The following is a 230,686-nucleotide window of genomic DNA, read 5'->3' as shown; positions in this document are numbered from 1 at the left end:
GAGTTTGAGTATATTCGTCACGGTACACAGAGTTTAATTGCTAATTTTGATGTCGCTACTGGTAAGATTATCGAGCCTACTTGTGGAGATTCTCGAACAGAAGTTGATTTTGTTCTCAATATTCGTCGAATCATTGAAAGTGAACCCAATGCTAAAAAATGGCATCTAATCATGGATTGTCTGAATACGCATCAGTCTGAATCGCTGGTTCGTTTGGTTGCAGAAAAAGAAGGTTTGAATATCGATCTGGGTATTAAAGGAAAAAGGGGAATACTCAAATCCATGAAATCCCGTGCTGCTTTTTTAAGTGACAAAACACATCGAATTGTTTTCCATTACACCCCTAAACACTCTTCTTGGCTCAACCAGATTGAAATTTGGTTCAGTATTTTGGTTCGTAAGTTACTTCAGCGTGCTAGCTTCAAGAGTCAGGATGACCTAAAAACCCGAATTCTTGAATTTATCGACTACTTTAATAAAACAATGGCTAAACCTTTTCAGTGGACATATAAGGGTAAAGTGTTAGCTGTCTAATACTTGGTTTATTTACGCCGTGCTGTACTAGGGACTTCCGCCTGAGTAAAGCGCTCAAAAACATGTGGGAGAAAATCGGCACTTATCCCGATACCTGTGTCTTTTACCTGAATAGTAGCCCAAGAGTCAATGCTTCGACTTCGCTCAGCATTGACCCCGAGCGTTTGCGCAGCGCCCCCTCCGGGGCTAGCCGAGGGGTCAACAGCATCAAGCCTAACTTCTACTCTTCCTCCCTTAGAGGTAAATTTGATGGCATTGTCAAGCAACTTTGTGATAATTTGCTGCAAACGCTTGTCGTCGCCTAAAACGGAAATATCTCTTTGTGCAGATGTTGCATCCGAAAGTTCTACAATATGAATATTCTTAGCCTTAGCATCTGGCAAAATTGTATTAATAACTTCTTTAAGTAGAAAAGTCAGTTTAACTGGTTCGCGATTTAAACAAACTTTACCTGAGATAATAGTTGAGATATCCAGCAAATCTTCAATAAGCTTCGCCTGATTCTTGGCGCTGCGCTCAATTGTGTCTAAGGCTCGTATTGCAGTCGTCCGATCAAGCTGGCTTGAACGTAGCAAGCGAGTCCAGCCAAGGATAGAAACCAAGGGAGTATGCAGTTCGTGCGTAACCGTTGCGATCAATTCATCTTTGAAGCGATTAGAAGATAACTCAGAGCGCAGACGTGCCATTTGCAAGTGAGAATCAACGCGAGTTACCAGTTCACGAGCAGAGAAGGGCTTAATTAGGTAGTCATCAGCCCCCGCTTGCAGTCCTTCGATTGCCGCTTCTTCCCCTGCACGAGCCGACAGCAGAATAATAGGTATACCTTTTGTTTGTGGGTTAGCACGTAATGCACTCAGCAATTGAAAACCGTCCATTTCTGGCATCATGACATCAGTTAGCACCAAATCTGGCGGTTGCTCACCGACAGCAGCTAGTGCAGCAGCTCCATTGTTCGCAGCTTTAACCTGCCAGTGCTTCGAGAGCAGACGCGCTACATAGTCCCGCATATCGGCATTGTCATCGACTAACAAAACACGCGCAGAGCGAGTAGTTCGAGTATCTAAGACAGATGAACGAGTATCTACACTCTCCTGTGCTCCCCTGCTCCCCTGCTCCTCTTGCGGTATCCACCGCTGTGCTTCTTCCACGTAAGGGGCAGCACCTACTGAGGTTGATACCAGTGTGCCCATATCACTAATTTGCTCGGTTGGCAAGTGCGATGAACCTGTGGGCAAGCTTACTGTGAAAGTCGTTCCCACACCCACCTCACTCGCTACCTCCACAGTTCCCCCATGTAAGTGAACGAGTTCTTGCACCAAAGCCAGCCCAATGCCCGACCCTTCATGACTCCTTACCTGCACTCCTCGTACACGGTGAAAGCGCTCAAAAATTCGAGGTAACTCTTCAGGGGCAATGCCTGTGCCTGTATCTTGTATTTTTAGCTCTACTTTGTCACCTACTGGGTGTAATGAAACGGCAATTTCACCCTTAAAGGTAAACTTAAACGCATTGGAGATTAAGTTAAGAACAATTTTCTCCCACATTTCGCGGTCTACATACACCGGAAAGGTCAAGGGCGGACAATCCACAATCAATTGCAGAGAAGCTGTTTCAATAGCTGAACGGAAAACTGACGCAAGATCAGCTGTGAATGCAGCTAAATCGGTTGGCTCATAGACTGCCTGTATCCTGCCTGCTTCGATTCGGGAGAAGTCAAGTAAGGTATTGACTAGTTTGTGCAGCCTCATCGCGTTTCGCTGAACAATATTAAGTTGTTCGCGCTGTTCGGGCAGGAGTGAACTGTGTGTTTGGGCGATGACTTGCTCAAGTGGATTGAGTATCAACGTTAGGGGCGTGCGAAATTCATGGCTGACATTGCTGAAAAAGGCTGTCTTAGCGCGATCGAGTTCTGCCAATGCTTCTGCCCGCTGGCGTTCTTGCTCATAGCTTTGAGCCGTTGCAATGGAACTTTCAACCTGCTGGGCGACCAGTTCGAGGAATGAGCGGTATTCGGCATTGAACTCAAGCCGAGGGCTGATCCCTGCAACCAGCAGACATTCCACCTGTTCTTTGTTGCCCGACAGAATGGGGAGAATGAAGGCAGAATGGGGACTTTCTCCCCACGGTTCGACGCTGAGCGATCCGAAGCAATCGACCACATCAGTAACAAGCTGGGCTTCACGACTCTGTAGCACGTCAACCAGCGACCAGCCGCTCAAATGCTCGGTAAGATTGATCGTCGGGGGTGCAGCGGCACTCTCTGGCGGAAGTCCGGTTGAAGCAACCAGTTCTGCCGAGTTGCCTTGCAAGTTGACCTGATAAATCAAGGCAAAGGGAACATCGTAAGGGTTGAGCGTATCGGCGGCGGCGAGACAGGCTGATCTGAGCGTTTTTGCTCCGGTTCCGGCTGTGGCTAACTCTCGGAGCATCGTCAGGCGACGTTGACTAATCACCTGCTTTGTCGTTTCGGTCACGGTAGAGAGTACCGCAACGATAGTACCCGTCTCATCCCGAACCGGACTGTAGCAGAACGTGAAATAGCTCTCTTCCAGGTTGCCAAAGCGAAAGAGGGGCCAAAGGCGGTCTTCATCAAAGAAGACTTCACCCGTGGTCATGACCTGATCGAACATCGGTCCCATCACATCCCAAATTTCCGCCCAATTCTCACGAGCAGGTTGTCCCAGAGCCTTTGGGTGTTTTACCGCATGGATAAAAACTGTGGCATCGTTGTAAAGCTCGATGTAGTCACGCCCCCAGAACAGAACGCTGCCAAAGCGAGAAGCGAGAATTGTGCTGACGGAAATCCGAAGGCTTGGCGACCAGTTCTCGACCGGACCGAGTGGGGTTTGCGACCAGTCATGCGATCGCATCAACTCGCCCATCTCGCCACCGCCTGCAAACACATTCATTGCGAGAGCATCTTTCTTGCGTTCGGTTAAGCTGTCCATCTTTGACCTGGGAAAAATCTGCTAAAGTACTCGTAACAGTTATCAGTTATCACTTATTAGTTATCATTACATCTGACAACTGTTAACTGTAGTTCCTAAAAGGAACCGCTACGCTCCACTGTTCACTGATTTAACCTCGCCCAGCAAGCTGTGCCACCATTGCAATTAACTCCGTTGGCTCTGCCAATTTATGCAAGTGCGACTGAAAACCGGCTGATAGTGCCTTTGCTCGGTCTTCTCCAAGATAAGCTGTTATCGCACCGGCAGGAATCTGCCATCCCTTCTGTGCCTCTAGTGCCCGTACTTTCTTAATCAAAGCGTAGCCATCTTCATCCGGCATCCTGATGTCACTTAGTATCACATCGGGGCGCGATGATCGCTCCAGCACCTCCAGCGCCTCAGCTACTGAAACAACTGCTGTCACATAAATTCCATGTTGCTCCAGCACTGCCGTGATAAACTCGCGGGCATCCGCTTCATCATCCACAAAGAGCACCTGCAAGCCATCAAGCGAAAGAGGAGTCTCTACAGCTGCTGCCAGAGGCAGCAGCTGAGTTGCTGCCTCTGGCAGCAACTCAGCTACTGATTGGATGTGTTGTAAATTCGCAGCCTTGTACTTAGTAATATCACGCACGCCTATCCGTAGAGAAACCAGCGTTCTAAAAGGGTCACGCACAGGTGCCACCAAGAGTGAAGCGTCAAAAGGTTGACTCCTACGCGGACACATACGTATTTCCCACTCTTGCACGGAAGAATATAGAGAGGAAAACTCGTTTAATTTGTTACGAAAGACCCAACGTTCTGCCTCAGGCACAAAATTGATTAATGGTTTGCCAATTAGGAAGTTGGGCAAGACGTTGAATAATGCGCCAGCAGCGCGGTTAGCTAAGAGAATCACTCCTTGAGTATCTGTCAGCAAATAAGCATCGGGTGCAAACTCGAACAGGTCATAATAACGCTGACGTTCTTCTGCTAGATACTCATCCTGCTCTAGCAGTTGTTCCTGAATAACCTGCATTGTTTCTAAGCTACTGTGTATTTGTTCACTAAGTACATGCAGGGTGTCCAAGGAGGCATCTATTTGCTGCATCGCTTCAGCGACTTGTTGCGGCTGCCTTGGATTTAAGATAATATATTTTTGCAGCGCTTCTATCTGCTGACGGAGAATTTGGATACACCGAGAAAATTCTTCTTCACTCACAACTAGCCCGCTTGTTTACAAATATTTGTGACGCGAGTTTTCTAGGAGGAAAATCCGCTTTACTATACAGTATATATCTTTCTTGCAAAAACTACTTTGACACTTTTGTAGGCAAAAACAACTTTTTTTACTGTTTGGGTTACAACTGCTAATAAGTCTACTCTAATGTCTTAAACAAGTAAGGCGCGGTCAATATACCTTACTTGTTTAAGCACAATTGGCTTACAGACAGTTCATCGGGAGCATCCCAATTTTGCAATAAATACGTAGTGGGAGCAAGATGCTCCCTACTTTATTGCTGAAGCGGGCTGTCCGGCCCCCACTACAAAATAAAATAAATTTACACATTTGGGATGTTCCCCAGTTCACTCTTTATTTTCCAGACTGAATGCACTCAATTAACTCATAAAAAGGTTGCCAGTTATCTTCCTGAACAATGGATTGCCAAATTGATTCAATCACTGGTTTATGTATCACAGTTTTGGGATTTTGACGAGTTAGAGTTTGGGCAATACTATCTATTTGCTCAGGGTCAAAATTATTTAATATTTTATGGTATATAAGACACCAATTATCAAAAACTTCTGATACTCCTGATGCTGGTACAAGATTTGAATCTGCCATAATCAAACCTGGTTCATCTCGCCATTTCAATGAAAAGGTGCGAGCCATTTCGTAAAAGAACTGATGATAACCAACTTCGCTACCTTGCAAAAATTGAATAGTCAGATTTAAAAGTTCATCAGCTTCTGGGTGTGACAATTGCTCAAAACCCAACTTCTTCAACATTAAAGTGCGGTATTCGCTCTGATAATGCTCATCAAATTTAGCCAATCCAGCCTGCATATCACCGTAATCAATAACACCTTTTAAGGCGTCTTGGAGTGTTTCTAAATTCCACTTACAAATCCCAGGTTGATGAGTGTAACAGTAGCGTCGATAATGATCGAAATAGGCAGCAGTGAAGTAGGGCTGGTAACTGGTTATAAAGCCATAAGGACCGTAGTCAAAACTCTCCCCAGTTATTGACATATTATCTGTGTTGAGCACTGCATGACAAAAACCTGCTGCCATCCACTGCGCCACCAGTTCTGCTGTCCGTTTGACTAAATCGGCATAAAATAGAACATACTTATCTTCTTGAGTGATGAAATCTCGATAATACTGCTCAATGACATGGTCTAGTAGCTTTTTGGTCAAATCTGGACGTCGCAAATAATGCAGTCGTTCAAAAGTGCCAAACCGAATGTGCGATCGCCCCATCCTCACAATCACCGAAGAACGAGTAGGAGAAGGTTCATCACCTCGCCAAAGGGATAAGCCTGTTTCAATCATGCTCAAACAACGTGAAGTGCGTACACCCAAGTGATGTAACATTTCTGCAGCCAGAACTTCTCGTACTCCGCCCTTGAGTGTCAGCATACCATCACCACCACGGGAGTAAGGAGTTTTACCGGAACCTTTGGTGCCGAAGTCGTATAGTTCGCCATCAGTACCACGTACTTGTCCGTAGAGAAAGCCCCTACCATCTCCTAAAAAAGGGTTGTATTCGCCAAATTGATAGCCGTGATAACACAGTGCTAAAAGTGGTTTTCGTTCCTCAAATTTGCCAAAGGCTGAGATAAAGTCGTCGTCTTTTACCAATTGCGGGTTTAGTTCTAAGCGGTGTAAAAGTGCATCATTACGCCAGCGCAAGATATGTTGAGGAAATTCTGCTGCGGCGACTTCATCGTAGTAATCCTCACCCAGAGATTCAACAGCTCTTTCGTAGTGGAGATTGAGAAAAGGATTGGTAGAATGGGTGTTGTTTGCAGTTTCAGCCAAAGTCATTACTATTTATCCAAGTTATCCAAAATTGTTGTTGGGTGTAGCTCAGTTGGGATTAAAATGCTTGAATTTGATGTGTACAAGCTTATGGATTTGCCCGCCAGTTAGGATGAGTGAGACTTGTAAGGATGTGGTCTTGCCATTTTCCATTAATTAATAAATAATCCCTGGCATAGCCTTCTACAACAAATCCTAACTTTCTCAGTACGTTCCCACTACGCTGATTATGAGGCATATAATTTGCTATAATTCGGTGCATATTTAAGTCTTGAAATACATAGTCAATCGCTGCTTGCAATGCCTCTGTCATATAACCTTTTCCTTGTTCAGCTTCGGCAAGACCGTATCCTACATTACAGTACTGTGCAGAACTTCTGACAAAATTGGAAAAGTTGATAAATCCAATAATGTTTTTTTGATTAGCTTTAAAAAAAATAAAGAATCTTAATGATATATCGTTAATAAATTCTAAATAGTTATTTTCTAACTGATTTAGCCAATACTCTTCTGTAAAGAAGTTATCAAACCAAAGAGCAGAAAATGGAGTAAAATATGTTTTATTTTCAGTGTAAAACCTGAGGATTTTAGGTATATCATCATTTGTTGCTAGTCTTAATAACAAGCGTTGTGTCGTCAGATTCGGCAATTCCAATTCCATATACTACTGAAGATTTGCTTACCATTGCTATCGGTGCCCCTTCATAATTTAACAGTAGTGAGGCTTTCTGTATGAGGAACATCAGCTAGTTAATACTTGAGAAAGAGCTAAAATTATCTACAAATCTAACTAAAGTATAGAAATGTCAGTAGTAATACGGTACGATTGGCAAGAATCAGAAATACGTAAAATACATGATACACCACTGCTAGAGCTGATTTATCAAGCGGCTAGCGTACATCGCCAATTTCATGATCCAAGCAAAATACAAGTGTGTAAGCTGATATCTATCAAAACAGGGGGTTGTCCAGAAGATTGTAGCTACTGTGCCCAGTCCTCCCGCTACAAAACAGAGGTAAAGGCACAACAACTCTTAGAAAAAGAAACAGTCCTTAGCATTGCCCAACAAGCAAAAGAAAGTGGCGTGAGTCGTGTCTGCATGGGCGCTGCTTGGCGAGAGGTGCGCGATAACTCCCAATTTGAGCAAGTGTTGGACATGGTTAAAGAGGTGACAGCATTGGGTTTAGAGGTATGCTGCACCTTAGGGATGCTAACTCAAGCACAAGCCAAGCGCTTGGAAGAAGCGGGGCTTTATGCCTACAACCACAATTTGGATACCTCCCAGGACTACTACAGCACTATCATTACAACCAGAACTTACGGCGATCGCCTCAACACAATTAACAACGTCCGGCAAACAAATGTGACTGTATGCTCCGGCGGTATTCTCGGCTTAGGCGAAAGCGTAGATGACCGCGTATCTATGTTGCATACTCTGGGAACTTTGCATCCACATCCAGAGTCAGTACCAATAAATATTCTCTCACAAGTTCAGGGCACGCCCTTGGAAAATCAACCTGATGTTCCTATTTGGGAAGTGGTGCGAATGATTGCCACAGCACGCATTGTCATGCCTGCTTCGGATGTTCGTCTTAGTGCAGGTAGAGCCAGACTTTCGCAGGTAGAACAGGCTTTATGCTTCTTAGCAGGAGCCAATTCTATCTTTTCTAGTGACGATGGGCATATGTTAACTGTTACCACTCCTTGTCCCGGATACAACGCTGACCATGAAATGCTAAATTTGCTTGGTCTAGAGACGCGTTCTGCTTTCGTAGGTCAATCTAAAACACCTATAGAAGCCGTTGTTGGATAAAAATCTCACGCAAAGTTGCTAAGAAGCTAAAGAAAACTTTGCGAGGGACAGCTTGCAAGGGCGGGGAGACGCTTCCCCCGCACCCAACTGTCCTCGCCTTTAGGTGAAGCTCAAAAGAGCAATTAAATTAGCTTAATAGCACGAAGACCGAAAAGTAACCCAACAGCGATCCCAAAGAACAGACCTAAGAACAGTAAGTAAGCAATGATAGCAAACATCGAAGTTTCTCCATAATCGTTTATAAATATTATTGAATCATTTACAGATGAACGACTCAATAAAAATATTTATTGAACCTTTGCTAAGTTATCCTATAACAAGAGAGACTTGATAGTTATAATCAATCCAAATTTATTGTGGCTATAACAATAGAATAACGACTTATGATTACGAAATACGCTTTTCTAGCTACCGCTTTAGTGGTAATTGGTGGATTGGGGTTTGAACCAAGTATTGTTGCTGCGCAAACAGTCAAGAAACCCCTTACCAGAGTCATTACACCACAAACAACGGTCACGACCTTCCAAACACCAAACTACAGTATAAGAGTTTTTCGTCAAGGAAGCCAAACGCGGATGAATGTCTTTGACAAAAAAACTAATAAGCTGCAATTGAATGCTGCTCCTGTTCAAGTTCAAAATTCTGACCAACAGACAAGTTATACCTCGTCTGAGGGTGAACGCTTATTCCGTATTTCTGTTGACGGTTCTGGTAACAAGTCAGTTGAAATTAACGCTCCAGGTCAAGTTGTTCAGGAGACTACGAATTAAAGCAGTGAACAGTTATCAGTTATCAGTTATCAAGTACTTGATGATTGATAACTGTGCCCCATACCGCTACCTTTTTGGCGTTGCTGAAATCTTGATATGAATTTCACGCATTTCCATCTCTGTAGAGACGTTGCATGCAACGTCTCTACAGAGATTTACAGGAAATTGAACATCGTGCTACAACCATAATTCATTCCCAAATTCAGCTACGCCACCTTTTTGACCAGTTTTCAGAAAGTGGATAATATAAAAAGTTGAACCAGAAAGCGTCTCACATCCGGAATAAGGACTGTGAATGCTGTAGAATACAGCCGTCGGGCGCTTGTTTGGGATTTGGTTATGACTTCTATCATTGTAAATCTACCAGAACAGTCTTATGAGATTGCGATTGCACCAGGGGGCATAGATCAGCTGGGCGAGATGATGAGCAATCTGAAGCTGGGCAAAAAAGTCCTATTGGTTTCTAACCCGACTATTTTTAAACATTATGGGCAAAGGGTATTAGCATCTCTGGAAGCTGCGGGGTTTGAAGTTGTTAGCTGCAATTTAAGCCCCGGTGAACGCTACAAAACCCTCAGTTCTGTACAGAAAATTTACGACACCGCCCTAGAAAACCGCATAGAACGCTCCTCAACAATGGTAGCTTTAGGGGGAGGAGTTATTGGCGATATGACTGGCTTTGCTGCTGCCACTTGGCTGCGAGGAATTAATTTTGTACAAGTGCCAACTTCACTCTTGGCAATGGTAGATGCAGCGATAGGTGGCAAAACTGGTGTCAATCATCCCCAAGGCAAAAACTTGATAGGGGCGTTTCATCAACCGCGCTTGGTTTTGATTGATCCAGAAGTCCTGAAAAGTTTGCCAGTTCGTGAATTTCGTGCTGGGATGGCAGAAGTTATTAAGTACGGCGTCATTTGGGATGCGGAATTATTTGCCCAAATGGAAGAGAGTAAACGCTTAGATCAACTACGCTACATCAAAGCTGAATTGATTGAAGCCATTCTCAACCGTTCTTGTCAAGCCAAAGCAGATGTAGTCGGTAAGGATGAGAAAGAAGCAGGACTTCGGGCAATTCTCAACTACGGTCATACCATTGCGCATGCAGTAGAAAGTTTAACAGGTTATCGAGTCGTGAATCACGGTGAAGCAGTCGCCATTGGTATGGTTGCAGCAGGGCAGATTGCTGTCAAACTGGGGATGTGGAAAAAGGAAGAAGCTGAACGTCAAGACGCCCTAATTCAAAAAGCAAGTTTACCAACGAAGTTGCCAGATGGTGTAGATATTGAAGCAATTATTGAGTCTTTGCAACTAGACAAGAAAGTGAAAGCGGGTAAAGTCAGGTTTATTTTGCCAACGCAAATTGGTGTGGTGACGATTACTGACGAAGTGCCATCGGATACTATCCGAGAGGTATTGCAGGCAATGCAATGACCTTAGATGATTGTATCATTGTGAAGCGATCTGCTCAAAGCAGCAGCGCTAGCCCCGAAGGGGGCGCTACGCAAACGCTATCGCCCACCTTAGATTGAAATCTAAGGCTAATAGCTTAAGTCCACTCAAGTGGACTGAAATTCATGCCCTAGCTAAGATTTAATCTTCTTGATAGAACTTTCGCTACTCGCTGTGGGGTTTATAACCTCTAGGGGTGGTTGGCGATCGCTGCAAGATATGACCCAATTACAATGAAATTAGCCGCCAGTTCATTCGCGTCATGATACTCCAAGCCAACAATCAACTGACCTTACAACAGTTCCTGAATCTTCCCCCAGGCGACGGAGATATCACTTACGAACTGGTTGATGGTCAGGCAATTCCTAAAATGTCACCCAAGTTTTTTCACTCCAAACTAACCCGCGCCCTTCTCTATTTAATTGAACAATGGTGCGAGGGACAAGGAGAAGTTTGCCCAGAATGGGCAATTACATTAACTCGTGACGGGCGAGATTGGGTGCCAACACCGGATCTATTGTACATTTCTTATGAACGTTTACCCGCCAACTGGGATGAAGACGAAGCTTGTCCTGTTCCTCCCGATTTGGTCATTGAGATCATTTCGCCAGGACAAACTTTTGGACAAATGGCTGCTAAAGCAAAAGACTATTTAGACGCTAAGGTGCTGCGGGTTTGGGTGGTAGATAGTAAAGCTAGAAGCATTACGGTTTTTTACCCGGATGCAGCACCCCAGACTTATATGGGAGAGGAATTACTTACAGATTCTCTATTTGAAGGATTGGAATTTACTGCTGAGCAGGTGTTTCAAAAGGCGAGAATATCATTAGATACTTAGAGTTTGTATTTCCTACTCATTCTTGCTGATGCCAAGCTTGGTAGAAGTCTGGGTAGGGCATATTTTGGGCGCAGTGCCAGATGAGTTGAACGCAATGCTTGTAGCGCTCAAAGTTGTTTTCGTAAGTCTCTTTTGATAAAGAAGCTTTTAAAGCGATGACAACTTTTGCCATCTGATCCTCTATCAAAATCTTCTGTAAGCTCTCTGCTTCGCTATAAATAGATTCATTCTTGGAATTTCTTATTAACTCAAGCAGGGCATCAACTGCTTTTGGGTTGCCTGAGCCAAATTCTCCTAAATTTGTTAGTACTGAACTAAATAAAAAAATCTTCTGACGGTTATTGATTAACTCAACTAGGGTATCAATGACTATTGGATTATCTGAGTCAATTTTTCCTAAACTTTCTACTGCTGAGTGACGGATATTTTCATCCTGAGAATTGTTGATTAACTCAACTAGCACATCAATAGCTTTTTGATTACCTGAGCCTATTTCACCTAAAATTGTTATTGCTGGCTTTTGAATATTTCTATCCTGAGAGTTGTTGATTAATTCCACCAGCGCAACAGCTTCTATTTGGTTGTCAGACTCAAATTTTCTTAAAATACTTTTGGCAAATTTGTATTTTTCTTCATCCTGAGATTTCATTTTTAACTTAATCAGATAATCACTGATTGTTCTCATACCGTAAATGATTGGTAATGAAAACTTTTTTTTAATATTATTTTTTGAAAAACTAACTTGAACTAAACTACGGATATCCTCATCAGGAGAGTGATTGGATAAATCTACTAATGCAGCTACAGCCTTTGGATTTATAGTGCCAATCTCTCCTAAATGAAATAGTGCTGTTTCACGAATTTCTTTATCAGGAGAGTGATTGGATAAATCTATTAATGCAGCTACAGCTTTTGGATTTATAGTGCCAATCTCTTCTAAACTAAATAGTGCTCTTTGACAAATTTCTTTATCTTGAGAAGAGTTAATTAAATCAAAGAGAGTATTAAATGCTCTTTGATTCGTATTGCCAATTTCTCCTAAAAAGGATATCGCCAATTTACAAATTTCTTTATCTTTATAGTCGTTAATTAACTCTACTAGGACACCAACGGCTTGCAGGTTGCCAGGGTCGATTGTTCCTATACATAATGCTGATATAATGCGAGTATATTCATCTTGAGAGCTGTTCATTAACTCTACTAGCGCTGCAATAGCTTCTTGGTTGCGAAAGTAAATTTTTCTTAATATTTTTTCTTTTATAAGACTAAATTCCTTTGGATATTTTCTGATTGAATCCAATAAAGCAGAAAGAACTTCCGGGTAGTTTGCACCATTTTGAGCCAAGTGATTAGCAACTTCCCAGCAGAGATATTCGCTCTCTGACTGCTGAATTAGTTGCACCAGAGCAACAGTTTTCCTTTGAATATCTGTTTCTTTCAGGGCTATCTTAGCTGTATCTGCAATTTCTTTGAAGCAAGATCGCCACTGCTGTTTTTCACTATCGAAATAACCAAAGCTCCACTTAACAATTTGTGCCACTATTTCATCGGCTTTGGGATAATTCTTATACTCCGCAATCCCAGCCCCCACAAGGAAATACGCTCGATACGAATAAAATCCTCCACACCCATCCTCAAATTCCACCAACGCTTTCATAAACTCCTCCTTCTCCTCCCTCTCGACATCCTCACGCCCCAACCACAGCAAAATCACCTCCTTCCACTGCGGCTCAAAAATGCGGTAAGTGCCTTGCGCGGGGTTGTCGGGAACGTGGTTGAGGAAAAAATGCCAATCGGCGTTCGCCCCTTGGGCGGCTCCCTGCTGGAGCCTCGCCAGCGCTGCAAAATATTCCTCAAAAGTGGCATGAAAGAAAGCGTAGACGGGTTGATTGGGATTTTTTGCGTCTACGCCGACTTGATTGAGCCAGCCAACTTTGAGCGCCAATTGGAACACAGAACCATCCCTTTCTCCCAACACACCCTCAAGAAACTTTTCCCGGAGACAAAATCGGTTCTTTTCGTTGTCAATTGCTGCTAGCGCTAATTCTTTGAGCTTGGCGTTGAGTTGCTTTCTATCTTCGGGTGTTGTGGGAAATTCCTCTTGCTTCCACCTGTAGACTTCATCAACAAACTGCTGGTAAAGTTCTGCCTTAGTATCGGGTAACTTGCCATCTCGCAAATGCCAAGTTGCACACAACAGCGTCAACCGCAAGGGATTTCTCACCAAATCCTTGATTCGCTCTTTACCGGATTGGTTTAACGCTTGCTGCAACTGAATACCCAGTGCTGAATCGCTTTTTTGGAAACAATCGTTGATAAACTCCTCTACTTTATCTTGGCTAAACTCCAAGGTGCGATAGGTTTGAAAGCCGTTGAGAGAATATGGATTTGCTTCCCAGACATTCAACCGACACGTCAGCATTACATGCAAGCGCTCACTCCAGCCTACGATCCGGTTAGCAATAACGTTGAGAGCATTCGCGGATTTGGCAGCCATCTCATCTACGCCATCTAGAAGCAACCACACTCTACCAGCCGTCAACAGTTTTTCAAACTCAGCCTTGATTTCCGGCGTGACGGAAACGATAGCATCTTGCAGCCAATCATTCAAGAGATACTCCTTGAACTTTGGCGCTGGAGTTGGTAAATTTCCCAATGGTATCCAAATCGGTAAATAATCAGTCTTGTCCAATATCCAAAAAGCAATTCTTTGTAAAAGCGTCGTTTTACCTGCGCCTGGTTCGCCAATAATCGCGATTTTGTTGCTTTGCTGTGATTCTAAGACTTGGGCAAGAAAATCTTTGTACTCCAGCTTCTCGGTTTCTTCGTAGTCTGGCTTGTACAGCTGGGATTTTTCAGGATTATCCTCTCCACTACGCTTATCTTGCTGTTTGCGTTTGACTAATGCCAGATCCACACAAATGTCTTTGATATCAAATAGCATCTCATCTGCACGCATGAGCCGATTGGTAGTCATCTGCTTCTGCTTTTCCAACATTGTGCGGCAGATTTCTTGCCAGTCGAAGCTTTTCTCTGCTGTTTGTGCAGTCTGAGATATTTCTTTTGAATTTGCCTTTGGGTGTTCGTTCCACTTCTGCTTTAACACCTCCAGATTCTCTTCACCTGTCGCCGTCTGATGTTTCAGCGTTAGTGTAAATTTCCAGTAACCTTGATTCTTGGCAGATTTTTCGTCTTCGCGCACTCCCAACTCTTTTAAGCAGTCGAGTGCAGTTTGAATCTCTGCTAATTCCCTATTTTGTTCACTGCTGCTAGCTTCGCCTTTTAGCTTGGGAAGTTTTAAACTTTTGCCAGCTTTTTTCAGCAGCTTTAGTAAATGTTCCCTCCTAGTGCCTACTTCAACTGTTCGGGTTCTTTTCCCAGTTGTCTGTTTGACTTCTTTTCCCGTGACTCGCAGTTTATTATCCCTTACCCACTCAACATCAACTGCGTCTTTTAATTCCACATCCGCTAATTGTTCATCAGCATGAGACAGCAAAGCTTCTACCAGACTTAACGTATTCTCTAAAACTGATTCATCCCGACGAATATTCTTTGCCATCAGTCAAATATAAACATAATCTTAAGAAATTTTGTTTCCTCAAACAGACAAGCTTCCCCAAGCAGCAAACCCTGATGCTATAAGCATTATAGACACTGCGTGGGGAATCTGTCTGGGGAAATACCCAAAAAAATAATTAACCTTGTCAACCTAAACACAAGGTTAATTCAAATGTCAGCTAAAAAATATGGTAAAAACTTCAGTCAAAAAGCGATCCCTTTGTTGCTAATTCTGCAAACAATACTAATTTGCGTAAAAGCCGAAAACCGCATTCATCAAGGAGACTCCACAATAGAGGTTCTTATCTGGATGATTAACCAATATATTCCAGTGCTCAAACAAGCAAGCCGTCTGAAGGATAAGGACAAAAACGATAAACAGAACAAGTGTGCTGGCGACATCAAGAATTAAACCAAAAAAAACTGGAAACAACAACGGAATCTTTTTTATTCTTCCTGATCCAGAGAAACTCATGACGGATACAGAGATGGTAGATGCACCCTAATTGATGCCCTCAGTTAATGACTGAGGGTTTTTTCTTTCACAATCTTATTTATGACAACCTACAACCAGTCTTAATAAATTAATGGAAAAAATGTGGTAATAAACTTGGAGCCATCCACAAAGCATAAAAGATGAATCCAAATAGTAAAGTCGTCAAAACTGTGAAAACGTAGCCAACGGACATCAATAAACCATCAGATTCTACAGTGGCTACTGCTAAGAGCAATATTCCTACTGGAGGAATGGGATTAGTCAGAGGAATTGGCAAAATTAGTAATATTGCTAACCAAGAAATACAAAACCCATTGATTCGCCAAGTCAAAGGATGTTCTGCTACTTTTGCCAATCGAGGACGAGTGATTTTTTCTAAAATTCTGGTAACTTTTTGTAGGTTTTTTAAAATTACTTGGGTAAAAGAACGGGGAAATTTATATGTCGCAATTTTTTTAGGCAACCAAGGCGATCGCCTCCCCAAAGCCATCTGTGCCGATAATATCAAGCAAGCGCCACCAAAAGGTCCAGTTAATCCAGGTGGAACAGGAAACAAAAATGGCAAAACCAATAATGTAATGACCACGCTAAAACCACGTTCTGAGGTTTCTGCCAAAACATCACCAAGACTGAGTGGCTGTTCGGCTAACCTTAGCAGCAGGAATTTAATATCTTGAGAAAATTTTAGCTGCATCGTAATGATAAATTATCAGATATAAAATGTCTTATCTTCTAACTTACTCATTCTTCGCATGATTATTGGTCATAATTAAATATTGATTATTTATTTGATGGTACAAACACAGCTAAAGCACGAGGAATAACACGAAACTGAGCGGGAGTGTAGGTCGTTATTTCACCATCTGTATTGATGGGACGTGGTTTACGTGTACGAATCTCAATTTCTTGAGTGCTGATAGTACGTACATGATCCGAATAAATATGTCGTCCTTTTCGCATGGCAGGTAATAAGGGGATAATTTGCCACCAGTGTTTAATTTCCACACTGTATAAATCTAACTTTTGATCATCAATTGTGGCATCATGAACCACTGCCATACCACCACCATAATATCGACCATTCCCTACAGCTATTTGCACAGTTTTGACTATGATAGGTGTGTTATTGATACTAATCTCTGCTCTAAAAGGTCGAGATTTCAAAACCACTTGCAATGCAGTGATCGCGTAAGCGAGTATTCCCCAACGACGCTTCACTTGTTTGGTGAGTCGCTGAGTAATTTTCACACTTAGTCCACAGCTTGCTACATTGAAAAAGTGTTTACCATTTACCCACCCCAAATCAATACGTCGTACCTGATTATTGGCAATAATTTTGCAAGCTTCAGGGAGAGAATTTGGAATTTCTAAAGTCCTAGCTAAATCGTTGGCAGTTCCTAGGGGGATAATTCCTAGAGGTAACTGCGTTTCTACCAAAGCGTCTACCGCAGCATTGAGAGTGCCATCACCACCACCAATGATCACTAAATCAACTTCATGTTGGTGGCGGGTAATAACTTCGTGTAACTGTTGTGCTTCTTCTGGGAACTCATCAATCAGATCGAAGCCCAGTTCTTTAAGACATTCAACTGCTTCAGCTAGACGGTTTTCCCCTTGGCGGGCGTGAGTATTTATGAGCAGTAGTGCACGATGTTTCATTTGCCGTGTTTTTTGTAGTGTACTACCTATAATTTTCTACTTCTGATATAAACTTTGCTGAAAATTTCTTCTATCTTAATCCTCCAAAGATTTTTGAGAATCCGTGGAGACTTTCAAAAAACACAGGGGTGTAGGGGTGTAAGCCGAGCACTGGCTCCCCCTACTCCCTTATGCCTTTACACCCCTAATTGATGACTCACCTTTGCCACAAGATCCTCTGGATTCATCAACTCGTAAGGTTCAAAAGGTTGGTGTATCCAAGGGTTGTCAGGCAAATAATCAACGTAGTAATTAGGTGCTACCACTGAACAGGCTTTGTACCAAATAACAGCGGTACGAATATCCTCAATAGGAGAATCACTATGTTCTTTTAGCCAAGGAATTGTTTCCTTGAGTGTGATTCCAGAGTCTACCAAATCATCTACCAAAAGAATCCGCGAACCTAAATTTTCAGTGGTCATTGTCAAGTGATGAGAAAATGTTAAGCTACCCCTTTGTTGCTGACCAGAGCCACTGTAAGATGAGGTTGCCAAAATCGCCAAAGGCTGATTATAAATACGTGAGAGGATATCTCCTACACGCAGTCCTCCTCTGGCGAGGCAAACAATTTGGTTGAATTTCCAGCCGGATTCATAAATTTGAGCAGCCAGTTGTTCAATTTTTTGGTGATAATCTGACCAAGAAACGTAAAGGTCTGGCATAGGGAACTTAATTTATTGCTAAGAATGTATGACAAATTCCTTTGATTTTAATATGAGCGCAAGATATTATGAGCGATTCTGCTTCTGATGGCTCCTCTCAACAGACTCCTGAAAGTGAAAAACTCGATTTGAGTACCAAACTTGCTTTTGGTGCTGGGGATTTGGGTACGGCGATCACTGCGATGATTGGGATTTCTTATTTGTCTCCCTTCCTCACAGATGTCGCTGGTTTAAGTCCCACATTAGCAGGACAAACCCAGCTGATCGGCAAAGTGTGGGATGCGGTTAACGATCCAATGGTGGGGGTGTTGAGCGATCGCACCCAAAGTCAGCAGGGAAGACGCTATCCCTGGATGATTTGGGGAGCAATTCCCTTTGGAGTCTTCTTTTTTTTGCAGTGGATTGTACCTCAGTTTAGTAATAACGATCAGGCGAATCAGTGGAGCTTGTTTTGGTATTACACTGCCATTTCGATTTTTTTTAATAGTTTTTATACAATCGTCAATTTACCATACACTGCTCTGACTGCAGAACTAACCCAAGACTACGACGAACGCACCAGTCTTAACAGTTTTCGCTTCACCTTTTCTATTGGCGGTAGCATTCTTGCTCTTATTATCGGTTTAGTCATCTCCCTGGTGATTCCTGGTAACCGCACTCAACAGTTTTTATTACTAGGAGCGATCTGTGCGGTTATCTCTGTTTTACCTGTGTATTGGTGTGTTTGGGGAACCAAAAAACGTGCTCAAGCTGTCGCAAAGTTACACCCCGAAACAGAGCAAACTGTCTCTATCCCGTTATTGCAGCAACTCAAAATTGCTTTTACCAATCGCGCTTTCTTATTTGTGGTGGGGATTTATCTGTGTTCTTGGTTAGCTGTGCAACTAACTGCGGGTATCATTCCTTACTTTGTCACCAGTTGGATGCGCCTTCCACAATGGCATATTAGCTTAGTGCTTTTGGCGGTGCAAGGAACTGCTATGTCTATGCTATTTGTTTGGAGTGCCATCAGCCGGCGCTATGGCAAACAAGCCGTGTACTTTATGGGCATGAGTTTGTGGATTATCGCCCAGGGAGGACTCTTTTTCGTACAGCCTGGTCAAGTTGTGTTGATGTACTTTTTAGCAGTCATGGCAGGTTTTGGCGTATCCGTGGCTTACTTAGTTCCCTGGTCAATGTTACCTGATATTATTGAACTGGATGAATTAAAAACAGGACAGCGGCGGGAAGGCATTTTTTATAGTTTCATAGTATTTGTGCAAAAAATCTGTTTGGGGATTGCAGTTAACGTTGTTTTACAACAATTGGGTACCGCTGGTTATATTAAACCCACAAACGAAATCCCGATACCAATCCAACCAGATTCGGTGTTAGAAGTCATTCGCTTTTCTATTGGTCCGATACCAGCGATCGCATTAATTTGTGGCGTCATTTTAACGTATTTCTACCCAATTACTCGTGAAATGCACGCGCAAATTTTACTGCAGCTTAAGGAACGTCAGAATAAAGTAGAGAATAGAGATTTTTAGTTGATTATTATTAGGACTTACGCACGAGTTACGAATGAACTTGATTGTGAGATTGCTTCCTTACGTCGCAATGACACAACTACGTTATTTTTGCGTAAGTCCTGATTATGTGATAGTTATTCCAATATCTTCCCAAGTCGTGCCCAAGTGGGGTTAAATTCTTCTGATTCCACATCAGTTTCTGATGTAGATTTGGTTATAGGTCTTATAAACCGCGCAGCAATCGCGGGCATTCAAACAATGGAAAATACATTATTCGATAAAATCTTCCGCGACAGCCAAGGTCAGATTGTTGTGGCTGAGCCACCAAACCCACCAATTATTGTGTGGGCTGTAGCTAGTTTACTCAAACTCATTTTTACAAGCGGCGAAATCAATACAGTGTTAGACGCTGTGGCTTTTGGCTCCTTGTTTACTTGGGCATGGGAGGAATTATTTCAAGGCGTTAATTACTTTCGCAGAGCACTAGGTCTTGTCGTGCTGATTGGCGTTGTTGGATCAAAGGTTTATCCCATAAGGTTTTGAAAAACAACGAATTTTGTCCACTGATTAATGTAAATGCTATACACCCTTCGGGTTCGGCAGTCGCTCATGGGGGAGACCCCCAAGACCGCGCTGCCTCACCAATCATTGGACAAAACTGGATCACTAGTATGTAAGCTCAAGACATAGCCAGATCTGATCGCTTTAATTTTTGGCTTAGTGTCACCGTCTTTCTACCCAATTAGCCGCGAAATCCAAGCGCAAAGATTACTGCAACTCAAGGAACGTCAGAATCATTAAGGTAAATATGGCGTAGGTTACAAAGCACTCAGTACGCAAAGCAACATGTATCTACGTCCAGCCTATCTTTTTATGGAAACATAAGGAAAGGCTGAACTCTAAGCCAACATGTCTATGTCGTTAGGGGTTGTAGCGCAAACACTACAGCTTCACTCCTGGAGGAATAAGCACTGTATCAATCGCATGAATCACGCCATTACTAGCTTTGACATCTGCTTTGGTAACTTTTGCCTTATCCACCGTTACACCATTCCCAACCTTAACGTTAAGTGGGCTACCTTCAACGCTATTCACCGAACCTGACTTGAGGCTTTTGGAATCAAGTGCACCAGATACGACATGATAGGTCAAAATCTTGGTCAAAGTTGCCTTGTTTTCTGGCTTGAGTAGTTTTTGCAAAGTTGCCTTTGGTAGCTTATTAAATGCAGCATCCGTGGGTGCAAACACGGTAAATGGACCAGTTCCAGACAGGGTTTCTACAAGACCAGCTTCCTTCACAGCCTTTACTAGGGTTTTGAAAGAACTATTAGAACTGGCAACATCGACAATTGTACCTGCACCAGTTGTTCCAGTTGTTGGAGCACCTGAGGTGGCTGGTTTGGTCGGTGCAGCTGAGGGAGTCTGGGCGAAAGTTGGAGTGCTGATCAAAAGACTGGCTGTAGCGATCGCTATACCAAGTGTTTTACCAAAAAAGTGTTGATTTTGTTGGATATTCATGGCTTTTAACTTTAGATGCGAATATTTTGTTACGAAGTTGTTTTGATTTTTAAAAGAGTAACATTTTGTAATACTACAGTTATTATTCCTGTAGTTAGATTTCTAAATCAATTTGGTACGGATTTACTTACTGCTGGGTTTAGGTAATCTGTCTGAGAATTTGTAATGATACTTAATATGAAGAAAAATAGTAAAACTCATTTAAGTAAACAAGATGGCAGCTCCAAGCTTACAGGAGATTTCTACCCAGTTAGAAAGTTCTAATTTGCGCGATCGCATGGTAGCCCTCGCCTCATTGAGGCATATTGCAGCAGAGGACGCACTTCCTTTGATTAAAAAAGTTTTGGATGACGAGTCTCTGCAACTGAGATCAATGGCAATCTTTGCTTTGGGAGTCAAGCAAACAGAAGAAAGTTACCCACTTTTGGTGCGAATCCTAGAAACTGACCCGGATTATGGTATACGTGCGGATGCTGCGGGTGCTTTAGGATATTTGGGTGATATTAGAGCTGTTGAACCCCTAATGCGAATATTTTATGAAGACACTGATTGGTTAGTACGGTTTAGCGCAGCTGTTTCACTTGGTAATCTCAAAGACAGTCGTGCCCGTGAAATCCTCATAAAAGCATTGGACAGTGAAGAAGTGATTTTACAACAAGCGGCGATCGCTGCATTAGGAGAAATCAAAGATATCGAGTCTGTGGATCTGATTTTGCGCTTTGCCCAATCAGATGATTGGTTAGTGCGTCAGCGTCTTGCAGAAGCCTTAGGTCAGCTTCCCAGTCCAAAAAGTATTTCAGCTTTAAAATACCTGGAAAAAGATAGTCACAACCACGTTGCTGAAGCAGCCAAATATTCCCTGAAACGCTTGGAGGAAGCAGGTTAAGCAAATAAACTAGGGGTATAAGGGTGTAACGGAAATACATTAACCAGGGGATAGGGAAAATGCATTTATTTTCCTATTCTTTTATTCCCCTACACACGCCAGATACCTACGGAGGGAAACCCTCCTGCAGTACTGGCTCCCCCACACCCCTACACCCCTACACCTTTGAATTTTGAATGTTTGAGAAGCGAGTGACTCCCTCCTGCTACTTTGGAAAATGAAAAGGATTTTGAAGCAAGGTAATTTCATTGATGAATATTGAAGAGTTTTTTGAGTTAAGCCCTGGTAAATGGTTTTCCCATCGTACCAGTCACGATTTGGCTTGTAAGCAATCAGAAAATGGCAAATCAGACACAATCATAGAAAGACTCAGTAGTGATCATCCAGAAGTAGTAAAACTGTGCCAACAGTACAATGTTGAGCATAGCCCCAATTGTTACGGTGCCAAAGTGACTTGGAATGCCACTATGGCAGGGAATGAAAAAAAACAGACTGGTTCTACAGTATTCGTTGCTATTCCAGATGAAGATAATCCCAATGAAGGCAAATTCCTGCGGGCAATGGATTCTCCTGGGAAAACCCCAGTTGTTGGACGCTACAAGATAGGCACTGATGACGCATTGACCTTTACAACAGAGTACGAAACCGTGTGCTATGAAGAACGCCTGTGGTTTGCTAGTCCCAATTTGCGGATGCGGGTGAGTGTGGTGAAACGTATTGATGGTTTTAGCACAGCTTCATTCACTTCTGAAATTCGCATGGGTGGAGGTCAACCTACAGCAAAAGTTTCTCAGGCAACTAACTCAGCCTCAAGTTAGGTGTTATAAGTGACAAAAAACTTACGGTGCTCAGAGTTCTGATTTAACTAGCCCCTATGATCAGGGGCTATATTTTTACTTAAGTATTAATGGAATTATGAATTTTATTTTTAATGTAATAAATATATAAGTCTACAGTAAAAGTACTGAGAATGTAATGATATCCTTGAGAACTGGATATTATTTTTACAGTGCAATTTGCCTGAAATCACACTTAAGATAGTGAAGATATTGTAAAAGGTTTTTATTCCTGACAAAGTAGAAATAAAGTCTACGCCACAAGTGCCTACCAAAAATTAGTCAGGGTCGTTTAAATCTGCCACACACCAATTAACAGAGCAAGTAACACAGCAGGAAAGAAAACTACTGAGAACTTTCGGGCGTTGGGTATTGGTGCATATACCTTCAATTTCGTAAACCATGTCAACTTTGACGTTCGATTCACATGGGAGGTTGGTTTGTGCTTATACGACTGGGAAAATTTATCTTTGCACAATTGGATCAAAGAATGTGTGATCTAGTTCACATGAAATGACTAATGACTTCGATTGATTTGTGACGAATGATTAAGGACTAGTAACTCATCCAAAATTGCATGACTTATACTGCTTCCATACAAGAGTTCATCTCTGAATTATTTCCCTTCAATCAACTGCCAACACGAGAACTGGCAAAATTAGTTCCAAAGTTTGAGATGTTACGCTACCACATGGGTCAGAGCGTTTTGGTGCGGGAACAAATGCCTTCTCAAATATTTATCATTTATCAAGGGCAAGCCCGCTTGCTGGGTTATGACCCGAATGCTCAGATGCCTGAAACGCTGCAATTAGTTCAAAAAGGAGAAATCCTGGGTTGGACTAGTTTAATTAGAGGGATTCCATGCGAAACAGTCATAGCCTCTACAGAAACCATTTGTCTGACTCTAAGCGCCACAGAGTTTTTAGCGTTGCTGAGTTATTCTCCTGCTATTTCTATTTGCTTTGAAAATCGCTGTACTGCGGTTGAAGTTTTTGAACTACTGAGTACTGAGTTAGCAAAGCGAGCTGATAGTGAAACTGTTTTGGCTTCATATGGTGCAACAGATATCAAAGAACTGACCCTCAAAGTTTTAGACGAAGCAGTTGTCTGCACGTTCCTAGAAGAGACAATACCTTTGGATCACCTAGATCCTCAATTGGTGTGGTTTGTCAGTGGTGGGATACTTAAAGATTTTCCTGTGGGAACCCGCTTACAACTAAACGATGTCATGACATATCTAGAGGTACAAACTTTTGGTTATGTTCGCTTAGTCGGTTTGCCTCGGGCAACCCTTTCTGCCTCTGCATCTATATCTAGAACCAAAGATTCCTTAAGGATAGACTCTTTACTACAACAAGTACCATTAGCACCAGAGCATCCTTATAGGTTAGAAAAACCATCAGATACTCAATCACAGCCAAAATATCCTCATGTTCATGGTAGAGGTCCTCTAAAGGCGACTTTAGCTTGCTTCCAAATGCTGAGCCAGCATTTAAATATACCCTTTCGCCGAGATGTGATTGATCAAATCCTCAACAACCAGATTTCGCGCACTCAAACTCTTTCACTACAGCTTTGCGGTGCTGTTTGTGAACTGATTGGGTTAAATACTCAAATGATAAACGTGTCAGCAAAAGCAATCACAAAACTGGAAGCTCCAGCTATGATTCGCTGGCAAGATACTTTCGCTATCCTTTATGAAATTAGCGAGAAAAAGCTAGTCCTGGGTGTACCAGAAGTTGGGATTGTCCAGCAAGATCCTGACCATTTTGTTGAAAACTGGGGTCAAGAAGGTCAGGTATTGCTGCTGAAAGTTGCCAAGTATACTCCTAGAAAGCGATTTAGTTTAAGTTGGTTTGTCCCTTCTCTAATCAAATATCGCAAAGTTCTCTTGGAAGTTCTGATTGCTTCTTTTTTTGTCCAAGTGTTTGGTCTGGCTAATCCCTTAATCATCCAGATTATTATTGACAAAGTGATTATTCAGAACGGCTTTGAAACCCTGAATGTATTGGGGGTTTTGCTCTTAATCATGGCTGTTTTTGAAGGACTTTTAACGAGTGTCCGCACCTATCTTTTTGTTGATACGACTAACCGGATTGACTTGACTTTAGGCTCAGAAATTATTGACCGTTTGTTTCGTTTACCCTTGCGCTATTTTGAACGACGTCCTGTGGGGGAGTTAGCCACTCGCGCCAGTGAACTGGAAAATATTCGGTCTTTTATGACGGGTACTGCTTTAACAGTGGTGTTGGACGCAGTTTTTTCGACAATCTACATCCTGGTGATGGTGGTTTACAGTTGGATGTTGACTCTTGTGGCTTTGGCGACTGTACCCTTGTTTGCTTTTATGACGATACTTTTTTCCTCGATCATGCGCCGCCAACTGCGTTTTAAGGCTGAACGTTACTCTGAAACTCAATCTTATTTAGTCGAGGCGCTGTCAGGTATTCAAACAGTCAAAGCCCAAAATATTGAATTGCGATCGCGCTGGCGCTGGCAAGAATATTACAGTAATTATGTCACCGCTGGATTCCAAACTGTTGTTACTTCCACGGCTGCTAGTGTCACCAGCAATTTTCTTAACCAAGTCTCTTCCTTACTTGTGTTATGGGTAGGAGCGTATTTAGTCCTCAAAGGACAACTCACCTTAGGACAACTGATTGCCTTTCGGATTATTTCTGGCTACGTTACCGCTCCTTTATTACGATTAACCCAATTGTGGCAGAACTTTCAACAAACGGGGCTTTCTCTAGAACGCCTTGCAGATATCTTGGATACTCCCTCAGAAGTTGATGAAGACAGTCAAAACATTCCTCTACCTGCTATTGATGGTACTGTCAAGTTTGAAAACGTCTGCTTTCGCTTCACACCAACTTCTCCACTTCAGTTGAATAATATTAACCTGGATTTCCCAAGCGGAAAATTTGTCGGTATTGTCGGACAAAGTGGTTCTGGTAAAAGCACTTTGATGAAACTTTTACCACGACTGTATGACTTAGAGTCTGGCAGAATTTTCATCGATGGCTACGACATCTCCAAAATAGAACTTTATTCCCTGCGCCGTCAGATTGGTATGGTGCTTCAAGACTCACTTTTGTTTGACGGAACCATACAGGAAAATATTGCGCTGACAAATCCTGACGCCACAACTGATGAAATTATGACAGCAAGCAAAGTTGCTGCAGCTCATGACTTTATTATGTCTTTGCCCAATGGCTATAACACCAGAGTCGGAGAGAGAGGCTCATCCTTATCTGGAGGACAGCGACAGCGTATTGCTATTGCTCGTACAGTCTTACAAAACCCCCGCTTGTTGATTCTTGATGAAGCAACCAGTGCTCTAGATTATCAATCGGAACGGCAAGTTTGTGACAACTTGGCGGAAGCATTTAGACGACGAACAGTGTTTTTTATTACTCATCGTTTAAGTACAATCAAGAACGCTGACATCATTTTGCTACTCGAAAAAGGGTTAGTTGCAGAACAGGGAACCCACAATGAATTGATGGCACAAAAAGGACGTTACTACTGCCTTTATCAACAACAAGAAGCACAGCTTTAAATCAGTGAACAGTGAGTCCAGTGCTGCAGGAGGGTTTCCCTCCGTAGGCATCTGGTGAGACAGCGCTGCAGGAGGGTCTCCCTCCGTAGGCGACTGCGTTCGCGTAGCGTCTCCGCAGGAGATACCCGAAGGGCGAACCCGAAGGGTGAACAGTGAACAGTAAACAGTAAACAGTACCAGCCGCAGTGAACAGTGAACAAGGGGTGGACGAGTCCGTTTCCTACCTGATAACTGATAACTGATAACTGGTAACTGATAACTGATAACTGATAAAAACTACGGCTATGAGTGAATTGAAAGCAATGAAACTTGATCACAAGCGTGTTGTCTCTGGAAAAATACTAGAGACTGAGATTAAAGTACCTGTACAAATTGTCCAACAGAACGAATCTACACCATCTGTTGTGCTGAAACAGTCGCCTTTATTCTCACGGGTGATTCTTTGGGGACTGATGGGAATGACAACTTTGGTGGTGATTTGGGCAAATTTTGCCAAAATTGACGAAGCAGTTCCAGCTCAGGGTAAACTTGAACCTCAAGGTACTGTAAAGGAAATACAAACACCTGTGAACGGGGTTGTGAAAGCTGTTTATGTTAAGGATGGGCAAAAGGTACACCGTGGCGATGTACTGTTAAGGCTGGATCCAACAACAGCGCGATCGCAACTGCTTTCTCTACAGAAAAATCGCAACACATTAATGCAGGAAGTTCAATTTTACCGTACCCAACTTGTTGCCAAAAATGCTTTATCAAATCCGCAATTCATTGAGCGAACTAATCTCCCTCCAGAGATAGCTTCTTTGACAAAAAATCGAATAGCGCTGATAGCCGAAAATCGATTGTATCGTGCTCAGTTGAGTGAAAACTCTCAAAATGTTCAGTTAGCGCCAGAGGAAGAAGCTCGTCTAGAATTTAGCAAAGCAGAATTAAACTCTCGACTCGCCGATGCTAAATTGGAAACAGAAAAATTAGAAAGACAGCTTACTCAAGCGCAAATTCAGTTCTCCTCTGCTAAACAAGTTAAGGATGTTAGTCAGACCATTCTTAATGGTATTGAACCACTTGCTAAACAAGGAGGAATTTCTCGCGTACAATACCTCAAGCAAAAACAGGAAGTGAGTCAGCAGCAAGCTGAAATGGAACAGTTAAGGCAGGAGCAAGCGCGTTTACAATATGCGATCGCCCAATCAAAAGAAAAGCTCCTAAATACAATGTCTGGAGCAAAAAAGGATTTACTCACAAAAATTGCTGACAATGAAAAACAAATTGCGACTGTTGATAGAGACTTGAACAAAGCAATCATAGAAAATCAGAAGCAGATTACTGAAATTGACAGTCAGATTAGCCAAGCTCAAGTCACTTTACAATATCAAGAACTGCGTGCTCCATCTGATGGAATTGTTTTCGACCTCAAAGCCAAGTCTCCCGGATTTGTTGCTAGTTCTAGTCAAGCAGTGCTCAAAATTGTCCCTGATGAAGCTCTCACGGCTAAAGTTTTTCTCACCAATAAAGACATTGGTTTTGTGAGAAAAGGAATGAAAGTCAACATTAGAATTGACTCTTTCCCCTTTAGTGAGTTTGGCGATATTAAAGGTGAGTTAGTTTGGATTGGTTCTGATGCCTTGCCACCTGAACAAGTTCGTCCTTATGAGAGTTTCCCTGCTAAAATACGCTTAGATAAACAATTTTTGCGTGTTAACAATCAGGAATTACCTCTGCAATCAGGGATGTCAATCAGTGCAAATATTAAGGTGCGTAATCGTACTGTCATGAGCATTTTCAGCGATTTGTTTACCAAGCAAGTTGATAGCCTCAAGTCTGTAAGGTAACAAAGAATTACAATGCATGCAAAAGTACTGCGGCTGCGAGTACGGGAATTCCCCTATTTGGCAAGCTAGTAAGTAAGTCAACCAAATTAAACATAAGATTTACGTAGGGTGCGTTAACGGAGTGTAACGCACCCTTTTACCGTCAAATGTATACCCTGCAAGAATTAGAGGTATTGGAAGGATAATATTGCCAAATTGAATTAGAAGCATAAGCACGTAAAAACGGCAATATTATGGTTCCGCCGACAGTAAGGATTATAGCCGTCATCGATTATTGAAATAAAATAATGCTCGAGAATCGAAAATTCGGGAATTTAGACTGGCGCTGTTGAAGATAAACTACAGCGATTCTCATTGTTTGGCAATAGGGACGCAGCATATTATTCCCCGTTAATTTATATTGAGAAGGTTTCATGCGCTTATCTACAATCTTTACTCGATTGATATGGGGATATATTTCGCTCTTTAGTTTGTGGATTCTGGTGCGTCTGGTTTTCTTTGACCGCTTCTGGTGGTTAGCGTTGATTAATACTGTAGCGTTATATATTTTTGTCCCACTATTACTCTTTTTACCCGTTGCGTTTTTCTATCGTCGATGGAGATGTTTATTGGGACTTTGTTTTCCCCTTGGTGTTTTTTTGGCGTTTTACGGCCCGCTTTTTTTTCCATCGTTACCAGTTGCGCTAGCGCAGGACTCGCGCCAAATTACGGTAATGTCGTTTAACATGCTTTTTGCCAATACCGATTTTGATGAAATCGCGAGAATGGTCAACGCGAATTCTCCCGATATCATCGGTTTACAGGAAGTACCGGAGAATGGTGATAAATCTCTTTTAGAAAAATTTGCTTCTACTTATCCTTATCATGCGTTTCTTCCTATTGAGAACACTCACAATGTCGGAATTTTGAGCCGTTTTCCGATTCAGGAAGTTACAGCTTTGCCAAAACCTCTTGAACGCGCATTTCAAGCGACAGTGCTTGTGGATGGTAAGCGACATTTACAGGTAATTGTCTCTCATCTAATACCCAACTATCCTATGAGCGATGCTGTGAGATTAGCTCAAGGTTGGTATGATATTCGCGCAGCACAAGCTTCTTATATTGCCAATCTTGTTAAGCAGCGCAAAGTACCAAATCTTATGATATGCGACTGTAATTTTACTGAGTCATCTGAAACTTATATGCTGACGCGCAAAGCAATGCACGATAGCTTTTATGATGTGGGATGGGGTTTTGGACACACGATGACAGGTCCGTTTTTCCCTGTAGGACGCATTGATTATATTTGGTATACAAAAGAGTTACAGCCTATTGAGGCTTATGTCCCTTCTGGAGGTGGTTCTGACCATCTTGCGGTAATCGCAAAATTGGCGATTAGGTAATGGGGAGAGGGGAGGTTTCAAGGGTAAGTATTTAACGCATTTCCGCTGCGTCTCATCGAGACTATGTTGAGTCAGAATTTAGCCTTGCCTTTCCCAAGGTATCTGCACAAGTGCTCAATCAATTTTTGCAACAGCGCCAAACTCAAAACGAAAATACTGTGATTCGTGCGCTTCGAGAGTGGATTCAAACTAACTAGTACAGCACGGCGTAAATAAACCAAGTATTAGACAGCTAACACTTTACCCTTATATGTCCACTGAAAAGGTTTAGCCATTGTTTTATTAAAGTAGTCGATAAATTCAAGAATTCGGGTTTTTAGGTCATCCTGACTCTTGAAGCTAGCACGCTGAAGTAACTTACGAACCAAAATACTGAACCAAATTTCAATCTGGTTGAGCCAAGAAGAGTGTTTAGGGGTGTAATGGAAAACAATTCGATGTGTTTTGTCACTTAAAAAAGCAGCACGGGATTTCATGGATTTGAGTATTCCCCTTTTTCCTTTAATACCCAGATCGATATTCAAACCTTCTTTTTCTGCAACCAAACGAACCAGCGATTCAGACTGATGCGTATTCAGACAATCCATGATTAGATGCCATTTTTTAGCATTGGGTTCACTTTCAATGATTCGACGAATATTGAGAACAAAATCAACTTCTGTTCGAGAATCTCCACAAGTAGGCTCGATAATCTTACCAGTAGCGACATCAAAATTAGCAATTAAACTCTGTGTACCGTGACGAATATACTCAAACTCCCTTCTTTCAACTTTACCAGGTCGCATCGGTAAATCTTTTTCTAGACGCTCTGTAGCTTGAATACCCGTCATTTCATCAATTGATATTGTACGCTCTGCGTTTTGATAACGTTCAATCGCACTTATGTATAAACCAGTAATATCTTCAACTTTTACGTCAAATTCTTCGTCCTTAGGGGGGGGTTAACCAGTAACTACTCTGGTGGGGTTTAAGTTCTGCCTCTTCTAGTAATCTTCCAACATGGCGGACAGATATGCTTTCAATAATCCCTTGCTTTATAATTTCGTCTGCTAGTTCTCTTGGTGTCCAATGACTTATTGGTCGTCCGTAGTCTTCGGGTTTTGAACATGCAAGGGCAAACAGTTTGATTACTTGCTCCATACTAAATTTTACTGGTGCCCCAATACGCTCCGAATCTCGTAGTCTCTCAAAAGTAGGCAACTTTTTATCGCTAGTTTTAAACCATCGGTTTCGCCATAAACGAGCCATATCCAGACTTATATTTAATGTTCGAGCAATTTCGCCATTATTTTTCCCCTCTGACGCTAGAAGAATTATTTTTGCACGTAGTACTATTTGTTGCCCTGTATTGTGTCGGTTTACCAACTCTTGCAGTTCTGAGCGATCGCCATCGCTTAAGTTTAATTGTTTTGGAGCTAATCCTGCCACATCCTAATTCTCCGCTTCTCAGCAAAAACTACTTTTAATCTAATTACTCATTCTCCCACAGTAATACCTGGTTAACTTACGCCGTGCTGTACTAGTAGTCCACGACACCAACTTTGCTTATTCTTCTTTCTCTTCCTTTGCGTTCTTGGCGCCTTGGCGGTTCGTTCTTAACCAATGTTAAATATGTAATAAGTTAGCAAGTACTTGCGGCAGCGGCAACACAATTACGATTAACAAAGCCATTGCTAGCAATCCCGCTATATCACGCTTATTATCAAGTTCTGTTACATCATTTAAAGCAGGTTCATCAATCAATGGTAAGAACAATAAAATAAGTGCCCACGGAAAAAATTCTGGCTGTATCAAAGAAAGTAGCAGCAGTAACAAGCGAGAAATTTGACCAATAACAACTGCTGTTCTTTGTCCAAACATCGCATGGACTATGTGACCTCCATCTAGTTGTCCTACTGGCATTAAATTTAGTGCTGTTACAATTAGTCCTAAAAAACCAGCGACTGCGACTGGATGCATATGAATAGCTGAGTTTGATGTTAGCTGACTTCCCAGAGCTAGCTTTGAAAGTAGCGCCAGTAAAATTGAATATTGGGGATTGAGCGCATTCGTATTGAGCAATCCTGTTTTTTCTGGCTGGGCAACTATGTCGGAATGAGCCAAACCCCATACCAGAAGTGGTAAGGTCATGATAAACCCAGCAAGAGGTCCTGCGATACTGACGTCGAATAAAGCTTTGCGGTTGGGAATTGGACTACGCATTTGAATAAATGCACCGAAAGTTCCCAAAAACAAAGGCATTGGGATAAAGTAAGGCAGGGTTGAACGAATTTTGTAGAATCGTGCCGTTAAGTAGTGACAAAGTTCGTGCGTACCCAGAATTGTTATCAAGGCTAAGGCATAAGGCAATCCCTTGAGAAGTTCGGCTGGATTGGATGTAAGCATTGTAGGATTGACACCAGCAAATCGCACACCCACCAAGGTAGTCGTTACCAATGTCAGTGCTAGGAGTATGAGCGCTAATCCTGGTCGTGTTATCTTTTGTTGAGCGCGACTATTAGGTTTTGCCAATTGAGGATTAGGAACAAGCACGAAGAAAGGTTTACTACTGAAACCTTCTTGAAAGATGATGAGAAAGCGATCGCCAAATTCTTTCTCAACATTTGCCTTAATCCGCTCGTAGGCGTTGCCTGGTGTCGTCCTCAATTGACCTCGACAAATGATTGCCTGGGGTCGATACTCAATGTTTTGAATGTAGTATACAGACCAGGGAAAACAATTTCTTAGCTGGGTTTCTTCCGTTGGGTCAATGGGACGCACTGGTGCTGGTTCTGCGATATTATGTATATCCGGTTGTGATTGTGGTACTTTTTGTGGTTCAGTATGAGTCCCCTTTAGCGAGTGACGCCCCCACTGAAACAATACCCAGTATAACAGAGGACAGACAATTAAAGGCCAAATCATCAACGCTTTTGGCGGAGGTTGTTTTGCCCCGTATGCTATTGTCCAAGTTGTCCATAGCAGTGCTGGTATCATGAGTACTAGCCACAACAGCCACACAGGCGTTTTGGTGATTTGAGCAACACTGCGCTGCAGCATCCAATAAGTGATTAGTCCCAGTAGAAGAAGAAACCAAAAATTCATGTGACTTTCAGTTGTTTTAAGATGTTAAATCTTGCTTGTCGTCAAGCGCTTTGCAGCCCCAACCACAAGCATATGCCCCCAAAATTCAATTTTTCTGACAACAGTCAACAGTCCTGGTAAATTTTGCGTTTCTACTTCAATTGTCCAACACTGTCACCTGATTTTCGACAACTCCTCATCTAACAGTTTTTCTCATGTGTTCCTTGCCTCAAGAGTCCAATAATTATACGGCAAAGCTACCACGAGCGGTCTTCTCTAACGAAGTCCTGATTTGTGAAAACCCCCGCTCGGATTTGGTCCTAAGTACAATTTTTGCATTTCCACCAAACAGAGACACATTAGGGGGGACTGCTTATTTTATTGTAAGAAACGAAGGCAATATTCTCATAGATTGTCCAGCTTGGGATCAAATTCATCAAGATTTTTTGCAATCGCATGGAGGAGTCCGCCACCTATTTCTGACTCATCGAGACGCTATTGGCAAAACAGCAGAAATTCAGAAAACTTTCAGTTGTGAAGTTTTGATTCAGGAGCAAGAAGCTTACTTATTACCCGGAGTAGATGTAACTACCTTTAATATAGATTTTACCTTAAATTCAACAGCGCAATTAATTTGGACACCTGGTCATTCTCCTGGCTCATCAAGTCTATACTACCAAGAGCGAGGAGGCGTACTATTTACCGGACGTCATATCCTCCCCAACCAGCAAGGTGAACCTGTACCCCTACGAAGGGCTAAAACTTTTCACTGGTTCCGACAAATCAAAAGTGTCAAGTTACTATTAGAGCGGTTCACGCCAGAAACACTACAATACATTTGCCCTGGCGCTAACACAGGCTTTCTCCGGGGAAAGCGCGTTATCGATAATGCTTATACGCGTTTGGCTTGTGTTGATTTAACTGTGTTAAGACAAGCACAAGCGATGTTTTGAGAAAGTACATTCGCAGCAAGTCATCATAAAGTGAGCAAAAGTGAGTAATTGTTAGGGTTGTAGCTGCTGTTGATGTTCCCCTGCTTTCTCACTCCCTCACTCCCAGCCTACGGCTCGCTGCGCTAACACTCCCTATCCTCTTCTCATGCTGCGCCTGCTACTACAGAGTTTTTCGCCAAAAGTTCTATAGCTGCTTGATATTGAACATCTGCTTCTGTGCCAATCTGTTCGCGAGTGATTGGTTCAGAGGAAATCAATTTGTCTGGCTTTATACCCAGTTTATTGATATCGCGGTGGTTGGGGGTTTCATACTTAGCAATAGTCACAGCTAAGCCAGAACCATCGGATAATTCAAATAAGGACTGGATTAAACCCTTGCCAAAGGTGGTTTCTCCTACTAAAGTCGCACGACCATTATCTTGCAACGCACCAGCAAGAATCTCGCTAGCACTGGCGCTTCCTTGATTGACCAAAACCACTAGTGGATCACGAGTCATGGCTGGGCCAAATGCTTCAAAGCTCCCCTGAGTGCCTTGACGATTCACTGTGTAAACAATGGTACCAGATTCTAACCACAAGCGGGCAATCTCAACTCCAGCTTGTAATAGTCCGCCTGGGTTATTTCGCAAATCGAGAATGTAGGCATCAGCGCCTTTTTTTTCTAAACTGGAAATAGCATGTGCTAACTCCATAGGAGCATTGGCGTTAAACTGTGTGAGGCGAAGATAGCCGATAGACTTTCCTTGAGGGAAAGAGCGTAGTTCTGCTACGACTGGGTTGAGTGCAATGCGATCGCGCACCAGTTGAACTTGCCATTCTTCCTTGTCTCGTTGCATGAACAAAGTAACAGAACTACCAATCGCCCCCCGCATTTTGGCTGCAGCTTCGTCAAGGGTAAGTTTTTGTGTGGAGATACCCTCAATTTTTAAGATGCGATCGCGCGGTCTAATTCCAGCTTTTTCTGCTGGTGAACCTGCTATGGGGGCCAAAACCTCTAATAAACCCGTCTCGGCATTGAGAGCGATTTGCAATCCAACTCCTGTGAGTTCCCCAGAAGTATTGACCTGTAGACTGCGGTACTGTTCTGGATTTAAAAAACGGGTAAAAGGGTCGTCAAGACTCTGGAGCATGTTTTGAATTGCTGAATAAGCAGATTGGTCATCTTTGAGCGGCTTTGCCAGAGCCTTTTGCCGTACCGACGCCCAGTTTTGATGATTAAATGTTTCATCCAAATATGTCCGATTAACAATTCTCCACACTTGTGCTACTAGCTTTTGTTCGTCGCTCAAAGCCAAGGCAGGTTGACAAAAACCGCAAAAACCTACCCAAAACGCCAATAACAGGGATAATCCCGCCCGAAAAACTTTCTTCTGCATGAATCCCATTTTTACTTCCACTTTCAACCCAAATTGCCAGAGTTTGCCTAAGCGTCTTTACTTTTTGATGAAATCTGTCTCTCGACTATGTTACTTTTTTTATAGAAGTGGTGCATTGCTCTCATCTAATTGTTCAGTCAAGATCAAATTAAAGAGCGCACATTCTACTTCCAAAAAGATAAAATCGAGATTGTGTCCACCACCACTGTGTGTTTGACGCCAAAGAGAACGCAATACATACCCTCTTTTCAGAGTGTAAAGTTTTTTTTAAACTTTTAACATTCTGACTGCTCAAAAATAAATGAGCAAATGCCTGTTTAACTAAAATCCCAAAGCTGAAACAATTTGGGAAGTTTATCAACCGCGAATCGATTTTTAGGAACCTGAGCTTGTATGGCTAATGTTTACGACTGGTTTGAGGAGCGCTTAGAGATTCAAGCGCTTGCTGAGGACGTCACCAGCAAGTATGTCCCTCCTCACGTCAATATCTTCTACTGCTTGGGTGGAATCACTCTGACGTGCTTTCTTATCCAGTTCGCGACTGGATTTGCCATGACATTCTACTACAGACCAACTGTTGCTGAAGCGTATACCTCAGTACAGCACATCATGAATGATGTGAACTTTGGCTGGCTCATTCGTTCCATCCACCGCTGGTCTGCCAGTATGATGGTGCTGATGATGATTTTGCACGTCTTCCGGATCTACCTGACAGGTGGCTTTAAAAAGCCCCGCGAATTGACTTGGGTGAGTGGTGTCATTCTAGCTGTGATCACAGTTTCTTTTGGTGTGACTGGCTATTCATTGCCTTGGGACCAAGTTGGCTACTGGGCGGTGAAAATTGTAAGTGGTGTACCAGAAGCAATTCCCGTCGTCGGTACCCTGATGGCTGACTTACTACGTGGGGGCTCCAGCGTAGGTCAAGCGACACTGACTCGTTACTACAGCGCACACACCTTTGTGCTGCCTTGGCTAATTGCCGTCTTCATGCTGTTCCACTTCTTGATGATTCGTAAACAAGGGATTTCCGGCCCATTGTAATCGCAAGTTGTGAACGGTTGGGCATAAACTGTTAGTTTCAAGATCGAGTCTTTCTGTTCTAAACTTATGGAAAGTTAAACACTAAACATAACAAATCAAAGAGCACCCCACTCGCATCTTAAGCTAAAAGTTAATGCCCACACTTGTGATGGTTTTGACAAAAGCTTGAAATTAATTTCAGCAGGAGAGCACATTAAAAAATGGCGACACAGAAAAAACCTGACCTGAGCGATCCAAACTTAAGAGCCAAACTAGCAAAAGGCATGGGTCACAATTACTACGGCGAACCAGCTTGGCCTAATGACCTGCTGTACGTCTTCCCAATTGTGATTATGGGATCTTTTGCTTGTATCGTGGCTTTATCTGTATTAGATCCAGTCATGAGTGGAGAACCAGCGAATCCCTTCGCTACACCGCTGGAAATTCTACCAGAATGGTATCTCTATCCCGTATTTCAGATTTTGCGTTCAGTTCCTAACAAGCTGTTAGGGGTGGTACTCATGGGTTCCGTACCCTTAGGACTGATCCTCGTTCCCTTTATTGAGAACGTGAATAAGTTCCAAAACCCCTTCCGCCGTCCAGTAGCAACTACGGTATTCTTATTCGGTACCTTGGTGACCTTATGGTTGGGAATTGGTGCAACTTTCCCAATTGATAAGTCCTTTACTTTTGGACTGTTCTAAATTAGTTACCTAAAGAAATACGGGCATTGCATTAGCTACCAAGTTTGAGGTTCTACATAGAACCTCAAACTTTCTTTAACTGAGCCTGCACTGGCTAGATAAACCAGTGGCTCGGCTTCAGCTTTGTGCTAAAATAGATTGCATCATTCAAAAGGTGGAAACCTACTTTGTTGATTGCAGCATAGGAACCCAACACTCGAATTAACAAGCAAATAACACTCAGCCTACTTGGGCACCATGTGGTGTGCTGGGAACCAAAGCAGTTGGGATATATGAAGCGAAATCTTCTTAAAATCCCCGGTCATGACAACGAAGAAACGTCCACACAAAGTTCTTTGAAAGCTCTTTGTTTCTGGAAAAGTACAAGATGTGCTTTTCTTGAGAAATAAACAGGCGTTAACTTTCATTAACCAGGTTGCATTTCGGATTTAAATTTTGTATGGACACTATATTGCAGAAAATAAAATCTGTAATATACAAAAGGTACAAACATTTTTCACTCACTTATCATAAGTCAAGGTCAATGCTAAGCATCGTGCAGCAAGACCATCTGACGGTGAAGAGCGAACTGAAGCTTCTAAATCAGGTGCAACAATGGTTTGAACGATTTTGTCTACAACACTTGTTTCAACTTGGTTGGTCAGAAAGTCAACTCTATCGCCTCAACCTAGCGTTAGCAGAAGGCTTTACCAACGCCGTACGTCACGCTCATCATGCTTTACCTCCGGAAACAGCCATAGAAATTGATGTTTCTTTATGGATGGATCGCTTAGAGATGAGAATCTGGGATTATGGAAAACCTTTCAATCCTGATGCGCTTGAAGAACCAGAGCCAGGTACACTTCAAGTAGGAGGATATGGATGGTTTCTTCTGCGGCGTTTGGCTGACCACGTTGTCTATGAACGTGGTGTAGATGGGAGAAATTGCTTGCTCATCGTCAAGTATGGTTTACAGGGGCAGCCGTAAGAGTTTTCAATAAAATTGACTACAAAATAGTAGTTTGAGAATGCTAATCTCGAAGCAAAGTAGTCAATTATGGATAAAATTCTCACAGAAAAACCTATAGATTTCAGTCAAAATTCCCACACTAAAGTAAATCACGTCTTCGTGTTCCTAGAAGTTTTTGAGGGAGAAGGCGGAATTCAATCATATGTAAAGGATATTTTTCGAGCCTACCTAGCACTTGACGAACCTTTCTATGCAGAGGTATTTTTACTCAGAGACAGTCATAACTGCTCAAATCCTTTTGAGTCAGACCGTTTAAAATTTCATTACTTCAAATCACAGTCTCCTCAACTGGGACGAGTCAGAATCACTCTAGCATTACTTTCCCATCTGTTGCGTCAGCGACCAAGTCACGTTTTCTGCGGTCATGTAAACCTTGCCCCCTTAGTTGCTTTGTTGTGTCAACCTTTGGGAATACCTTACACGGTTATGACTCATGGTAAAGAAGTTTGGCAGGCGTTACCAACCCCCATGAAGTCTAGTTTGCAAAAAGCAGCACAAATTTGGACAGTCAGTCGTTACACTCGTCAAATCGCCTGTGCTGTCAATAAGCTTGACTCTAACAAAGTCAAACTATTACCTTGTGCTGTGAATGGTAATAACTTTACCCCAGGAACAAAATCGACTGTGTTGTTAGAACGCTATAATTTAACAACAGCAAAAGTACTGATGACCGTGGCGCGACTGTGGTCTGGTGATATTTATAAAGGTGTAGATGTCACAATTCAAGCGTTACCGCAAATAGCTGAGGTTTTCCCTGAGGTAAAATATTTAGTTATTGGTCGTGGCGATGATCGACCTCGATTAGCCAAACTTGCTCAAGATTTAGGCGTTGGCAATCGCGTTGTCTTTGCTGGGTTCGTTCCCACAGAAGAATTAGTAGAACACTACCGTCTTGCTGATGCTTACGTAATGCCTTCTGCTGAAGGTTTTGGCATTGTCTACCTAGAAGCGATGGCTTGTGGTATCCCCGTGTTGTCTGGTGATGCAGATGGATCAGCCGAGCCGTTGCAGGATGGTAAACTGGGGTGGCGCGTTCCACACCGCGATCCAAATGCAGTGGCGCAAGCTTGTATAGAAATACTCAAAGGAGATGATCAACGTTGTGATGGGCGATGGTTGCGAGAACAGGCGATCGCTCTATTTGGTATCGATACTTTTGGGCTGCGCTTGCAACAGCAGCTTAAGTCTTGCGTTAAGAGTTCATAGTCATGCATTGCATCTTTGTTGAGTTTTGTGACTCATTTATATTAAGAATTAATGAGTTACTATTGACTTTTTCGCTTTAATGGAGTTAAAGGCCGACGTTGTACTTGTCAGTGTATGCACAGCATGACTAGGACTGTGTTAATAAAATCGCTATCCTAGAGGGAGAGCAAGAGACATTTAAAAAATGAGCCTTAAAACGTTTCAGCTTAATCTATCTAATTTACGCCCTTGGCTCACCTTGCTAGCAATTACATGGTTGCTGGCGTCATTAGGCTTGGGCTGGTTGGTTAACTCCTTGGTGATTATTATTGGGCTATTGTTGTTGGCACCCATTCTCATTTTTTTTGGGTTTCGCTTCTGGCTGCAATACAACTTGGTAACCGATCAATGTCCCGTTTGTAGATACCAATTTACGGGTTTAAAGCAGTCTCAGTTGCAGTGTCCTAATTGTGGGGAACAGTTGATGGTGCAACAGGGACATTTTCAGCGCTTAACTCCAGAAGGCACAATTGATGTGACAGCAATTGAAGTACCGAGTAAATCACTTGATGATTAGCAGTTTTCAATTGGGTAAAACACAGATCCTTCCTGTGACGGCACAGAGCATTGCTCTGTGCCTTTTGCACGTGTTAGAATCCTTGCCTTCGCTACGCGAACAGCCCAATCACAGGTGAATGCCGTTGAGTTGCATATAACTTAACAACCAATTTGCCGCTGTTGCCCTCCGTGTTTGCCGAGGTCCAAATTCACCAATTTTATAACCTTTGAAACCTAGTTTTTCTTTCAATGACTGTTTGTTCTCTTGAGGAATAGAACGAGTCAGCTTGACAGTTGCAGGGCGACTATCGATAAAATCTGGTGGTTGTGGGTACTCATCCCGCCATTCTGGTGCGACTTGGTGAGTGTCCCACCCTCCTGTTGACGAGTCATAGCGATACCCCAAGCAATGCCATACCAATTGGTTGACTGTCGCATCATCAATCTCCTCATTCAAGATTGCCCAAATAGTTTCTGTTGTTAATGGTGGCAAGTTAGACATACACAAGTTAGTTGGAATTTAAAATTCTTTGGTGGATCATAAACAAGGTAAACTGAAAATAGTAAAGACTTGACCAGTTAATGCAGAATACCACACCGCACCCAAAGCTAGTCCGCGCTCATGTATTCATTTCTGGAAGAGTTCAAGGAGTAGGGTATCGCTACTCCACCGTGGATACAGCTATCCAACTTGGATTGACAGGTTGGGTACGAAATCTCCCAGATGGTAGCGTGGAAGCAGTGTTTGAAGGTAGTCAAACGGTTGTAGGACAAATGATTCGTTGGTGTTACCAAGGACCACCCGCTGCGATGGTTCAAAAAGTTTTGATAGCATACGAGGAACCAGAAAATTTACGGGGATTTGAAGTTAGGCGTTTTGAAAAGTCTGAACTGGGTCAAGAAGAAGGAGTATAAGGGCTTCGCCGTGAGCGCTTAGCCGAACGGTATAATTGCAGATCAAGGATGTAACTTATTGTTGTAGATGTCTATTTATACCTCAAGAAAACAGAAGTTCAGCCCAACAGTTCAGTCAAACTCTCAAGCTAGTGCAGGCGCTAGTAATACTCCTTAGATGAATTGGCGTAAATCAACACAGAGTGTTTGTGTTGGCGGTTTATTAATTGCGCTTTTGATATGGGCAGCAAATCTCAATTTTTCTGACTCACAGAGTAAAGTGAGTAGCAAGGATACGACACTCAAACAACTGCCTACACAACTTTCAGAAGAAGAAATTCAGAAGCAGGCACAGGCGATCGCAGTCAAAGTGATGTCAAAGAATTTCTTAGGCTCCGGTATTATACTAAAAAAACAAAAATCAGTTTATACAGTTGTCACAAATGCTCATGTGCTGCGAGCAGACAAGCCCCCTTATCGTATTCAAACTTTTGATGGTCGTATTTGGCAAGCAAAGACATTAAGTGCAAAATCTCTACAAGGCAATGATTTGGCGATATTGCAGTTTCGCCCCACTAACGCTGTGTATGCTGTCGCGTCTGTTGGTTCTTTTCCCAAAGAGGGGGATGAGGTGTTTGCAGCGGGGTTTCCGTTTGAAGAAGAGAAACAAGAGGCAAAAAACTTTACCTTCACCACTGGAAAGGTATCCTTGGTTTTACCCAAAGCCTTAGAGGGAGGTTACCAGATTGGTTACACCAATGATATCCAAAAAGGTATGAGTGGCGGACCATTGCTCAATCGTCGGGGTGAGGTTGTGGGTGTGAACGGGATGCACGCCTATCCGTTGTGGGATGCACCTTCAGTGTTTGTTGATGGTAAGGAAGCTGATGAAAAGTTGCACAAGATGATTGTGCGCTTAAGTTGGGCTGTGCCAATTAAGACAGTAGTACAAGTTCGCTGACTTATCTTAATCATTTTTTACTTTAAAAATATCAGTAAAACTGATATATCTAGGCATGAACCGAAATGTTGCCATTTGGGTTTGTTGTTTAATTTGTTCTTCCAAACCAAAGCTTTACCTTTTTAGTCAACTGCACTTATGAAATTGGGAATGTCTAGTCAAGTTTTGACGTGGAGTGTGAGAGTTTTCAGTCTAGCTACGCTGACTACTATTGCCACAACTATAACTCTAAATCAACCCAGCTACGCAGAAAGTCCAACCTTCTCCTGCGGTAAAAGCAACGGTGTACCCACAACATTTGTCCGTACACAAGACGGAAAAGACCTGCCGGTGATTCGCTGGTTTTCCAAGTATTTTAGCGGTACAGGATTGACACCTGAGCAACGCTGTCTGGAAGTCTCTCGCAGATTTCAGAGGAGCTATGACAACGGTACGCTCAGATATATTAAGCCAGGTACGCTCAAGGGACAACCTGTTGTGTGCGCTGTTGCTGAAAAAAGCGCTGCTTGTACAGATACGACTTTGTTATTTACTCTCAAACGTGACAGCGATGCCGACGCTACTGCACGTCAGTTATTTGATCGCCGTGCCTTGGCGGCTGGAAAGACAGTGAATCAAAATGGCGGCGACAGAAGCAACGATCCCGTCAATATTGATGTCGAAGCATATCTATACTTTACTAAAAATTGAATATTGAATAATGAACTTTTATTATCGGCTCGCGCCAGCAGTAATTGGGGTATCAATCGCCGTTGTGCAGACGCAAGTGGCTGTGGCACTATCTCCAGCTGAGGTGAATAAAACTGCCAAGGAAATCACAGTACTGATCCAAAGTAAAAAGCCCAGGTACGGTTCCGGGGTGATTATCAAGAAAGAGGGCAATACTTACACTGTTCTGACATCATATCATGTGGTAGAAGTGGCAGATAAATATGAAATTGTTACTCCTGATGGTCAGCGCCATTCACTAAACTACAGCAGTGTGAAACCATTACAAACAGAAGTAGACTTAGCTGTGGTGCAGTTTACTAGCAGTCAAAATTACACTGTTGCCAAGATAGGTAACTCTGACAGCAGTACAGAAGGCACAACAGCTTATATAGCTGGGTTTCCTGCACCAACATTCGCGATTAATCAGTCAACTTACACTTTCAGTGATGGGCGGATTACTGCTAATGCCTCAAAACCGTTGCGTGATGGCTATGCCTTGGTCTACAGCAATAATACGTCAGACGGCATGAGTGGTGGTGCAGTCTTGAATGAAAAAGGTGAATTGGTAGGAGTTCACGGTCGGGCAGACAAAGATGAGAAAAAAAGTAAAACAGGCTTTAACTTGGGCATTCCCATCAACACCTTTTTGAGACTGTCAGCAAAAGTTGGGGTAGATGTGGGAGTTTCTGCACCTAATACTCAAGTAGCGACAAAACCTATAGCTGCCGACTTTTATATTCAGGGTCTGAATAAGTATAGCAAAGGAGATTTGAAAGCAGCCATTAATGATTATACAGAAGCGATTCGCCTAAATCCCAACTATGCTTATGCCTACGGTGACCGGGGTCTTGCCCGCTTTGACTCAGGAGACAAGCAGGGGGCAATTGACGATTTGAACCAAGCCTTGCGGATTGATCGCAACTTGGCCCCAGCCTATAACGCCCGGGGTTTTGTCCGCTACAAGTTGGGAGACAAGCAGGGGTCAATTAGCGATTTCAACTCTGCTCTACGGATTAATCCCAACTTTGCCCTAGCCTATGTCAACCGGGGTAATGCTCGCGATGACTTAGGAGACCCGCAGGGGGCAATCGCCGACTACAATATTGCGCTACGGATTAATCCCAACTTTGCAGTTACCTACTACGAGCGAGGTGTTACCCGCTACAGATTAGGAGACAAGCAGGGGGCAATTGCTGATTATACGGAAGCCATTCACTTCAATTCCAACTATGTCAGTGCCTACAACAATCGGGGTCACATCCGCTACAACTTAGGAGATAAGCAGGGGGCAATTGCTGATTACAACTCTGCCCTGCGGATTAATCCCAACTATGCCCACGCCTACTACAACCGGGGTATTGCCCGTTCCGACTTGGGAGACAAGCAGGGGGCGATCGCTGATTTGCAAAAAGCAGTTGACCTGTATCGACAACAAGGAAATACAGCTTATTACCAAAAAGCGCTGGAGTTGATTAAGAAGCTTCAGCAGTAGGCAGGTGGGGAGATGGGTAGATGATTCTTGCTGTCTGTGTCGTAGATAGCATCTTCTTCGCTGTAGCCTTTCAATAATTGCTCAACAGCAAGACGATGCCATGCTTTGTCATCTTCATTGAATTTCAAACGATTTCATCATTGTCTCTGCCGTTTCGATAAACTCATCATAATTATTTTTTTCTGCTGTGTAAGTAATGACATATGCCTTATCACCTTTTAAAGTAAAAACTTGCAAATTTTGTAAAGTTTTTTCTCCATGTTTTACAGTAAACAATAATACTTTTCCTCGTCTCTTGGCAAGAAAAGAGTCACTTGACTTGATTTGATTTACTTTTAATAGATTGTTATTTTCCTTCATTAACTCATTGCTAAATTCCTCTAATGTTCCTGAAAAATCTTCAACGCTTATAATCACCTTTTCTTGAAAATTATCTGTATCACTTTGTTTGGGAGATACAAATGTAGCCACTTCTCCTGCAATAGGATTGGTGAAATCAGGGATTTTCCAGCTTTGAGGATATTTTATTTTTATCCCAAAGTTAGGATCTTCATATGGTAGAAAACTTTCTGGAGTAGGAGGTTTAAAAATATAAATTGTAGCAACGCTTGTAGCAAGTACTGCTGCAATTCCCGATACAATGAAAATTTTTTTGGGTACTCCTGGTGGCGGGGTTGGTGGTTTAGTTGTAGAAACTTTATTGTCAGGCTGCTTCTGCGTTTGATTACTAACTGAAGTATCAGGTAATAGTGTTTTTAAAGCTTGCAAAACTTCATCTGCTGACTGGTAACGCTGACGATAGTCATAACGGATCATTTTGTCTATAATATTAGCTAGCTTAGGACTAACTTGTGCTTGATTTTGCCAAATAATTTCTCCTGTTTTGGAGTCTGTTGGGAATCCTCGGCGTCTTGGATCGGGATTCATCCCTGTCAAAGCTTGAATACAAATAACTCCAACTGCATAGATGTCACTGCTTAATGTTGGTTGACCATTGGCTTGTTCGCTTGGCACATAACCAGGAGTACCAATAGCAACAGTAAACTGAGTTTGTCCTTGAGCATTAGCTATTTGAGTGGTGACTTGCTTGACTGCACCAAAGTCAATCAGCACAATCTTGCCATCTGACTCACGTCGCATAATATTCGAGGGTTTTAAATCTCGATGAATGACCCGTTTTTGATGAACAAAGGCTAAGACTTCTAAAATCTCTCTTAAAAGCTTAATCACCTCAGCTTCACTGAGTTGTCTTTTGGAAAAAACTTCTTGGTTGAGATCTTGACCTTTAATGTATTCCTGAACGATATAAAATTCTTGATTTTGTTCACAATGTGCTAAAAGTCTTGGGATTTGGTCATGATTTCCTAATATTTCCAGTATTTCTGCTTCCTGGTCAAAAAAACGTTTCGCGTAGTGTAGAGTGTAGGAGTCATCAGACTGAGGTTTCAATTGCTTGACCACGCACTGAGGATTTCCCGGTCGTTGCGTATCTTCAGCTAAGAAAGTGACACCAAACCCCCCTTTTCCTATCTGTCGGATAATGCGGTAGCGTCCACATATTGTTTGACCGAGCATTGAAGTCACCGTGTGTTCAAGAATTTGTCACTGTATCGGGACCATCCCAAATGTTCGCTCTTGATGCCAAATGCAGTTCACACGCATTGGGATGGTTCCACTGTATATAGCTTATTCTGTCAGTAGACTCAAGCCCTATCTATCAGGCTGCAAGTGGGAGGATGAGAACCGTGCCAAGCACTCCTTGTGGTTGACTTTTTAGTCACATCTCTATATGATCCAAGCCGTGCTCCAAAAGCTGATGCTTGAAAGGAGATTGATATAAGACTAAATACTCAACTTAGGCAATCCAAAACTCAAAATTCACCATCACCAAATCCATGCCAGACAGTCATTAGAGCTACGCAATACATCCTCATTTAAATGCACAATAGCTTAACTGCAATTTGAAGGTGCTTATTACATTCTTTAAAGTTATGTAGCCTTTTAATTACGGACGATCAGCCACTGCGGTAAACTAAGCCATGATTATGATTCTTTCAAACCAGAAAAACTCTCTCAAAGGAGCTTTATTTCAATGTCTCATACCGTAAAAATCTACGATACCTGCATCGGCTGTACACAATGCGTTCGTGCTTGCCCGACTGACGTACTAGAGATGGTTCCCTGGGATGGCTGCAAAGCTGCTCAAGTCGCTTCTTCTCCCCGCACAGAAGATTGTGTGGGCTGTAAGCGCTGTGAAACGGCTTGTCCTACTGACTTTTTAAGCATCCGCGTTTATTTAGGAGCTGAAACGACTCGCAGTATGGGTCTGGCTTACTAAATTTTCCCTTTGGAACGCAATTCATTATCTCGATAGCAAGCACTTATTAGTAGTGAAGGCTGGGCATTACGTACCATTTACAACAATGGTGAGTCATGTCCAGCCTGCAATTTTCAGTTATCAGTTATCAGTTACCAGTTACCAGTGATCAATTGTTCACTGGTAACTGGTAACTGTTCACTGTTCCCTGTATACAACAAAGTCATTTTTTTGCCAAAATGCTACCTTTGTGCTATTGACTATACTGTGTGTATTACTCCTATACAAGAGTGGTGTGATCAAATGTGCGGAATCGTTGGGTATATTGGCACTCAAGCGGCAACAGAAATTTTGCTATCTGGGCTGGAAAAACTAGAGTATCGGGGATACGATTCTGCGGGAATCGCCACGATATGGGAAGGTGAGGTGAATTGTGTGCGGGCAAAAGGTAAACTTTATAATCTGCGTTCTAAGCTAGAACAAGTAGAAACACCCTCTCAAATTGGTATTGGTCACACTCGCTGGGCAACTCATGGTAAGCCAGAAGTGTATAATGCCCATCCCCATATGGATGGGGCTATGCGAATCGCGGTGGTGGTGAATGGGATTATTGAAAATTACAGTGAGTTGCGCGAGGAACTGAAACACAAAGGATACCAGTTTCTCTCAGAGACTGATGTTGAGGTTATCCCACACCTGATTGCTGAGTTTTTCAAACATCCCCCTTCTGTTTCTCCCTTCTGTCCTTCTCTCTTGCTTGAGGCTGTTCGGGATACTGTTCATAAACTTAGGGGGGCGTTTGCGATCGCACTCATCAGTGCTGACTACCCCGACGAACTCATTGTCGTCCGACAACAAGCACCTATGGTGATTGGTTTTGGGCAAGGGGAATTCTTCTGCGCTTCCGACACACCAGCCATTATTTCTCATACCCGTGCGGTTTTACCTCTAGACAATAAGGAATTGGCACGTCTGACACCTCTGGGCGTTGAGGTTTACAACTTTGCAGGTGAAAGGTTGAGAAAACAGCCCCGTCTGCTTAACTTGAATCCCATGATGGTGGAAAAGCAGGGATTCAAGCACTTCATGCTTAAGGAAATTTACGAACAACCAGGGGTTGTACGGGCTTGTTTGGATGCTTACTTCAACGCTGATTGGAATGTTGGTGATTCTACAAATTCTCCAGTTAAGCTTGGTTTACCAGAAGAAATTTACGCTAACTTAGAACAAATCCAAATTGTTGCTTGTGGTACAAGTTGGCACGCAGCATTAGTTGGTAAATATTTAATAGAACAACTAGCGGGAATTCCTACGCAAGTGCATTATGCTTCCGAATATCGTTATGCACCTTCACCCCTGACACCAAATACTCTGACGATTGGTGTTACACAGTCTGGTGAAACTGCTGATACGTTAGCAGCTTTGGCGATGGAAAAAGAACGTCGTCAGGATAAAGAACCAAAATATCAAGCACGATTATTAGGAATTACCAATCGCCCAGAAAGTACTCTGGGTCATATGGTATCTCAAATTATTAATACTCTCGCGGGAATTGAAATTGGAGTCGCGGCAACGAAAACTTTTATTGCTCAATTGATGGCGTTTTATGCATTAGCATTAGATTTGGCATATCTTCGCAACAGCATTTCTTCTATAAAATTGCAAGAGATTATTGACGGGTTGCGGCAAATCCCAGGTGAAATTGAAGCAACTTTGGAAAAACAAGAGGATTCTATTGGACAATTAGCTCATGAGTTTGCAGAAACTCAAGATTTTATCTTTTTGGGAAGAGGAATTAACTTCCCAATTGCTTTAGAAGGAGCTTTGAAATTAAAGGAAATTAGTTATATTCATGCAGAGGGATATCCGGCTGGAGAAATGAAGCACGGACCAATTGCTTTGTTGGATGCGAAAGTGCCAGTTGTGGCGATCGCTATGCCTGGAAGTGTTTACGAAAAAGTCATTTCTAACGCCCAAGAAGCCAAAGCGCGTGATTCTCGCCTAATTGGTGTCACTCCTTTAAGTCAGGGAGAAGCAGCGGAAATATTTAACGACTTTATCCCAGTTTCCAAAGTTGATGAATTGCTTTCTCCAATTCTTACAGTTATTCCCCTGCAATTGTTGGCTTATCACATTGCAGCACTTCGCGGTTTGGATGTTGATCAGCCTAGGAATTTAGCGAAGTCTGTGACGGTTGAATAATATTATTTCAGCTAAAAAAATTATTGTGGAGGAATAATTCGGTTAAACAATAGACCTCTTGCAAAAGTCCAAAAGTTGGGGATGTCATTCTGAACGAAACGTAGTGCAGTGTTCGCCTTGGCGTGGCGAAGCCTCAGAATCTCGCGAGATGTTTCGCTCCGCTCAACATGACATTTTAAGTATTTATGCAAGAGGTCTAATAAATAATTCGATTCAACAATATATAAAGCGGTTGAACAATAACCTCTGAACTCGACTTTATCCATTTAGGCAGCATAGCCCAAGGTATCGGTTAAACGTTCCTACAAAGCACGAGGGATTTTTACCATATCGGTATCGGGGTGCGACATTGAAAAAGTACAATCATGTCACTCAAAAAGTGTCGCGCCTGCATCATACCTAAATTGCCTATTTTGTAAAGTTGTATTACAAAATTCCTTCAAAACTGTATAAGTTAGTTTTGCTTGCACCTATATAAATTATTGGCTGTATTTTTTTAAAATTTTTCTTCTATCTAAAGATTGATTTTTACTATATTTACTCTCTTTAAGTAGATTTTCGGAACCAATTATGTAAAAATGACTTACGTTACTACCTAAAAAACCTACACCTAAAAATAATTAACGGTGTTATTAGAACACCTGTTCAGTAACACAACAGAAGGTTATGGATTTTTTTGAGTAAATCTGCAAAATGAGAACTTATGCATCTGACTGCATATCAATAAAGAAAATACACTTATTACTATAAGTAGAGCAACCAAACAGAAATCATCAATGAGGAGTGTAGGCGAATGGCTAAAGAACTGATGAAGGATATAGTAGTGCTGGTACCTGGAATTACGGGCAGCGTGCTGCAAAAAGATGGTAAAGATATCTGGAATCCACCATATCAAGTATTGTTGAGCGCTATTGGTGAGACACTTAGGGTACATTCGGGGTTAAAAGATTTGACTCTACAAGAAGATGACATTGAAAGAGATTATTTAGACGATGGTATTAAAGCAACAGGTTTAGTTCAGCGTGCAAGTTTGGTTCCTGGATTTTTTAAACTTATTGACGGTTACTCCTATATTCGCGATCAACTAACCGAAAACTTTGCTGTCACTCCTGGCAAGGTAGACGAGGATAAACCCGCGAACTATTTCGAGTTTGCTTATGACTGGCGACGGGATAATCGGGTAGCAGCTAGGTTATTAAAGAAGCTGATTGACAAAAAATTACGTATATGGCGAGAAAGGATGAATCCTCACGCAAAAGTAATTCTCATTGCTCATAGTATGGGAGGGTTAGTTTCCCGTTATTATGTGGAACATGAAGGAGGTTGTAAAGATTGCAAGCTTTTGGTGACTTTAGGCACTCCGTATCGTGGTTCTGTAAAAATACTGGATTATCTGGCAAATGGCTACCTAAAAAATAGCTGGCTAATAGATCGACTAGCTGCTTTGACGCATTGGAGGGAAGTCTTGCGATCCTTTACCTCAGTGTATCAATTGCTGCCAACGTATCCAGTAGTGAACATTGATGGCAATTGGCAACGGATAGCGGAAATTGATGGTATACCTGGTGTGGTAAAAGAGCGAGCAATAGAGGGGCGAAAGTTTCTGAAATGTATTGAGTTACCCAAGAATGCAGGTGCCTATACCTTTACGCCAATAATCGGTATAGGGCAAAAAGACACATTCCAATCTGCAACCTTCTCCAATGGCCTTTTAAAAGCCAGCAATAAACTACCAAATCAAGAAAATGAAGAATCCCTTCTTCATCCTAGTTACGCAACTGGTGATGACACCGTACCGCTATTATCTGCAATACCAAAGGAACTTTCTCAGACATCACAGGTATCTTTTATTGAGCTTCATGGTTCGTTGCAAAGTAGTGATCACTTGTGGGAGAATTCGCTGAAGCCTTGCTTAATCGCATCGCAAAATCCTCTACATCTAGAAGAATACTTTAACAATCCTCAAACCATTGAGTCTGCGCCACAAAAGTCCGGTATTAGTCTCAGTGTTGATGACTTGTACCTCCGTGATGAAGAAGTCACATTGGGTGCGGAAATTATTAATGTTAAGTCTGATATTTTGGAAGAAACTGGAAACTTTGGTGGGTTACGCGCAATTATTACACCAGTAAACGTAAACGGAGAACAAAAAACCGTAGTAGAATATTTTGACCAAAAACACGATACTCAATATAAGAAGATTCTAGAACCTAATAAACTACTGCCTGGATTGTACCGTTTGGAAGTGGATGCAAAAGATGTACACGAGTCTGCACCAAATGCTTTACATAGTTTATTTCAAGTGATGGAATAAGGCAAATTGCACTTTTATAGTATCCGTTCAATAAATCGGGACGGACTACCAGATCGGGAACGATTTTACGCTATCTGAGGCTTGTCACTGAGCGATTTACCCCAGATTATTGAGCGCTTACCTTTTATAGTAGTTGGAGAATGTAATGGGACAATTGTTGTGGAAGAAAAGTAAAGAGGAAGAACGTATAGATTTAGCTAAGTACGTCATTTTTTATAAATACTCAAAAGCGGTTAAGGAGTTTATTAACAAAGCTAATGCATCTAACCATGTACTTGCTAATAGTAATGATTATCAAACTATTGAAAAACGCCCCAAGTTAGTAGAAAACATTTATAACGCTTTATGTGACAGCAAGTTGAGCTATAACTTACATAAAGGTTCTTTATTATCTAATAACGACGAACAAGAAATCAGAACACCAGAAGAAATTCTTCATGGAAAGGAAGGAACTTGCCTGGATTTGGCAATTCTGTTTTGTGCCATTTGTTGGAAGTATGATTTATTACCAATTTTAATTTTACTGGATGGTCATGCTTTAGCAGCCGTATCTCTCACTCATCGACTACGTGATTGGAAAAAGAGCGATCGCAGAAGGAAAAATGATTTTTGGAAGAACTCTGGAAAACTGCCAGATCCTGTTTCAGATTTAGATGCCGCTCGAAATTTTTGGGGCACAATGAATCCATACTACTTAGCTGTTGAATGTACAGGGTTTGCCTTTAGTACAACTCTTAAAGACAGTAATTTTACCAGAAAAAATGGTTTTTTGTCATTTGATCACGCGATTGAATATGGTAGTAATCAACTAGAAGATAAGCAGGAGAATAAAAAGTTTATATGTGCTCTTGATATTCCGATAGCTTACTACTTTTGGCGGTTTAAATTATGCCGTGAGCGGTTAGAACCTGCTAACCTTAAAACTTTAACAAATAATAGCAAAAACCTGCTTAAGGATATTTACGTTTCTTTAGGGTTGGTAGAACGTAAATCTGATGCAAAACGCCGGGCTAATCAAGATTTAGTCAATCCCGAAAAGTCGAATTTCAATCAACCTGATAAAGAAGAAATCGTAAAAAAGTTTGTTAATGATGAATTTTTTACCCAAGTTTTGCAGCAAAAAAACAGTAGCAAAAGTAAAGGAAAGCGACTAGTAATTGTTGGCGATCCAGGAGGTGGAAAAACTACTTTTTTACAAAAGATTGCTGATTGGGTTATAGAACAGGAGGAAGGCTTACCGATTTGGATTTCTCTGGCAGATGTTAAAAATAATTCAGTGGAAGAACAAGGTTTCAATGATCCAGGTTGGCTGTATCGGTATTTATCACAAAAATGGCTGACAGATGCATTTCAGGCTCCACAAAAAACGTCTGAAACATTGCAGGATCTTTTTTATGAAGAAGTTATTGAAAGTGGTCAGTTATGGTTAATGTTAGATGGGGCTGACGAAATGGCAGTCAGTTATTCCTTGAAAAAAATCGGAGAACAGCTAGATAAAACATGGACTGATAAAATAACAGTAGTGCTGAGTTGTCGTTTAAATCTGTGGGAATTACAAAAAGACTTTCTCATTAAAGAAAATAAAAAGGATGGTAAAAATTTTGATGTTTACCGCACTCTAGATTTTCATTACCCTGAACAAGTACATCAATTTATTAAAAATTGGTTTGGGGAAGACAATCCAGACGGAAAGAAGTTACAAGATAAATTAAAAGAAGATAGTCGGGAACGTTTGCGAGACTTGGTCACAAATCCTTTACGGTTAACACTATTGTGTCATATTTGGAGTGAAAATTCACAGAGATTGCCCAATACAAAGGCTGATTTCTATCAATTCCTTGTAGACAATTACAATCAACTGAAAAAGGACGTTTATTCAAAATTTCAGATTCCAGAAGGAATAAGAAAGGAACTGAATCCGAAGTTGGGAGAACTGGCAAGACACGCTATTGATGATGTGAATTGTCGATTTCGACTGAGAGAAAGTTTTATTAAAAAATATCTCCACCATGATCCAAATGACGAAAAATCCTCCTTATTCTTGTGGGCGTTAAAGTTAGGATGGCTGTTGGATATAGGCTATCCTACAGAAGGAGAAAACAATTCATACGAAAAAGTATACGCATTTTTCCATCCGTCGTTTCAGGAATATTTCGCGGCGACAGTAGATAAGACTTACGACTTTTTTCTACCCAGTGAACACAAAAATAGACCTGTAAAAGATGAGAGCTATCGAATTTTTGAACCGCAGTGGAGAGAGGTGATTTTGCTGTGGTTGGGGCGCATTGATGTAGATAATAAGCAAAAGGAAGATTTTATTCAAAGATTAGTAAACTTTGAAGACGGGTGCGGGAAATTTTATCAGTATCGAGCTTATTTTCTTGCTGCGGCTGGAATTGCAGAGATTATACAATGTGATGAGCAGCTAGTGGATAAGATTGTAAACCAGATTGTAACGTGGGAATTTGGTGATTTCGATTCTAAAAAAAGAGATTGGGTCAAATTTCCTAATGACTTTGCAAATGAAGCTAGTAGAACACTGCAACAAACTCAGAGAACCAAAGCAATTGATGCCTTAGTGCAACTGCTGTCCAACAATGATCTCGATGACTCCACCCGTAGGCAAGCGGTAGAAAGCTTGGGGAAAATTGGCACTGGCAATCAAAAAGCAATTGATGCCTTAGTGCAACTGCTGTCCAACAATGATCTCTATGACTACATCCGTTGGCAAGCGGCAGAAAGCTTGGGGAAAATTGGCACTGGCAATCAAAAAGCAATTAATGATCTCTATGACTACATCCGTTGGCAAGCGGCAGAAAGCTTGGGGAAAATTGGCACTGGCAATCAAAAAGCAATTAATGATCTCTATGACTACATCCGTTGGCAAGCGGCAGAAAGCTTGGGGAAAATTGGCACTGGCAATCAAAAAGCAATTAATGATCTCTATGACTACATCCGTTGGCAAGCGGCAGAAAGCTTGGGGAAAATTGGCACTGGCAATCAAAAAGCAATTAATGATCTCTATGACTACATCCGTTGGCAAGCGGCAGAAAGCTTGGGGAAAATTGGCACTGGCAATCAAAAAGCAATTAATGATCTCTATGACTACATCCGTTGGCAAGCGGCAGAAAGCTTGGGGAAAATTGGCACTGGCAATCAAAAAGCAATTAATGATCTCTATGACTACATCCGTTGGCAAGCGGCAGAAAGCTTGGGGAAAATTGGCACTGGCAATCAAAAAGCAATTAATGATCTCTATGACTACATCCGTTGGCAAGCGGCAGAAAGCTTGGGGAAAATTGGCACTGGCAATCAAAAAGCAATTAATGATCTCTATGACTACATCCGTTGGCAAGCGGCAGAAAGCTTGGGGAAAATTGGCACTGGCAATCAAAAAGCAATTAATGATCTCTATGACTACATCCGTTGGCAAGCGGCAGAAAGCTTGGGGAAAATTGGCACTGGCAATCAAAAAGCAATTGATGCCTTAGTGCAACTGCTGTCCAAGAATGATCTCTATGACTCCACCCGTAGGCAAGCGGCAGAAAGCTTGGGGAAAATTGACCCAGGCAATCAAAAAGCAATTGATGCCTTAGTGCAACTGCTGTCCAAGAATGATCTCCATGACTTCACCCGTTGGCAAGCGGCAGAAAGCTTGGAGAAAATTAACCCAGGCAATCAAAAAGCAATTGATACCTTAGTGCAACTGCTGTCCAAGAATGATCTCCATGACTCCACCCTTCGGCAAGCGGCAGAAAGCTTGGGGAAAATTGGCACTGACAATCAAAAAGCAATTGATGCCTTAGTGCAACTGCTGTCCAAGAATGATCTCGATTACTACATCCGTTGGCAAGCGGCAGAAAGCTTGGAGAAAATTGACCCAGGCAATCAAAAAGCAATTGATGCCTTAGTGCAACTGCTGTACAACAATCATTTCCATTACTCCGCCCTTCAGCAAGCGGCAGAAAGCTTGGGGAAAATTGATACTGGCAATCAAAAAGCAATCGATGCCTTAGTGCAACTGCTGTCCAACAATGATCTGGATAACGACACCCGTAGGCAAGCGGCATATAGCTTGGGGGAAATTGGCACTGGCAATCAAAAAGCAATCGATGCCTTAGTGCAACTGCTGTCCAACAATGATCTGGATTACGACACCCTTCGGCGAGCGGCAGAAAGCTTGGGGAAAATTGATACTGGCAATCAAAAAGCAATCGATGCCTTAGTGCAACTGCTGTCCAACAATGATCTGAATTACGACGCCCGTTGGCAAGCGGCACAAAGCTTGGAGAAAATTGACCCAGGCAATAAATCTGCGCTAGACGTGGTTGCAGCTTCAAAAGGCTACTTCAATAACTCTCAGGAATTTAGTAATGAGTATTTCTTTGATGTAATTTGGCACTGTTCTGAAAAGATACTCTACCCTGAATTCTACCAAGCTTGGCATAGAGACTCCCGTACTAACCCCATAACACAAATCCTTAAATCTTTGAAAAGAGGATTGACAAAATTACGGATGTATGTTGCAAAGTCAATCTGATTTGCATTGATGGCAGCAAATTCATTGCTTCTTTTTTAGAACAGGAGTGAGATGTTCTCCGTACCCTATCAGCCGGATAGCGCTACACCCAAATTGATAAGCAAACTCAATTGATTCCCCAGCCCCCAAAGCACTGTAAAAGCCTACAGCAAATTCAATACTAGCTTTGTCCCCAATCGCCCTATTCATACCAATAACATAGGGAATATGTTTGACAATTGCCAAAGCTTGAATTTCCGAATAACAAGCATTGAGCAACACGCACTCAACATGATCCGCAAATAACTTAAATAGTTCAGCCAGTGCTTCCCCTTCTACGAGTTGCACATTTCCAGTTTGATCTTCCAACACCAAACCATCATCCCCTGAACCATGACCAGAAAAATGTACAATTCGCGGTTTAAAGTCTAATAAAGCTTGGGAAACATCGCGAATGCGTACAGCCCAGCGTTGCTTCAAATCAAATTGTTCCCGTTTTTTCGCTCGTTGCAATCCTGCATCAATTTCTCTTACCTCTTCATCCAATCTCAAAGAAGAAGTCGTTTTGGGATTAGCTGCTAAAATCAAAATAGTTTTGACAATATAATAATTAGAACTTTGTAATGCCGTTTGTACCATATTTTCTAAATTGACAATTCTGCTATCCTGTTCTGCTAGCAGTAATTTCATTTCTTGTGGTGGTAAGCTTTTTAACTGATTGTAAGTCTCAAAATACTTTGCGCTGAGTTCGGACTTATCAGTATTTGGTGCAGTTTTGGCTCGTAGTAAAAAGTTATTTTCACCTTTAACTTCCATCCCCACAATTCGCAGTCCTGCTTGCGGATTATCCTCCGCTAACTGCTTAAGAGAAATCGCAATAGCGCGGGGATCAACACCGTGATTGTGATAAAGATCAAGGGTGTCGAAAATTGGTTTGATAAAGTCGCCAAACTCTCCATCCGCAAACACTTCCTGCCTATTATCCGGTTTACGCACGGGATCGGGGTTGTCTTTTGTAGGCAGTCTCATGTACACATACTCACATTTAACACCAGTAAATTTAGTTTTATTAGTAATACCCCAATCTTCAATATATGCCCCAGTAAGAGTAGAGCCAGTCAAATCGGTTCCGTCTAACTGTGTTTTTACCAGCTTTGCTCTCGATAAATCAGCATCCTGCAAATTGGCTTCGCCCAGATCAGCACTTATAAAACTGGCGTCTGCTAAATTTGCCCCCTTGAGGTTCACCTCTCGTAAATCAAAATTGTTAAATTTCTTTTCTTGTCCCTGTCCTGTAATTAAGACTTGCTGTAGTTTAGCGTTTTTTAAATACGTTGTTCCAGCGCGAACGCGGTCAAGCATTTTGACTTTTTGGAAGCAAGTACGGGTGAGTTTGGCTTTGCAGAAGTTTGTACTTTTAAGAGTGGCTTGGCTGAAGTTGGCATCTGTTAAATCAGCATTGTGAAAGCTTGTACCTTTAAAAGCTGCGATGGCGATCGCAAAGTTGCGTATCGAAGCATATTTTTCTTCTCCCTGTTGCGATCGCCAAGCAATGTAAGTACCAACTAAGAAAAAGACAACAGCAAAGACAACAGCAAAGGCGACAACATACCATCCTGTGGGAAAAGCGACAGTAGACGCACCAACAATAGGGAAAGCAATGGCAAAGACAAAGACTCCAGCGACAGCGAAGCCTCTTGCAATGGCAAAAGCAACAGCGACAGCGACAGCAAACCCTGCTGCGATTGTAAACGTTCCGGCAATGGCAAATACTCCTGCGAAAGCAATGGCATATTTTGCAGCCACAACAACAGCAACAGCGATCGCTACAGTTCCAGCAACAGCAATAGCAAACGCTCCGGCAATAGTTCCTATATTTGCTTCTATTCCAAAACGAATAATAACTCTAACAAATACAATCAGTACAATTAAGCTTGTCCACCCAACGACTTGGTTTCCTAAGGTGGAACTGTCGAGTATCAACGACACTAGAGTACCAGCACTAGCTGAGAAAAATCCTACTACTCCCCCCAATAACCACGAAACAACTACAAGTAAAATAGCCCAACGTCTTTGCAGCCCCGCTTGTGCGTGACAAAAGTTTGTCCCTGTGAGGATTGCATCTGTAAAATCTGTACTGCGAATATCTGCGTAGCTAAAGTCAGCACCTGTAAGGTCTAGATTTTTAAAAGAGGGTCCTCTGAGATTTTGACCGGAAAAGTTCTGCTGCATAACTGCGTTAGTAGGGAGCTTACACTGTTATTTTCTACCGCTTTTGGCATTTCTTACGCATATTGGGCACCCTAAACTCTCACAGAGCTTCGCAACAGTACTTATTCGGGCGGCGTCCAATACGGTTCGCAATAAGCTTCTCTCTCCCTGCCTGCCCTGCTTGCCTGGCTCAGATAACTTTCCTTAACCGAACCGTATTGAGCGGCGATCGCTCAACTAATTCACCTGATTTGTTAGCAATCAGTCAAAACCCTTGTGGATTAATGGCTTTTCGCAAATTGTCAAACTTTTTTATTGCTTTTTGAAATCACAATCCTAAAAACTTCTCACTTATTGTCTATAGCGGTTCGCAGTTTCGTCCAATACACACCTAACCCCCAACCCCTTCCCTACCAAGGAAGGGGAGTAAGACTCAAAGCCTCTCTCCTTGCAGGAGAGAGGTTTGGAGAGAGGTCAAAAATGTACTGCACCCAACCGAGAACCGCTATAACTTTATTTTTACAGCAATTGCTAAACTTCTACGATATATATATAGTTTCAGAGTCTGAAATTGTCCAACTTTTTTATTTGTCTACATTTGAAAAGTGAGGGTTTAAGTCCCCTGAAAAAATCACCAGGGAACGCATTCCTCCCAACTGAATTTTGTGTTCTGTGTTCTTGTCTTCACTCTGGAGTTTCCAAAGTTTTATTAATCTCGTTTAGTAAGTTCTCCATTGATATGGAGCGAGGTAAGATTTGGGAGGCAAGAGTATTTATTAAAGTTTCTATTGACTCCAATTGGGGAATGTGAGTTTGCTCATCTTCAACCTGATCAGAATTTAACCGCTGATCAAGGAGCAAAACTGGCGGTAAGTCGAAAGGCAACTGTTGCAACGCTTTGAGGGCTGAGTGCACCTCTTTGTTGATGCTACACTCTCCCAGGCAAATGAGCAGTAGATCAACACTTTGATGGCGAATTTGCTGTAGCAGTTCTGCCCAAGATCGACTCATGGAGGCTTTGAAGCCACCTGTTTGCAGGTACTGAACCAAAGCTTGAAACCACTCAGAACCACGAGAGATAATCCAAGGACACGGAGTATTTTCCCCAGCAATCGGGCTATTCAATGAGAAGTTTTTTGGTGTACGACAACCCTTAATCTGCTTGTGAGTTGTATCTGGTAAATCTGGCAGTATCCCTAAATCCACCACTAAGATGTTGGGTGGGCAGTAGCATGTATCAGATGCAATTTGCAGAGCTGATAATAAAGCATCTGTTTTGCCGCCGTTATGATTTTTATCTGTGCCCAATGGCGTTAAGCAAGGAAACACAGAAAGCCCAGGCATCACAGAAGCAGCCTGCGTGGTTGACACATTACAGGTGACAAGCGGTAGATTCGCTAAACGGGGGTGTGATGAGAGTTGTTGCAACAAAGCTTCGGCTGCTGGCATTTCTGTATCCAGCAAAATTACATCAAACTGCCAAACCCGAGTTAGCAATTCTGCCTGATCCAAATCATCCACTTCTATAACCCGATGCTGTTGAAGTAACGATTGCGAAGTCGAAGATTCACTATCAGGATGAACCAACTTCAAAATTTTTAATGGTGTTTTGTTAGCGAAGATTTCTTCATCATCTGATTTTTGCTGCTTTTGTTCTGGTGGAGTACACAGACTTTCTATCAGCGGTGTTAAGACTTGATGCTGCACTGGCAAACTCAAGAAACCATCTGCTTGGTTGGCAAATGCTTGCTCTTTTTCAGCTCCTGTTGCTGTCACAATGGTAGGAATATGAGATGTTGCGACATCGGACTTGAGTAAAGTCAGTACATCCCAACCTGACAGCAAGGGGAGCAACGGATTGAGGAAGATAGCTTTGGGTTGCAAGCGTCGAGCTTTTTCTACAGCCTCACATCCTGATCGGGCAATCACAACTCGATAACCCAAACCTGTTAGTTGTTCGGTCAAATCCTCAATATAGCGAGCAACTGCTTCCACAACTAAGACGAGGGATTTAGAAGAAGTCAACTGATGGGTTGTAGACGCCTGAACGGCGGCTTCCCGTAAAGCCCAAGGTGAGTTTCCGTAGACGCCTGTGGAGCGGTTAGACAAATCGAATGACGGCTTTGCTTGTGTAGGCGACTGCGTTTGCGATAAGCCCGCTTGCTGACGCTTTGCGTATCGCGTTGACGTACCTTGTCTGTTGGAGTTACCCGGAACCTGCCCTGGCGCAAAAGCCGTGCCTTTGGCATAAGTCATACCCGTTTGCGCGATTCGTGCCGCAGGCATAAGGCTTGTCGTCGAGTGGGGTTGGGTTGGGTTAATGGGTTGTAGACGTTCTGTAGGCGTCTTCCCGTAAGATCCAAGGTGGTTTGCCGTAGACGCCCCTACAGCATCTTCTTTGGTTAATCGGGCAGATTGATGATGCGGCGCAAAAGAAATTGTTCCCATCTCCTCATCTGCCAATCTCCCTGACTCTTTGGGAGGACTGGGTGGAAGAAGTAGTGTAAACTGGCTACCTTTACCCTCACGCGACAAGAAGCTAACATCACCACCGTGAAGACGAGCTAAGGCTCTGGTTAAGACAAGCCCCAAACCTGTTCCTTCATGCTGACGGATCAGAGGATTTTCGAGTTGTTGGAATTTTTGAAAGATTAAATGCTGCTGATGTTCTGGAATACCAATACCTGTATCCCAGACTGTAAAGGCAATCCAACCTTCCCAACGGCTAACCCCAAGTCCAATTTCACCAGCTGTTTCAGTAAACTTAAAGGCATTGGAAAGCAGGTGCACCAGCATCTGGCGCAAGCGCAACTCATCCGCCACAATTTGCTCTAAGCCTGGTTCCATTGAGAGAGTGAATTGGTGTTCTTGTGGAGGCGTACTTTGAGCGAGTGAGTTTGAGGAAGCTTTGTTAGTTTGGCTATGAATAGCTTTTGCCTCAGATACAGCACGCTCACAAATTTTTTGAATATTGGCGTTGGTGAGCGTAAGCTCCATTTGTCCCGTTTCCATACGGGTTAAATCCAAAATATCATTAACCACACTCATCAGGTGGCGTCCACTTTGGTGAATCAGTCCTGCATAACGGGCTTGACGCTCGTTTAATTCTCCCAACTGCTGATCCACTAGCAACCGCGATAATCCTAAAACGGCAGTCAGAGGAGTTTTGAGTTCATGACTAATACAAGCTAAAAACTCATCTTTCAATCGGTTGAGTTGAATTAAATCGGCATTTTTCGCCGCCAGTTCTTTGGAAAGCTGCTGCTGCTCTGTGACGTCAGTGGCTAGCATCAGCCACAACTCATTATTGAGTGCTGAGTTTTTGGTAGCCAAAGGTGTTTTTGAATCCGTACTCAGGACTTTCAATTCAGGACTATCTAGAGGGATTTTGGCAAACTGCCAAACCCGCTCCTGACCATTTTGCACTTCTACTATGCAGGTACAAGTCCCTTGTTGGCTATCTAGAAAGCAGCGATTTGATGCCGGATTTTCAACTATTGGCTGCGGCTGTTGGTTATGAGTATGAGTGTCAGGAGCCGCCCCCAGTGTTGAGCGAGGTAACACATCTTTTTCTGGGATGACTTCGCTTAATCGCGACGAAGAATTTTCTTGACAAAAATGCTGATTATTGCTCAAAAAAGAAGAAATTTTGGCTGCTGTTTGAGTCGCGTACTGTAATTTCTTGGAGGAGACTTTTGCCAAAATCGTTTCTACTTGTCGTCTGACTCCTTCTGGATCTTTTAATGCTCCCAATTGCTGCCACCAAGCTGGATTTTGCGTCACGACTTCGCCGTTGCTTGTTTGTAGCGCTAAAGGCCAAGGCAGGCGTTCTAATAACTGCACAAGTGGCTTACATTCTCGTTTTTGCTCGCTTGTATGAGTTTTATCAGTGGTTGCCCTAACTCCAGCGACTTTGGTGATGTCATCACCAACAGTATCCACAGATGACTTTTGAGGTGCTTTCTTTGAATTTGTCCGCTTAGTCCCCTTATGAGTATCAATTTGGAGTTTTTGTGTTGTCAACAGTTTCAACAAGCGTAAGCTATCCACAAGCCCCAAAAATTTGCCATTTGAGTCAACCAGTGCCCAATCTACATTCGTGTTTTCTTGAATCTGCTGGGAACCAAGAAACGAACTCAATTGCTCTATACGCAAAGATGCTGGTATTGTTTGTATAGGTTTAATTAACCCTTGACCGAGTGTGGAAAGGGGTTGCTGTAAATCTAAATAGTTAGAATCACCTTTGCCTTGACCTGCTGTCAACAATTGTGGTAGCAAACGGGCAGAGTAAACCAAGCCTAACAAGCATTTTTGCTTATCTAAAACTGCTAGGCGATGGCACTGCTGTTGTTGAAAAATTTCCAGCACAGTTGCCAGAGTAGCTGTTTCTACGCAGCTAGGCACGGTTGCTATAAAGTCAGAAAGCGGGTATCGTAGCATTGACATATGGCAATGAGGTCGCTCTTGTTAGGGGTTGGGCTTCCGGCACCACCAGCTAATTGCCAAAGAAGCTTTGGGTGTTTAAGTTTCAAGCTATATCTTCTAAGAAAACTGAGTAAAGCAATAGTGAGCAAAAATTGAACGGCTTAGAGATGAGCTACTTTGAAGTGACAATTTTTTGCCAGCAAGAGTGCTCAACACAGTGATGGCATTTTTATTTGCCGCTTGACAGTTTGGAGGTGAGTTTACCCTGCACTCAACAGCCAATTTTTGGAAAAAGCTCTCCTAATAAATGGGGAAGTCGTATGCGTTGGCCAGAGCAAGGCTTTGGCAATTGCTCCTGTAGTAAGTGCGATCCTGCGGAAGGGAGCCGCGCTGCGATACGCGTAACGTCAAGCAAGGGGGCTGATCGCACCTCTTGGGGGACACGTAGCGTGTTTTAAGGAGACTACTCAGGAGCCAGCGTTAACAACGAGTGCAAATTTTAGTCGATCAGCGGCTCTCCTCCTGTAGCACCGCACTTCTTTTGAAAGGTAAATTCTCATCCGAACTGCTTGCTGTCTTGTTGCCCTAGGGTATTGTAGGCGTCCACACTGGTATCTTCAAGCGTGTTGAAACTCATCATCGATAGCTACAGCTACACTAATTATCACCCCAAAAATTCGCTATTGAACCTTTAGGAATTATAATGATTTGGAATGCGACAATCGTTTATCTTTGTTTAAGTATCTTATTAATGAGCAAAGTCAATAAATCTATAATTAGGTAGATATCAATAGTGCATAAATACTACACATAAACAACACGGGAGCGTGCCACCCCCAAAATTAAGACCGGGGTAAAGACGTAGTGAGGGTAGTAGATATGCACATCCTCATTTGACTCAGCGCTTCCTGTACCATGTGCCAAGTTCTATAACTTAGTAGTAGCAACTAACCGTTCATGAGCAAGCACGTGACTTAACACAGTCAGTCCTTTTCGTCAACTGGCAGATTTGCTTTGTACCTTGATATTTACTAAGAAAGTATTTTATTCGGTTATGAGCTAAAGGAGTTTTGAAGTGTAAAAGTTAGAATGACGATTTTCACGCTTGAGCGTGGCTTCACTTTAATAAGAAGCTTCAAAGTTTTTAACAATAGAATCAGTAACTATGATTGATCAACACAAATGTTATTTTCATAATGATTTTCCAGGTAGATATCAAACCATTTTGGAGGACTCAAGTTGATTCAACTAATGAACAACGGTTTTTTGGGCGGATCAGCGACATCACTAATGTGATTTTTACCCAACTTTTTTAATTTTTTGTGAGAGCTACCACGCAAAGGAACGTTCAGTATATACTCAAATTGCTGCCCACAAATATAAATAAAAGATTAAGCTTTAATTGTTCCGATGCTGTTAAATGACACAAGAAGTGAATTCCACCAGTTTTTTAACCAATGACGAGAGCCGAAGAGCAGGTATTATTGCAAGAACTCAAATCAGACTACCGCCATATCCTTATAAATTACTTTACCACTACAGACAAAACACTGAAACACTACATTGATAAATTTATAAATGCAGTCTTTTATGCTAATATTCCTGTGCCTCAAGTCATAGAAATTCATATGGAACTGATTGACGAATTTTCAAAACAGCTAAAATTAGAAGGAAGGAGTGATGAAGCATTACTTGATTACCGTATAACATTGATTGATATACTGGCTCATTTGTGTGAACTATACCGTTGTTCAATTTCTCAATAGCATAACTTAATCAAAGGTTCAACAGTTTTTCTTGGTAGAAATCGCTCTTTAAATTCCATCACAATTAATAAAAGGATATTGTGGTTTTATCTGTACTTCTAGCCTGTACCTAATATGAATCAACCACGAAGAACCTATGTTCTCAAGCTTTATGTGGCAGGGAATACTGCGAACTCAGTACGGGCATTAAATACACTCAAAAATATTTTGGAACAAGAGTTTCAAGGTGTTTATGCTTTAAAAGTTATTGATGTGCTGAAAAGCCCGCAGCTGGCGGAAGAAGATAAAATATTAGCCACGCCAACATTATCCAAGATTTTGCCTCCACCAGTTCGGAGAATTATTGGAGACCTTTCAGACAGAGAAAGAGTGTTGATTGGATTAGATTTACTTTATGAAGAATTGAGCGAGGACGAGCAAGAACCGTTGGAATAGTAAGTTCTACTACAAAAATAATCAGCAATAGTTACTAATCATTAATATAAAAACTGGGTTTCCTTCCTATTTGTAAACGTCAACATGAGTCATAAAGAAAATTTAGAGCAAACCAAAACACCGACACGAGGTGTAGAAAAAATCCGGACAATGATAGAGGGCTTTGACGATATTAGTCATGGTGGCTTACCTGTAGGAAGAACGACTTTAGTTAGCGGAACCTCTGGAACTGGCAAAACTTTATTTTCTCTGCAATTTCTTTATAACGGTATCACCTACTTTGATGAATCAGGAGTCTTTGTTACATTTGAAGAATCTCCTGGTGATATTATTAAAAATGCTGGTATTTTTGGTTGGGACTTGCAACATCATATCAATGAAGGAAAATTATTTATACTGGATGCTTCTCCAGATCCTGAGGGACAAGATGTTGTTGGCAATTTCGATCTTTCTGCGCTGATTGAGCGCTTACAATACGCGATTCGTAAGTATAGAGCGAAACGCGTTTCTATTGACTCAATTACAGCAGTTTTTCAGCAATATGAAGCTGTAGGAGTTGTGCGGCGAGAAATATTTCGTCTCGTTGCTCGTCTGAAACAATTAAGTGTAACTACAATTATAACCACAGAACGCATAGATGAATACGGGCCTGTTGCCTGTTTTGGCGTAGAAGAATTTGTTTCCGATAATGTGGCGATTGTACGTAATGTTTTAGAAGGAGAACGTCGCCGTCGCACAATGGAAATACTAAAACTGCGTGGTACAACACACATGAAGGGTGAATATCCTTTTACAATTACCAATGCAGGAATTAATATTTTCCCATTGGGAGCTATGCGCTTAACTCAACGGTCTTCAAACGTCAGAGTATCCTCTGGTGTTAAAGCCTTAGACCAAATGTGCGGCGGTGGTTTCTTTAGGGATTCGATTATTTTAGCAACAGGAGCAACGGGTACTGGAAAAACTCTTTTGGTGAGCAAGTTTCTGCAAAATGGCTGTGTTCACAGTGAACGGGTGATATTATTTGCCTATGAAGAATCACGCGCACAACTGTCTCGCAATGCTTACTCATGGGGAATAGATTTTGAGGAATTAGAACGTCAAGGTTTGTTAAAAATAATTTGTACGTATCCGGAATCAACCGGTTTAGAAGACCACCTGCAAATTATTAAATCAGAAATTGCTGAATTTAAACCTTCTCGTATTGCCATTGACTCTCTTTCTGCACTAGCACGAGGGGTAAGTAATAATGCGTTCCGGCAATTTGTGATTGGTGTGACGGGTTATGCCAAGCAAGAAGAAATTACAGGCTTTTTTACCAACACAACCGAGCAATTTATGGGTTCGCACTCTATTACAGACTCTCATATTTCTACGATTACAGACACAATTTTGATGTTACAGTATGTGGAAATTCGGGGAGAAATGGCGCGGGCAATCAATGTCTTTAAAATGCGTGGTTCGTGGCATGACAAGGGTATTCGCGAGTACAATATTACGGCTGACGGTCCGGAAATTAAAAATTCGTTCCGCAACTATGAACGAATTGTCAGCGGTGCTCCTACGCGCGTTACTATCGATGAGAAGGCGGAACTGTCTCGCATTGTCAAAGGATTTCAAGACACACAGAGTTCCGATCCCTAAACTTGGCATCGTGATATATTCTGTGGCGACAAAACAGTTTCAGCCGCTTAATTTTCGTGTGAGGGGATGCGGTGAACAAACAGCAAATTTTTAGTAGTTTCTTACCTGGTGTAACAGCAGCAGTATTAGCGACTCAGTCTGCTTGGGCTAATCCTGTACCAGCCCGGGGAGTGAAAGTTATGACTTCTTCGGATGGCTTGACTTCTACTTTCGAGAGAACTCCAACTGCTCTCGATATTAAAAAGGCGCAACTGCCTCATACTGCTAGTAGCAGTTTTCTAGCCGCAGCAGTACCAACTGTTGATGTTATGGGAGGTGGTTTAATATCTTCTATAACTCGTAGCGGTGTCGAGGTAATATTGACAGGAAAAACTGGTGTACCAGTAGCAAAGGTAGCACATAAGCTTCAAAGTATGCTTATGAGTTTTAAATCTACCCCAAATCAAAGCCAGTTGATAAATAAAATTCCTCAGTCTGGGACAAGCATACAAAAACAAAACAACGACAAAATTGTTGCCGAGGAATCAAAAAATACATTTTCTGCTTATAACGAGATCTCAACACCTACTTCCACTGTTGAACAAAAAACGCCTTCTTCGGGGCAAGTCCCTACAGAAAAGAAAAGTTCTGCTCAGTTACCAAACAAGTCACAAACCCCAGTTCGTGGGACAGTAGAAGTCGCAAAGCTGTTGGAGCAGATGAACTCATGCCCACAACAAGCCAGCAATGGTAAAAGTCAGGTCGGTCGTTCTGCTTCCGTGCTTCTAAAATCGTCTACCTGCTCCCAACAAAATACCAAAAAAAATCTGGTAGCTCAGGCAAGTTCTTCTAAGTCACAAGGAACAACTCCTGGGCGAATAACTCAGGCGGGTTCCTCCAGGCGATCGCAAACCACTCCTGCGCAAACAACTCCTGCGCAAACCACTCCTGCGCAAACAACTCCTGCGCCAGCAGATTCGGTCCAGCTCCTTAATAATCTCAAAGCCAACCCGAATCCTTTACAGTTTCCTACAAAATCAGAAGAAGTTAGGATTCAGGGAACTCAACCAATTACTTTGACACAGGCTCTGGAGATAGCACGGCAAAACAATCAAGATCTACAGATATCGTTACTAACTGTAGAGCGCAATCGAGCTAGCGTAAGGCAGGCGCAAGCCGCGTTGTTGCCTACTGCCGGTCTGACTGCAGGTCTGAGTCGTACTGGACCTGCTTTCTTGAATCAACAACAAGCTAATTCCACAGGCACAGCACTCGAAAATGTACCCTCTACTACAAATTTCCAAGGCAGTGCTTCTGTACAGTACGATCTCTACACCTCTGGACAAACAACAGCCCGCATTCGACAAGCTGAGGAACAGCTACGTTTTTATGAATTGGATGTTGAGCGTCAATCTGAGGAAATCCGCCTGAATGTCACTTCTCAATACTACGATCTGCAGGCAGCAGATGAACAGGTGCGCATTGCCCAGTCTGCCGTGAGAAATGGTCAGGCTAGTTTGCGAGATGCACAAGCTTTGGAAGCCGCTGGTGTGAGTACTCGATTCGATGTTCTACGTGCTCAGGTCAATTTAGCAAATTTTCAACAACAGCTGACAACTGGTATCTCACAGCAGCAAATTGCTCGCCGTAAATTAGCCCAAACATTAAGTTTGCCGCAGTCAGTTGATATTAGTTCGGCTGAGCGAGTCAAAATAGCCGGTTTGTGGAATCGTCCGCTGGCTGAAACTCTTGTCTTAGCTTTTAAAAACCGTCCAGAACTGCAACAGTATTTGGCGCAACGGAACATTAACGAACAACAGCGACGCCTAGCGCTCGGTCAGTTAGGTCCTCAAGTGAGCTTGGTCGGTAGGTACAATCTGGGAGATACGTTTGACGATCAAAGAAACGGTACCGATAATTATTCCCTAGGAGTTAACGCTACTTTGACTTTGTACGATGGTGGAGCAGCAAAAGCAACCGCATCTCAATACAAGACCGGCATTCGGATTGCTGAAAATCAATTTGCCCTCCAGCGTAACCAAATTCGCTATGACGTAGAAAGTTATTTTTCTCAACTGCAATCTAACTTGCAGAATGTTCAAACGGCTAATACTGCTCTTGAACAAGCTAGAGAGTCTCTACGTCTAGCACGTTTGCGATTCCAAGCAGGTGTCGGCACTCAAACTGAAGTTATTGACTCAGAAAATGCCTTGACACAAGCTGAAGGTCAACGAGTCACAGCAATTTTGAATTACAATCGTGCTCTAGCTGGTTTACAACGAGCAGTCACCTCTAGAGCAGCACGCTAGGTTACTCAATAGTCATTAGGAGCCAGTGAGCCTTTGGAAGGTAAAGGGGAAAGGTTAAAGAGAAAAACTTTTCCCCTTTTCTCTGCCCTTTTACATTTTTTGGTGAATTGTTGATTTGAGCGATCAAAATTGTCATATCCTAGCATAAAGGAAAACTTCAAACACTGAAAACACAATCTGATGACGAAAGTTACGGCAAAAGAAATTGCACTGTTTCGCTCTCAAGTTGCAGATGACTTTATCGCTATGGAAGCACTGGATATTATAGAAGAATGTGATGGAGATTTGGAAGATGCTGCTATAACTTTAGCGATTCGAGCCGGACAACAACCAGAAATAGCAAATTCAGAATGGTTAGATGCTTTAGCTCGAAAATGGCGTGCCGTTATTTGTCAAGAAGAATTTCGGGATGATTTGGTTAACGGCTCAGTTAAAGGGATGATGGAACATCTCAAAACAATGCCGACGTTTCCTAAGATGTTAGCAACGCCTGTTTTAATATATGTATTGAAGAAAAGTGTAAACAATTTTTGCGAGCCTCTTGACTTAGTACAGTAATATTTTCATCCTTATTAGATTTGAGTTTTAACATCAATGAATTATCTTATTGCCGTTTTAGCTGACCGCATCCAAGCAGAAGCTGCTTATCTGGCTTTAGAAAAAGAAGCGATAAAATCTACAATTTTGGGTAAAGGTTATAAAACTGCTGATGAATTTGGCTTGATTGACCCCAACGAGCAAGCAAAGAAGCAAACTCAGTTCATGGCTATTTGGCTAGTACCGTTTGGATTTTTCGCAGGTATTACTTTTAGCCTCCTCACTGGCTTGGACACTTTTGCTTGGGCGGGTGAAATTGGCAATCACATTATTGGTGGACTGCTGGGCGCTGTTGCAGGTGCTATGGGTAGTGCGTTTGCTGGTGGTGGAGTTGGTTTATTGGTTGGAAGCGGTGACGCTTTACCTTACCGCAATCGCTTAAATGCTGGCAAATACTTGGTTGTCGTTCAAGGTTCTGAAATTCTTACCCGTCAAGCAACTCGTGTTTTACGTCAGTTTGAACCAGAAAATATTCAAGGTTACGCCGCACCCAGGGAATAGTAATCAGTTAACAGTGAACAGTAATCAGTTAACAGTGAACAGTGAAAACTGGTAACTGTAATTAATAACTGCTAAGTTGTAACTAGATAACTGATAACTGATAACTGATAACTGATAACTGTTTAAAATGTTGCCACGGGAAGAACTTTTAAAAGGTGTTGAAAATCGAGATAGTATAGCTCGTGTGATTGACCAGGCGGAACTTGCCATCAAAACTTGGGAAGTGGTTTTCACTGATTTTCTGTCTCCTCCAGAGTTAGCAGAAATTCAACAGGTATTTAGCCGTCTCGTGGAAGTGCAGTTGGTAGTTTGGGGTGGATATCCCCAAGCTGAACGCAAAAGAGTGGCGATCGCCCGTTCCGAAATCCCTTTGGATCAATCTCAAGTCGCACTCACCGCTTTAGACGTAGCTGGAAATTTCTTGTTTGATACCGCTACTCACCGCGACTTTTTGGGCGCAATGTTGGGAACTGGGATTGTCCGCGAAAAGACGGGGGACATTATTGTACTAGGCGAACGTGGCGCACAGGTAATTGTCGTACCGGAGTTAGCAGAGTTTTTGGAAATGAATCTTAAGCAGGTGCGATCGGTTCCCGTGAAAACTCAGCCTATAGATTTGAGTGAGTTGAAGGTGCGCGAACCAAAGAAAAAAGAACTAACTACTGTGGAAGCTTCTTTAAGGTTGGATGCGATCGCCTCTGCTGGTTTTGGAATGTCCCGTAGCAAAATGGTTGAGTTAATTGACAGCGGAGATGTTCGCGTCAACTGGAAGGAAATAACTCAAGCCAGTTCTCAACTAAAAACAGGCGATTTAATCGCCATTCGTAGTAAAGGACGTTTAGAAGTTGGGGAAATTGCTGTTACTAAAAAAGACCGCTACCGCGTACAGTTAACAAGATATATGTAGGCAGAGGCGCTATAGCGCCTCTACTGTTAAACAGTTTTTGCCTTAAACTGTTTTGCCAAAAGACTCAACAAAATTTTACGTGGAACAAGGCTGGATAATTTACTAATAAAGTGAGTACTAAAGCCACCAATAACAACAGTTGGATCTCCTCTTTCCAAAGCTTTCAAAGATTCGCGTACGACTTCTTGTGCAGTCGATATTTTATTTGTTCTAGCTGCAAGTGCAGGAGGAAACTTAGCTTTGGCCAAGAAGTCTGTCTCAACTGGTCCTGGGCAAGTCACTAATACACGGACACCGTAGTCACGATTTTCTGCCCAAAGTGCCTGACTAAAACTGACAATAAACGCTTTACTGCCAGCATAAACAGAAAGATAAGGCATTGGTTGAAACGCGGTCAGGGAAGATACATTAATAATGCTTCCAGAACGACGTTGCCGCATCTCTTGCAAGAATTTATGAGTTAAATCTACTAATGCCAAGATATTCAATTGTACAATCTTAACTTGTCGTTCTTCGTCCTTCTCGGCAAAGTCGCCATACTCAGCAAAACCAGCATTGTTGATTAACAAGTCAATCGTTAATCCCTTTGATTTTACAGCATCAAACACATCATTAGTAGCGCCTGTTTCTGTAAGATCTTTAACAACAATATCTACTTTAACTTTGTATTTTTCTTGCAGTTGTTTGGCTAGTTGGTTTAATTTTCCTTCCGAACGAGCAACTAAAACAAGATTTGTATTATATGCAGCTAATTCCTCAGCAAAGACTTTACCAATACCATCAGAGGCACCAGTAATTAAAGCAGTTGACATTCTCGGTACTATGAAAAGTTTTTAACTATTGTACAAATTGTAACAATTTTATTGATAGACCCTTTTTGATTTCAACTAACTTAAAATTAATAGATCAAGCTGTTTCATTTCATCTACGTTGGGGCATAGATGATTTTTTTCATAATTTGCTCTTGCATCTGGTGGCAAGGAAACCTCAGAATAATTCTCGAATGAACCCGTGGATAACAAGTCAACAGTCCTATTGTGTTCACGTTTCCAGTAGAATAAAAATTTATTTTATACACAAAAAGTGAACGAAATACAGAACTTGCCTGCGAGTTAGCAACTTTAGGAAATTAATATTGACCATTCTGCTAAATCTATGCTATCTTATGAAAGCTTCGGACGTATAGCTCAGTTGGTTAGAGCGCTACGTTGACATCGTAGAGGTCACTGGTTCGAATCCAGTTACGTCCATTAGATCTTGTACAGTGACTAATTATCTGTCATTGGTAACAGGTTAGCGTCATCGCAACTATTTAATTGTAGTCGAGACACATTGATGTCGTTGCAACATTGGAAACATTGCGCGAACAGGAACCTTGGTTATTTGAAGAGTCTGTCCGTGAAGAAAAAACGAAGCAGCTAATGTTATTACCTGTGTGCGAGCATGAACAGCTTTTAGAACTGGCAGAGTTTGACATACAGATGGCGCTAAAAGCACTTTGTTAAGGACAAACTGTGATTCCCTTTTGGAGCGATGCCTGCGGCGGGCTACGCTAACGCATTCACGAGCTTTTGCACCAAAACCTCAAACGCTTTTGTGAGTAAAACTTAAAGTGAATTCTTTGTGAGTGCCCAAGGGGCGCGATTAGACGCGCGCAACGAATGAAACAAACACGATTTCCCTGTTAAGCGTTCGGGTGTTAAGCGTTCCCTGTGTTTTTTGAGAGTAGGAAATGGATTCAAATGAAACCGCTCCCACGGTGCTATAACTGCACCAATCCCTGGTAAATGAGCTAATCCACCGGTAGTTGTGCAAAAATCTTTGAACAAATACTCAATGCAAGTCCTTTGATCAACCAAAAAGCCTACGGCAGTGACTCACTACCAAGGCATAAAGTTCCTGTTGCTAAGAGATTGTTATCTAGGCAACAAATTGATCTTTGATAACTGTTGACTGTTGACTGTTTCAACTGGAGAATTTGGTTTTAATAAAACGGGTGCGATCGCTGAACACAATCTCTTTATAAAGTTAAGCTTAATTCAATTTGTTTATGAAGTTAAGTTCAATTTGTTTATGAAGTTAAAGTTAATTCAATTTGTTTATGAAGTTAAGCTTAATTCAACTGAACTGTAGTTCTACGGATAGATGCGGGACTATCTGCGGAGCGATTTTTTCGCACTGGCTCACGCCATATGCCTCAACGCGCTTAACCCCTTCGGGGAGAACCTATGCCTCTGTCGGGAAACCCTCATCAAGCACTGGTCTCACCGCGCACGGCAGTGGCTCCCCTAAGTAATATTTTTTTACGAAAGTAGTGATATGAATCGCTTACCCCCTCGTCAAAATCGAGTCTAATTGTAGAGACCTAAAAGTCAAAGGATATAACCAGGGAATAATGTTTACGGAACTTTTTTTGGTAATCATAAAGTTTCTTGGCTCAATTCCGGAATCATTCCAACTCAACTTGTAGTTGTGTATCAGTTGGATTTGATTGAACACCAAACCTCAGCTAAATTTATATTTCTCATAAAATTCCGAAAAACTACTATGAACGACTTTCTGGCAATTCAATTTAAATTCAACACTCGTAGCTTGCTAAAGTTTGGTTTGCTTTCGTTAGCGCTATTGCTCCCAGTTGGAACTTATACTCAGGCAAATGCAAACTCAGTTCCAAAGGAAAAAGTTGAGGTGATATCGATTCCACGTGAGGAAGCATACTTTATAGAGAAGAAACAACCAACTTCTTCTGGTAGTCAGACTGATTCACAAGATGGAAACAATTCAGGCAATGGCACTACGCCACATGTTCCCAAGCGCCAGGAAAATTTACAGGGTTTAGCAGGAACAACGAATCCTGTTTACAAGAAGAAACAATCTCAACTAGCGTATCCCAAACAATAACTAGGGTAGTTGTTAAAAGCATATCTTCAAAAAGTACATCGCATTAAGGTTAGATATAGTTCCGGTAATCTCGAATCAGCAATCATCAATAAATGAATGCTATATCCACTCTGTCTTTCAAAGGTACGAGATTTTATAGTGGATCGCATTCAGTTTGGCAAGACATAATCCGCAGCCAAGTTAATCCAGTGATTTGTCGGTTAACGTATGGCATTTGTTTCTTGCAACATTTTGATGAGTTGAAACTAATAGCAGCTTGCGGGAAGTGCAATAAATACGCAAGAATATCAGACTTAGTAAAGTCACCAAAGCGATCATTAAAACTGTTCCATACGCCTTAGTATGCCACCATAGTCGCGTCACCATAGCTGTACTGAGTCGTATCGGCTCCCACAAGGGAGGAGTTAACTTGTTTGAATCATGAATGGTAACAACTAAGGACGTTGCTCTATTAACCATTGCCATTTTCATTACTCCTTCAACAGCCAAAGCGAGTTACTCAACTTTATGAAAAATTGTACGGCAAGCCTATACATTTAGTGTACATTATAGGCAATATCTCATAGCTGGCTGAAAAAAGCAAGATAAACATGCTCGTTGCAACATGTTGATGCTCCCCACCCTCAGTTATCACCTGAGGGTGGGGAGCATCAATTTCTTATACACCTTATATCCCAATACGGTTCGGATAAGCAATTTGAGTTTACAAACGCTCGTTGGGAAAACGTTAAAGGGCAAGGGTTAAACTTTGTGGGAAGCACCCTTCGGGAACGCCCGTCGCCTCTGTCGGGAAAGCCGTCATTCGCGCGCTTATTCACCTTTCCCCCTTACCCTTTACCCCTTAACCGAAGCGTATTGGCAGGGATGCGAATATAAACCTATTTTCTAAATTAGAACCTCAAACCCACTCCACCTTGTAACGAGAAAGCTGTACCACCATCACGGACAGCATCAAAAGCTATGACAGCGTTACCAAAAATCACAGTATTGCTATTTGGGACAACGTAATCAATTCCTGGTTGCAGGGCAAACCCGATTTTATTACCAACAGGGGAAGGTGTATCACCGCCAGCCAGAACAACTCCAGCTCCTATGTAAGCATCGGTTTGCCAGTTGAGGGGGTAGTCGTAGGAAACTGTTGGGACAAGAGCGACATTTGAACCAATGAAAGCCTGAGCGCGAAAAGAAACAGGAACTTTAAGAAGCTTGTAGCGAGCAGCAATCACTCCTCCAACTCGGGCACCATCTGCAAAACCAACCGCAGGACCTACACCGACATAGCTACCATATGCCACTTGAGCTTGTGCTGGTTGGGTGAATTGAGCAAAACTTAAAAGTGAACTAGCTAAAACAACTGATACGAAGTACTTGATCAGACGCTTCATTTCCTCGCTCCTAACAAAATTCCTAAGCTAAATTATTGTAAGTTTTATGGCTTTAGTATGATTAATTTACGGACAACGAGGATGAATACCTCCTTGAGTGCAAATGTAAGCTATTTGCTTGGGATCTAAATTTTTGACTTTACTGAAATCGACTCCCTCCACAACTGCAGATTGCACCCCTAACGCTGGGGTTTGCACAAATTGCTCTGTTTGATTTTGTTTGCTAGAGGTAAGAATTGCTCCTTGAAAATCAGCTCCTGCCAGATTCGCCCCTTGTAAATCTGCAAAGCTCAAGTCAGCATTTCGCAAGTTGGCATTTTCCATATTTGCTGAGCGCAAAATTGCCTTAGTCAGGCGAGTGGCATTCAGGTTAGCATCTTTGAGATTGGCATGATCAAAATAAGCTCCTGTAAGGTCTGCTCCTTGCCAATCGGTTTTGGTTAAGTTGCCGAATGAGAATTGTGTTCCTACTGCAATAACGCGACCTAGACGAGCAGCATACAGATCCGCGTCTTTGAGTTGTGCATCGCTCAAGTCGGCTCCAGTCAGACTCACATTTTCCAAAACGGCACCCTCCAAATCGGCTCCCTCTAGCTGAGCGCTACTGAGGTTAGCAGCAGTTAAGCGTGCGTTGGATAAGTTAGCTTTATTGAGAATAGCGCGGCTCAAATCAGTCCGGACCATCAGGACACGACTGAGGTTAGCTTCAGTAAGATTTGCTTGCCTCATCCGTGCTTGGCTTAAATCAGCAATCCAATCATCGTAGGTATCCCATCGACCATCCTCGCCCACTCCCCGGAAGCGACTCCCCTTAAAACTGCCAAAGGATAGGTTCGCGGATTTGAACTTAATTCCCCATAAATCTTTTTTATCTAATACCAAGTTGAAGTAGCTCTGCTCAGAACCGTTTTGACTTAGGGAGACATTGCTGAGATCCAAGCCATTGGTTTGACCGTTGTAAACAGCTAAAATCTTACTAATTGCATATTGGTTTGCTTGTAACTGCTTTTCTAGCACTTCTGGTGGTAAAGCTTTGCTACCTTTTACAGGCTCTAACTCCCCAGTCAGAAACTGATTCATGCGTTTTAAATTGGGGATGGCATTAGATCCAACGTTTACCAAAGCTTGCTGAATCGTTTGAAGTAAAATCGGGTCAGTTTCCTTAGACAGCAAATCAACTAGGTATTGGGTTGATTGTGCGTCATTAAGAGTACCCATAGCTAAAATTGCTTTCTGGCGTTGGTTGTTTGTAGCAGTAGAATTAGGATTTAAGTCTTTGATTAGTGCCAGAAACTGCTGATTATTGCTCTGTTCGGTAACTCGCTGATTTCGCAGTATTTGAACGTAAATTTGAGTACCAACTAAAATCGCTAAGGCCGCACTCATGCAAAGGAATGCGACTCCTACCACTGTATAATTTGGATTTTGCGGTATTCCCTGCTGTTGGTTGGATTGCTGGCGAGGCAATTCTTGTGTGATCACAATTGATGCGATCGCATCTTCTTCGTCTTTTTCGCTCTCAAATGACTGACTTCCCTGACCATCGCCTTGGGACTGCACTGTCAAAGGTGTACTGTCATCTACAGTATAAGTGCCTGCAAGTGTGTTGTGCAGTGCGCGACGGTCTTGCTGCCAAGGCAAACCTTTGGCTTCTAACACAAGCATGATAACCGCCAAGCTAGCAAAACCGCCTAAGCTGGGAAATAAAAAGCTGTTGCGCCAGAGAAAATAAGCGACGGACATAGGCAAACCCCAACGACCAAGTCCTTCTCGCACCAAAACGGCTTTGAAACCGGGTGGCTTACCTTCAGCGTTGACAACTTTTATTCCAAATCGATGTTTCGCCGGTGTGGCACCAGTTTTCGCTAGTAAATACAACTGAGCGCCTGAAACTGTCAGGGGTGCGAGCAAGGCTATTGTCCATAACAAGTTTGTGGGTGATGCTACGTTCCTAGTACCATAGCTGATAGGCAAAGCTAATGGAGAGGCGATCGCACGTTCTGTTTGTACTAACAAAGGGTTGAGTGGCACTCGATCCAAATCGCTTCTAGAATTGGCATACGCACCTATCCCAAAGGGCACCAATCCACTGGCAACAACCAGTGTAATTTCTACAGCCCAAGCAGCAATGCGCCTAGTCGCTAAGGGCAATGAATTGGTTTTTGTCGGTTCTTTGCTTCGACTAGATTGATCACTTGTCTTCACACTTGGGGTTGCCATTGGATAATTCCCTTTAATTTTATTGATACGCCACTAGGCGTGCACGTTTAAAAATAAACTACTGCTGATTAACAGAGTTATTGGATACTAAGAATTTGTATCCTACGTACACCAAGATTGCCAACAGTGCCAGACTGATCACAGCAGCGACGAGTTTAAGTACTGCTTGTAGTATGGCTAAGCCCAATAACAAACCTACACCAGAAAATACAAGCTTTTGCACTCCTGAGAGATTGTTGAAAAAGGTTACAAATCGCACAAAATTATAGTACAAACTTGGAAAACCAGACTGAGAGGACTTTACTAATTTTTGTGACTGTGGAACTATCACTCTGGAGGTATTCATTTCTGCCTCTACCTTTTGGAGGCGACTTTTTAAGTCTTCTTCTGGAGGATTCATTTGTTTCTACTTTAGCTTAAACACTTAATGAACAACGAACCAGCCAAATCTCTTTGTTGGCGGTTGTCTTAGTGATTTTAGTGAATATTTTTGTTCTAAAGACTGCTCTTGGTAGTCAAAAATCAAGTTTTTAACGTCAGCTTTACTTATAAATTCTCATTTTTCTTAATATTTAACCATATAATTATTTTTCCCAAAAGAAAACTTTATACAGTTCACTTAGAAACAAAGACAGATTGTTATCGTCACTTAATTTTAAAATATTATGTATCAAATTTTTCTTGATCAAAAGTCGGGAGCATAACAAGAAATATGAAGATGCCTGAGCGATTTCAAATTGTTCCCGCAGCACTAACGATGAGCTTAGTTTTCACCAATGCTCATTTGGCTGAGGCGCAAGTTGTGCAAATTACTTCTAGTTTGCAGCCAGATCCGCTGATTGTGAATGGTACGTCCGGCGGAGCAGTTTCAAGTAAGTGTGGTAACATTGCGACTAAACCCAATCAAGTGATACAGGTCAAAGAATCACTACCCTATCTGCGGTTAACAGTTGAAACTGGGGGACAACCAACTCTATTAATTCATGGTCCAGGAGGACACTTTTGTGTGTTGGCAGATAAGTACTCTGGGGGCAAGCCCGAAATCTCTGGTTATTGGCAGGCGGGAAATTACTCTTTATATGTAGGAGAATTATCTAGAGGACAGTATAACTATACTCTATCAATTTCGCAACAAAAGATACCTAAAAAATAACCAAGAGTTCAGAATCGTAAGTAGCCTTACTCTGGCTAATATATCTTGACCTAAATCGTTGGTACCAAACGGATGTTCCCAACTAGGAGGACGGGAGGATAGGGCAAAGTCAATAAAGAAACTTTTTGACACGAAGCCTCTTTGACTTCGAGCATTGGTGCAAGAGCAGTACGTTGTACTTCTTGGCTAATGCCATTTCCACGGAGAATAATTGAAGCACGTGACTGAAGAAAATCTCGTACTGCTGGACAACCAAGGGATGGCATCAGTTCTGCCAATACAGGAAGAAATGCTACATTCAATTTGTCTAGAGATGGTCTCAAAGTTTGATTCAAGTCTGGAACGTTAGTAAAATTTTTCACTCCAAGCTTTTGCCAAGTTTGAAAATCAGCTTGCTGGATTTGCTTTCCGGCTTCTATCTGTCCTCGAAAAAAAACTGCAACTGTATCGGGTTGGAGATTATAAGTTATTGCCTGCTGCTGTATTTTTGTTATTAGTTCTTGTTCTCGTTGACGATCTTCAATAGGGCGTTTCTGATTCCATTTCCAGCGAGCAACATCATGAGCAATCATCAACCTCTGCTGCATGAGTTGAAGCAATTTGTTAATTTGTACCTGTTGGCGTGCAGCTACATTATTTACGAAACTGAGTTGTGGTTGTGGATTTTGAGAGAGCAAATGATATTTTAAGTACCCAGTAACTAGTGCACTGCTGAAGAACAGTCCAAGGAAAATCAGAGTTGTTTGCAACAGGACACCCTTTCGGGAATGATTTGCTGTCATCGCTGGTACCAGAAATTGATGATGAACTACCCTGTTGTCCTATCCTCGGTTGAGAGCGGAGTTTCCGCAATCTCTTTCGAGGTGGACTGAAATTTTTGACTCGGTAGTTGGAATGTGAAGTACCCCATCTTGCCTATGCCTGACGACACGCTGCGCGTTCGCCGCAAGGTGCGCCATTTCCATTATTTTAGCTGCAAGCCATCATAGAAATTCATAGCAAAATCAAATCTTGTCATTTGGGAGACAAGTATCGAAAACTTCTGTCTGTTGAGGAATTGACGAGCAAGAATTTTGAGTTAAATTTTGTTAAGATTGGATTCAATATAATTACTTCTGCCTTATCTATCTATTCCCTACCTTGGAGACACCTCATGCTGCGACTGGAACATATCAGTAAAATTTACCCCACAGGCGAAGTTCTCAAGGATGTCAACTGGGAAGTCAAAGCTGGCGATCGCATTGGTTTAGTCGGTGTCAATGGTGCCGGAAAATCCACCCAACTCAAAATTATCACAGGGGAAACTGAACCCACGTCTGGCGAAATCATTCGTCCTGCCAGCTTACACATAGCTTATCTCAATCAAGAGTTTGAAGTCGAACCAACTCGCACTGTTAGAGAAGAATTTTGGACGGTATTTAAAGAAGCTAATGCTGTGCAGCTGTCTTTAGCCCAGGTGATGCGAGAGATGGAAAGCGCGACTCCAGAGGAACTGGATAAACTGATTAATAAGTTAGATCGCTTACAACGGCAGTTTGAAGCATTAGATGGCTACATCTTGGACACACGGATTGGGAAGATTTTACCAGAGATGGGGTTTGGGCTAGAAGATGGCGATCGCCTTGTGAGTGCTTTTAGTGGCGGTTGGCAAATGCGAATGGGTTTGGGCAAAATTCTGTTGCAAGAACCTGACTTATTACTATTAGACGAGCCAACAAACCATTTAGATTTAGAAACCATTGAGTGGTTAGAAAATTATCTCAAGGGGCTGAATACCCCAATGGTGATAGTTTCCCATGACCGTGAGTTCCTTGACCGATTGTGTACCCAAATTGTGGAAACAGAACGCGGTGTTTCCTCCAGCTATCTTGGCAATTACTCAGCATATCTACAACAAAAAGCTGAAAATCAAACAGCGCAACTTTCGGCTTACGAACGCCAGCAAAAAGAATTAGATAAGCAACAAGCTTTTGTTGATAGGTTCCGCGCAAGTGCGACTCGCAGTACCCAGGCAAAAAGCCGAGAAAAACAACTGGAAAAAATTGAACGCATCGAAGCACCGACAGATGATTTAAGAACGCTGCACTTCCGTTTTCCTCCTGCACCCCGTAGTGGACGTGAGGTGGTGAATATCAAGAATTTAACTCACATCTATGATGATAAGATTTTGTTTTTGGGTGGAAATCTTTTCATAGAAAAGGGCGATCGCATTGCCTTTATTGCTCCTAATGGTGCAGGCAAATCCACTTTGTTACGCCTGATCATGGGTGTTGAACAACCCACAGAAGGAGCAGTGACATTGGGTGAACACAATGTTCTCCCTGGATACTTTGAACAAAACCAAGCTGAAGCTTTGGATTTGAAAAAAACTGTTATGGAAACTATCCATGACGAAGTTCCTGATTGGAAAAATGAAGAAGTTCGCACCGTCTTAGGAAGATTTCTGTTCAGCGGTGATACTGTGTTCAAAGCAGTGGCGGCATTAAGTGGAGGAGAAAAAGCACGTCTTGCCTTAGCAAAAATGTTGTTACAACCAGCCAATTTATTAATACTGGATGAGCCTACCAACCATTTAGACATTCCAGCAAAAGAAATGTTGGAAGAAGCTATTCAAAACTATGATGGCACAGTACTTGTTGTTTCTCATGACCGTTATTTCATTTCCAAGGTAGCAAACAAAATTGTGGAAATCAGGGAAGGAGATTTCCGCGTCTACTTAGGAGATTACCACTATTACTTAGATAAAATAGCAGAGGAAAAAGAAGAAGCAAAATTAGCAGCAATTGCTGCTGAAAAAGCTGCCAAAAAAGCTGCTAAAGCAGCAAAAAGTGGCACAAAAAAGAAATGATATGTATGTTTAGCACTCCAAAGTCATTCATGAGAATTTCTATTTGTGTCTGAGATTTGTGTAGTTTGTGATCGCCTGCAATTAGCTGGGCGTTTGCCCGAATCGTGCGGCGAACAGCGTAGCAATCGTCCTAGTTGCACAAAAAGTTTTCATTCGCTTTGCGACCAGGGCGATCAGACGCAAAGCGACACCCTGCTTTAAGCGCCTCTCTTAAAAATTCCGCAATTCAAATAGGATTACTGTAGATAGTCCAGCAATCCAAATATCACAATAAATTACCAAAGATAAACAAAGTTTAAGAATTGTCTAAAAGCCCACAGTTATGCAAAAAAAGTAGGTCATAAGCAGAAATTCACTTGCGGCTGCTAATAGCAATGGTATCATTCGAGTATTACAAAAAGTAAAGGGCAGTTTTACTATGACCAAGGCACCTATTGCTCCCGTGGTGCTAGTCATTTTAGACGGATGGGGCTACTGCGAGGAGAGTCATGGAAACGCTATTGCTGTTGCAAACACTCCGGTGATGGATAGCTTATGGGCGGCTTATCCCCACACCCTCATCCGAACATCAGGGAAAGCGGTGGGGTTACCAGAAGGTCAAATGGGCAACTCGGAAGTTGGTCATTTGAACATAGGCGCTGGTAGAATTGTCCCCCAAGAATTAGTACGGATCTCAGACGCAGTAGAGGACGGTTCCATTCTCAGAAATCCAGCACTTGTGAACATTTGCCAGGAAGTGTATCGTCGAAATGGCAAGTTGCATCTGGTTGGGCTAACTTCTGAGGGTGGAGTGCATTCGCACATCACTCATCTATTCGGACTACTTGACTTAGCAAAGATTCAGGGAATATCCCAAGTTTGCATACACGCCATTACTGATGGGCGTGACACCACTCCCACTGAAGGGGTGAAAGCATTGGGGCTTCTTCAAGACTATATCGACCGTATAGGCGTCGGGCGCATAGTCACAGTTAGCGGTCGCTATTATGCGATGGATCGCGATCGCCGTTGGGATCGAGTTAAACGCGCTTACGACGTGATGACGCAGGATGGACCAGGAAATGGTCTAAAGGCTGTGGAAGTCCTACAAGCATCGTATGCAGAACGTTTGACGGACGAATTCGTGCTCCCAGTCAGAATAGCACCTGGAGCTATCGAACCAGGAGACGGAGTCATCTTTTTTAACTTCCGCCCCGACAGATCAAGACAACTAAGCCAAGCTTTAGTCAATCCAGAATTTAACGGTTTTGAAAGACAGCAAATCACCCCACTGTCTTTTGTTACCTTTACACAGTATGACCCAGAATTACGAGTTGGGGTTGCTTTTGAACCGCAAAATTTGAGTAATATTCTTGGGGAAGTCATTTCCAAGCATGATTTAAAGCAGCTTCGGACAGCAGAAACAGAAAAATACGCTCACGTCACTTACTTCTTCAATGGGGGTCTAGAAGAACCTTTTGAAGGAGAAGACCGACTATTGATAAGCTCTCCGATGGTGCCAACTTATGATAGTGCTCCTGCAATGTCAGCAGAAGCAGTGACAGACGTGGCGATCGCAGCAATTGAAAAGCGCGTATACTCGCTTGTTGTCATCAACTATGCCAACCCAGACATGGTAGGACACACAGGTAACATCCAAGCGACTGTTAAAGCCGTTGAGACAGTTGACCAGTGTTTGGGTCGCCTACTCTCCGGTATTGGTAAAGTCGGCGGGACAACAATTATAACTGCTGACCACGGCAACGCCGAGCATATGCTAGATAGTAACGGGAATCCCTGGACAGCGCACACGACTAACTTAGTTCCCCTGATTTTAGTGGAAGGTGAAAAAGCCAAAATTCCAGGACATGGTACAGATGTCGCCTTGCGGAGTGATGGTAAGCTATCCGACATTGCACCGACAATTTTGGATATTCTACAACTACCTCAACCAATAGAAATGACAGGGCGATCGCTACTGCAAAACGCCGAGTATGACGTGCAACTTTCTCGCACTCCTGTACAACTGGCGATGTAAACTACCTACACTGACCCTGACAGTGTAGGCTTTCAGTAGCCCGTTAGAGTCTGTACTGAGATTAAGTTGAGTCGATGGGGAGTAGTCGGGTAAGGTTCGAGCGTCACCGCTCTCCCCTCCCCTAAGAACGCAGCATGAGACTTTCGCACTCACTGCGCTCAAGCCTTACTTCAAGCGAGTTGACTTGGATTTTGTGTGTACCTGCTTATGACACGCTTTGTGTAGATGCTGAAGGTTTTTTACGTCATCAAGTCCACCTTGAGCAACAGGTACGATGTGATGGGTTTCTATTTCCTCTCCATTGAATAATGGTTCACCACAGGTACATTTCCAGTCTTGGTTTTGAGCGATTTTATAATTCCGAGAGTTTTTCTCCCAGTAGCTCTTACCATATTTTTGGTGGCGTTTTTCCCAATATTCTTTGAGTGAGGGGTCATCCGGTGATGCTTCCCCCTTGACCTTTACATGGCGTTCGATGGGCGTGTACGCTATCGGGTATAGGATTAAATCCTTTTGTTTGCCTCGGCGGTCGCTAGTAGATGTAGCGAACGTCCATTTCTTGCGATTTCTGGTCTGAAAGTAACGTTTCCGTACCCATTTTGTGTTCTTGTTGGGATGGCGACGTTTAGCCCAACGCCAGAGGTATTGCCATATTCTACTTTTGACATATTCAAAGGTTTCTTTACTAACCACACCTCTGTAATAATTAGCAAAACCTCGGAGAATTGGGTTCAGTCTTTTGATGACTACCTCTTGTTCACATCCGTTCATTGCTTTTATTTCTTGACCGATTCGTTTACAAAAGTCTAAGACTTTCTTTTTCGAGGGTTTGATAAGCAGTTTGCCATTATAATGGCGGTGATTGAAGCCGAGGAAGTCAAAACCATCTGCCATTGACGTTATGAACGTTTTCTCCGTACTGAGATTCAAACCTCTTTCTGACAGCCATTGCTGAATCTGGATTTGGGCATTTTCGAGGCTTCCTTTGTCTCTAGCTGTGACTATAAAATCATCAGCGTACCTAACCACTCCAAGTTTTGGATTGGTGGATTTTATAAAGGTTTCTAATCCATGCAATCCGATATTGGCTAGGAGCGGGGAGCAAACCCCTCCTTGTGGTGTACCCGTTTCTGTCGGGCTGTATATCCCTTCAAAGATAAATCCAGCTTTTAACCATCCTTTGATTAGGTTTTTGTTTGGGAAATTACCTAGTTGTCTAAGGATAGATTCATGGGCAATATTGTCGAAGAATCCTTGAATATCAGCTTCTAAAACCCAGTTATTTCTAGCATTTGGACTTGCATTTAATCTTATCCAATTTTGTGCTATGGCATCATGACAGCTTCTACCGCACCTGAATCCATAGGAGTTTGGTTCAAATACGGCTTCCCATTCGGGTTCTAGTGAATTGACTATTATTGCCTGTTCGATTCTGTCGCGCACGGTTGGGATTCCGAGCGGTCGTTTCTTACCGTTGGCTTTGGGGATCATTACCCGTTTTGTAGGATCTTGATTTCCTCCACTCCAGTTGTTTACCAGCTTCACTCGCTGCTTTGGGGTATTGATTATTTCTTTGTCAATTCCTGCCGTTGCTTTACCCTTATTGGTCTGAGTGATTTTCCGAACAGAGAGTAATAGGTTGGCGTAGCTTCTTTGCATTAACTTTTGGAGGTTTCTCAACTTCCGCCAGTTACCAAGTTTTCTCGCGAGAAAGATTCTTTGACGCAGATTCCTAACCGCTTTGTTGATTTTTCGCCAGTTGATTTGGCTCCAATCTTCTAGTGGTTTTCTTAGTCCGTTTGTTGTACCGAGGTACGACATCTAACTTGTCCTTGAATTAAGTTTCTTTGTGAGTTTCTCTTTCTCATAAGACCCAGAGTAAGTCTGCTATTCCTTTCGGTCAGGGGCAAAGTTTGAACCCCTATCTCGTTCATTACAAACGGGCTTTTGCTTTTTACTCCATCCTTTACCCTCCAGAGGATTCTGCTTTCCTTGCGGTTAGCTTACTATTGGTATCGACATCCTATAGACTCTATGGGGTTTACCTTGTTGTTTCGCTTAGTGTATATTCTCCTTTAGATGTTGACTTTCCTGCGGTGGGAGTTATATTCACACGATTTATAGAGCATAAAACCATAAATCTACCCACTTACCTTTTGGTTGGAACCTGTCAGCCTGATTTGGCTCCCTGTGCGATGACGCAGTTTAAACATCAATTTACTTTTGTTCATCTTGGGAGAACTCCCTCTTGCTCCTTACCACTTTGGGCTAGTAGTTAAGGTTACGTTTGTGGTCTGCATTCCGCCTGTTTCGTTACCTACTTGGGCGTGACCGGACTCCGGAAAGTCTTTTACATTAGGGTAGAGAGTGTGAATTCTCTAGGAGAGTCGGCTCTCCGTTCTAAACGACCTTTCAAGTCGCGCTTGTCCACCGCACCTCTAAGTTAGATCCGAGCGTGCGCATTTGTGTGCACTCGGCTCCCGATGTTCTAGGGTTTTTCCCTTGGCTCATGTGGATATAATCGTGACAGCTTTCATGTACCGCTAGAAGGTTTTTAGTTTTCCAATTGTTATGATTGCCGTCGATGTGGTGTAAGTGTGCTCGTTCTTCACGCTCGCATCTTTAACCCACAATGACCCTTCGGGTATCTCTATAGCCCTGCCTTGCCCGCACTCGCGTTCGGAGACGCTACTTTGTAAGTCCCAAAGGGACACGCTTACGCGTATCTCCTGCACAGACGCTCTTGCAACGCTCGATTCGTGCGCTTTGCGCTTACGCAGTCGCCTAGGTCGGGAGAACGCCAGGTGCTACAACGGGGCGGCAGCTTTTCGGGGGAAGCTTCCCCCGAAAACGTGCCTTGGGAACCCCCCTTCGGGTATGCGCAAAGCGCACGCCTTACGGCGTTCGCGCAGCGTGCGCTTTGCGCTTACGCCAGATGCCTACGGAGGGAAACCCTCCTGCAGCACTGGTCTCACCGCAACGCACTGGCTCCCCTCCTGTAGCGCTGGTCTCACCACATGTATGGTTTTGCCGTTTTAAGGCAATAGAACGGTTTCCCCGTCGTAGAGTTTACTGTTGCGTTTGGTCCAGTAAGTGGGCGTTGCATAATTGAAAGCTATGCGTTTAGTTAGGTATGGGCGAGAAGGTCGCAACGTCTATTACAGATTGGCTGACACTCATATTGTTAACCTGTATCAGTCTGTAGAAGAACATTTACAAGCTTGACAGCAAGTTTAGTCCTAATACTCACATCTTGCACCAAGAAAAGTTGATTGAATATTCACACTCACCTGCGTTGCCTCAAGCCTTTATTATTACGAAAAAAGACAATAAAAATCGTGTCACTTTCTTGCGCTGCTTTTAACTAAGTCCGGGCTTATACGGAAAGGTGCAAGATCTGAGAATATTTCTTTAAGAGAAGGCGAAACACCTATCAGAAGACGACTTAGGGTAGGATTTGTTACCATGTTTTTTGTGATATCCTCCTTTTTTCTATCCTCTGGGTGTATACATGATAATCAGTACACTCAGTAATGCTAAACAAACTCCCAGTATATCGTAGCGGTCTGGAGTCACTCCATCAACCTTCCAACCCCAAAGCATTGCCATTACAATAAACACGCCGCCGTAAGCAGCATATACTCTACCAAAGTTCGCAGGCTGGAGAGTCGCGAGCATACCGTATAAAGCTAACCCAATAGCTCCTGCAATGCCCCACCAGACAGGTTTTCCTTCTTTTAACCATTGCCATACGAGATAGCCGCCACCAATCTCAAACAAGCCAGCCCAGATGAAGTAAAGTAAGGACTTGAGTACTTCTTTCAATTGAGAACACCCTAGCGAACCAGTGAAGATTGTTTACAGATTATACATTGTCTCAAATTTGTGTTTTGGCAAGAGTATAGGAACACACAACAATTGTGACTTATTCTATCTTTTGGAAATGACATCCTGGTCAGATTTTCTGACATTATGAATTGGGAGATTTCCGCAAAGCTATCGCCGACTTTAACCAGATAATCAAAATTGATCCAACCTCACCAGATGGCTACTACCATCTCGGACTTGCCAATTTTAAACACGGAAATGATAAGCAAGCTGTTGCAAACTTTAACTCCGCCTTGAATAGAAATCCCAATTTAGCTGATGCCTATGGTAACCGGGGACTTGCCCAATATGCTTTGGGAGATAACAAGAACGCTGTAGCTGATTTGAAACAGGCTGCAAATTTGTTTCAACAGCAAGGAAATATCCAAGGATATCAGCAAACACAAAACCTTCTTCAGCAGATTCAGCCTAAGCAATCCAAAATCTATTTTTCATCAGCTAATTGACAGGGTGAGCAAAGTTTGCTCACCCTAATTTTTAACGAAATGAAGTGCAAAGGGAAACAAAGTTGTGGTGCCCATTGTCAAACTAGATTATTTCAGGAAAAAAGTCACTTGCTCTTTTGACAGTGAATCAAATAACCTGAGCGCTCATACACGTTTTTCAAGGAAACCCATGAACAGAAAACTTATACTGAATTTGCTTTCTAGTTCCTCCATTTTTGTATCTCTGATGTCTACACTGGGAGTTATCAATCCCGCCCACGCTGCTGGTATGACTCAGAAATTAACGCATACCAACGATGGTCGTACCTGCATAACACATCCCCACGCTAGTTACAAAACTCCTGTATGCATTAAAGATTCTGAAAGAAATCCAAATGCCCCGCCTGTGCGTTCAACAACTATTACTACAAACAAATCAGATCACAACGTCGCCATGCTGAACTTTACTGAAGAGGAAAGTAATGCTGCGATGCGGTTATTTACCTGTGACTGCCCGTATTGTATAAATTCTTTACGTCAGCTGCGCGGTACTGGAAATTTGGTGTATTAGAGCGTTTGCTGCTATTAGCTTAAACCGCAAAAAGCACTACACTCTATCCACTGGGTGAGTGTTGGGATGAATCAAGGTTAAGCTAAACGGTATTGGGGAGAGAACTTCTTCATCTCCCTCATTTTGTCTACTTTTACTTTCCTGTTGCTTTCTCAATCGCTTTTTCAGCTTTTTGAATCAAATTCGGCTGCGGATTTTGCTGCTCGTAAGCCTTCTCATTCCTTTCGTAAGCTTTCTCAACAGTTTCTAGGTTTTCAGAGTCTTTTACTGCTTGCTCATATTCCTGTTCTCTATCTTCTTCCTGAACACCAACACCAGGGTCATATTCGTAAGCACGGCCAATCTTTTCTTCAGGTGTGAGTTTCTGTCCTGGAAATGCTGGTTTTTCTGATGTAAATCCTATTGCATAGCTAGGTTCAACAAAAAAAAATACACTTGATAAGCTAATTAAAGCCATCAACCCTACAACTACAATACTCTGGCGCAAGGCTTTATTAAAAATAGCTAAAATGAATTGCATGGCAATACTCTCCTTCTCTCGTTTTATTTGTTTAGGTTTGGCAGGAATGGAAATCACAGGAATATTACGTGGTTTAGTATAACTTTGCCTCCTGCTTTGAGGGTACATTAACAATTCTATGTTCAAAGTGTCGCATGTTCGCACTAAGCTATGCCTTGTGAGCATGCGACTTTGTACTCCTAGCGGGAGCGCTTTGGGCTTATGCTATCAAAAAACATCAAATTTAAAAGATTCCCCGTCCTATCAACTAAGTTTTTCTACGTGGGTACTCGTTTTCTATCTGTCTGTTATCGAACTTTTGCTTGTACAACCATTCGTGACTAATGTCAATACTCCGACTTTGCATTGTTTGCTCAAATAAATCTGTTGGCAGTGCTTCTTCAACAGGTGAAACACCGGGTTTTTTCAACTTACCATCTAGTAATAATTGAGCAATACTACCCGTGCCACAGCCCGAAGCTACTGCGGTATTTTCATGCACTAAAGTAGAGCAAAAAGTTGCTATCTTATCATCTTTTTGACCTGTAATTTCTGAGCGAACTGTAACTCCAATACCACTGAAAGGATTGGTCACATCGGTCATAAAATGACTAACATGAGCCAAAAATTCAATAGCGCTTTTCTGTTGCATCAGTTGCTTAGGAAAAATGTGGGCAGCTATCCAAGTTAGGTGATTATAAAAATCGGGAACTGAACCAAATTTTGTAATGACTGTTTTCACTGAGGGAAAAGCATGAGGTAGTGTAAAAGTTTCTGGCATATCAAACCAGTACACTCCGCTACGACCATATGGAGGTGGAAAGTCAAGATTTTCACGCTGGCTGTAGGGTTTGACTGTCTGCCATTTTCCATCTATCCAAGCTTCAATTGGTTGTTGTAAACCTAAAAAGGTTGTTCGCATGACGGTGACACCAGCCCCGCCAGAACCAGATACTAAATAACTCAAATGAATCTTTTCTGGTGTATCGAATTGCTCAACACCCTGACGTACCATGCTGTTAGAAATGCCAGGGAAGATACCAGTGTTAACTATCGCTGTGACACCTGCAGATACGGCTGCATCGTTGTAGATGAGAGCCTTACTGGTATAAGAACGGTGGTCACTGACATCTACGTAATTGACACCATGTTCAATACAGATTTTGAGAACATTGGCATCTCGGTAGTGAAAAGGACCAGCACAGTGAACTACCAAATCGGTAGAGGCGATCGCCTTCTTCAGTTTCTCAACATCGGCCAAGTCTAACACCAAATGTTGCACTCTTGAGTCGCCCGTTCTATTACCTGGTGTGCGTCCTGTGATTGTCACTTCTGCTTGTGTATGGGTGAGAAGGTCTTTGGCAACGCTACCACCGATCCGCCCTCTCCCTCCAAGAATTAAAACTCGCTTAGTCATCGCTCCAGCATTGACAACAGCATTCTTATTACATCAGTTTTCAGTTGTACTTGTCATCGCTAATGAGTATGACGTTTACCTGTTTACAAAGGAAGATGCCTTTTGACACTCTCCGGGCTAAAAGCCACAGCGCTTAAATGCTTACGACAATCTGATCATTCGTGACCAAGAACAGTTCTAACGGTAGATTTTATCGAAGATTTTGCATCTTTTAACGTTTGTGTCAATGGTTCTTTAGTATGCAAAAACATTTTCGCACAATTGCGTCCTGGTTACCCAGAGATAGAGCAACAACAATAACTGGTTATTCATTCACAACAGCACTTTTGCAAGCTATCTCCTATGGTTGAAACAGATGTGAACAAGCGATCTGCGCGGAGCGCAGCAGCGTCTCGTAGAGAAGCTATCGCTCAAGCCTTGCTATAATCTCAACAACCTGTTCAAATAATTGGAAGTCTACTATGGCTCAAGTTTTAGTAGAAGATATAGACCCGATGATTCTTGGAAAGATTGAAATCCTTGCGAAACAGCATGGTCGCTCTTTGCAAGAAGAATTAAAACATATACTACAGCAAGCTGCGGAAAATGAGGCATATCATACGGGCGGTGATATGGCGAAGGCAAGAGAAGCAGTAGCACGAGCTCAGGCTAGGTACACAGGCAGAACTTTCAGCGATAGTGCAGAACTGATCCGTGAGGATCGCCAACGATGAGCCGCTATGTTCTGGATGCTAGCGTTGCTATCAAATGGTTTGTGCCTGAAATTTATTCCAATGCAGCTAGGCAGTTGCTGGCAAGTGCTCACAACTTTTTAGTCCCAGATTTCTTCTTTGCAGAAGTAGGAAATGTTTTGTGGAAACGGGTACGTCGTGATGATGATAGCCCTGATAACGCACGACAGACTCTAGCAGACTTGAACACGGTTCCTATAGAGGTGTATTTATCTCAGCCATTGATGCCTTTTGCTTTAAATATTGCGATACAGACGGATGCGGCAGTTTATGACAGCCTTTATCTAGCTCTAGCTATCACGCAAGGATGCCAAATGGTAACAGCCGACCAAAAATTTTACAACGCACTCAAGAATAGTACTTTTGCAAGCTCTCTCCTGTGGGTGGAAGATATTTAAACAAGCTAAAATGACTACAAAATATTAACAGAATAAAACTAGTGTAATATAACCCTGGATATACAAAATTCTCTTTTGGTTATAAAACGTAAAAATCGTAACCTTTTTGAGAGTGTAAAACAAAATCCAATCCCCAAAAACAGGGGATTTTTGTTTAAAATGAGGTCATTATTCTAATGAATAAAACTGATTTAGCTTTTACCCCAGCACTAGAACAAGCACAGTTAATCCGACGCCGAGAGGTATCGCCGTTGGAGTTGGTGGAAGTCTATTTAGAACGCATCTCTAGGTTGAATCCTCAGTTGGGAAGTTATTTTACGGTGATGGCAGAACAAGCGATCGCAGATGCCAAAGCCAAAACAGAAATCCTTTCTAATACCTCAGAACTACCACCGTTTTTTGGAGTGCCGATTTCTATTAAAGACCTCAACCCTGTTGCAGGTGTCCCTTGTACTTACGGAAATCCCGCGTTACTAGATAATATCGCTGACCATGATAGTGGGGTAGTAGTCAAGATTAAGCAAGCTGGGTTTATTCTTCTGGGCAAAACAGCAACATCAGAAATTGGTTCAACTCCTTACACAGAACCTACGGGTTTTCCCCCAGCCAGAAATCCGTGGAATTTAGACTACACCCCAGGCGGTTCCAGTGGTGGTGCAGCCGCAGCGGTAGCAGCAGGATTATGTGCGATCGCTCAAGGTTCTGATGGTGGTGGTTCAATTCGTGGTCCTGCAGCTTGTTGTGGTTTAGTGGGAATCAAGCCATCAAGAGGAAGGGTGACTCATGCACCGGTGGGCGATAGCCTTAGTGGTATTGCGACAAATGGTCCAATAGCACGTACTGTTGCTGATGCGGCTGCTCTTTTAGATGTCATGTCTGGATATGTCACAGGCGATCCATATTGGTTACCCAACCCAGAACCCTCGTTTCTTGCTTATACAAAAGAAAAACCTGGTCGTTTGCGAATTGCTTATGCAACAAGTACCCCTCCTATAGGGAAAGCTGATGCTAACTGTGAGCAAGGCGTTCTGCAAACAGTGCAATTATTACAAGAACTTGGTCACACAGTTGAGCAGACGAGCATAGATCTTAGTCGATTAGTTGAACCATTTCAATTTGTTTGGCAAACAAGCGTCGCTGGGTCGGGAATACCTGCTGAGGCTTTACAGCCATTGAATCGTTGGTTGTTGGCTAGAACAGGTTCTGCGGGTGAGTACTTGCGAGCAGTTTCCCAAATGCAGGCGGTAGCACGACAAATTGTCGCACTTTTCGACACGATTGATGTGCTTGTGTTGCCAGTTTACTTACATTCACCTATCCGCGTGGGAGAGTGGGCAAACTTGAGTCCAGAAGAGACATTCCAAAAGATTGTTGATTGGGTTGCACCTTGTCCACCAGCGAATGCAACTGGACAACCGGCGATCGCTCTTCCTGTAGGTTTTGATGAACTCGGTTTACCGATAAGCGTACAATTAGTGGGACGCCCCGCAGCCGAAGCCACTCTCATTAGCTTAGCAGCGCAACTGGAAGCTGCTAAACCTTGGATTCAGCATCGTCCAGCTTTAGGATGAATAATTTTCCTAAATCATTATGCAGGCAAGCATTGAACAAATTTCACAAATTGCCGTATTTGTAGGTTTAGAGCCTTCAGATAAATTGAGTTTGCAGCCTCACACCCAAGTGCGACGTTATCTTAAGGGAGAAATTATCCTGCATGAAGGCGATGCTCTACCAGATGTATTGTTTGCTTTAGTGAGTGGGTCAATTCAAATGACAAAAACAGCAGGAACGGGGAAAGAAACGATTCTTCGCACCCTTTGTGCTGGGGAAATTTTTGCTGCTCCTGCACTGTTGGGAAATGGTATTGCGCCTGCAACTGTCACAGCTTTGAGTGATTGTGAGATTCTGACTGTACAACGAGATGCTCTACTCAAAGCTATTCAAGAAAACCCTGATATTGCTCTACGGATGCTGATGGTTTTTAATTCGAGAATTCAGCAATTGCATGAAACAGTTCATGGATTAGTTTCTGAAAGAGCCATTGTCAGGTTGGCAAGAATAATTCAATATTTTGCTGAGCATGATGGTACAGAATCAACTCCGCAAGGAGAAGTTTTGAAAATCCAATTGCCTTACTATCGAATTGCACGTAGTATTGGCATTACTTATGAAGAGTGCGTACGCTTTATGAAAAGTCTTAAGTCAGTGATTGCTTACAGTCGGGGTGGAAAGATAACGATACTGGATGCAAAAAAACTAGAAGAAGTTGCGGCGTTGCATAATAGTAGTAATTCATACCTTGATTCAGCAACGCCGAAAATCCTTTGAGGCTTTTGGTGTCGCAAAGTATTCTAGTTTTTCTCAAGAGAAATCGTTACTGAATCGGATGTTGTCTTTCTCAATGCCATCGAGTACAACTTGGAGTCCACCCATACGAATCATCCACTCAAGACGATGGTCACGGTACTCACGTTTGAACAAACCTTGCTCAACGAAATGCGAAAATTGCTCCAATCCGGCAACAGAGTCGTTTGCTTCCTGCAACGTTTGAGCGACGCTTGGACGCACACTAACGCGCTTGAACCAATCAGCAAGTGGGGAGTTTGCTTCTGGTCCAATCCCGAATATGAATGACGACGAGTTAATGTAGGGAACGACACACAGATCGCTCCAACCAAAACGGTCGCCGTTGAACCATTCGCAATCGCCTAGCTGCTTCGTCAGCCATTCACGGCACTTCGCAGCCTGTTGTTTGGCATTCCCAACGATCGTTTCGGCAAGCGAACCCTTCGCCCGACCAAAGAAGTTGATTTCCATCACCCCCCAGTTGATCGGCTCGTAGTAGGTGTCCATGACCTCTTCAATCATGCGGACACGAGCTCGGTCTGCTGGATTGGGAGGCAGCAGCGGTGGCTCGGACCATTTGTCTTCGATGTACTCAAGGATGATTGTAGAGTCGAAGATCTTGGCATCGCCGTCAATGAGGACCGGCATCTGGGCGCGAGGATTGGCTTCCAGAAACTCACTGCCCCCAAACGCGCCCCCACTCACGTCAGGCGTCTTGATCTCAAACTCAACTCCCTTTTCGCGCAAGGCGATTTTGTTCTTCTGTGCATACGGAGATAGGGGGTGTTCGTAGAGGATGATCATTGGTCAAATTCTCAGAGCTACAGTGAGCGGAAGCCACCCTCATTAGTTTAGCAGCTTCCAGTTGTGCTGCTAAACCTTGCATTCAGCATCGTCCAGCTTTAGGATGAGCGAATAAAATTCATCAACACCGCTCTTACACCATTGGTTCAGCAAGGTAAATATCGATACGGTAGACCACACAAACTTTACCACTAGTATCAGCCGCCTGCTCGTGTAGCTTTTGCAATTGAGCGACAAGCGGTTGTCGTTCCTCTGGTGAAAGTGGGACAAAGCCTTGGCTTTGGGCAAGACCAATCAATCCTTGTAAATCTAACCATTGCTGATACGGAACATTTGTTTGGCGGACTTTTTGGAAATAGGGACTCTCCAGAAGTGCGCTGATCATCGACTCACGACTTGGTAATCCAGGAATATTGTTTGAGCTTTGGAAAACTAAGCGGTCAAATTCTTTAGTGAAGGAGTCGTCTTCATCCCAGATACCCCAAACCAGACCAAGACGTCCAGATGACTTTAAGATGCGGTGAAACTCGTAAAGCGTTGGCGAAGGGTTAAACCAGTGGAAAGATTGAAAACAAGTCACTAAGTCAACCGATGCATCAGGGAAACCTGTCACTTCTGCTGTCCCAGAGCGAAATTCTACCATTGGATGTCCAGTTGCCGCCAGTCTCATTTCTGGATTTGGCTCAATGGCAATGACTTTTATCTCGCGTTCGCCTAACAACCGCGAAGCGATACCTGTCCCGGCTCCAATATCGGCTGCAACGAGCTGTGACGGCTGGTCAAATCCTTCTAAGATGATATTAATTGCCTCTGCTGGATAGCTTGGTCGATACAAAGCATAGTCTGTTGCTCTACCGGAGAACAAACTCGTGGGGTTCATTTGGTACATAGGCTTGCATCGGTTTTTGTTTAGTCTTCTGTGATTGAATGCGACTAGAGCGATGCTCCAAAGGAGACGTCTCAAGGGGGCGAGCGCCTACTTGTACCTATTATGTCACTCATCATCTAAATATTAATCCTGTGGAACTGTAGGACAATCAAATGGAATTATCTTTCTCCCGCTTCTGTTGAGCTTTCAACATTCGCTCTTTCAACTGAATATTTCTTTGTGCAATGTTTTGTCTGTCCTGATACCATTGACTGACATTCTTGACTGAAGTGTGAGCTTCCACAGATGCTGATTGGCTCTGTTCAATACGTGTTTTTTCTGCAATTTTGTCTGCTAGGCGACATTGCAGCACTACAGATGATAACTCAAAGAATGCTCCAGGACGATTGTCATTTCCCATATCTGACAACGCCCGTCCTACACCTTCTAGACAAATATTCATAATCACAATGTCTGAATTTTTTTTGTTGAGTCTCTGGCGGAGGCTTTGAAGTTCTTGTTTATTATCATTTAGCTGGCTCTGTACTTGTTCAAGATTTTGTTGGGTTTTTTTCAACTCAATTTTGGCATTACCTAAATTTTGCTGTAACGTCCATCCGTGTATTGTCAAGAAGCTCACGATACCAATCGTACAAAAATTTAGCCGAAAAGAGTTATGCATAATAGAAAGACTCTCGTTCAGACAGAAATTATTTTCTGACTCTTTTTGCATATATTACAAGGTATTTTCCTACAAATCTTAAAAAATCAATATCGCCTCGATGGAAATTGAGTAAATCAAACTAGTAATTAACCGTATTTTTTATAGTTTCGATTAGCTTAAAAAAAAACTACTGACAACTACTTAAGTGTTGAGATTGTTACATTTGATTTGATAAAATTTTTTTATATAAATTAAAATTTACTTACGTATCTGATAAAAGTTGCTATGAAATTGACGATACAAGTTAGTTATTAAACTAACCATACAATAATGAACTTTTATAAAGTCTGCCAAACTGGCAACATTAGTATCTTAGATTTGTTATTCATTAATGTACCAGGCTCATCTTATTTATCTCTACCTAATGAACATCACAAAGCTTTTCATTCAAGTTACTGTGATAAAGAGAATAGGATTAACCACCCATGATATACCTCATTTTCACAAAAATTGTTAGGAAAAGCAGCAACTCTGAAAAGTTTGATAAAATGTCTTGATGTCCTTTCTCAAACTTTTCTGTAGTTATAAATCTTACCAAAGAGGTAGAAGAGTATAAAGTCTAAACGAGAAGTAAAAGAGAGAGTAGATAAATAAAAAAATATATTTTTTATTTATTTTTTGACTTCATTTTTTCTTTTAGTCTCTAAATGTAGAAGCGTTACAGTTATTTTTTAAAATCACCATTACAACATGATTGGTCAGTTACTAGCAGGACGTTACAAAGTCCTTGAAGTATTGGGCGAGGGGGGATTTGGGCAAACTTACATTGCTGAGGACGTTCACCTCCCTGGGAACCCTAAATGCGTCCTAAAACATCTCAAAACTTCTAGTACCGACCCTGATATTTTAGAAACTGTCAGAAGGCTTTTTCAAAAAGAAGCTGAAACTTTGCAACAGTTGGGCAACCACGACCAAATACCCAGACTTTTAGCTTATTTTGAAGAGAAGCAAGAATTTTACTTGGCACAAGAATTTATCAGTGGACATCCTGTGAGTATGGAGTTTCCTCCAGGAAGAATATGGACGGAACCCCATATTCTTGAAATGCTAAATTCGGTACTGGGTATTTTAGAATTTGTTCATAGCCACGGAGTCATTCATCGTGATATCAAACCAGATAATATTATTAGACGTGCTTCAGACAACAAATTAGTTCTGATAGACTTTGGAGCAATTAAACAACTGCAAAGTCAAACAGCAGTTGGGACAAGACAAAACCACATCACTCTGATCACCGGAACTCGGGGATATATGCCCTCTGAGCAAATCAGACGTTTACCACGTCCTAGTAGTGATATTTATGCACTGGGGATGATGGGAATTCAAGGATTGACAGGGGTGCATCCACACCAACTCCAAGATGATCCCAATACTGGAGAAATACTGTGGCAACATCTGGCAACTGTCAGTCCGGGGTTAGCTGCTATTCTTACTAAGATGACGCGCTATCACTTTAAAGATCGTTACCAGACTGCGACTGAGGTGCTGCTAGCGCTACGGGAATCAGCGACAAACTCTGACAAATTGCCGACAGAAGAAGCTTGTTTTACCACAAACATCCTTCATGAACTCTCTTTAGAGTGGGAGGAAAACGGACAAGTCAAAAATCGCAAAATCCTTGAAAAACAACAAAGTAAAAACCCCAGTCGAGGAGTCCGCATCGGTCGAGATCCCCAAGTATGCGACATTGTTATATCAGATCCAACAGTATCTGCTTTACATATTGAAATCTTCTTTCATCAGCAAAAGCAGAAATTTTACTTGCGGAATTTGCGCCAGATGAATCCTCCTATTGTTGATGGACAGTTACTTTTAGCAGGCGAAATGCCTCTTTGTGTTGGTAGTAATATACGGTTGGGGCAACAAAATTTTCAGGTAAGTGACATTGTTTGCAACGAGTATCCGGGTGGGTACGTACCTATAGAATACTCAATTGTTCCGATCGCACTGCAACAACCTATTAACCAGACGATGCGAATTCCAAAAGTCAAGAAGGCTGAAGAAAATTCACAAGAAGTTTTGTTGACTCCAGAGTCAGTATTATCATCTTCAGCGATCAAAGTACCAAAATTACTTGGGATGAGTGTAGCAGCTTGTATCAGCGCTGTTGGTGGCTTTAGCTTTTTGAACTCTAACAACATGATCGGAACTCATGCACAACAGAATTTCATCTCACAGCAACCACAACTGTGTCGTGTTGTTTCTCCCCCCGGTGGCAGATTTGTAGCTAAATTACGCCCTGAACCTCAAACAGAGGTTGGCGCTGTCAAACAACTGAATCTAGGCGTAATGGTCTTATTTGTTCAGGTGCGCGGTGATTTTGTAGAAGTTAAACTGCCTGATGGAACTCAAGGCTGGCTTTTTAGGGATGAAGTACAACCTTGTACTGCATCACAAATAACCCATTAAGAATGAAAAATGAAGGATAGGACACATAGATGTCCAAAGTAATAAAATATTTTATACTTCATTTTTCCTGTTTTCGCCTTCAGTTCAAACTTTAAATTACCATTTGTATAGATGTCAGTAGTAAGATGTCAAGAAACAATAGATTGTAATCAACGTCTTCAAAATTCGTCCGTATGACCACTCACAACTGTTGAAAAAATTATTAAAACCGGAATTGTTTTGTTAATCAATGTAACTTTTATTACTGGACAGAAAAAATTATGTCACTGGATCAGGTAAATGCTTTTTACGAGGTTTTGATGTCGGATCAAGCCATTTATGAGCAGTATCACCAGAAGTGCTGCGTTAAAGGCTTATTTGGTATTTGGGATTGGGATAAAACCAAAATTGTTCATTTTGCTTCTACTCTGGGCTATACATTTACTGAACACGACTTAGATGAAGCATGGTTTGGTGGCGATCCTGGTATTTCTGAGAGTTCCTTAAATTTATCAGAATACCAGCGTTATATGGTATAACTCCCGGGTTACCAAATTCAAAATATGTAGTTTGATATGGTTTATCTGAAAGCTTTTAGCAATTCGTGATTTTACTAGCTATTGTGTCTGAAACCTTTGTTCGCGCTAGCGGCGGTTATTGAGAAATAACCGCCATTAGCATGTTGACAAGCAAGTACCGCGCTAAGTCAATGTTTGCCATAACCCGAACCGTGAGAGGAGCGCTCTTATACCCTTTCACAAAAATCCTGATACATTTGACTCTCCTACTTCCCCTACTTCTCCTACTTCGCCATATGTATCAACTTTAAAGTGAAACGGTATTAGTAGGGTTTCTAACGCCCTCCGGTCTTCCCGGGAGGATTGGAGGTATTAGGGTAATCGTACAGGACAATGCCTCAATCCACAACTTATGACGGGAGAACCTCTGTCTATGGAACGATTTGACTTCGCAGGCAGATGAAGTAAAAATAGGATGCTAAATAAAAATGGAGCTTGTATTCAATGAAATTGAATAATGTGATAAAACGGCTTTCCACTGTAGGACGCTTTCTGGCTACAACTGTGTTTTGTGTGTCGGCGATCGCCTTCGTTTGGCAAGGTGCGTTTTTCTCGAACACCGCAGCAATGGCTAATCCTGCTACAAACTTAATCGCAACAGCAGACCAGGTTAAAGACAAAACCAGTGAAGATGCTGGACGAGCCAAAGGTTTCATTGAAGATACGAAAGATAAGGTTAAGGAAACTGCAAACAAAAATGCTGAGCGAGTTGATCAAGCAACCGATAATGGTAGTATTCTTGAGCGCAAAGCAAAGACAGATGCGAAGACAATTGAGAAAAGAGCAGATGAAGATGCAGCTCGGACTAAAGAAGCTGTAGACAACACAAAGAATGTAATTGAACGCACTGTTGATAGCATTAAGGATGCTTTTAACTAGAGAATAGATAAACGTTGCGATAGTAAGCAGACATAACACAACGCACCTAAGCATAAGATAGGTTATACGTTCAGATTTCGGGAAAACTGAACGTATAAACCAGAAAAAGCCGATCCAGAGCGCTAAAAAATCAGGCACGTGTAACCATCATCTTAACCAGAGAACTTAAAACCTCTCTCCTCACATCTTGCACCTGGAAATATGAATGTCAAAACCACAACTACGTGCGAGGGGAGCTAAGCGTTCAATATCAAGTAAAAGAAGAGACACGACTATTTGGGTAAAAATTGATTCTAAGGCAGTTTGTGCAGCCTGACCCCAATCAGGTGGTGATCCAGACTGAATATGAAGATAAGTCCAATGAGCAATGAGGTAGGCAGTCAGAGAAAGAATCAGCCAGCGATACATGCCAAGGAGAGAACCCTGTCCAAAACGGTGCAAACCAAAACGTTCGCGAAGCGTGACCCTTTGGGTCATTGCTTTGCGGTTTTAAACCATCCCTCAATTTGCCAACGACGCTTACCCCACCACTTGAGAGTAGAAGCTTTAATGGGACGAGTAGACAAGACAAAACGTTTTTCAAGCTTGCCCTTATCGCGCTTTAAGTAATACCAAGATACGGTAACGGGAAACTTTAAACCAACCAAACGGACTTGTTGTCCCTGTTTGTGTAAATGTCTTAAAACTCTTCCATCAACTAATTTACGGTTAATAGCCACACCTGTAACCGCATGATATTTCAACTTGCGTACACCATGAAGAAATTCCACGCTCCCAAAAGCCGTATCAACCAAAATATTCACCCGAAAGCGTTCAGTTAAAGATTTAGGTAAACGCTTAACTAACCTGAGTCCTAGTTGAGCGGGTGAAGGTGTACCCTTACCTCTCCAAACACGGAAGTTCCAAGGTATGCGCCACTTTCCGACAACTAAATAAACTACTACTATATGCAGACCACGTTTACCGTTATAAACTCTTATTAAATCCTCAAAGTTTTTAAATTTACCCCGTTTTTCAAGAGTCGTTAGGTCAATGATAACCTGTAAAAATGGTTTACGTCCTTTCCCTTCTGCTGAAAAAACCTTTAAGCTCGTCTCTAATACATGGTTACGAACAATACGAATCATATCCCTTGTTGACCAAGGATTGATATTTAAAAACCGACTCAATGCACTCGGAGATTTGGTTTGAGAGTGTTCAGGTAAGGGATGCCCTTGCGCTTCCAAAAATCATCCCAGCATTGCATCAAGATTATCTTTTTGGTATTGCGTCGGCATTAACTCTTTGAGATTGTATACTAGCTTTTGGGCGTAGGTAAGCATTGTTCTTGCTATAAAAAATTCGATATTTCACGCCCTTTCTCTCATATTTTCTGCTATCAAAGCAAATTCCGTTTTTGAAATTAAAGTTAGCGCTGGCGCTCCGCGCTCGCCGTAGGCGATCGCACTACAGGATGACGCAAATAGTCATCCCTACATCTTGTATTTTTGGAAGCTTTTTATGTAAAATTACGGCTACTTTAAGTTTCTTTATCACTCTTATGTACTTAAATTATTGATTCATCTTCTGTTATATTTTTGTACTCCTTATTTGCCTTTTACGGGTTTGTTCGGTTAGGTGCAAGATGTGAGTCTCGGTTATGCCTCATTGAAATTCATCAATGGTAGCTGGAGAAGAGGAATTTTCGTGCTTGGCAAGATTACGCTCATACCAATTCATTAATGGAGTTGAAGTGATTCCGTGCACAATCACGGAAACAACAATAGTGGTGTAAGTTATCCAACTTATTTGCTCACCTATTTCACCTTTTAGACCTTTGCCAAAGGCATATGAAAGATAATATAAAGAGCCAACACCACGAATACCAAACCAACCGAATAACAAACGAGTTCCTGAATACCAAGTTCGACGACGGTACGCTTTTCGGGAATTTCCAGCAATTGTGCTAATCCAGGCTCCTACAGGTCGGATGACTAGGAATAATAAGACTATCACTAATAAAGATTGGCTAGCATAATTTAGCATTGGCTTGACTAATAAAATCGTCCCCAATATTAAAATTGTCCCAACTTCTAAAAGTTTTTCCAATCTCTCTATAAATTCTAACTGTGCCAGTGGTTTTTCGGAATTTCCATAACTCCGTTGGAATACTAGCCCTGCAATAAATACAGCAAGGAATCCATACCCGTTAACAATTTCTGTTAGAGAGTAAGTTAGCAAAATTGTACCAAGGGCTATAAAATCTTCCATAATTTCATCAACACGATGCTTATTTTGGATTTTTTTCTCAATCCAAACAACTGCTTTGGCAACGATAAAGCCCATTACAACACCAGCAGCAATAGCCCAAATTATATCAACTGCAACCCACTGTTTCAGCCAGTTATTCCAGTTGTTATCTTTTAAAGCATGAATTCCAAAATAAACAAAAGGAAAAGCTAAGGCATCATTTAGACCGCCTTCGGACGTTAAACCAAAGCGCAATTCATCTTTATCATTCGTATCACTCAGTTGAACTTCTGAAGCTAAGACTGGATCAGTTGGTGCAAGAATCGCTCCCAATAAGATAGCCTCTCCCCAATCCATCCCTAAAAAGAGTTTACCTACAACTGCCAACCCAAAAATTGAAATTGGCATCAAAAAAACAATAAGTCGCGTCGTAATATTCCAAGCTCTAAATTTGAGCGGACGTACAATTTTTAAACCACAGCTAAAGACAGATATAATCACGACAAATTCTGCCAGCCGTTCTAACACCTCAGCGTTAAATACTCCAGCACGGCGTAATTGAATCAGTCCAAAACCATAAGGACCTAATAAAATACCTACTATTAGGTAGATGATGGCGAAGGAAAGAGGTAAACGCGAAATCCATCCGGATAATAAGGTGACAAATAATAGCAATGACCCAATGACAAGTAAATCAATAATATAGCTATCAACCATAAAAAATATTTTTTTAAGAAAAGAACGCACCAAGAGTTTACTTGTGATTTCTTTGGGTCTACATCACCATTAGATAGATTTATTTAAGACAACTTACATAACTTTTCTCTAATGATTCGCGTAGTCGCCTACACCGATTCTGCTGGTATAGGGGCACGGCAATGCCGTACCCCTTCCGAGCTGCATATATTCTATGCAGGTGAGAATCGCGCTTATTTACAACCACAGATGCACAATGATGTTGGAGCGCTAATTACTGAAAATCTTGATTTGTGGGATGAGCAGTGTCTAGCTTTCTATGTGATTCGCGTGCCGTGAGTGGAGAGTGCCCAACACGCTTATATTACCGTACCCTAGGGAAAACCCTCCGGGGGTCTAAGCCTGTGAAACCGTTCGGCTGAGCTGACGGTCGAAGCCCGCTTTCGAGCACTGACTCCCCTACGTAGAATTCGCCAATAGTATCAGATAAATTAACGAACCCAGTACTCGGTGTCCGTCTTGGTCAACTTGGTTGGGAAGTTAGATGGCGTAACTTTACGTCTAAAAATCATTCTCTGGCTACGTCGCTGTCCATAACCAACCAACAACAATATAATTATCAGCGCAACAAGCGGTGTTATTGTTGTTGTTGGCTCGGGTACCTTCTTAACTTCCTGTCCCGGTGGAAAATTCACCGGGGGAGTGGGTGGTACTTCTATGATTTGATTGTTACCACCAGAACCACCGCCTGAAGGAGGAATAGATCCACCACCAGAACTACCGCCTGAAGGAGGAATAGATCCACCACCAGAACTACCGCCTGAAGGAGGAATAGATCCACCACCAGAACTACCGCCTGAAGGAGGAACAGATCCACCACCAGAGGAAGGTGGAGTGCTAAGTAGGGGTGTACCTGTTGGTGTACCTGATCCCCGACCGGAAGAACTACCTCCACCACCAAAAGCGAGAAGAAGTAAGAGCAAGCCAAGACCACCTAGAGGCCAGGTGGGAAATGAGCTCCCTGATGATCCTTGTTGCAACACGACATCTTCTGCAAGGTTGGAGGGAACATCAATCCCTATTCCTTCTGGCTGCAATGATACTGGAGTTGTCCCAAAAAAGGTATCTCCAGGAAGAGTTTCCCCAATCAGCGAATCACCGCCTGGAATGCCAAGATTTGGACGTCCGAATTCTGCAGCTTCTGGTGAATATGGCATCGAAAGGTCTTTGAGAATTGTCTCTTTGAGAGACTCTTGATCACCAGAGTTCAACACACGCATCGAATTGGAAAGTTTTTGGGAGTAAAACTTGGTCAGTTCTGGTCCTAAACCCAAAGATTGAATCTGCTGCTGTGCATTGGGAATTTTTGCCACCTCTTCAAGCAACAGACGCCCATAAGCGTATTTAAAATCTAGCAACCCATTACGTGGATCGAGTGAGTTTCCACCACCACTAGGTGCCCAATAGAAGTTTTTGGTCACTTGTCCCAAACCTTCTTGGGGAGTTTGACTGACTGTTTGTCCAAACAGATAGCGATACCCGTCCACGATATTAGGGTTGTCGTTCTGCCAGAATGAGGCGTAGGGTATCTGAGAAATACCCGGATCGTTTCCGTAAAGGGAAGCAAAATTACGGTAGTTTTGTTCCCCACCAGCAGCTCGCATTAGCAACTGCTCGTAGCTTGGCCCACCATTTGACTGAACTAATTTCTGGAAGACTGCTCCTGCTTTGTTACAAGAGGCACCAAATCCTACACTACATCCAGCAATACCTCGCATTTGGGTCAAATCTCTGCCCGATAGCTGGTATTGAAGGTAGTTTTGCTCCAGCCCTGGTTGAATACCATAGCGTCCAAGCACGAGCTGGGCTGAAGCGGATTGACATGTGGTTAGTATTGCTGTAATTGATGATACTGCAATTGCAATTTTTTTGGCTGTTGACTTCAAGGGATTTACCTCCAGTAAAAAAATGTGAGGTCATGGGAGTATAAACTGTAAAGGACAGTTAAATTCAAAAATTTTTGATTTTTTTCTTTTTTGATTTTTGAATTTTTTATGAACCCACCCTGTCCGTAACAAATGTAACTTAACTAATATCTTGCACCTATCAGTAGAAAAGCGTAGAAGTAAAAAAAATGTAAGGGTAAGTTACATGATTTTTCTTGGCAATTCTTAGCTCAATATAGGAAAGATTTTTGGTTTAATACTCACTGACTAAACATTATCAATTTTTCTTGGTGCAAGATGTGAGCGCCCCATGAGGGGGAAATCAAAACTGAAGGTAACAAGTCAAAAGGTAAGAATTCAGAAGTCGTGACCTCAGTCGTCATAATCCTTGTCAAATCAAGAATTTCAACGATAGATATTTTGTGGAAAGCCTTTAACTAGCGATATAAAACCGTCCGGGTATGCGCAAAGCGCACGCGGCTTGGGCGAACGCCAGTCGCCTGTGGAGGAGCCAGTGCGGACGCCACATGCCTAGGTCGGGAGAACGCCAGGTCCTACAACGGGGGGAACCCCCGGAACGGACTGGCTCCCCTCCTGCAGCAGTGGCTCGTCTTGGGGTCTCACGCCACATGCTACAAGTCGGCACAGCCGACGTTGGAAACCCTTCCGCAGCGCTGGTCTCACCGCTAGCAATATATGAAAGAAACACCATCCCCTTCTTCGGTGTTAAGCGTTAAGCGTGTTTATTGAAAATTAAGAGGCTGGGGGGGAACCTAAATTCTGAGGCGAGTTGATGTTAATCGTGATTGCTGTACCCTTAAGGTCTCCTCCTGTGACGGTGTTGTATATGATAAAACCTCGATTTGGTTGGTCAAAAAGATATCCACGTGCTGAGGGTGGAATTTTCCCTTGTTTCACTAAAGAAATGAAAGATTCAAAATACCTTTGTATACTCTGACGGTTCCCCTGATTTGTCTTCGTATGATTGTTAACCAGGAGCAAAAACAAGTCCACAGTGCGAGTGTCTTGCCCCTCAATTAAATTGCTGTTATTCAAGAAAGAACTGGCTATTAGCTTTCCGTTAACTTGCTGAACTTTAAAAAGGGTGTAATAAAGATCCTGTTTCTGGTTATCTCTGACGTAGCACACCCAAGAACCGTCTAACTTCGGTGTAAAACCTTGTTGTGCCAGGTAGGAAAGCGGAGAACGATTTTGCTCACCTGTTGGTGGAGGTAGCAAATTATCTACTGCATCGAAAGAGCAAACCTTCTGGGTTGTTCCCGACTGGGGAGTAGTCGGAGTCTTCTGGATTGTTCCCGGCAGGGGATTAGTCGGAGTTTTCGGGGTTGTTCCCGGCAGGGGAGTAGTCGGAGTTTTTTGGATTGTTCCCGGCAGGGGAGTAGTCGGAGTTTTCGGAGTTGTTCCCGGCAGGGGAGTAGTCGGAGTTTTCGGAGTTGTTCCCGGCAGGGGAGTAGTCGGAGTTTTCGGGGTTGTTCCCGGCAGGGGAGAAGTTGGAGGCTTCTGCATTGTTCCCGGTTGGAGAATAGTAGGACTCTCCTGCGCTACTGCAAAAGAAGATACAGCAGCATATGTAGGAAGCAAAATAGCAAATGCGCCAAGCAAACGAACAATGATATTCATAAAGTGTTGGCGAGTGATTAGCAATGGATACCGTTAGCGAAGTTAATAAAAACCATATTCAATGGGTCAATAGTGAAGGAGTTTCAGTGGTGGAATTTTAATGTACGCTACGCTCAAAACTTTCATCAAGGGGGTATTTCAGGAACTAACAATGTCTGCCAAATCTTCATCTATGTGTAAGTAAAATTACACTATTTGAATGAAAGTTCTAGCTTATTTGAAAGGAAATCAGTTAATTTTGTTTCAAGGAAAGTACTTACTAGACAAAAATTTACTTAGTACGTACTTTCTTCTTGTTGTGTAGCTAGTTAAATCTCGAAGAGACATAGTAATATACACTACTGGATTCATGGAGATACTATCCTTCATGAAGATATGTGGAAGGTACTGGCTTGGGTATACTCATAGCTCTAGTTAAGTAATTTCAACCACCAATGTTGTTAAATGTTGATTAGTTAACTGTTGCACACGAATGCTAGCTATTGAAGGCTTCCACGATCAGCGGCGAGGAGACATATCCCCTTGTGGGTATGGGGCAAAATGGTTCGCAACTAGAATTCATAATTCAAATTTAAAAATCAATTTTAAATTATCAATAATGAATTTTGAATTTAAGCCGTATCCTTGTGTGAATGCGGCACTTCAGCCCCCAATTTCCTGTGATGTGATTAACTAGGAACACAAACAAAATAATTTATACCGACAATGATGCACCGTTGATTTTTATTTTAAAAAAGCCAGAATTGTTATATTGTGCGATCGCTAGTTATAAAAGTCAATCATCAAACTACTGTTGTTTGTTTATTGTTCTAAGAGTTTTCTGTAGCTATACAAATTTAAAATCAGACAATATAAGTTGGGTAAGTTTTATGATATTATTGTGCGCTCATATGATTAACAAAGTATGAACAATAGGTAAATTATAAGGTTAAAATTAAGTATTCAAAGGCACAATCTGACATGGCGCTATGGAGTAGCACTAAAGCATCCCAAAAATTTAAGCTTTCTTTACAAACAGCTTATAGAATTCATGAAAACTTGGTCAGACCAAAACTCATCTGGATGGCTCTATTTCTTTGTTCTATCAGCCTTCAAGTGGGAAGATGAGAACCCCTACGATGAGCGCGAGGGGATGAAAGACGACTGACGCCTCTATTATGCTGTATACCAAGACGTATTTCCACCAGAGCCTCACTTAAGTAAGGTCGGTACAATTAAACCACAGAGGTCTGCTTATCTAGCAACTTACTGCATATGCTTGCTGAACTGAAACCTATAACTAGATGACAGGGTGCCTTTCGCGGCTAAAGCCGCGCAGGTATAGCTCTTTACAAAAAGCCACAGGCTTCAAGCCTGTAGCTTTTTTTTAAACTTTCAACTTCACACCCCTGATTGAATAGTCCAACAACTCCATTGGGTGCATGATAGAAATCTGTTTCCCCTCCAACTGTAAATGCTTGCGAATTTGCAAAGTACAACCCGGATTGGCAGAAGTAATTAAATCAGCACCAGTATTCAATAGATTTTGCACTTTTTGTCTACCCAACTCCTCGGCCACCTCTGGTTGAAGTAGATTGTAAATTCCCGCACTACCACAACATATAGCTGCATCAACTGGTTCGCGCAACTTCACGCCTGGAATTTCTCGCAACAACTGACGCGGTTGCAAGCTAATCTTTTGTCCGTGCAACAAATGACATGCATCTTGATAAACCAAACTCAAGGGTTGATTTGTAAGTGGTGATAATTTTGCTGTTAAACCAACACTAACCAAAAACTCTTGCGCATCTCTAACCTTCGCCGCGAATGCTTTCGCTTTTTCGCGATACTCTGGATCATCTCCTAAAATATGACCGTACTCTTTTAATGTATGACCGCAACCAGCAGCATTGATAATTACAAAATCTACACCAGTATTTGCAAAACTATCAATCATCTGCCTTGCTAAAGCTTTGGCTTGTTCTGTTTGTCCTTGATGTTCGGGAAGCGCCGCACAACATCCTTGAGTTTTGGGAATCACAACTTCACAGCCATTCGCCGTTAAAACCCTTACAGTCGCTTCATTGACTGGCGAGAAAAATAACCTTTGCACACATCCCAAAATCACCCCAACTCGATAACGTTTCTTACCCTGTGCTGGAATAATATCTGGCAAATTATCTTGAAAAGATTTCAAAGTAACTTCTGGCAGAATTGATTCCATCGCGGCTAAGCGAGGAGACACAAGCTTCAACAACTGAGTTCCACGCACCAATTTGTGCAAACCCAACTTTTGATAAAAAAACAATGGAACCAGCAGAACCCTTAAAACATCAGGATTAGGAAACAGAGAAAATATCAGTTGACGAAACAACTTATCTGGCAAACTACGCGGGTAATTCCGTTCAACTTGGTGACGAGTTGCAGAAATCAATTTGTCATATTGCACACCAGAAGGACAAGTCGTCACACAAGCAAGACACCCCAAACAACTATCAAAATGTTCTACTGTTGCCTTATTCAGAGGAATCTCACCCTCATTGATCCCATCCATAAGATAGATGCGTCCCCGTGGAGAATCCATCTCCTTCCCAATCACCCGATAACTAGGACAAGTCGAGAGACAAAACCCACAATGAACACAAGTATCAATCAACTTTGGATTTGGCGGATGATTTCCATCAAAACCAGTCAAATTCTCCAAACTAGCCTTCTTACTCTCAGAACCTTGAGAAACCTGCATATTATCTCTTCTTCTCCCCTCTTTCTTTGCGTCCTTTGCGTCTTTGCGGTTTATTTATCCTAAATCCCACCCACAAAACGACCCGGACTTAAAATACATTCCTTATCAAACTGCTGTTTTATCCGACGCATCAACTCCTCAGCATTACCAGTGTAGCCCCATACATCCAACTGTTGCTTAACCTCCACAGGTGCTTCCAAAATAGTCAGGAAACCGCGATTGGTTTGACAAAGACTTCGTATCCCCAACAGCTGATCAATCTGGTTGTCACTCTCAAACCGCAACACCCCCAAACCACTAGCGATGTGAATCCAACCCACATCTGCTTGAGTCAAAACTTCAACAGCAGAAGTCGGTAACACTCCTATTTTGCAAGTTATTGCCGACTCATTAACAGAAGAATCTATTTGTTCTCGCAATATGCGCCATAAATCAGCTTCATCCGCCGCTGAATATATCGTTCCTTTTAACCCAAGTTGTTCCCCGACTTCCAAAAGTCGGTTTGACTGTTCCTTGACACTCTCAGCTATACTTTGAAAGCGAGCAACTAATCCCAATCCTTCACCTAATCCCAAGCCAGACACCAGTTTTGTTGATAGCAAATCAGCTTGGGTTGGTGTCAACGCAGAACCTCTGAGGACGCCAGCACTTTGAGATATAGCCTTTGGATCACCAGTCAGCACCACCGTCTGGGATATCTCGTGCATAGGATAAACACGAAACGTCACTTGACTAATGACCCCTAATGTGCCAAAGGACCCAGTAAACAACTTCATCAAGTCGTATCCAGCAACATTTTTCACCACTCTCCCGCCAGCTTTGGCGATTTGTCCATCAGCACGTACAAAGGTAATTCCCAAGAGTTGGTCTCGTACAGTACCATAGCGTTGCCGTAAGGAACCTGTATCAGCGGTAGCAACAATACCGCCAATGGTTGCTGTATCTTGTGTTATGGGGTCAACAGCGAGAAATTGCCCAGAGTTTGCCAACATTTCTTGGAGATGAGAAAACTTCATTCCCGCTTCGACTGTCACCGTTAAATCACCAACGGCGTGTTCAATGAGTTGATTCAGGCGTTCTGTGCTGACTACAACGTCAACATCTTTGACTAACCCACCCCAGTTCAGTTTACTACCACTACCGCATGGCAAAACGCGCCACTTGTTACGGTGTGCTTCTGTGATGACTTGCGCTAGCTGTTCTGTGGTGTGAGGGTAGACGATACAACCGGGAGGAGTTGGGGAAGCGTTGACGCGTTTGCGCAGCGCCCCCTTAGGGGCTAGCGGCTTCTCGTCAGAGATCGCCTGTAATATAGATTTTTGCTGAGTGACTGGTACATCTTCCCAACAGACAGCATTTTCTGTGCCGACAATAGATGTAAAACAAGAGGCTAGCGCTTTCATTTGTTTGTTTTAGACTCTTAATATATCAATACGGTTCATGAAAAAAGCACATTTTTATCAGCTTTGGTCAAAGCCTTGCTGTATAGCGCATTGGTGATTTAATTGAGTCAGTGGTACTTATTGAGATTGTTCTGGCTGTTACAGCATATTGCGCTACAGTGGTAAACAATCATAAATCTTCAGTCTACAGCTTAGGGATGTCCCAAAACAACTCCTGTCAAACTCAGATAGTCGTTCTTTTAAAGGTCAAAACCTTGCAGGGGCAAACTTTAGTTATGTAGATATTCGAGAGACGGATTTTAGGGGCGCGAATCTGAACTAAGACGCTAGATGTTAATATGATCAAACGAGTTGTAATTGTAGGTGCAGGCCCGAGTGGAGTTCTTCTAGCTCACTATTTGCTACGTCGGGATGAACAGTATAATGTTGAGATCTATGAGCGTCGCAGTGATCCACAAACAGTTCCATTTTCCTCCGCTAGAACCTTTCCTCTTGTCCTCAATCAACGCGGAATGACGGCACTGAGCAAAGTTGAAGGGATTCTCGCAGCCATTAAGGCAGTAAGCTTAGAAAGTACTGGCTCACTCGTTCACCAAAAAAAAGGCAAAACGCAGTTCCTTCCAAGGAAAAAACCGATTCTGATTCTGGATCGCAGGCGATTGGTGGTCACACTGTTAAAAATGTTGACTCAACAGTATAGTAGCGATCTGCGCAAAGCGCAGCAGCGAAGCTATCGCCTCAAAATTCATTTTGACCATCAATGTAAGCAAGTTGATTTTGAAGCAAAAACAGTCACCTTTGAAAATACAGCAGTCAATTCTATAGGAGAAGTTACTGTTGGTTATGACTTATTAATTGGTGCAGATGGAGCGCGATCGCGAGTTAGAGAGCAGTTTCTCTCAACTAACCAATTCGAGTTAGAAAAAAAATACGTTCCCTCTGCTTACAAATCCATTTTTCTACCTGCTGAGAGTGCAGCATCATTGAAAGCAGGTTATATCCATACTTGGAGAAGTAGCGATGGAATTTTTGCTACCTTGGTGCATGATATAGATGGCTTGATAAATGGAACTGTTAACTTTCCTCGCGAGAACAACCCCATCGTCAATTTTTCTACAAAAGAACAAGTATGGCAATTCTTTCGTGAATACTTACCAGAAATTGCTGAGCTTTTACCAGAGTCGGAAGTCGAAGCATTTCTCAATCGTCCCATTTCAACTATTTTGACGATTCGTTGTAATCGCTACCATCATGGTGATAGCGTTTTACTAATTGGTGATGCTGCTCATGCTACCTCTCCTTCTTTGGGTCAAGGCTGTAATGCTTCCCTTGAAGATGTTGCTTTCTTTGATCAGTTATTAGATGAATATCCTAATGATATTGGGGAGGTACTCAAGCAATTTACCCTACGTCGAAAACCAGATGCTCATGCACTAGTTGAGCTAAGTGATTACACCTTTCCATTATCCAGTAAATTGCTGTTTTTAGAGTTATTTATAAGACTGCGAACTGCTCAATTTATGCATCAACTCTTTCCCAGATACTTTTCCCCCTCATTGTTACAACTTCTCTCTGAAACAACCATTCCCTACTCAGAAATTTTGAATTCCCACAAAGGTTGGATTTCTAAAGTAAAACAAGCGAACGAAAAGTTTTTAGAAAGACAACGATCACCGCAACACGTACGTTTAAATTGAGTTTTCCCAATCTGCTCGTGCATGATGATATTCTTTATCGCATAGATTTCTACAATTGAATGAATTACCATGACGAATGACAAACATTCTGTATCTTTAGATGATGCACGACGAATACTAGCGGCTGGAGAAGCGAAGGCGAATGCAATCGGACAACCAATGAATCTTGCAGTCGTTGATGCTGGCGGGAATCTTGTTGCTCACATTCGTATGGATGGTGCGTGGATCGGAAGTATCGATATCTCGATCAACAAAGCATTTACTGCTCGTGCGTTTAATCTCTCTACCAAATCCCTTGCCCAAAGTGCTCAACCAGGAGAACAGTATTATGGTATTCACGTCTCAAACGGAGGACGAATCATGATCTTTGCCGGGGGTATACCACTTCAACGCGATGGGCAGATAGTTGGTGCAGTCGGAGTAAGTGGTGGTAGCGGTGAACAGGATCAAGCTGTAGCTGAGGCAGCTGTGGCAGCTTTTTAATACCATTAACACTAAACGTCTCCAAAATAAAAGCAGCGCCCATTTGGCAATGGGACTAACAAGATAAATAGTTTTCTGCTCTCACTCAAAAAAGTGGGGGTTTTTCTATGGTTTTGGATCAAACAACAATCCCGAAATAAACATTAACGGCAATTTAACACGATTATGTACCCTGCTATAGTTAAAATATAGCTACTCCCAAGGTCAGCAATGACCATCAAACCCCAAAAGATTTTGATTTTGGCAGCAAACCTTAACAGACGTAAGCGCCAAGCAGATGAGCGAACCTATCGAAGTTTTTATCTCCTACTCTCATAAAGAGCGACGATTGCGAGGCATACTCGACGACCATCTCTCTAACCTAAAGCAACAGGGCATAATTAACGCATGGTATGATGGAGATATTGAGGCAGGAGCAGAGTGGGATGCTCAGATTAAGACTCATTTGGAATCGGCTCACGTCATCTTGCTGTTGATCAGTAGCTCCTTTATGGCGTCAAAGTTTTGCTACGAAAAAGAAATGCTAGAAGCGATGCGGCGGCATGAGGCTGAAGAAGCACGAGTGATTCCTATCATTCTTAGACCTGTGGACTGGAAAGGTGCCCCCTTTAGTAAGCTGCAAGCGCTCCCGAAAGACGGTAAGCCGATTACCCGTTGGAGCAACAAGGATGACGCGTTTTTGGATGTGGTTCAGGGTATTCGTCGAGCCGTTGAGAGTCTAAAAAAGTAAACGGTCAACTGCCGCCTGATGCCACCGAGACAGTTGACCAGAACAAACAAGTGCCACTCGCTAAGCTAAGCGGCGTGCCGCTACTACCAACAAACTATTTGCTGCGCCTTAACGAACTCGAAGCACTGAAAGGAAAAGTGCTAGCCCAGACAAATCAACAAGTGGTTGTCACTGGCAGATCGAGACAGGTTGGTGTGCAAGGAATGGGCGGAATTGGCAAAACAGTCTTAGCTACAGCCCTGGCACGGGATGAAGAAGTCAGAAAAGCTTTTTCTGATGGGGTGTTTTGGATAACAGTTGGACAAACGCCCCAGATTTTAACTTGGCAATCCTATCTTGCCCAGGCGTTGGGCGATAAGCAAACGGCTTTTACCGAGATTGGATTGGCGAAAGCACGGTTGCAGGAGTTGTTTGCAGATAAAGCTTGCTTACTGATTTTGGATGATATTTGGCGTTTGGATGATGCTAAGGCGTTTGATGTGTTAGAAGAACGCTGTCAAATGTTAGTTACCACCCGTGATGCAGCGATAGTTACGGGGTTGGAAGGAAAAGAACATCCGCTTGGGGTTTTAGATGAACCACAGGCGTTAGCACTTTTGGCAAATTGGGTAAATCAACGAGAGGAGTTTCCGACGACAGCAAAAGAGGTAGCACGAGAATGTGGGTATTTGCCATTGGCACTGTCCCTAACTGGTGCAATGGTAAGGGACGGTACATCTTGGGAAGATTTGTTAGACGCACTAAAAGAAGCTGAGTTAGAGTCTATTGAGCATGATTATGGCAGCATCTTGAAATCAATTAAAATTAGCATTGATGCACTGCCACCACAAGAAGCACAAAACTATTTGGAACTAGCAGTTTTCCCAGATGATACACCTGTACCGGAAGCCGTTATTGTCAAAATTTGGACGCATAGCAACAGATTAAAGGAACGTAATGCTCGTCAAATCCTGACTAATCTAGAGCGCAAAGCCTTACTCCGTACTACAGGAAAATCTCCTGAACGTCAAGTAGAACTGCATGACTTGCAATACCTTTACTTGCGGGGTGCAGTGTCAAATTTGTCAGAATTACACAGTCGCCTATTGAATGCTTACAGCGAAAAATACCCCTCAGGGTGGCATAGTTTACCAAATGACGGCTATATCTGGCAAAATTTAGCCTATCACTTGCAGGCTGGGGGAAGGGAAACGGAATTACAACAACTGCTGTGTGATTTTCGCTGGTTGCAGGCGAAGTTGGAGAATATCAATATTAATGCTTTGCTAGCAGATTATGATTTTTTGCCTAAAGATGAGAATTTACAGTTAATTCAAGGTGCATTGCAACTGTCGGGACATATTTTAAATCAAGATAAACAGCAATTGCCGGGGCAATTATTAGGGCGGTTGCTGGGTTTTAAAAACACAGAAATTCAAAGATTGTTAACCCAAGCGCAGCAATGCAAAACTCGTTGTTTACTTCCGCAAATAGCAAGCTTGACTCCTCCTGGCGGGCCTTTAGTACGTACTTTGGCAGGTCATAGTAACTCGGTAATTGCACTCACCCTGACTGCTGATGGCAAGTACGTGATTTCTGCTTCCGCTGACAACACCCTCAAAGTCTGGGATTGGCAAACAGGACAAGAATTGCGTACCCTAGCAGGTCATAGTGACAGGGTAAATGCAGTTGCCCTCACCCCAGATGGCAAGTACGTGATTTCTGCTTGCTATGACAACACCCTCAAAGTCTGGAATTGGCAAACAGGACAAGAATTGCGTACCCTAGCAGGTCATAGTGACAGGGTAAGTGCAGTTGCCCTCACCCCAGATTGCAAGTACGTGATTTCTGCTTCCTTTGACAACACCCTCAAAGTCTGGAATTGGCAAACCGGAGAACAATTGCGTACCCTAGCAGGTCATAGTTACTGGGTAAATGCACTCACCCTGACTGCTGATGGCAAGTACGTGATTTCTGCTTCCCGTGACAACACCCTCAAAGTCTGGGATTGGCAAACAGGACAACAACTGCGTACCCTAGAAGGTCATAGTGATTGGGTAAATGCACTCACCCTGACTGCTGATGGCAAGTATGTGATTTCTGCTTCCTCTGACTACACCCTCAAAGTCTGGAATTGGCAAACCGGAGAACAATTGCGTACCCTAGCAGGTCATAGTAACTCGGTAAATGCAGTTGCCCTAACCCCAGATGGCAAGTACGTGATTTCTGCTTCCTCTGACTACACCCTCAAAGTCTGGGATTTGCAAACAGGAGAACAATTGCTTACCCTAGAAGGTCATAGTGACTGGGTAAGTGCAGTTGCCCTCACCCCAGATGGCAAGTACGTGATTTTTGTTTCCTTTGACTACACCCTCAAAGTCTGGGATTTGCAAACAGGAGAACAACTGTGTACTCTAGCAGGTCATAGTAACTCGGTAAGTGCACTCACCCTGACTGCTGATGGCAAGTACGTGATTTATGCTTTCCATGACAAGACCCTCAAAGTCTCGAATTGGCAAACTGGGGAAGTAATTGCAAGTTTCGCAGGGGAAAGTCCAATCTATCGCTGTGCTGTTGCGCCCGATGGAGTGAGAGTTGTTGCTTGGGATGAATCAGGAGGGATGCATTTTTTGCGATTGCAAGGCACAAAAGAGTAATATCAGGTTCGGTTAATTGCTTATAAATCCTTGGTGAACCCCACCCCGGTTTTGTCTAACGCCAAAACCTCCCCTCCCCTTACTAAGGGGAGGGGATTGAGGGGTGGGGTTCAGACATTGCCCAAATCATAACTAATTAACCGAACCTGGTATAATTCATAATTCAGGGTTTGGGAATGTGCATCTTAAGAGTATAAAAACTTTTGATTGCAACTTGGTATCAGGAGGCGGAGCCTCCCAACCCTCGTTCCCAGGCTGAGCCTGGGAACGAGATGTCGAGGCAGAGCCTCGTTGTTGATACTGCTGCAAGATCTGAGTATAAAAACTTTTATAGATTAACCGTTTGTCTACCATTCTCAGGTGTGTAATAACCGTTACTATCTCCAGCTTTCGCGTTTTCCAAAACTTCCTTACCTGTAATCAATCTTGCGCCACGCTTGCGGGTGAAATAGTTCCAGCCCCACTGAATCATGACTACCAGCTTGTTGTCAAACTCAATTAAGAAGTAGATGTGAATAAACAGCCAAAATAGCCACGCCAAGAAGCCTGTAAATTTGAAAAACCCTAAGTCTACAACGGCAGAGTTTTGTCCAATAACCGCTAAACTACCCCAATCAAAATAACGAAATTGTGGTAAGGTTTTACCTTTGAGCCGTTGTTTGATCAGTGAGGCAACGTACTGTCCTTCTTGCATCGCTACGGGTGCAACACCAGGTAGGGGTTTGCCGTTTTGATGAGCAAAATTTGCTAAGTCTCCAATGACAAATATATTGGAGTGTTCTTTAAGACTCAAATCAGGTTCAACAATAACTCGTCCAGCGCGATCGCACTCAACACCTGTACTTTCTGCGAGCATTTTTCCCAGAGGCGAAGCTTTCACACCTGCTGCCCATAATACTGTCTTGGCATGAATCTGCGTCACCTCTTCACCTTGTTTGAGGCTGACAACATCGCCTTCTATGTTCGTAACCATTGTTTTTGGTTGTACGGTGACACCCAAGCGGGTTAGTGATGTTTCTGCTTGTTTTGATAACTGTGGTGCAAACGGTGGGAGAACCCGATCCAAACCTTCTAGGAGTAAAACTTGCGCTTCGGAAGTGTCGATATTGCGGAAGTCCTCTTTCATCGTGTGATAAGCTAGTTCTGCGATCGCACCTGCTAATTCCACACCAGTAGGACCACCACCAACAATCACAAAAGTTAACCAAGCACGACGTTTTTCAGGATCAGTTTCCTTTTCTGCAGCTTCAAACGCCATGAAGATGCGGTGACGCATTTCTATCGCATCTTCCACAGTTTTTAAACCGGGAGCAAATTCTTCCCACTGATCCTTGCCAAAATAGGAATGCTTTGCACCCGTCGCCAGGATTAAAGAATCATAATGTATTGCTTCCCCACCCATAAAGACTTTTTGTGCTTGAGGATCGATATTATTCACCTCTGCCAACAGCACTTTCGTATTTTTGCTCTTATTCAGTACAGAACGCAGGGGAGAGGAAATATCAGCGGGAGATATCGCACCAGTAGCGACTTGGTATAAAAGCGGTTGAAATAAGTGAAAATTACGTTTATCAATGAGAGTCACATGAACATCAGCACGCGAGAGTGCTTTGGCTGCATATAATCCTCCGAATCCACCACCGACAATGACTACGTGATGGGGTGGCTGATTTTCTACTGTGTTCACCATAAGATTTATTTCCTTTTATTTCTTTACTGTTATTTTTATTAACCAATCTTAAGCATTTGCGTCAGAGTAGCTCTGCTCATTTTTAACATATGAAGAAATGTAAATCGAGCATAACATACATTTACAATGTAAGATTTATTATTTTTAGGACTTACCCATTGACTAAAGTCTGATTATGTGCGTTGAGTTATACCTGTTTACTGAACGGAAGTTTGCGATTAAGAGCTTACCTTCGTATCTTCTTTTTTATAGCGGTCAGATTCATCAAATTATGCAGTTAGAGTATATATGGGAAAAAATGCCAGCAGATGGCTTACAGATTTGATGTCTGGGGCTTTCACACACAAAGCGCCTATTTGTAAAGTGCGTAAGTCCTAACTTTTTCTTTTTTATATGGTTGTGGTAAATGCAAACCCTGGCTGTATGGGCTAGCGTCTAGCAGCATGGCTAAAGTTCAATTCTTCAGCAACGGCGATAAAGTACCGTAGATGTCGGAGTTCTATCATGACTGGAACTACTATATCTTTGACATATATAGCAATCCTATATGAGTTGTGAGAATTTATCGATTAGCAACAAGACGCCAAGGACGCCAAGAAACAGAGGAGAAAATCTTACGTAAGCGCAAAGCGCACGCCAAAGGCGAACGCGCAGCGTGCCCGCAGGGCTTATGATTTAGGACTGCTATAGTTTAGTCTGAAAAAAGATATCTCTGATCTAGAAGGGGCAATATTATGAATCGAATAAATAAGGTAGTGCTGGTTGGTGGTACCCACGGAAATGAATTCACAGGTGCATACTTAATTAAAAAGTTTGAGCAATATCCCCATCTCATTCAGCGAGATAGCTTTGAAACTTTAACCTTTTTTGGCAACCCCAAAGCTTTTGAGGTAGCAAGGCGTTACATTGATAAGGACTTGAATCGTTGCTTCAAAATTCAAGATCTGGAAAATCCGACGCTTTCCACTTATGAAGAAATCAGGGCAAAAGACATCAACGAAATGCTGGGAGGCAAAGGCAAATCTCCGGTAGATATCATTTTGGATTTGCACTCAACAACTTCAAATATGGGACTAAGCATCTTGTTAGACAACTTTCTCCATCCGTTCAATCTACAATTAGCTGCCCATCTCAGTTTAACTCATCCAGAAGTGAAGGTTTGTTGGGCACCACTAATTGAAAGTCGCTGCCTCCAATCAATCAGTGAATTCGGTTTTGCTATTGAAGTTGGTGCTGTAGCTCAGGCAGTCTTGAATGCAGAGTTATTTCAGAAAACAGAAAAACTTGTTGAGACAATTTTGGACTATTTAGAAGCATATAATCAAGGTTCAATTTCACAGACCAATAGCACGCTCACACTTTATGAATATGTGAAGGATATCGACTATCCCAGAAATGATTTGGGAGAAATTCAAGCAATGATTCACCCACAACTTCAGTTTCGGGATTATGAACCTCTTAATCCTGGCGATCCAATGTTTTTAACCTTTGATGGTAAAGAGATTGTTTATGAAGGAGAATCAACTGTGTATCCAATATTCATCAATGAAGCTGCTTACTACGAGAAAGGAATTGCTATGGGTTTAACCGAAAAGCGACACGTTACTGTTTAGAGCAATGGCACGAATTTCTGGTTAAATTCTTATATTACAAAGGTTTTAAGGCGGAGGATTCTATTATGTGTAATCTAAAAAAAAGGAACGAGGTGTAGATCCGAACCCGTTTACCCTGACACGTAAGTATTCTCCGTCTTTCAATATCTCTACTGGTTAGCGATGGCTTCGCCTGCCCTATGCCCCAAGATGCCTTCAGCATCTTGCCCTGAGCTGAGTCCTGCGGACACGCTACGCGAACGCTCAGGGAGAGGGTTTTCTGGAGAAAAACCCTCTGGACATATACGGGCGATCGCCAATGGTTAGGCTCCTAGAGCTAAGTATCGCCTGACTAGAGAATGAATGGGCGTTTTATCTAATGTGTCAATGTATAAGTCCTAACAAGATGTATTGAAGATCATAGATTTCGTTAATTTAAAACTCTGTCTGTAGAGCAAGTGAATTTGTTCCTATGGTAGACGTTTAGTAAAACGGCAGGATTTATGCTATTTACAATTGCGATTGCCTACGGCAGAGCTACGCTTAACGCCCAGAAGAATTACCACAATATTTGATTGATGCATGAATTTCTTCATCTGTAACTGAATGAAGATAAATGACTTAAAACCAAGTGCTGCTACTCACTACCTGGCTTTAGAGTTGGATTTTGAACTATGAGAAAAGCTATTTTCCTGATACTGCCTATTGCCTTGATCCTCTTCCCCAACCAAAGAACGCAAGCCCAACAAGTAGAGTCTACCTTTGATCGTCCCTATTTGGTGTTAGTAAAAGGAGACACTCCTAACAGTTGTAGCTTTACCTCCAGGGATGTTCTGGAACAGACGGCGGACATTGTTCAGGATTTGCAGTTTGTCCGCCCTGGTGACTCGCCAGAGCAAGTCAGATATGAAGTGCGCTTCGCTCCTGATCAGCCTTATGCGCGTAATGGATTGCAATGGACTGCACTTGCAGGAGGAAACTATACTCAGGCTGTTGTAAATTTCCGCGAGAACCGCGCCCAAGAGCGCACTTTCACAATGGCAATTAATTACAACCAACCTAATCAAAAACTGTGTCAGTGGGTGGTACGAGATCCACAACAGGGAACTCAATCCGTCTCCCCAGGTTCACCCGTCTCCCCAGGTTCATCCGTCTCCCCAGCTTCACCTGTCTCCCCAGGTTCACCCGTCTCCCCAGGTTCATCTCCAAGGCAGTAAGAAATTGCCTTGTTGTCGAGTAAGAGATTATCTAAATGCGAGTATTGAAACCATAATCCGGAACAGTGCAACTTTATTTTCTAGCTCTTTGTGTTTTTTTAGATACAACTGAGATGCACTGACGTTCTGGAACACTCGCAATGCTCAGATATCTCACAAAGCGCAAAATACTAGCTGCCTTATTTATACTAGTTATCTGCCTTAGCGTAGTATACGGTTGCTTTTCTGGGCAAAAAGCCTTTTCATCAGCACCCCAATTGCTCACAGATCCATTTCTACAACTCCCCACGCAATCTTCAGTGCGAGTTGTGTGGTTTACTGAGTTTGCTGGTTCCAAACATAATGTTGCATATGGCGACAATCTCCAGCAAACAGCCGTAGCGAATACGACTAAACTCAGCCGTACACGAGAAGATCAAGAATCAAAAGTAGGAAACCAAAAGGAAAATGGACAAGTTTACAAGCAACCAGTCTCACGTGATATTTGGCGACATGAGGCCCAAGTCGTTGGCTTAACTGGGCTTAAACGAGTGTCTTATCGTGTCACGAGTGTACGAGAAGATGGTAAGAGTATTAGCAGCAATACTTTCACGCTTGCACCTACCCCAACTCCCGGAACACCATTAAAAATTCTCCTAACTTCTGATCATCAATTGAAACCAATGATAGCAGCAAATCTGCAAAAGGTCGTGGAAACTGTTGGTAAAGTGGATGCAGTTTGGTTAGCAGGAGATACAGTGAATATTGCAGATCGTGCCTCAGAATGGTTTGATGATAATGGAGGTGGTGCTTTCTTCCCTTGTTTACAAGGTCGTGCCAAGTTTGAAACAGATGTGAATGGAATAAAGACATCTTTTATTGGTGGAGAAATTATTCAACATGCCCCAATGTTTACCAGTATTGGTAATCATGAAGTGATGGGACGCTTTGGCAAGGGTGGAAGTTTAGGCGATGAATTTAATGATGCGTTTCCGCGTCCAGTTGCGATGAAGTTGTATGGGGAAAAATCGCTGAAAAATAATTCTTATAATACTGATACCTACGAAGAAATTTTCACTTTACCTGAGAGTAAAGAAGGTGGAGAAAGTTATTATGCAGTCAGTTTTGGTGATGTGCGTCTAGTCGTTCTATATGCGACGAATATGTGGCGGACTCCCAATATGGATGCAGAAGCGAGGGGGAAGTATCGGGAAAGAGATAAAGATTTGCAAAATCCAGAAAATTGGGGTTACGGACAAGTTATTTTTGAACCAATTGCCAAAGGAAGTCAGCAGTACAACTGGTTAGAAAAAGAACTCAACAGTCCTGAGTTTAAACAAGCAAAATATAAAGTCGTGATGTTTCATCATCCACCTCATTCTTTAGGCGACAATATTGTTCCTGCTTATACTAATCCCGTGCAGATTATTGAACGTGATGCGAATCGCAATGTTAAAACGGTACGTTACAAATACCCCAAAAAATCAGATTATTTGATTCGCGATGTGATTCCCTTACTTGAAGCAGCTAAAGTACAGATGGTATTCTATGGGCACTCGCATATCTGGAACCGTTTTCTTAGTCAGTCGGGAATGCACTTTTTAGAAACATCAAATGTTGGCAATACTTACGGTGCTTTCTTGAGTGGCGATAAGCGATCAGTTCCATCAGGTGACAAAAAGGATTATGCTGCACTTGGGGATCCCAATGGGTTAGAACCAGTTTTACCAACGATCGCTCCATTACCCGACAAAGATGGCAAACCCATACCGTATATTGCCAGTAATGATCTTACAGCTTTCAGCATTTTTGATACGGGTAAGGGTACAGTCAGCAGTTATCGTTTCAATACAAGTCAGCCAGATTCAAAAGTTGTGAAGTTTGATGAGTTTCAGTTGCGATAGGATTCGTTCGTTGCACTGCGGTGTGAGACTACCTCAACGCGTGTAGGGCTGTGCTGTCATTAAACCAGGCACAATCCGATAATGTTTCACATTGAAGGTGCAGAGTGTTGCACCTCGTCCAACTGCACAGGCAGCAATCAAAGCATCAAGCAATCCCAAACTATTTGACAAGTGATAGGTTGTAAAATCTGACAGAGCAGGAGCGCAATCAGCTTCAGTAGCCCAAACCACAGGCAATGGAGCAACGAGCTTGAGGGCATTACGAACTTGTTGCATATTGCGAGCATCTTGAATGAGCTCCATAACCACAAAGCCGGGAACACTGGGCACCTCTGGTAGGTTCGCAAACCAAGCTATTGCAGGAGCATGACCACGCTGAATATCGATCAGAACATCAGTGTCTAACAGGTACATCAACTCTACCTATAATTTTGATCGCATTTGAGCCTCATGACGCAGCTGGCGGGCGTATGCTTGACTATCAGTGATGTCAGGTCGTGAATTGATGATGCCTTCACTCTGCCAATAAGCAACAAGCTCTGCTCCGGTCTTAGGCGGATTAGCTAGAACTTGTCTAGTAGACAGAATCCGGAGAATGTATTCCGACAAGGGTAAGTTTAGCTCAGAAGCTTCAATGCAAAGTTCATTCTCCAGCTCTTCTGGTAGGTCAAGGTTAATACTCACTCCATTCCTCCTGTTTAGTTTTAGTTCTAAACTCCTTTAATTATTATCCACCAACTGAACAACTCCCCATTGTCCATTCGTTAACCAAGCAGAGTCTGACTTTTCCACTTCCTCCAAAACTTCCGGTTTAATTCCTGCTGCAACTTCCGATTTCAAAGTGCGTAGGGCTACCATTGGGACGGGTAAGTAACACACGATATCTGAGATTTTAGTCGTAAAATCCCAATGTCTATCTCCTAACAATCTTCGATAATTTGCATCTCCTTTAATAACTATCAAATTGGAATGAGATAAATCATTTTTTAGAGACTCAGGTATTTCCCAAAAAGCTAAAGGTGATGTCCAAAAATAATCGTCAGACAAAACTAACTGCTCTGATGCAATATATTCTTGTAGTCTTTTAGCAAAGGATGTCACTTCTGGATTGCTTGAGGCTAATAAAAATTCTGTTGTTTGATGCACATCTTTTATCATGGCATCAGAGACGAATGTTGGGTGAGACTTTAAATGCAATCTCACAAGGCTCGCGACACCACTACCTAAAAGATAATCTACCAAACACAAATCACAGACAAGTTCAAAGCCAGCATTATCTACAACAAAGTCAACACGTCCGGAATTGCTATTCACTAACAATTCTGTGACTTTGAGTGCATCATCTACTAATATGTGAGATTGTTGATTTTGAATATCAAAACGACTGCGGTCAGTCTCAAATGCTGACCACAAACTAAGGTCAACTCGATTTCCCCACAAACCAAAATATAATAATGTTATCAAAGCTGTTTGCCTTGATTGATTTTCTTGCTCTGATACATTCAACCATCCATTCACTTGAGTGCATAAAGCAACGATTGAGTCAAGGGATGTTTCTAAACCTTGACGTTTTTGCAACTCAAATGGATCTACACCTTGCCACTCACCAGCACGAAAGTAGTTGGTAATTTGTAGAAGATATCTATAAAAATAAGTTTCCGCGAAAAACCAGGGAATATCTATCCAACGCTGTTCTTTATATGGTTCTAAATATCTAGACCAATCTGCAAAATCTGAACTAGTATCATCTACAAGAGTTGGCAAATATCCCGATGGCAGTTCACTGGCTAGTTTCTCTAAGCTGGCATTAATATTGGCTGGAAACTTATTTTCAGCGATAACTCTACGGGCAATACTAGGCATCCGTTGAGTAACTGTAAATTCGGTAAACGTACCAGCTTCTACAGCCACAAGTGGTTGTGGTAGGGGTAATCTAGGAGTATTGGATTTTTGTTTCACTCGCTTTTGTTTGTGATAGCACCACTTTCAAATATTGCGGTATTTTGTTAACAAACCTTACAGATTTAAGATTCAGTTTAGAAATGTATCATTAATGCAGTCGTTAACTTGACTGCAACTTTCTTAAATAGAACTTACGCACCATCTGCCAGAAACCCGGTTTCTTCGTTCGTATTTGGTTACGAAACAGAGGATTTTTGGTAGAAACCGGGTTTGTTTGCGTAAGTCCTGTTAAAGAAGCAAAACTTTTGGATATGGTGTCCGCGTGGAAGCTATCGCTTTTTGAATCAGTATTACTTGTTAGCTGACCCCGGCTCAGTAAGCGTGCGGTGCAGTTCGGCACTGACGGTATCAGGCAAGATTTTGCTCACGGTGCCCAGAATCTTGGTTTGGAGTGAGCCTGCGATGACCTCATCCTTGCCCGCCATCAAAGCTTCAAAACCCTGCTTGGCGACTTCGGCTGCGTCGTCCTTTTGACTCACGCCCGCCTTGGTATCGTTCATATCCGCGCGCTGGAAGAAGTTGGTATTGGTCGGTCCGGGCATGAGGACGGTGACGGTGACGCCCGTGTCCTTCAGTTCGCTGCGCAGTCCCTGGGAAAAGGAGTGGACAAACGCCTTGGAGGCTGCGTAGACTGCCTCGAACGGTCCAGGCATCAAAGCGGCGATCGAGGAAGTAAAGAGGATGCGACCCTTACCGCGAGTAACCATGTCTTTCACCACCCGCTTAGCGAGATGGACAGTCGATACGACGTTCAGATTGATCAGATTGAGTTCGTCCTGTAGATCGGTTTCGCGGGCAAAGTCACCGCCAACACCAACACCTGCGTTGATCGCGATCGCATCCACTGGTCGGTTCGCTGCCTTAATCTTGTTGTAGAGCGTCTCAACCCCGTCATAGGTGGCAAGATCGGACTGCACCGTCTCGACTTTGACACCTAGTCCAACGAAAGCTTGAGCGGCTTCGTCAATGCTTGAGCCAGTAGCTGTGATGATCAAATCAAAGCCATTTTGGGCAAACTGTTTGGCAAGTTCGTAGCCGATACCGTTAGAGGCACCCGTTACGACAGCCAGAGGTCGAATTAAGGAACTGTTCTTCATAACCGTCGAAACTCCTATATGATGACTCCACGCTTGTTTGCTATGACTTGCAAGTCTTTCGATACCAGATGGTTTGCGTGGACTGTGAGCTTTTAACCCTTAAAATCCTAAGAACGTAGTAGTGTGATTACGTCTTTCCAAGGAAGTATCGCCCTTTGTGTCTTTAGGATTACTTTTCTAGAGTTCCGTTTATACTTCTAACCCTCATTTACCTAAATCGGGCACTCATCCCACGCTTCGTATCAATTTTAAAGTGAAACGGTCTTAATGCCATTCGGCTATAGCGTCTACCTAGTGTTTGACCTATCATTAAAGTCACCATGTGTTGAAGAAGTTCTTATCACATTTGATAAAGCTTTCGGCACACAATTAAAGTTACTCATATTTACACAATATTTAAAAAAGTAGACGAGTTACCTATGAAACTAAGCCTGTGCATGATTGTCAAAAACGAAGAAGCAACGCTGTCTAAATGTCTTGGCAGTGTGAAAAATGTCGTCGATGAAATGGTAGTATTAGATACAGGTTCTACAGACAGCACTCCACAAATTGCTCAAAAATTTGGTGCGAAAGTGCATCATTTTGAATGGTGTAATGACTTTAGTGCTGCTCGCAATGAAGCTTTAAAATACGTCACAGGTGATTGGATTCTTGTCTTAGATGCAGATGAAACTCTCACCCAGAAAATTGTACCGCAGTTGAAGCAGGCGATACGAAGGGAAGAATACCTCCTGATCAACCTTCTGCGCCATGAGGTAGAAGCAGAACAATCTCCTTACTCGCTGGTTTCGCGCCTGTTCCGCAATCATCCAGATATCCGCTTTTCTCGCCCTTACCATGCGTTAGTGGATGATAGCGTGTCTGAAATTTTAACTCAGGAACCAGGTTTGCAAGTTGGCTATTTGGAAGGGGTTGCTATTTCACACACAGGATACCAAAAAAATGCCATAGCTCAACAAGATAAATTTACCAAAGCACAAGCAGCGATGGAAGGTTTTCTTGCTTCTCATCCTAATGATCCTTATGTTTGTAGTAAGTTGGGGGGGCTTTATGTAAAAATCGGGAAAATAGTAGAAGGTATCAAGTTGTTGGCGCAGGGAGTTGCGAATTGTGAGGAGGAGTACGAGACTTTATACGAACTCTACTATCATCTTGGTATTGCTTACTCTCGTTTGCAAAATTATAAAAATGCGATCGCCCACTATGATGCTGCAGTGAAATTGCCTATTTACCCTATTCTGAAATTAGGAGCATACAACAATCTTGGCAATTTACTCAAAGCAACTGGAGATTTAAATGGTGCTAAAACTGCTTACGAAGCAACAATCAAGATTGACTCCAGTTTCGTCCCAGGATATTACAATCTGGGGATGACGCTAAAGGAAATGAGTTTATTCAAAGATGCTATCTTAGCTTATCAAAAAGCAATTGAGTTAAGTCCTAAATATGCTGATGCGTACCAAAACTTGGGGGTATTGCTGCTGAAACTTGGCTATGTAAAAGATAGTCTTGTGAGTTTTCAAAAAGCGATCGCCCTTCACGAAGAACAGCAAAATCCGCAAGAGGCGAAACGACTGCGCCAAGGTTTGAAAGAAATGGGCTTGTTGCGTTAGTCAACAGTTGACTAATGACCAAGAAAGGGGTGTAGGGGAGCCAGTACTTGATGAGGGTCTCCCTCCGTAGGTATCTGGCGTGTATGGGGGTGTAAGGGTCTAAGGGGAAGAGAAAATTTTCTTTGTTGCCACGCCGCCGGAACCAACAAGGACGCAAGCCCCTTATTTTAATATTGGAAAGAAAAGAAAGGGAAGTTTCAAGCCCAAACCGCCACTAAAGCGAACGGCGCTGCGCGTTTTATTCATGGGGTTCCCCTACACCCCTACACCCTTACCCCCTTACACCCTGCCCGTTCGCGCAGCGTGTCCGTAAGGACTTAGGGCGTTGACTAATGACTAAATAAGTGATTTGACAAATTTTTCAAATCTATCCATTCCCTTTTCAATTGTTGCCATATCGGTGGCGTAGGAAAGGCGAATATTGTCATCACCAGCAAAGGCGATTCCAGGAATAACTGCTACTTGCTCTTTTTCTAGCAACCTGTTAGAAAAATCCAGAGATTTTAGCCCTGTTTTGCTAATGTCGGGAAATAAGTAGAAAGCGCCGTCTGGTTTTGGACAACTCAGCCCAGGAATAGCGTTAAGTCTTTCATACATGACTTCTCGTCGTTTGGCGAAGGCTTGCAGCATTTCTTCGACACAATCTTGCGAACCTTCCAAAGCTGCGATCGCCCCATATTGAGCAAAGGTACAAACATTCGACACACTATGGCTTTGGATGGTAATTGTTGCTTTAATCAAATCAATAGGTCCTGCCAAATATCCGATGCGCCATCCTGTCATGGAGTAAGCTTTGGCAAACCCATTGCTGATAATAGTTCGCTCAAAAATCTCTGGTCCTAGCGAACCAATGCTGACCTGTTTAACACCATCGTAGAGAATCTTCTCATAAATTTCGTCGGAAACGACAAGAATGTCAGTCTCAACGATAATTTGGGCGATCGCCTGAATTTCCTCTGGTGTGTAAACCATACCAGTAGGATTAGATGGCGAGTTGAGGATAAAAAGCTTTGTCTTGGGCGTAATCGACTTACGCAACTGTTCTGGTGTAATTTTGTAACCTGTCGAAACATCTGTGGGGACAATCACAGAGACTCCACCAGCAAGCGTCACCATTTCCGGATAACTTAACCAGTAGGGCGCGGGGATGATAACTTCATCTCCAGGTTCAATCAGCGCCAGTATTAAGTTAAACAGAGAATGTTTCCCACCGTTGGTGACAATAACATTTTCTGCTTTGTAATCAAGACCATTGTCAGTTTTTAACTTGCGAGCAATGGCTTCTCTTAACTTTGGTTCCCCAGATGCAGGTCCATACTTGGTTTTACCTTCGTCCAAAGCTTTCTGTGCAGCAGCTTTGACGTGCGCTGGACTATCAAAGTCCGGTTCTCCAGCGCTAAAACTACAAACATCAATTCCTTCTGCCTTCATTGCCTTAGCCTTGGCTGCAATAGCTAAAGTTATAGAAGGTGCTACTTGACTTACTCGTTGCGCCAGCTTCATGTCACTCGTTTGGCAAACTTCTGACTTACTTTACAATATCTCAGAAGTTCTATTAATATTTGTCTCTTAACAATTCCTTTGTTGAAAGAATAAAATTTATGGGGCGATCGCGAGGCCCTGCTGCCTAAGCGCAAAGCGCACGCTACGCTAACGGCAGATCGGCTGTTTGTTATCTCTGGGATGAACTGTGGATAGTGGATACAGAGAGTAAATGTGTTTTTTTACTTTATTATCTACGTAAGTTTCTACTCAACCACCAACCCCCACAAATAGAAAAATCCCAGCATCCCTGCCAACTTAAGCGGCATTATCAAGTGTGGGGGATGACTTGGGAATTCTTGAGCAACTAACTGTAGGAACTAGAAATCGCAAGGTGTTTAAGCCTCAGATTTAGTTTTCCCATCGAAAATTTTCTCGCTCATTCAATAATTCGGAATTTGGTACAAAGATTTAGTATTTCATCCCCGTTAGGGGAAGAGGTTATGCAAAGGAAATCGCAAAAGCTTACCAAAGAGCATTTGCTGGTTTGTTTCCATCCCCGTTAGGGGAAGAGGTAATGGAAAGAGTTCGCTCAGGGAGCCTTAGTGGGAGCGGATTTCAGACGCCAAATCGACACCACTTTTTTAATTGTCAATAAGGGCAAGATGATTTGCAATAAAATCCTCATCTTGTAGGCTGAAACCCTTACTACAAGAGCAATCGACACCACTCAACGGAATTATGAGGTTTTCAAGGATCGGGGGAGTGGTGTCGATGAGTTTCAACACACTCCCTCAAACATAGAATGTATCATCTATGCTTGTCAAGTTTTTTACATTTCACATTCTCAATTGCTTAGTCATCGATCTCCACGCTGCGCTTTGTTACGAGCAAATTTTTGAGAAACTACACGCTACCCGCATATTTTACACCTAAAGCATTTAGTCCTCTTGAGAGGACTTTGGCTATTAGCCTGCGATTTGAATCGCAGGCGGACACGTTCGTCTGAGAGTCGTTTAAGCGTTAAGCGTAATTCTGCCCTAGGCGTTAAGCGTAGCTCTGCCCTAGGCAATCGCCACCGCATCAGACAAATAAACATCCTGAATCGCGTTAAACAATTTCACTCCTTCGTCAAACGGACGTTGAAATGTTTTGCGCCCAGAAATTAATCCTGTTCCACCAGCGCGTTTATTTATTACCGCAGTCCGAACAGCTTCTGCAAAGTCATTTTTTCCAGACGCGCCACCAGAGTTAATCAGTCCTGCACGTCCACAATAACAGTTGAGTACCTGATAACGAGTTAAATCGATTGGGTGGTCGGTTGTCAAATCTGTGTAAACCCGCTCATTGGTTTTACCGTAACTCTTACCAGTCGCCTTGGCTACTGCTCCGTACCCGTTGTTATTTTCAGGCAACTTTTGTTTAATAATGTCAGCTTCAATTGTCACACCCAGATGATTCGCTTGTCCTGTCAGATCAGCTGCAAGGTGATAATCTTTGTCTTCTTTAAAAGCGTTGTTCCGCAAATAGCACCAAAGAATCGTCACCATCCCCAAATCATGGGCGCGTTTGAAGGCTTGGCTAATTTCCTGAATTTGGCGAGTGGAGTTTTCCGATCCAAAATAAATAGTCGCACCCACAGCAACTGCACCCAAATTCCAAGCTTGTTCAACTGAAGCAAACAAAACTTGGTCAGATTGATTGGGGAAAGTTAGCAGTTCGTTGTGGTTGATTTTGACTATAAAGGGAATTTTGTGAGCATATTTGCGTGAAACTGAACCTAAAACTCCCAAAGTTGTCGCAACAGCGTTGCAACCTGCTGCTATTGCCAGCTTAAGAATATTTTCTGGATCAAAGTAGATGGGATTGGGTGCAAATGACGCACCGGCTGAGTGTTCAATCCCCTGATCTACTGGCAGAATAGAGAGGTAGCCAGTATTTGCCAGCCGTCCGGTTGAGTATAGTGTTTGAAGATTACGCAGGACTTGGGGGTTGCGATCGCTGTTCAACCAAACTCGATCCACAAAATCTGGTCCTGGCAAATGTAGTAAATCCTTAGAAACTTTTGCCTTATAGGTGAGCAAGTCTTCTGCTTCTTTGCCTAGCAAGGACTCAATAGAATGAGGCGCAGATAGTGTTGTCGTCATTGCCTTTTCCTCAAAACGTCAGCACATAGCTTTGCCTTTAATATAGCATTCGCACTATTTTTCACCCGCTTCTAAAAGCATGAAAACTCTTTTCCTAAAATTTGGATATGGGGCTTCTAGAACAAATGTCTCATGTTGCTCGGGAACATTAATCATTTATCCTGATGCGACCAGAATTACAAATTTATTTGATTTTTTCAGATTCGCTTAATATTCTTTTATCAATCATGTCTAATATATTTGCATCTATAGTCAGATCAAACTTCCTAGCAAATAATTTTTCTGATTCCCTAATTTTCTCAAAATCCTTTTTTTCTAAAATTTTGGGGTGAAGGGAATCATCCTTCGGCCACTCTAGATAGGTCAAGCTAGTGTTAATAATTTTTTCCTTAAAAGGGGAATTTGCAATTAAAATCTGGTAAAACAATTCATCTGGACAATAAGTGTAATTAAAACTATTAACAAACTTGGGGTTTTGCTTAACAAAATTATTTATCCATTTTGTAGATTCTCCTGTTAAGCACCAAAATGCTGAACCTCCATAAAGAGCAAATCCTTCAGGCAATTTAGGTCTTTTCGGTAAAAGCAAAATCAACAATGAATATAACAAAGAGTTAATAGGAGATTTAAACTCACGCTTTTGCGGAATAAAAAACTCCTTATCTTTCCAACGAATATACCAAGATTCTAATCTTGTTAAGCCTCCCTTGTACCATATACTACAAGGTAATGGAAAATACTCTATAAATTCTTTACCATTATTTTCTTGGAAAAACTTTTTAATCTGTTCATTTGACTTGATCAAATAGTCTTGACCTGAGAAATATATAACATAATCGAAGTACTTACCCGTTTCAACTATTGATTTTATTCCTTCAAGACTAGCTCTGATAATATCAAAACCTCCCCATCCTAAATGGTATCTCTTTATGAAAGAGACATTTGGAAAATCCTTGAGTTGAGTCACTATCTGATGATAAATTTTCTGCTCTGTTTTTTGATCTATATGTATAAAAAATGAAACGTCATCTGTGTTTAGTTTAGAAATAAGACGTACTAATTGTTCTGGATATTTATGTGCCAAAACTATATATGCTATTCTCATAAAAAACGGGAGTATCCCAAATGTGTAAATGTATTTTGTTTGTAGTGCGCTCGGACAGCCCGCTTCAGTAATAAAGTAGGAAGTAAGATGCTCTCACTACCATCTTTCATAAAGATCAAAGCCTTCAGGAAAGAGTGCAAGGGCGCAGTCCATTCTGGGGACTGAATTCTTAGTTTTTTTGATTGTGCCCAGCCCCAATCAAAAACTACCTTCTGACTAAAATTCTGCCAGAGATGATTTCAAGCGTTCTGCTAAGACTTGTAAATGAGGTTCCAAAATACATGTGTAGTGATTACCAGAAACATCAATGATTTTTATATCTTCTGCATCCATGATAGAGAATAATTCCACCCACACCAGAGTTGGATCGGAAGCCATGATATGCTTTTCTTTGGCTCTCAAAACAGTGACTTTTCCTGGATATGGCTGTGGCAGATAAGAATAAGTTGCTTTTAGCGTTCCTACTAATACATCAAGAATGCGTCGGTTTTGTTGGCTTTGATTTGATGGCGGTAATATCTTAACTTCTATTGCCTTGTCAAGGATATAGTTGATTTGTTCGTTAATACTCAAGTGCTTAATTTCATCAGGTGTTACCAGATTATCTTGCCCTGCTATTCCGCCAAAATATCTGGAAAGAACACCAACCAAATAGGGGGCGTCAATTTTCTTGTTTTTATCCAAGAGAATTGGAACATAAGAATCAAGTATTACTAAAGAGACTTCCTGTCCCTGTTTGTGTAATTGTTGTGCCATTTCATACGCTACAACTCCCCCAAATGACCAACCACCAATAGAATAAGGATCATTGGGCTGAAACTTCCTAATTGCTTGGATATACAAGCTTGCCATATCCTCGACTCGTGTGAGTGGTTCTTCTTCCCCATGAAACCCTTGCGCTTGCAAGCCATAAAACGGTTGCTCGTCACTGAGAGAATGCGCCAATTTGAAGTAACACATAACATGACCACCTGCAGGATGTACGCAGAAAAAGGCTGGCTTGTTACCTTTTGGCTGGATGGGAACTAGGAGGGAGTTTTCAAAAGTATTGGAACTGGTATCAAGAAGATTTGCAAACTTTTCAATGGTGGGATTGGTGAGGACTGCTGATAAGGGTAATTCCTTACCAAAGTGCTGCCCAATTGAAGCTATTAAGTAGATTGCTGAAAGAGAATTTCCACCGATTTCAAAGAAGTTATCTTTAACACCTATTGGCTGAATGTTTAAAATTTCTGACCAGATTTTTGCCAGTTTCCCTTCGGTATCATTGCGCGGTGCGACAAATTCATTGTGTTGGCTGAAGCTAGAAAGTGTTGGCTTTGGCAAAGCGCGACGGTTGACTTTTCCACTAGGAGTTAAGGGTAATGCTTCTAAGATTACAAAAGCTATTGGCACCATGTAATCTGGTAACTTCTGTTTGAGGAAATCGCGCAGGGTGTCTGGAGTTGGTTCTTCCTGTTTAGTAGTAATATAAGCTACTATTTGTTTTTCTCCTGGTTGATCACTACGGGTAATGACAACTGTTTCTCGCACTTGTGGATGAGCAGATAAAGCGTTTTCTATATCCCCAAGTTCGATCCGAAAACCTCGAATTTTTACTTGATTGTCTATTCGACTAACGTATTCAATATTGCCATCATCCAGGTAACGAGCTAAATCTCCTGTCCTGTAAAAACAGGAACCTTGCGAGAAAGGATTAGCAATAAAGCGTTCAGCAGTTAGTTCAGGACGATTGAAGTAACCGCGTGCAACCCCAGCACCACCTATATACAATTCGCCCAAAACTCCGATGGGAACTGGTTGAAGATGGGAATCCAATATGTAAGTTTGTGTGTTGGCGATCGGACGACCGATGGAGACTAAAGCATGAGATAGTTTCGTAGCTTCTACTTGACAGACAGTTGACCAAATAGTCGTTTCAGTCGGTCCATACAAATTCCATACAGTATCACCTTTTTCTAATAAATGCTTTGCCAAGTCACTAGTTAAGCCTTCGCCACCGCAGAGAATTTTCAATTGAGGAGAACTAGTCCATCCAGCCGCAAGCAACATCCGCCAACTCGCTGGCGTGGCTTGCATAATCGTAGCACCAGAAGTATGAATTAGTTCTGTGAGTCGCCTGCCATCGCTAGCGACTTCTCGACTTGCTAATACCAACTTAGCACCCGTAATTAAAGGCAGATACAGCTCCAGGGCGGCAATATCAAATGATATTGTAGTCACTGCCAAAAGGACATCTGACTCTGCAATTCCAGGTTCATGCTGCATAGATTTTAAGAAATTGACCACAGCACCGTGAGGAATTTCTACTCCCTTAGGCTTACCAGTTGAACCTGAGGTATAGATAACATAAGCCAGATTTTTAGCAGTTGCACATGGTGTAGGATTATCTTTGCTATGACTCGCAATCTTTTCCTTCTCTGTACGTAAACAGATGACTTTCCTATGTTCATCATCAGCAAATAATTTTTTATTATCAGTCAGCAACACTGGCACCTGAGAATCAGATAAGATTAATTCCAAGCGTTCTTGTGGAAAACCTGGGTCTAAAGGTAAGTAAGCTGCACCAGCTTTCAAGATACCCAAAAGTCCCACCAGCATCTCTAAAGAACGCTCAACGCAGATACCTACTAAAACCTCTGGTTTAACTCCCAGTGTTTGTAAGTAGTGTGCGAGTTGATTTGCTTTTCTGTTGAGTTCACCATAAGTAAGCTGTTCTTCTAGAAAAGAGACTGCAATCGCATCACTGTTTCGCTCTACCTGTGCTTCTATTAATTGGTGGAGACATACACTCAAGTCATAATCAGTCTCAGTCGCATTCCACTCAACCAGTATTTTCTGTTGTTCCTTCTGACTCAGCAATGGTAACTGAGCTACTGGCTGTTCTGGATTTGATACAATACTTTCTAATAAATTCTGGAAATGTTCGCTTAGATGAGCGATTGTCGCTTCATCTAACAGATTGCTGTTGTACTTAAAGTAGCCTAAACTAGATTCCGAAAGCTGAATCACTTCCAAGCTTAAATCAAATTCTACTTTTTGCTGGGGTAGTTCCCAGTATTCTAGTTCTAGATCGCCACAATTTGTCGGCTGTTTCTTAGCTACGGCCTCGAATAACTTTGATATATTTTCTAGAGTTTCTACATTCCGGTAAGTAAATGAAGCTTGACAAATAGGTGAATGACTTGAATTAGACTTTGACTGTAGTTGTCTTACCAATAAAGCAAACGGATAATCTTGATATTCCTTTATTTCTGAAACAGTATGACTGAGTTGATGGAGAAACTTCTTAAATGAAAGACTTTCCCAAATCAAATCCCGTGAAATAACTACGTTAGTAAAGTTGCCAACAACTCTTTCAAATTCTGGTCTATCTTGCTGATTTACTACCAAACCAACAAGAACATCTTTTTCACTTGTATAACGGTAAAGCAGAATTTTAAATGCTGTCAAAAGAAGGTTTTCTTGGCTGACATTTTCATCATTTGCCAGTTTTTTTAGTAATCCAGTTAGTCTGTTGTTTATGACAAAACTATAGAATGATCCATTGTTATTTTTTAGAGGCTCTTGAGGTAATCTAGTCGGTAACTCTAGTAAAGGTAATTCTCCAGAAAACTGTTTTTCCCAATAATCTTTAAGTCTTTTTCCTTCGGAACTTTCTAGTAGATTAACTTGTTTTTTTACATATTCTTTATAGAAATATTGTGAAGACTCTAAAGTCTTAATATTCTTGTTTGAATCTAAAAAATTATTTTTTGATAAATAGAGTTGCAGAAAATCATCTACCAGTAGTAATAAAGAAGCCCAATCACTTGCCAAACTATGAACGATTAGCAAAAGAATATGCTCCGTAGCAGAACGACTAAACAAGCTTAGCCGAATCATCGGAGCTTTCTCTAAATTAAATGGATGTTTAGCGGACTGTAGTAAAGAGTTAGTTAACTCATGAAAATCCCAACTTGAAGCGTCTATCTCCTCTAAATTAGCTTCAACGTTATCATGTATTTCTTGAAAAATTTTCTTTTCCGACTCATGATAAGTCGTGCGCAAGATATCGTGACGGTCAATTATTGCTTGAAATGTTTTTTTGAGATCAGAAATACTGACAGGTGAATTAATTTTGAAAGCAAAACAAACTTTATCGTTTAGCTCTTCTGGCATGAAATGATGGCTAAACCAAATTTTATGCTGAACTTCCGAAAGAGGAAATGAGGCTTTCATATTCAATGATTGATTCATGGGTAGCTGCAAATCCAACGATTCTTTATTATGTTTATATATTTGAAAAAGTCGTTAATAAAGCTGGTTTCATATCGCGAATGTTGCACATATTCCCAAAAGCAGTCAGTATTTTTCGCTTCAGTTTAGTATTGAGTCTACTATGAGCAACTTGTAGGTTATCGATTACGAGAATATCGCCTTGCTTCCACTGAAATATGACTGCATTTTTCCATTCAGCTTGCCCCAACTCTTTCGCTTCTGCTTCCGTCATATTGGTGCTTTGACCATCTTTGTTCAAAAAATATGCGTTCAAGGTACTGGTTCGTTTTTGGGAACCATCAACAACAGTTGCTGTTGTTGTTGCTCTTTGTTGAATATTTTTGTACAATTTGGCTGGCAGCAAGTTGTAATAGAGCCTTTGTTTAAATGAATACCGTTGCCCAATATTTCGATACCATTCTCTACTAACTAAACAATCAACAATACTAAGGCCAAAGCAGAGTCTACTCGTTCTTGGGTGACTGAATAAGGGAATATAAGAACATTCAAAAGAAATAGAGCCATCCTCTTCCCAGTTAAAATCAAATCCTTGTTCCTGGAGAAGTTTGGTAATCTCCTCTGGCGAGAGATCCTCGAAGACCATTTCTAATAGATGGTTGGGAACATATCGCACAAACTGCTGAGGAAAGTTTCCAATTTTGTGCTGTAAGCTGGGAGATAAGTCATAAAATAGCTTTTCTGTATTGATGATGGGAGTCTCCCCATACAAGTCGGGCTGAACTTGACAAAAGAAAGCAAGTACGCCTGGTCGCACCGGCACCATATTGAGTTCATTGTGAGGAGCTATAATCACATCTGGTGGAGCTTCAGAAGAGGTGAAGACTTTCTCAGTTATTCGTACACGATGAGCGCTGCCAAAATGATAAACTGACTCCACTTCGATATTCAATAGCTCTAGGGCTTTTTGAAATTGCTCTGCACCCTCAACCTCAAATCCCCGAAACAAAATCGCTCCGTATGTATCTAGTTGTTTATTGAACCACTGCGCACTTTCCTTGAGCAATGCTTTGAGAACTGCAAAGGATTTTTCTTTGACTGGCTCAATAACTAGAGGTAGTTCTTTTTCAGTACTGGCAACAGTTTTCTCATCATCCTGCAAAAACCGTAATCTCATATCTGAAGAAATTGAAATTGGGAGATTATAGATAGTATTCATAGAGTGAAAAAATGATATACTTAACTATCGACCAATAACCTTTCTCTTCCCCCATTCTGCAATCTCTCTACATAGCTGATTCTACCTCTTCTTTGATAGCAAATTCGCTAGATGAAGTTAGATATACCCCTGAAACAATCACAACAAAACTTATCAATGTAGACCAGTTGAGGCCTTCCGAAAAGATAACCCAAGCTTCTAGGGAGCTAAAGACGGGAACAAACAGATCGCATAAGGAGACAAATCCTGAAGATAACTTGTTGAGGCTATAGGCATAAAGTCCCAAGCCTAGTATTTGGCATATGAGGGCTAGCAAAATCGCGTAAAGCCACCCACCCAACGAATAGGGGAAAAGCCTATCTTCAGTGAGTAGAGCGATAGGCAAAAGTAACACCGAGCCGATCGCAGAACACCACGTCATGATTATTGTCGTACTCAATTGACTTCGTAGTTGTTCGACGATGAGTGGATAAAAACCAAGAAACACAGCTGATAGTAATGCCATTAGATCTCCTTGGAGTTTGTCACTCGTCAACGAGATATCATTGTATACTATAATACCAGCACCGAAAATAGCTACAAACATACCGATAAGAAATTTACCATCAAAGCGCTTCCCAAAAATCAGCCATCCTCCTAAGACGGTGAACAGTGGAGCCAAATAGTGCATGAGCGTAGCGTTAGCGACGTTGGTCTGAGTTAGTGACAAAGCCCACAGAGCAAGAGTAGCAAAAATTACAATCCCACCAGCAAGTAAGAGCAAAACTAGCCGGATTGGGTAAAGTTGTAGTTTTTCTGGTTGGCCATTAGATAGTCGCCGCCGCGCGGCTGCGAATCCATTCCACAGCACAAAGGCGACAGTAGAGATCCAAAAGCGATTAAAGATTGTAGCATTTGGACCGAGTTCGCTTTCACTCAAGCGGATCAGAATTGGTGAGAAAGATAAGGCTACTAAGCTGACTACCAATGAAGCAACTGCTGCGGTAGTTGGTGTTGCTAATAACTGTTCGTATGGGAATTTCAGTTTAGCTTTGAGCATCAATATTTTCCAATAACATGACTAGGTGTACTTATCTTTCTGACTACTTTGTTGCCTTCCTTAGTCAACTCAAGTAATACATGTATACTAATTATCCTCACATGTAGCTGTTATGTCAAAAAACTACGTTCACAAAAAATATATAAATATAAATACTTAACTAGGTATAAAGTGATTTGAGAGAATTGTTATCATAAAGCATCGCACAAAATTCAAATCATGCCAGGATATGTCTTGTAGCAAGCCAAAAGACATATCCATAATTTTTGCGGTGGATGTAAAACTTTGTTTGTATTTGCCCGAGGCTCAAGACAGCGTACTAAATTCCATCACCGTCAGGCTAGTTCCCGTGTAAATGACTTTTTCGAGTTGAAAGCCACTTGTTTCAAACAACTCCTTATATTCTTGTTCCGTGCGCCAGTAACCTCCAGGATTTGTCACCATCATCTGAACTGCGGCAAGGGCTGGGATAGTGCCGTCTGGATATTCTACTGGCGCACCACGAGGTGGAACAAGTGTCTGTAGAAGTATAACTTTACCTTCTTTTGGGAGAGCTTTTTTACACCCAGTTAGTACTTTGATTGTGTCTTGCGAACTGAATACGGAAAGAAAATACTTCATCACGATCGCATCTGCACCCTTTGGTATCTCCTCCAAGGCATTACCACCAATGACTTTCACTTGATTTTCGTCGAGTCCCTGCTTTGATAGGTAATCTGGTGCTGTCTCAACCTCATGCGGTAAATCAAACAATATACCTTTACAGCCAAATTTTTTGACAATATAGGCAATCAGTGCGCCTTGATTGCCTCCAACGTCCATAACTGTATCAAATTGACCGAAATCATACACCTCAAACAACGAATCAATTGCTTGATTCGTTAAAAAGCTCATGGCATTATTGAACAGATTTCTGCTATCGGGGTTTTCCGTCATGAAGAATTCGTAGAATTTCTTGCCATGTGCCCTCTCAAAAGCGACTTCCCCTGTTTTCAATGAGTCTCCTAATTCCCTCCAAGCATCCCACATACTGGGTTCTGTAATATGCATCAGGAAATGTCCAACAGAAGGTCCTGCATTTGTAATCAGCAGTTGGGAGAGTTCTGTTGCTGCAAATACACGTCCGGGCTTTTCTACGAACACCCCTAAATGAGCTAAAGCACGGAGAAGAACATAAAGAGTTTCTACTTTCGTAGAGGTTGCTTTTGCTATTGCTTCTACAGTCATTGATTCCGACTGTAAGAGGTTAGGTATACCTAAGTTTGTTGCTATATAAAGGCACTGGCTTTGCCAGTAACCATAGACCATTTGAGCAAGCTTCTTGGATGCTGAAGTAGTTCCTAACAAGTTCTATTTCTCCGTGTAAAATAGTAGACGCCAATTATTTTTTATTTAGTCCAGTCCAAAATTACCAAGCTAAAATTCTCTGACTCACCTGCTTTTATAAACATGTATAAACGTGTTGATTTCTTGGATAACTCCAAATACACTGCAAACTGAAACTAGTTTGTGTGGTACGAGCCGCGCCATGAACCGCAGTAAGATATTACGACTAGATATCATTAACATCCCAGTCGATAACAATGCCAACCCTACAGAAACAAGTACATTTGTCAAGTGACGTATCTTGCCTCTGACTACAATAGTGACAAGTTTTTGATGTATTGCGCTGATCAATTATATGAACAAAGTTTTTTGTTAAAACACGCTTGTATTTAAGTTACCTTCAGAAAAACCTCTAAAGAATATACATACCATAATTAGTGACAAGTGAAACAATCTAAGGCTATTTCATTTTCAGGAGTAGCACTTGATGACCGAATTTCGGATTAGACCGTTTGTAAGGATTCTTCTTAAAGCTCTTAACAGAGAAAAAAACCTCTTAAAATCTCACTTATGGAATCTTGTATAATTAACAGCTGTTACATTAACAACTTTCTTGCCTTAATTCAATCGCCACCTAATTCCACAAGTTTACCAATATTAAAATCAATCTTTGTCCAACCTTTGAGTTGCCGCAGATTTTTGAACAAAAGCAAGGGAATTTGCCAGTGGTGTAGCATCAGAAACGGCAGTGGATCATCCAGTTTGTAAACGGCATCAGTACCTCTTAAAAAATTGCGTATCCAAGTTCGCAATTGGGCAAAGGAACGAATACCAGTCAGTCGCCATAGTTCGTGATATGTCCAGTATGTCGGCTTACTGTTTGGCAGTGGTTGGAGAGGTTGAGTGAAGGGTTCTTCACTCAAATAAGCATCTGCCACTTGTGGGTGGTTGTAAAACATTGTAATTGCCGAATGCGCTCGGGGATTACATTCAATAGCGTAAACTGTCCCGTCTTGAGCTTGGATAAAATCAAAGGAAACTTGTCCAGTAATTCCCAGTTTTCCAACAAAATGCCTTACCCATTCTAGAATTTTCGGGTTTTCTACATTTTCGTAATTGACTTGAAAAGCTGAAGATTCTGCACAGCAGTGCAACCGTAATTCTCCATTTTTGACTGTGCTGTGAGTGCAAAATTCCTTGCCAGGAATAAACTCTTGCATAATCCAGGGTTTTTCTGGACTGATTGGCAAACTCCTGACAAATGCTGCTGTTTCCTCAGGGGTATCGCAAGGTAGCTTAGTTAAATCTAAGCGCCATACTGAGTCGTAAGGAATGCTTTTGAGAATATATTTGCGAGTTTCCCCAGAAAAATCAAAATTCAGAACTTGTTCAGGGTTGGTGATTTTGAAGGACTTGGGAACCGATAAGCCAAACGCTCTTGCTTTTTCACTGAAAGCAAACTTATCATCCTGCATTTGGGTGACATCAGCGTCAAAGTGAAAAACTTCGCAGTAGTGTGAGAGTGCAGGCTTTGCTAAAGACTCATAGTAACTCGCAACTGGACTCGTGACAGGAACATAGACATCAATGTTTTCTTTCTTAACAATGTCTAGTAAAGCTTGGATATAAGCTTCTGGGTCATACTGTGGGATAGGAGTTGTATAAAAGCGAGAAACTGCATCAGAAAACCGATGTCCCGATAACCAGTATTTGTGGGTTTCTATTAAAATAACTCTATGTCCCGCAGCGTGAAAACAACGGGCAAGCTGTAACGCCTTCGTCATTTTGGCACCGCTAATCAAGATATTTTTGCGGTTTGCAGCGACAACTGTCTGAGGACGAACAAGACGCCTTAAGCGATTCCAAAATAGAGATGCCAGAACTATAGCAGCGTTAATGGGCAACACTAAAAAAAGTATTGTCAAGGTCGCAAGGTTCTGGAATAAAGCTTTTACTTGTGCCACAAAAGAACTTGATGATGTTGCTTCTGTATTAGATTATAAGGGAAGAGATCGTGCCTCATAAATCGTGATTTATAATTCATAGTTTCGCAATTGAGAAAAATTGCAAGAGTACAAATTCAACTGTATGAAATTGTCTGCTAAGTAGCCATAACTCTACATTTATAAAACATTCACGCATTCGCGAATATCACAAATATGCCCTACGGGCACGAGGCTGCGCGAACAAAATAATAATATATAAATTTTAAATTTCCTCCTTCACCTATCATGGCTATAAGAGAAGGAGGTAAGAAACCAGAGTCATTGAAGAACTCAGAACTCAGAACTCACTACAGCTAAGAACTAACTAAAAGGGAACAGTATAAGTGCGGTTTTCGTGATTTGCAATTCTGAGTTCTGTGTACACAACAAGAGTGCAGGCTCAATGGATGACAATTACGGTAAGCGTCGAATAATCGTCAAGCCATCTCGCAGTGGCAACAATACCTGTTCCACACGCGAATCGGCGGCGACAACCTGGTTAAACTGAGCAATAGCCTCACCGTTGGGAGTGCGATTTTCTTCTGGAAGATAGACTTGCCCTTGAAGTAGAGTGTTGTCTACACAGATAAACCCTCCAGGAACGAGCAAATCTGTCTCCAACAAAGTTTGGAAGTACTTGACATACTCGCGTTTATCTGCGTCAATAAACACAAAATCAAATGACTGCCCTGCATCTGCCAGTTTCTGCAAAGTTGAGAGTGCTGGACCCACTTCGACGCGAATTTTTCCACCGTGGGGAGACTCCCGGAAAGCAGCTTGCGCGAACTCTGCGGTGTAAGGGTCAACTTCACAAGCGACCAGTTCTCCATCAGACGGTAAAGCTTCTGCGATCGCCAATGCAGAATAGCCAGTGAACATACCAACTTCCAACACTTTCTTAGCTTTGATCATGTGGGTAAACATCTTGAGCGTTTGCCCTTCCACATGTCCAGAAAGCATTTCCTGTTCTAGTTCTCGTACTGTCGCTCCCTCGTGGAACCTTTGATTCCAAGCTTCCTGAGCCGTTTTTTGAGCTAGCGCTGCTAAGGCTGGTGATTCACGGGTGGTACATTCTTCTAAATAGGGATCTAAACCTGCTGCCAAAAGCCATGCTTGATTGAGGTTAGCTTGTAGCTCATCAGCAGACATCTTATCAAGTGTCTGCAAAATGGTTTCTAGCTGCTTAGCTAAAATCCCCAATGGTGTAACAGGTCTAGCGGTTGGCTTTTCGACAACTTGCGACATTAGGCTTCACTCCCAACAAGTTCTGGGTTGTAAGCATCTGGGTAGAGTTCTACGCCATCGCCACCACGAGGGTAGCTTTCGCACAGATGCTTATGCTCTGATAACGCTGCAGCCAGTTCCTCACGAGTTAAATCATTGACAAAGAAGCAATCGCCAATTGGTCTAGGCATAGCGGCTCGTAGCAGACCGCCTCGTGTGCAGGTGATGGATTCGCTTCCACGCCATGCAAGCTCTTCGTCTAAGAGGGGATGATCCAGAGCAAGACCGATACGGCTCATCAGACTGAGAATGCGATCGCGATCTTCTTTGGTAATATAGCCTCGTCGTGCTGCAAGGGTGACAGAAAAAGCCATGTCAATATTGACTGCATGACCGTGGAAAATAGGCACACGAGGTGCAAGTTCTAGAGTCGGACTCCAAGTATGACCAAAAGCAATAACACGGTCTAGGTCTAACTCGTGTAGGTTAGGAACCTCCAACTCGAGCATACTTTTAATAGACTCGTAAGTGACCCGATGCGCCACTTCTTTGATTTCTGGTGTTGCGTTAATGTTGCCAAAGTGTGTGGAAAGCAGTTCTTCCCCATGCTTATCCAACAAATCAAAAACCTCTTTGTTGTTAACCACTGCAATTTTCACAAGTTCTGACATTCCATTGCGGACTTGCGCTGTTGGCAAAGTACCCAAAAACGAGAAATCCAGGAAAACCTTTTGCGAAGCGTGATAAGCACCAAGGCGATTTTTCAGCTTCTTGTGGTTCACTGCTACTTTGATAGCAACACTCGCATCAATCAAACCAATGAGAGTGGTAGGAATGCGAATGTAGTTGCTACTGCGCTGGTAAGCAGAACAGGCAAAACCTGCAACATCTGTAATCAGTCCACCACCAACTACTAACACTGGTTCCTTGCGAACCAGCTTGAATTCGGCCAACGCATCAATGACCTTCTCAAAAGACTCAATAGTCTTGTTTGGCTCAGTAATCGTGATCGGAAAAACCGTCAGGTCAATGTCGTAATATTTGAAATACTGCTCGATTTGACTGCCGCAATGCTTATTAACATTAGCATCTACAACAACCAAGCAGCGTCCAAATTTTTTATAGGTTTCTGCCAGTTGTGGATTTTCGATTGCAAAAACCCCATCAACATAGATGAGGCTGTACTCAATTTTTTCGTAAGCCTCTACATGAAAAGCAGTTTCAGTAGCTTCAAACTTTGCTTGGATGGTACTCATTATTTTTGACCTACAATGTTGACAATATCCCCCAAAAAAAATGGGAGACTATTCGCAAGACAGTATTTACCTCAGTACACCCAAGAACTACACCACTATCCATAAGCAAAGTGCCCAATGGACAAGAAGACTGGAGGCTAAAAAACTAGAAAAAATAAAGAACCCTCCGTCTTAAAAGGTTTTGAGCATACTTTAGTAAGGAACTTTAATTCAATTAGCTCACTTTTCAGCAAAATTGGCTGACATATGTTAGACTTCTACTTTTTGCAGAAAGATCCTAATGTCTCGCAGGGTTGATAGCTATCGAATGATCACCGTATTTTGACCTATATTCTCAAATTATCACATTTTATAAAAAAAACTTAAGTTTTATAATTTTCTTAGATTTTGTTCTTCCTTTGAGAATTTGAGTCTGGAATACCGACAACACATTGGCGAAATCAAATCGAAGTCTTTGATAAAAGAATACAAGCTGTTAGTACTAGCAACTGATTTACGCTTTCAAGTTTGGTAGTTTTTCCTTGCCAGTACAGAGCAATAAGCTCTTCACCGCACGAAGTACAATAACTTTTTATAATGCCTCGGTTTCATAAAGCTTCTATCTAAAGAATGAAATCAAATAGTTCACCTGAGTAAAGCCAGAAAAATAAGTGCTAAAAGAGCTTTTTTTGTACTTGAATTAACAAAATTCGCGTATTATTAACAGTAGACAAACTGTTAATAATATGGCTACATAACTAATCCAACTCTACTGGAAGCTCAACCCCCACTCACGATAGTCGGTTATCCCCCACTCTCTTATCCGTTATCTCGCTTAGGATTTAGCGACAATTTAAATAAGGTCGTTTCTATAAAAGCAAACTATGTTTCCGTTTCCTTTTCCTTTTTGGGACAACAACTGCTACGGTAGCGAACCCGTGTCTCGCAAAACTCGCTTAGAGCGTAAGCTGAAATTCCTCAAAACTATGCGAGATGATCTAGACACTAGACTCGCTGGTCTAAACGCTGCGATCAGTAGTGTCGAGCAGCAATTAAATCAGGAAAATGTCACTCAAGTCTAATAGAGTTGTAGTACTCAAGCTAGATATTGTTGCTCACACATAAGCTACTTGTCTGGTTCCCTAGCTTTGCTAGGGAACATCTACTTAAGAGGGTAGATAGCTACTGTGCTATGTATGAAAATTCTTTCATAAGTCAGAACTTATTTGTAGCCTAGAATTTGTATCCTAGAAATAGAGGCTTGATATTTTCTAGGTAAATGTATGATGACTGCGGTAACATTCAAGCAATTTATAGAAAAAAATCCAAAATGTCTTGAGTCACTGCCAAAAGCGTTGCAGGGCCTTTGGTATGATAAAAAAGGTGAGTGGGATACTGCACACGAAATAGTACAAGAAGACGCTAACGATGCTGATAGTGCTTGGGTTCACGCCTACTTGCACCGCAAAGAGGGTGATTTGATCAATGCTCGTTATTGGTATAGACGTAGCGGTCAGTCAGAGTCAAAAGTAGAATTAGACCAGGAATGGGAGCAGATAGCTTCCAGTTTGCTGAGCAAGGTGAACCAAGCATGGATGCAAATGAACTGAAGCAGCGTTATGTAGCAGGAGAGAGAGATTTTCCAGCAGTGAAGCTTGTTAGAGCCAAGTTAATTCAAGCAATGCTCGCTGGAGTCAATTTATTTGCAGCGGATTTAAGCGGAGCAAACCTAGCTAAAGCTAAACTGTGGGGAGCAAACCTTGGGGCTGCTAACTTAGCTGGTGTCAACTTGACACGAGCTAACTTAAGCGGTGCCAACTTGCATGAAGCTAATCTTAGGGGAGCGAAGCTAAACTTTGCTAAGCTCTATGGAGCAAATTTGAGTGGGGCTTGGTACGACGATAGTACGCGTTTTTCTAGAGGTTTTGACCCCGTCAGTAGAAATATGCGAAAACTTTGACCAACATATATTTATTACTCGTAGTTTAAGCATAAATCTTGATTGAAGTTACGAAATACTCCCTATGGCTGATGTAAATGGCACTTGGCTTGGAACTTACTGGCAACAAGGAATTCCTACCCGTTTTGAAGTGACATTGATTCAAAGTGGTAACACATTGACTGGTAGGATTTTGGATGACAGCAATTTGGGAGAAGCCCAGCTTGCCGGTGAGGTAGTTGGGCGTCGTATCAGCTTTATCAAGCGCTACTTCACAACTTCACCTGATCCAATTACCTACGTCGGCACAATCTCAGAAAATGAAGATTATATGCAAGGACAGTGGAGTCTTAAACTTTGGGACTCTGGTCCTTGGGAAGCCCGACGCAGTGGAGAAACACTTTTGGCAGATTTACAAACTCGTATACAAAAAAAGGTTTCCTTAAGCAGTGTATAACCTGACAGGGATTTTCACAGAATCTAAACTAGGTTTGAGACAGGGAGTGACGAATTGCATTTTCAAATTAATTCTCCACGCAGAACGGTAACTGCTTGTCCACTTATATAGACACGAGAACCGCCCTCATAACGCACCTTCAAGACACCGCCCCGACTAGACGCTTGATATGCTAAAAACTCATCTTTGCCAAGGCGATCGCGCCAAAACGGAGCCAGACAACAGTGAGCAGCCCCAGTCACTGGGTCTTCATTAATTCCCACTCCCGGTGCAAAAAAGCGAGAAACAAAATCGTATTCTGAGTCTTCGTGTGTTAAACTAGTAACAATAACCTTGGCAAGGGGTAACGCTTTGAGTAGCTGGAAGTTCGGCTGCATTTGTCGCACTAAATCTTCAGACTCGACCTCCACCAGATAACCCAAGGAATTTTTCATCACCGTTCTGATTGGAACACCCAAAGCTTCACCGAGTTCAGGAGGAGCGGCTATTTCTTCTGAATAATTTACAGGAAAATCGAGTTCAATCCAATTTCCATGCTTTTTAGCAATCAGCACTCCGCTCTTGGTGTGGAAACGAGCCACCTCATCTGGCAAAAGATGCCCCTGTGACCAAAGAACATGAGCGCTAGCTAGGGTAGCATGACCACATAATGGCACTTCTGTTGTAGGCGTAAACCAGCGCAGCGCAAAACCATCTTCCTGCCTCACCAAAAACGCAGTCTCAGATAAATTCATCTCTTGCGCCACCTTTTGCATCCAGTCCTCAGACTGGGGAGTAGGTAAAATGCAGACGGCAGCCGGGTTACCTGCAAAAGGTGTGTTGCTAAATGCATCTACTTGAGTAATAGTTTGTCCCATGTCTCGAATTTTTTTTAAAAATAGTCTTGAAACTTAAGCCTTGTGGTGATAAATGGTCTAGTTGAGACCACACTCTTAACCAGGAAGTAATTGAGTTTCAACGGTGATAATATTCACTTTAGCTGGATTGACACTCCCCACCGCATGGCGGATGGGGATTCTTGGTTCGTCCAGCAACCGTAAACCTTCGTATCCAAATCATAGTCGCCGACTACTTTCTGGCAGTATCTAAACCAAATACCCGTCGTTGGTGACCAAGTATCGAGTCAGTTTACGAAAGACCTAGAGGGCATCTGTCCCCAAGCTTTCGAGTACTTTGCAGAGAGTGTCTTAGAATTCCGTTCCTCTCCTTTTCCTCGCGTTCCGGCGTGCCCCGCCGTACGCTGTGATTTTAAGTTGTTTTTTCTTCTAGGTTCACGCCAGGTCTGTTAGACAAGGACTGGGTTTTTAAAGTGGACTTTCCCTACCCACTGAGCATTACTACTTTACTAGCCAGTCGCTTGGAGTCACTCCAGAGTTTTCATTGTCGCGTGCTAGCGGTTTTTCAGCCTGTACTATATACTCTAATTATGGAGTATAATTTGGAGTACTTCAAGTGGCTAGACTGAAAAAAATACAATTCAACGTTACCGAGGAAGAGTATGAAATCCTCAAAAACTGTTCCGAAAGAAAAAACTTGTCAATGGCTGAAATCCTTAGAGACCATATCAAAACTCTCCGTGAATCAACACACAGATAGTTCGTTCCTCATGCATCTTGTGCTCTCTTTCCCCTGCGGGTAAATTAAGCACAGATACAATCGTCACTCACCGCCTTACATCCCCACCGCATGGCGGATGGGGTATTACGGCGAACTACGATAATGTTAGAAAATTTACTACAACGTATTGATTGTAACTTACTACATTAGGAACCCTTGGGGTTAGAATTTATCGAGATTTGAACACTAACTAAACACTCATGACTAACCCCAACCTCACCTCAGAATATAAATCCTTCGGTGGTAAACTCGGCTTCTATAGTCATCCCTCCTCTACCTGTAACGGGGAAATGCGCTTTGCTGTCTACCAACCACCGCAAGCCACCCAAAAACCAGTACCAGTTCTTTATTTCCTCTCTGGTTTGGCTTCCACAGAAGAAAACTTTATGATTAAAGCAGGGGCACAGCAATATGCGGCAAAATACGGTATCATGCTGGTTGCACCAGATACTAGTCCCCGCAACACTGGTATTCCTGGTGAGGATGACGACTCGGACTTTGGCACAGGTGCTGGCTTTTATGTGGATGCAACTGTTGAACCTTGGGCGTCTCACTACCGAATGTATAGTTATGTTGTGCAAGAATTGCCTGCTTTGATTGCCGAACATTTTCCTGCACAACCAGAGAAACAAGGTATTTTCGGTCATTCAATGGGGGGACATGGTGCGCTTGTTTGCGCTTTGAGAAATCCTCAGCAATACAAATCAGTCTCAGCTTTTGCACCCATCGCCGCACCAATGCGGTGTCCTTGGGGTGAAAAGGCGTTTAGCCGATACCTTGGTGAGGATAAGGAAAGTTGGCGTGCTTATGATGCCAGTGAATTGGTCAGGCAAACAGAATACCACAGTCCCATTCTCATCGATCAAGGTACGGCGGATAAATTTCTTAGTCAGCAGTTGCTACCTGAGGTGTTTGAGCAAGTTTGTGCAGCAGTTAACCAGCCGCTAAACTTGCGTTATCAAGACGGCTATGACCACAGTTATTATTTCATCGCCAGTTTTATTGAGGATCACATCCGCCACCATGCGCTTTCATTAACGGTTTGACACTCCTGGCTTGAGGAAATATAAATTTAAAGCGGTGGTGCTGGAAGCGGTCTGGCTGGGGCTGACATCGGATTAATCCCACCTTGCCCCACTTGAAACTGACTCATCATGTCGCGGTCTTCATGAACCATGTTGTGGCAATGGTACATAAATTTACCCGCAAAAGGTCTAAACCTCCCAATCACGCGTACTGTCTCGTTTTCACCAACGTAGAAGACATCCTTCAGGCCAACCTCATAAGGAAAAGGCGGTTGACCATTACGGTCAAGTATTCGAGCATCAATGAGGTGGAGGTGCATTGGATGAAACGAGAGATTTGCGGTGTTTCTAAATGTCCATATTTCCACATCTTCTAGTTGAGGATTTGCATCGACTCGATTTCGGTCCCACCCATTACCGTTGATCGCCCAAACTCCATCAGCTCTCTGCTGCACCGTGAAGTCGCGAGTTCGTACAGCTGAGGATTCTGGAATGGATTGAATATTGCGTAGTGTGCTAGGAACAACGCTGTCATCTGTTTCGGATCGCACTACATCAAAGCGCATAATTTTGTCTGTGTTGGCGAAAACAAGGTTATTTGGTAGTGGAAGATTTTGCAGTTCTACCTGAGTCCCCAAAGGATATCTGGAGAAATCGATAATTAAGTCATAGCGTTCTGCCGGAGCAAGACGTATGTTTTGAGTATTCACTGGTGCAGACATTAACCCACCATCAGTACCAATCACAGTCAACGCATCACCTGTACTCAGAGCAAGTCCATAAGAGCGGGAACTTGATGCGTTTAACACCCGGAAACGGTACTTGCGGTTGGCTACCTCCATACGGGGCCAAGGTACGCCGTTGACTACAATTGTGTCACCCATCACACTGGTCTGATTTCGATTATCAAAAATGAGTGAATTATCAGACGCAAATTGCCTATCCTGAATGATCAGAGGAATATCATAATTTCCTTTGGGAAGTGGCAACGCAAGTTCTTGATCATCTTGAACAATATACATTCCAGCTAACCCCATATACACATTTCTGGCAGTCTGAGCAAGCCCGTGGTCGTGGTACCAGAAATTAGCAGCTCGGGAGTTGGGATAAACGTAATCTTTGTAATACCCTGGAGAAATGAAATCCAAAGTGTAGCCATCGTACTGGGGCGAAGATGTCATTCCATGCAGGTGAACGCATGTATTCACATCAAGATTATTGATAAACCGTACAGTTGATACCCGGTTTGCACGCTGTTTTATTATGGGTCCGGGAAATATACCGTTATAACCCCAAACCTCGGTAGTGCGTCCAGGTAAAATGTCTACTTGACCCTTCTGCATCCTAATTTGGTAGTAGTCAGTTGTTGAATCGCTACGTACTGGATTCAACACTGGTGGTGTGCGAAAGGAAAGTGTAAATGGCGCGACTGTTCCACTAACTGTTTGAGTGTATCCTCGATATTGAAGTCCTACAGGAAGTAAAACGGTACCTCCCGCAAGCGCTACGATCTTCATTGCTTCACGTCTGCTGATTCTCTTCATAGTCAAACTTGTTTGCCGTAAAGTATAATTTAATATTTATAATACGTAGAATTATGCCTGACTCAAATTGATTCGGACAGTTACATCGTTGTAATCCTTGTCACCGCCATTAACCAGATCCTCAAAACCAAAAACGTTATCTCCCAACAAAGAAACATGATCCGTTTTGTCAGAATTAGCACCCAAGAATGAAAAATAAACTTGTGGGTCGTTATTGGAATTACTATCTAAAAGTGCATCAGGTTTCCCATTGACGATCATGAACGGGGCATACAGCGAACCACCATTGAAAATTCCAGTGAAATTTGCCGTCGCTTGGTTGTTTACCGTCAAGTCAATGCCAGGAACACGTCCCTTAACAGCAGCTTGTGCATAACCAGCATCTCCCGGACGGAGGTCAACAATACCGTCTCCATTAGTATCAATACCACCCTTGTCATCTGCTATTTTGTAGAAACCAATAAAGTCACTAAAAGCAGCTTCTCTGTTGAGAACAAAATCAGCTTTGACTTGAGTGTTAACTTGTCGCAAATCGATGAGTTGCTCTTGCGGTTTTCCTTGCAGACTGCTACCTAAAGAAAATTCTTCATTTGTTGCTTTCACATTGATTCCCAAAGCATTGAAGTCACCATTTTGAGTTAATGGATCTTTCCAACCCAAAGAGAACTCTCCGTTGTTCAAGCTTTCGACTTTGAAATTTGCTGCAGATGGAAACACCACTTTTGTTGAAGAGGTGTTATCAAACAACACTGAATCTGTGGTGCTGTCAGGTACTAAATAAAATCTCAAGTTGGCATTTGAGTCGAACGCCAATTTACGTGTCAGATCGGTATCAAATCCACTTGGGGTATTAGCAAGAGCAGAGAAAATAACCTGAGCTCGATTCAAGGCAGCTTCGCTGTAACCAGCGCTACCAGGGAGAATACCGTTGATTCGACCTTGTGCATCGTCAACGGTAAATACTCCTACTTCATTGACAAGTGAAGAACTATGATCTGTGAGCTTAACTGAAAGTTTAGTTTGACTGCTATTACCTTTTATGTTGAAAACATCAGAAGCAATTTGAGTTAACTGAGGAGTCGTTGGCGGCTGAGTAGTTACAGTAGAGTTATTGCCCGGATTAACGCCCGGATTGACGCCCGGATTGACGCCCGGATTAACGCCCGGATTGACGCTCTGATTGACGTTAATAGTGAACTGTTTGTCAAAGTAGAGTCCACCGTTGTCAGTAGTACGGGCGCGGATGTTGTAACTAGATTTGCTTACAAAGTTGGGGGAATTATTAATGAGTAGTTTGTCGCCATTAATAGTAAAGACGGCATTATCAGTATCGCCCGTCCCCGTCACTAAGCTGTAAATGTGCTGGTCGTTTGTATCTGGATCTATGCTAGTGAAAAGACCAATTTGTGTTGCCGCAGGCACCTTTTCATCTACACTAGTAGCACTCAATGCCAAGTTTGTTGGGGCGTTGTTGGTAATAGTGTCGTAAAGGAAGATGTCACGGCTGTTATTAGTGTCTCCTGTTACTAAGTTGCTGGCATATGACTCATACGCGACATAACGTCCCGAAGCGGAGATGACGGAGTTGTAGGATAAGTCATTTCCCTGATTATTTTGTGAATCTATAGAAACACGTTTGGTGGTGCGTGTTTGAGTGTCGTAAACAAAAATGTCGGCAGTGTTATTAGTGTCTCCTGCTACTAAGTTGTTAGCATATGAAGCATATGCCACATAACGTCCATCTGCCGAGATGCTCGGGGAGAAGGATTCGTTATTTCCCTGATTGCCCTGTGAATCTACGGAAATGCGGCTGGTGGTGCGTGTTTGGGTGTCATAGAGAAAGATGTCACCAGTGTCGTTAGTGTCTCCTGGCACCAAGTTGTTAGCATATGACTCAAATGCCAGATAACGTCCATCTGCCGAAATGACGGGCGAAAAAGATGCATTATTCCCTTGATTTCCCTGTGAATCTACGGGCACACGGCTAGTAGTGCGTGTTTGAGTGTTATAGAGGAAGACGTCACGAGTGTTGTTTGTATCGTCAGGAACTAAGTTGCTAGCAAATGAATCAAACGCCACATAACGTCCATCTGCCGAAATGACAGGAAAGAAAGATGCATTATTTCCTTGATTTCCCTGTGAATCTACGGAAACGCGGATTGTGGTGCGTGTTTGAGTGTCATAGAGGAAGACGTCATTAAAGTCATTCGTGTCATCTGCTACTAGATTGCTGGCATATGACTCAAACGCCACATAACGTCCATCTCCCGAGATGGTGGGGGAGAAGGATACGCCATCCCCCTCATTTCCCTGTGAATCTACGGAAACGCGGATTGTGGTGCGTGTTTGAGTGTCATAGACAAAGATGTCACTAAAGTCATTCGTGTCATTTGCTACTAAATTGCTGGCATATGACTCAAACGCCACATAACGTCCATCTCCCGAGATAGCAGGACGCCCATTCGCGGCGTTATTTTCCTCGACGCCGCCTGAACCTACAGAAACGCGGTTGGTAATGCCTGTCTGAGTATCGTAGACAAAAATATCACTTAATAGATTTGTGTCATCTGCTACTAAGTTGTTAGCATCAGACCGAAATGCTACATAACGCCCGGAAGTGGAGATGGCTGGGCTCAACGAGTTGTTATTTGTCTGGTTACCGCTTGCACCTACAGAGACACGGCTAGGGTTTAACACCCCAGTATATGCGACTTGAGTTGCAACAGGAAATGCCAACGACATCGTTGGCATTTCCTGTGTACTCACTTCCAGTTTCCAGTTACCGCCTAAAGCTGGATTCCCTGTGGGGGTAGTGGAAGCAGCTATTTGTGCTCCTGTTTTTTGCCGCAATTTGGATATGAATTCGATGCCGATGTCTGTGGCTGCAATGTTGCAGCCATAGAGCAACAACGAGGGAGTAGAACCGTTTGGAAACCATTCCTCTAAGAGACTGGCGTAGAATTCTAGGGTTTTTAAGTTCAAGCAGCTATTGCCCAGATACAAGCATCCTGGTGAACCGTGTGAGACTATATGGACTGTGGTTATATCGTCTGCTCGCTGAGACAATGCAGCGGTGATTTGCTCGACACCATCCCATTCTGGGTGCAAAAGTATCACCTGTGTGCCTTTCTCCACTCCAAGCACTAGGGTTTGATAATCCGCTACGGCTGTGTCTATGAATACTAAGCTTCTAGAAAGAACACTGCTGGGCTGATTCTGCTGTGTTCCAATACTAAAACGATTATGTTTCTCAAGGATTTGTGTTTGAGTTGGCTGCATGAGTTTTTGTTACAAACTATCACACTGTGTTTAAATTGTCACCAGATATATTAAATTCAAAAGTTGATATAGCGTGCTTGAGTGTATAGTTTGCAGCGGTGGCTTCTGCTGCTCCAACAACTCGGGAACAACGCAAAGCCTCGGCTATACAAGTCAAGCCTGCTCTGGAGGCTTGACTTGTACAGCCCGTACATTGTAATAAATGTACGGGTGACAGCTACTGTTTAATTAAATGTATTGAATTATACGATTTATCCAAGCAATCTTTCAATTTCTCTGCCAGATCCCGTACATGGGGTTCCTCAAGCAGGGTAAGGTGAGATCCGGGAACATGATGGATATCAATTCCTCCAGCAACGATATCACCCCAGCCGAATTCAGGCTCATATTCTACACCTACAGCTTCGTCCCGATTCTTATCTTCAGTCCGCAAGAGGGTCATTCGACCTGGGTAAATTTGGAAGATATATTCGTTCTTAGCCTGCACGTTAGCGTCTATGATGCTTAAGTGCTTGTCAGTTTCTGGTAACTGATGCACTACATTCAAGTGACGCTTGTATCTTGCTTTGAGCTGATACGTACCCCACTCTCTCCAGCCCGCAAGCTTTTGCCAAAGGTAGGTAGGTCCTAGTTGTAAAACATTATTGAGATGCAAGAGAATTCGCTTATGAAATGGCAATCGTTTCTCATAACCCGGACGACAGGTATCCAACATAACTAGAAGATCTATTTTTTCACCTTGAGAGTGAAGTTGCTGAGCCATCTCCAAGACAATTGTACCCCCAAACGAGTAGCCAGCTAGAAAATAAGGACCATTGGGCTGAATGGTCTGGATTTCCTTAATGTAGTGCGCTGCCATATCTTCAACGCGGGTATAGGGAGGAAGTTTTCCATCTAGCCCTTGTGGTTGTAGCCCATAAAATGGTTGATCCGATCCTAGATGCATTGCCAAAGGGCGGTAACACAGAATTTCTCCACCAAGCGGATGAATGCAGAACAAAGGTGGTTTGGAACCCTTCGGTTGAATTTCTACCAGGGATGACCAAGAAGTTTTTGATTTTTCCTGATTACTGGATAGTAACTTAGCAAGAGCTTCCACTGTACCTGAAGTAAAAAGTGTCGCTAGGGGAATGGATGTGCCGCATTTCTTCTCTATTTGAGCGAATAAGCGTACAGCGAGTAAGGAATGCCCCCCCAGATCAAAGAAGTTATCCTTGACGTTAATGGGTTGAATCCCCAAAACTTCTTCCCAAATCTGTGTCAGCTGGCGTTCTATCTCATCGCGGGGAGCAACAAATGTTTCTTCCACCTCTTGCCTAACTTGCTCTGGCATTGGCAAAGCTCGACGATCTACTTTACCGTTAGGAGTCAGGGGTAGAGCGTCTAGGATCACAAAAGCTGAAGGAATCATATATTTGGGCAGCTTCTCCTTCAGAAAGCGCCGCAGTTCATCAGTTGTCTTGACTTGTTCCTGCTGTGGAACAACGTAAGCTACTAAGCGCTGATCACCAGGTTGGTCTTCACGGGCAATAACCACTACTTCCTCTACACTGGGGTGTTCACCTAACAGCGTCTCAATCTCTCTAAGTTCAATGCGTACTCCTCGGATCTTTACTTGACGATCCAAGCGACCAAGAATTTCTAGAGTACCATCTGGACGATAGCGTCCGCGATCGCCAGTGTAGTAAAGCAAATCTTGTTCGTTGTTGCCCAAGGGGTTCTTGACAAACCGAGAACGATTTTCTTCAGAGGCATTGATGTAACCTAAACTACGGAATGGTGTCCGTATAACAATCTGACCTGGTTCACAAATACCACACAGTTGATTATTTTGTGCTAAAACCAGTGCCTGGGTTTCTGGCTGTGGTGAACCAACAGGTTGTACTCCAGGCAGGACATCAGCAGTAACTCGGTAAAAGCACTTTGCCAAAGTTGTTTCTGTCGGTCCATAGAGATTGACAATTTCGCCTCCCTCTGGGAAAGTTTCCCTCCACCGATGTATGAGTGTATCCTTGAGAGGTTCTCCAGCAAAGAAGATACGTTTTAAGGCACGTAGAGAAACTCCCGGCGCTACATTGACTAACCACGATTGGGCAAGCGTTGGAACTGTGTGCAGCAGAGATATCTGCTCGCGTTCCAACCAACGTAGAATTCGCGTCGGTTCTAGTTCATCACCTTCTGCCGGCAGACAAAGAGTTGCTCCACTGGTCAAAGGTAGGAAGACATCTCTAAGGACGACATCAAAGGAAAGCCCTGTTAATTGGGCACTGCGGTCTTGCTGACCAACTGCAAAAGTTTGCCGCTGCCAGTTGAGAAAATGCGCCATCCCTTTGTGACACCCCAACACACCTTTAGGAATACCTGTGGTGCCGGAAGTAAAGAAAATATAAGCTGCATCGTCACCAGACAGTTGAGGTAGGTCAATTGCTCCACTGCTGTCCGTTTCGGAATTTATGGTTTTTCCTGTATCTGGATCTACGCAAATGATAGCTAGAGATTCCCATAACTCCTTGTGTTCTGAGCGCTCGTCACCAATGCACAATAGGTACTTAGCTTTGGTTTCCTCAAGCATGATTTGCTGTCGATGCACAGGAAGCTTCGGATCGATAGTCAGTAACACACCGCCACTCAAGAGTACGCCCATCATACTGGCAATCAGCCCAAAGCTGCGTGAGGCGAACACGGCGACGACCTCACCACGCTTAACCCCATGACTCAGCAGAACCTGTGCTAGGGCATGAGCGCTTGTGGACAATTCGTTGTAGTTCCAGGAGCGATCGCTTTGGCAGACTGCTGAGTGTTCTGGCGCAGAGTTTACCCAAGAGGTAAACATTGTAGTCACCAATTCGTACCGTGGTTCCGGCAAGGCTGCACTCAGTTCTGGAAGCAAAGGTCGAGATTCTGGTGTTACGAGGGAATATAATCCGATTTCGCTATCCGGAGTTGCAACGATCTGCTCAAGCAGATGCTGGAATTGATGCAGAAGGCAAGTCATGCGTGCAGCAGAAAATAAGACCTGCTGATACACCAGTTGCAAATTCAGCTCACCTGAGTGTTCCTCCACATACAAAGTCATGGAGAATTTTGACTCAGATTCGCTCAGTTCTAGCAAACTGAGGGTCAATCCAGGGAGTTCCAAAGCCGTCTGTGGAGTGTTGATGAAGTTGAACATGACATCGAACACTGGGTTTCGGCTCAAGTTACGTTCTGGATGCAGCTCTTCTACGAGCTTCTCGAAGGGTATCTCTTGGTGAGTATAAGCATCCAAAGCCACCTTACGAACTCGACCTAGCAATTCTAAGAAACTCGGGTTCCCCCCAAGGTTGCTACGCAGAGCGAGCGTATTCAGAAAACAGCCAATCAGCCCCTCAGTCTCGGTTTGGTTACGACCAGCGATTGGAGTCCCAACGATTATATCTTCCTGTACTGTATGGCGGTAGAGCAACGTCTTGAACGCCGCTAGTAGAGTCATGAACAAGGTAGTATCTGACCGCTGACTCAGTGCTTTGAGCGCCGAGGTGAGTTTCTTTGATAACACTAAAGATTGGCGTGCCCCTTGGTGGTTCTGGATTGTTGGTCGCGGTTTATCGGTTGGTAATTCTAAAGGTGTAGCACCCGCTAGCTGGTTTTTCCAATAGTTTAGCTGGGTGTCCAGTACTTGACCAGATAGCCATTGCCGTTGCCAAGCAGCAAAGTCAGCATACTGGATGGGCAATTTTGCCAGGGGATTTGGCTTGTCGTTCAAAAAGGCTTCGTAGACAGATGCTAACTGTTGGCACAGGATGCCCATTGACCAGCCATCAGAAGCGATGTGGTGCACAACCAACAAAAGTATATACTCTTGGTGGTCTATCCGTAGCAAGGTGGCTCGCAGCATCAAGTCAGATCTTAAGTCGAATGGGCGTTGCGCCTCATGCTTCAACAAACGCTGCACTTGTTGTTCTTGATTGCTTGCTTGCTCCTGTGTCAAGTCAATTATCTTGAGTTCTACTGACCTCGAAGAACTCATGATCTGCACTGGCTCACCATCCTCTGCGATAAAGTTAGTTCGCAGGACTTCGTGGTGGGCAGCGATCGCATCTAAAGACTGTTGCAATACACCGATATTGAGCTTACCCAGCAAGCGTTGTGCGAGCGGCATTAGATAAGCCGCGCTATTTGGCTCCATCTGGTCCAAAAACCATATTCTCTGCTGAGCAAAGGATAACGGAGCTGAGTGGCGATCTGCTAGTTGGGGAATGGTCTGCTGTTCTAGGACATCTGTACTCTGGTTCTGGGCGTTAGCCAAGCTTAACGAAGTAATGGCACTTGCTAAACCTGCAATAGTTGGTGTTTCAAACAGCAACTGTAATGGAATTTCCACATTCAGGTTTTGGCGTACCCGAGAAATCACTTGTGTAGCGAGTAGCGAATGTCCTCCCAACTCAAAGAAGTTGCTGTGAATGCTAACTTGTTCCAAACCCAGAATTTGCGCCCAAATAACAGCTAAAACTTCTTCAGTAGGAGTACGAGGTGCAACAAAGTTGCTGTTATCGAAATCTGATGTATCTGGTACACGTAAAGCGCGGCGATCTACTTTGCCATTAGGGTTTAATGGTATGACATCCAAAAAGACAAATGCTTTTGGCACCATGTACTCAGGTAGTTTTCCCTGTAAAAAGCCACGCAATTCACTTGAAGTTGGGGCAACTTGTTCTGGGTGTAGCACCACATAAGCCACGAGGCGTTTGTCGCCAGGAATATCCTCTCTTAGGATGACTAAATTCTGTTGTATTGCAGGATGTTCACCTAAGGTAGCTTCAATTTCTCCCAATTCAATGCGGAAGCCACGAATCTTCACTTGGTGGTCAATACGACCAAGGAATTCTATGTTTCCGTCGCTTAAGTAACGCGCTAAATCCCCAGTTTTATAAAGACGTGCACCTGGTGTGCTATTAAAGGGGTTGCGAATAAACTTTTCTGTCGTCAATTCGGGACGGTTGAGATAGCCTCGCGCCAACCCGACACCGCCAATGTGCAACTCACCCGATTGACCAACAGGCACAGGCTGTAAATTTTCATCTAATATATAAACTTGTACATTGGCAGTCGGGCGACCAATTGGAGCAATGGTGTAATTACTCCCACGCTGGCAAGTCCAAGAAGTTACATCGATGCAACCTTCAGTTGGACCATAGCAATTGAGCAAAACATTGTGCAAATTTAAACGCTCAACGAAGCGATCAATGAATTCGACTCCCAAACCTTCACCACCACTAGTGACGTGCCGCAGGCGAGTACAATTTTCAATTCCCTTTTCCTCAAGTAAAACGCGGATGATAGATGGTACTAACCCAGCGATAGTAATCTGCTGTTCGATAATCACCTTCACCAGGTAGGCAGGGTCTTGATGTCCACCGGGGCGAGCCATAACCAATTGTCCACCAAACGATAACGTCCAGAATATCTGCCAGACTGATGGATCGAAATTCAAAGAAAAGGTCTGTAAGACTTTGTCTTGTTCAGTTAATTGAAACGTTGTTTGCCGCCACCAGAGGTGATTGCAAACTCCACGGTGAGCAAGCATGACACCCTTAGGCTTGCCTGTAGAGCCAGAGGTGTAGATGATGTAAACTAAGTTATCAACTGTCACATCAGACACAGGGTTTTCTTCGCTGTGCTGGGCAATGAGTTCCCACTCAGAATCCAAACAAATGACTTGCGCTTCATGAGTCGGTAAGCTCTTGACCAATTTCTCTTGAGTAAGCAACACTTGTGTCTGAGTGTCCTCCAGCATAAACTCTAAGCGCTCTTGGGGATACTCTGGGTCGAGAGGCACATAAGCACCACCTGCCTTGAGAATTCCCAGTAGTCCTACGACCATTTCTAGGGAACGCTCGATATAAATCCCCACAAGTACATCCGGTCCTACGCCCAGAGTTTGTAGGTAGTGTGCCAATTGATTGGCGCGATTATTCAACTGTTGGTAAGTAAGTTGCTTGTCTTCAAAAACTACTGCCACAGCATCAGGCGTCTTCTCCACCTGCTGCTCAAATAATTTATGAATACACTGCTGTGGATAATCTACCTGAGTATTGTTCCACTCAACAAGTAACTGCTGTCGTTCATTTGGGGTGAGCAGTGGCAATTGGGTAATTTGCTGCTGTGGATCAGTCACAATTGCTTCGAGCAATGTCTGGAAATGCTCGCTCATCCGCACAATTGTGGCAGCATCAAACAAGTCAGTGTTGTATTCCCATAATCCCCGCAGTCCCTGTTCTGTTTCCTCAATTGATAAAGTTATATCAAACTGCGATGCCAAATGATCCACGTCTGTGGAAGTGATGCTCAGTCCTGGCAACTCCAATGTTTGTGTAGGAACATTCTGCAGAACAAACATCACTTGGAACAGAGGGTGATAACTTAGTGATCTCTCTGGTTGTAGTTGTTCTACGAGCTTTTCAAACGGCAAGTCTTGGTGAGCATAAGCGGACATCGCCATTGAACGTACCCTTTGCAACAGTTCCCGAAAATTGGGGTTGCCAGACATATCGGTGCGTAGAACCAGGGTATTGACAAAAAATCCAATTAACCCTTCTATTTCCTCGCGATTTCGCCCCGCAATCGGAGACCCGACTAAAATATCTTCTTGTCTGCTATAGCGGTACAGCAAGGTCTGGAACGCCGCCAACAATGTCATGAACAACGTCACACCTTCTTGCCGTGACAGTCCATGCAGTGCTTGCGATAAACTCTGGGGTATTAGAAAAAATTGCCTGGCACCTCGGTAAGACTGAACTGGTGGTCGTGGTCTATCTGTGGGTAGTTCCAGTACTGGGGTTGCACCCGCTAACTGCTGTTTCCAATAGTTGAGTTGCTTTTGCAGCACGTCACCAGAGAGCCACTCGCGTTGCCAAACTGCAAAGTCGGCATACTGAATGGGTAATTCTGGCAATGGATTAGACAAGCCGTCCTTGAACGCTTGGTAAAGCGTTGTCAACTCGTCATATAAAATGCTCATCGACCAACCATCGGTGGCAATGTGGTGCAAAAGCAACAGCAAGATATTCTCTTGTGGCGATCGCTGTATCAAGCACGCACGCAGCATCAAGTCTGATGTTAAATTGAAGGGGCGCAGCGCTTCATTTTGTAGCAGTTGTTGTACAACACTGGTGTCTTCAGTCAGCGACTCATCGATCAGGTTGATCACCTTCAGTTCCACTGCCCGAGGAGCGCCGATAACCTGCACAGGATTGCCATCTTGGGCGATAAAGTTGGTTCGCAGGATTTCGTGGTGAGCAACAATTGCATCTAATGACTGTTGCAAGACATCCACGTTCAAGTCGCCTTGCAACTGCATTGCCTCAACAATGTTATATGCTGCACTGTCTGGTTCTAACTGTGCCAAAAACCACAGTTGTTGCTGCACATAGGATAAGGGGGCTGACTGTCGATTGGCAACTCGGGTAATAGTCTGGTGTTCCTCTGTACCCTGGTTTTGACTTTGGGTAATGGCAGTTGCTAAGTCGGCGATCGTTGGTGTTTCAAACAGCAACTGTATGGGCATTTCTACACCTAACGCTTGGCGTACCCGAGAAATGACTTGTGTCGCCAGCAGAGAATGTCCGCCCAATTCAAAGAAGTTGTCATGGATGCCTACGCGCTCCAGACCCAATACTTGCGCCCAAATAGCGGCTAAAATCTCTTCCGTAGAATTACGAGGTGCAACAAAGTTGTTGTCACTAATGAAATGGGATGTATCTGGTGCAGGTAAAGCGCGGCGGTCTATCTTACCATTAGGTGTTAATGGCAGTGTATCCAAGAACACAAATGCTGTGGGCACCATGTAATCGAGTAGCGGCTCCTTCAAAAAGCGGCGCAGTTCACTCGGACTAGCAGGAATATGCTCCTGTTTCACCACCACATATGCCACGAGCCGCTTGTCTCCAGGAACGTCTTCACGGGCAATGACGACAGCTTGCAGAACAGATGGGTGTTGTCGCAGTACAACCTCTATCTCTCCCAATTCAATCCTAAATCCACGTATTTTTACCTGATGATCGATACGTCCTACGTACTCAACATTACCATCATGTAAAAACCGAGCTAAGTCTCCTGTCTTGTACAGTCGTGATCCTTGTTCCTGACTAAAGGGGTTGCGGATAAATTTTTCCTGTGTCAACTCTGGGCGGTTGAGATAACCTCGCGCTAGCCCATCACCGCCGATGTGCAGTTCCCCAGGCACGCCAATGGGCACTGGTTGCAGATGAGAGTCGAGCAGATAAATTTGCGTGTTGGCGATCGGGCGTCCAATGGGGATTGAGGTTTGAGATAATTGTGTTGCTCCTACTTCAAAGACGGTTGACCAAATCGTCGTCTCCGTAGGACCGTACATATTCCAAATCGCAGCCCCTGTTGCTAATAATTGCTGCGCCAAATCACTAGGTAAGGCTTCACCGCCGCAGAGAATTTTCAAACCAGGAACACCACCCCATCCAGCAGCCAGCAACATCCGCCAAGTGGCTGGGGTAGCTTGCATCACTGTCGCACCACCCGCAGCGATTTGCTTGCTCAGCAATCTGCCATCGCTTGCTACTTCCCGCGTCACCAAATGAACACGCGCACCTGTTATTAAAGGCAAATAAAGTTCCAAGGCGGCAATGTCAAATGATATTGTTGTGACTGCTATGACGATATCCGCTGGTGTTAATCCAGGTTGGCGCTGCATGGATGTTAAGAAATTGACCACAGCACCGTGCGGAATTTGCACTCCTTTGGGCTTGCCAGTCGAGCCGGATGTATAAATAACGTACGCTAGATGCTCGACGGTAGAATACGGTGCAGGATTTTGTGTACTAGCAGTCACAATGCTTTCCCAGTCTGTGTCTATACAAACGACTTGAAACTTATGGGATATCGCATCTTCCTTAACTTTTTTGTTAGAGGAGAGTTCGGGAGAACTCATTTTTTGTGAAGAATCAGTTAGCAGCACTGATACCTGAGCATCCGACAAAATGTAATCTAGGCGCTCTTGAGGATATGCCGGATCTAGAGGTACGTATGCTCCACCAGCTTTGAGAATCGCGAGTAGTCCTACCACCATGAAAAGCGATCGCTCTACACAAATTCCCACAAGGGCATCTGGTTTGACTCCTAGCTGCCTGAGATAATGCGCTAGTTGATTTGCCTGTTGGTTGAGCTGCTTGTAGGTTAGTTGTTCGTTACCAAAGACAACTGCGACTGCATCTGGTGTCTGTTCTACCTGAGCCTCAAACAATTGATGGATGCAAAGTTGTTCTGGGTAATTTGCCTGAGTATTATTCCACGCCAGCAATAACTGCTGTTCTTGAACAGTTAGCAATGGTAATTCTGCAATCGAGCGATTAGGATCAGCAACAATTCCCTCTAGCAATCTGTGGAAATGCCCATTCAGCCGAGTTATCGTGGCATCATCAAATAACTGGGCGTTGTATTCCCACTCTCCTTGGAATCCTTGTTCTGTCTCCTCCATTAACAAGGTCAAATCTAACTTGGATGTAACCTTATCTAATTCAGAGGGTGTGATGGTCAATCCGGATAAATCCAATGTTTGTTTGGGTGTATTCTCCAAAACAAACATCACCTGGAACAGAGGGTGATAGGAAAGCGATGCTGCAAACCGCGACGCAGGCGAACGCTCTGCTTGCAGTTGTTCTACTAGCTCTTCAAACGGCAAGTCTTGGTTAGCGTAGGCGGACGTTGCCATCGCTCGCACCCTTTGCAACAGTTCCTGAAAACTCGGGTTGCCAGACACATCTGTGCGTATAACCAAGGTATTGACAAAAGATCCAATTAGCCCTTCTATCTCAGCAGAATTTCGCCCTGAAATCGGAGAACCAATCAAAATGTCTTCCTGTCCACTGTAGCGGTACAGTAGAGTCCCAAATGCCGCCAGCAATGTCATGAACAGTGTCACATCTTCTTGTTGTGACAGTGTCTGTAATGCTTTTGATAAACTCTTGGGTAGTAAAAAAGATTGTTTTGCACTTCGGTAACTTTGTACGGGTAGTCGCGCTCTATCCGTGGGCAATTCCAGTACTGGAGGAGCACCTGCTAGCTGCTGCTTCCAATAGTTAAGTTGCTCTTTTTCAAGGTCATTTGTTTGAGTACCATGGCAGTCCTCAACATCGGTTAAGCTAGCTGCCTGAATATTTGACTGAAGGTATAAATTTTTGTTTGTTAACTGCATAAACACCTTGTAAAGAAAATTACTCTATTAATTTCTCGGCTTGGTTACCAACTTTCATCACTAAAAACGAGTGATGCAAATTTACGACAGACAATATTGATCTTATTGATTAAGTTGGTGAATTAATCATTTCTGTAGAGGAACAACTTAGCTTATGAATGAGCAATTTCTAAATTCATAAACTTTTCTTCTTGCAGTTGCTCTTGTGCTAACTCCAATAGTTGACGAGCAGTCTTTAACTTGTTTTCATCTTTGATTTTCTGGTTAAACTGCTGTGAATAACCCGATTCAATATTTTGTAAATAAGCTTGGAGATATTTAATACGCAAGCGCGGATCTTCATCTTGAAGAAACAGAATATCCGATTCAACCATATAGCGAATAACAAACATGGGAACGGAGCTTTGAAATGGGCGGAAGTTTGGGTTGTGTGCACCAGGCACTTGGTTGAGCTTATGAAATTCCCCTATCATCAGTCCTGACTCAACAAAAAAACGCTTAAGTTTTTTGTGATTCTCGTCAATTATTTTAGGAGCTTCTTCTATATCGATATCAGGCACAATGATTAACAGTGTTTTCCTTAAAGCAGCTACCCCCTGTCGTGGTTCTTGCTCAAGGAAGATATCTCGACAGCGTAGAACATTCTCAAAAAATTGCTCAGGAGCCACATTTTTAGCACGTATAACTGTCAGGGACATAACGTTTGCTCTAATTGAGTGAGGCACAAAAGGGCAAACAGGACCGAGTCTACCTAAATCAGGGTGAGCTTTTCCAACAAAATTTTCAACCCACTGCATGCTTTTAATTAAGTAGGGAAGGTCTTGTTGAAGCTGATTAATATCAGTAGGTGTGTAGAGTTGCATTTTTACTACTTTAGAAAAACTTACTTATGAATAAAGGAACACAATTTAACCTATACAAAATGAAGCTAGTTATAGCTAATGACGCAAAAGCTATACTTATTTTTGATAGGAGATTTATCCCTTAGCTAGCACTCAGCTAAAAGATGGATAATTCTGACTGCAAAAAGATGCTTGGTTTAGGGGTTCTCAAGTAAGCTCACAAACTGAATTTACTTGTATGTAGTAGATGCCTTTGTCTTGACTGTGGAAGTTTAGAAAGTTTCTTAAGGTGGATGCAGTATTATTGTTTTGAGAGCAGGATAGGTGTTCTTTACTGAACTACCTATTGATTATTAAAACTCCACATACTAGAAAAGTATATCAAATCAACTGTAAAGTTTATGTTTTAATAGCAATCACAATTATGATATTTCAGTGTAGGGTAATTCTGCTTAGGAATGATATTGGGGACGTATAATCTTCACAAGTTACAGTTTCAGAATTATTACAATGCATCACCACCCAGTGTAGGATTGGAACTGAGACTACTTTTGCCTATCAAACCGCAAAACTCTTATTCACAGAGATTTTCCTCATTTATAGGCATACTCTAATTCCCAAGTGTAAGATACTTGCTACACAAAGGCTGTAACCTGAAAAATAGAATTTTTTCTAAACTTCGGTGTGGGATCAAACAACTTTCTGTGGACAAAAAGGTTTTCGTATAGTCTATTGATAAATCAATAATAAAATCCTATTCTTACGCTACCTTTTGGGAGAGAAATTTAATTCATCCCGTAACCATAGAAACTATCGCTCTTGCTGTGTTTTATGGTTGAGGTAAATCGAAGTCCTTAGTCAGATCTCAAACATGGCAATCTAGAACACCGATTCACTAATCCCAAAAACCCGGTTTCTGTTACTGGGAAGACCGAAGTTTCGTTAACTCAACAAGAAAAAACCGGGTTTTTTAGTCACAATTATGAATACTGAATCGGTGTTCTAGCGTGACTAATAACTAAGACCCTCTGCACATAAGTGAAGGGTTATTCATGAGAACAGCACTATCGAAGAGGACACTTGGTGACTATCTGTCCCTGTTGCAGAAGGAACCGGGCTTTCTCACCGGGAAATATAATAAAAAATACATTGTGTAAATTAGTTAAAAAATCAGTCAGTCTCAACTGTAGCAAAAAGTACTGTAAATTTGCAGTCGTAAAATGTATAAATAAAAACATTTTGTTTATCTTCATTTTGTATCTTGAAGCTTTTTTGCAATAAATAATACATTATACGGCAGTTAAGACAACATTATACGGCAGTTAAGACAATACTGGTAGTAAAAATTTTTATTATGCTGAATGAACTAGCCAACATTGAACTATTCGCCAAGCACAACGTATTTTATTAAACCAGCTTGATAGAGTTTTTTCTTTGTTTGTATGAAACGGTCCTGCCTGTTTCTCTGACAATAGGCGATTTCACTAAGTATTTTTTCCTAAAAAAAGAGGGGTTTTAGTAAAACAATTGCCCTTTTTTCAAAAAAAATCCTGAAATCTATATAAATTAATGGTTTCATCTATCCACTTCTGGCTATGACACTTTAGAATGATTCATTGAAAAGTCGAATCTACAGCGATTACAGCCTTTGTGAGCATAAATACTCAAAAATCCGACTTTTGTAAATCTCTGAACAGAGATTTAAGTAACGATGCATCAAAAATGCATCTGTACACAATCTCAAGTAAACCTCAAGGAGTTTGACATGAATAAAGGTGAATTGGTTGATGCCGTAGCTGAAAAGGCAAGTGTTACCAAAAAGCAAGTTGATGCCGTTTTAACTGCAGCTTTGGAAACGATTATCGAAGCTGTTTCCTCTGGCGATAAAGTTACGTTGGTAGGATTCGGCTCATTTGAATCACGGGAACGTAAAGCCCGTGAAGGTCGTAACCCCAAAACCAATGAAAAGATGGAAATTCCAGCGACAAAGGTTCCTGCCTTCTCTGCTGGAAAACTCTTTAGAGAAAAGGTTGCACCCCCAAAATCTTAGATTCTCATCTAGGTCACCCTTTTTCTATGCGGCAACCAGCACACGGGGGAAATCTAGCCTGGGCAGCAGCACTAGCTGGCTGTCCCCCAAGTGCTATTCTGGATTTTTCTGCAAGCATTAGCCCTTTGGGACCACCAAAAAGCGCAATAGCGGCAATTGAGTCCCAATTGGATCATCTCAGGCATTATCCAGACCCGGATTATGGTGAACTCAGACTTGCTCTGAGTCACTTTCATCAACTACCCCCTGAATGGATTTTGCCGGGGAACGGCTCGGCAGAATTACTTTCTCTGGCAGGTCGGGATTTAGCACAGTTAGCTGCAACAGCTTTGATAACTCCAGCCTTTGGCGATTATTACAGGGCGCTGGCTGCATACCACGCTAAGGTATTGGAGTTTTCTTTGTTAGTTTTTCGGACTTTGTCATTAATTTTTGACAAAGTTGAAAACACAAAGGATAAGGGACTATTGCTGAATAACCCCCATAACCCAACGGGGGTGTTATTTTCACGAGAAGCCATTTTGCCGTACCTAGAGAAATTCGCTTTGGTGGTAGTAGATGAAGCCTTTATGGATTTTCTGCCCCCAGGACAGGAACAAAGTTTGATAGAAGTTGTGCAGGAATATCCAAACTTAGTGATTTTGCGATCGCTGACCAAGTTCTACAGTTTGCCTGGTTTGCGACTAGGATATGCGATCGCCCATCCTGAGCGTTTGCGGCGCTGGCAGTCCTGGCGCGACCCCTGGCCCGTAAATACCCTAGCAGCAGCGGCAGCAGTCGCTGTGGTCCAGGATAAGGAGTTTCAGGAGCAGACTTGGGCATGGCTCCCACCAGCACGAAACCAACTCTTCGCTGGTTTAGCTTCAATGCCCGGATTACAACCTCTAGAAAGTGCTGCTAATTTTTTACTCGTTGAATCACAGCAATCGAGTTCGCAATTGCAGCAAAATTTACTACAGCATCACCAAATTTTCATTCGTGATTGTCTGAGTTTTCCTGAACTTGGCGACAGATATTTCCGGGTAGCTGTACGCTCTTGGTCAGATAACCAGCGCTTACTAGAAGCACTGTCATTAGTCATTAATCATTAGTCATCAAAGACGAAGCACAATTAAAAAGAAAGCCAAACCCGTGCCGCAGGCATAAAGCTTCGGATAAAGGTAGGACAATTGACAAAGGACTAGGGACAAATCACGTGACTATTGACTACGATGTAGTGATTATTGGCGGCAGTTTAGCGGGACGCTACGCTGCCCTTACTGCTTCTCAACTAAGAGCCAAGGTTGCCTTGGTAGAACCAATAACAAACGGTGCATTTACCAAAGTTAACGCACCATTAGAGTTTATTTATCACCATGCTCTAAACCACACCAGTAACCTTAGCAAGCAAATAGGTGACGCAGCACTATTTGGGTTTCATACCTCGTGTGCTAGTACTCTAGAAAAATGCAAAATTTCTGTAGATACGCCTCAGACAATGCTGTATGCTCATAGCATTGTTTCCAATCTCCAAGAGCAGAATTCACTTGCCGTTCTGGCTGCCCAAGGCGTGGATGTTATCGTAGGTAATGGTCAATTTCAATCGTCGCCCCATCTTTCATTTGCCGTTGATACTCGCTTACTACACGCACGCACTTATTTACTTGCAACGGGTTCAAGCCCAGCAATTCCAGAAATTGAAGGATTGCAAAAAACTGGTTTTCTGACAATACCTCAAGTTTGGCAATCTCTGAGCAGTTCTACATCGCCTAAACAGTGGGTCATTCTTGGTGGTGTTCCCCAAAGCATCGAACTCGCTCAAACTTTGGCGCGATTTGGTTACGATGTGACGCTGATTATCGAACATCCCAATCTTGTTCCTAATATTGACTCAGAAATGGCTCAATTGCTTTGTAGTTTGTTAGAAGCAGAAGGTGTACGCGTCTTTATTAAAACGTCAATCACTCACGTGAGAAGAATTGAGGATAAAAAATGGCTTCAAGTGGGAGATAAGGCAATTGAAACTGATGAAATCGTAGTAGCAACTGCACAACAGCCAAATATACAATCCTTAAATTTAGCTGCGGTAGATGTGAAATGGAATCAGCGTCGTTTACTGGTGAATGAAAAACTACAAACGACAAATCCGCGTATCTGGGCTTGTGGTGATGTTATTGGTGGCTTTGAACTCGCCAATATAGCTAATTACGAAGCAAGAATAGCTCTGCAAAATGCGCTCTTTTTCCCGAGGTTGAAAGTTAATTATCGGCATATTCCTTGGGCAGTCTTTACTAACCCGATGTTTGCACAAGTCGGTTTAACAGAGGCGCAAGCTAAACACCAATACAGTCCTGATGAAGTTATGGTTTTACAACAGTTTTTTAAAACACTCTTTGCTGCCCAAATCCAAGACGAAACCACGGGTCTCTGTAAACTCATTGTCTTACGTAATGGTGAAATTTTAGGAGCTTCGATTTTAGGTGCACAAGCAACAGAGTTAATTAATGTTATTGCAATGGCGATCGCCCAAACAAGAAAAGTCAATAGTCTAGCTGATTTAGCTCCTCTGTGTCCCAGTTTCTCAGAGATTTTTGAGCAAATTATACAGACGTGGAAACAGCAAAAATTAAATGGCAACATTGCTTGGCAAGACTGTCTGGAAAGCTTTTTTCAATTCCGACGGAATTGGAATTTCTAAACTTTAATAGAGCTAATGAACTATATGCAAATCAATATGATGCAATTTTTAGGCGATTGGTTGACTATCTTTACAGCTGGGTGTTTAGTGATTATGAGTCCTAGACCAAACTTTGTCTTAACACTCCGCAATAGCCTAGCTCATTCCAGACAAGCCGGAATCTACACAGCGTTGGGAGTAACTGCTGGCGACCTCATTCATGTCATCTGCTGGTTAATCGGTAGCGGCAATCAAACGTCGATTTTTGTCAATTTCAGATTGGTTTGAGCGAATTATGGGCGCAGTTCTCATTTTCTTCGCTCTGCGTCTGGCACTTGCTAAAGACACGATTAATTGGTTTAGCAGCGTTTTATCCACCACAGTAGTATTAATAATACGTTAAAATAGCTGCAACAATCGTTTACAACTCTTAAAAAGAAAGTAATAAGTTTTAGAGTAGCCAACCGCTACGCTGGTTTATATACTTCTATCTGCATTAAGTAGAAAAATGGCTGGATTTGGCGTAAAAAACCAATATTTTGGTGACATAAGTTTACCTAAGCACCCTCATGGACAGTAATTAATGGGATTTTGCCCATTAAGCAAAAAGTAGAAGCGGTTAAAACCACCACTCTAAACAGCAAAAAACTGTCCTCCCCATTTGACTAATCTACTGGAATGAGTACCAATAAAAGAAGTTCCACTTGCCTAAAAAAGGAGAATAGGGGCTTGGCAATCAATCGCTGGAAACAGGATCTCAAAAATGACCTCATTGCTGGGTTGTTGGTTGTGATTCCCCTGGCAACTACCATTTGGCTTACAATAACTGTTGCAACTTGGGTCGTCAACTTTCTCACCCAGATTCCCAAACAACTGAATCCGTTTGGTGGAATGCATCCCATTTTGGTCAATCTACTGAATCTCTTGGTGGGACTGATGGTGCCACTGCTGAGTATACTGCTGATTGGCTTGATGGCTCGGAATATTGCGGGGCAGTGGTTGCTAAATGTGGGTGAGCGGCTATTACAGGCAATTCCCTTTGCAGGACAGGTTTACAAAGCTCTCAAGCAACTTTTAGAAACACTCTTAAAAGACAGCAATGGCAAATTTCGCCGTGTTGTTTTAGTAGAATACCCTCGACGGGGAATGTGGGCGATCGCCTTCGTAACAGGTATGATCAGCAGCGAAATCCAAACTCAGATGTCTTGCCCAGTATTGAGCGTTTTCATCCCAACAACTCCCAATCCCGCCACTGGATGGTATGCAGTTGTTCCAGAAGAGGAAGTCGTCAACCTGTCATTATCAATTGAAGATGCATTTAAAATCATAGTCTCCGGTGGCATTGTTGCTCCCAATACCTCCCCGACGACCTTGGCTATCCCCAAAGAACGCAAACTAGAAATGCCACCCAAAGAAGCAAAGCGGCAGATTCTTCCTCTCGAAGAAACTTAAAATCAGTAGTCATTAGTCACTAGTTATTAGTCATTAGACCTCTCCAAAAATGGCTATGAAACCAATACCCCGCGCTTGCACTAAAAATCATTTTTGGAGAGTTCTATTAGTTAAAAATTATTCTCCCTCACTCCCTCACTCCCTCACTCCCCGACTCCCTTTATCCCCTTCTCCCTAACTCACTTTTATGCAAGAGCGTAAACCTCGTCAAATTTCTCGTGAATTGGCTCTTTTAAGCCTCAGCCAACTGCCAATCAACCCAAAGAAATTAGACAAGATACCACCAGAACAACTGGTATCAAAGTTAGTCCTAGCAGCAGTACGTACGCTGCGATCCGAAGTCCAAGATACTCTAGACAATGCTGCAGGCGAACTGCAACGCAGTAATGATCGGCTTCTGAGTAGCCAAACACGCGCCAGTGACCTAAATACTGCTAGAACAATGCTCAAAGAAGCTGTTGTATACACGCAAACAGCCATCAACAAGTTAGCTGCGACTATCGAATTTCCTGAACTCATTCAACTGGCTAATCAAGATAAAGAAGTCCGCGAGTACGCTAAAGAGATTATCATTGCTGTCAGTGAAAACCGAAACACCATAGACGAGGAAATTTCCACTGCTTTAGTAGATTGGCAAGTAACTCGCCTTGCCCACATTGACCGAGATATACTCCGAATCGCTGTAGCAGAAATGAAGTATCTTCAAGTTCCCGACAGTATCGCAATTAACGAAGCTGTAGAGCTTACTAAACGATACAGTGAAGAAGAGAGCCATCGATTTATTAATGGTGTTCTGCGCCGAGTAACTGAGCAAAAAAAGGTACCAACGAGTCCGTAGCCAAAAGCTTTATCGTTAAGAAGAACACAGAACACAGAACACAGAATATACGCATAAATAAAAAGCGTAGCGTTGCAACCTGCGCATGCCAGGGATTTAACAAGGAACAAATTTTGTTCTCCATGAAGAATACATTTGGCTGATCGCATTGGATCAAAAAATTAGTGAGCCTTATAAAATCCTCGTTACACCGACCAACCCATGAAAGTTTAATATTGCTGAGTTCTGATAACTGTGTTCTGAGTTCTTTTTTGGTAATGTAGTCATGTCGAACATGATTACATCCTTCCTAAAGAATCCTGTTGTTATGAGAAGCGGAAGTGTCAAAATTTAGATAAAAGCTTATAGTTTCATAACACGTTATCTGCAATGGTCTTCAATTGGTTCCGCCGTCAACATAACGAGCCTTCTGCTACTCCCTCGCAACAGAAACAGGAACAAACCCCTGCTGCAAAACAACCTGAACCCCAAAGCGCCGAAACGTCAACAGCAGAAACTGCACCCGAAGTAGCCACGGATCTGCTGGCTTACGCCAAAGCAGCATACAAGAATATTCAGCAAAGGCAACAAACCGAACCAGCAGAAACTCCTGTAACTGAGGTCACAGCCGACGTAGTACCACCAGCACAAACAGAAACGGCACGACCACAACCAGTAGAAGAAATACAGTCCTCAGAAGAAGCTGATGTGACTGCGACTGAAACCACGCCAGAAGAACCAGAAGGTACAGAGGAACTCAGCACAGCGCCAGCGGTAGCAGAAATTGCCGAAGAACCAGATGCTGAAAGTGTGACAACAGAAAGTGTCGCTTTACCAGAAGCCACCGAACCACCGACAAGACAAGAAGTCACTCAGCCAACAGCACCCACAACTTTATCATTTTTAGAAAGGGCAGCGGCAGAACGACAAGCAAAGCAGGAAAGATTGATAGCCACCGCCATTGAAGTGACAAAACCAGAGGTGGTACAGCCAAGAGCCCAAACAACTACTGCACAAGGTACAGAAGAAATCACTGGATTTGATTTTGATGAAGGGTTCTTGTGGTCAACAGAAGTTCTTGCTGCACAAGGTAGACGTCCTGAAGATATTTCTTTTGAAGAAATCAGTTGGTTGAAAAAGCTGCGCCAAGGCTTAGACAAAACTCGTCGTAACATCGTTAATCAACTCAAGTCAATTGTTGGGCAGGGACCACTCAACCAAGCAGCAGTGACGGAGATTGAGGCATTGCTTTTGCAAGCTGATGTTGGTGTCGAAGCAACAGATTACATCATCACTACTTTACAGAACAAGCTTCGTCAAGAAGTTCTGCCAGCAGAGGAGGCGATCGCCTACCTCAAAAAAATCTTGCGAGATATGCTGGATGCACCAGTGAAAAAATCTCACAAGCCAATCTTTGTCCCAGAAAAAGAAACTCTCAATGTTTGGTTAATCACTGGGGTTAATGGCGCTGGTAAAACGACCACCATCGGTAAAATTGCCCACCTTGCCCAGAAATCCGGCTATAAATGCTTGATTGGTGCAGCAGATACCTTCCGGGCCGCAGCCGTAGAACAGGTCAAGATTTGGGGACAAAGAAGTGGTGTGCAAGTCATTTTCAATCCTGCTAAAAATGCAGATCCCGCAGCAGTTGTGTTTGACGCCATCTCTGCTGCTACAGCACGAGAAACAGAATTACTTTTGGTGGATACCGCAGGACGACTACAAAATAAGAAAAATTTGATGGACGAACTCAGTAAAATCCGCCGCATCATTGATAAAAAAGCCCCCAATGCTAAAATAGAGTCCCTTTTGGTTTTAGATGCAACTCTAGGTCAAAATGGATTACGCCAAGCTGAAATCTTTTCTCAAGCGGCACAACTGAGTGGTGTTGTTTTGACTAAGCTTGATAGCACTGCCAAAGGAGGGGTTGCTCTTGCCGTTGTGCAGCAGTTAGGCTTACCTATTCGCTTTATCGGTGCTGGAGAAGGAATTGAAGACTTGCGTCCTTTTTCTAGCTACGAGTTTGTGGAAGCACTTTTGAATGGTTAGCCTCAATGGTTTTAGACCACTCCTGTCACGATCCAAAGATTATCTATTGACAACGCCAAGGGCAAAGGGTGTCTACAGGACATAGTCGCCAAGAACATCAAGGAAAAGATAGGTAATTTTGTACCTGGAAGGGGTAGTTAACAAAGTCGGCGTAAGTACCCCTCAGACTGCGGAGTTTACGGACACACACATCAAGCCTGCCTCCGCAGGCTTTGTTCGTATCGCCACACGATGCGTGCCTGTAAGCTTGTCCGAACCATATTATTTTTGAGATCTTTTTTTGTCAAAGTTTCCTGACTTAGAGTTTTTAAATATTCTCTAGTGGTAAATTAAAGATTTGAAGAGCAATAGTTAAACAACGGTTCTCCGACTTGAGGAAACTGCCCGTGTCTACGGATAGGAGCCTCTAGGCTTTCGGTTTCAATGTTTATCAGCTAATAGATGCCTTAGACAGTGAAACACAAGTAGATTTTTTGAAACGTAATGGTTAACTTTTCTCAATAAAATGTTTATGTCTAAAGAGGTATGACCAAATGAATAAAAATTGATAAAATTAAACCCCTATTACACATATGCTACAGAAAACTGTTTTGGCGAATCGTTTTTTGCGAAAAAGACTTAACTCTAAATTGAAATATTAAGTTAAAGAAGCACATGAAATATGAAAGACTTTTAAAATTTCCACTCTACGTTTTTCTACTCTTGCTAAACCGATAATCTTGTCACAAGATGGTTTAGCTCTTAAAACAAGAAAGTATTAAAGGAATCTAATCCTTGCTGATGTAAATCACAATGGTAACTGTGCCTCAACCACCGTCTCAACCTACTGATAGTAACAGTCGTACCCCGATAACGGAGGTCACACCAGTTGTGGCACTCAAAGAACTCGTGGCACGGTTACACCGAGAACAAAAAAAAATTCAAGATTTACTCAGTTCTTTGGGATTTGCTCTACGAAGCTTCAATAATTTGAATCAGTTCTTGGAACTGATTCCGTTGATGGCAACAAGAGTCACTGATGCAGATGGTAGCGCCTTATTTGTATACAAACCGAATGGTCAAGTCAGATTAGAGCAGTTACATTGGCAAGATAGTCACCAGCGTAAGAATATCCGCAAGGCACTAGAAACAGCAACCAGTCAAATCCTATGTATACCCAACAATACCCAGCCTTTAGCAATAATGTCGGGTATTTTGGATGATTATATGCACCGTAGCTTAGGACCAGGTATACAAGTTTTTGGTACAGCTATTCTGGTTAAGCATACAGAACGGGGATGGCTCTATGTCTTAAGCCGCGATCCAGAATATACTTGGACAGAAACCAGACAAAAGTTAGTTCGCCTAGTGGCAGATCAAACCGCAGTCGCAATAGAAAATGATGAACTTGCTGTGGAACTCAGGAAAAAAGAACGCCTAGATCAAGAACTAGAAATTGGTGCAGAAATTCAAAGGCGGCTTCTGCCACGTCAGTGCCCTACAATTCCAGGTGTTGCTATTGCCGCACGGTGTAAACCTGCTAATCGTGTTGGCGGAGACTATTACGACTTTATCCCCACAAAACACAACCAAATTCAACTAAATAACAAAGAGAGTTTAGATGCAGATGGTCGTTGGGGTTTGGTGATTGGTGATGTGATGGGCAAAGGAGTTCCAGCCGGACTGATTATGACCATGATGCGGGGAATGCTGCGGGGAGAAGTGCTACACGGTCATTCTCCTCAACGAATTCTGCAAAACTTGAATCAAGTCATGTACGCGGATTTGGAAAATTCTCACCGATTTATCACTCTATTTTACTCAGAATATAACCCTCAAAGCCGGATTTTGTCCTACAGCAATGCAGCGCACAATCCTCCTCTATGGTGGCATGCAACAACCAGAACAATCACGCGTCTAGATACTTTTGGAATGCTGATTGGTTTAGATGCCAATAGCCAGTACGAAGATGCCCAAGTAGAATTAGAGTTTGGAGATATCATTCTTTACTACACAGATGGCTTGACTGATGCAGCAGCAGCAAGTGGCGATCGCTATGATGAAGAAAACCTGATTACGATATTTAACTACGCTTGTAGAATTTGTAATGGACCCCAGGAAATACTAGATTACCTGTTTGACCAAGTGCAACAATTCATCGGTGCCGATAAGCAAAACACCGATGATATGACATTAGTTGTGCTGCAAATTAATAGTTAGTCGTTAGTTGTTAGCAAGCTGGCGCTTAACAACCGTGGGCTAAAAGCCAAATCTCGTATCTAACTACTTGACAAATAATCTAAAAACTGCTCAGGCACTAACCTCAACTCTTTTGACTGGAAACGGTTTATATCTACCCACAAAGCAGTTTTTTGTCGCTCACCTTCAGAAAAAACTAACTTTTCAGTTTCATAAAATTTGGCATCAACAAAGTCGCTTTCAAAAAGTTGAATAATTTCGTGACCTGGTTGACCATTGAAAGTGAAGATGTTTTCCAAACAACCCAAGTAACGAATATTTGTTAATTCTGCTTGGATCTCTTCTTGGAATTCTCGTTTGAGAGCATCTTTACTTGTTTCACCAAACTCAACTCCACCACCCATTGCGCGGTAAAAAGTTTGTTGCTTGACTGGATCGTAGCCAACAGATACGAAGATACGTATGCCTTTGCCCAGCTTGGCATACTGAGCATCGCGAATCAGTCCCAAAGCGATGATACGAATTTCCCCTGGCTTATGCATTTTCGTTGCTAGTTATCGTAAATAAATGAAGGACGGCTTTCGCTCTCTTCAATGGGCCAATCTTCATTTTCGCCGCCGATGTACAATTGCTCAATGGTGACATATTCCTCACTGAGCTGCTTAAGGGCGTTAATGATAAGATCGAGAGCGATCGCATCAGAAGTTCCCAAGTCAAACCAGCAACGCGCCCATGTCCCCTCATACTCAAACTCACCCATATTGTGCATCAGCGCCAGCAAACTTTTATCATATCCTTGTGAGTCGTAATTCATGTAGCTCAGTTCTAGTCCAGTTTCCTGTACCTGGAGATTTTCGGCATTAAATGCACCCAATTTACCCAAATAAAACCAGGAATTGAAAACCTCTTCTACATATTGTTTTTCTTGTTGAGAAGGAATCGTGCTGAACTCCAACCAAATCCATAAATCAAAAGGGTTAATTTCGCGAAATAGTACCTGCATTTTGTTGAAAGACTAAATTTAGATCACTTTTTTCAAATCTAATTGTAAAAGAGTAGAAGGTACAAAAAGTGTGCTTTCCTAATCGAGAAGTGGGAAAGCAAGAAAAGTGCTTCGGTTACAGGCCCAGAAATAACTCCCTTCCTCCCTTCCTCTTCTTGTCACCTCATCTCCTACTTACCAAAAGTACTCAGATTTTCCGCAGCCTTACGTCGTTCACGTTCAATTTGTCGTGTCACATCATCTGGGAGTTGAGACTTCTTAGTTAAGGCTGTATCAAAATTCTTAATCGCCTCCTGCATAAGTTGCGAGTTTTTGTCTTTATTCGCTTTTTCCCTAAGAATTTGAGCCTTAAGATAATACAACTCTGGGTTATCTGTTGTCACCTTTAAAGCACGATTAGCATAGTCTAGTGCCTGAGAGTACTGTTTTAAATCCCGATAAGCAAGAGCGATACCCCGATCTACCAAATACTGGGGGGCTGCATTTTTTTCTAGCTTTTGAACTGCTTGTTCTGGGTTAGCAAAGGGCAAATTGACAGCTAGCAGTAAATCCATGTACCCTTTGATCAAATTGAGTTCTGGATCGTTAGGAGAAACTGCTTCAGCTTTGTCCAAATATTGATAGACTTGCTGTAGTCTAGTCAGGGCTTGTGGTGCACCCTTGACTGTTCCCTCACGTTGTATAATCGCAGATCCCTCTAAAAATAAACCAACAGCAGCATACAAATTTCCGCGCAAGGGATCACTAGAAATTAAATTTTGTGCTGTTTCTGATGTTTTTTTGCTGTAAGTGTCTAGTGCCGCCAAATCCTTATTCGTATATGCTAAAGATGCTTTCATAGCATAGGCTAAAGGTTCCTTTGGCTCTGTAGATAATGCTTCTTGTAAGTAACGATCTCCTGCTTGATAGTTTCCCTGTTGGAAAATGGCTTTGAATGCTGCTTCTGTTTTGTTGCCAATGTTACGAGGCTCTTTCATCCGAAAGGGATCTGCAGCCCAAGAAGGATTTGCCCAGATGTTCAGTGCAATGGTAGCTGAAAAAGCCACTATAATAGAGCGATAAAATTTGGCGGGTACAACTTTTTGCAAACCTGGAAACCGTGCATTCATTTTCTTTGTCAGTATATTTACAACTTTAATTTGTTTTTTAGATGACTTTTCACTCTCTGAACGTGGATCTGTTTGAGCCAGAATTTTGTATACTGTTTGACTTCGGTAATTTTTCTAAGTTCCCAAGCGTGTGTATTGGCTATTTTTCAAGAGTGATTTTGCGACAATGAACGGAAGTAGGGGTGACGGTTTTCGCCGTTTGCGTGGCTCTATTCTAACGAGTGACACGTAACTTTGGCTCAAAAGCATGTTTCTTGCTGCAAGATTGACGTTGCCAGCGTCTTGAATCCTTGTAAATTTTTCGGAATTCTACAGTAGCTGGCAGTGTAGTTAATAGGTATGTTGCTGACTTTTTGGTAAACTTAACAAATGCTCTATCTGAGAAACCTCATTTATCATCCCACGGCTTGCCCAACAGCTATTCTCAAATCAATCAACTTGGAATTACCATCCCAACAACTGGGTTTAATTATTGGACCGAGTGGTTCAGGTAAAAGTACATTACTCGAAATTTTGTCTGGACTTGCCGAACCAACATCAGGTTCACTCTTTTGGCGCGAACAAGAACTGACCGCTGAGCAGATGCAACAATTGGCTGGCTTGGTGTTTCAGTTTCCTGAGAGGCATTTTTGCGGCGGTACTATTTTAGAAGAATTGCGCTTGGGACATCCAGAGTTAGGTAAAGAGCGAGTTACGCAAGCACTTGAAGAAGTAGGTTTAGAGCATTTATCACTTAGCACATCACCTCATGCTTTGAGTGGAGGTCAGCAGCGGCGTTTAGCTTTGGCGGTGCAGTTGATTCGCCAGCCACATCTATTATTATTAGACGAACCCACAGCGGGCTTGGATTGGTCAATGCGTCGGCAACTGGTAAATTTATTAGCGAAACTGAAAAAAAATTGGACACTGCTGGTTGTGACACACGACGCAGGGGATTTGTTGCCAATAGCAGACCGTTGTTGGACTCTCAATCACGGTGAACTCAAATCAGTTGATCCTCTCACATTGGGTGCAGCGAAAGAAGCTCAACCAGCAGTGTAATATACCAGTGGGGATGAGGAACAAAGCGAGCAGAGGATCTTGTGCAGGAGGAGAATAATTCTTGACTAATGACTGAATTGACTGATGTGCAATTGTGCTTCCCCATGATCTGGAATCCAGGCTAACCACTCTTGACTTGAAACGTGGCACAGTAGCAGTGCTTCGTCAAAACTGTAGGGGTTGGGAAGTTCCAACAGCTTTACCCAACTATAAGCCTGGAAATCCTCTGGAGATTCTGTGGAGAAGCACTTGTTTAACCAATTTAGATTGTGCCAGGAGCTTTCTATGGCATGATCTGATTTACTTGAATCTAATTTCATGGCTCTGCTTAGCCTTCGCTAATGGACTAAGACAAAATTATTTCTGTAACTAAGAATACAAAATAACTCCTATTTTTGAAAAGCGAGTGTTTTATAACTTTACATTTGTCAGTTGCAAGTGTTTGGTTGTGTTGCGAGCTACTTCGGGTGAGACTTTGTGAACGGTAGACTAATAACTGAATCACATTACCCGGTTAGAAATCCCATAAGATTATGACAACAACTCCTTTACCATCACTGCGCGAGCAACAACATCCGCTGATTCGTAAACTAGCAGATTGTATAGAAGCAGTGTGGCATAAGCACTTGGACTTATCGCCTTATCATTTGCCTAATGAATTTGGGTATGTGGAAGGTCGGCTAGAAGGTGAGAAGCTGACGATTGAAAACCAGTGCTACCAAACACCCCAGTTCCGGAAAATGCACCTGGAACTGGCAAAGGTAGGAAATATGCTGGATATATTGCATTGCGTTATGTTTCCCCGTCCAGAGTATGAACTGCCAATGTTTGGTTGTGATTTAGTTGGGGCTAGGGGTCAAATAAGTGCGGCGATCGCAGACCTTTCTCCAGTCAACTCCCAGTACACTCTCCCAAAATCATATACTTCTGCACTGGCTGCACTCCCTCAATTGAACTTTTCCCACCCGCGAGAATTACCTGAGTGGGGAGATATTTTTTCAGACTTTTGCGTCTTCGTTCGTCTGAGTTCTCCCGAAGAAGAAAATCTATTTCTCTCTCGCACTCGGGAATTTTTAGAAATACATTGCATGCAAGCCAGGGCATCCCAACCCCTTCCATCAGAACAGGCGATCCTAAGTCTGGCTGGACAACGTAACTACTGCACAAAACAGCAGCAAAACGATAAAACCCGTCGCGTACTGGAAAAAGCTTTTGGTTCAGATTGGGCAGAACAATATATGACGACAGTTCTATTTGATATACCAAGTGAATCATCTGTGGTTTAGTAGAAATGATAGATTATGGCTTGTCGGGTAAGGTTGCTTTAGTTACTGGGGTCAGCCGACACATGGGAATTGGTGCAGCGATCGCCCGTTCACTTGCTGCATCTGGTGCTAATGTTTTCATAACTTACTATCGACCATACGACAAGCTGATGCCTTGGGGTAGTAAACTCACTGAGGCGGAAGAAATCGTTGAATCACTGAAATTGCACCTGGTAAAAGCTGCGGGGCTTGAGGCTAACCTAGCTGAGCCTTTGGTACCCAAAAACCTGTTTGATTTTGTTGAGGAAACTCTTGGGCATGTGGATATTCTGGTTAATAATGCTGTCCATGATCAACAAGCAGATATCCACTCTTTGACAGCTGAATTGCTAGATGTTCATTACGCTGTCAACGTGCGCGGTACTACACTATTGTGCGCCGAGTTTGCCAAACGCCATGATGGAAGACCAGGAGGACGAATTATCAATCTAACTTCTGGTCAAAGTCTAGCACCAATGCCTGAAAACCTACCATATGCCATTACCAAAGGAGCAGTAGAGGCACTGACTTTGAGTTTAAGTGCTAGCTTGGCAAGCAAAGGCATTACTGTCAATGCTGTAGACCCAGGACCAACAGATACGGGCTGGATGAGCAACGAAATCCGTTCCATGCTTGAGAGCAAGGCACCTTTTGGTCGCGTTAGTACACCAGAAGACGCCGCACGTATCGTGTTATTTCTCGCCTCGTCGCAAGGACAATGGATAACAGGGCAGATTATTCGTTCTAGAGGCGGACAGTAAAATCATAAATGTATAGATAGTCCAGTCAGAGAAAAAAACTTTCAGAATTTCAAACCATAGCCCACAAAGTTTAGTCTTAAAGGTTCAACTGTAGGTTCTGCTACGTTTTCCAGCAATTTACAAATGTAGAATTCATTTAACTTAAGCAAAATCGAGTCAAAAAATCGTTCAATGTAACCTTCATTTTCAAACAGCTTGTCTATGATGTTCTGAGTTAAGTTGAAATGAGCTGCCGTTAACTCAAGCCAATCAACTTACCTTGTTAATCATACTTTTTTTCTCAAATACAATGCAGTTGTTACCCAGTTTTGTTTGCTATCTATTCAGATAGACAAACCAAACTGTTGTAACTGTGTTAGGACTTACGCAAGAATTAGTCGTGAAATTCTTATTCCTATCCTAAGGAAAACCCTATGCCTGCGGCACGGGTGGGGCTAATACGGGTATGTCTATGGCGCTTCGCCACGGCTATCGCAGCGTCTCCGTAGAAGATACGACACGGCTTCGCTGTGCTTTGTGGTATGCCCTAAGGGTTACGCTGCGCGATACGCGTAGCGTCAAGCCTCCGGCTTATCGCGCAGGGTGTCCAAAAAGGACATAGATCTTAGCGTCTGTGCAGAAGATAGGTTTTTTCATTATTTGACTGAATTCAATTGCGCCTAACTCGCTTTTTTAGTTTGTATATGCAACATTCCAACTAATGGGCAATATCATGTCAAGGGTGAGTGATAACTCAAGCGTAAGGGAGCAGTTTTTTGAGAATGATAAACCACAGATTTGGTGGTTAATTGCTGTAACCTTGCCAGTCATAGTTGCTACTGGAGTCCTAAGCATAGCCAAAATGGAGCAAGTGAAAAAGTTGAATCCGCCCGTATCCAGTGCGCCAATCACAAGTGTAAATGCTTTAGGACGTTTGGAACCTCAAGGGGAAGTTTTTAAACTGTCTGCACCAGTGGGAGTCCAAGGAACGTCGCGGGTAGAACAAGTTTTTGTCAAAGAAGGAGAGCAAGTTAAAAAAAATCAAATCATTGCTATTTTGGATAACTTTTCCAGTAGCCAAGCCGCAATGGAAGAAGCTAAGGCAAAAGTCCAAGAAGCCCGTGCCAATTTAGCAAATGTCAAAGCAGGTTCACCAAGAGAAATTGAGGCTCAAAGAGCTGTTATTGCTCGCTTGGAAGCACAATTACGTGGGGAACTAGATGCTCAACAAGCAGCAATTAATCGCCTGCAAGCAGAGTTAGGCGGGGAAAAAACAGTATTACAAGCAACAATTAATCGTATCCAAGCTCAAGTCCAAGGGCAAAGGGATGCTTTCCAAGCTACGGTTTCGCGCATACGAGCTGAACAACGTAATGCCGAAGTCGATGCTCAACGCTATCAGATGTTATACGCAGAAGGTGCAATTTCTCAGCAGGAACGTGATAGAAGGCAATTAGGCGCAGAAACTTCGACTCAGCAACTTGTAGAAGCCCAGGCAAACCAAAGGCAAACAGTTGCAACTTTGCGACAACAACTTGCTGAAGCTAGAGCCAATCAAGTAAAAACCATAGCAACTTTGCAACAGCAACTGGTTGAAGCTAGAGTTAACAGGAACAAAATTCTCGCAACTTTGCAAAAACAAATTGATGAGGAAAGAGCCAAATTTAACAGACTCAAAGATATTCGTCCAATTGATTTACTAGTTGCACAAGCACAAGTTAGTAATGCGATCGCTGCACTAAAGAAAGCACAAGCTCAATTGAATTTAAGCTATATCAAAGCACCAATTTCTGGCGAAATTATTAAACTTCATACGAAAGCTGGAGAGAGCATCAATACAAATGGTATTGCTGAGATTGGACGGACTGATCAGATGGTAGTCATAGCTGAAGTTCCCGAAGACAGTATTAGTAAGGTGCGCCTAGGTCAACGAGCTGTAATAACCAGTGATAATGGAGCTTTTGGCGGAGGATTACAAGGAACTGTTGCTGAAATTGGTAGGCAAATTGGCAAAAAAGATGTGTTAAATACAGATCCAGCCGCAGATGTTGATGCCAGAGTAGTAGAAGTTAAAATTGTCCTGACTCCACAAGATAGTAAAAAAGTGACAGGCTTAACTTACGCCAAGGTGGTTGTTGAAATTAATCTTTGACAACTCAACTCTTCATGCGCTAATAACTAACAACTGAGGACAAAAGATAATGACAAAGATTCCTCTAGCTTGGTTACAACTGAAGCGAGAAAAAACTCGTTTAGCTGTAGCTCTGGCTGGAATTGCCTTTGCTGATATTTTAATGTTTATGCAGCTTGGTTTCCGGGATTCTCTATATTTTAGTAACGTTCGTTTTCATACGAGTTTACAAGCTGACATTGTTCTGATCAATAATCAATCTAATGCTTTGCTTTCCATGAAGACTTTTTCTCAGAGGCGTTTATACAAAGCATTAGATTTACAGGCAGTGCAAAGTGTGCATCCAATTTATCTAGATTATACTGCCTGGAAAAATCCTTTCACGGGTCGTTCTCGTAATCTCCTAGTTATTGGAGTAAATCCAGCCGTCAATGTCTTAGATTTACCTGGTGTTAATGAAAATTTAGATAAACTGAAACTGCCTGATGTTGTTTTATATGACCGTTCTTCTAGACAGGAATATGGACCGATCGCTACTGAGTTTGATCAAGGAAAAACTGTAGCAGCAGAAGTCAATAATCGAAGAATGAAAGTAGGGGGATTATTTACTTTAGGTGCTTCTTTCGGAGCAGATGGTAATTTAATTACTAGTGATTTAAATTTTTTGCGAATGTTCCCCCTTCATAAGCAAGGATTAATTGATATCGGTCTGATTAGATTAAAACCAGGAGCAGATGCAACCACTGTTACTCAAAATTTGAAAAATTATTTACCTAGAGATATCAAAGTTTTAACTAAGCAAGAGTTTATTAATTATGAGAGATATTACTGGGAAAGTAGTACAGCAATAGGTTTTATTTTTACTTTAGGTACTATTATGGGTTTCATAGTAGGAACTGTCATTGTCTATCAAATACTTTATACCGAGGTAGCGGATCATTTAGCAGAATATGCAACCCTAAAAGCAATAGGGTATACACAAAATTATTTGTTAATTGTTATCCTACAAGAAGCTTTGATTTTAGCAATTTTAGGATATATTCCAGGATTTGCTATAACTATGTTTTTGTATGACCGGGCGAGAGATGCCACACTCTTACCTGTTTTGATGAGCGTTGGACGAGCCATAATGGTACTCATTTTGACTTTTATTATGTGCTTTATATCTGGCACTATTGCTATGCGGAAGCTACGTTCTGCTGACCCTGCTGATATTTTCTAAAAATATCTAAAAATTAACTAAGTAAACTAAGAATATTTCCAGATATATTTATGTTCGATAAAGAACCAGTAATTTCCATAAAACATATTAATCATTATTACGGCAAAGGCATATTAAAAAGACAAATTCTCTATGATATTAATCTGGACATTTATCCAGGAGAAATTGTTATTATGACTGGGCCATCTGGTTCAGGTAAGACAACATTACTGAGCTTGATTGGCGGTTTGCGGTCTGTGCAAGAAGGAAGTTTACAATTTTTAGGTATAGAACTGTATAAGGCTAGCCAGAAAAAACTGGTTAATATTCGACGAAAGATTGGTTACATTTTTCAGGCTCATAATTTGTTGGAGTTTTTAACTGCTAGGCAAAATGTGCAGATGGCGGTAGAGTTGAATAAATTTGTCTCTCACCAACAAGCCATTGCTAAATCAGAGACCATACTAAAAGCAGTGGGTTTAGGAGAACGGATTGATTACTATCCAGAAAATCTTTCTGGAGGACAAAAACAAAGGGTTGCGATCGCCCGTGCTTTGGTGAATAATCCCCCATTAGTATTAGCAGATGAACCTACAGCTGCTTTAGACAAGCAATCAGGACGCGATGTTGTGCAATTGATGCAGCACCTTGCGAAAGAGCAAGGAACATCTATATTGTTAGTCACCCACGACAACCGCATTTTAGATATAGCTGATCGGATTGTGGAAATGGAAGATGGTCTTTTAGCCCGTGATTCACAAGGCAAAGTCAATAATTAGGGGTGTAAGGGTGTAAGGGTGTAAGGGTGTAAGGGGAGCCAGTGCGTTGGGCGGGTTTCCCGACTTGTTCGCCTTTGGCGTCTCCCCTTGGGAGATAGCACCTGGCGTTGTAGGGAGAGTAATTGGTGGGGGGTTGGATCCACCACCATCTTATTGACCACTAAATCAAAGATTTAGTGGGGGCTTGTACCCGTTTGTTTCGGGGTAGCGGTGTACCACGCTGGAAAATTCTCTGTTTTCCCCTACACCCTTACACCCCTTCACCCCTACACCCCTTTCTTAGTCAACCCCCTTCCGGGGAATTGACGCATTATAAATTAAAAAAATTTTGAATGCCTGAATGTTTGGGGACGCCCGTGTGCCATCTTGCTGTAAATTAGTGTTTGACAGCTTTTTGCTAAACTTTTATGCACAGACTCCTGCCCTTGTCTGAGGTTTCATCGACTCAATGCTTTAGCAATGTTCGTCTGGTCGCTACGGATATGGATGGTACCCTGACCAGGAAAGGAAAATTTACCAGCGAACTATTACAAAGTTTGCAGGATTTAGCAACTGCTGGTATCAAGGTGGTGATTATTACCGGACGGAGTGCTGGTTGGGTAAGTGGTTTAGCGTATTATCTGCCCATTGTTGGTGCTGTCGCTGAAAACGGTGGTTTGTTTTTCTTGGGTGGAAGTGACAAACCAGTTACTTTAACACCCATTCCTGACTTAATAGCACATCGTCAAAATTTGGCATCGGCTTTTCAACAATTACAAACTCAATGTCCCCAGATCCAAGAATCTGCGGATAATCGATTTCGCGTGACTGATTGGACATTTGATGTGCAATCTTTAAGCATAGATGAACTCAAAACCCTGAGTCATCTATGTCAGGAAATGGGTTGGGGTTTTACCTACAGTAACGTACAGTGTCACATCAAACCTCTGGGACAAGACAAGGCAAATGGGTTATTACAGGTGTTGCAAGAATACTTTCCTGAGTACAATACTCCAGAACAAGTTGTGACAGTTGGCGATAGTCCTAACGATGAAAGTTTATTTGATCACCGTTATTTTCCACTGTCTGTAGGTGTGGCAAATGTGCTGGAGTATGCAAATCAACTTCAGCATCACCCTGTATACATGACTTCGGCTGCTGAAGGAGAGGGTTTTTGTGAGTTGGCGCGAATGATTTTATAGTAGTTATCGTTTGGATGCAGTATCCAAACGATAACTACTATATATAGCGCTTTTCATTGAGCGTGAGGTACACGGCAAAAAGCAACCAGGAAATGCTCCCCAATTTGATTTGCGTACTCACTTGTACCGTATTAGTGGTGTGGATTTTACGCAAGTTGATGGCTTTGGTACTTTGACCGTACTCATATTAATATAGGATTTCTACATAGCCTTCCGTTCCATTAACCCGAATTCTCTGTCCGTCATTGATCAGTTTGGTAGCACTTTCTACTCCGACAACTGCTGGTAAGCCATATTCACGTGCGATAACTGCTCCATGGGTCATCAGTCCACCAACTTCGGTGACTAGGCCTTTTATGGATACAAACAATGGTGTCCAGCTAGGGTCAGTAAAGGAGGTGACTAATATATCTCCATCTTCTAGATCAGCATCTTCCATGTTTAAGATGACACGTGCTCGTCCCTCTATAACTCCGGAGGAAACAGGTAGACCTATAATAGCTTCGGCAGGGAGATTTTCTCGTTTGTACCGACCTGCAATGATTTCACCATCAGACGTGATAACACGTGGGGGAGTTAGTTTTTCATATAATTTGAACTCGTCTTTTCGTTTGCTGATGATCTGGTCATCCAGTTTATTTGTGCGTACAACTTCGCGAAGTTCTTCAAACGTGAGATAGTATATATCTTCTTTTTCATGAATAACGTCGGCTTGTACGAGTCGTTCGGCTTCTTTCAGAAGAGCCTGCTTATAAATGAAGTAGCGATTGACCATGCCGTACTTTGGATACTCGCGATAGCCGATGAAGTTTCGGAGCAGGCTGATCTGTTGTTTTGTTTCTTCGGCTTTTTGTTCACCATCCGGCAATTGCTTCAATCGTTCCAACAGCTCTTGTTCTTTTTTCAGAGCTTCCTGGTGCCCTTGCTCAAATTTCCGCTTGCTGGCATTGGGCTCGAAATTCTTGATATTACTGAGAATGATGGGGACAAGTGTCGTTGGTTTTTCGCTCCAACGGGTTTTCGTGATATCGATTTCTCCGACACAGCGCATTCCGTATTTGTCAAGATAAGCACGGATAGCGTCTCGGGCTTCTTGTCCACCATCAAACTTAGCCAGCTCGTCCAGAAAGCTGTCATCTTTTACGTGCTGCAAATACTCAATGACTTCCGGATACGGACGAATCGCATCTGCGACATCCAACAGCGCCAGCCCCATTTCCGACGTAATATTGTTTGGCGCAGACTGAGAAAGCGTGTCCGCTACATTTTTCTCACCCAACCACTCCATCATTTTTTCATTGATCCATGATGCAGCATTCATGCCAGTCATAATCGCACCAAAACTTTTCGGATAAGATAAACTCTGCCTTAGCTTCAGTCTGTCTTCCAGGATAAAGTCTATCAGATCCACGCCTGACTTCGCCTGGATGTCATGCTTTAACGTTTCAATCAATGCTTGGCTGTCCTTAATCAAATCAGAAACGATCGTCGGATCGTTTTCGAGCTGCACTTGAAAGGCCGCAGGCGACATACCTTTATTACTACTACCGGGACTCGGTTCTGTCTCATCGTCTGGCGACGACGTTATAAAATCTCCTCGCTCTAAGATGGTCGTCAGTGCGTCTCTTACGAGCGGATCGGATTTTCCCAGAACATTTACTAGAACCTCTCTTCCGGCAGGAGAAGCCAGATCCTGGCTGACATCAACAAACAACCTTCCACCAGCTTTATACATGGGTCGGGCAGCTGTTAACTGGAATAAAGACAATCCCAATGGCTTCATGGGGTCGGTCATCATTTGTTGATGACCAACAGATACATAAACGTGATTTTCCTGATCATTCGCTTCAGGGATCGGGTATAAAGTAGTGATTGGCCGACTCTGGACAATATAAAATGTATCATCAACCAAACACCATTCGATGTCCTGGGGGCGGCCGAAATGTTCTTCGATCTTTCTGCCTATGCGCTCAAGCTGTACAATCTGCTCATCCGTCAGCGCTTGCCTGTTCTGTCTCTGTTGCTCAATCTCCTGTTCTTTCGTACCGCCATCTTTTAAGGCATAAATAGCCAGCTTCTTGGTGGATATCTTCTTATCGATAACCTTGCCGTTACACACTTTATAGATATCAGCATTCACCAGGCCGGAGACCATGGCCTCACCAAGTCCGAAGCTGGCATCAATGGATAACACCTTCCTATTAGAAGTGACGGGATCGGCAGTAAACAAAATTCCTGCCACCTGCGGAAAGACCATCTTCTGAACAACCACAGACAGGTGGACTTTACGGTGGTCGAAGCCGTTTTGAAGGCGGTAAATTACTGCCCTCTCGGTAAATAGCGATGCCCAGCACTTGCTGATATGCTTTAGGATTGCCTCCTTTGTGATAATGTTCAAATATGTATCCTGCTGACCGGCAAAGGAAGCCGTTGGTAAATCCTCTGCAGTTGCGCTGGATCGTACTGCATAGGCGTTTTTTTCATCAAGCCTGGAGAGGAGGCGGGTGATCTCTTCATTAATGTCTTGAGGAATGGCTATCCCTTCAATGACCCTGCGAATCTCACCGCTAAGTTCACCGATTTTATGCCGGTCTTCCACCTTTAGAAGCGATAACTGATCAAGTAATTCGTTAATCGACGACGTTTCCCCAATGATTCTTTTAAAAGCTTCAGTAGAAATACAGAAGCCATCCGGTACGCGGATTCCTTCAATCTTGGAAAGCTCCCCCAGGTTTGCGCCTTTACCCCCAACAACCGTGAGTTTTGTTTTATCAACATCTTGAAGACAAAGCACAAATGAACTCATCAGTTTCCCTCCTTTAGCAATTCATACTACGGTTGCAATCAGCGGCGACAAACAGCCTCTGCATCACAACCAGGATCTTCAACAGTTCGCTGCATTGCAATTGTTAGGCGGCTCCACTCACACCGCCTTTGTGTACTTCATAGCGCAACTCAGCCATGCCAGCACCCATCTGATGAACAGACACTAGGCGCAGAACTGGGCTTAGCACTCTGCGAGGGAATAGCGGCTTCCCCTTGCCGAGGGTGGCTGAGCCAACCTGGATGATAAGCTCATCCAGTAAACCAGCATCGTAGAACTGACCAGCCAGATCTCCGCCTCCAACTATCCAGATGTTTTTGGTACCAGCAGCAGCTCGCATTTCAGCGTGGGCGTGGTGCACATCTCCATTGACGAATCGGATGTTTGCACCTTCGATTATTGGAAGCTTGCGACTAGAGAATATCCAGGCTGGCTGAGTGTATGGCCACGCAAAGCCAGTCTCAGTGGCAACCTTTTGGGCGTTGCGTACCATCCACTCGTAAGTTGCTGATCCCATTGCCAACGCACCCACATCTGAAATGAACTCTGAATAGCTGGAGTCATTCAGGTCACCAAGCGGAAACAGCCAATCTAGTGAGTCATTCTCAGTAGCAATGAAGCCATCAAGACTTGTCGCTGTGAAGTACTGAGTTTTCATTTGTTGTATGCAACTCCTAAATATAACTTCAAGCGCCTAACGGTGCCCATCACCCACCGCAGATCACCTTTGCATCATAACCGATCAACTCTCGACGGTCGGTGTGCATCGGCGTTGTTATGCGGCGTTCACGAAGTGTGGCGTACCCCTGCGGGGAAGCAAGCTACGCAAAGCGTCTCCGACAGGAGAAGGTATCGCTCACTAGCTGCGGCTACCGCGATGTGATCGTGTTTTCAGGATGCCAATCTGCTCGGTTCAGGCAATAAACAAAACAGTCATCGTCGCCAAACCTTCGTGGTTCCACAAATTGGAAGCCAAGACGTTCATAGAAGCGGTGAGCGCGAGTATTGCTGGCAAGTGGATCGATGAGGACAGTCGTCACACGCGGGTCGGCAAAACATCGAGCTAGGGCAAGCTGCATCATTCTTGTGCCGTAGCCTTTGCCCAAATCTGTTTCTTCCCCAATCCAGATATCAATGGCACGAAGATCCGGTGCAACATCGCCCCAATAACGGCTTTCCTCACGCGCTGGATCGATAATTTGGACAAATCCAATGGGACGACCCTTGATCTGGGCAATTAGTTGTTCTCTCCAGTCAGGATTGCGACTCAGTTCTACCTCCCAATACCAATCATCGTTGGGATCTGCGGCAATGACATGAGGTTGTTGATCCCAATGTTGCAGCAGGTTCAAGTCAGCAGGGGTGGCAGGGCGTAGATTAATCATCACTACACAAGCCTCGTCCGCTTACGATCGCGCATTGCTATAACAGTTTCCGGTGGCGGTACCTTAGCAAACTTCGGCAAATCTGGGTTCATATAATCCCACGGTTGTGCGCTCGCTGTATAAAAATCAATCCGAGGTTGAAACTCACCTGGCTCATCAAGGCTGCCTGCAAGAATGCCCATTACTTCGGGATTCTGCGGTTTGCTAAACAATCGAGAACCACAGTTGGGACAAAATCCCCGACCGACTGTGGCTCCACTATCGCCGATAACCTCGTAATATTTAACTTCGAAGAGCGATTGTGACGGCATTGCGCGGGACAAGGAGCGCCGCCGCAAATGCGCTACCAGTTGCCCGCTGGCAATCGCGACAATGGCAATTGCCCATGACAATTGGCTCTGCCGAACATTCGTCGCGGATAGCTCCACACAGACAACCACCCGTAAAAGGTACTTTCATTCCTAATCTCCCAAAAACCTAACCTTGTCACCTACTAACTTATGCTCAATGACTGCCATCACGCTATCCTTCCACTTTTGCAGGTCGTGATGTTGCGATCGCATTCACTGCAACGAGCAACACCAGCCAGAACCCCGTATCAATATCCAGTAGAATGCAAAAACAGGAAACTATGAATAGTCCCCAACCTACAAATGCTGGTAATGGTAGATTCAACTGATTTTCAATCCAATGGCACAGAAAACCATAAAGAATCATCAAGAATCCTGGCACAAGGAACCAGTAGTATCCCCAGATACGAAGCTGATTCGATTTGACAGCATCAAGCACACCAATACCCATTATTTCCTGCCAAATTCCACTAAATCCCAATGCTCCTGGTATTCCTAATGCGATCGCACTGTGCAATAATCCAATCATAATCAGAGCAAGACCGTTGATTTTTTTCATTTTGGTTCTCCTGTGTTTTCAGTAACCCACTGCACGAGTTGAATGACGACACCATTCGGATCTGTCACCTGAAAGAATCTCTCTCCCCAAGGTTCGGTCTCGATCGCAGTTGTAATGGGTACACCTTCTGTTTGGATTCGCATGTATTCTTGATCGATGTCATCGACCACAAAGACAATAAGCAGACCGTCCGCTCGATGTCCTCGCATATGGATAGGTTTGAAGCTTGCCAGTCCAGTTTGAAGAAAGATTAGATTGAAACCAGCATCTGGTCTGGAGAGAGAGATAAAGCCCTCGGCTGACATTTCTTCATGGAAGCCAAAATGTTGCTTGACGAACATTGCCGATGCCATCACATCATCAACATTGAGTGAAAGCGCTGAAGCTGTAATTTCCATGAGATTTCGGTAACTCTACTTGGGTAGTTTATGTGAGCATGACATACTCCCTAGACCCAATAATTGTAAAAAAATGACCTCAATGGGGCAACTCCACATGGCAAGGATGAAAGCCTCGTCGTGATAAATATTCCGTTGGTGTGCAATCCGCGAATGCCCGAAACTCGTGAATCAAGTGTGCTTGGTCGAAATAGCCACAGGTAAAAACAATATCCATCCAGTTAACTTGGTTTTTAAGAGCCAGCAGATTCAGGACTTGCTGAAACCGCTGAATGCGACAAAACAGCTTTGGCGTTAACCCGACTTGATCCCGAAAGAGTTGGTTGAAATGGCGGGTACTAAATCCGATTTGATCGGTTACAGCTCGAACGGTTGGCAGCGTGGATCGCTGAAACTGCTGCACTGCAAAATCGACAGCAGGATGGAGAGCAGGCGAGCGCAGCATCTGCATCAAAAACCGTTCTAATACAGAAAATCGGTTTTTCAAGGACGTTTTTAACAAGCGATCACGCAATTCTGCGGCATGACCTTGCCACAGTTCATCCAATGAAATATTTTCATTATGGAGTTCACCAGCAGGTAGTCCAAAGAATGCAGTCCCTCCTCCGGGTCTAAAATGTACACCCATCACAGATATTTTGCGATCGACCTGGGCAATAAAATTTTCAGAATGTGTGCCGCAAAGCATTGTACCATTGGTGCTACCGCGTTGAACTCGACTCTGACGATCAAATAGTGGAATGCTGTCCTCGTGGAGATTAATGACTAATTCCATCATCCCCATTGGCAGCAAGCGGGTTTGTACTGCTGATAAATGCTCACCTTCCCTCATCCAGAAAAATTCTATGAACTGTGAGAGGAGCGATTGCGGGAGATAAGTTTGATAAATCATTGTTGTTTAGTCATCGGCTAACTATTGACAGTGTATTGACCAGACTTGCTCCTACCACATCACATTTTTTGCTTAACACCAAGCAGATAAGGAAAAATTCCCAAATAAGTCCTTTGCGATAACTTAAGCCGCCTAACAATTTATTATACAGAGTTTTACTGTAGATCCTCCCATCGAGACGGTTTTTCACTAGGTGTTTTCTGCTCGCCTACATCTTAACGATTCACCGTGTGCATAAATGCGTCGGGATAGCGTGTCCCTGCTGCGGCTCCCATCGGTGCAACTTCCTCAATACGCCGCAAATCATCGTCGTTCAATTCAATATTGATCGCCTGCAAATTCTCTTCAAGTCGCTCACGCCGTTTTGTTCCCGGAATTGGCACGATGTCTTCGCCCTGTGCAAGCAGCCATGCGAGAGCGAGTTGTGCTGGTGTACATTTCTTCTCGGTTGCAATTTCTTTAATCTTTTTCACAAGTTGTAAATTGCGTTCAAAATTCTCGCCTTGAAAGCGTGGTGTGTGGCGACGAAAATCATCAGGTGCAACGTCTTCTGGTTTCTCAAAGGCACCAGTTAAAAATCCGCGTCCGAGTGGTGAGTAAGCGACTAATCCAATTCCCAGTTCACGACAAACCGGCAGTACGTCAGTTTCTGGTTCCCTTGTCCAGAGACTATATTCGGTTTGTAGCATGGTAATTGGATGAACGGTGTAGGCACGACGTAATGTTTCTGGTCCGGCTTCAGACAATCCGACGTAGCGAATTTTGCCTTCTTTGACGAGTTCTCCCAATATTCCAACTGTGTCTTCAACTGGCACGTTTGGGTCAATTCTGGATGGATAGTACATATCAATGTAGTCAACGCGCAGTCTTTGTAAGCTATAAGACAAGAAGTTACGCACGGCAATGGGGCGATTATCGGAACCGAGAAAACCACCATCGTGGTTGCGTAGTGTACCAAATTTCACTGAGATAAAAACTCGTTCACGCGGAATATCTTTAATGGCTTGGCGAATCAGTTCTTCATTGTGTCCAACTCCATAGAAGTCGCCTGTGTCGAGAAAGTTCACGCCGAGTTCGATCGCCTGACGAATGGTTGCAATGCTTTGGGCATCATTCGTTTGCCGTCCACCATAAAAATCTGACATGCCCATACAGCCCAAACCCAAAGCTGATACTTGAGCATCAGATTTTCCGAGTTTGCGGTATTTCATTGGTTTTGACTCCTTTGTTTGCGGCTGATTTAATAACTAATTACAAAATTTGAAATTTGTCATCCAGACATTGAAATACTATCCTACTTGCCAATAAAATGACAAGTGACAATTATTGAAAAGTGTCACAAACTGTTATCTGATTAGATTTTCCTTGTAGCTAGTGCTGCGGTGAGCAGTTGAACGACGGCGATCGCCTGTTTTTCCATCGGCTGATCAGCAGATTCTCGAATCATTAAGGGATGGTGAAACTTGAGGGTAGCGGCGCTCACCGCTTCAGTTGCTAGCGATAAATCGGTAATCTGGAACTCACCGGTTTTGACTCCACAGGTCAAAATTTCGTTGAGAATGGAAGACAAGACTTGCAAGTGATGCTCAACGACAGTGCGATCAGCTTCCAAAATAGCCAGATAAGCATCAAAGAGTTCTGGCTCAGCGGCAAGTTTGTCTCGTTTGAGCCGATACAGTTCTAACACGTAGGCTTGCAGGCGATCGCTAGCAGAACCTGGTTGTTGCGCACAATCTCGCAGGGCTTGCTCTATACCACTGAACCATCGTTCTACGACGGCATCCATCACATCAGCTTTGGTTTTGAAGAAGCGATAAACATTGGCGTGCGACATTTTACAGGCACGAGCAATTTCACTGATAGTGGTGCGGGCGTAGCCATACCGCCGTAGCTGAACCTCAGCCGTTGCTAAAATCAGTTCCCGTGTCTGTTCGGCAGTACGTTCTGCTTGTGCCATTCCCATTTATAACTCATCGCTCTACAGCTAACATATTTTGACACTTGTTAGCTGCAATAGCAGGAAAATTACAGGCGATATAGCAGCCCAAATATCAGCCCCGATTTGTGAGCGAAACTCTCATCACGCTCATCATCCCGCGTATAATCAACTCGCCGCTTGGCACAGTCAAGGTGTACTGCGTCGTGGCTAGGCACGGTTGAGGTTGCTCGCGTGGAGCGAAATGGCATTTTTGCTGAAATAAAATGCGGAATAAAAAATATGCCCTTAGGGCATATTTTTTATTTTAAACTTTCTTCTTTGGATGTATTGGTGAACGGAGTACCGTTATAGTGCAGGGCGAGGGCGCGAAGAAGCTAATCTGGTTTTTGACTATTACTAGATTTCACTTCCTGAGGCACAACGAGAATCTTATCAACACGGTTACCATCCATATCCATAACTTCCAACCGCATACCTTGCCATTCAAAATGATCTGCAGCTGAGGGTATCCGACCTAGATGCGCCATGACAAAACCACCTAATGTTTGATAACTTCCTCGGTTTTCGTGTGACGACTCCTCAACATCGAATAGTTCAAAAAACTCATCTACAGCCAACATACCATCCAACAACCAGGAACCGTCCTCTCGTTGTACAATTTGAGGGTCTTCCTGGTCATCAACAGAAGGAACATCACCGACAATTTCTATCATGACGTCATTAAGAGTGACTAATCCTTGAATCACACCATATTCATCTACAACTAGCGCCATATGAGTGACAGTTTGCTTGAACAACTCCAAAACTTTCAAGCCTCGGGTGCTTTCTGGCACGTACACGGGCTGTCGCAATCCTACTGTTAAATCCAAGTTTTCACCGCTGAAACACCGGGTTAACAAGTCGGTGACTGGGATGATACCTAGCACGTTGTCAAGTCCCCCCTGAGAAACTGGATACCGGGAATAACCACCATCAATAATTTTGCGGCGGTTTTCTTCGGTAGAGTCTTCCAAATCCAGCCAAACAATATCCGGTCGGGGTGTCATGAATGAACTGACGGGGCGATCGCCCAAGCGAAAAACCCGCTCGACCATATCTTGTTCTGCTTCTTCAAAGGTTCCCTCCTCAGTACCTTGTTCGATTAAGACTCTAATTTCTTCCTCTGTCACGAGTGGCTCTTTGGACGGTCTGGTACCCAACAACCGCAGCACTGCCTCAGTAGAAAAACTTAAAAGTCCCACTACAGGTGATGTTAATTGAGACAATGTTCGCATCGGTATAGCGATAACGGAAGCAATTGGTTCCGGGTTGTTTAAAGCAAGCCGCTTAGGTACCAGTTCACCAAGAATTAGTGTCAAAAATGTAATAACTAAAATTGCTAATCCTTTAGCTAGGTGTTCCTTAAAATCTGCCTCCAAAGGGATAAAATTTAGAATAGGCGCTACTCTCTTGGCGATCGTTTCTTCACCATAGGCACCAGAGATGATGGTCAGGAGTGTGATCCCAATCTGAACAGTTCCTAGAAACTGATTCGGCGAGGATGCCAGTTCCAAAGCGACGCGTGCTTTAGCATCACCCCGGTCAGCAAGTTGTTGGAGACGCACCTTTCGTACTGAGAAAATCGCCAATTCTGACATGACGAACACAGCATTGGCAAGAATTAAAAAAACAATAATTAGAATTTCGATTGTTGGAGACATCTGTAAAAACTACCGATACCATCGGCAAACTGTGCTTAACCTTAACCTCTTAGTATCTAGTATGCAACGTGTGATTACGAAACACTCTGCATACAAAAAAGTCATAAATTATAAGTTATAAGTTAGCAGCTTAACACTGATTCGTATATGAACCATGAGTCAGTGGATTAGTAAGTGGTCATTGTACCAGGTATTCATGACTCTATAGCTAGAGTTCTTTCTGTGTCTGGACTTTTAAAATAGTTGTGGTAAGCGTTAGTATTATGCTTGCGAGCGAGAAGGACTTCTTCATAATTTTGTGACCTATGGCATTTTCTTCCATTGTGCGTGCTTTGGGGCGTTCTGCGCTCACCACTGAACTCCTCTCTAAACTTAATCGGCAACAAGAGTTGCTCTTAAGTGGCATTCCTCGCTTGCCCAAGGGTTTGGTCGCTTCAGCGTTGGCTCAAACCCAGAGCAAGAATTTGTTCGTGGTCTGTGCGACTCTGGAAGAAGCCGGACGCTGGACAACACAACTAGAAGCAATGGGGTGGCAAACTGTACATTTCTACCCAACTTCAGAAGCGTCTCCATACGAACCATTTGACCCCGAAACTGAGATGACTTGGGGACAGATGCAAGTCCTAGCGGATTTGATACAACTTACCAGAGGAACAGATCACGGAGTTGGGGAAGCAAAATCTTCCTCATCCCCCTTACCCAAAATGGCGGTTGTCGCTACTGTCGCCGCGCTACAACCTCATCTACCACCAGCAGAAGCTTTTAAACCTTTCTGCTTTACCCTGAAGCGTGGTATGGAATTTGACTTAAAAACCTTCAGTGAAGAAATCACGAAACTGGGGTATGAAAGAGTTCCTTTGGTGGAAACAGAAGGGCAGTGGAGTCGGCGCGGCGATATTGTTGATGTGTTTCCTGTGTCCTCAGAGTTACCCGTACGGCTAGATTGGTTTGGCGACGAAATTGAGCAGATACGGGAATTTGACCCAGTAACCCAACGTTCTGCCGCCCTTGACAAAATAAACCAATTGATCCTAACTCCCACAAGTTTTGCCCCCATTCTGATGACAGCACTCAAAGATAGCGCTGAGTTTCAAGTACTGAGTGCCCAATTAAGTGATGACTCAGAAGTTGATATTCAGGACTCTACACTTGTGGAGGGTAGCCGTCGCTTTTTAGGCTTAGCTTTTGACAAACCTGCTTCCCTGTTAGATTATTTACCTGAAAATACGTTAATTACTATTGATGAACCAGAACAGTGTCACGCCCATAGCGATCGCTGGGTAGAAAATGCAGAAGAACAATGGGAACTGCTTGTCAGCAAGGAAAATGAGGAGATTTCCACTTCATTACCAAGAATCCATCGCTCTTTTGACGAATGTTTGGCTGATACAGCAAAATTTCCCAAATTAAATTTATCAGAATTGGTTGAGGAAAACAGTGGGATTAATCTTGCCAGTCGCAGGGTGCCAGTTATGCCGCACCAATTCGCTAAAATTGCAGAAACACTGCGACAAGAACGCGATCGCAACTTCTCGGTTTGGCTAATGTCTGCCCAACCCTCGCGTTCTGTGTCCCTGTTGCAAGAACACGACTGTCCCGCCCAGTTTATTCCTAACCCCCGCGACTACCACGCAATTGACAAGCAACAAATTAATCGCACACCAGTCGCCCTGAAATATTCCGGTCTTGCTGAACTCGAAGGTTTTATTTTACCTACCTTCCGGGTGGTCGTTATTACTGACCGTGAATTTTACGGTCAGCACTCCCTGGCGACTCCCAGCTACATCCGTAAGCGGAGAAAAGCTGCTTCTAAACAAGTTGATCCCAATAAGCTGCGTCAGGGAGATTTTGTCGTTCATAAGAACCACGGCGTAGGTAAATTCATCAGGCTAGAAAGTCTCACACTGAACAACGAAACCCGTGAGTATTTGGTGGTGCAGTATGCAGACGGCTTATTGCGTGTCGCCGCAGACCAAGTTGGTGTTTTGTCGCGCTTGCGTACGACAAACGATAAACCACCAGAACTCAACAAAATGACGGGTAAGGCTTGGGAAAATACAAAGAATAGAGTCCGCAAAGCGATCAAGAAATTGGCAGTGGACTTACTCAAGCTGTATGCATCGCGATCGCAACAAAAAGGCGTTACTTATCCACACGATACACCTTGGCAGCAGGAGATGGAAGACTCGTTCCCCTACCAAGCCACAATGGATCAGCTTAAAGCGACTCAGGATGTTAAACGCGATATGGAAAGCGATCGCCCAATGGATCGCCTAGTTTGTGGGGATGTTGGTTTTGGAAAAACAGAAGTCGCCATTCGCGCTATTTTCAAAGCTGTCACCTCTGGCGGAAAACAAGTAGCGCTACTTGCACCCACCACCATCTTGACTCAGCAACATTACCACACCTTAAAAGAACGCTTTGCGCCCTACCCGATTAACGTCGGGTTACTCAACCGCTTCCGGACTGCTGAAGAACGCCGCGATATTTTGAAACGACTGGCGACAGGAGAGTTAGATATCGTTGTCGGGACACACCAACTTTTAGGTAAAGGTGTAGCCTTTCGTGACTTAGGACTTTTGGTAGTTGACGAAGAACAGCGGTTTGGCGTGAACCAAAAAGAAAGAATCAAAAGCTTGAAAACTCAGGTAGATGTGCTGACTCTTTCTGCAACTCCGATTCCCCGTACCTTATATATGTCCTTATCAGGAATTCGAGAAATGAGTTTGATTGCGACACCACCCCCATCCAGACGACCAATTCAAACTCATTTGTCACCCATGAATCCAGATAGCATACGCACTGCAATTCGTCAAGAACTCGACCGAGGGGGACAGGTGTTTTACGTCGTTCCGCGAGTTGAGGGAATTGAGGAAATAGGAACACAGTTGCGGGAGATGATACCGAGTGCGAGAGTTGCGATCGGCCACGGTCAAATGGATGAAAGCCAATTAGAATCAACGATGCTAACTTTCAGCAATGGTGAAGCGGACATCCTTGTTTGTACCACAATTATTGAATCTGGTTTGGATATTCCGCGAGTCAACACTATTTTAATTGAAGATGCTCACCGCTTCGGATTAGCTCAACTGTACCAGTTACGGGGTCGTGTTGGTCGTGCGGGAATTCAAGCCCATGCATGGTTATTTTATCCCAAACAGCGGACGTTATCCGACGCCGCACGTCAGCGGTTACGAGCAATCCAGGAATTTACGCAACTGGGTTCTGGGTATCAGCTAGCAATGCGGGATATGGAAATCCGGGGTGTGGGTAATTTGCTTGGTGCAGAACAGTCAGGACAAATGGAAGCGATCGGTTTTGATTTATATATGGAAATGCTAGAAGAAGCTATCCGTGAAATCAGAGGGCAAGAAATTCCTAAAGTTGATGATACCCAAATTGATCTCAACCTGACAGCGTTTATGCCAGCCGATTACATCACCGATTTGGATCAAAAGATGAGTGCTTACCGTGCGGTTGCAGCTGCAAAATCTAAAGAAGAATTATCGCAGATTGCTGCTGAGTGGAATGACCGATATGGTGCAATTCCTAAACCAGCGACTCAACTGTTACGGGTAATGGAACTCAAACAGCTGGCGAAGAAACTAGGATTTAGCCGCATTAAACCAGAAAACAAACAGCACATCGTTTTAGAAACGCAAATGGAAGAACCTGGTTGGAAGAACTTGGCTCAAAATTTGTCGGAAACCCTCAGATCACGCTTTGTTTACTCTCCTGGTAAAGTGACAGTGCGGGGTTTAGGAGTGATGAAAGCAGATCAACAATTGCAAACGTTGATTGATGCTTTGGGTAAGATGCAGGGTGCTGTTGTGGAGGAGGCGGTTGTTTAAAATTGTAGAGACGCGAAGAACATCGCGTCTTGACTATCCAAAATTCCCAATATCTAATTCAAAATTAAATGGCATACAGTGAGTTTATGTATAAAGTTCTGCAAGCTACTTGTGAAAATGGCAATCTCATACTGAAGGAAAAACTAAGTTCTGAAATGGAAGGTAAAACCCTCAAAGTAATTATTGTAGAGACAGATGAGCTTGAAGCAAAGAAAGAACGATTTTTTAGTATTTTAGACAGACATTCATTTGCTCTGCCTGCCAACTATCAATTCGATAGAGAGGAACTGCATGGCAGATAATACGAATTCTTTGTAAACTTACACTTAATACTTAGTCTTTCATTCTTGGCGTCCTTGGCGCGGCAATCGCTACAACGGGGGGAACCCCCGCAACGCGTTGCCTTGTCTTGGCGGTTCGTTTAAGAAATATTAAGTGCATCTTGATGGAGAATTGGTGGTATTACGTTGTGGAGGAGGTTGTTGTTTTAAACTGCTGCGCTATGAATCACGTGTTTACAATCCCAAATCTCAAATAAAAAATTTAATGGCTTACAGTGACTTTAAATTAAACGAAATAATCAAGATATTTGGTTTAACTCTTATAGAAATGACTGACTTCTTTTCAAATATAGAAGCTGTTGAATGCAGCGAAAATTTGGCTTTTAACCTCAAAGAAAATATACCATTAGCTGTGGCTATTGGTACAGAAAAAGCACGTTCTGAAATGATTATTACCCCAATACTACTGGAGATAAGAAGACGATTCAATTATCAAATCAGTTTATTTTCTGGCACAGATTTTAACGTAGATACTGAAAAAGGCTTAAATGGAATTTGTGACTATATCATAAGTCTTTCTCCGGAACAGCTTTTTGTCAGTGCTCCAGTCATTACTTTAGTAGAAGCGAAGAATGAAAATATGAAAGCAGGCTTAGGGCAGTGTGTTGCAGAAATGATTGCCGCACAATTGTTTAATGAAAGGGAAGGAAATGATATTAAAACAATATATGGTGTAGTCACAACGGGCGAACTTTGGAAGTTTTTGAAGTTAGAAGGTAAAATTGTATCTATTGATTTAACCAATTACCCTGTTAGCAATGTCAAGAAAATTTTAGGTATTTTATTGAATACTATTCGTGATTAAGCAGGTGGGCGTAATTAAACATATGAAATTGTTACAAATAATCCTTTAATTTATCTGTGTTTATCTGTGGTTCAAAAAATCTGAAGATCAGACTTTGAAATAAACCGATTGTTTCTGGAATTCCAGGTAAGGAGTTTGTATCTATACTCAAGACAACTCCCACACTTAGCCCTCAAAGTAGCAACCTATGGAATTAAATCTGCGCTTTCCAGAAATCAATCAAGTGATTGTCAGACTTGATGAGCAAGAAACTGACAGGCTATCTTTTACTTCACCGTTGAGCGCAGAAGACCAAGAAAATATTCGCTGGTATTTAGAAACTTATGCGACGCATTATACCACAGATGTGGATGATGCAAGGGCAAAAGAAATAGCTGATAAGTTGGCGCAATGGGGCGAGGATTTGTTTAACGCTGTGTTCCAGCCTCGGACTGCCCAGCGGATATTTAATGATTTTCAGGATGAAGCAGAACCAGGACGCTTATTAACAATCAGCGCTAGTCATCCGACAATTTTATCGCTTCCTTGGGAATTGTTGCGTGACCCGGAAGGCACCTATTTATGTCATGAAAATCCCCGAATTTCGATTCGTCGCCGTTTGGCAGGGGCGGGAGGTGGTCGAAGACCGTTTAAAGTTAAGGTAAAAGATTGTTTACGCTTGCTGTTTGTCGTGAGTCGTCCCAGTGATGCAGGGTTTATTGATCCGCGTGGTGAGGCGCAGGCGGTTTTGGAGGCGATTGCACAACAAGCCGCAGGACGAGTTGAAGTAGAATTTTTGCGTCCAGCAACATTGGATAATTTGGTAGCGCGGTTGGAAGACTCTGGCAAACCCCCTGTGGATATTGTGCATTTTGATGGGCATGGGGTGTTTGATGTTGATGGGCGGTTACATGAACGGGCAAAATTTAGCGATCGCCTGGCAGCAACAAAAGGCGATCATCAAAATAACGGCAATACGGGTTATCTGTTGTTTGAGGATAAAGAAGGAAAAACAGCCCTGATCACTGCCGAAACTTTGGGAGATATGCTGAACCGCCAAAAAGTCGGGTTAATTGTCTTGTCTGCTTGTCAGTCAGCGGCGATGGGTAGTGAGGATGGAGAAGATGCAATGGGTTGTGTCGCCGCCAGGTTAACTCATGCGGGAATTCCAGCTGTGTTGGCGATGACTCATTCGGTATTGGTGACAACCGCCCAGCAATTGTTTGCAAAATTTTATCAGGGTTTAGTGTCGGGCGTTGGTATGGGCGAGGCGTTGGATAATGCGCGGCGAGACTTGTATCTCAACCGGGAACGCGGAGAACGACAACGGGGTGAGGAACGGATAACTCTAAAATTGCAGGACTGGTTTTTACCAGCACTCTATCAAGCGGGTGGAGATACACCGTTGTTAACTTCCACTCTCCACTCCTCCCCTCTCCCCCTCCCCGACTCCTCATGGGGAAATTTGCCACCTTTACAAGAAGCAGGATTTTTTGGTCGCAGTCGGGAATTGTGGGAGATAGAACGGTGGTTTGTGCAGGGGACACGCCGCCTTACGGTTTCGGGTTTTGGTGGACAGGGAAAAACCTATCTCGTTCAAGAAGCAGGACGCTGGTTGCACCGCACAGGGATGTTTGAGAAAGTGTATTTTATCGATTATGCTGCCTTCCAGGGTGTGGATGCGGTAGGATTGGCAGTCAGCACTCTGGCGACAGTGTTGGAGAAGAATTTAATTGATGCTGCGGCGGCAACTCAGGCATTGAGGAACCAAGCAACTTTGCTGATTTTGGATAACTTGGAAAGCTTGTCCCCGGAACCTTTACAGGAACTGTTAACCGTGGCGAAACAGTGGTCTGAAGTTGGGGAATGTCGGGTGTTAATCACGACTAGAACGCCAGATTTTACCCATTCTGATTATCCCACAGAAGGTAGTCGCAAACATATTTCCTTGCCGTTGGGAGGTTTAGGACAAGAAGATGCTTTGGCGTATTTCCAGAGTTTGATCAAACTACCCCCAGCACCCAAACTTGATCCGCCCAAACGCGAAATGTTGTTGGAATTATTTAAGCTGGTGGATTTTCATCCCCTGTCGATTGGTTTGTTAGCCAGACAGTTGAAAATCCGTCGTCCAGCAGAGTTGGGGCAAAGGTTGGAAGCGTTGATTGCTCAAACACCAGGAAATCCCTTGTTGGCGTCGTTGAATTTGTCTTTGGAAAAATTGGACGCTGAGGCGATGCAGTTGTTGCCTCGGTTGGGCGTGTTTCAGGGTGGGGCGATGGAACCTGACTTGCTGGAAATTACAGAATTTTCGGAATCACAGTGGCAAAAGCTACGCCCAGCATTGGAAGCTACTGGTTTGATTCAGCCCGAACACTTGCCTGGTGTTGGTAATCCTTATCTCAAGTTTCACCCTACCTTAGCCCCTGCTTTGTGGTCGCGTTTGTCAACGGAAGTACAGACAGAACTGCTCGCCCGTCATCGGCAGCGGTATTATGAACTGTCTGGTGCTTTGTATTTTAAAGATAACCAAAATCCCGATAAAATCCGTGCCATTGCCCAACGGGAATTGCCGAATTTACTGTATGCAGTTCACGGGGCGTTGGATGCAGGTGAAGAATGGGCAGTGGATTTTGTTAACAACCTAAACTTGTTTCTCAACAACTTCGGACTCAACCGTGATCGCACTTTACTCACCCAACGGATTGTCCAGGCGACTGGGGAAATCGGTTCCCAGACATGGTATCTCTCCCGTACTAATTTAGGTGAGCTATTATTCAATGCAAGGCGCTATCAAGAAGCGGCGCGAGTGTTTGGTGAGATACTGGCAGGGTTGGGTGAGCAACCGAGTTATAAGCGCTGTGGTACTTTGACTCGACTGGGACGGTGTCTGACAGGACAAGGACAAGCATCACAGGCAGCACAACTCTACCGTCAGGGGTTGGCAGAGGCGCAACAATTGGAACAGTCTGATCATGTGAAGCAACTGATGGGAACTTTGCAGGGTGATTTGGCGGATGCGCTAAAGGATATGGGGGATTATGGTGAGGCACGCATCGCTTATGAAACGTCATTAGCTATTGTCAAAGAACTGAGAAACTTTCGTAGTGCTGCAGTATTAAATGGACAACTCGGCACTTTAGCCCGGTTGCAAAGTAACCTTCCAGAAGCCGAACAGCGTTACCGTGAAGCACTAACGACTTTCCAGCAACTGCATGAACCAGCAATGGAAGCAGTGTATTGGCATCAACTGGGTATAGTGTACCACGAAGCCAAGCAGTGGGACGCTGCGGAAAATGCCTACCGACAAGCAGCACAGATTGAAGAATCTCAAGGTAATTTGGCAAGTGCAGCAACGACTTGGCATCAATTAGCTTTAGTCCATGAATATGCTGGCAAACCCCAAGAGGCAGAGGCTTGGTATCGCAAGGCAATTAAAGATAAAAAAGCAGCGAGAGATAGATTCCAAGTATCAATGTCACTTAGTAATCTTGCCGACTTATTACAAAACCAACCGCACCGCTTAACCGAAGCACGACTATTGGCACAAGAGGCATTAGCTATCGAAATAACCTTAGATCCCGCTGCGGTTCAGATTTGGAAAAACTATACCATCTTGGCAAAGATTGCCGACAAACAGGGCGACACCACCCAAGCACGGGAATATCGTCGTCTGTGCCGACAAGCAAAGGCGGCGTTTGCGGGAACACAGTATGAGTTGCGGAAATATGGGCAGTTTATTGCTTGGGTAGTAGCCGCTGTGGATCATGCAGAAGCGAGGGAACAGGTAGAAGCTGCGATGGAAAACTTTGCCGAAGGTTGGCATAATCTTATAGCTGCCATCCATCGCATATTAGACGGTGAGCGTGATCAGGAGGTGCTATGCGAGCCGTTGGATTTGGAAGAGTCTATGATTATCTACGCAATCCTGCAAGGTATTGCTGATCCCCAGTCGCTTGAGGCGTTGTTGGAATGATCTTGATGGGGTGATGGTGTGATACGGAATTACATCGTTTTTACTCTTTTACCCCCTTTTTAACCCTGAACGTAGCCGAAGGGTTAAAGCTGAGCGACTTGTATCGAGCGAAGTCGAGATAAGTCGAAGCTTTAACTCTGTCGCCGCAGGCGGGGGGATCTTATTCAAACCGTATTGGGGGATGGGTAATACGAAAGCTACTCATAAGTCCTGACAAATACATTTGCAGATGCTTTCCAAAGTTTGTGCAGACTGCTACATAGCTCATTTATGTCTTGGTATTTTGTGATATATCTCACACCAAATTAGTGAAGCGATAGTTATAATAAGAAGTATATATAAATCACATAAGAATCATATATAGCTTAGGTATGAGCTAAACGATTCTTCTGAGCAAAAAAACTACACCTCAAGGTGGTATGTGGTTTCTGCCGAGGTCGTTTACATTCAAAATATGAAACGACAATAACAAATTTAAGATTTCAATCAGTATAAAAGCTTTCTTTATAATTTTTTTATAGTATTGTATTAGGGTGAACAGTTTTTCACAGTACGGTCAGTTTAAATAAAAATCATATACGGTGTTTACAAAACTAAATCTTCCGTGTATACATATATTTGGAATAGCCATGATTCTATTTCAAAAGCTAGGTAAATAGATTTTATGGACAGCCAAAAACCCGTAACCAAACCATTCAAATTTTCAAGGGTAACATAGCTATGACTGCTCTCAAAACTCCAAATCGTGGTCAACGTATTTTCTTCCCTGGTTTTGTTCATTCTGAGTTGCAAGCTCATCAAACACTCAATCCAAATCAAATAGCTCAACCGAAAGTTGATTTACTTCAACCATTGCGTCGTAAGCTTGATTCTTTAGAAATTAAAAATCCGAAATTGGCGAAGTTTCTTGCAAGAATGATCCCGGCTCAATGCCCTTTTGAGCGAGATATCCTGCTGTTTGGTCGCAAAATTGCCCACATTCCCCCAATGTGCAAGATAAATCCGCTGTACGACGAACTTGTGGGATTACGTTTTCGTGCTTTGTGTTATTTGGCTGATGTTTGCGGTGAGGATATTCAATCTTACTGTTAAACTGTGAAAAAATCACTTATGTAAGGTCACAGCTTGGCTCACAGTGCAAGTTTCATCTTATATATGATCGATGTCTTTGCGTCAGCTTGCTCCTCCGTTATAATAATTGCATTCTCACACGACTTGTACACCGTCAGATAAACTCACACCAACGACGATAAATGTCTGCCAGTGCCAATCGTAAGATAATTGCTAACCATAGAGCACAACAGTACTGAACCATCTCCAATAGTTGAGTTATCTCCCGCCTCAAAAGAACCGTGAAAGACGATCTTATGATCTTCTAGCACCCTCAAGAGCACGGAAAGTAACGCGGTTTTCTATTCTCAATTTTGCCAATGATAATTGATGAACCTTCACCAGGCTCAACAAGTCATACCATGTTGGATTTTAGATTTACCGATTGTGAAAGAGTTACTGGTAATCGCTTAATGCGTTTTATCTGTCCTAATCATTTTTGTAATAGGTGTCAGCTAGGTTGCTTTGTTGAGCCAAGGTTATAATTTTCCAAGAAGTGATAGCTTCTTTCAATATCACCTTGGCTGAAAGGAACAAATAATGGAGATTAACGTAGAACATCAACCGAGCATTGAGCAGCTTAACGAACTGGGTGTGTTCAAATGGGAGATTTGGACAAAGGAAGTTTCAAAGTTCCCTTGGACTTATGACACTCAAGAAACATGCTATTTTTTAGAAGGTGATGTCATCGTTACACCTGAAGGCGGCGAATCAGTGCAGATGGGTAAAGGTGATTTGGTCACTTTCCCGGCTGGAATGTCCTGCACTTGGGATATTACAAGCGATGTCAAGAAACACTACTGTTTTGATGAGTAAGGAATTTAGGAATTATTGAATTAAGAGTATTTCCAGAATTCGTAATTCAGCATTTAATAATCTATCCTTAAAAAGGTGGAACCTTCATAAGGACACGGAAGAAAAATGTTATTGCATTTAAGCACCTGGCAGGAAGTCGAGGCTTATCTCCAACAGTCTAGGGGTATTATTTTCCCTATTGGTTCCACAGAACAACACGGACCTACAGGATTAATTGGGACAGATGCGATTTGTGCGGAGGCGATCGCTCGTGGTGTGGGTGAAGCGACTCAAGCAATAGTAGGTCCGACAATTAATGTGGGCATGGCATTACACCATACTGCTTTTCCTGGTAGTATAAGTCTGCGTCCCAGCACGATGATTCTAGTGCTGCGAGACTACATCACCTGTTTAGCTAAAGCTGGTTTTACAAAATTTTACTTTATCAACGGACACGGCGGTAACATAGCTACCCTCAAGGCTGCTTTTTCTGAAATATACGCCCACTTGGAAGATATACAAATTCCCAACGCGCAACGAGTCCAATGCCAAGTTGGTAACTGGTTTATGTGCGGTTCAGTTTACAAGTTAGCAAAGGAATTATATGGGGATCAAGAAGGTTCCCATGCAACACCAAGCGAAGTTGCAGTGACTCAATTTGTGTATCCAGAAGCGATAAAGCAAGCACCTCTTTCAAAAGAAGTTGGTACTGGACACAGAATTTATGGTGCTGCTGACTTCCGCCAGAAATATCCAGATGGCAGAATGGGTTCAAATCCGGCTTTGGCGACACCTGAACATGGGAAACAGTTATATGAGTTGGCGGTGAAAGAACTTAGCAATGGGTATTTGGAGTTTTTGAACGCAGATTGAACGATGAGAAGGCTTGATCCCCTAACCTTCTTAAAAAGGTTTAATGTAGAGCAAGTAGCTTGCCTCATCTACAAGTTAAATCTTCTATGTCATTGATTTCAAGGCGTCTGCTTGCTCCTGCTTCGTGATAACTGCATTATCTGGGACTTGTACACCATCACGTAGAGTCACATCAACGACCAATGCCCCAGTTCCAATCGTCACATTATTCCCAACCTTAGAGCGAAATAGTACTGCATCATCTCCAATAGTCAGGTTATCTCCTACCTCTAAAGGACCATGAAAAACAATATTATCATTTGTGTCTAGGTTGTTGCCGATACGAATGCTAGTACCCTTAAGGGCATGGAAGGTAACACGGTCTTCAATATCAGCACTATCCCCGATAATAATTGGTGAACCTTCATCAGCACGAATTGAAGTGCGCCGTCCAACAATACTATTGTTTCCTATGCGCACGTCGCCAACAATGCGAGCAAATTCTTCAAGCCGTATGTTTTTACCAAGAGTGGGCTGAACAGGCTGAGGATTCCAAGAAGTTCTTGGTGCAGCGCTGACTCCACTTACAGCGTCGTATCCCTGTTGTTTATAAAGTTCGCTGTAGTTTTCGGCAAACTCCTTATTGACTTCCAACACCTCTTTTTGGAATTTTGAATTCGCCTCTGTCTTTAAAGGAAGCGCATCTGCTTGCGCTTGCGTCGTAATAACTGCCCCGATTGGCACTAAGCGGTCTTTGCCGATACGCACATTAGATAGTTTTGCACCATGTAATACAAAAGCACCATCCTCTAACACCACGTTATTGAGATCGGCAAGGAAACCTATGAAGGTGAAGTTGCCAATTTTTGAGTTCTTAATCTTTGCTTGATGGGCAATGCTCACTTGTTTACCGGTACTACTTGAGAGTTTACCGCAGTTTGATGCAGGAGCTTGTTGGTTACGCGACGCCAAGAATAAAATATTGTCTTGCAGGTTGGTTTCACTGTTAATGCAAATACGGGTATCAGGATCGGCTTGCAGAGTCGTATTGCTAGCAATAAAAACTTTCTGTCCTACCGAAACATCACCAAATTGTTCGACCAAGGGACTAATAAAGCTAGAGTTGACCACGACATTAAACGGTCGAAACAGCCTAAACAAGTTGCTTTTTTCCGCAGAGATAACAACTTCCCCCAAAGTGAGAACAAATAAGAGAATGCCTATAATGATAGGCATCTGAAATTTCTTACTAAATGTCCTATGCATAAGTAATATTACTCAGGAGCTTTGCTTTAAGAATAGTCGTAATTTTTATTTTTTTGAATCCGTCTTCTGAACGAAGACAAACAAGAAAAATTATAGTGTTCACTCAATCTAGTTAAAAGCACTTCACTGAACCAATACGGTTTGTACCATTTCACGAAAATTCTGATACAAATGGTTAATCTCTAATTCTTTCCCCTTGCCCCTGCTCGGGTGCCCCCTGCTCCGTATTTGTATAACTTTAAAGTGAAACGGTATTAGCTAAGGATTAAGTAATTTTTCGGACATAATATTACAATCTTTTCAGGATGGGCGTCTTGCCCATCCAACAAACAATATTGTTAAGTTAATTAACCACGGGCAATACCCTCTTGACGCGCAGCACGTTGCACAGCACCAGCAACTGCACTCACGACTCGCTCATCAAAAACAGAAGGAACGATGTGTTGTTTGTCAAGGTCTGAGGGTTTAATTAAGGATGCGATCGCACTCGCGGCTTCCAAATACATGGTGGTAGTAATTGTTGCAGCCCGACAATCCAAAGCACCACGGAAAACACCCGGAAATGCTAGAACGTTGTTGATTTGATTAGGGTAATCACTACGACCTGTTGCCATAACTGCAACATCGTCTTTGATCAACTCTGGTTGAATTTCGGGAATCGGATTTGCCATTGCAAACACGATTGGGTCTTTTGTCATAGAACGCACCATTTCTGGTGTTAAAACCCCTGGTGCGCTCAAACCAATAAAGACATCTGCACCTTGCAAAGCACCTGCCAAGGTTCCTTGAGCCTTGACGGCAAATTCGCGCTTTTCTTCTGTCAAGTCAGTGCGACTGGTAGAAAGAATACCTTTCGAGTCGCACATCCAAATTTTTTCTGCCCCTGCTTTTCTGAGTAACCGGGCGACAGCCACGCCAGCAGCCCCAGCACCATTTATCACAATGCGGATATCTCCCATTGACTTTTGTACTAGCTTGAGGGCGTTATACAACGCTGCTAAAGTAACAATAGCCGTGCCATGTTGGTCATCGTGAAAAACGGGGATATCTAATTCTTGCCGTAGTCTTGCTTCAATTTCAAAACAGCGGGGAGCAGCGATATCCTCTAAATTGACACCCCCAAATACCGGAGCAATATTTTTGACAGCTTCGATAATCTTGTCAGTATCTTGGGTATCAAGGCAGATAGGAAAAGCATCAATCCCAGCGAATTCCTTAAACAGCATGGCTTTACCTTCCATTACTGGTAAGGCGGCTGCTGGACCAAGATTTCCCAACCCCAAAACAGCTGTGCCATCAGTCACAATGGCTACAGTGTTTCGTTTGATGGTTAAGTTGTAAACTTCTTCTGGATTTTCGGCGATCGCAGTACAAATTCTTCCAACTCCCGGCGTGTAAGCCATCGCTAAATCAGACACACTTTTTAGAGGAATTCTGCTGGTAATGCTGATTTTTCCGCCACGATGTAAATTAAAGGTGCGATCGTAAACATCGATAACCTTAATATCTGGCACAGCTTTCACCGCTTGCACAATCATCTCAGCATGATCACTGCTGGCTGCATCAACGGTGATTTCGCGAATCGAAATATCCCTTGTTTGTTCGATTAAATCAATTTGACCAAAATTACCGCCGCTGGTTGCTATAGCCTTGGTTACGTGAGCCAACATTCCGACGCGGTTAGGAATTTCCAAGCGGAGTGTCAAGCTAAAACTAGAATTAGGAGTCAGATCTGCCATGCTTTGTTGATTGTGGGTTTTAGATTTAGATTTTAGACCAAATATTTCTAATTAATACTTATTTTCTTCATCTCCACCCACTTGTGTTACTTCTTCCACTCCTAATCCTACAGTGTACACACCGGATCGCTCAAAACCTCACCCTCGCTTGAATCGGCGCTAAAATCTTTCCCTCTGCGCGAGTTCGGCTACGGTGTACACACCGGATCGCTCAAAACCTCACCCTCGCTTGAATCGGCGCTAAAATCTTTCCCTCTCCTTAATAAGGAGAGGGATGCCCGACAGGGCAGGGTGAGGTTCCGTATCATGGCGTAGATATCTTCTGCTAAATCAGATTCTATGCCACAATCGGTATCAAGCATCAGGTGAGGAACTTGTGCACCTAATGGTGAATCAAATGCTAGGAAGAACGCTCCGGGGGCGCTACGAAATTATAAAACATTTGGGAACAGGGTTTAGTGAGACTTATCTGGCTCTAGATAAAGACTTACCTGGCAAACCATATTGCATAGTTAAGCAACTCAAGCCCCAGCTTCGGGATCCGTTTGTCTTACAAACAGCCACACGTTTATTTGAAACGGAAGCACAAGTCCTGTATAAGTTGGGAAACCATGACCAAATTCCGCGACTTTCAGCGCATTTTGAGGAAAATGGAGAATTTTATTTAGTTCAAGAATTTATAAACGGTGATATTCTAAGCAACGATATCATACCAGGTAAACAGTGGAGTGAAGATAAAGTTATTAACTTTTTGCAGGATATTTTAAAAATATTAGAGTTTGTTCATCAGCAGAATATTATTCACCGAGATATTAAACCTTCAAATATTATTAGACGTACCTCAGATGGCAAATTAGTTCTGATTGACTTTGGGGCAGTCAAAGAAATAATCAGTACCTTGAAACCTAACTCTCAAGGAAAGACAGTCCCTATCGGCACTCCCGGCTATGTGCCAAGCGAACAAGCTATTGGCAATCCAGAATTTAACAGTGACATTTATGCTTTGGGTATCACTGCTATCCAAGCCCTGACAGGAATTTTGCCTAAACAACTCCCAAAAAATCCAGAGACTCATGAAGTTGTTTGGCGAGATTTGGTACAAGTTAAACCTCAGCTAGCAGATATTTTAGACAAAATGGTGCGTTATGATTCTCGTAAGCGCTATCAGTCAGTCAATGAGGTTTCGCAAGCGCTTTCAAGCTTAGTCACAAAAAATAAATTAAAGAAGTGGCAAAATACAAAGATTGCTTTAGCTTTAGTGTTTATTGCTCTTGTCCCTTGTATAGCCGTGTTGGTTCCAGAAATACGAGATAAAATATTCGCTTCATCACATCATGATTCATCACTTTTGACTTATGATAGTTCTAACTATTTTCTGATTAGGATGAAATATCCTAAAGATTGGATAACTCAAAAGATAGAAGATAGATTTACGGGTGATGTTGCTAAATTCTTTCTTCCTCAAAACAATAGTTCCAATTCTTTTCAACCAGAACTATCTGTCGAAATGCAAGACTTGCAAAAACCTATTTCATTACCTGAGTATACAAATTCAAAAGTTAATGAAATCACTCAGTATTCAACAAGTCCTAGAATTCATGAATCGCATCCAGCTAAATTGGCAAATCTACCAGCACATGAAGTTATTTACACAGGAAAGCAAGAGCAAGTTAATGTTAAGATGATGGCGGTTTGGACAGTAAAGGATAGCAAAGCATACATTGTGACTTACACAGCAGAAGAAAGTCAATATGATACGTTTTTAGAAACTGCACAAGCAATGATTAATTCGCTGGAGATTCGGGAAAGTGCGTCCACACCACCCAAGTAATAAAAACAGAATTTTCCTCGTTCCCTGGCAGAGCCAGGGAATGCATAACCTGAGGCTCTGCCTCAATAGTGAACGATGATTGAATCGCGAGTCATTTCAATATAGGAATGACTAACAAATAACTCACTTAAGAATTGCAAATTAGCTGCGAATATTGCCTCTAATTCTAGGTTATTAATATTACCTGTGGTAATAAGAAGTAATTTATAAGGCTCTTTAATCGTTAAAAAAGAATTTAAAAAATCAGAATCCTTGGTAATTACTATACGGTTATCCCGTATTGAAATAGAATTAATCTCTGTATCTGATGTCGCATTTTTGTGAGGTAAGTCTTTTGTATGAATTGTATCGTAACCAGCAGATTCCAGGAATCGAGCGAGTCGAACAGGTAATTGAGCGTCAACAAGAAATTTCACGAGGCAATTTTATAGATACTTTTTACTTGGCTAAGGCGAACTGCAAACTGTAGAGCAGCTAAAATGTCTTCCCGCTCTAAATCCTCATAATCTGCTAAAATTTCACCTATTGTCATGCCAGAACTAAGCAATTCGAGAATTAATTCTACAGGATAACGAAGTCCTCTAATACAAGGCTTGCCGTGACACACGTCAGGATTATAGGTAATGCGTTGTAAAAGGTTAGTAGTCATATTGTTTTTTTCGTAATTATATAAATATCATTGACTGCGAGATGGGCGAGATATTATCTCCTTAATCTTAGGATTTTCTAAAAGCTTTTTCGCATCTGCTATTAGCTTATCCCCCCAGAATTGTTCTTTGAGAAACTTTAAATCAGCAAAACGTTTGTCCAAACGCAAAGCTGCTTCTGCCATCGTTAAACCCCGTTGCTGCTCTCCTTTACTATAAAGTGCCACTGCCAGAGCTAATTGGGGTTCTACTAATTTGCTGTCATTATTAATAGCGGTTTGAAACTGACGGATAGCTCCTTCTATATCTCCTTGTTCGTATTTGAGCAACCCAATGTTATTGTAGGGAGGTGCCAATTTGGGGTCTAACTGAATTGCCTGGTTAAAATCTGCCAGGGCTGCTTGCTTGTCTCCCGACTGATAGCGGAGAACACCCCTGTTGTTGTAGGCAAGTGCTAATTTGGGGTCTAACTGAATTGCCTGGTTAAAATCTGCCAGGGCTGCTTGCTTGTCTCCCGACTCATAGCGGAACTTACCCCTGTTGGTGTAGGCAGGTGCCAATTTGGGGTCTAACTGAATTGCCTGGTTAAAATCTGTCAGCGCTGCTTGCTTGTCTCCCGACTCAGCGCGGAGAACACCCCTGTTGGTGTAGGCAAGTGCCAATTTGGGGTCTAACTGAATTGCCTGGTTATAATCTGCCAGGGCTGCTTGCTTGTCTCCCGACTCATAGCGGAACTTACCCCTGGTAATATAGGCATTTGCATCTTTAGGATCTAACTGAATTGCCTGATTATAATCGGCGAGCGCTGCTTGCTTGTCTCCCAAATCATAGCGGATATCACCCCTGTTGGTGTAAGCAAGTGCCAATTTGGGATCTAATTGAATCGCCTGGTTAAAATCAGCGAGCGCTGCTTGCTTGTCTCCCAACTCCTGGCGGATAACACCCCTGTTGTTGTAGGCATTTACATGTTTGGGATCTAACTGAAGTGCCTGGTTAAAATCGGTAAGCGCTGCTTGCTTGTCTCCCAACAAAGTGCGGATACAACCCCGTACTACGTAAGCAAACGCATTTTTAGGACTGAGTTGCAGTAACTTGTTCACGTCCTCAAGAGCTGCCTGGTACTTTTTCAGATAATAGTAAGCGAGACCTCGTCCATAGTAAGCATCAGGATTATTGGGATTAATCAGCAAGGCTTGGTTGTAATCAGCAATAGCTCCTTGGTAGTCTTTTCTATTTTTCTTAGCTCCCCCTGAGCTAATTAAAGCTTCAGTTCTCCTTAGTCTTGCAAACGTTTTCCTTATATCTGCTTGTCCTGCAGTAGTTAGATTTGGTTTAGCACCTGGTTGTTGTGCGGTTACTGGCGAACTTACCGGACGATTTAGAGTTCTTAAAACCATGTTAATCGGAATTCCTAACCTCCAACCTTCCAACAGTCGTGTTCCTTGTACCGTAAGATTTTGATCAAGTCTTGCTGCGTTAATCCCCACCACACGACCATTTTCATCTAGTACCGGACTACCACTCATTCCGGGTATCGCCTGATTGTTATATGCCAAACCATAACCTTGCTGTGGGTTTTTGCTCAGACTTTCAATGATTCCAGCAAAGGTAAGATAGCTGGATTTGTTGGTTTTATCTGATAAATCATTAACCGAACCCCAACCTACCACATAAACTGTCATCCCTTGCCTGATTTGGTCAGAGTTACCTAAACTCGCAAGACGGTAATTTTTCTTGCTTGTGAACTGTAAAATTGCAATATCCAACCCAGGTAGTTCTTGGCTGCGGTAAACTGGGTAGCGACTGCCATCAGGTGTTTGAATTTCATATCCCCCATCCTTCGCCACCACATGCTGATTGGTGATCACAAAATAAGTGTCACCTTTACGTTCAAAAATCACCCCAGAACCAATACCTTCACCAGTAATCAGAACAGTAAATTCTTTCGCAATGTCGCTGATTTGTGTTGGAGATAACGCGACAGCGAGTTGAGGTTGCACCATTACGACTGCTGCACCCATCAGCACCGGTGGTAGATGACGAGAAAAGAAATTCATATTTAAATTTTGCCCTAATAATTGTTATATCAAAATTAGTAGTATTAAGTTCGCTGAATTGCTTATAAATCCTGAAGAACCTCACCCTGCCCTATCGGGCATCCCTCTCCTTATTAAGGAGAGGGAAAGATTTTAGCGCAGCTAAAATCAAGGGTGAGGTAAAACGCGAGATGTACACCACCATCGTAAGGCGAATGTCTCGTTCCTTGTCTCTGGCAAGGAATGCAGCAATGGAGGCTCTGCCTCCTGAGCTACCAGAGGCAGAGCCTAAGCGAACTGCATTCCCAGGCTGGAGCCTGGGAACGAGAGTGACTGCGGGGTAAACCTCACCCTGCCCTGTCGGGCATCCCTCTCCTTAATAAGGAGAGGGAAAGATTTTAGCAAAGCTAAAATCAAGGGTGAGGTAAAACGCGATGAGGTTAAGGAGTGGGGTTTTTCGCATTTTTCCATGTCTCAATCGGAATCCCCCAGCTAGATTTACTCATCCTCTCTCGCAAAGGTTGTTCCGGTTGAGTTCCATCCTGATACACGTAAGGATTACCCCAAAGAGGTTCAGCGTGCATTCCATTGATAGCCACCACCTCACCAAAGCGATTGAGCAGTGGTCCTCCACTCATACCTTTTTGTAAATCGTTAGTATATCCAATTTGGTAGCCACCTTCTAAAGCTTTCTTCAGAATTAAAGAAACTTTACCTGTTTTAAAAACAAAGCCTTGGTCTTGATTTGTGTCAAAATCAAAGGGAAATCCAGCTGCAAACACTTCATTGCCGACATTCAGACTTGATGCTGAACCAATAGAGGCGATCGCATAGCTGACTTTCGGACTGCGAAACTGCAAAACAGCCAAATCATTGTTTTTAAAGTAGGGAGGAGAGTCTTTGGTGCTAGGGACATCAGCCACATACACATAACCGTCGGGGGTTTGAATTTGATAGGGAGGTTTGCCTGACTTGAGTACATGAGCATTCGTCAGTACTGTATAAACTGAGCCTTGTTTGTGAATCAGAATACCTGACCCCAGAAAGTCTTTTGACAAGACTTTGACTGTAATCGACTTAGCTTTGTATTGCAGTTGGTTTCCCAAACGTTGTTTTAACGGTTGCTCAACACAAACCCCGACATTCGGTGCTGATGCTACCGAGGAGATTGATAAACTACCAATACAGGCAACCAGTAGAAGTAAGCGCCATTGCATGTTGATTTAGTTTGCAATTTGCTTAACATTTCCAAAGAGGTTGTCCTGCGGGACAAGATGTGCTTTCTCTACCTTCCATCTTAGAGAGGAGTTTTTGGACATCAAGGTAAGCTGCGTCTTTTTCTGAGGAAACAACATCTCTGCTGCTGTCACCACCTAGTTCAACGATTCCAGGACTAGCCCCACCGCGACTATTAAACAGTTGTTGTAGAATATCTTCAGGATTTTTACCAGGCTTGAGAGTGAGCAATATTCCCTCAGGTAAACAAGGACCACCTTTTTCGGCAGCAACGCACAATACAGGTTGACGCTCAGATCTACCAGTGCGGAGGAAATTTAGCGTCCCATTCTCGTAGAATCGTTGGAATCTGGCAGATATTTCTTCACAGCGCCTTTCAGGAATCCAAGGAGGAGCAAATCCTGCATCAACCCAGCGAATCATCGGGATGTTTCCCCGTGAGGTGCGAACCAGTGTTGCTGGAACACCTTTGCTCATTCCGCAGAAGAACTTTTGGTTTTGAGCATAACTTGGCTGAGTCAGAGTTGCTGTGGAGGTGATGGTGAAGGCGACGGCGTAAAGCGCACTGCTTTTACGAACCTTCGGACTGAGTATATCCGCAAATAAATTGAGTTTCATAGTTATTTCAATCGTTATGAAACTATATTAAAATATTTAGTTTTCGTGAGTTATTTTCCTGATTTGATCAAGACTTATAAGTAGCCGTCATGGGAGCATCCCAAATGTGTAAAAATATATTTTGTCATTGCGAGCGTAATGAAATGAAGCGAAGCAATCGCAACATCTAGACTTTGCGATTGCTTCGCTCCACTACGTTCTGCTCGCAATGACAACTCATCATGTTGGTAAATTGGCAAAATTGGGATGTTCCCGCCGTCATGAACTGCGTACACCAATAACGCATAAAAATATTCTCCCTCTCTCCCTCTCTCCCTCACTCCCTCTCTCCCTCACTCCCTCTGTCTTTATTTTCAAGTCATCACTTAAGTAACTGCGCACCGCCTTGTTTGGGTACTCGTCTGGGAGTTGGGGTTGTGTTCTCTGGCGCTGATGAGGAGGGAGTGGGGGTAGAAGCTGGTGTACTTTGGGAATTAGGATTAAAAACATTTACTAAAGCTTGCACCAACGCATCCCGCTGGCGACGGTTTAGCCGTGCAATAACAGCGCGATCGCCATCAAAAGGATTTTTTTTCAGAGTATCATTCCCAGGATAAGTCGTTTCATACATCACTTCATTAGCACCCAGGTAATCAGCCAAAGTCAGCTTCCAATCCAGTCGATAGTTTGATGGACGTCCCTTCAAATAGGAGTGATACCGTATCATACGACTGACCAAGGTGTTATTTTCTGAAACTTTGCCCGTTTCTTTGCTAACGTACTGATTTTCTCGCGCTAAGTCGGGTAATTGTTGATAAACTGCTTGCCAAGCTTCACCAGGAGTAACTCTTTGAGCGTCAGCCGGTTGGGAAGAACTCAAAACAAGTAGACTAATCAGTATTATCCCAACTCCCCTAATCATGTGCTGCAAGGGGAGATGGGGAGGGAAGGAGAGTGAGAGAAAGCGGGAGTGAGGGAGATGAGGGAGTCTTTTATTCCCCTGCTTCCTTGTCTCCTGCTTCTTTGCAGTAGACATCACTCTAGACTTCACCAATAATTTCTGGTTGAGTCAGTTCATCAGACATTTCGATAATTGCCCTCAGTACTGGCTTCATCATTGTATCATCTGGATTGTCAAAGTCTTCGTAACGCCGACGCTTCGCACGATTTGCCACTTGAACTGTAATGCGGTAACGATTTGAGGCTGCACTAATTAGATCCTCAGCACGGTGCATAACTTGCGATTGAGTCGTCTCGAACTTAGAACGCTTTAGCATAAATTACTGGTTGAGTGAAGTCATTCTTTTCAGTTTAGCAGCACCAACATGCTTACCGCCCGCTGTTTAGTTACAAGCAACCTTTCTGTTGATAGAGGCTGATACTTTTTTATCACTTTATAAATATTTTGTAACCTCATAACATTATCTCATGCCTGACCTTGTTGACACTGCTATTAACGCCGGAAATTTCAATACGCTGGTGAAGGCGGTTGAAGCTGCAGAACTCCTAGAGATATTCAAAAGTCCTGGTCCCTATACAGTTTTTGCACCCACGGATGAAGCGTTTAATAAGCTACCACCTGGAACTTTAGATTCATTGCTGCAAGACATCCCCAAATTAAAAAATATTCTCATGTATCATGTAGCCTACGGGGATGCTATGCATGAGGATTTAATTGAAATTGACCATGCTGAAACACTAGAGGGGTCAATTGTGGCAATTGATTCTGCTGATGGTAAAGTGAAAGTCAATGACGCCAATGTCGTCAAAACTGACATTATTACCGACAATGGCGTCATCCATGTTATTGATGCAGTGTTGATGCCTGCAATCATTGCAGGAAAATAAAAGTGCAATCTACTGCACTCCTGCAAGGGTAGGAGAAGTCAACAACTAGGGGTGTAAGGGTGTAAGGGTGTAAGGGTTCCCATCAATAAATTGAGGGGGTTGATTTTTGACGCCATCAACCAAGTACTACCTATCTCGGTTGATATTTTTCATATTTTCCATTAATGAATTAAGGGGCTTGGAACCTTAAACTTCGGGGCTAATTACCCCTATACCCCTACACCCCTACACCCCTTTCATTTACCCTACACCTATAATGGAGCCTGAGCGTGGAGGAAGACTTAAAGTCAGACTCTTAGATTCTCCCTCAACACTCCACTCTACGTGTGCAGCGCCATACAAAAGCTTATTAGGTTGAGTGTTCAAATTTGTAATCTCAACATTTCCTTTTGCTTCAGCAGTACCAACGTTAACCGCAACAATCAATTCTTCTGTTCCCAAAACTCGCGCAAAGATATAGAGTGCTCCTTGAGCATATAGGACTTTGTAATCGCCTGTACGCAAACATGGGTAAGCGTGTCTTATGGCAATTAATTCGCGATGAGTCTTGAGAATTTCCCTATCCCAATTAGCTTCTAGTGGAAAACCACGTCGAGAGTCTGGATCAATAGCTCCTGGTAAACCAACTTCATCACCATAATAGATACTGGAAGCACCAGGAAAGGTAAGAAGCAGTAAAGTTGCTAATTCTGAACTTGCTTTATCACCACCAGCAATCGTCAGCAAGCGTGCTGTATCGTGACTCGCAAGTAGATTTAGTTGAGTCAGTTGAATCTCCCAAGGGTAAAGTTTCAAGAGTCGTTCAATTTTCTCAGCATACTCAGGCGCGAACAACGGTGGGTAGGGTTTGTAGTCGCGGCTTTGTACTTGTTCCATGACGACGCGATCGCCAGCGGTAAAACCAATAGTCGGTCCCGCAAACAAATAATTCATCACCCCATCAAATTGAGTTCCATCCAACCATTGACGGGAGTCTCCCCAAACTTCGCCGACAATATAAGCTTCGGGATTAATTGCTTTGACTCGCTGACGGAACTCTTGCCAAAAACCAGGAGTTCTAATTTCAAAAGGCACATCCAACCGCCAGCCGTCAATGCCGAATTTAACCCAATATTCGGCGATTTCCATGATATACTCTCGCACTTGGGGGTTATCATGATTAAACGCTGGCAGCGCTCGATTGTCATTCCAACCCACATAATTGGCAGGAAATTCACCATTGTAAGCAGAAACGGGCCAGCCCTCTATCTTAAACCAATCTACCCAAGGTGAATGAGGGCCATTTTCCAAAACATCGTGAAAAAAGAAGAATCCACGACTAGAATGGTTAAATACTCCATCCAGAACAACTTTGATATTCCGTGCGTGAGCAGCGTCTAGCAATTCCTTAAAAGCCGGGTTACCACCCAGCATTGGATCAACTTGATAATAGTCGTGTGTGTGATAGCGGTGATTGCAAGCTGACTGAAAGATCGGTGTGAAGTAAATGGCATTAATTCCCAGGTCTTGTATATAATCTAACTGCTCTAGAATCCCCCACAAATCTCCTCCCTTATAACCTTGGAGTGTAGGCATAGCTTCCCAATCTTCCCAAGCAGCATTTTGTAAAAGCCGTTTCCGGGGTTGTTTGCTTTTGGCAAACCGATCTGGAAAGATTTGGTAAAAAACAGCGTGTTTAACCCAGTCTGGTGTTTGAATATCCATGAATCACTCTTTATTTCTCCACAGCAATAGTTGCAGATCTCTGGCTCTTACGGCTCACACTTGTGGTAGAAAATTTAACGATTCATCACAAGACTGGCTTATTTGCCTACTTCTTCACTTCCTGATTTTCCGGTGGTGTGTTTTACCTAAAACATACTGTACTGTAGGCTCACGGTTAATGTGGAGAAACTAGCCTCAGTCCTATCACACCTATGACAATTAAGCCAATGCAAGTGAGGCGGCGCACTTCAAGAGGTTCTTGAAATAAAACTATACTCAACAAAACCGTACCAACAGCTCCTATACCTGTCCAGATAGTGTAAGCAGTTCCAAGCGGTAGTGTACGCAGGGCTTTAGACAAAAAGGTGAAACTGAGTATCATGAGGGTAATAGTGGCGACACTGGAACCAAACTTAGTAAACCCTTGTGCATACTTCAAACTAATTGCCCACCCTACCTCAAATAAACCAGCAATAAAAAGATAGATCCACGCCATGTGCTCGTTCCAATACATTACAATAATAAAAAGTATTTGAAAATACATTTTTTTAATGCACTTTCATATATCTTCTACCCCCTGTCTTAAAGTTAGTCTATGTAGCTGAAAATTGCTGTAAGTGTCTATGTTTAAAAAGCTAGGATAGAGCTTTTTTTCAACGAGTCTTCAAATTTGTTCAAATTTGAGCACAGTTTTGTCTAAAACTGCGTCCGGTGAAACAGTATTTCATGCTTTTGGTTAGGTAAAATCATCTATCATCTCAATTTTTTCAAGGCAAACTGGCTACGTCATCACTTGACTATAGTCATTTAGTGTCTATCAACACCAAAAGGTTGTGTTACATTAACTACTGAAATAACCGACTCCTTAAACAACTGAAGTTGATATACTAACTTGAGCGATTGCCTTGACTTAACTTAACGTAGGTATGCAAATACTGCGCGGCAGGAATGCAAATGGATTGGATTAGCTTACTAAAGGCTCAACAAGCTGATTTCCTTCAACGAATCAAAAAACCTAAGACTTACGATCTTTTTTTGCTGGAAAGTCAAGTCAAAGGTTGCCATAGCGAAATTATGGCATTTTGGGGCGAATCATTGGCAAAACTGCTGGAGATTGCTTGCAAACAAGCAGAAATTATCGCCAAAAATCCCCCTCCGACACCGCCTGAATATCCTGATTCTCCTGACTGGGCAATTCCCTTTCCAAGATACTTCCAGCACCAAGCGGAAGATTATCTTTTGCGAGAGCAAATTGTTGACCGAGTCATGGGCGATCGCCTAGGCAAGCAGGTGAAAAAAGTGGCACAAGATAGCTTGAACAATATAGTTCTAGATGATGAGGGAAATTTACGTGGTGAAAGCAAATTTCCCTACGTGCTTAGCTTAAATCCCAAAGTCAGTCTTCAGGTTTATGCTGCTGATGGAGAAAGTTTTAACAGTATCAAAAAAGACAAAGTTAGATGGTCGATCACACAAGAAGATTTAAAAAATCATCAAGTCTTAATTTTTCTATGTTTGTTTTACCCATTTACTGGTCAAAGAGGTTATGAAAAGCAAGTGATCGTAGCAGGTTTTTTACCCACAAATCAAATTGAATTTAGTGAGCCAAAACTACACATTACCCCAAGTCAGTTGTTGTACGCGGGAGGGCTGAGTTGGTATTTAGAATCACTGAGTACTCAAAAAGATAAGCTACGAGTCTTGAATGAAATTGTGATCACAGAAACAATTCAGACTTTACCATCAGACCATCCACTCAAGACAATAGTAGGTGAATGGGAATGCTGGCAGACCTTAAAAGGACATACCAGGGGAATTAATTGCCTAGCTTTCAGTCACAGGGGTAACAATGGGAACACATCTCCTCTTGTGGCAAGTGGTAGTCGTGGGGAGACAAAGCTATGGGATTTGACCAAAGGTGAGTTAGTAGGGACATTATCAGAACATCCTTGGATTTTTTCTGGGTTAGTTGATGAAGTGAATTCGCTGGCTTTCAGTCCAGATGGGCAGACATTAGTCAGTGCTGGTGCAGACTCCACAATTAAACTTTGGCACGTAGGGGCACAAGACTTGATTGATATTTTGCACAAGCATAATGGAATGGTGCGGTGTGTTGCCTTTACTCCAGATGGACGAATGTTAGCAACTGGGGGCGATGATAGAACAATTATGTTTTGGGACTTGATGCAGCGTCAGGTTGCTACTGCCTTATCTCTAGAAGATACAGCAGCCCATTCACTAGCGTTGAGTCCTGATGGACAAACTCTGATTACAGGGAGTTACCGCAAAATTAAAGTCTGGCGTATCTGCCAACAGGAAAGTCAGATACCTTTCGCTCCTGAGTTATTGCACTCGTTTACAGGTCATTCCCATATTATTCGTTCCTTGGCTGTCACTATGGATGGCAAAATTTTAGTCAGTGGTAGTCGAGATAAAACGATTAAAATTTGGCACTTAGAAAATGGGGAATTACTTCACACCCTCAACGGACACAGGGACGGAGTATACGCTATTGCGTTGAGTCCTGATGGACAAATTATTGCCAGTGGCAGTGCAGATAAAACGATTAAGTTGTGGCACCTAGAAACGGGAGAACTGCTGGGTACATTTACAGGTCACACACATACAGTTACGGCATTAGCTTTTACTGCTTCAGGAGAACTATTAGTGAGTGGGAGTTTAGATAAGACGATTAAAATTTGGCAGCGAAGTTAAGAAAACAACCATAAAGACGCAAAGGACACCAAAAAATTCTTTGTGCCTTTGTGTCTTTGCGCGAGTTTTCACATTTTTTATTGTCTGTAGGGAACTCTAAAAGGTATGGTCTTCGTTCTTTCAAAAGAGAAAAATATAACTTCTAGTGGCACCATCCGACCGGTTTCTATCCCCTTTGTGCATAAGTTAGTCTCACTCTCCACTATTAACAATCAGAAGGAACACAAACAAGCTAAACCTTTGGCTCAACTTAATAGATGGGTTTTATCTCAGCTATTAACTTGATATCTCTTTTTTTCAGTAAACTCTCATTAACTTTGATTATCCACTATGAAACTCAACAAAAAGCAACTTGATTTACTTGGAACTTTCCTGGGTGTTGTTGCAGGTGTTTCCACTGTCCTCACTACCCAAGGGGTTATTGATCAGAAAGTTGGCGGTAGCGTTGGTGGTATTGCTACTGTTTTGCTAGGGGTTGTTGTCCAAAGACCGACCGATGCAGAACCAACTACTCAACAAGTAGAACAGGAAGAAGTCAAACAAACAAAAGTTTAACGAATATTGCGACTGCAACAAAGCACAATGCCGTAATGGGCTATTGGGCAATCAACTATTACTAACTTTATATAAATCAACCAGTTGAAGACATTTGTAGTTACTTAACTGTGATTTGAGGTCAGTTGCAGGTGAAAAAATTTAGGCGAAAAAAAGCGATCGCCACACCTTAGAGCGATCGCTTTTCAATAATCAATATAGATTCAATCCAAAATCCCTAAACCAACAAACTTTGCATCAAGGGCTTATCTTCTGATAACTTACCCGTCCGCAACCATTGCGCTAGTTCAGCGGGTGCTTTGGCTTGGTTGAAGCGTTCCCACAGTTGTGCGCCTTCCAGAATTTCCTTCTGCAACAGATCCTGTGCAGTCTCCTCCAGTAAGTCGCGGTTTTCTTGCAAAATAAGGCAATATGGTGAGCATTATCTACTATCTGCTTCACCTCGCAGTCAATTTCTTTGGCGACTTGCGGACTAATTGAACGACGCAGGTTACCATATCCTTCAAGAAACTGCTGTTGAGGTTTTTCAAATGCCACAGGATCAAGTTTTGGTATAAAATAATGTTGTTCTAATTACTCAAAGGTTTTGAAATAGAACTATGAAGAAACGTCTTGTAGTTTGTTGTGATGGAACCTGGCAACAGTTAACAAATCCTTACCCAAGCAATATAGTTAAACTGGCTCAGTCCGTGAAACCGATCGCCAATGATGGGGTTCCACAAGTCATATTTTATGACGCAGGCATTGGAACCGAGAGTCAAAAGGTTTTAGGCGGAGCTATGGGACTAGGAATCGATGCAAATATTGAAGATGGCTACCGATTTCTTAGCCTCAACTATGTTAAGGGTGACGAAATCTATCTGTTCGGCTTCAGTCGTGGTGCTTACACAGTTAGGAGTCTAGTGGGGATGATCTATTGCTCTGGTCTTCTAAGCCGACCCCATGTCACCAAAACACATGAAGCTTACGAGCTTTATCGTAGTCGGGGTGTTAAACCTAAGGATCAGGAAGCAAAAGAATACCGTAAAACTTACGGAGAGAGCGTGCCGATCACCTTACTCGGTTGTTTTGACACCGTCGGTGCCCTTGGTATTCCTGGAATACCCGCCTTCAAACAGTTGAACGAGCAGCTGAATAAGCGGTATAGATTCCATGACACGACTTTAAACAAAGATGTTCAGAATGCATTGCACGCTATGGCGATCGACGAAATGCGCGAAGTCTTTGATGTAACTCCCATGAAAAAGAATCCTGACGCCGAAAACCAGCGAGTGATTCAAAAGTGGTTTCCAGGTGCGCATGGTTGCGTTGGCGGTGGAACCGAAGAATACAGGGGGTTATCAGATGCTGCCCTACAGTGGATGATTGACTCCATCGGTAACCTAGGATTGGGGCTTGACTTAGATCCAAGTGTGATTCCCACAGGCATTAACCCGGATTATGAATGTGACTTTAAAAACGATGCTGGATTCTTTAAATTGGCAGGAATCAAGTTGCGTGAAATCGGCGATGTTATTGAAGATCTTCATGAAAGCACGGTTAACCGTTTGAAAAGTCGCCAGGACTATCGACCCAAGAATCTCCAAAAAATTCTCGACAAACTGAATGATGTGAGTTCTTGACATTAACTCCCTTTTAGCAATAGCGGGGGATTCTAGATTGAATCAGTCCATTCAATACATCATGTGAAAAAAGAGAGGAAAAAACAATTATGGCTGGAAAAAGAGACACATCTAAAGACGGATTAGACAATAAAATTCAAACATTCGTTTTAACAAATTTTAAAGGTGTTTGGAAATTTGTACAAAGCAATCAATCTCTGGCACGCAAAGTTAACAAAACTCTAATCAATAGTCTCATCTACAAAATTCCTACTCGTCCTAATCCCTACAGTATGATGACTCTAGATGAGCAGATTCCTGATACTAACATTCAGAAGAAAACTGATACTTATACTTCCTGGGAATCACTCAATGATCGCACTTATATTGGACGGCATTTACCGCCTGATCCAAAGTTGAACTCCCAGAAGAATTTGCCTAAAGTCGAAGATTTGGCGATTTTATTTCGTAAAAGAGATGGTAAAACGATTTATTCTAGCAAATCGACTATGCTGTTTCCCTATTGGGTGCAGTGGTTTACCGATAGTTTTCTCCGCATCGATCACAACCAGGGTCATAAATTAAAAAATACTTCAAACCATGAAATTGATTTGTGTAATGTTTATGGTTTAACCAGAAAACAAACACATCTTTTAAGAACCTTTCAAGGAGGTAAATTCAAAACTCAAAAACTCAAACGTCAAGATGGCATAGAAGAAGAATATCCCTTGTTTTACTATGCTGATCCAGCACAGGGTAAAGTTGATCCTCAATTTAACGGTCTTTATGAACCCGTCAATGATGAAAAAAGACAGCCTCCAGACAAAAAACAATATCTGTTTGCGATGGGAGTAGAACGAGCAAATGTGCAAATTGGCTATGTCATGCTCAACACTCTATGTATCCGGGAACATAATCGTCTTTGTGATGAGTTAGTACGCAGTTATCCAGACTGGGATGATGAACGCCTCTTCCAAACCGCGAGAAATATTCTCATGGCGATTATTTTAAACATCATTATGGAAGAGTTTATTAACCACATAACTCCCTATCACTTTAAGTTGTTTGCCGATCCTGCGGCTTTTACGAAGGAAAGTTGGTATCGTCCCAATTGGATGACAATTGAGTTTGATTTTGTTTATCGCTGGCATAGTTCAATTCCGGATACCTTTAAGTATGACGGCAAACCAACCCATATTGCTGCATCTCTCTGGAATAATAAGATGTTTATTGATAAAGGTTTGGGGGCATTAATGGAGGAAACTTGTTCCCAACCAGGTACAAGAATTGGTTTATTCAACACTCCTGATATACTGGTTGAATTAACAGAGTTACCCTCTATCAGATTAGGACGACAGCTACAATTAGCAAGCTACAACGATTATCGAGAAATGTGTGGTTTCCCCAGAGTGACCAAATTTGAGCAGATTACTGGCGATGAATTTGCTCAAGAGAAACTCAAAGAATTATATGGTGATGTTGATAATATTGAGTTTTATGTGGGAATCTACGCCGAGGAGGTGCGGAAAAATTCAACTATCCCTCCCTTAGTAGCACGCTTAATTGGAATAGATGCCTTTTCTGAGGCGCTGAATAATCCTTTACTCTCACCCAATATCTTCAATAAAGACACTTTTTCTCCTGTGGGTTGGGAAATTATTCAAAATACCAAGACTGTTTCAGATTTAGTGAATCGCAACGTTCCTCCATCAGACAAGAAGTACAAAGTGACTTTTGACCTTCAATAAATTTGCAAGATTTCACATCGGCTTTTAGTGCGATGCTCATGTGAGGCAAGCACTTTGTGCGATCTCCGCGTAATCGACTTTGGCGGGCACAAAGTGCCATCGCTCTTAACAATACCCCTTTAACTCTGTCACCAAAACAGAGGGGATTTTCTTACATTTTTCGTTCAAATACTAAGCTGTTTTGAAAAATGAAACTATTTACCGAATACCCAGAAAAAGACGAAGCCAAATATTGCGATCTCATGCGTGAACTCGTCAAAAAGAACATGGAAAATCTTTACGGAGGTGAGAAGAAAAAAACTGCAAAGAGAGACACCCATTCTAAAACCCACGCTGCTGTACAAGGAAGTCTAGAAATCTTTGACTTTGATGAAGCAGCAATTAAGCAGGAATTGAGCAAACGCACCTCATTAACTGAAGCTCAACTCAAAGCCATTTCCCTAAAACAAGGTTTATTTGCAAAACCCAAACAATATCCGGTTTGGCTACGATTTGCTAGTGGTGCGTTTTCAGTTAAGAATGATTATGAAGGAGATACGCGCTCAATGGCCGTAAAAGTGATAGGGGTAGAAGGAGAGCGATTATCACAAAGTCACGAGTTCCACACCCAAGATATTATTGTCCACAATACCGAACTCTTTTTTATTAGAACTATCAAAGACTTCCACAGCTTTTTTACGGGGGTTTATCGAGCAAAGCTGTCTCCGTTTCTTATACCGTTCATACTTTTATGGAAAAAGTTGCATCCCTACGAAATCTCACTTCTAGAAACCAGTTTCAAACGGTTTCCCAAGACTTTGCTCATAGAACGTTATTGGAGTGCTTCGGCGTATTCTTTGGGACTCAAATCTGATTTTGATCCATCCCAACCAGGTCGAGTTCCTGTGGAATATCCAGTTGTGATTAAATATGCATTTACTCCGGTTTCGAGTCAACCACCTCATCAACAGCTTCCTTTAGAGTCCAGATCAGAAAGTGAGCTTCAGCGTGCCAAAGCCTCAGGTTCAGAGGACAACTACTACCGAGAGGATATCATTCAAACTTTAGCAAAGCCTGATGCTGAATATTGTTGGGATTTTCAAATCCAATTTCAAACTAGCCCAGAGATGTCCATTGATGATAGTACCATTGCTTGGAATGAAGAGGAATCACCCTTTTTTACAATTGGTCGTCTAACAGTTAAGCATCAGAAGGTTAATTCTCCCAAAGAAAATGACTTTGGGGAAAATCTCAGTTTTTCTCCTGGGAATGGTCTAGCAGTGCATCGTCCTGTCGGTGCGATCAATCGATTACGGAGCATTGTTTATCCTATTGTTGCTGATGACCGTCACGAAAAACGAGGAGTCAAATATCAGGAACCAACTGTGTAAATTTTCGTTTTTAAAAACAATAGGTTCATAAAAAAGCGATCGCACTTCCTTTTGAGCGATCGCTTTTCAATGATCAATATAGATTCAATCCAAAATCCCTAAACCAACAAACTTTGCATCAAGGGCTTATCTTCCGATAACTTACCCGTCCGCAACCATTGCGCTAATTCATCTGGCGCTTTGGCTTGGTTGAGGTGTTCCCGCAGTTTTGGACCTTCGAGAATTTCCTTCTGCAACAGTTCTTGTGCAGTCTCCTCCAGTAAGTCGCGGTTTTCTTGCAAAATACTCAAGGCAATATGGTGAGCATTATCTACTATTTGCTTCACCTCGCGGTCAATTTCTCTTGCCACTTCGGGACTAATTGAACGACGCGGGTTACCATATCCTTCAAGAAACTGCTGTTGAGGTTTTTCAAATGCCACAGGACCAAGTTTATCACTCATACCGTAGAGGGTAACGGTGCGTTCTGCAAGGTCAGTCGCTTTTTGGATATCGTCACTCGCACCTGTGGACACTTTGCCAAAGACGGTTTCTTCTGCAGAACGTCCACCCAATAGGGTTGCAATCCGACCACGAATTTCGTCTTCTATCATCAAAAAGCGGTCTTCTTCTGGCATTTGAATGGTGTAACCCAAAGCACCAACACCACGAGGGACAACAGAGATTTTCTCGACTTTACCAGCTCCTGGCATCAAAGCGCCGATGATGGCGTGACCAACTTCGTGATAAGCAACTGTCTTTTTCTCGGTTTCGTTGAGAACGCGAGAACGTTTCTCCAAACCTGCAACAACACGCTCAATGGCTTCGTTAAAATCAGCCGTCGTCACTGCTTGTTGATTTTGGCGTGCAGCAAGGAGTGCAGCTTCGTTGACAAGGTTCGCTAAATCTGCACCAGCAAACCCAGGTGTTCTGATGGCGATCGTTGCTAAGTTCACATCATCAGCCAATTTGACATTTCTGGCATGAACTTTGAGAATCGCTTCACGACCAATTTTGTCAGGACGATCCACAACCACTTGACGGTCAAAACGACCAGGACGACGCAGTGCTTGATCTAGAATTTCCGGACGGTTGGTAGCGGCGATGATGATGACTCCAGTATTGGCATCAAAGCCGTCCATTTCGGTGAGTAACTGGTTGAGGGTTTGTTCGCGTTCATCGTTACCACCCATCATTGAACCACTACCGCGAGATTTACCCAGTGCGTCCAATTCATCAATAAAGACGATACAAGGCGCTTGTTGTTTTGCTTGCTCGAATAAGTCACGGACTCGTGCAGCACCAACACCAACAAACAGTTCGATAAATTCAGAACCAGAGATACTGAAGAAGGGGACAGCAGCTTCACCAGCAATTGCTTTGGCGAGGAGTGTTTTACCCGTTCCTGGAGGTCCAACCAGCAAAACTCCTTTTGGAATCTTCGCTCCTAAGTTTGTGTATTTCTCAGCATTTTTGAGAAAGTCAACAATCTCTTCCAGTTCGACTTTCGCTTCATCTACACCAGCAACATCCAGAAATTTTACACCAGTGCTACCTTCAGAGTAGATGCGAGCCTTACTTTTACCTACTGTCAGTGCAGCGGGACCACCGCCACCTCGATTGAGGAAAAAGCCCCAAATAGCAATGAAAATTAATGGTGGTGCAACCCAGCTTAAAACAGTGCCAATCCAACCATTTTGGTCTGGTAGTGGTGCGGCAAACTCTACCTTATTGTCGCGCAGAATTTTAGGTAAATCTAAGTCGAGCGCCACTGGTGTTGTTGCAAAGACTTGTTCTGTAGGTTTACCATCTGGGGTTTGGGTTTTAATCGCATACTCAATGCGATCGCCCCCCACAATCGCCCGTTCTACTTTTCCTGTTTGTACCTGAGCAATAAAATCGCTATAAGGAACTTGCGGTAATTTAGGACCAAAAAAGCTAGGAACAATCAAGTTCAGCAGAAAAAGAAGGGTCAATAGAATGAGTAAGCTACCACCAAACTGACGTATTTTTGGTAGTTTGATTTGACGTTTTTTCTTATTATTAGTTTCAACTGGCATTTGTTGATTTACCCTCCAATCTTTTTTCTATTGCTCGTTATTTGTTCTTTATTTATAGAAATAGCAAATAACTATCTCACGTTAATAAAAGAGCGAATAAACCACACAAAGCGATACCATCAAATACCCCTGCACCACCAATACTTAGAACTCCCGAACTCATTGCTTGAATGTCCTTCAGATGCAGTAAGTCAGCACCAATTAATGTTCCAAGAATGCCACCAGCAAAAGCAACGGGAGCAGCATGGTTTGCCGCAATTAACATTGCAGACAAAGCAGCAGTCAAAGGAGCCAGCAACGGATTCATTTGTATGCCAATTCCAGGGACAACACGTGCTGCATAATAGCTAACAGCTGTTACAATAGCTGTTACTAATAAAATAGCGAGAGCGTTTCCTTGTGTAAATTGATAAAGTGCCAACAACACAGGGATCAAGCCTCCCCCCACATTCAGAGCTATCACAGTATAACGTTGTACTTTCCCAAGGGGTATACCCCAATATTCCCTCACCCACAAAGAAGCAAGGTCATTTGCCACTGTTACAGAGGATTCGGTACGGTACAAAGGGACATTGATGGTACTGGTCAATATCACTAGCGTAAATAATAAAGTTGCGATAGATGGGGAAAACCCTAATTTTGCAACTGCAATTCCCACCACGTCTACTGCTACAACAAACGAAAAAAAAGGTAGCAGCAATAATAACACCAAAAATAGCAGCAGCGACACTGGCAAGTAAATCATGGCGGTTTACAATGCAGAGTGTTGTCTGTT

Annotated in this window: 182 protein-coding genes, 1 tRNA gene and 6 pseudogenes (1 of these 189 only partly in view); 97 read left to right on the top strand and 92 right to left on the bottom strand. The window is 42.7% G+C overall.

The window, feature by feature from the left end; genetic code table 11:
• On the top strand, window positions 1-534 hold the 3' portion of the coding sequence (locus tag DP114_RS22895; protein ID WP_256379389.1) for a transposase. Its footprint begins 141 nt before the window's first position; 534 of the gene's 675 nt are visible here — the last part of the coding sequence; the start codon falls outside the window, past its left edge; the stop codon is at window positions 532-534.
• 8 nt (window positions 535-542) lie between these two features.
• Here DP114_RS22895 and DP114_RS22890 read toward each other — a convergent pair whose 3' ends face one another.
• The 4 genes from DP114_RS22890 to DP114_RS22875 form a co-directional block, all read right to left on the bottom strand.
• Window positions 543-3,482, bottom strand: a complete 2,940-nt coding sequence (locus DP114_RS22890) for an ATP-binding protein (protein ID WP_211178651.1) — start codon at window positions 3,480-3,482, stop codon at window positions 543-545.
• 130 nt (window positions 3,483-3,612) lie between these two features.
• Window positions 3,613-4,683 carry a response regulator gene (locus DP114_RS22885; protein ID WP_246162670.1) on the bottom strand — a complete coding sequence of 357 codons (1,071 nt, stop codon included), beginning with the start codon at window positions 4,681-4,683 and terminating at the stop codon, window positions 3,613-3,615.
• A gap of 372 nt (window positions 4,684-5,055) precedes the next feature.
• Window positions 5,056-6,513: a protein adenylyltransferase SelO gene (locus DP114_RS22880; RefSeq protein WP_171977211.1), complete on the bottom strand. Its 1,458-nt coding sequence runs from the start codon at window positions 6,511-6,513 to the stop codon at window positions 5,056-5,058.
• 82 nt (window positions 6,514-6,595) lie between these two features.
• Window positions 6,596-7,168 (bottom strand): GNAT family N-acetyltransferase, encoded by a 573-nt coding sequence (locus tag DP114_RS22875; RefSeq protein ID WP_171977210.1) that lies wholly within the window; start codon window positions 7,166-7,168, stop codon window positions 6,596-6,598.
• Window positions 7,169-7,310: 142 nt separating this feature from the next.
• Here DP114_RS22875 and bioB point away from each other — a divergent pair, with 142 nt between their 5' ends.
• The gene (bioB, locus tag DP114_RS22870) at window positions 7,311-8,321 is read left to right on the top strand and encodes a biotin synthase BioB (protein ID WP_171977209.1); all 1,011 of its coding nucleotides are present in this window, start codon (window positions 7,311-7,313) and stop codon (window positions 8,319-8,321) included.
• 122 nt (window positions 8,322-8,443) lie between these two features.
• On the opposite strand, the gene petL is transcribed toward bioB, so the two are convergent.
• Window positions 8,444-8,539 carry a cytochrome b6-f complex subunit PetL gene (gene petL / locus DP114_RS22865; protein ID WP_169267445.1) on the bottom strand — a complete coding sequence of 32 codons (96 nt, stop codon included), beginning with the start codon at window positions 8,537-8,539 and terminating at the stop codon, window positions 8,444-8,446.
• Window positions 8,540-8,704: 165 nt separating this feature from the next.
• On the opposite strand from petL, the gene DP114_RS22860 reads away from it, so the two are divergent.
• The 3 genes from DP114_RS22860 (at window position 8,705) to DP114_RS22850 (ending at window position 11,378) form a co-directional block, all read left to right on the top strand.
• The gene (locus DP114_RS22860) at window positions 8,705-9,091 is read left to right on the top strand and encodes a hypothetical protein (RefSeq protein ID WP_171977208.1); all 387 of its coding nucleotides are present in this window, start codon (window positions 8,705-8,707) and stop codon (window positions 9,089-9,091) included.
• Window positions 9,092-9,430: 339 nt separating this feature from the next.
• Window positions 9,431-10,522 (top strand): 3-dehydroquinate synthase, encoded by a 1,092-nt coding sequence (gene aroB, locus DP114_RS22855; protein WP_171978272.1) that lies wholly within the window; start codon window positions 9,431-9,433, stop codon window positions 10,520-10,522.
• Between the two features lie 280 nt (window positions 10,523-10,802).
• Window positions 10,803-11,378 carry a Uma2 family endonuclease gene (locus tag DP114_RS22850; RefSeq protein WP_171977207.1) on the top strand — a complete coding sequence of 192 codons (576 nt, stop codon included), beginning with the start codon at window positions 10,803-10,805 and terminating at the stop codon, window positions 11,376-11,378.
• A gap of 16 nt (window positions 11,379-11,394) precedes the next feature.
• On the opposite strand, the gene DP114_RS22845 is transcribed toward DP114_RS22850, so the two are convergent.
• Window positions 11,395-14,937, bottom strand: coding sequence for a HEAT repeat domain-containing protein (locus DP114_RS22845; RefSeq protein ID WP_171977206.1), 3,543 nt, complete (start codon window positions 14,935-14,937; stop codon window positions 11,395-11,397).
• A 171-nt stretch (window positions 14,938-15,108) separates the two neighbouring features.
• Here DP114_RS22845 and DP114_RS22840 point away from each other — a divergent pair, with 171 nt between their 5' ends.
• Window positions 15,109-15,348, top strand: coding sequence for a hypothetical protein (locus DP114_RS22840; RefSeq protein ID WP_169267440.1), 240 nt, complete (start codon window positions 15,109-15,111; stop codon window positions 15,346-15,348).
• A gap of 172 nt (window positions 15,349-15,520) precedes the next feature.
• Here DP114_RS22840 and DP114_RS22835 read toward each other — a convergent pair whose 3' ends face one another.
• The 3 genes from DP114_RS22835 to DP114_RS22825 form a co-directional block, all read right to left on the bottom strand.
• Window positions 15,521-16,126 (bottom strand): exopolysaccharide biosynthesis protein, encoded by a 606-nt coding sequence (locus DP114_RS22835; protein ID WP_169267439.1) that lies wholly within the window; start codon window positions 16,124-16,126, stop codon window positions 15,521-15,523.
• Window positions 16,127-16,212: 86 nt separating this feature from the next.
• A complete protein-coding gene (locus DP114_RS22830) occupies window positions 16,213-17,091 on the bottom strand; it encodes a lipid kinase (protein WP_169267438.1) in 879 nt (292 codons plus the stop codon).
• Window positions 17,092-17,267: 176 nt separating this feature from the next.
• Window positions 17,268-17,792 carry a phosphoribosyltransferase gene (locus DP114_RS22825; protein ID WP_169267437.1) on the bottom strand — a complete coding sequence of 175 codons (525 nt, stop codon included), beginning with the start codon at window positions 17,790-17,792 and terminating at the stop codon, window positions 17,268-17,270.
• A gap of 68 nt (window positions 17,793-17,860) precedes the next feature.
• Between DP114_RS22825 and DP114_RS22820 the strand changes: the two genes are divergently transcribed.
• Together DP114_RS22820 and DP114_RS22815 are read left to right on the top strand one after the other, a co-directional pair.
• Window positions 17,861-19,321: an MFS transporter gene (locus DP114_RS22820; RefSeq protein WP_169267436.1), complete on the top strand. Its 1,461-nt coding sequence runs from the start codon at window positions 17,861-17,863 to the stop codon at window positions 19,319-19,321.
• A 240-nt stretch (window positions 19,322-19,561) separates the two neighbouring features.
• Complete coding sequence (locus DP114_RS22815; RefSeq protein ID WP_169267435.1) at window positions 19,562-19,846, top strand: hypothetical protein; 285 nt, start codon at window positions 19,562-19,564, stop codon at window positions 19,844-19,846.
• Window positions 19,847-20,245: 399 nt separating this feature from the next.
• Here the strand turns inward: DP114_RS22815 and DP114_RS22810 are convergent, their stop codons facing one another.
• Window positions 20,246-20,821 (bottom strand): fasciclin domain-containing protein, encoded by a 576-nt coding sequence (locus tag DP114_RS22810; RefSeq protein ID WP_169267434.1) that lies wholly within the window; start codon window positions 20,819-20,821, stop codon window positions 20,246-20,248.
• A 214-nt stretch (window positions 20,822-21,035) separates the two neighbouring features.
• Between DP114_RS22810 and DP114_RS22805 the strand changes: the two genes are divergently transcribed.
• From DP114_RS22805 to DP114_RS22785, 5 genes are all read left to right on the top strand, one after another.
• Entirely contained in the window at window positions 21,036-21,707 is a 672-nt protein-coding gene (locus tag DP114_RS22805; protein WP_171977205.1) for a HEAT repeat domain-containing protein, read from the top strand.
• 251 nt (window positions 21,708-21,958) lie between these two features.
• Complete coding sequence (locus DP114_RS22800) at window positions 21,959-22,525, top strand: phycobiliprotein lyase (RefSeq protein ID WP_169267433.1); 567 nt, start codon at window positions 21,959-21,961, stop codon at window positions 22,523-22,525.
• 595 nt (window positions 22,526-23,120) lie between these two features.
• On the top strand, window positions 23,121-26,105 hold the full coding sequence (locus DP114_RS22795; RefSeq protein WP_171977204.1) for a peptidase domain-containing ABC transporter: 2,985 nt from the start codon (window positions 23,121-23,123) through the stop codon (window positions 26,103-26,105).
• 302 nt (window positions 26,106-26,407) lie between these two features.
• A complete protein-coding gene (locus DP114_RS22790) occupies window positions 26,408-27,934 on the top strand; it encodes a putative HlyD family type I secretion protein (RefSeq protein ID WP_246162668.1) in 1,527 nt (508 codons plus the stop codon).
• Window positions 27,935-28,647: 713 nt separating this feature from the next.
• Window positions 28,648-29,316, top strand: a complete 669-nt coding sequence (locus tag DP114_RS22785) for an endonuclease/exonuclease/phosphatase family protein (RefSeq protein ID WP_171977202.1) — start codon at window positions 28,648-28,650, stop codon at window positions 29,314-29,316.
• Window positions 29,317-29,540: 224 nt separating this feature from the next.
• On the opposite strand, the gene DP114_RS22780 is transcribed toward DP114_RS22785, so the two are convergent.
• The 3 genes from DP114_RS22780 to DP114_RS22770 all read right to left on the bottom strand — a co-directional run bounded on the left by DP114_RS22780 (window position 29,541) and on the right by DP114_RS22770 (window position 32,400).
• Window positions 29,541-30,161, bottom strand: a complete 621-nt coding sequence (locus DP114_RS22780) for a transposase (RefSeq protein WP_256379390.1) — start codon at window positions 30,159-30,161, stop codon at window positions 29,541-29,543.
• An 85-nt stretch (window positions 30,162-30,246) separates the two neighbouring features.
• Window positions 30,247-30,744, bottom strand: coding sequence for a helix-turn-helix domain-containing protein (locus DP114_RS22775; protein ID WP_169263472.1), 498 nt, complete (start codon window positions 30,742-30,744; stop codon window positions 30,247-30,249).
• 177 nt (window positions 30,745-30,921) lie between these two features.
• Complete coding sequence (locus DP114_RS22770) at window positions 30,922-32,400, bottom strand: site-2 protease family protein (protein WP_171977201.1); 1,479 nt, start codon at window positions 32,398-32,400, stop codon at window positions 30,922-30,924.
• 194 nt (window positions 32,401-32,594) lie between these two features.
• Between DP114_RS22770 and DP114_RS22765 the strand changes: the two genes are divergently transcribed.
• Window positions 32,595-33,332 (top strand): MBL fold metallo-hydrolase, encoded by a 738-nt coding sequence (locus DP114_RS22765; RefSeq protein ID WP_171977200.1) that lies wholly within the window; start codon window positions 32,595-32,597, stop codon window positions 33,330-33,332.
• Window positions 33,333-33,475: 143 nt separating this feature from the next.
• Here the strand turns inward: DP114_RS22765 and ctpA are convergent, their stop codons facing one another.
• A complete protein-coding gene (gene ctpA, locus DP114_RS22760) occupies window positions 33,476-34,717 on the bottom strand; it encodes a carboxyl-terminal processing protease CtpA (RefSeq protein WP_171977199.1) in 1,242 nt (413 codons plus the stop codon).
• Between the two features lie 384 nt (window positions 34,718-35,101).
• Between ctpA and petB the strand changes: the two genes are divergently transcribed.
• From petB to DP114_RS22735, 5 genes are all read left to right on the top strand, one after another.
• The gene (gene petB, locus DP114_RS22755) at window positions 35,102-35,749 is read left to right on the top strand and encodes a cytochrome b6 (protein ID WP_169268124.1); all 648 of its coding nucleotides are present in this window, start codon (window positions 35,102-35,104) and stop codon (window positions 35,747-35,749) included.
• Between the two features lie 200 nt (window positions 35,750-35,949).
• Window positions 35,950-36,432, top strand: coding sequence for a cytochrome b6-f complex subunit IV (gene petD / locus DP114_RS22750; RefSeq protein ID WP_171977198.1), 483 nt, complete (start codon window positions 35,950-35,952; stop codon window positions 36,430-36,432).
• A gap of 523 nt (window positions 36,433-36,955) precedes the next feature.
• Window positions 36,956-37,399, top strand: coding sequence for an ATP-binding protein (locus DP114_RS22745; protein ID WP_169268126.1), 444 nt, complete (start codon window positions 36,956-36,958; stop codon window positions 37,397-37,399).
• 69 nt (window positions 37,400-37,468) lie between these two features.
• Window positions 37,469-38,647 carry a glycosyltransferase gene (locus DP114_RS22740; RefSeq protein WP_171977197.1) on the top strand — a complete coding sequence of 393 codons (1,179 nt, stop codon included), beginning with the start codon at window positions 37,469-37,471 and terminating at the stop codon, window positions 38,645-38,647.
• A 184-nt stretch (window positions 38,648-38,831) separates the two neighbouring features.
• A complete protein-coding gene (locus DP114_RS22735; protein WP_169268127.1) occupies window positions 38,832-39,203 on the top strand; it encodes a hypothetical protein in 372 nt (123 codons plus the stop codon).
• A gap of 108 nt (window positions 39,204-39,311) precedes the next feature.
• Here the strand turns inward: DP114_RS22735 and DP114_RS22730 are convergent, their stop codons facing one another.
• Complete coding sequence (locus DP114_RS22730) at window positions 39,312-39,686, bottom strand: DUF1823 family protein (protein ID WP_169268128.1); 375 nt, start codon at window positions 39,684-39,686, stop codon at window positions 39,312-39,314.
• An 80-nt stretch (window positions 39,687-39,766) separates the two neighbouring features.
• Between DP114_RS22730 and DP114_RS22725 the strand changes: the two genes are divergently transcribed.
• The 4 genes from DP114_RS22725 (at window position 39,767) to DP114_RS22710 (ending at window position 43,242) form a co-directional block, all read left to right on the top strand.
• Window positions 39,767-40,099, top strand: coding sequence for an acylphosphatase (locus DP114_RS22725; RefSeq protein ID WP_171977196.1), 333 nt, complete (start codon window positions 39,767-39,769; stop codon window positions 40,097-40,099).
• Between the two features lie 157 nt (window positions 40,100-40,256).
• Window positions 40,257-41,039, top strand: a complete 783-nt coding sequence (locus DP114_RS22720; protein WP_171977195.1) for a S1 family peptidase — start codon at window positions 40,257-40,259, stop codon at window positions 41,037-41,039.
• Window positions 41,040-41,189: 150 nt separating this feature from the next.
• The gene (locus tag DP114_RS22715; RefSeq protein WP_246162666.1) at window positions 41,190-41,729 is read left to right on the top strand and encodes a COP23 domain-containing protein; all 540 of its coding nucleotides are present in this window, start codon (window positions 41,190-41,192) and stop codon (window positions 41,727-41,729) included.
• A gap of 10 nt (window positions 41,730-41,739) precedes the next feature.
• Entirely contained in the window at window positions 41,740-43,242 is a 1,503-nt protein-coding gene (locus tag DP114_RS22710; RefSeq protein ID WP_169268132.1) for a tetratricopeptide repeat-containing S1 family peptidase, read from the top strand.
• Here DP114_RS22710 and DP114_RS22705 read toward each other — a convergent pair.
• Together DP114_RS22705 and DP114_RS22700 are read right to left on the bottom strand one after the other, a co-directional pair.
• The gene (locus DP114_RS22705; RefSeq protein ID WP_169268118.1) at window positions 43,233-43,370 is read right to left on the bottom strand and encodes a hypothetical protein; all 138 of its coding nucleotides are present in this window, start codon (window positions 43,368-43,370) and stop codon (window positions 43,233-43,235) included. The genes DP114_RS22710 and DP114_RS22705 overlap by 10 nt on opposite strands.
• On the bottom strand, window positions 43,357-44,817 hold the full coding sequence (locus tag DP114_RS22700; RefSeq protein WP_171977194.1) for a serine/threonine-protein kinase: 1,461 nt from the start codon (window positions 44,815-44,817) through the stop codon (window positions 43,357-43,359). Before DP114_RS22700 ends, DP114_RS22705 begins: the two co-directional genes overlap by 14 nt.
• 517 nt (window positions 44,818-45,334) lie before the next feature.
• Here DP114_RS22700 and psaC point away from each other — a divergent pair.
• The 4 genes from psaC (at window position 45,335) to DP114_RS22680 (ending at window position 54,615) form a co-directional block, all read left to right on the top strand.
• Window positions 45,335-45,580, top strand: a complete 246-nt coding sequence (psaC, locus tag DP114_RS22695) for a photosystem I iron-sulfur center protein PsaC (RefSeq protein ID WP_010997613.1) — start codon at window positions 45,335-45,337, stop codon at window positions 45,578-45,580.
• Between the two features lie 282 nt (window positions 45,581-45,862).
• A complete protein-coding gene (gene glmS / locus DP114_RS22690; RefSeq protein ID WP_171977193.1) occupies window positions 45,863-47,761 on the top strand; it encodes a glutamine--fructose-6-phosphate transaminase (isomerizing) in 1,899 nt (632 codons plus the stop codon).
• Between the two features lie 793 nt (window positions 47,762-48,554).
• Complete coding sequence (locus DP114_RS22685) at window positions 48,555-50,075, top strand: alpha/beta hydrolase (RefSeq protein WP_169266307.1); 1,521 nt, start codon at window positions 48,555-48,557, stop codon at window positions 50,073-50,075.
• Between the two features lie 145 nt (window positions 50,076-50,220).
• Window positions 50,221-54,615 (top strand): HEAT repeat domain-containing protein, encoded by a 4,395-nt coding sequence (locus DP114_RS22680; protein ID WP_172195265.1) that lies wholly within the window; start codon window positions 50,221-50,223, stop codon window positions 54,613-54,615.
• A gap of 21 nt (window positions 54,616-54,636) precedes the next feature.
• Here DP114_RS22680 and DP114_RS22675 read toward each other — a convergent pair whose 3' ends face one another.
• On the bottom strand, window positions 54,637-56,826 hold the full coding sequence (locus tag DP114_RS22675) for a pentapeptide repeat-containing protein (protein WP_246162664.1): 2,190 nt from the start codon (window positions 56,824-56,826) through the stop codon (window positions 54,637-54,639).
• A 663-nt stretch (window positions 56,827-57,489) separates the two neighbouring features.
• The gene (locus DP114_RS35235; RefSeq protein WP_246162662.1) at window positions 57,490-61,245 is read right to left on the bottom strand and encodes an ATP-binding protein; all 3,756 of its coding nucleotides are present in this window, start codon (window positions 61,243-61,245) and stop codon (window positions 57,490-57,492) included.
• A 1,442-nt stretch (window positions 61,246-62,687) separates the two neighbouring features.
• On the opposite strand from DP114_RS35235, the gene DP114_RS22660 reads away from it, so the two are divergent.
• The 7 genes from DP114_RS22660 (at window position 62,688) to DP114_RS22630 (ending at window position 69,368) form a co-directional block, all read left to right on the top strand.
• Complete coding sequence (locus tag DP114_RS22660; RefSeq protein ID WP_169266310.1) at window positions 62,688-62,996, top strand: phosphatase RsbU N-terminal domain-containing protein; 309 nt, start codon at window positions 62,688-62,690, stop codon at window positions 62,994-62,996.
• 114 nt (window positions 62,997-63,110) lie between these two features.
• Window positions 63,111-63,431 (top strand): circadian clock protein KaiB, encoded by a 321-nt coding sequence (gene kaiB / locus DP114_RS22655; RefSeq protein ID WP_169266311.1) that lies wholly within the window; start codon window positions 63,111-63,113, stop codon window positions 63,429-63,431.
• An 84-nt stretch (window positions 63,432-63,515) separates the two neighbouring features.
• Entirely contained in the window at window positions 63,516-65,075 is a 1,560-nt protein-coding gene (gene kaiC / locus DP114_RS22650) for a circadian clock protein KaiC (protein ID WP_171977192.1), read from the top strand.
• Between the two features lie 71 nt (window positions 65,076-65,146).
• The gene (locus DP114_RS22645; protein WP_171977191.1) at window positions 65,147-67,363 is read left to right on the top strand and encodes a TolC family protein; all 2,217 of its coding nucleotides are present in this window, start codon (window positions 65,147-65,149) and stop codon (window positions 67,361-67,363) included.
• A gap of 180 nt (window positions 67,364-67,543) precedes the next feature.
• The gene (locus tag DP114_RS22640; RefSeq protein ID WP_169266314.1) at window positions 67,544-67,921 is read left to right on the top strand and encodes a hypothetical protein; all 378 of its coding nucleotides are present in this window, start codon (window positions 67,544-67,546) and stop codon (window positions 67,919-67,921) included.
• A gap of 36 nt (window positions 67,922-67,957) precedes the next feature.
• On the top strand, window positions 67,958-68,461 hold the full coding sequence (locus DP114_RS22635; protein WP_171977190.1) for a hypothetical protein: 504 nt from the start codon (window positions 67,958-67,960) through the stop codon (window positions 68,459-68,461).
• Between the two features lie 127 nt (window positions 68,462-68,588).
• Entirely contained in the window at window positions 68,589-69,368 is a 780-nt protein-coding gene (locus tag DP114_RS22630; protein WP_171977189.1) for a photosystem II S4 domain protein, read from the top strand.
• Between the two features lie 26 nt (window positions 69,369-69,394).
• Here DP114_RS22630 and DP114_RS22625 read toward each other — a convergent pair whose 3' ends face one another.
• On the bottom strand, window positions 69,395-70,180 hold the full coding sequence (locus DP114_RS22625; protein WP_171977188.1) for an SDR family NAD(P)-dependent oxidoreductase: 786 nt from the start codon (window positions 70,178-70,180) through the stop codon (window positions 69,395-69,397).
• A 364-nt stretch (window positions 70,181-70,544) separates the two neighbouring features.
• Between DP114_RS22625 and DP114_RS22620 the strand changes: the two genes are divergently transcribed.
• The 3 genes from DP114_RS22620 (at window position 70,545) to DP114_RS22610 (ending at window position 72,269) form a co-directional block, all read left to right on the top strand.
• Window positions 70,545-70,618 (top strand) — tRNA-Val (locus DP114_RS22620).
• Window positions 70,619-70,717: 99 nt separating this feature from the next.
• Window positions 70,718-70,873, top strand: coding sequence for a hypothetical protein (locus tag DP114_RS22615; RefSeq protein ID WP_171977187.1), 156 nt, complete (start codon window positions 70,718-70,720; stop codon window positions 70,871-70,873).
• A 1,042-nt stretch (window positions 70,874-71,915) separates the two neighbouring features.
• Entirely contained in the window at window positions 71,916-72,269 is a 354-nt protein-coding gene (locus DP114_RS22610; RefSeq protein WP_169266319.1) for a hypothetical protein, read from the top strand.
• Between the two features lie 180 nt (window positions 72,270-72,449).
• Here DP114_RS22610 and DP114_RS22605 read toward each other — a convergent pair whose 3' ends face one another.
• From DP114_RS22605 to DP114_RS22590, 4 genes are all read right to left on the bottom strand, one after another.
• Window positions 72,450-72,734, bottom strand: a complete 285-nt coding sequence (locus DP114_RS22605) for a hypothetical protein (RefSeq protein WP_169266320.1) — start codon at window positions 72,732-72,734, stop codon at window positions 72,450-72,452.
• 425 nt (window positions 72,735-73,159) lie between these two features.
• Complete coding sequence (locus DP114_RS22600; protein WP_169266321.1) at window positions 73,160-73,654, bottom strand: hypothetical protein; 495 nt, start codon at window positions 73,652-73,654, stop codon at window positions 73,160-73,162.
• A 66-nt stretch (window positions 73,655-73,720) separates the two neighbouring features.
• Window positions 73,721-75,874 carry a pentapeptide repeat-containing protein gene (locus DP114_RS22595; protein ID WP_171977186.1) on the bottom strand — a complete coding sequence of 718 codons (2,154 nt, stop codon included), beginning with the start codon at window positions 75,872-75,874 and terminating at the stop codon, window positions 73,721-73,723.
• Window positions 75,875-75,932: 58 nt separating this feature from the next.
• Window positions 75,933-76,274 carry a hypothetical protein gene (locus tag DP114_RS22590; RefSeq protein ID WP_171977185.1) on the bottom strand — a complete coding sequence of 114 codons (342 nt, stop codon included), beginning with the start codon at window positions 76,272-76,274 and terminating at the stop codon, window positions 75,933-75,935.
• 312 nt (window positions 76,275-76,586) lie between these two features.
• On the opposite strand from DP114_RS22590, the gene DP114_RS22585 reads away from it, so the two are divergent.
• Window positions 76,587-77,027: a hypothetical protein gene (locus DP114_RS22585; RefSeq protein ID WP_169266324.1), complete on the top strand. Its 441-nt coding sequence runs from the start codon at window positions 76,587-76,589 to the stop codon at window positions 77,025-77,027.
• Between the two features lie 50 nt (window positions 77,028-77,077).
• On the opposite strand, the gene aroQ is transcribed toward DP114_RS22585, so the two are convergent.
• Window positions 77,078-77,809 (bottom strand): gamma subclass chorismate mutase AroQ, encoded by a 732-nt coding sequence (aroQ, locus tag DP114_RS22580; protein WP_169266325.1) that lies wholly within the window; start codon window positions 77,807-77,809, stop codon window positions 77,078-77,080.
• Between the two features lie 371 nt (window positions 77,810-78,180).
• Between aroQ and DP114_RS22575 the strand changes: the two genes are divergently transcribed.
• Together DP114_RS22575 and gpmI are read left to right on the top strand one after the other, a co-directional pair.
• A complete protein-coding gene (locus DP114_RS22575) occupies window positions 78,181-79,875 on the top strand; it encodes an ABC-F family ATP-binding cassette domain-containing protein (RefSeq protein ID WP_171977184.1) in 1,695 nt (564 codons plus the stop codon).
• A gap of 418 nt (window positions 79,876-80,293) precedes the next feature.
• Entirely contained in the window at window positions 80,294-81,892 is a 1,599-nt protein-coding gene (gene gpmI / locus DP114_RS22570) for a 2,3-bisphosphoglycerate-independent phosphoglycerate mutase (protein ID WP_171977183.1), read from the top strand.
• Window positions 81,893-82,057: 165 nt separating this feature from the next.
• Here the strand turns inward: gpmI and ltrA are convergent, their stop codons facing one another.
• Both ltrA and DP114_RS36585 read right to left on the bottom strand, forming a co-directional pair.
• Window positions 82,058-83,713 (bottom strand): group II intron reverse transcriptase/maturase, encoded by a 1,656-nt coding sequence (gene ltrA / locus DP114_RS22565; protein ID WP_169264597.1) that lies wholly within the window; start codon window positions 83,711-83,713, stop codon window positions 82,058-82,060.
• 681 nt (window positions 83,714-84,394) lie between these two features.
• Window positions 84,395-84,530: pseudogene (locus DP114_RS36585) on the bottom strand (HNH endonuclease); the annotation flags it as partial.
• A gap of 470 nt (window positions 84,531-85,000) precedes the next feature.
• Here DP114_RS36585 and DP114_RS35230 point away from each other — a divergent pair.
• Window positions 85,001-85,117, top strand: a pseudogene (locus tag DP114_RS35230) (ArsR family transcriptional regulator); the annotation flags it as partial.
• 267 nt (window positions 85,118-85,384) lie between these two features.
• Here the strand turns inward: DP114_RS35230 and DP114_RS22560 are convergent.
• A complete protein-coding gene (locus tag DP114_RS22560; protein WP_169268043.1) occupies window positions 85,385-85,717 on the bottom strand; it encodes a YnfA family protein in 333 nt (110 codons plus the stop codon).
• A gap of 143 nt (window positions 85,718-85,860) precedes the next feature.
• On the opposite strand from DP114_RS22560, the pseudogene DP114_RS22555 reads away from it, so the two are divergent.
• Window positions 85,861-86,226 (top strand): annotated as a pseudogene (locus DP114_RS22555) (tetratricopeptide repeat protein); the annotation flags it as partial.
• 169 nt (window positions 86,227-86,395) lie between these two features.
• Complete coding sequence (locus DP114_RS22550; RefSeq protein WP_169268041.1) at window positions 86,396-86,776, top strand: hypothetical protein; 381 nt, start codon at window positions 86,396-86,398, stop codon at window positions 86,774-86,776.
• Between the two features lie 133 nt (window positions 86,777-86,909).
• Here the strand turns inward: DP114_RS22550 and DP114_RS22545 are convergent, their stop codons facing one another.
• Both DP114_RS22545 and DP114_RS22540 read right to left on the bottom strand, forming a co-directional pair.
• A complete protein-coding gene (locus tag DP114_RS22545) occupies window positions 86,910-87,353 on the bottom strand; it encodes a hypothetical protein (protein ID WP_246162660.1) in 444 nt (147 codons plus the stop codon).
• A gap of 190 nt (window positions 87,354-87,543) precedes the next feature.
• Complete coding sequence (locus DP114_RS22540; RefSeq protein WP_171977182.1) at window positions 87,544-88,692, bottom strand: saccharopine dehydrogenase family protein; 1,149 nt, start codon at window positions 88,690-88,692, stop codon at window positions 87,544-87,546.
• 461 nt (window positions 88,693-89,153) lie between these two features.
• Here DP114_RS22540 and DP114_RS22535 point away from each other — a divergent pair, with 461 nt between their 5' ends.
• The 4 genes from DP114_RS22535 to DP114_RS22520 all read left to right on the top strand — a co-directional run bounded on the left by DP114_RS22535 (window position 89,154) and on the right by DP114_RS22520 (window position 92,149).
• A complete protein-coding gene (locus tag DP114_RS22535) occupies window positions 89,154-89,405 on the top strand; it encodes a FitA-like ribbon-helix-helix domain-containing protein (protein WP_169268039.1) in 252 nt (83 codons plus the stop codon).
• Complete coding sequence (locus tag DP114_RS22530; protein WP_171977181.1) at window positions 89,402-89,821, top strand: type II toxin-antitoxin system VapC family toxin; 420 nt, start codon at window positions 89,402-89,404, stop codon at window positions 89,819-89,821. Before DP114_RS22535 ends, DP114_RS22530 begins: the two co-directional genes overlap by 4 nt.
• 176 nt (window positions 89,822-89,997) lie before the next feature.
• Window positions 89,998-91,392, top strand: a complete 1,395-nt coding sequence (locus DP114_RS22525; RefSeq protein ID WP_171977180.1) for an amidase — start codon at window positions 89,998-90,000, stop codon at window positions 91,390-91,392.
• A gap of 19 nt (window positions 91,393-91,411) precedes the next feature.
• Window positions 91,412-92,149 (top strand): Crp/Fnr family transcriptional regulator, encoded by a 738-nt coding sequence (locus DP114_RS22520; protein ID WP_171977179.1) that lies wholly within the window; start codon window positions 91,412-91,414, stop codon window positions 92,147-92,149.
• Between the two features lie 33 nt (window positions 92,150-92,182).
• Here DP114_RS22520 and DP114_RS22515 read toward each other — a convergent pair whose 3' ends face one another.
• From DP114_RS22515 to DP114_RS22505, 3 genes are all read right to left on the bottom strand, one after another.
• The gene (locus tag DP114_RS22515) at window positions 92,183-92,971 is read right to left on the bottom strand and encodes a glutathione S-transferase family protein (RefSeq protein ID WP_169268035.1); all 789 of its coding nucleotides are present in this window, start codon (window positions 92,969-92,971) and stop codon (window positions 92,183-92,185) included.
• Window positions 92,972-93,104: 133 nt separating this feature from the next.
• Entirely contained in the window at window positions 93,105-93,860 is a 756-nt protein-coding gene (locus DP114_RS22510) for a class I SAM-dependent methyltransferase (RefSeq protein ID WP_318284181.1), read from the bottom strand.
• 148 nt (window positions 93,861-94,008) lie between these two features.
• Window positions 94,009-94,521, bottom strand: a complete 513-nt coding sequence (locus tag DP114_RS22505) for a hypothetical protein (protein WP_169268034.1) — start codon at window positions 94,519-94,521, stop codon at window positions 94,009-94,011.
• Between the two features lie 732 nt (window positions 94,522-95,253).
• Here DP114_RS22505 and DP114_RS22500 point away from each other — a divergent pair.
• The 3 genes from DP114_RS22500 to DP114_RS22490 all read left to right on the top strand — a co-directional run bounded on the left by DP114_RS22500 (window position 95,254) and on the right by DP114_RS22490 (window position 98,408).
• Complete coding sequence (locus DP114_RS22500) at window positions 95,254-96,972, top strand: FHA domain-containing serine/threonine-protein kinase (RefSeq protein WP_169268033.1); 1,719 nt, start codon at window positions 95,254-95,256, stop codon at window positions 96,970-96,972.
• A 260-nt stretch (window positions 96,973-97,232) separates the two neighbouring features.
• Window positions 97,233-97,490: a Nif11-like leader peptide family natural product precursor gene (locus DP114_RS22495; RefSeq protein WP_171977178.1), complete on the top strand. Its 258-nt coding sequence runs from the start codon at window positions 97,233-97,235 to the stop codon at window positions 97,488-97,490.
• A 483-nt stretch (window positions 97,491-97,973) separates the two neighbouring features.
• Window positions 97,974-98,408 carry a hypothetical protein gene (locus tag DP114_RS22490; protein WP_169268031.1) on the top strand — a complete coding sequence of 145 codons (435 nt, stop codon included), beginning with the start codon at window positions 97,974-97,976 and terminating at the stop codon, window positions 98,406-98,408.
• A gap of 180 nt (window positions 98,409-98,588) precedes the next feature.
• Here DP114_RS22490 and DP114_RS34495 read toward each other — a convergent pair whose 3' ends face one another.
• The 3 genes from DP114_RS34495 to DP114_RS22480 form a co-directional block, all read right to left on the bottom strand.
• On the bottom strand, window positions 98,589-98,885 hold the full coding sequence (locus DP114_RS34495) for a hypothetical protein (protein ID WP_211178817.1): 297 nt from the start codon (window positions 98,883-98,885) through the stop codon (window positions 98,589-98,591).
• The gene (locus DP114_RS22485) at window positions 98,882-99,634 is read right to left on the bottom strand and encodes a transposase (RefSeq protein ID WP_216669932.1); all 753 of its coding nucleotides are present in this window, start codon (window positions 99,632-99,634) and stop codon (window positions 98,882-98,884) included. Before DP114_RS22485 ends, DP114_RS34495 begins: the two co-directional genes overlap by 4 nt.
• 418 nt (window positions 99,635-100,052) lie before the next feature.
• Entirely contained in the window at window positions 100,053-101,354 is a 1,302-nt protein-coding gene (locus DP114_RS22480) for a cation:proton antiporter (RefSeq protein ID WP_171977177.1), read from the bottom strand.
• A gap of 111 nt (window positions 101,355-101,465) precedes the next feature.
• Between DP114_RS22480 and DP114_RS22475 the strand changes: the two genes are divergently transcribed.
• Window positions 101,466-101,672 (top strand): hypothetical protein, encoded by a 207-nt coding sequence (locus DP114_RS22475; RefSeq protein WP_169268029.1) that lies wholly within the window; start codon window positions 101,466-101,468, stop codon window positions 101,670-101,672.
• 152 nt (window positions 101,673-101,824) lie between these two features.
• Here the strand turns inward: DP114_RS22475 and DP114_RS34490 are convergent, their stop codons facing one another.
• A complete protein-coding gene (locus tag DP114_RS34490; protein WP_216669931.1) occupies window positions 101,825-103,279 on the bottom strand; it encodes a hypothetical protein in 1,455 nt (484 codons plus the stop codon).
• 461 nt (window positions 103,280-103,740) lie between these two features.
• On the opposite strand from DP114_RS34490, the gene DP114_RS22465 reads away from it, so the two are divergent.
• Window positions 103,741-104,016, top strand: a complete 276-nt coding sequence (locus tag DP114_RS22465; protein WP_171977176.1) for a hypothetical protein — start codon at window positions 103,741-103,743, stop codon at window positions 104,014-104,016.
• A gap of 16 nt (window positions 104,017-104,032) precedes the next feature.
• Here DP114_RS22465 and DP114_RS22460 read toward each other — a convergent pair whose 3' ends face one another.
• The 3 genes from DP114_RS22460 to DP114_RS22450 form a co-directional block, all read right to left on the bottom strand.
• The gene (locus tag DP114_RS22460; RefSeq protein WP_246162658.1) at window positions 104,033-104,920 is read right to left on the bottom strand and encodes a hypothetical protein; all 888 of its coding nucleotides are present in this window, start codon (window positions 104,918-104,920) and stop codon (window positions 104,033-104,035) included.
• A gap of 1,366 nt (window positions 104,921-106,286) precedes the next feature.
• Window positions 106,287-107,642, bottom strand: coding sequence for a (Fe-S)-binding protein (locus tag DP114_RS22455; protein WP_171977175.1), 1,356 nt, complete (start codon window positions 107,640-107,642; stop codon window positions 106,287-106,289).
• A 59-nt stretch (window positions 107,643-107,701) separates the two neighbouring features.
• Window positions 107,702-109,045 (bottom strand): FAD-binding oxidoreductase, encoded by a 1,344-nt coding sequence (locus DP114_RS22450; protein ID WP_171977174.1) that lies wholly within the window; start codon window positions 109,043-109,045, stop codon window positions 107,702-107,704.
• 175 nt (window positions 109,046-109,220) lie between these two features.
• On the opposite strand from DP114_RS22450, the gene DP114_RS22445 reads away from it, so the two are divergent.
• From DP114_RS22445 to DP114_RS22425, 5 genes are all read left to right on the top strand, one after another.
• The gene (locus DP114_RS22445; RefSeq protein WP_318284521.1) at window positions 109,221-109,367 is read left to right on the top strand and encodes a pentapeptide repeat-containing protein; all 147 of its coding nucleotides are present in this window, start codon (window positions 109,221-109,223) and stop codon (window positions 109,365-109,367) included.
• 16 nt (window positions 109,368-109,383) lie between these two features.
• On the top strand, window positions 109,384-110,742 hold the full coding sequence (locus DP114_RS22440; protein WP_171977173.1) for an FAD-dependent oxidoreductase: 1,359 nt from the start codon (window positions 109,384-109,386) through the stop codon (window positions 110,740-110,742).
• A gap of 69 nt (window positions 110,743-110,811) precedes the next feature.
• Window positions 110,812-111,225: a GlcG/HbpS family heme-binding protein gene (locus DP114_RS22435; protein WP_169263298.1), complete on the top strand. Its 414-nt coding sequence runs from the start codon at window positions 110,812-110,814 to the stop codon at window positions 111,223-111,225.
• Between the two features lie 277 nt (window positions 111,226-111,502).
• Window positions 111,503-111,955: a toll/interleukin-1 receptor domain-containing protein gene (locus DP114_RS22430; protein ID WP_169263299.1), complete on the top strand. Its 453-nt coding sequence runs from the start codon at window positions 111,503-111,505 to the stop codon at window positions 111,953-111,955.
• 50 nt (window positions 111,956-112,005) lie between these two features.
• Window positions 112,006-114,591 (top strand): NB-ARC domain-containing protein, encoded by a 2,586-nt coding sequence (locus DP114_RS22425; RefSeq protein ID WP_246162656.1) that lies wholly within the window; start codon window positions 112,006-112,008, stop codon window positions 114,589-114,591.
• Between the two features lie 328 nt (window positions 114,592-114,919).
• Here DP114_RS22425 and DP114_RS22420 read toward each other — a convergent pair whose 3' ends face one another.
• Together DP114_RS22420 and DP114_RS36390 are read right to left on the bottom strand one after the other, a co-directional pair.
• Window positions 114,920-116,281: an NAD(P)/FAD-dependent oxidoreductase gene (locus tag DP114_RS22420; protein WP_171977172.1), complete on the bottom strand. Its 1,362-nt coding sequence runs from the start codon at window positions 116,279-116,281 to the stop codon at window positions 114,920-114,922.
• Between the two features lie 431 nt (window positions 116,282-116,712).
• Window positions 116,713-116,784, bottom strand: a pseudogene (locus DP114_RS36390) (LysR family transcriptional regulator); the annotation flags it as partial.
• A gap of 231 nt (window positions 116,785-117,015) precedes the next feature.
• On the opposite strand from DP114_RS36390, the gene DP114_RS22415 reads away from it, so the two are divergent.
• From DP114_RS22415 to DP114_RS22400, 4 genes are all read left to right on the top strand, one after another.
• Window positions 117,016-117,894, top strand: a complete 879-nt coding sequence (locus DP114_RS22415) for an aspartoacylase (RefSeq protein ID WP_171977171.1) — start codon at window positions 117,016-117,018, stop codon at window positions 117,892-117,894.
• Window positions 117,895-118,056: 162 nt separating this feature from the next.
• Complete coding sequence (locus tag DP114_RS22410; RefSeq protein WP_171977170.1) at window positions 118,057-118,200, top strand: hypothetical protein; 144 nt, start codon at window positions 118,057-118,059, stop codon at window positions 118,198-118,200.
• 347 nt (window positions 118,201-118,547) lie between these two features.
• Window positions 118,548-119,090, top strand: a complete 543-nt coding sequence (locus DP114_RS22405) for a hypothetical protein (protein ID WP_246162654.1) — start codon at window positions 118,548-118,550, stop codon at window positions 119,088-119,090.
• A gap of 140 nt (window positions 119,091-119,230) precedes the next feature.
• Window positions 119,231-120,973 carry a metallophosphoesterase family protein gene (locus tag DP114_RS22400; RefSeq protein WP_171977169.1) on the top strand — a complete coding sequence of 581 codons (1,743 nt, stop codon included), beginning with the start codon at window positions 119,231-119,233 and terminating at the stop codon, window positions 120,971-120,973.
• A 33-nt stretch (window positions 120,974-121,006) separates the two neighbouring features.
• Here DP114_RS22400 and DP114_RS22395 read toward each other — a convergent pair whose 3' ends face one another.
• The 4 genes from DP114_RS22395 to DP114_RS22380 form a co-directional block, all read right to left on the bottom strand.
• Window positions 121,007-121,387 (bottom strand): PIN domain-containing protein, encoded by a 381-nt coding sequence (locus DP114_RS22395; protein ID WP_171977168.1) that lies wholly within the window; start codon window positions 121,385-121,387, stop codon window positions 121,007-121,009.
• 9 nt (window positions 121,388-121,396) lie between these two features.
• Window positions 121,397-121,657 (bottom strand): hypothetical protein, encoded by a 261-nt coding sequence (locus tag DP114_RS22390; protein ID WP_169263306.1) that lies wholly within the window; start codon window positions 121,655-121,657, stop codon window positions 121,397-121,399.
• Window positions 121,658-121,693: 36 nt separating this feature from the next.
• Entirely contained in the window at window positions 121,694-122,932 is a 1,239-nt protein-coding gene (locus tag DP114_RS22385) for a damage-control phosphatase ARMT1 family protein (RefSeq protein ID WP_171977167.1), read from the bottom strand.
• Between the two features lie 293 nt (window positions 122,933-123,225).
• Complete coding sequence (locus DP114_RS22380; protein WP_171977166.1) at window positions 123,226-124,032, bottom strand: SDR family NAD(P)-dependent oxidoreductase; 807 nt, start codon at window positions 124,030-124,032, stop codon at window positions 123,226-123,228.
• A gap of 437 nt (window positions 124,033-124,469) precedes the next feature.
• On the opposite strand from DP114_RS22380, the gene DP114_RS22375 reads away from it, so the two are divergent.
• The gene (locus DP114_RS22375; protein WP_171978266.1) at window positions 124,470-125,645 is read left to right on the top strand and encodes a glycosyltransferase; all 1,176 of its coding nucleotides are present in this window, start codon (window positions 124,470-124,472) and stop codon (window positions 125,643-125,645) included.
• A gap of 336 nt (window positions 125,646-125,981) precedes the next feature.
• On the opposite strand, the gene DP114_RS22370 is transcribed toward DP114_RS22375, so the two are convergent.
• The 7 genes from DP114_RS22370 to DP114_RS22340 form a co-directional block, all read right to left on the bottom strand.
• Window positions 125,982-127,148 (bottom strand): pyridoxal phosphate-dependent aminotransferase, encoded by a 1,167-nt coding sequence (locus DP114_RS22370; RefSeq protein ID WP_171977165.1) that lies wholly within the window; start codon window positions 127,146-127,148, stop codon window positions 125,982-125,984.
• Window positions 127,149-128,191: 1,043 nt separating this feature from the next.
• Entirely contained in the window at window positions 128,192-129,274 is a 1,083-nt protein-coding gene (locus DP114_RS22365) for a class I fructose-bisphosphate aldolase (RefSeq protein WP_171977164.1), read from the bottom strand.
• Between the two features lie 184 nt (window positions 129,275-129,458).
• Window positions 129,459-130,379, bottom strand: coding sequence for a beta-1,6-N-acetylglucosaminyltransferase (locus tag DP114_RS22360; RefSeq protein ID WP_171977163.1), 921 nt, complete (start codon window positions 130,377-130,379; stop codon window positions 129,459-129,461).
• Window positions 130,380-130,595: 216 nt separating this feature from the next.
• On the bottom strand, window positions 130,596-134,600 hold the full coding sequence (locus DP114_RS22355) for a non-ribosomal peptide synthetase (RefSeq protein ID WP_216669930.1): 4,005 nt from the start codon (window positions 134,598-134,600) through the stop codon (window positions 130,596-130,598).
• A gap of 52 nt (window positions 134,601-134,652) precedes the next feature.
• Window positions 134,653-135,774, bottom strand: coding sequence for a TauD/TfdA family dioxygenase (locus DP114_RS22350; protein WP_246162652.1), 1,122 nt, complete (start codon window positions 135,772-135,774; stop codon window positions 134,653-134,655).
• 109 nt (window positions 135,775-135,883) lie between these two features.
• Window positions 135,884-136,855 carry a DMT family transporter gene (locus DP114_RS22345; RefSeq protein WP_171977161.1) on the bottom strand — a complete coding sequence of 324 codons (972 nt, stop codon included), beginning with the start codon at window positions 136,853-136,855 and terminating at the stop codon, window positions 135,884-135,886.
• A gap of 306 nt (window positions 136,856-137,161) precedes the next feature.
• Window positions 137,162-138,202 (bottom strand): acetylserotonin O-methyltransferase, encoded by a 1,041-nt coding sequence (locus tag DP114_RS22340; RefSeq protein WP_246162650.1) that lies wholly within the window; start codon window positions 138,200-138,202, stop codon window positions 137,162-137,164.
• Window positions 138,203-138,314: 112 nt separating this feature from the next.
• Between DP114_RS22340 and DP114_RS35225 the strand changes: the two genes are divergently transcribed.
• A complete protein-coding gene (locus tag DP114_RS35225) occupies window positions 138,315-138,476 on the top strand; it encodes a hypothetical protein (RefSeq protein WP_211178328.1) in 162 nt (53 codons plus the stop codon).
• Here the strand turns inward: DP114_RS35225 and DP114_RS36385 are convergent.
• The 4 genes and pseudogenes from DP114_RS36385 to DP114_RS22320 all read right to left on the bottom strand — a co-directional run.
• Window positions 138,477-138,533, bottom strand: a pseudogene (locus DP114_RS36385) (hypothetical protein); the annotation flags it as partial. It abuts the gene before it with no gap.
• Between the two features lie 271 nt (window positions 138,534-138,804).
• Entirely contained in the window at window positions 138,805-140,145 is a 1,341-nt protein-coding gene (locus DP114_RS22330; RefSeq protein ID WP_171977160.1) for an ATP-grasp domain-containing protein, read from the bottom strand.
• A 435-nt stretch (window positions 140,146-140,580) separates the two neighbouring features.
• Complete coding sequence (locus DP114_RS22325) at window positions 140,581-141,411, bottom strand: O-methyltransferase (RefSeq protein WP_169263870.1); 831 nt, start codon at window positions 141,409-141,411, stop codon at window positions 140,581-140,583.
• Window positions 141,411-142,646 carry a sedoheptulose 7-phosphate cyclase gene (locus DP114_RS22320; protein WP_169263871.1) on the bottom strand — a complete coding sequence of 412 codons (1,236 nt, stop codon included), beginning with the start codon at window positions 142,644-142,646 and terminating at the stop codon, window positions 141,411-141,413. The genes DP114_RS22325 and DP114_RS22320 overlap by 1 nt, the downstream gene beginning before the upstream one ends.
• Before the next feature lie 863 nt (window positions 142,647-143,509).
• On the opposite strand from DP114_RS22320, the gene DP114_RS22315 reads away from it, so the two are divergent.
• The 4 genes from DP114_RS22315 (at window position 143,510) to DP114_RS22300 (ending at window position 145,021) form a co-directional block, all read left to right on the top strand.
• A complete protein-coding gene (locus DP114_RS22315) occupies window positions 143,510-143,707 on the top strand; it encodes a hypothetical protein (RefSeq protein ID WP_169263872.1) in 198 nt (65 codons plus the stop codon).
• 204 nt (window positions 143,708-143,911) lie between these two features.
• A complete protein-coding gene (locus DP114_RS22310) occupies window positions 143,912-144,235 on the top strand; it encodes a hypothetical protein (RefSeq protein WP_171978263.1) in 324 nt (107 codons plus the stop codon).
• Window positions 144,217-144,585: a pentapeptide repeat-containing protein gene (locus DP114_RS22305; protein WP_169263874.1), complete on the top strand. Its 369-nt coding sequence runs from the start codon at window positions 144,217-144,219 to the stop codon at window positions 144,583-144,585. Before DP114_RS22310 ends, DP114_RS22305 begins: the two co-directional genes overlap by 19 nt.
• A gap of 64 nt (window positions 144,586-144,649) precedes the next feature.
• Window positions 144,650-145,021 (top strand): hypothetical protein, encoded by a 372-nt coding sequence (locus DP114_RS22300; protein ID WP_169263875.1) that lies wholly within the window; start codon window positions 144,650-144,652, stop codon window positions 145,019-145,021.
• 62 nt (window positions 145,022-145,083) lie between these two features.
• Here DP114_RS22300 and DP114_RS22295 read toward each other — a convergent pair whose 3' ends face one another.
• Window positions 145,084-145,878, bottom strand: coding sequence for a PhzF family phenazine biosynthesis protein (locus DP114_RS22295; RefSeq protein ID WP_169263876.1), 795 nt, complete (start codon window positions 145,876-145,878; stop codon window positions 145,084-145,086).
• Window positions 145,879-146,838: 960 nt separating this feature from the next.
• Here DP114_RS22295 and fghA point away from each other — a divergent pair.
• A complete protein-coding gene (fghA, locus tag DP114_RS22290) occupies window positions 146,839-147,684 on the top strand; it encodes an S-formylglutathione hydrolase (protein WP_171977159.1) in 846 nt (281 codons plus the stop codon).
• 26 nt (window positions 147,685-147,710) lie between these two features.
• Here the strand turns inward: fghA and DP114_RS22285 are convergent, their stop codons facing one another.
• The 4 genes from DP114_RS22285 to DP114_RS22270 form a co-directional block, all read right to left on the bottom strand.
• Entirely contained in the window at window positions 147,711-149,180 is a 1,470-nt protein-coding gene (locus DP114_RS22285) for a multicopper oxidase family protein (protein ID WP_246162648.1), read from the bottom strand.
• Window positions 149,181-149,258: 78 nt separating this feature from the next.
• Window positions 149,259-152,486 (bottom strand): DUF4347 domain-containing protein, encoded by a 3,228-nt coding sequence (locus tag DP114_RS22280; protein ID WP_171977158.1) that lies wholly within the window; start codon window positions 152,484-152,486, stop codon window positions 149,259-149,261.
• 217 nt (window positions 152,487-152,703) lie between these two features.
• A complete protein-coding gene (locus DP114_RS22275; protein ID WP_171977157.1) occupies window positions 152,704-162,693 on the bottom strand; it encodes a non-ribosomal peptide synthetase in 9,990 nt (3,329 codons plus the stop codon).
• 152 nt (window positions 162,694-162,845) lie between these two features.
• A complete protein-coding gene (locus tag DP114_RS22270) occupies window positions 162,846-163,556 on the bottom strand; it encodes a DUF6875 domain-containing protein (RefSeq protein ID WP_169263880.1) in 711 nt (236 codons plus the stop codon).
• A gap of 1,744 nt (window positions 163,557-165,300) precedes the next feature.
• On the opposite strand from DP114_RS22270, the gene DP114_RS22265 reads away from it, so the two are divergent.
• The 8 genes from DP114_RS22265 (at window position 165,301) to DP114_RS22230 (ending at window position 174,758) form a co-directional block, all read left to right on the top strand.
• Window positions 165,301-165,585 (top strand): HU family DNA-binding protein, encoded by a 285-nt coding sequence (locus tag DP114_RS22265; RefSeq protein ID WP_048868205.1) that lies wholly within the window; start codon window positions 165,301-165,303, stop codon window positions 165,583-165,585.
• 26 nt (window positions 165,586-165,611) lie between these two features.
• On the top strand, window positions 165,612-166,676 hold the full coding sequence (gene cobD / locus DP114_RS22260; protein WP_169263881.1) for a threonine-phosphate decarboxylase CobD: 1,065 nt from the start codon (window positions 165,612-165,614) through the stop codon (window positions 166,674-166,676).
• Between the two features lie 104 nt (window positions 166,677-166,780).
• Window positions 166,781-168,262 carry a dihydrolipoyl dehydrogenase family protein gene (locus DP114_RS22255; protein ID WP_171977156.1) on the top strand — a complete coding sequence of 494 codons (1,482 nt, stop codon included), beginning with the start codon at window positions 166,781-166,783 and terminating at the stop codon, window positions 168,260-168,262.
• 15 nt (window positions 168,263-168,277) lie between these two features.
• Window positions 168,278-168,529 (top strand): LysE family translocator, encoded by a 252-nt coding sequence (locus DP114_RS22250; RefSeq protein WP_246162646.1) that lies wholly within the window; start codon window positions 168,278-168,280, stop codon window positions 168,527-168,529.
• Window positions 168,530-168,919: 390 nt separating this feature from the next.
• Window positions 168,920-169,693 carry a DUF502 domain-containing protein gene (locus DP114_RS22245; protein WP_169263883.1) on the top strand — a complete coding sequence of 258 codons (774 nt, stop codon included), beginning with the start codon at window positions 168,920-168,922 and terminating at the stop codon, window positions 169,691-169,693.
• A gap of 187 nt (window positions 169,694-169,880) precedes the next feature.
• Window positions 169,881-170,531, top strand: coding sequence for a transcription antitermination factor NusB (gene nusB / locus DP114_RS22240; RefSeq protein ID WP_169263884.1), 651 nt, complete (start codon window positions 169,881-169,883; stop codon window positions 170,529-170,531).
• A 369-nt stretch (window positions 170,532-170,900) separates the two neighbouring features.
• Window positions 170,901-172,559, top strand: coding sequence for a signal recognition particle-docking protein FtsY (ftsY, locus tag DP114_RS22235; protein ID WP_171977155.1), 1,659 nt, complete (start codon window positions 170,901-170,903; stop codon window positions 172,557-172,559).
• A 792-nt stretch (window positions 172,560-173,351) separates the two neighbouring features.
• Entirely contained in the window at window positions 173,352-174,758 is a 1,407-nt protein-coding gene (locus DP114_RS22230) for a GAF domain-containing SpoIIE family protein phosphatase (RefSeq protein ID WP_169263886.1), read from the top strand.
• A gap of 59 nt (window positions 174,759-174,817) precedes the next feature.
• Here the strand turns inward: DP114_RS22230 and DP114_RS22225 are convergent, their stop codons facing one another.
• The 3 genes from DP114_RS22225 to DP114_RS22215 all read right to left on the bottom strand — a co-directional run bounded on the left by DP114_RS22225 (window position 174,818) and on the right by DP114_RS22215 (window position 176,849).
• Complete coding sequence (locus DP114_RS22225) at window positions 174,818-175,279, bottom strand: NUDIX hydrolase (RefSeq protein WP_169263887.1); 462 nt, start codon at window positions 175,277-175,279, stop codon at window positions 174,818-174,820.
• Window positions 175,280-175,287: 8 nt separating this feature from the next.
• Window positions 175,288-175,740, bottom strand: coding sequence for a DUF3531 family protein (locus DP114_RS22220; protein WP_169263888.1), 453 nt, complete (start codon window positions 175,738-175,740; stop codon window positions 175,288-175,290).
• 170 nt (window positions 175,741-175,910) lie between these two features.
• Window positions 175,911-176,849, bottom strand: a complete 939-nt coding sequence (locus tag DP114_RS22215) for a Sll0314/Alr1548 family TPR repeat-containing protein (RefSeq protein WP_169263889.1) — start codon at window positions 176,847-176,849, stop codon at window positions 175,911-175,913.
• A gap of 369 nt (window positions 176,850-177,218) precedes the next feature.
• On the opposite strand from DP114_RS22215, the gene DP114_RS22210 reads away from it, so the two are divergent.
• A complete protein-coding gene (locus DP114_RS22210) occupies window positions 177,219-177,890 on the top strand; it encodes an ABC transporter ATP-binding protein (protein WP_171977154.1) in 672 nt (223 codons plus the stop codon).
• A gap of 65 nt (window positions 177,891-177,955) precedes the next feature.
• Here the strand turns inward: DP114_RS22210 and DP114_RS22205 are convergent, their stop codons facing one another.
• Window positions 177,956-178,210 carry a hypothetical protein gene (locus DP114_RS22205; RefSeq protein WP_169263891.1) on the bottom strand — a complete coding sequence of 85 codons (255 nt, stop codon included), beginning with the start codon at window positions 178,208-178,210 and terminating at the stop codon, window positions 177,956-177,958.
• A gap of 213 nt (window positions 178,211-178,423) precedes the next feature.
• Between DP114_RS22205 and DP114_RS22200 the strand changes: the two genes are divergently transcribed.
• The 6 genes from DP114_RS22200 (at window position 178,424) to DP114_RS22175 (ending at window position 185,226) form a co-directional block, all read left to right on the top strand.
• Complete coding sequence (locus tag DP114_RS22200) at window positions 178,424-179,176, top strand: phycocyanobilin:ferredoxin oxidoreductase (RefSeq protein ID WP_169263892.1); 753 nt, start codon at window positions 178,424-178,426, stop codon at window positions 179,174-179,176.
• Between the two features lie 5 nt (window positions 179,177-179,181).
• Window positions 179,182-179,955, top strand: a complete 774-nt coding sequence (locus DP114_RS22195; RefSeq protein ID WP_169263893.1) for an SDR family oxidoreductase — start codon at window positions 179,182-179,184, stop codon at window positions 179,953-179,955.
• Between the two features lie 712 nt (window positions 179,956-180,667).
• Entirely contained in the window at window positions 180,668-182,086 is a 1,419-nt protein-coding gene (locus DP114_RS22190; RefSeq protein WP_171977153.1) for an HlyD family efflux transporter periplasmic adaptor subunit, read from the top strand.
• Window positions 182,087-182,135: 49 nt separating this feature from the next.
• Window positions 182,136-183,287, top strand: coding sequence for an ABC transporter permease DevC (gene devC / locus DP114_RS22185; protein ID WP_171977152.1), 1,152 nt, complete (start codon window positions 182,136-182,138; stop codon window positions 183,285-183,287).
• Between the two features lie 50 nt (window positions 183,288-183,337).
• Entirely contained in the window at window positions 183,338-184,045 is a 708-nt protein-coding gene (locus DP114_RS22180) for a DevA family ABC transporter ATP-binding protein (RefSeq protein WP_169263895.1), read from the top strand.
• A gap of 407 nt (window positions 184,046-184,452) precedes the next feature.
• Window positions 184,453-185,226, top strand: coding sequence for an HAD family hydrolase (locus DP114_RS22175; RefSeq protein ID WP_171977151.1), 774 nt, complete (start codon window positions 184,453-184,455; stop codon window positions 185,224-185,226).
• 187 nt (window positions 185,227-185,413) lie between these two features.
• Here DP114_RS22175 and ppsA read toward each other — a convergent pair whose 3' ends face one another.
• The 12 genes from ppsA to DP114_RS22120 form a co-directional block, all read right to left on the bottom strand.
• Entirely contained in the window at window positions 185,414-188,032 is a 2,619-nt protein-coding gene (ppsA, locus tag DP114_RS22170; RefSeq protein WP_171977150.1) for a phosphoenolpyruvate synthase, read from the bottom strand.
• 103 nt (window positions 188,033-188,135) lie between these two features.
• Complete coding sequence (locus tag DP114_RS22165; RefSeq protein ID WP_171977149.1) at window positions 188,136-188,708, bottom strand: dihydrofolate reductase family protein; 573 nt, start codon at window positions 188,706-188,708, stop codon at window positions 188,136-188,138.
• A gap of 211 nt (window positions 188,709-188,919) precedes the next feature.
• On the bottom strand, window positions 188,920-189,435 hold the full coding sequence (locus DP114_RS22160; RefSeq protein WP_171977148.1) for a GNAT family N-acetyltransferase: 516 nt from the start codon (window positions 189,433-189,435) through the stop codon (window positions 188,920-188,922).
• 2 nt (window positions 189,436-189,437) lie between these two features.
• Window positions 189,438-189,746: a GFA family protein gene (locus DP114_RS22155; RefSeq protein WP_465251444.1), complete on the bottom strand. Its 309-nt coding sequence runs from the start codon at window positions 189,744-189,746 to the stop codon at window positions 189,438-189,440.
• Window positions 189,718-189,822: a GFA family protein gene (locus DP114_RS36580; protein ID WP_465251450.1), complete on the bottom strand. Its 105-nt coding sequence runs from the start codon at window positions 189,820-189,822 to the stop codon at window positions 189,718-189,720. The genes DP114_RS22155 and DP114_RS36580 overlap by 29 nt, the downstream gene beginning before the upstream one ends.
• Window positions 189,823-189,957: 135 nt before the next feature.
• Window positions 189,958-190,344, bottom strand: a complete 387-nt coding sequence (locus tag DP114_RS22150; protein ID WP_171977147.1) for a DUF6463 family protein — start codon at window positions 190,342-190,344, stop codon at window positions 189,958-189,960.
• Complete coding sequence (locus DP114_RS22145) at window positions 190,341-190,742, bottom strand: VOC family protein (protein ID WP_171977146.1); 402 nt, start codon at window positions 190,740-190,742, stop codon at window positions 190,341-190,343. The genes DP114_RS22150 and DP114_RS22145 overlap by 4 nt, the downstream gene beginning before the upstream one ends.
• A 79-nt stretch (window positions 190,743-190,821) precedes the next feature.
• Complete coding sequence (locus tag DP114_RS22140) at window positions 190,822-191,634, bottom strand: helix-turn-helix domain-containing protein (protein ID WP_211178330.1); 813 nt, start codon at window positions 191,632-191,634, stop codon at window positions 190,822-190,824.
• Window positions 191,635-191,849: 215 nt separating this feature from the next.
• Window positions 191,850-192,845 carry an aldo/keto reductase gene (locus DP114_RS22135; RefSeq protein ID WP_171977145.1) on the bottom strand — a complete coding sequence of 332 codons (996 nt, stop codon included), beginning with the start codon at window positions 192,843-192,845 and terminating at the stop codon, window positions 191,850-191,852.
• 143 nt (window positions 192,846-192,988) lie between these two features.
• Window positions 192,989-193,597 (bottom strand): TetR family transcriptional regulator, encoded by a 609-nt coding sequence (locus DP114_RS22130; protein WP_171977144.1) that lies wholly within the window; start codon window positions 193,595-193,597, stop codon window positions 192,989-192,991.
• 62 nt (window positions 193,598-193,659) lie between these two features.
• Window positions 193,660-193,821: a hypothetical protein gene (locus tag DP114_RS22125; RefSeq protein WP_169263904.1), complete on the bottom strand. Its 162-nt coding sequence runs from the start codon at window positions 193,819-193,821 to the stop codon at window positions 193,660-193,662.
• Between the two features lie 126 nt (window positions 193,822-193,947).
• Window positions 193,948-195,273, bottom strand: a complete 1,326-nt coding sequence (locus DP114_RS22120; protein ID WP_169263905.1) for a hemolysin family protein — start codon at window positions 195,271-195,273, stop codon at window positions 193,948-193,950.
• 305 nt (window positions 195,274-195,578) lie between these two features.
• On the opposite strand from DP114_RS22120, the gene mfd reads away from it, so the two are divergent.
• The 7 genes from mfd (at window position 195,579) to DP114_RS22085 (ending at window position 207,000) form a co-directional block, all read left to right on the top strand.
• On the top strand, window positions 195,579-199,124 hold the full coding sequence (gene mfd, locus DP114_RS22115) for a transcription-repair coupling factor (protein WP_171977143.1): 3,546 nt from the start codon (window positions 195,579-195,581) through the stop codon (window positions 199,122-199,124).
• A gap of 68 nt (window positions 199,125-199,192) precedes the next feature.
• Entirely contained in the window at window positions 199,193-199,426 is a 234-nt protein-coding gene (locus DP114_RS22110; protein WP_169263907.1) for a hypothetical protein, read from the top strand.
• Window positions 199,427-199,670: 244 nt separating this feature from the next.
• Window positions 199,671-200,270 carry a hypothetical protein gene (locus tag DP114_RS22105; protein WP_169263920.1) on the top strand — a complete coding sequence of 200 codons (600 nt, stop codon included), beginning with the start codon at window positions 199,671-199,673 and terminating at the stop codon, window positions 200,268-200,270.
• A gap of 187 nt (window positions 200,271-200,457) precedes the next feature.
• The gene (locus DP114_RS22100) at window positions 200,458-204,222 is read left to right on the top strand and encodes a CHAT domain-containing protein (RefSeq protein WP_169263908.1); all 3,765 of its coding nucleotides are present in this window, start codon (window positions 200,458-200,460) and stop codon (window positions 204,220-204,222) included.
• Window positions 204,223-204,942: 720 nt separating this feature from the next.
• Complete coding sequence (locus tag DP114_RS22095; protein ID WP_169263909.1) at window positions 204,943-205,314, top strand: Mo-dependent nitrogenase C-terminal domain-containing protein; 372 nt, start codon at window positions 204,943-204,945, stop codon at window positions 205,312-205,314.
• 558 nt (window positions 205,315-205,872) lie between these two features.
• Window positions 205,873-206,148 carry a cupin domain-containing protein gene (locus tag DP114_RS22090; RefSeq protein WP_171977142.1) on the top strand — a complete coding sequence of 92 codons (276 nt, stop codon included), beginning with the start codon at window positions 205,873-205,875 and terminating at the stop codon, window positions 206,146-206,148.
• Window positions 206,149-206,253: 105 nt separating this feature from the next.
• Window positions 206,254-207,000: a creatininase family protein gene (locus DP114_RS22085; protein WP_171977141.1), complete on the top strand. Its 747-nt coding sequence runs from the start codon at window positions 206,254-206,256 to the stop codon at window positions 206,998-207,000.
• Between the two features lie 84 nt (window positions 207,001-207,084).
• On the opposite strand, the gene DP114_RS22080 is transcribed toward DP114_RS22085, so the two are convergent.
• The gene (locus tag DP114_RS22080) at window positions 207,085-208,215 is read right to left on the bottom strand and encodes an LbetaH domain-containing protein (RefSeq protein ID WP_246162641.1); all 1,131 of its coding nucleotides are present in this window, start codon (window positions 208,213-208,215) and stop codon (window positions 207,085-207,087) included.
• 377 nt (window positions 208,216-208,592) lie between these two features.
• Window positions 208,593-209,984: a malic enzyme-like NAD(P)-binding protein gene (locus DP114_RS22075; protein ID WP_171977139.1), complete on the bottom strand. Its 1,392-nt coding sequence runs from the start codon at window positions 209,982-209,984 to the stop codon at window positions 208,593-208,595.
• A gap of 397 nt (window positions 209,985-210,381) precedes the next feature.
• On the opposite strand from DP114_RS22075, the gene DP114_RS22070 reads away from it, so the two are divergent.
• Window positions 210,382-211,815 (top strand): serine/threonine-protein kinase, encoded by a 1,434-nt coding sequence (locus tag DP114_RS22070; protein WP_171977138.1) that lies wholly within the window; start codon window positions 210,382-210,384, stop codon window positions 211,813-211,815.
• Window positions 211,816-211,877: 62 nt separating this feature from the next.
• Here DP114_RS22070 and DP114_RS22065 read toward each other — a convergent pair whose 3' ends face one another.
• The 7 genes from DP114_RS22065 to DP114_RS22035 all read right to left on the bottom strand — a co-directional run bounded on the left by DP114_RS22065 (window position 211,878) and on the right by DP114_RS22035 (window position 217,608).
• The gene (locus tag DP114_RS22065; protein ID WP_169267408.1) at window positions 211,878-212,231 is read right to left on the bottom strand and encodes a DUF5615 family PIN-like protein; all 354 of its coding nucleotides are present in this window, start codon (window positions 212,229-212,231) and stop codon (window positions 211,878-211,880) included.
• Window positions 212,228-212,464 (bottom strand): DUF433 domain-containing protein, encoded by a 237-nt coding sequence (locus DP114_RS22060; RefSeq protein WP_169267407.1) that lies wholly within the window; start codon window positions 212,462-212,464, stop codon window positions 212,228-212,230. Before DP114_RS22060 ends, DP114_RS22065 begins: the two co-directional genes overlap by 4 nt.
• Before the next feature lie 27 nt (window positions 212,465-212,491).
• Window positions 212,492-214,519, bottom strand: a complete 2,028-nt coding sequence (locus DP114_RS22055; protein ID WP_172195263.1) for a tetratricopeptide repeat-containing S1 family peptidase — start codon at window positions 214,517-214,519, stop codon at window positions 212,492-212,494.
• 419 nt (window positions 214,520-214,938) lie between these two features.
• Window positions 214,939-215,715 carry a S1 family peptidase gene (locus DP114_RS22050; RefSeq protein ID WP_171977136.1) on the bottom strand — a complete coding sequence of 259 codons (777 nt, stop codon included), beginning with the start codon at window positions 215,713-215,715 and terminating at the stop codon, window positions 214,939-214,941.
• 22 nt (window positions 215,716-215,737) lie between these two features.
• The gene (locus DP114_RS22045; RefSeq protein WP_169267404.1) at window positions 215,738-216,352 is read right to left on the bottom strand and encodes a COP23 domain-containing protein; all 615 of its coding nucleotides are present in this window, start codon (window positions 216,350-216,352) and stop codon (window positions 215,738-215,740) included.
• A gap of 361 nt (window positions 216,353-216,713) precedes the next feature.
• On the bottom strand, window positions 216,714-217,253 hold the full coding sequence (locus DP114_RS22040) for a hypothetical protein (protein WP_169267410.1): 540 nt from the start codon (window positions 217,251-217,253) through the stop codon (window positions 216,714-216,716).
• A 118-nt stretch (window positions 217,254-217,371) separates the two neighbouring features.
• Entirely contained in the window at window positions 217,372-217,608 is a 237-nt protein-coding gene (locus DP114_RS22035; RefSeq protein ID WP_169267403.1) for a DNA-directed RNA polymerase subunit omega, read from the bottom strand.
• A gap of 151 nt (window positions 217,609-217,759) precedes the next feature.
• On the opposite strand from DP114_RS22035, the gene DP114_RS22030 reads away from it, so the two are divergent.
• A complete protein-coding gene (locus tag DP114_RS22030) occupies window positions 217,760-218,179 on the top strand; it encodes a fasciclin domain-containing protein (protein WP_169267402.1) in 420 nt (139 codons plus the stop codon).
• A gap of 240 nt (window positions 218,180-218,419) precedes the next feature.
• On the opposite strand, the gene DP114_RS22025 is transcribed toward DP114_RS22030, so the two are convergent.
• A complete protein-coding gene (locus tag DP114_RS22025) occupies window positions 218,420-219,883 on the bottom strand; it encodes a glycoside hydrolase family 13 protein (protein WP_169267401.1) in 1,464 nt (487 codons plus the stop codon).
• Window positions 219,884-220,058: 175 nt separating this feature from the next.
• On the bottom strand, window positions 220,059-220,379 hold the full coding sequence (locus DP114_RS22020; protein WP_169267400.1) for a DMT family transporter: 321 nt from the start codon (window positions 220,377-220,379) through the stop codon (window positions 220,059-220,061).
• Between the two features lie 458 nt (window positions 220,380-220,837).
• Between DP114_RS22020 and DP114_RS22015 the strand changes: the two genes are divergently transcribed.
• Both DP114_RS22015 and DP114_RS22010 read left to right on the top strand, forming a co-directional pair.
• Complete coding sequence (locus DP114_RS22015; protein ID WP_169267399.1) at window positions 220,838-222,598, top strand: WD40 repeat domain-containing protein; 1,761 nt, start codon at window positions 220,838-220,840, stop codon at window positions 222,596-222,598.
• A 330-nt stretch (window positions 222,599-222,928) separates the two neighbouring features.
• A complete protein-coding gene (locus DP114_RS22010; protein WP_169267398.1) occupies window positions 222,929-223,153 on the top strand; it encodes a hypothetical protein in 225 nt (74 codons plus the stop codon).
• 217 nt (window positions 223,154-223,370) lie between these two features.
• Here the strand turns inward: DP114_RS22010 and DP114_RS22005 are convergent.
• A pseudogene (locus tag DP114_RS22005) lies at window positions 223,371-223,702 on the bottom strand (ATP-dependent zinc metalloprotease FtsH); the annotation flags it as partial.
• A 50-nt stretch (window positions 223,703-223,752) separates the two neighbouring features.
• On the opposite strand from DP114_RS22005, the gene DP114_RS22000 reads away from it, so the two are divergent.
• The 3 genes from DP114_RS22000 (at window position 223,753) to DP114_RS21990 (ending at window position 227,872) form a co-directional block, all read left to right on the top strand.
• A complete protein-coding gene (locus tag DP114_RS22000; RefSeq protein ID WP_169267397.1) occupies window positions 223,753-224,775 on the top strand; it encodes a DUF2235 domain-containing protein in 1,023 nt (340 codons plus the stop codon).
• An 89-nt stretch (window positions 224,776-224,864) separates the two neighbouring features.
• Complete coding sequence (locus DP114_RS21995; protein WP_169267396.1) at window positions 224,865-226,502, top strand: peroxidase family protein; 1,638 nt, start codon at window positions 224,865-224,867, stop codon at window positions 226,500-226,502.
• A gap of 188 nt (window positions 226,503-226,690) precedes the next feature.
• Window positions 226,691-227,872, top strand: a complete 1,182-nt coding sequence (locus DP114_RS21990) for a catalase family protein (protein ID WP_169267395.1) — start codon at window positions 226,691-226,693, stop codon at window positions 227,870-227,872.
• Window positions 227,873-227,970: 98 nt separating this feature from the next.
• Here DP114_RS21990 and ftsH read toward each other — a convergent pair whose 3' ends face one another.
• Together ftsH and DP114_RS21980 are read right to left on the bottom strand one after the other, a co-directional pair.
• Window positions 227,971-229,911: an ATP-dependent zinc metalloprotease FtsH gene (gene ftsH / locus DP114_RS21985; RefSeq protein ID WP_169267394.1), complete on the bottom strand. Its 1,941-nt coding sequence runs from the start codon at window positions 229,909-229,911 to the stop codon at window positions 227,971-227,973.
• 76 nt (window positions 229,912-229,987) lie between these two features.
• Entirely contained in the window at window positions 229,988-230,656 is a 669-nt protein-coding gene (locus DP114_RS21980; RefSeq protein WP_171977135.1) for a DUF1614 domain-containing protein, read from the bottom strand.
• Window positions 230,657-230,686: the final 30 nt, after the last annotated feature.

Source organism: Brasilonema sennae CENA114 (assembly GCF_006968745.1).
GTDB lineage: Bacteria > Cyanobacteriota > Cyanobacteriia > Cyanobacteriales > Nostocaceae > Brasilonema > Brasilonema sennae.
Note: the sequence above shows the minus strand (reverse complement) of the source record. Positions and strands in the feature narration are given on the sequence as shown.

Excerpts from the sequence above, each read along its gene's own strand:
- DP114_RS22890 (WP_211178651.1), bottom strand. The coding sequence starts at position 3,482 with ATGGACAGCTTAACCGAACGCAAGAAAGATGCTCTCGCAATGAATGTG.
- DP114_RS22880 (WP_171977211.1), bottom strand. The coding sequence starts at position 6,513 with ATGACTTTGGCTGAAACTGCAAACAACACCCATTCTACCAATCCTTTT.
- DP114_RS22875 (WP_171977210.1), bottom strand. The coding sequence starts at position 7,168 with ATGGAATTGGAATTGCCGAATCTGACGACACAACGCTTGTTATTAAGA.
- bioB (WP_171977209.1), top strand. The coding sequence starts at position 7,311 with ATGTCAGTAGTAATACGGTACGATTGGCAAGAATCAGAAATACGTAAA.
- petL (WP_169267445.1), bottom strand. The coding sequence starts at position 8,539 with ATGTTTGCTATCATTGCTTACTTACTGTTCTTAGGTCTGTTCTTTGGG.
- DP114_RS22860 (WP_171977208.1), top strand. The coding sequence starts at position 8,705 with ATGATTACGAAATACGCTTTTCTAGCTACCGCTTTAGTGGTAATTGGT.
- aroB (WP_171978272.1), top strand. The coding sequence starts at position 9,431 with ATGACTTCTATCATTGTAAATCTACCAGAACAGTCTTATGAGATTGCG.
- DP114_RS22850 (WP_171977207.1), top strand. The coding sequence starts at position 10,803 with ATGATACTCCAAGCCAACAATCAACTGACCTTACAACAGTTCCTGAAT.
- DP114_RS22845 (WP_171977206.1), bottom strand. The coding sequence starts at position 14,937 with ATGGCAAAGAATATTCGTCGGGATGAATCAGTTTTAGAGAATACGTTA.
- DP114_RS22840 (WP_169267440.1), top strand. The coding sequence starts at position 15,109 with ATGTCAGCTAAAAAATATGGTAAAAACTTCAGTCAAAAAGCGATCCCT.
- DP114_RS22835 (WP_169267439.1), bottom strand. The coding sequence starts at position 16,126 with ATGCAGCTAAAATTTTCTCAAGATATTAAATTCCTGCTGCTAAGGTTA.
- DP114_RS22830 (WP_169267438.1), bottom strand. The coding sequence starts at position 17,091 with ATGAAACATCGTGCACTACTGCTCATAAATACTCACGCCCGCCAAGGG.
- DP114_RS22825 (WP_169267437.1), bottom strand. The coding sequence starts at position 17,792 with ATGCCAGACCTTTACGTTTCTTGGTCAGATTATCACCAAAAAATTGAA.
- DP114_RS22820 (WP_169267436.1), top strand. The coding sequence starts at position 17,861 with ATGAGCGATTCTGCTTCTGATGGCTCCTCTCAACAGACTCCTGAAAGT.
- DP114_RS22815 (WP_169267435.1), top strand. The coding sequence starts at position 19,562 with ATGGAAAATACATTATTCGATAAAATCTTCCGCGACAGCCAAGGTCAG.
- DP114_RS22810 (WP_169267434.1), bottom strand. The coding sequence starts at position 20,821 with ATGAATATCCAACAAAATCAACACTTTTTTGGTAAAACACTTGGTATA.
- DP114_RS22805 (WP_171977205.1), top strand. The coding sequence starts at position 21,036 with ATGGCAGCTCCAAGCTTACAGGAGATTTCTACCCAGTTAGAAAGTTCT.
- DP114_RS22800 (WP_169267433.1), top strand. The coding sequence starts at position 21,959 with ATGAATATTGAAGAGTTTTTTGAGTTAAGCCCTGGTAAATGGTTTTCC.
- DP114_RS22795 (WP_171977204.1), top strand. The coding sequence starts at position 23,121 with ATGACTTATACTGCTTCCATACAAGAGTTCATCTCTGAATTATTTCCC.
- DP114_RS22790 (WP_246162668.1), top strand. The coding sequence starts at position 26,408 with ATGAAACTTGATCACAAGCGTGTTGTCTCTGGAAAAATACTAGAGACT.
- DP114_RS22785 (WP_171977202.1), top strand. The coding sequence starts at position 28,648 with ATGTCGTTTAACATGCTTTTTGCCAATACCGATTTTGATGAAATCGCG.
- DP114_RS22770 (WP_171977201.1), bottom strand. The coding sequence starts at position 32,400 with ATGAATTTTTGGTTTCTTCTTCTACTGGGACTAATCACTTATTGGATG.
- DP114_RS22765 (WP_171977200.1), top strand. The coding sequence starts at position 32,595 with ATGTGTTCCTTGCCTCAAGAGTCCAATAATTATACGGCAAAGCTACCA.
- ctpA (WP_171977199.1), bottom strand. The coding sequence starts at position 34,717 with ATGGGATTCATGCAGAAGAAAGTTTTTCGGGCGGGATTATCCCTGTTA.
- petB (WP_169268124.1), top strand. The coding sequence starts at position 35,102 with ATGGCTAATGTTTACGACTGGTTTGAGGAGCGCTTAGAGATTCAAGCG.
- petD (WP_171977198.1), top strand. The coding sequence starts at position 35,950 with ATGGCGACACAGAAAAAACCTGACCTGAGCGATCCAAACTTAAGAGCC.
- DP114_RS22745 (WP_169268126.1), top strand. The coding sequence starts at position 36,956 with ATGCTAAGCATCGTGCAGCAAGACCATCTGACGGTGAAGAGCGAACTG.
- DP114_RS22740 (WP_171977197.1), top strand. The coding sequence starts at position 37,469 with ATGGATAAAATTCTCACAGAAAAACCTATAGATTTCAGTCAAAATTCC.
- DP114_RS22735 (WP_169268127.1), top strand. The coding sequence starts at position 38,832 with ATGAGCCTTAAAACGTTTCAGCTTAATCTATCTAATTTACGCCCTTGG.
- DP114_RS22730 (WP_169268128.1), bottom strand. The coding sequence starts at position 39,686 with ATGTCTAACTTGCCACCATTAACAACAGAAACTATTTGGGCAATCTTG.
- DP114_RS22725 (WP_171977196.1), top strand. The coding sequence starts at position 39,767 with ATGCAGAATACCACACCGCACCCAAAGCTAGTCCGCGCTCATGTATTC.
- DP114_RS22720 (WP_171977195.1), top strand. The coding sequence starts at position 40,257 with ATGAATTGGCGTAAATCAACACAGAGTGTTTGTGTTGGCGGTTTATTA.
- DP114_RS22715 (WP_246162666.1), top strand. The coding sequence starts at position 41,190 with ATGTCTAGTCAAGTTTTGACGTGGAGTGTGAGAGTTTTCAGTCTAGCT.
- DP114_RS22710 (WP_169268132.1), top strand. The coding sequence starts at position 41,740 with ATGAACTTTTATTATCGGCTCGCGCCAGCAGTAATTGGGGTATCAATC.
- DP114_RS22700 (WP_171977194.1), bottom strand. The coding sequence starts at position 44,817 with ATGCTCGGTCAAACAATATGTGGACGCTACCGCATTATCCGACAGATA.
- psaC (WP_010997613.1), top strand. The coding sequence starts at position 45,335 with ATGTCTCATACCGTAAAAATCTACGATACCTGCATCGGCTGTACACAA.
- glmS (WP_171977193.1), top strand. The coding sequence starts at position 45,863 with ATGTGCGGAATCGTTGGGTATATTGGCACTCAAGCGGCAACAGAAATT.
- DP114_RS22685 (WP_169266307.1), top strand. The coding sequence starts at position 48,555 with ATGGCTAAAGAACTGATGAAGGATATAGTAGTGCTGGTACCTGGAATT.
- DP114_RS22680 (WP_172195265.1), top strand. The coding sequence starts at position 50,221 with ATGGGACAATTGTTGTGGAAGAAAAGTAAAGAGGAAGAACGTATAGAT.
- DP114_RS22675 (WP_246162664.1), bottom strand. The coding sequence starts at position 56,826 with ATGCAGCAGAACTTTTCCGGTCAAAATCTCAGAGGACCCTCTTTTAAA.
- DP114_RS35235 (WP_246162662.1), bottom strand. The coding sequence starts at position 61,245 with ATGCTACGATACCCGCTTTCTGACTTTATAGCAACCGTGCCTAGCTGC.
- DP114_RS22660 (WP_169266310.1), top strand. The coding sequence starts at position 62,688 with ATGACGAGAGCCGAAGAGCAGGTATTATTGCAAGAACTCAAATCAGAC.
- kaiB (WP_169266311.1), top strand. The coding sequence starts at position 63,111 with ATGAATCAACCACGAAGAACCTATGTTCTCAAGCTTTATGTGGCAGGG.
- kaiC (WP_171977192.1), top strand. The coding sequence starts at position 63,516 with ATGAGTCATAAAGAAAATTTAGAGCAAACCAAAACACCGACACGAGGT.
- DP114_RS22640 (WP_169266314.1), top strand. The coding sequence starts at position 67,544 with ATGACGAAAGTTACGGCAAAAGAAATTGCACTGTTTCGCTCTCAAGTT.
- DP114_RS22635 (WP_171977190.1), top strand. The coding sequence starts at position 67,958 with ATGAATTATCTTATTGCCGTTTTAGCTGACCGCATCCAAGCAGAAGCT.
- DP114_RS22630 (WP_171977189.1), top strand. The coding sequence starts at position 68,589 with ATGTTGCCACGGGAAGAACTTTTAAAAGGTGTTGAAAATCGAGATAGT.
- DP114_RS22625 (WP_171977188.1), bottom strand. The coding sequence starts at position 70,180 with ATGTCAACTGCTTTAATTACTGGTGCCTCTGATGGTATTGGTAAAGTC.
- DP114_RS22610 (WP_169266319.1), top strand. The coding sequence starts at position 71,916 with ATGAACGACTTTCTGGCAATTCAATTTAAATTCAACACTCGTAGCTTG.
- DP114_RS22605 (WP_169266320.1), bottom strand. The coding sequence starts at position 72,734 with ATGGCAATGGTTAATAGAGCAACGTCCTTAGTTGTTACCATTCATGAT.
- DP114_RS22600 (WP_169266321.1), bottom strand. The coding sequence starts at position 73,654 with ATGAAGCGTCTGATCAAGTACTTCGTATCAGTTGTTTTAGCTAGTTCA.
- DP114_RS22595 (WP_171977186.1), bottom strand. The coding sequence starts at position 75,874 with ATGGCAACCCCAAGTGTGAAGACAAGTGATCAATCTAGTCGAAGCAAA.
- DP114_RS22590 (WP_171977185.1), bottom strand. The coding sequence starts at position 76,274 with ATGAATCCTCCAGAAGAAGACTTAAAAAGTCGCCTCCAAAAGGTAGAG.
- DP114_RS22585 (WP_169266324.1), top strand. The coding sequence starts at position 76,587 with ATGAAGATGCCTGAGCGATTTCAAATTGTTCCCGCAGCACTAACGATG.
- aroQ (WP_169266325.1), bottom strand. The coding sequence starts at position 77,809 with ATGACAGCAAATCATTCCCGAAAGGGTGTCCTGTTGCAAACAACTCTG.
- DP114_RS22575 (WP_171977184.1), top strand. The coding sequence starts at position 78,181 with ATGCTGCGACTGGAACATATCAGTAAAATTTACCCCACAGGCGAAGTT.
- gpmI (WP_171977183.1), top strand. The coding sequence starts at position 80,294 with ATGACCAAGGCACCTATTGCTCCCGTGGTGCTAGTCATTTTAGACGGA.
- ltrA (WP_169264597.1), bottom strand. The coding sequence starts at position 83,713 with ATGTCGTACCTCGGTACAACAAACGGACTAAGAAAACCACTAGAAGAT.
- DP114_RS22550 (WP_169268041.1), top strand. The coding sequence starts at position 86,396 with ATGAACAGAAAACTTATACTGAATTTGCTTTCTAGTTCCTCCATTTTT.
- DP114_RS22540 (WP_171977182.1), bottom strand. The coding sequence starts at position 88,692 with ATGACTAAGCGAGTTTTAATTCTTGGAGGGAGAGGGCGGATCGGTGGT.
- DP114_RS22535 (WP_169268039.1), top strand. The coding sequence starts at position 89,154 with ATGGCTCAAGTTTTAGTAGAAGATATAGACCCGATGATTCTTGGAAAG.
- DP114_RS22530 (WP_171977181.1), top strand. The coding sequence starts at position 89,402 with ATGAGCCGCTATGTTCTGGATGCTAGCGTTGCTATCAAATGGTTTGTG.
- DP114_RS22525 (WP_171977180.1), top strand. The coding sequence starts at position 89,998 with ATGAATAAAACTGATTTAGCTTTTACCCCAGCACTAGAACAAGCACAG.
- DP114_RS22520 (WP_171977179.1), top strand. The coding sequence starts at position 91,412 with ATGCAGGCAAGCATTGAACAAATTTCACAAATTGCCGTATTTGTAGGT.
- DP114_RS22515 (WP_169268035.1), bottom strand. The coding sequence starts at position 92,971 with ATGATCATCCTCTACGAACACCCCCTATCTCCGTATGCACAGAAGAAC.
- DP114_RS22510 (WP_318284181.1), bottom strand. The coding sequence starts at position 93,860 with ATGTACCAAATGAACCCCACGAGTTTGTTCTCCGGTAGAGCAACAGAC.
- DP114_RS22505 (WP_169268034.1), bottom strand. The coding sequence starts at position 94,521 with ATGCATAACTCTTTTCGGCTAAATTTTTGTACGATTGGTATCGTGAGC.
- DP114_RS22500 (WP_169268033.1), top strand. The coding sequence starts at position 95,254 with ATGATTGGTCAGTTACTAGCAGGACGTTACAAAGTCCTTGAAGTATTG.
- DP114_RS22495 (WP_171977178.1), top strand. The coding sequence starts at position 97,233 with ATGTCACTGGATCAGGTAAATGCTTTTTACGAGGTTTTGATGTCGGAT.
- DP114_RS22490 (WP_169268031.1), top strand. The coding sequence starts at position 97,974 with ATGAAATTGAATAATGTGATAAAACGGCTTTCCACTGTAGGACGCTTT.
- DP114_RS34495 (WP_211178817.1), bottom strand. The coding sequence starts at position 98,885 with ATGACCCAAAGGGTCACGCTTCGCGAACGTTTTGGTTTGCACCGTTTT.
- DP114_RS22480 (WP_171977177.1), bottom strand. The coding sequence starts at position 101,354 with ATGGTTGATAGCTATATTATTGATTTACTTGTCATTGGGTCATTGCTA.
- DP114_RS22475 (WP_169268029.1), top strand. The coding sequence starts at position 101,466 with ATGATTCGCGTAGTCGCCTACACCGATTCTGCTGGTATAGGGGCACGG.
- DP114_RS22465 (WP_171977176.1), top strand. The coding sequence starts at position 103,741 with ATGCGCAAAGCGCACGCGGCTTGGGCGAACGCCAGTCGCCTGTGGAGG.
- DP114_RS22460 (WP_246162658.1), bottom strand. The coding sequence starts at position 104,920 with ATGAATATCATTGTTCGTTTGCTTGGCGCATTTGCTATTTTGCTTCCT.
- DP114_RS22455 (WP_171977175.1), bottom strand. The coding sequence starts at position 107,642 with ATGCAGGTTTCTCAAGGTTCTGAGAGTAAGAAGGCTAGTTTGGAGAAT.
- DP114_RS22450 (WP_171977174.1), bottom strand. The coding sequence starts at position 109,045 with ATGAAAGCGCTAGCCTCTTGTTTTACATCTATTGTCGGCACAGAAAAT.
- DP114_RS22440 (WP_171977173.1), top strand. The coding sequence starts at position 109,384 with ATGATCAAACGAGTTGTAATTGTAGGTGCAGGCCCGAGTGGAGTTCTT.
- DP114_RS22435 (WP_169263298.1), top strand. The coding sequence starts at position 110,812 with ATGACGAATGACAAACATTCTGTATCTTTAGATGATGCACGACGAATA.
- DP114_RS22430 (WP_169263299.1), top strand. The coding sequence starts at position 111,503 with ATGAGCGAACCTATCGAAGTTTTTATCTCCTACTCTCATAAAGAGCGA.
- DP114_RS22420 (WP_171977172.1), bottom strand. The coding sequence starts at position 116,281 with ATGGTGAACACAGTAGAAAATCAGCCACCCCATCACGTAGTCATTGTC.
- DP114_RS22415 (WP_171977171.1), top strand. The coding sequence starts at position 117,016 with ATGAATCGAATAAATAAGGTAGTGCTGGTTGGTGGTACCCACGGAAAT.
- DP114_RS22410 (WP_171977170.1), top strand. The coding sequence starts at position 118,057 with ATGGCTTCGCCTGCCCTATGCCCCAAGATGCCTTCAGCATCTTGCCCT.
- DP114_RS22405 (WP_246162654.1), top strand. The coding sequence starts at position 118,548 with ATGAGAAAAGCTATTTTCCTGATACTGCCTATTGCCTTGATCCTCTTC.
- DP114_RS22400 (WP_171977169.1), top strand. The coding sequence starts at position 119,231 with ATGCTCAGATATCTCACAAAGCGCAAAATACTAGCTGCCTTATTTATA.
- DP114_RS22395 (WP_171977168.1), bottom strand. The coding sequence starts at position 121,387 with ATGTACCTGTTAGACACTGATGTTCTGATCGATATTCAGCGTGGTCAT.
- DP114_RS22380 (WP_171977166.1), bottom strand. The coding sequence starts at position 124,032 with ATGAAGAACAGTTCCTTAATTCGACCTCTGGCTGTCGTAACGGGTGCC.
- DP114_RS22375 (WP_171978266.1), top strand. The coding sequence starts at position 124,470 with ATGATTGTCAAAAACGAAGAAGCAACGCTGTCTAAATGTCTTGGCAGT.
- DP114_RS22370 (WP_171977165.1), bottom strand. The coding sequence starts at position 127,148 with ATGAAGCTGGCGCAACGAGTAAGTCAAGTAGCACCTTCTATAACTTTA.
- DP114_RS22365 (WP_171977164.1), bottom strand. The coding sequence starts at position 129,274 with ATGACGACAACACTATCTGCGCCTCATTCTATTGAGTCCTTGCTAGGC.
- DP114_RS22360 (WP_171977163.1), bottom strand. The coding sequence starts at position 130,379 with ATGAGAATAGCATATATAGTTTTGGCACATAAATATCCAGAACAATTA.
- DP114_RS22355 (WP_216669930.1), bottom strand. The coding sequence starts at position 134,600 with ATGAAAGCCTCATTTCCTCTTTCGGAAGTTCAGCATAAAATTTGGTTT.
- DP114_RS22350 (WP_246162652.1), bottom strand. The coding sequence starts at position 135,774 with ATGAGATTACGGTTTTTGCAGGATGATGAGAAAACTGTTGCCAGTACT.
- DP114_RS22345 (WP_171977161.1), bottom strand. The coding sequence starts at position 136,855 with ATGCTCAAAGCTAAACTGAAATTCCCATACGAACAGTTATTAGCAACA.
- DP114_RS22325 (WP_169263870.1), bottom strand. The coding sequence starts at position 141,411 with ATGTCGCAAGTTGTCGAAAAGCCAACCGCTAGACCTGTTACACCATTG.
- DP114_RS22320 (WP_169263871.1), bottom strand. The coding sequence starts at position 142,646 with ATGAGTACCATCCAAGCAAAGTTTGAAGCTACTGAAACTGCTTTTCAT.
- DP114_RS22315 (WP_169263872.1), top strand. The coding sequence starts at position 143,510 with ATGTTTCCGTTTCCTTTTCCTTTTTGGGACAACAACTGCTACGGTAGC.
- DP114_RS22310 (WP_171978263.1), top strand. The coding sequence starts at position 143,912 with ATGACTGCGGTAACATTCAAGCAATTTATAGAAAAAAATCCAAAATGT.
- DP114_RS22305 (WP_169263874.1), top strand. The coding sequence starts at position 144,217 with ATGGATGCAAATGAACTGAAGCAGCGTTATGTAGCAGGAGAGAGAGAT.
- DP114_RS22300 (WP_169263875.1), top strand. The coding sequence starts at position 144,650 with ATGGCTGATGTAAATGGCACTTGGCTTGGAACTTACTGGCAACAAGGA.
- DP114_RS22295 (WP_169263876.1), bottom strand. The coding sequence starts at position 145,878 with ATGGGACAAACTATTACTCAAGTAGATGCATTTAGCAACACACCTTTT.
- fghA (WP_171977159.1), top strand. The coding sequence starts at position 146,839 with ATGACTAACCCCAACCTCACCTCAGAATATAAATCCTTCGGTGGTAAA.
- DP114_RS22285 (WP_246162648.1), bottom strand. The coding sequence starts at position 149,180 with ATGAAGATCGTAGCGCTTGCGGGAGGTACCGTTTTACTTCCTGTAGGA.
- DP114_RS22280 (WP_171977158.1), bottom strand. The coding sequence starts at position 152,486 with ATGCAGCCAACTCAAACACAAATCCTTGAGAAACATAATCGTTTTAGT.
- DP114_RS22275 (WP_171977157.1), bottom strand. The coding sequence starts at position 162,693 with ATGCAGTTAACAAACAAAAATTTATACCTTCAGTCAAATATTCAGGCA.
- DP114_RS22270 (WP_169263880.1), bottom strand. The coding sequence starts at position 163,556 with ATGCAACTCTACACACCTACTGATATTAATCAGCTTCAACAAGACCTT.
- DP114_RS22265 (WP_048868205.1), top strand. The coding sequence starts at position 165,301 with ATGAATAAAGGTGAATTGGTTGATGCCGTAGCTGAAAAGGCAAGTGTT.
- cobD (WP_169263881.1), top strand. The coding sequence starts at position 165,612 with ATGCGGCAACCAGCACACGGGGGAAATCTAGCCTGGGCAGCAGCACTA.
- DP114_RS22250 (WP_246162646.1), top strand. The coding sequence starts at position 168,278 with ATGAACTATATGCAAATCAATATGATGCAATTTTTAGGCGATTGGTTG.
- DP114_RS22245 (WP_169263883.1), top strand. The coding sequence starts at position 168,920 with ATGAGTACCAATAAAAGAAGTTCCACTTGCCTAAAAAAGGAGAATAGG.
- nusB (WP_169263884.1), top strand. The coding sequence starts at position 169,881 with ATGCAAGAGCGTAAACCTCGTCAAATTTCTCGTGAATTGGCTCTTTTA.
- ftsY (WP_171977155.1), top strand. The coding sequence starts at position 170,901 with ATGGTCTTCAATTGGTTCCGCCGTCAACATAACGAGCCTTCTGCTACT.
- DP114_RS22230 (WP_169263886.1), top strand. The coding sequence starts at position 173,352 with ATGGTAACTGTGCCTCAACCACCGTCTCAACCTACTGATAGTAACAGT.
- DP114_RS22225 (WP_169263887.1), bottom strand. The coding sequence starts at position 175,279 with ATGCATAAGCCAGGGGAAATTCGTATCATCGCTTTGGGACTGATTCGC.
- DP114_RS22220 (WP_169263888.1), bottom strand. The coding sequence starts at position 175,740 with ATGCAGGTACTATTTCGCGAAATTAACCCTTTTGATTTATGGATTTGG.
- DP114_RS22215 (WP_169263889.1), bottom strand. The coding sequence starts at position 176,849 with ATGAATGCACGGTTTCCAGGTTTGCAAAAAGTTGTACCCGCCAAATTT.
- DP114_RS22210 (WP_171977154.1), top strand. The coding sequence starts at position 177,219 with ATGCTCTATCTGAGAAACCTCATTTATCATCCCACGGCTTGCCCAACA.
- DP114_RS22205 (WP_169263891.1), bottom strand. The coding sequence starts at position 178,210 with ATGAAATTAGATTCAAGTAAATCAGATCATGCCATAGAAAGCTCCTGG.
- DP114_RS22200 (WP_169263892.1), top strand. The coding sequence starts at position 178,424 with ATGACAACAACTCCTTTACCATCACTGCGCGAGCAACAACATCCGCTG.
- DP114_RS22195 (WP_169263893.1), top strand. The coding sequence starts at position 179,182 with ATGATAGATTATGGCTTGTCGGGTAAGGTTGCTTTAGTTACTGGGGTC.
- DP114_RS22190 (WP_171977153.1), top strand. The coding sequence starts at position 180,668 with ATGTCAAGGGTGAGTGATAACTCAAGCGTAAGGGAGCAGTTTTTTGAG.
- devC (WP_171977152.1), top strand. The coding sequence starts at position 182,136 with ATGACAAAGATTCCTCTAGCTTGGTTACAACTGAAGCGAGAAAAAACT.
- DP114_RS22180 (WP_169263895.1), top strand. The coding sequence starts at position 183,338 with ATGTTCGATAAAGAACCAGTAATTTCCATAAAACATATTAATCATTAT.
- DP114_RS22175 (WP_171977151.1), top strand. The coding sequence starts at position 184,453 with ATGCACAGACTCCTGCCCTTGTCTGAGGTTTCATCGACTCAATGCTTT.
- ppsA (WP_171977150.1), bottom strand. The coding sequence starts at position 188,032 with ATGAGTTCATTTGTGCTTTGTCTTCAAGATGTTGATAAAACAAAACTC.
- DP114_RS22165 (WP_171977149.1), bottom strand. The coding sequence starts at position 188,708 with ATGAAAACTCAGTACTTCACAGCGACAAGTCTTGATGGCTTCATTGCT.
- DP114_RS22160 (WP_171977148.1), bottom strand. The coding sequence starts at position 189,435 with ATGATTAATCTACGCCCTGCCACCCCTGCTGACTTGAACCTGCTGCAA.
- DP114_RS22155 (WP_465251444.1), bottom strand. The coding sequence starts at position 189,746 with ATGCCGTCACAATCGCTCTTCGAAGTTAAATATTACGAGGTTATCGGC.
- DP114_RS36580 (WP_465251450.1), bottom strand. The coding sequence starts at position 189,822 with ATGGGCAATTGCCATTGTCGCGATTGCCAGCGGGCAACTGGTAGCGCA.
- DP114_RS22150 (WP_171977147.1), bottom strand. The coding sequence starts at position 190,344 with ATGAAAAAAATCAACGGTCTTGCTCTGATTATGATTGGATTATTGCAC.
- DP114_RS22145 (WP_171977146.1), bottom strand. The coding sequence starts at position 190,742 with ATGGAAATTACAGCTTCAGCGCTTTCACTCAATGTTGATGATGTGATG.
- DP114_RS22140 (WP_211178330.1), bottom strand. The coding sequence starts at position 191,634 with ATGATTTATCAAACTTATCTCCCGCAATCGCTCCTCTCACAGTTCATA.
- DP114_RS22135 (WP_171977145.1), bottom strand. The coding sequence starts at position 192,845 with ATGAAATACCGCAAACTCGGAAAATCTGATGCTCAAGTATCAGCTTTG.
- DP114_RS22130 (WP_171977144.1), bottom strand. The coding sequence starts at position 193,597 with ATGGGAATGGCACAAGCAGAACGTACTGCCGAACAGACACGGGAACTG.
- DP114_RS22125 (WP_169263904.1), bottom strand. The coding sequence starts at position 193,821 with ATGCCATTTCGCTCCACGCGAGCAACCTCAACCGTGCCTAGCCACGAC.
- DP114_RS22120 (WP_169263905.1), bottom strand. The coding sequence starts at position 195,273 with ATGTCTCCAACAATCGAAATTCTAATTATTGTTTTTTTAATTCTTGCC.
- mfd (WP_171977143.1), top strand. The coding sequence starts at position 195,579 with ATGGCATTTTCTTCCATTGTGCGTGCTTTGGGGCGTTCTGCGCTCACC.
- DP114_RS22110 (WP_169263907.1), top strand. The coding sequence starts at position 199,193 with ATGGCATACAGTGAGTTTATGTATAAAGTTCTGCAAGCTACTTGTGAA.
- DP114_RS22105 (WP_169263920.1), top strand. The coding sequence starts at position 199,671 with ATGGCTTACAGTGACTTTAAATTAAACGAAATAATCAAGATATTTGGT.
- DP114_RS22100 (WP_169263908.1), top strand. The coding sequence starts at position 200,458 with ATGGAATTAAATCTGCGCTTTCCAGAAATCAATCAAGTGATTGTCAGA.
- DP114_RS22095 (WP_169263909.1), top strand. The coding sequence starts at position 204,943 with ATGACTGCTCTCAAAACTCCAAATCGTGGTCAACGTATTTTCTTCCCT.
- DP114_RS22090 (WP_171977142.1), top strand. The coding sequence starts at position 205,873 with ATGGAGATTAACGTAGAACATCAACCGAGCATTGAGCAGCTTAACGAA.
- DP114_RS22085 (WP_171977141.1), top strand. The coding sequence starts at position 206,254 with ATGTTATTGCATTTAAGCACCTGGCAGGAAGTCGAGGCTTATCTCCAA.
- DP114_RS22080 (WP_246162641.1), bottom strand. The coding sequence starts at position 208,215 with ATGCCTATCATTATAGGCATTCTCTTATTTGTTCTCACTTTGGGGGAA.
- DP114_RS22075 (WP_171977139.1), bottom strand. The coding sequence starts at position 209,984 with ATGGCAGATCTGACTCCTAATTCTAGTTTTAGCTTGACACTCCGCTTG.
- DP114_RS22070 (WP_171977138.1), top strand. The coding sequence starts at position 210,382 with ATGCTAGGAAGAACGCTCCGGGGGCGCTACGAAATTATAAAACATTTG.
- DP114_RS22060 (WP_169267407.1), bottom strand. The coding sequence starts at position 212,464 with ATGACTACTAACCTTTTACAACGCATTACCTATAATCCTGACGTGTGT.
- DP114_RS22055 (WP_172195263.1), bottom strand. The coding sequence starts at position 214,519 with ATGAATTTCTTTTCTCGTCATCTACCACCGGTGCTGATGGGTGCAGCA.
- DP114_RS22050 (WP_171977136.1), bottom strand. The coding sequence starts at position 215,715 with ATGCAATGGCGCTTACTTCTACTGGTTGCCTGTATTGGTAGTTTATCA.
- DP114_RS22045 (WP_169267404.1), bottom strand. The coding sequence starts at position 216,352 with ATGAAACTCAATTTATTTGCGGATATACTCAGTCCGAAGGTTCGTAAA.
- DP114_RS22040 (WP_169267410.1), bottom strand. The coding sequence starts at position 217,253 with ATGATTAGGGGAGTTGGGATAATACTGATTAGTCTACTTGTTTTGAGT.
- DP114_RS22035 (WP_169267403.1), bottom strand. The coding sequence starts at position 217,608 with ATGCTAAAGCGTTCTAAGTTCGAGACGACTCAATCGCAAGTTATGCAC.
- DP114_RS22030 (WP_169267402.1), top strand. The coding sequence starts at position 217,760 with ATGCCTGACCTTGTTGACACTGCTATTAACGCCGGAAATTTCAATACG.
- DP114_RS22025 (WP_169267401.1), bottom strand. The coding sequence starts at position 219,883 with ATGGATATTCAAACACCAGACTGGGTTAAACACGCTGTTTTTTACCAA.
- DP114_RS22020 (WP_169267400.1), bottom strand. The coding sequence starts at position 220,379 with ATGGCGTGGATCTATCTTTTTATTGCTGGTTTATTTGAGGTAGGGTGG.
- DP114_RS22015 (WP_169267399.1), top strand. The coding sequence starts at position 220,838 with ATGGATTGGATTAGCTTACTAAAGGCTCAACAAGCTGATTTCCTTCAA.
- DP114_RS22010 (WP_169267398.1), top strand. The coding sequence starts at position 222,929 with ATGAAACTCAACAAAAAGCAACTTGATTTACTTGGAACTTTCCTGGGT.
- DP114_RS22000 (WP_169267397.1), top strand. The coding sequence starts at position 223,753 with ATGAAGAAACGTCTTGTAGTTTGTTGTGATGGAACCTGGCAACAGTTA.
- DP114_RS21995 (WP_169267396.1), top strand. The coding sequence starts at position 224,865 with ATGGCTGGAAAAAGAGACACATCTAAAGACGGATTAGACAATAAAATT.
- DP114_RS21990 (WP_169267395.1), top strand. The coding sequence starts at position 226,691 with ATGAAACTATTTACCGAATACCCAGAAAAAGACGAAGCCAAATATTGC.
- ftsH (WP_169267394.1), bottom strand. The coding sequence starts at position 229,911 with ATGCCAGTTGAAACTAATAATAAGAAAAAACGTCAAATCAAACTACCA.
- DP114_RS21980 (WP_171977135.1), bottom strand. The coding sequence starts at position 230,656 with ATGATTTACTTGCCAGTGTCGCTGCTGCTATTTTTGGTGTTATTATTG.